The organism is Ralstonia sp. 1138 (assembly GCF_040544795.1).
In the GTDB taxonomy this organism is placed as follows: Bacteria; Pseudomonadota; Gammaproteobacteria; order Burkholderiales; family Burkholderiaceae; genus Ralstonia; species Ralstonia flatus.
On sequence record NZ_JBEPKQ010000001.1, the window covers coordinates 458,512 to 686,323 of the forward strand.

Sequence of the window (227,812 nt, forward strand, 5' to 3'; positions counted from 1 at the left end):
GCTGCTGGAAGACATCTGGCCCGAGCTGACGAGCGTGCGTCACGTTGTGGTGCTTGCCGACAACGCCCCCATGCCGCACACCACGCTGCCGGTGGCAGGCGAATATGAAGCGCTGCTCGCCCATGCCTCGCCCGACTTCGCATTTGCCGACTTCGATGAACGCACGCGCGCCGCAACGTTCTATACGACCGGCACGACCGGCGACCCGAAAGGCGTGAGCTACAGCCACCGCGACATCGTGCTCCACACCATGGCAACTGCCACGACACTGTGCGCACCGCGCGATGGCCAGCGCCTGCACCGCGATGATGTCTACATGCCCATCACGCCGATGTTCCACGTGCTGGCCTGGGGCATGCCGTACATCGCCGTCATGCTCGGCCTGAAGATCGTGCTGCCGGGTCGTTACGCAGCCGACCTCCTCCTCAAGCTGCACGACACGGAGCGCGTGACCTTCTCGCATTGCGTGCCGACGCTGCTCCAGATGCTGCTGCAAGCGGCGGAAGGCGGCATGCATGACCTGTCCGGATGGAAGGTGCTGATCGGCGGCTCGGCACTGTCTCCGGCACTCTGCGAAGCGGCACTTGATCGTGGCATTGACGTGTTTGCCGGTTATGGCATGTCCGAAACCGGCCCTGTGGTGGCGCTTGCGCAACTGCCGCCGGGGCGCAAGCCCGCAGACCGGCACGATGAGATCCGCATGCGCTGCGCGACGGGGCGCCCGGTGCCGCTGGCCGAATTGCGCATCGTCGACGAGCACCTGCGCGATGTGCCGCACGACGGCAAGCACCAGGGCGAGATCGTGCTGCGTACGCCGTACCTCACGCAGGGCTATTTCAACAAGCCGGAAGCATCGGAAGAACTGTGGGACGGCGGCTACCTGCACACGCAGGACATCGCCGTCATGACGCCCGATGGTTTCGTGCAGATCGTCGACCGCATCAAGGACGTGATCAAGACCGGCGGCGAGTGGGTGTCGTCCATTGAAGTGGAAAGCCTGATCGCCCAGGTGCCGGGCGTGCAGGAGAGCGCCGTCATCGGCGTGCGGGACGCCAAATGGGGCGAACGCCCGATGGCGTTTGTCGTTGGCAAGCCCGGGGCGCGCCTGAAGGCCGAGGCCATTCGCGATTCCCTTCTGGCACACGCCGACGCCAAACGCATCAGCAAATACGCCGTGCCGGAACTGGACCGTATCGCCTTCGTGGCGGAGATCCCGAAGACGAGCGTGGGCAAGATCAACAAGAAAGTCTTGCGCGAGAACGCGGCGTAAGTCCCGCACGCGCTCCACCGCCCGCCGCCCGCCGCCCCTTTGGCAGCTGGCGGCGGTGTCGTCAGACCATGCGGCGGATACCGAAGCGCTGCGCGCGGCGGCGCCACACGAAGGCGTAATACAGCCCCTGCATCACGAACATGGCGAGGAAGGCGGCCGGGTATGCAGCCCAGATGCCGTCGGTGCCGATATAGCGGCTCAGCACCCAGGCCACCGGCACTTCCACCGCCGCAATGGCGAGGATGGAAATTGCCGTTGGGGCCATCACCGTGCCGCTTGAGCGCATCACGCCCGAGAAGACACCCGCCATGCCGAAGATGACCGAACTCCACAGCGAGATGTGCAGCAGGCTCTGCGCAAGGCTCATCACTTCCGCACTGGTTGTGAACCAGCCGATGACCGCGCGCGAGAACAGCAGCGCCATCACCACCAGCACGCCGGTAATGGCCACGTTCAGCCACAAGCCCGTGCGCGTAATGGCGTCCAGGCGCTCCGTATTGCCCGAGCCGATGGCCTGCGCGCCGAGAATCGACGCCGTGATCGCGATCGACATGGCCGGAAACTGCACGTAGCTGATGATCTGCGTACCGGCGCCGTAGGCGGCCGTCGCGTCGGAACCGAAGCCGTTGACGAAGGACAGCAGCGCCAGTTCGGCGATCGAGATCACCACAAGCTGCACGCCCGTCGGCACGCCGATTTTCAGCACGGTTTTGAGCACACCCAGATCGACCCACAAATGCCGCGCCAGCACGGCATCGGGCGCGAGCGGATGGTTGTGACGGCGCAGGAAGAAGGCGAGCCACACCAGCGCGACCGTGAACGAGATGATGGTCGCCGCGGCGCCGCTTGCCACGCCCAGCTGCGGCAAGCCGAACCAGCCGCGAATGAAGGTCGGCGTCAGCACCAGCCCGATCGCCGTCGACAGCGCAAGCGTGCGCAGCGGCGTGCGTGTGTCGCCCACGCCGCGCATCATCGCCGTGGCCAGCAGGTAGACGAACAGGCCCGGCATGGCATAGAGCATGACGCTGGCGTAGAGCGTGGCGTCTTGCAGGATGTCGGCCGGCGTGCCGAGCCATCCCAGCAGCGCGTTGGCGAAGGGGCCGCCCAGCAGTGCCACCGCCAGCCCGACGATGAAGCCGACGGACAACGTTGTCCCGGCCACCGTCTTGACTGCCTCGGGCTTCTTGGCGCCCCACGCCTGCCCGATCAGCACCGCCGCGCCGGAGCCGAGTCCGATGATGAAAGCGATGAAGAAGAACAGGATCGGGAAGAACGCCGACACCGCGGCGAGTGCCTTCACGCCCAGCATGTGCCCCACATAGACGTTGTTGAGCGTGCCCGACAACGATTGCAGGATGTTGGCCAGGATCAGCGGGCCGAGGAATGCGATGAATGTTCGCCACAACGGGCGAGCAGCAGGCGCTGTCATGCAGCCTCCTGTTGAGGATTGAAGGCCCGGCTCGCCAGCTCGCGTGCAAAGTCGCGCACGTCGGCGGGCCAGGAGTGTGTGAGGGATTCGAACGCCGCGGCATCTGCGGCAAACAGGGCGCGCGTGGCCTCTTCAAAGCCCGCGGCGTTGCCGGCCATCGCCGACATGAAGCGGTACGCCGCCTCTTGCGCAGTCCGGCGGCGGTCGGCGCCTTCGGCAGCGCGGCGCGCATCCTCCACGAGCTTGCGCAGCGTAACCGATGCCCCGCCCGGCTGCGCGGCCAGCCAGTCCCAGTGGCGCGGCAGCAAGGTGACCTCGCGCGCAATCACGCCCAGCTTGGGGCGGCCAGGACCACGCGGGCGACTATCGGACTCGGCCGGTTGCGTGGCAGACGGAGCGGTTGGATCGAGGCGCGCAAGCACGTCTTCCACCGTGCCGCGCAAGTCGAATTCCACGGGCTGCGCGGTGGTGCGGTCGAACACCAGCACCTGCGATTCGGGGTGTGCATCGACGTGGATCTTGACGGCTCGGGCGACGTCGCGGACGGGCCCGGCGGCCAGGCGCTGCGTGCCGGCAAACGCCGTGCACGCGTGGATTGCTGTGGCATCCATGAGAAACGCTCCTGCTGAAGTTTCAACAGGAGCGCATTCTACCCGGGTTTAATTGGATGTCAATATTACCCGGGCATAAAAGTGGAATTTTGCGTCGCGTGACTTAAAAGTCATGCCGCCTGCTGCACGCGCGCCTCCACCAGCAACCGCTTCAGCTCCGGCACGCACGAGCCGCAATTGCCGCCCGCCTTCAGGCAGGCCGTGATCTCGCCGGTGGATTGCAGGCCCTGCGTGCGGATGGCATCGCAGATGGTGTTGCGGCCCACGCCAAAGCATGAGCAGACGGTGGGACCGACGTCGACGCCCGCTTCGATCGGCTGGCCGAGCAGCACGCCCGCCCGATCGACGTCTTCCAGCCGTTCTTGCGCGAACAGGCCGGCCAGCCAGTTGCGCGACGGCAGGTCCGGGCGCGGTGAAAGAAACACGCAGGCTTCGATGCGGTCGTCCACGACGTGCACGGCGCGGTAGACACGCGCGGTGGCGTCTTCGTATTCGAGCCAGTCGGCGTGCGGATCCGTTACGCCGAGCAGCGCGCGCGCCCAATCGTGTACGGCACCCAGTTGCTGGCGACCGGCCAGCTCATAGCGCACGAATTGCTTGCCTTGAATGCGCGTCCACCACGTTGCATCGTCGGTGTCGAGGGCGCGGCGTGACAGCACGAAACCGTGCCATGCCACATCGAACGGCTCGACCATCACCGGCGTGTGCTTGAACTCGGGCTCGCCGGACACGGGGTCGACTACCGGGTTGACGACGGCCCCCACGCGCGCATCGGAAGCAAACTGGCCGTTCCAGTGGATCGGCACGAACACGCTGCCGCGCGCGATGCCACCCGTCATGCGCACACGCGCCACCACGCTGCCCCAGCGCGAGGACACGCGCGCCAAGCCGCCCTCGCGCACGCCGGCCAGCAGCGCATCGTGCGGGTGCAGATCGACGAACGGTTCGGGCACATGATCCGCCAGCTTGGGCGCGCGGCCGGTGCGCGTCATGGTGTGCCATTGGTCGCGCACGCGGCCCGTGTTGAGGATGAGCGGATATTCGCTGTCGGCCGCATGCGCGGGCGCGCGGGCCGGCGTCGGCACGAAGCGCGCGCGGCCATCGGCGTGGGCGAAGCGGCCATCGCTGAAGAGGCGCGCTTCGCTGTGGCCCAACGCTGTGATGGGCCACTGCACCGGCGACATGCTGTCGTATGCATCGGCATCGAGCCCCGCCAGGCCGCCGAGGTGGAAGGCGCGGCGAATGCCGCTCGCGCCGTTGGCATAGGCGGACAGACGCGCGTGTTCGTCGAACACATCGCGCACGCGCTTGAAGTCGAAGCCGTCGTAGCCCATGCGGCGGGCGACGTCGGCAAGGATGTCCCAGTCGGCGCGTGCCTCGCCGGGTGCGGGCAGGAAGGCGCGCTGACGCGAGATGCGGCGCTCGGAGTTCGTCACCGTGCCGTCTTTTTCGCCCCAGCCGAGCGCCGGCAGCAGGATGTCGGCCAGCAGGGTCGTGTCGGTGGCTTCGACGATGTCGGAAGCGACGACGAGTTCGCACTTGGCGAGCGCACGGCGCGCCTGGTCCGCATCCGGCAGGCTGACCACGGGGTTGGTGCCGATGATCCACACGGCCTTGACGCGCCCGTCTTCGATGGCGTTGAACAGGTCGACCGCCTTGAGGCCCGCCTTGTCGGCCATGCGCGGCGCGCCCCAGAACGTCTGCACGAGATCGCGATGCGACGGCTCGTTCAGCTCCATGTGCGCGGCCAGCATGTTCGCCAGCCCGCCCACCTCGCGGCCGCCCATGGCATTCGGCTGGCCGGTAATCGAAAACGGCCCCATGCCCGCGCGGCCGATACGGCCCGTGAGCAAGTGGCAGTTGATGATGCTGTTGACCTTGTCCGTGCCCGCCGTCGACTGATTGACGCCCATCGAGAACGCGGTGATGGTGCGCTCGGTGTCGGCAAACCAGCTGTAGAAGGTCAGCAGATCGTCGAGTTTGAGCTTGCAGGCCTTGGCGACCGCCTCAACGTCCTCGCTCTCGGTGCCGGCGGCTTCCAGTGCTGCGTCCGGGCCGTTGGTATGCAGCGTGACGAAGTTCCTGTCCACTACGCCGCGCCGCGAGAGGAACGACAGCAGGCCGTTGAACAGCCGCACATCGGTGCCGGGCTTGATGGGCAGATGCAGATCGGCCAGCTCGCACGTGGCCGTGTGACGCGGGTCGACCACCACCACTTTCATCTCGGGCCGTGCTTCCTTGGCACGCACGATGCGCTGGAACAGGATCGGGTGGCACCACGCCGTGTTGGAGCCGACCAGCACGATGAGGTCCGCCATTTCCAGATCGTCATAGCAGACGGGCACGAGGTCTTCGCCAAACGCGCGCTTGTGGCCCGCCACGGCCGACGACATGCATAGCCGAGAGTTCGTATCGATGTTGGCGGTGCCGATAAAGCCCTTCATCAGTTTGTTGGCGACGTAGTAATCCTCGGTCAGCAACTGGCCGGAGACGTAGAGCGCGACCGCATCGGGGCCGTGTTCGTCGATGATGCGGCGGAAACCCTGGGCGACGGTGTCTAGGGCGGTATCCCATGTCACGCGCTGCAGCGGGGCAATGGAGGCGTCGAGGTCATGCGAACGTTCGCGGATGGCGGGATACAGGAGGCGGCCTTCGAGGCTGACGGTTTCCCCCAGCGCGGCGCCCTTCACGCACAGGCGCCCTGCGTTGGCGGGGTGGGTCGGATCGCCTTGAATGCTGACGCTGCCATCCGCCTGCGGGGTCGCTAGCACGCCGCAGCCGACGCCGCAGTAGGGGCAGGTGGTGCGCACGGCGTTCGTTGCTGGGTGGATGGGGATGGTGGTCATCGTCATTTCCGTATTGCTGTGCGTTTGTCGTGCATCCCTTGTTTCACCCCCTGCCGGGGGCGACTTACTTTCTTTGTCTTGCCAAAGAAAGTCAGCAAAGAAAGGCGCGCCCGAGATGGCGCCTTCCCCTTGAATTTCTGTAACCGGGCGGGGAAGGAAGCAAACTCGCTTCGCTCAAACAAGCCTCCTTCCTTTTTCCGCCCGCTTACATAAATTCAAGGCGCCCTCTAGGGCAGATAAGTCAAAGGCCACACCGACGGCATGCACAGGGTGTCGTCGGTTTCGCGTCTTGCCGGTGCTCATTACGCAGCTTCGGCTTCGCAGAGCGCGCGGCCAAACAACAGGCGCTGGCGGATCGACGTGATGGGCACCTCGCGTTGGATCAGGTCGAAGTACCACGGGCCGTCGGCTACATCGCCGTACAGGACTGCGCCGACGATACGGTCTTCCTTCAGCACCAGGCGCTTGTAGACGCCGCGGCGTGGGTCGCGCAGCACGATGTCTTCGGTGCCGTCGCCGCCGATGAAATCGCCTGCCGAATACAAGTCCACGCCGGTGACCTTCAACTTGGTGGCCGTCGCCTGCTGGACATAGCGGCGGTGTCCTGCGCCGGCCAGGTGCGCGGCGCACACGCGGGCCTGGTCCCAGATGGGCGCGACGAGCCCGAACGTTGCGCTGCGGTGCTGTACGCATTCGCCCACGGCGTAGATGCGCGGATCGTAGGTCTGCAGCGTATCGTCGACGATGATGGCGCGTTCGCAATGCAGGCCGGCGGCCTTGGCAAGCTCGATGTTCGGGCGTACGCCGGCCGTCATGACGACGAGATCCGCGGGGATCTCGGTGCCATCCTTGAAGCGCACGGCGGTCACGCGGTCGGTGCCCAGCAGCTCCGCCGTGTGCGCACCCAGCAGGAAGCGCAGGCCCTTGGCTTCCAGCGCCTTCTGCAGCAGTTGTGCGGCGGGCTTGTCCAGCTGACGCTCCATCAGCGTGTCGGGCAGGTGCACGACCGTCACGTCCATGCCTTGCCGCATCAGACCATTGGCGGCTTCGAGCCCGAGCAGGCCGCCGCCGATGACGACGGCATGCCGATGGTTGCGCGCCGCCTCCAGCATCGTCTCTACATCCTGGATGTCGCGGAAGGCGATCACGCCCGGCAGCAGATGCCCCGGCACCGGCAGGATGAACGGCCGCGAGCCGGTGGCGATCAGCAGGCGGTCGTAGCGCATCTCCACGCCGTCTCGCGAGCGCAGCGTGCGGCGCGGGCGGTCGATGGCGACGACCGGATCGCCCGCATGCAGCGTGATGTGGTTCTGCGCGTACCACTCACGCGTGTTGAGCATGATGTCGTCAACCTGCTTTTCGCCGGCGAGCACAGGCGAGAGCAGGATGCGGTTGTAGTTGCCGTGCGGCTCTTCGCCAAACACGGTGATGTCGTACAGGTCCGGCGCGAGCTTGAGCAACTCTTCGACCGTGCGCATGCCGGCCATGCCGTTGCCAATCACGACCAGCTTGGGGCGCGCCGACGTCATGCTCACACTCCCACCCAGATGGTGCCGTTCTCGACCTTGGTCGCGTACGCGTGCACGGAGTTGGCCGGCGCTTCCAAGCACTCGCCGGTGGTCAGGTCGAAATGCTGCTTGTAGATCGGCGAGGCCACGACAATGCGCTCGCCGAGATTGCCGATGAGCCCGCGCGAGAGCACGGCAGCATGGGAATTCGGATCGTAGTTGCCGATGGCGTACACGCCTTGCGACGTGTTGCCGGCCACACGGAACACGGCAACTTGGTCACCGTCCACCAGCGCGCAGACGCCGGTGTTGGGAACGATGTCGTCCACGGCACAGATGGGCGTCCAACGGGATGCTTGCATGGCGTTCTCCTCTTCTCTCGGGCTCAAGCGGCTTCAGCCACAACGGGAATGCGCACGGGCCGTGTCTTGGCACGCTCCTCGACCGTGGCGGGGCGGATCTGGCCGCGCTCTTCAACGAAAACGACATTCGCATCCTTCGCTTCGCTGTTGACGAAGTGGCGGAAGCGCTTGCGCACGTCGGGGTTGGTCACGGCGGTCTTCCATTCGTCCTGGTAGGTGTCGACCACGTGCTGCATCTCGGCTTCGAGTTCGGCCACAATGCCGAGCTTGTCGTTGACGACCACATCCTTCAGATAATCGAGACCGCCTTCGAGGTTGTCGCGCCATGTGCTGGTGCGTTGCAGGCGGTCGGCCGTGCGCACGTAGAACATCAGGAAGCGGTCGACATACTTGATGAGCGTTTCCTGATCGAGGTCGGCCGCCAGCAGTTCGGCATGGCGGGGCTTCATGCCGCCGTTGCCGCACACATACAGGTTCCAGCCCTTCTCCGTAGCGATGATGCCGACGTCCTTGCCTTGCGCCTCCGCGCATTCACGCGTGCAGCCCGACACGCCAAACTTGATCTTGTGCGGCGAGCGCAGGCCCTTGTAGCGGTTCTCCAGCGCAATCGCAAAACCCACCGAATCGCCCACGCCATAGCGGCACCATGTGGACCCCACGCACGACTTCACCGTACGCAGCGATTTGCCATACGCGTGACCCGACTCGAAGCCGGCCGCGATCAATTCTTCCCAGATCAACGGCAGTTGCTCCAGGCGTGCACCGAAGAGGTCGACACGCTGGCCGCCGGTGATCTTGGTGTACAGGCCGTATTTCTTGGCGACCTGGCCTACGGCGATCAAGCCGTCTGCCGTGACCTCGCCGCCGGGCATGCGCGGCACCACAGAATACGTTCCGTCCTTCTGGATGTTGGCGAGGAAGTAGTCGTTGGAATCCTGCAGGCTGGCGTGCTCTTTCTTCAGCACGAAGTCGTTCCAGCACGAAGCGAGGATGCTCGCCACAGCCGGCTTGCAGATGTCGCAGCCCATGCCGCTGCCGTGCGCTTCCAGCAGCGCTTCAAAGGACTGGACGCGGCCCACGCGCACGAGGTGATACAGCTCCTGGCGCGAATACGGAAAGTGCTCGCAGATGTGGTTGTTGACGGCCAGGCCCTGCTTCTTCATCTCGGCCTTCATCACCTGCGTCATGAGCGGCACGCAGCCGCCGCACGAGGTGCCGGCCTTGGTCGCGTCCTTGAGCGCACCCACGGACGTGGCGCCGGCACACACGGCCTGGCACAACGCGCCCTTCGATACATCGTTGCACGAGCAGATCTGCGCGCTGTCGGGCAGCGCATCCACGCCCAGCGCCGGGCGCGCATTGCCATCGGCCTGCGGCAGGATCAGGAATTCCGGTGCTTCGGGCAGCTCGATGCGGTTGAGCATCATCTGCAGCAGCGTGCCGTATTCCGATGCATCGCCCACCAGCACGCCGCCCAGCAAGTATTTGCCGTCTTCCGACAGCACGAGCTTCTTGTAGATCTGCTTGCGCTCATCCGTGAACAGCACGCTGCGGCTGCCCGGCGTCGCACCTTGCGCATCGCCCAGGCTGGCGACGTCCACGCCCATCAGCTTGAGCTTGGTGCTCATGTCGGCACCGCTGAACTCCGACGCGTCGTCCGCCGCCAGGATCTGCTTGGCGGTAATGCGCGCCATCTCGTAGCCGGGCGCAACCAGGCCGTAAACCTTGCCGCCCCACAGCGCGCATTCGCCAATCGCGTAAACATCCGGCGCGGAGGTGCGGCACTCGGAGTCGATCACGATGCCGCCGCGCTCGCCCACTTCCAGCCCGCAAGCGCGCGCCAGCTCGTCGCGCGGGCGGATGCCGGCCGAGAAGACGACCATGTCGGCCTCCAGGTGCGTGCCGTCGGCAAAGTTCAGGCGATGCGTCGCCGTTTCGCCGTCGACGATCTCCGACGTGTTCTTCTGCGTGTGGACGGTCACGCCCAGGTCTTCGATCTTCCTGCGCAGCATGCGGCCGCCGCCGTCGTCCACCTGCATCGCCATCAGGCGGCCGGCAAACTCGACCACGTGCGTTTGCAGGTTCATGTCGCGCAGCGCCTTGGCGCATTCCAGCCCCAGCAGGCCGCCGCCGATGACAACGCCGGTCTTGGCACGCCGGCCGCATTCGGCCATGGCTTCCAGGTCTTCGATGGTGCGATAGACGAAGCAGTCCTTGCGGTCGCGGCCCGGCACCGGCGGCACAAACGGCGACGAGCCCGACGCGATGACGAGCTTGTCGTACGGCAGCACTTCGCCGGTGGAAGCCGTCACGGTTTTGGCCATGGTGTCGATGGCCGTGGCGCGGGCGTTGAGCTTGAGCACCACGTCATCGCGATCAAAGAAGCCCGGCGCCACGAGAGAGAGATCTTCCGCCGTCTTGCCCGTGAAGAATTCCGACAGGTGCACGCGGTCGTAGGCGGGGCGCGGCTCTTCGCACAGCACCGTCACCTGGAGGTGATGGCCGGGCGCATGCAGCAGGCTTTCCAGAAACTTGTGGCCCACCATTCCGTGGCCGATGACGACGATCTTCATGGTCATGGTGATGTCCTCTTTCAGGCGTTGCCGGCGGCGGCCAGCGTGTTGTCGTACAGCGCTTGTTCGCGGGCCTTGTGCTCTGCCGAGAAACGCACGGCAATGGCGCAGATGGCCGACAGCGCCACCAGCACCCCGAGGATGGACAGCGTGGCCTGCGTATCGGCCATGCCCTTGAGCAGGAAGCCCGCCGCCACCGCGCCCGCGTTGCCGCCCGCGCCGATGATGCCGGCCACACCGCCCAACGCACGGCGATCGATAAAGGGCACCAGCGCATACGTGGCACCGCACGCCATATGCGTGAACAGGCCGAAGCCGAGCATCGCTAGAATCGCCACCGGCACGCTGCCTGCATGGGCAAAACCGAACAGGCCGAGGCCCTCGCCGAGCATCAGCAGGCACAGCAGTTGTGTGCGTGCATCCAGGCCGCGCTTGGCTGCGACGCGGTCCGACACGATGCCGCCCAGCGCGCGGGCAAACAGCGCGAGCAGGCCGAAGCTGGCCGCAGCCATGCCGGCAGCCGAGAGCGACAGGCCAAAGTGATCGACGTAGTAAGTGGCGGCGATGTTGTGGATGAAGATCTCCACGCCAAAACATGCACCGTAGGTGACGAACAGCAGCCACACGCGGTAGTTGCCGGCGGCCGTGACGAAGCTGCCCCAGCCCCCCTTCTTGCCGCCCTCGATGGTCTTGCCGGCGGCGCGCAACGCGCTGAAGTTGCCTTCCGGGCAATCCTGCGTATAGCGCCAATACAGCGCCGCAACGATCAGCATCGCCACACCCGGCACCACCATGGCGATGCGCCAGCCCATGCTCTGCGTGACGCCCATCATCACGATGGCGGTCAGCAGCAGCGGCATCGTGCCTTGTGCCACACCGCCGCCTGCGTTGCCCCAGCCGGCCGCCGCCGCGTTGGCCGTGCCCACCACGTTCGGCGCGAACATGACCGACGTGTGGTACTGCGTGATGACGAAGCTCGCACCAATCGCGCCGATGGCCAGGCGGAAGAACAGGAAGGTCTCGTAGCTTTGCGCCAGTGCCACGCCCAGCACGGGGATGGCCCCCAGCAGCAGCAAGCCGGTGTAGGTCTTGCGCGGCCCGAAGCGGTCGCACAGCGGGCCGACGATCAGCCGCACCAGGATCGTCACCGCCACCGCGGCGATGTTGATGTTGGCGATCTGGCCGGGCGTGAGATGGAATTCGCCCTTGAGCACCGGCATGAGCGGCGCGCAGGCAAACCACGCGTAGAAACACACGAAGAACGCGAGCCACGTCAGATGGAAGGCGCGCATCTGCGGCGTGCGCAGGCTGAACAGGTCGATTCGGGTCGCTTTGCCGGTCATGTTGAATCCCATCAATCAGGGGCCGAAAAAAAAGAAAGGCGTCCGAGAGCCCGGCTGCAGTAGCCGGGGTCTGGGACGCCGTTGTCCAAGTCGCCCTGAGCACCAGGGCGTTCACCACGAAGCGCGCGAATCGCCTTTGACCCGCGCCATGGTGCTATGCAACAGGTATGCCAAGGAGGCAAAGCCTTGAGCTATCGCGGTTTGCGGGACATTGCCCAGGAATCGGGCGGGCCGCTTGCCTCATGCGCGGGCACCGCCCCGCACGGTTTCGGTGCGAGCGCGATTCGGGATGGTGCGGCACAGCAAATGCGTCGGCCGCCGCCACGCGACCGGCACATCACAAGCAAGACTGACGGGAAGGGACGCTGCCGATCAGGCTTCGGCGTCAGTAGCCGTGCGTCACGATCGACAGCACCGACAGATCCGGATGCGAGCCGTCGACAATGCTGCGCGCCACGTGCACGGCTTCCTCCATGGCCTCTTCGGGGCTGCGGAAGGTGTCGTCGCCATCGGCATGAAAGGGCACGACATGACCGGGCAGGTGCGGATCGGCGCCGGGGTGGCACACGTAGCCGGTGTAGGTGTAGCGCGTGGAGTTGGCCCGAGTCGGGCTTGGCACAACGTGAATTTCGAACCCTTCGTAGAGTTCTTGCGGTGCGGTGGTGAACTGGTCAGACATGGTGGCCTCGCCGGGTTAGCGTGTACCGGCCCCGCCGGCGCTTGTGGCGCGGCGGGGCTGCCCTTTGGTTCAACCAGTCTAGGTGATGCGGTGCATGTTGAAACCCGGCGGTTGGATGACATGCGCATCCGCCGCCGTTCGCGGCTCTGGTGCCGGCTTGCGCTACGCGCGCTTGATCAGCCGGATGATGAACAGCAGGATCACCGCGCCGATCACCGCCGTGATGATCGAGCCGATCCACCCGCCGCCCAGCGAGATGCCCAGCACCCCTGCCAGCCATCCGCCGATAAACGCGCCGACGATGCCGACCACGATGTCGACGAAGATGCCGAACCCGCCGCCCTTCACCAGGATGCCGGCCAGCCAGCCCGCCACCGCGCCGATGATCAACCAGGCAATCAAACCATGTGAGGCCATGTTTGCGCTCCAGAGAATGTGCGTTTTGAGGGACGTTACTGCATAGGCATAGTAGGCGAAGACAGCACAATCGCGATGTGCGTTCGACGGGGTTTTTGCAATTGCCTCCGGCTCAACGGAACACGTTCACCGCCTCCACCAGCCGCGTGGCCTGAATGCGCAGGCCTTCGGCCGCAGCCGCGCTCTGGCCGACCAGGGTGGCGTTTTCCTGCGTGACCTGATCCAGATGGTTGACCGCCTGGCTGACCTGCGTGATGCCCTCGGTCTGCTGCGCCGTCGCCAGGCTGATGTCGGCAATCATGGCCGAGACCTTTTTGACCTGTTCGACGATGTCGTCCATGGTCTTGCCGGCGTCGTCCACCAGCCGCGAGCCCGATTCCACCTTGTCGACGCTGGTGCCGATCAGCTCCTTGATCTCCTTGGCGGCGCCGGCACTGCGCTGCGCAAGCGCACGCACCTCGCCGGCCACCACAGCAAAACCCCGTCCCTGTTCGCCAGCGCGCGCGGCTTCCACCGCAGCATTGAGCGCCAGGATGTTCGTTTGAAAGGCGATGCTGTCGATCACGCCGATGATGTCGGCGATCTGCTTGGCGCTCTGCGAAATGGCGCTCATGGTCGCCACCACCTGCTCCATGGCGCGACCGCCATTGACGGCTGCCTGCGTGGCCTCCCCGGACAACGTGTTGGCCTGGCCCGCGGTCTCGGCGTTGCTGGCCACGGTGGCGGTCATCTGCGTCATCGAGCTGGAGGTTTCTTCCAGGCTGGCGGCAGCCTGCTCGGTGCGAATGTTGATGTCGCCGTTGCCCTTGGCGATTTCCTGACTGGCCGATTGCACGTTGAAGACCTGCTCCGCCACATCGTCGATCAACCAGCGGAACATCAGGCCAAGCTGGCTGATCGTGCGCAGCGTCATGCCGATCTCGTCCACCCGGTCGGCAATGGCGACCTTCCGGCTCTCGCCCGAGGCCACACTCAGCGCCAGCTCCTGCAGCTTTTCGAGCGGCGTGGCGATCTGAACCTTCAACGACCACGACGCCAGCGCCAGGGCCACGAGCAACGCACCTGCAAAACCACCGAGCGCCGCGCCGGACATGCCGAAGCCCCACGCCAGCGCCACCAGCGCGGGCAGCAATGTGAGAAAAGTGAGCCGAATGCGCCAGCGCACCGGCATGACCTGAAAGACCGAACGCCACGCCATCAGCCCGGTTCTCACGATCAGCCCCTTGTGAAACTTGCGGCTGCCCGCCTGGCCGGTGCGGAAATCCTTGTAGAGCGCCTCGGCCGCCGCGATTTCCTCGCGCGTGGGTTTGGTGCGCACCGACATATAACCGCTGGTCCGGCCGTTGCGCACCACAGGCGTCGCGTTGGCGCGCACCCAATAATGGTCGCCATTCTTGCGGCGGTTCTTGACCAGCGCCGTCCAGGGTTGCCCCTCCTTGAGCGTGGCCCACATATCGGCAAATGCCTCGGGTGGCATATCCGGGTGGCGCACGATGTTATGCGGCTTGCCTTCAATCTCTTCGCGGGAAAAACCGCTCACCTCCACAAACGCCGCATTCGCATAGGCGATGTAGCTCTGCGTGTCGGTGGTCGACATGAGCGTGGCGTTGTCCGGGAACTCGTATTCGCGCTGGGTAACAGGTTCATTGACACGCATGGGGAATCTCCTTTGATGATTTGCTTCGCAACGGTTATCGGCATGAAAGCCGCGTTATTAAGACCGAGATAACCCCATTTTTTTTGAATGCTGTTTTCTTAGCATCGTCATTTGCCCAAGCAGTTATTACATGATGAAAATGATCTCGGGCGTCTACCTCATATCCAGTAAGCCGTTACCGTAAATCGAAGCCGATTACCTCAGCCCACCTGCTCCGTTAATCCCTCATTTGCGTTAATTCTGGCCGTCTTAATGGGGGGCAAATCGCGATAACAACACGCCATACGTTTTCATGTGAGAGCACCTCACATGTGCGCGGCACGGAACGCCGTTCGGCAATGTCTGCGCGCCCGCGACAGCGCGTCACATTGCGCAGCGCAACAGGACGCCTAAAATTTCAGAAATTCCTGAAAATTGAGAAAGATCAAAACAATGCAACTCTCTCCCTTGAAACAGCGCTTCGTCCTGCATTTCGGTGAGATGGGCAGCCGCTGGGGCATCAACCGCACTGTCGGGCAGATCTACGCGCTGCTCTACGCCGCGCGCGAGCCGATCAACGCGGACGAGATCGCCGAGGCGCTGGGCTTCTCGCGCTCGAACGTGAGCATCGGGCTGAAGGAGCTGGAGTCCTGGAAGCTGGTCCGCCTCTCGCACAAGCCGGGTGACCGGCGGGAATATTTTTCCGCCCCGGACGACATCTGGACCATCTTCCGCACGCTGGCCGAGGAGCGCCGCAAACGTGAGATCGACCCCACGCTCTCGCTGCTGCGCGACGTGATGCTCGAATCCCCGACCGACCCCGACGACCGCCACGCCCAGGCGCGCATGAAGGAGATGTACCAGCTCATCACGCTCATGACGAACTGGTTCGACGACGTGCAGAAGCTCGATGCCGAATCCCTGCAGCAACTCATGAAGATGGGCGCCAAGGTGCATAAGTTGCTGGAAATGAAGAACAAGCTTGCCGTCGTGGTTGGCGGCAAGTCCAAGTAGCCCCCGAGAAAGCCCATGTCACTCGATCCCGTTGTCCTTGCGCGCGTGCAATTCGGCGCCAACATCACGTTCCATATCCTCTTTCCCACCATCAGCATTGCGCTGGCGTGGGTGCTGCTGTTCTTCAAGCTGCGCTTTCGCAAGACCGGCGATGCCGTCTGGATGGCTGCGTACCGCCTGTGGGTGAAGGTCTTTGCGCTGACCTTCGCGCTGGGCGTGGTGTCTGGCGTCACGATGAGTTTCCAGTTCGGCACCAACTGGCCCGGCTATATGAATACGGTCGGCAATATCGCGGGCCCGCTGCTGGCGTACGAGGTGCTGACCGCCTTCTTCCTGGAGGCGAGTTTCCTCGGCATCATGCTGTTCGGTACCGGCCGCGTGAGCGAACGCATTCATACGTTCGCGACGTTTCTCGTGGCGCTGGGCACGACGATCTCCGTGTTCTGGATCATCGCGCTCAACTCGTGGATGCAAACGCCGGCCGGCTACGAAATGATCGACGGCCGCGCCCATCCGGCAAGCTGGCTCGCGATCATCTTCAATCCGTCGTTTCCGTATCGATTCACCCACATGCTGCTGGCGTCGGGCCTCACGGTCGCGTTCCTGCTCGCGGGGCTGTCGGCGTATCGGTGGCTGCGCAACGATCGCGCTGCCGATGTGCGCGCCACGCTCAAGACCGGCGTGGTGCTGGCGGCCGTGCTGATCCCACTGCAGATTGCCGCCGGCGATGCACACGGCCTCAACACGATGGAGCATCAACCCGCCAAGCTGGCCGCGATGGAAGGCATCTGGCAAACCGAACGCGGCGTGCCCGCCGTGCTGTTCGGCATTCCGGACGAAGCAACCCGCAGCAATCGCTACGAAATCGCAGTGCCGAAGGCGGCATCGCTGTATCTCACGCATTCACTGGACGGCGAGGTGCGCGGGCTGGACCAATTCGATCGGCATCCGCCCGTGCTCCCGGTGTTCTTCGCGTTTCGCCTGATGGTGGGCGTGGGCCTGCTGATGTTGGCCGTCTCGTGGACAAGCGCCTGGCGCCTGCGCCGCAACGGTGAACTGCCACGCTGGCTCGCACGCGTTCTGGTGGCGATGACGTTTTCCGGATGGCTCGCGGTGGTGGCCGGCTGGTATGTCACCGAAATCGGTCGCCAACCCTGGCTCGTGTATGGCGTGCTGACCACCGCGCAGGCAGCGTCGTCTGTGCCGGCCGCGATGATCGGGAGCACGCTAGCGATGTACCTGGCGCTGTATGCGTTCCTTATCGCCGCCTACATCGGCGTGGTGTTCTATCTGGCCCGCAAGGCCGGTGGCGTGATCGACCCCACCGACCCCGATGCCACCGGCACGCCCGTCATCGAAACACCCAACCCGGTCTTTGCCCAACCCGCCCGGAGCCAAGCATGAACGCCATCCCCGACCTCACCCAACCCGCCGGCTGGCTGCCGGTGGTCTTCATGGCCCTGATGGGGATCGCCGTGCTGGCTTACGTTGTCCTCGACGGCTACGACCTCGGTGTCGGCATCCTGCTGCGCCGCGCAGACGACGCCGAGAAGGACACCATGATCGCCTCCATCGGCCCGTTCTGGGACGCCAACGAAACGTGGCTCGTGCTCGGTGTCGGGCTGTTGCTGGTGGCGTTTCCGGCCGCCCATGGCGAGATCCTGGGCGCGCTGTATCTGCCGGTGGCGCTGATGCTGTTCGGCCTCATCCTGCGTGGCGTGGCATTCGACTTTCGGGTCAAGGCGCGCGCCCACCACAAGCCGTGGTGGAACCGCGCGTTCTATGCAGGCTCCGTCATCGCCACCGCTGCGCAGGGCCTGATGCTCGGCCTATACATCACCGGCTTTCAGTACGACGCCGCCAACGTCATCTTTGCGATCTGCACGGCGGGCGGCCTGATTGCCGGCTATCTGCTGCTGGGCGCCACGTGGCTCATCATGAAGACGGAAGGCGCGCTGCAGCTGCGCGCGGTGCAGTGGGCACGCGGCAGCCTGTGGTTCACCGCGCTCGGCGTGGCCGCCGTGTCGCTGGCGACGCCGTGGGTCAGCACACGCGTGTTCGACAAGTGGTTTGCGCTGCCGAACATCATCCTGCTGGCGCCCGTGCCGCTGGTGACCATCGTGCTGTTCCTGCTGATCGACTGGGTACTGCGCCGCCTGCCGCAGCAGATTGCCAAGGGCGATGAACACCTGGTCTGGGCGCCATTCGTCGGTACCGGCGCCATCTTCCTGCTGGCCTTCAACGGCCTCGCCTACAGCCTCTTCCCGTATCTGGTGGTGGATCGGCTCGACATCTGGCAGGCCGCCAGCGCACCGGAATCGCTTGAATTCATGCTGGTGGGCGTGGCGATTGTGCTGCCGACCATCGTCGGCTACACGATCTACTCGTACAAGGTGTTCCACGGCAAGGCGACGGAGTTGCGCTACTACTGAGACTGAACACGCCGCCCGCACACGGCATTGACCGGACTGCGGGCGGACGTTTAGGCTGGTGCGCTTCCGACCTCACCACACGCGCCATGATCACCTGCTACCTCCGCTACATCATCAACCCGGCACGGCTTGCCGAATTCGAAGCCTACGGAAAGATGTGGATTCCGCTCGTCGAAAAATTCGGCGGCCAGCACCACGGCTACTTTCTCCCATCGGAAGGAGCGAACAACGTCGCGCTGGCCTTGTTCTCGTTCCCCAGTCTGGCGACCTACGAGGTCTATCGCGAGCGCGCCAAGACCGACCCCGATTGCATGGCGGCCTTCCAGTACGCAGAAGACACCGGCTGCATCGTCAGCTACGAGCGCAGCTTCTTCCGTCCGGTATTTTCCTGACAGCCGTCTAGCCTTGCGGCCTGCGCTGCGACAGCACCCACAGCATGGCGCCCACCGCCTCCGCCTGCGAGCGCGTGCAGGTCTTTTCAAAGATGGCCCGTAGCTGCGAACGCACGGTCGACATGGCGACGTTGGCGTTGGCCGCGTATTCGTCAGGCGTCTTGCCGGCGATCAGCGCTTCGCCCACCGCCGCTTCTGCCGCTGACAAACCGAACGCCTGACGCAACTGCACGGCCGTTACCGGTGCGGCATCGCCCTTGCGGCGCACTGTCACGAGCATGGCGGCATCGCCAAATGCGGCATGCGCAGCGTTGGCCGGCAATTGCGAAATACCGAGGAAGACTTCGTGCGGCGCCCCGAGCGCCGGCCGCACGGCAAGGCTCTCGCCCTTGCGTGACTTCGCCACCCGCGCCAGCGCGGCTTGCAGGCCATCGTTGTCGGCAGCAAACGCGGCAGTCAGCCGGCCGTGCTCCAGGCGCAGGCAAGTCGATGCGCGCAGCAACGCCTCGGCCTGTGCGTTGGCAAACAGCACACGCTGATCCCGACCGAGTGCGAACACGGCCAGGCCAAGCTGCTCCATCAGTTCTGCGCCGAGGGCTGCATCGCGATGCAGCACGCGCGTGTCCTGCCAGAGGTTGATGGTGCGCTGCAGGTGGCCGGTCATGCCGGCCGCCGTGGCACGCTCCTCATCCGAAAACGGTGCACGGCCGTTGGCCCGCAGCATGCCCAGCAGGATGTCGCTGCCGCCAGGACGCGCCAGCCGCACGCCCATCAGGTAGCGAAATCCAGACGGCAGCTGATAGTCCTGGTAGAACTCGCTGCGCTCGACATAGGCATCCGACACGTAGTCCTGGCAGAAGGCAAATTCACCGAGCGCACTACGTGCGACGTACTCGCGTCGTGGATCAAGCGCGCCGTAGTACTGGTCGTAGCGGGCAATAATGTCGTCCCACCCCCTTCCTGGGGAGTAAGTCGAAAGATGGGGCGCGTTCCGAACGGGGTCCCAGCTGAACATGTGGAACACGTTGGCGCCCAATGCCTCGGTGACGTCGTGAAACACGTCCAGGAAACCGTCCTGCGTCACCGCAGCTTCATACAGATCACCAATGAGCTGGTCTTTGAGCACGCGTCCCTCCCCCGAAGGATGGCTGTCTGGCCTTGGCGCCCGCCGTGCTCACCCCATGCAAGCGAAGTGGCAGCGGACATGTTATGTGCGCAAACGTAGCACGTGCGTGCGTCGATCAACATCGTTCATTTGGCAGCACTTTCCTCCAAATGAATGATGCGGACGCTTGGGGCGCGCTTCGAGAATCTCCGTGCCGAATAACGGAATAACGGCGTCGCACGCACGGCGCACCCACGATCCAGGGAGGACTCCATGAAACTTACCCCCATTGCAATCGCACTGGCCACGCTTGCCGTATCGGCCTGCGGCGGCGGCGATTCCGGCAGCGGCGCCAGCACAGCGCCCGGCACCAATGTCCCCGCAGCGCAGACCGTCAGCGGCGTCGCCGCCACGGGTGCAGCCATGCAAGGCGCCACGGTCACGCTGATGGACGCGACCGGCAAGTCGGTCGACTGCCCGGCCAACGCCACCACGGGCGCTTTCCAATGCACGGTCACCGGTCTTGCCGCGCCGTTCGTGCTGTCGGCGGCCGGCAACGTTGCCGACTCGCAAGCCACGCTGATCGCGCTGTCTGCCAGCGCCGGCACGCAGACGATCAACATCACGCCCATCACCAACGCCATCGCCGCCACCATCGTCGGCGACAACCCAAGCAAGCTCCTCGGCAACACGGGCCTGCTGCAAAGCAAGGTGACCGCGCAGACCGTCTCCAGCACCGTCGCCGCCTACGCCGCCGCGCTGGCCGACCTGCTGGCCGCTACCGGCAACACGGGGGTGGATCTGATCTCCGGTCCGTTGACGGCCGGCGCCCCGGGGCTTGATCGCCTGCTCGATCAGGTGAAAGTGAACGTGCTGCCGGACGGCAGCGTGCAGATCAGCTCCGTGGCCGGCGCGTCGAGCGATACGCCTGCGCAGTTGCAGCTCTCTCCCGGCGTGGCGCCCCAGCCCAGCGACAAGGCCAGCCTGCCAAGCGTAGCGACCATCAATGGCAACCCCGTCTCGAACCTGCCAAACGCTTCCGATCTGGCCGCGTTGCAGACGGCGCTCAACCAGTGCTTTGCCGGCTCCACGGGCGCGACGCGCATTGGCGGGAGCGTCCCCGTCTGCGGCCAGATCTTCGTGGACGACGTAGCCAGCGGCGCGCTCATCAACGGCGTGCCGTCGGCCTACCTGAACAACGGCCTGACTGCCGACAAGGAATTCGGCCCCGCATTGGGTGGCGGCACGCCCGGCCTGTTTGCCGATGACGCGATGAACAACGCCAGCTTCAGCCTGCCGGAGATCATCCGCGTGGCATCCAGCAGCGGTGACACGCTGTGGGTCAAGCTCGCCTGGACCCGCGCTGACGGCCTCCGCGACGGCATGCAGCAGCACGTGCAGGTGGCGGTGCAGCCCGCCTCGCGCGCCAGCGGCGACAACGGCTGGCGCATCGTCGGCAACCAGCGCGCCGTGTTCACCAAGGTCAACGCCAACGCGCAGAAGTGGGACTGGTTGAACAGCGCCACCGCAATGACGGGCACCAATGCGTTTGTCGATTCGATCAACATGCAGGTCGGCATCGTCGACGCCGCCGGCACGCCGGTCGATTTTGCGATCGTGACCGGCCCGGGGCTGCGCAATGGCGTGTTCCTGCAGCCGTCTTCCGGCACGTGCGACACGCTGAACATCCGCGCCCAGATCGGCGCAAGCCAGACCCCGGCGCAGCTTGCCGCGCTGACCAGGCAAAGCGCCTGCCGCAATAACTTCCGCCTGGCAGGCGTGGCGCAAGACCCGGCCAACCAGGGCAGCTTCACGTGGCCAGGCGATGCACCACGCAACAACACGGCCTGGGCCAAGCCGCAACTGACGGCAACGGAGCTGGCGACCATCACGCCGTTCAGCGCCTACACGATCGCCATCTATCAGGGGGGCGTGACGAGCCAGCCGTCGAAGACCTACACGGTGCGCCTGCGCACGCCGTCGCCCTCGCCGGATGCGCTGCGCCAGTACACGTGGCAGGACATCTCGCAGGCCACGCGCGACATCCTCACCCCGGGCACGGCGTCGACGTTTGCAGGCGGCCCCACCCTGCCCGTCACGTGGACGACCAAGGCCGGCGTGCCGTTCGTGAAGCGCGTCAACGTGCAGATCCGTTCCACGATGTCGGGCCAGCCGACGGTGTTCGTCAACGGCGTGGGCCGCGCCTCGCCGGCTGCGCCCGGGACCACGCTCACGCTGAACGTGGCGGGTGACCAGGGGACGGCCTTCCCGGCGGTGACGGGCTGGACGGGCACGCAGGACATGTCGTTCACCAACATGTCGTGGGCAGACCCGCTGGATCTGAACTTCACCACGTCGGTCGAGTACGACCGCTGATACACCGCTGACAAGCACGGCACACGGGGAAGTGCGGTGATCGGGCCCGCAAGGTTTTTGCCGCCTTGCGGGCGCCGATCAACCCACCGTCGCCTCGAACACGCGCCGGTAGTTTCCGCCCAGGATCTGGCCAACTTCCACTGAAGTGAATCCCGCCTTCAGCAATGCCGTGGCCAGCGCCGGCAACTGCGTATAGCTGGCAAACACCGGCGGCCGGATGAAACCCAACATGTCAGTGCCCAGCCCCACGTGCGCCACGCCGACCACATCGGCCATGCGCTTGATGCCCAGCGCCATGGCATCGAGGCTGGGAAAATCCGCCGCATTGGGCCACACGCCAATCACGCCGCCGGTGTCCGCCACCGCGCGTGCATGGTCGGCGGAAATCAACCGGCTGCGCGGCCTGGGCGACCCTGACAACGCCGTATGCGACAGCACCAGCGGTTTGGTCGTCGTCGCCGCTGCACGCTTGACGAGGTCATACGTGCCGTGCGCTACGTCCACCACAATGCCCAGCGCATTGCAGCGGCGCACCACGTCTGCGCCGAAATCGGTCAGGCCGCCATGCACGGGCGGCTCGGTCTGGATATCGCCCAGTTCATTCACGCGGTAATGCGTCAGCTGCAGGTGCCGCAGACGGTGCTGCGTGTAGGCCTCGTCCACGCGTTCGATGCGGCCCTCCAGAAAGTCCGCACCTTCCGACGCGATGATGACGCTCGGCCCTTGTGTGCCCATGGCGGCCAGCGATGCGGCGTCGGTCACCACATGCAGTTGCTCGCGTTCGATCAGCCGCCGCGCGCGGGCAAATTCCGTCATGCCCAGTTGATACAGCTCGCCTGGCTCCGGCGCGCGGAATGCCTCGAAACGGTTGCCGCCAGCGCCCACGTGCACGACCGTGGTGTCGGTCACGATGGCCAGGCAGATGACATTCATGCCTCCAGCGCGCATCGGCTCGGCCGCCGGCAAAAACGGCCGATTGGCGCCGATCTTGGGGTCGCGGGAGATGATGACGCGCCCGGCATGGGAATGCATGTCGATGGTGAGCGCGCCGGGTGGCGGCGTCCACCTGGAAGACGCGTCTGACGGCGCATCCGTGTAGTTGGCAAAGCGGCCCGGTGCACACGCCGCCAAGCCCATCGCGGCACCTGCGGCCAGGAACACGCGGCGGCCGACGCGCGGTGATCCGGCAACAGGTTGCCCCGGCGCGGTCGACGCATCCACCAATTGATAGCGCCAGCCCGCGGGGTCGTCCTGCAAACGCATCAACCGGCCGCGGACGCGCGTCACGTCCCCCACCGGCATCGGCTGCGCTGCAAGGACTTCGACGCTGGTGGCCGGGTTGCGCGACACGCAACCGCCGCAGCACGGCGGTTCAGCGCCCAGCAGGAAGTAGTCGGCAGACTGCGCAGCGGCGTCCAAGGGCATCGCCCAGCCTTCCATGTCGACGACCGTGTCGTGCAGCGCGTCAGCCTCGCGCGTGGCGATGAGGGACCAATCGATGAGCATGCGCACCCCGCAAGATTGAGCTGCGGTATTGTGCGCGGGATCGGGCCATCGCTCCATCGGCGTTGCTTACATGGTCCTACAACGCGCGGTGCGCCACGTCGGAACATGATCTCGGGGCCGATACGCCATTTGCGCTACGCTTACGACCTTTCGCCCACCCGGGCTTTCATCGCCTTTTGCGTCACCTCATGCCCGCCCTGCAACACGTCGACCTCCGCACGGACCCCGCCGCCCGCCCCTTCGTCAAGGATGAGATTGTCCACGTCGACTTTGCCGCCGAAGCCGGCGAGCTGATGAGCCTGGAAGGCCCGAATCGCTACGCCCCTGGCGACGCGCTGATCACCGGTTCAACCGGCGACCGCTGGGTGGTTTCGCGCGAGCGTTTCGATGCAAAGTACGCTCCCGCCGATGCATCGCTTGCGCATGGTCAGGCTGGCGGCTACCGCAACCGGCCGAGCGTGGTGCTGGCCAAGCAGATGCATGAAGCATTCTCGATGGCCCGCTCCGAAGCCGGCGATGTGCTCCACGGCCAGGCCGGTGACTGGGTGCTTCAATACGCCCCCGGCGACTACGGCGTCGTGCAGGCGCAGCGCTTCGCCAAGGTCTACCGCCCGGCCTGACTTACCAAGCAAGAGCGTCACTGCGCTGTCTGCTGGCGCTCGACTTCGTGATGCTTCATCTGCAGATAGTCCTGCCGTTCGATTTCATGCAATTGGCGCGGGTACTGCTCGGTGGCGCTGAACCAGGTATTCAGCCGCTGCTGCAAGCGCTTGTCCGCCGGCGCCGACAGCGACTTCAGATAAGCGTCGATGGCAAGGTAATAGCGCATCGTGTTGCGCTCGAGCAGGCCGCGCACGCCGCCCACATATTCGGGCTCCCCACCCGATGAGGATTCCGCCGTCTTGGTAAAACCCACCTTGCCGCTGCCCACGGTGGCAAGGTATGTGCGCATCGCCAGGCGGCCCGCCGTACCGTAACCGTATGCGTAGGTCAGGTGCAGGAAGGTGTGGTTGCCGGCGCCCGGCGCGGGGATGGCCTCCAGCATGATGTGGTAGTCCCGCGTGCTGAGCGGGCCGGAAGCTGCGCTGAGTTCCACGCGGAAGTAATCCGCATTGCTGACAACGGGGTGATAACCGAACTCGAGGCGATAGCTGCTGGAAAGCGAGTCTTCCACCTTGCGGCCGAGGTTCACGTTCAGCACGCTGCCATCCGTGCCCTGCGTGGCGTGGCAGTACTTGATATTCAGATGCAGGATGAGGACGTCGCACCAGTTGGCAGCGCCGTGCTCCGGATCGCCCAGCGCGCTCTTGACGGTGGCGAACGGGTAGTCGAGCACGCTGTAGATGTCGCTCTTGAGCCGTTCGGGTGCTTCGGTGGATTCCAGCACCAACGGGCGATGGAAAACGTTATCGGCCAACTGGGGCGCCACGGTCTGATATTTATCACGCAGCGCTTGCGCGTTGTCTGCCGCACGCGCGGGGAGGCTCAGGCACAGGCCTGCCATCAAGGCAATCAGGGCAAGCGAGCCAGACCGGGCGGTAAGTCGACGGGGGGTCATAGGCATGGCGTTCTCGTGGAATCGTTCTTCATTCTAGGAGGCGCGGATGGACATGCCGTCGCAACAAATGGTCCTGCGCCGGCACATGGGCCATGCGGCGTTCTGTCATCACGGCTGCCAAGGCATGCGCCGATGCGGCTCGGTAAAATGAACGCTTCTTTGCCTCGTGCTTCCCGGCACTTTCGGCACCATGCCCTCGCCACTCGACGCCATTCGCGAACGCATCGCCAATCAGGTCCGCGGCCTGACGCGGGCCACCGGCAGCCTCACCCTCGACATTGCCTCGCCGCCAGGCGACCCCGGCCTGTTCGGCCCGGATGCAGTCTGCTGGAAGGTGCACGCCGATTTTCCGGCGATGATGGCCGGCGGCATCAGTGCGCTGTTGTTGCAGGCGCTGCACCCGCGCGCCCTGGCCGGCGTGTGGGACCACTCCAATTTCCGTGAAGACCTGCAAGGGCGCCTGGGCCGCACCGCACAGTTCGTCGCCGGCACCACGTATGGCAGCCGGCAAGATGCGCTGGCGCTCATCGACCGCGTGAAGACCATCCACGACCGCGTGCAAGGCATCGCGCCCGATGGCCGGCCGTATTCCGCCAACGACCCCGACCTGCTCACCTGGGTACACGTGGCCGAAATGTCGAGCTTCCTGGCGGGCTATCTGCGCTACGTGGATCGCACCCTGAGCGGCGCGCAGCAGGATCGCTATTTTGAAGAGACCGCGCTGGTGGCCGAGATGCTCGGCGCGCGGGACGTGCCGAAATCGCGGGCGGCGGTCCAGACCTATCTGAACGCGATGCGCGCCGAGCTGGTGGCCAGCGATCGCACGCGCACGGTGGTGGACGTCTTGATGACGTGGCAGGCGCCGCGCCCGGGGTTGCGTCCAGCGGTCCGCCTCTTTCTGGACGCGGGCATCCAGCTGTTGCCACCGTGGGCCATCCAGATGCTCGATCTGAAGCGGCCGCCGCTGCAGGCGGCGTTTGCCTCGGCGGCCATGCGCACCGTGGCGCCGACGCTGCGCTGGGCGTTGCATGACGGCAGCGTGGCGCGCCGCGCGCGTCGGCGCGCGCTGGCGCCTGCCGCGAGCTAGCCCGCTTAGCTTTTACTCGATGGCTTCGGCAAGCGACACCTTGCCGCGCAGCGCCTTCTCTTCCAGCCGCACGATCAGCAGCGGCGAAATCACCGACACCGCAGCGGCAAAGAAAAACAGATGCCGGAACGCGCTTTCGCCCGCGCGTTGCAACGCCTGGGCGTCGGCGCCATTGCTTGCCAGAGCCGCGTGGAACAGGTCCATCAGCACGTCGCCGCCGGCCGCCACCTGCGCACCGGGCGCAGCCTGACGCAGCAGCGCAATCAGCACGGAGGTCAGCACCGCCACGCCCACCGCGCCACCCAACAGGCGCGAGAAGGCGGTCAGCGCCGTGGCCAGGCCCACCGTCTGCGGCGGCACCGCGTTTTGCGTGGCGACCAGGCCAGTCGGGAACTGCACACCGATCGCCAGGCCGAGCACGATCATTGCCAAGGTGAGCGCCAGCACGCTGTGCGGGTCGAGCAAACCCAGCGATGCGACGGCAAAGGGCACCACGCTTGCGCCAATCAGCATCAACGGCTTGTAGCGGCCGCTGTGTGTCATCCATCGGCCGGCAATGAAGGCGCCAAGCGGAATCGACAGCGTCAGCGGCACGAGGCGCAGCGCGGCAGCGTCGGGGCTGGCACCGGCCACCATCTGAAAGCGCAGCGGCATCAGCACCGACGTGGCAATCAACTGGAAGAAGCACAGGAACAGCGCCAGGCAGCAGATCGTGACCGTGCGCACACGGAACATCGACAGCGGAATGATCGGCTCGACGGCACGGTTTTCCTGCCAGACGAACGCGCCCAGCAACACCACCGCGCCCGCCAGCAGGCCGAGGTTGTCGGGCTGCGTGAGCGGCGTGCCCTGCCCCACGCGGGTAATCATCAACAACAACGCGGTCAGGCCCGCGGCAAACAGCACCACGCCCGGCACGTCGATCGGGCGACGCTGATGCGCCACCGGCAGATGCCGCAGCGTGCGGCGCACGACAAGCAGCGCGACGATACCCAGCGGCAGGTTGATCCAGAAAATCCAGCGCCACGACAGGTAATGCGTCAGGTAGCCGCCGATCACCGGGCCGGCGAGGCTGGCCATGGCCCACATGCCGCTCACGTAGCCCTGGTAGCGGCCGCGCTCGCGCAGCGGCACCACATCGGCAATCGTGGCCTGCGACACCGAGATCAAGCCGCCGCCGCCCAGGCCTTGCAGCACGCGCGCAACCAGCAGCATCGGCATGCTGGTCGCCAACGCACACGCCACCGACGCCAGCACGAACAGCACGATGGCCGTCGTCAGCATGGCGCGGCGGCCGAAGAGGTCGCTCAACTTGCCGTAGATGGGCGTGACGACCGTGGACGCCACCAGATACGCCGACACCAGCCACGCCATCAGCGCAAAGCCGTTGAATTCGCCCGCGATCACGGGCAGCGCCACGGCAACGATCGTCTGTTCCAGCGCGCCCAGCAAGATGGCGAGCATCAGCCCGCCCATCACCGCCATCACCGGAATGTCGGCAACCGGGTGCGCGTCCAGCGGGCTGGATGCCGCGCTGGGTGCCGACGCGATTGGCGCAGTCGGCGTGTCTGGCTTGGGCGGTTCAATGCTGGGGCGGGAGGACATGGGAGAGTGCGCGCATGCCGCTCGGAGCACGCACGCCAATGGGAGAAGCGAAGCCGTTGATGATACTGCCGATTCAGATTCGTTGCAGAGTCAACGATCTGGTTTCCGAACGATGTCTTCATAACAGCGGCTGACATTCGCGGTGATGCCGGGCAGCTCCTCGGCCAGGAATTCGATGAACGCGCGCACGGCCGGCACCAGCCCCCGGCGTGACGGAAACACCGCGTGAAACTGGTGCACCGGCAAGCGGTATTCCGGCAGCAGCACGACCAGCCGACCGTCGCGCACGGGCTCCGCGCAGAGGTTGAACGGCAGTTGCGCCACGCCAATGCCAGCCAGCGCGGTCTGGCCCATCAGGTACAGGTCATCCGTCACCAGCGCGGGGGTGTATTCGATATCGACCGCGCCGCCTTCGGGCGCGGTCAGGCGCCAGCGCGTCCGCTCGCCAGCCGCACCCTCCACGCCCACGCCCATCACGCCGCGCATCGATTCGGGCGTCTCGAACGGGCCATGCTCGGCAACAAACGACGGGCTGGCCACAAGCACCTGGTCGCTCACGCCAAAGCTACGGACGACGAGGTTGGAATCGTCCAGCGTCGAGCGCACGCGCAGCGCCACGTCGTAGCCGTCACCGATCACGTCGACACGGCGGTTCGTCACGTCCAGCTCCAGCCTCACATCGGGCTGCGCGCGCAGGAATTTGGACAGCACGGGCGCGATGAACACATGCGCCACGCCCACCGGACAGCTCACGCGCAGCCGGCCCGAAGGCTTTTCGCTCGCGTGCTCGGCCACTTCGAAGGCGGCGCGCGCGGCCTGCGTCATCGATTCGCAATGCGTATAGAACGCCGAGCCCACGTCCGTCACATGCACCGCCCGCGTCGAGCGTTGCAGCAGCCGCACCCCCAGGCGCGTTTCCAGATCGGCCACGCGCCGGCTCACACGCGATTTCGGAATCCCCAGCGCCCGGGCGGCGCCGGAAAAACTGCCGTGGGTCACCACGCTGGCAAACAGGACGAGGTCGTTCAGGTCTTCCATGGCCGTTCTCCAAAGGACCGGCGCATTGTCTCACTCATAGAACGATGTGTGTCGATTCGACCCACTACTGGAACTCGCTGCATCGCACTATCTTTGCAGCAACCCACCTTTTTCTTGGAGAGACACCATGCAAGTCCTTCACATCGATTCCAGCATCCTCGGTGACGCCTCGGCTTCGCGCCTCCTGAGCGCTGCCATTGTCGACGAGCTGCGCCGCGAAAACCCGAGCGCCACCGTCGTCCACCGCGACCTGTCCGTTGAAGCGATTCCTCACCTGGACGGCGCCATTGCTGCCGGCTTCCGCGCCACGGGTGCCGACGATTTTGACGACGCCACCCGCGCCGAGCATGCCCGCTCGGAAACGCTCGTGAATGAACTGCTGGCCAGCGACGTGATCGTGGTCGGCGCGCCGATGTACAACTTCTCGGTGCCGAGCCAGCTCAAGGCGTGGATCGACCGCGTGGCGCAAGCCGGCCGTACGTTCAAGTACACGGAAACCGGCCCGGTTGGCCTGGCCGGCGGCAAGAAGGTGATCGTGGCATCGACGCGCGGCGGTATGTACTCCGCCGGCCCGGCCGCCGCCATGGACTTCCAGGAGGCCTATCTGAAGACCGTGTTCGGCTTCTTCGGCATCACCGATGTGCAATTCGTGCGCGCCGAGCGCCTGGCGATGGGCCCGGACGCTCGCGCACAGGCCCTGGAAGCCGCACACGCCGCCATGCGCGACGTTGTGAGCCAGGCCGTGGCAGCCTGAGCGAACAGGATGGCGGCGCAACGGGACGCGCCGCAATCCTGCCTCGCACAATGCCAAACGGGCGCCGCATCGCTGCTGGCGCCCGTTTTCGTTTTCTACTGCCGTGACAACAAGGTGCGATCGCCCCGCAAGGCTGATCGGCCGATTACTCGTCGCGGTTTTCGCGTGCGTGATGCATGGCTTCGAGCACACGGCGCGCCCGCAGCTTGCTCCACATGACCGGCACAACGATCGCGGTGGCGATCAGGCACGGTGCAGCCCAGGCGATGGTGGATTCCAGAAAATTCGTCATGATGCATCCCCCCGATATGTTGCCGATGCGCACCGTTGGGTAGCGCGCATCGCATGGTCCCCGCAGGGCTTGCTGCCTCGACTGGGCCGAGGCGCCCTGACATCTGTCTCTATATAAACGGCTATCGGCGCCGCGCGTCCAAACTTGAAGCACAACGTTTGCCGTTTGGTGTATTTCCCGCCTATCTCGACGATCTGTCAATAGTGTGACGATAAGTTCGTGGAACATTGTGGCGCTGCACTGACAGTGCCCGAGCAGGCGCGCGGTGCTCCACAGTCCCGCCGCAAAGGTAACGGCAAATTACGGCGGCCCAGATCCGCGCGTTGCCAATGCGGGCGGGACAACCGATTACCGGCCTGGGCGTCACAGTTTTTCTTACAAACGGTAAAGCGCGGTTGCGAGGCATTTCCATACAGTGAGGCCAGATCAACGATCACCATCACCACGGAGCCTCATCATGAAACGCACCATCGCCCTGCTCGTCCTTGCTGCTGCCGCCACCTCTGCGCTGAGCGCCTGCGTGGTGGTGCCAGCGGGCGGCTATTACGACCGCCCGCATTACTACCACCCGTATTACCGCGGGTATTGATCAGCAAACCGGCGCTCAGGCCTTGCGCGCCTGCAGCATGCGGATGCGCGCGACGGCCTGGTGGTCGGCCGTGGCCGCGTCATACAGGCGCGCGAGGTCGGCCTTCAATGCCGTGCGCGAGCCGCCATCCAAATACACCATGTGCCCCGACGGATAGAACCCCGCCGACAGGTTCTTACGCACATCGGCATCCAGCAACGGCATCGCCTTCAGATCCAGCATGGTCTGGTAGAACGGCGTGACGAAGTCGTAGTAGCCGTTGGCGGAGAAGACTTTCAGATCCACGTTCAGGCTCATCGTGGCGGCCAGGTCGCCGGCGGTGTAAAGGGCGACGTTGCCATTGGCATCGAGCCCCTTCTGCGCGCCGGTCGGGTCGGTGTGCCGGAAATCCCAATGGCGGAAGGCCTGGTCGTTCAAGTCCGTGAAGGCGGAGTTGGACGTGAACTTCAGGTCGTCGTTCAGGTAGGTATTCCACATGGCCGTGTAGACGCCAGACACCGCCGTCATGGTCGGATCGTTGCCACCCGAGTTGGGATCGACACTGGCCGCAATGCCGGTGTGGATGCCCGTGACGCGGCCGTCGTACGCACCCAGCGACAAGCCCTTGTCTGCCAGCAGCGTGGTCAGGAACAGCGACGTGCCCGCGCCGTCATACGCCGCCACATCCAGCCGCCAGCCCTGCAGCGTTGCCGCATCAATGCCGGTGTAGGCCGCCAACGCTTTCAGCACGGCGGGATCGGCATGCGCGGGCTTGGCAAGGGCTTTTTCGTAATCGGTACTGGCAAATACGGCGGCGGCTTCGGCAAAGTCGCCCACGTCCGCGGGCAGCGGCCCGCCTTTGGGCGAGGTGGCACGCTTGTGGAACCACGCGTCCGCCGCGCACGTCGGCAAAAGCCCCACCGGATTGCCCGCCTGCGTGTAGTCGAGGATGGACGACTGCAGCGTGATGCCGTTCAGGTCGACCCCGTCTTCGTGCAGCACATACGAGAGCACGCAGGAACGCGCCGTGCCGTACGACTCGCCAAACAGAAACTTGGGTGAATTCCATCGATCATTGGCCGTCAGCCAGCGCTTGATGAACTGCGCGATGCTGCGCGCATCCTGGTCCACGCCCCAGAAATCGAGGTTGCGCTTGGGCGCGATGGCGGTCGAATAACCGGTGCCGACCGGGTTGATGAAAACCAGGTCGGAGCGATCGAGCAGGCTGTCGGGATTGTCTTCCATGCGATACGGCGCGGGCGGCGTGAACGACGGCATCGACGTCACGATGCGGCGCGGCGCAAACGAGCCGAGCAGCACAAACACCGCCGAAGACCCCGGCCCGCCGTTATAGAAGAACGTGACCGGCCGCGCCTGCGCGCCGCCTTCCGGTGCATCGGCCACAAAGGCCACATGGAACATCTTGGCCACCGGCTGCGAACTGCTCGGGTCGACCGTGACGAGGTGGCCGGCATGCGCGGTGTAGGCGATGTCGCGTCCGCCGATGCGCACGGTGTGGTGCGTGATCGCCATGCCCTCGCTGGTATCGGTCACGCTGTCGTCGGGGCCGTTGCCGTAGGCGGTGGGGTCGAAGAACGGCTGGTCGGTGGTGGTCATGCGTGCCTCGCTGCTAGAAAAGGTTCGCGATCGCGTCGCCCTTGGGGCTGCCCAGGCCGGTGCAGGCGTCCCAACCGGGCGCCGCGGCAAAGGTGCCGTTGTTGCCCTGCTTGATGTCGTTGAATGCGCCGGGGTTCTGATACAGCCGCGCATGCAGATAACCCACCGGCCGCCCCTTGATGGCATTGATGCGCGCGATGAGCGCAGCCCACAGCGGCGCGGCCGCGCTGGTGCCACCCACGACACCGGTCTCGCCATTCACCCGGACGACGTAGCCCGTCAGCGGGTCGGCATCGGCCGATACATCGGGCACGCCGCGCCGCGGCAGCGGCACACTCGCGCCCCGCGTCTGCTGCGCCGCAAGGCCTTGCTGCCAGCTGGGCAGCGCAAAGACGGCGCTCACCCCGCCGCCGCCCGCACCGCCCTGCGCGCCGTCGTTCCACACTGTTTCCTCGGCGATGCGGTTTCCGCTGGCGCGCACGCTGGTGCCGCCGCAGGCGAGCGCGTACGGGCTGGAGGCAGGAAAGTCGACGTGGTCCGTGCGATCAGGCAAGCCGTCGCTGGAGCCGCTGTCGCCCGAGGCCACACACACCGTCACGCCCATCGTCGCCGCGCTTTGCAGTGCGGCGTTCACGGCTTGCATGGCCTGGGGCGTCCAGGCGCTTTCGGGTGCGCCCCAACTGATGGACACCACCGATGGCCGCAGCTTGGTGTCATGAATGGCAGCGTTGATGGCCTGCACGAAGCCGGCATCGGTATTGACGGTGAAGTACACGGCCAGCGTGGCGCCCGGTGCCGCAGCGCCTGCCACCTCGAGGTCGAGCATGACTTCGCCGTCCGGGCCGCCCGGGTCGCCCGTGGGCCGATTGGCGCCCTGCCCGACCGGCACGGCTGTCACCGTCGGCATCGGCACGCCCAGCTCCTGGAAGTACGCCCGCAGATCGTCTTCCCGATAGCCGCCGCCAAGTTCAATCAACGCAATGCACTGGCCCGCGCCATCGCCCTGCGGAAAACCGTAGAGCTGCGCGAGCTGCACCGGCGTGTACGACGCCGTGGGCGCTGCACGCGCGGGGCGGAGGCCTCCGGGCTCAGTCGTTCCCGTGGGCAGCGGCAGGAAACGGAAATGCGGCTCCGCCTGCGGACGCGAGTCGAGCCCCAGCACGGCAACGACCACGTCCTGCAACGACTCCGGCAAGCGCAGCGGGCCGGAACGCCCACGGTATTCGCAATCGCCATGTGCCACGCGATGCAGATGCGTATCGAATGCCTTGCAGAACTGTTCGACGGCGCCTTCGAGCGTGACGGTGGCGGCGGCCACGCTCACGTCGACGACTTGCAAACCGTGTTCGCGGGCGAAGTTGCGGACGGCGTCGATGTCGTCTGTGGTGGCGCCAAACTGGGCAGCCCATTGTTCGCGCGTGAGGGGCGTGGGCGGTGGCGTTCCCGCTGCATGCGCGTGTGCAAATCCGGACAGGCGCGCATCCAGATCCGCCTCATTCGGACGGCGCAACTGCACGAGCGCGCGGATCTGCTCCGCGGGGTGCGCATCGCCGAGGATGCGGGCGTCTTGAGGAATGGTGCGTTCGCTGCCGCGCAGGGGGTGCCGGACCATGGGCCATCTCCATGTAGGTAGGTGGCCCGTGCGTCGCAACCGGCGTGCCGAAGGCGCTCGAGAATGCCGACAGGATGCGGCGCCACCTTCAACCACGTTAGGCGATGGCTTGCCCGCTTGACCTACGGGGTCTGTCAGTCGGCGAAATCGGCGCTGCCGGCGCCTTCCGCAGGGTGCTGCGGTTTGCCGTCCGCAAAGGCGCGGCGGATCAGTGCGCCGCATGCCGCGCTGCGCACATAGGCGCGGGGGCCGAGCGTCTCGCGTACGAGCATGCCGTAGTAGCGTTTGTCGGCGGTGATCCACGGATAGAAGCCGAACGCACCGGCCGAGCTGAACGCGCCGTCGCCGCCGGGCTGATCCTCGATCCAGTAGTTGAGCGCGTAGTGCCACGGCTGGGCAGCCGGCGTGCTGACCGCCGTCGGGCAGGTGCCGGGCTCCGTGCAAACGGCATGCTGGCCGAGCATCTTGCCGAGCTGGTATTCGCCGCGAATGAGGCGGCGCAAGAACTGCCCATACCCTGACGGCGTGGCGATCATCCCGCCGGCCGGCTCGGGCGCGAGGTAGCGGATGCCGAGCGGCTGGCCACCGTCGCGCAGGCCCGGGGTATTGGCAAGCTGGCGGTCGAGGTCGTTGTTGAGCGCCTCGGCGTCAGCGCGGCCCAGGCCGAGATCGATCAGCAGCTTCTGGTCATGGCCGCCGTTGTAACTGAAACGCCCGACGTGCCCGGGTGTGAAAGTCGCGTTGCGACCGCGCTCAAAGCAGCTCTGCACCGTGTCGTTACGATTGCACAGCAGCGGATTGAGCCCGTCGTAGCCGGAGCGCATGGTGAGTGCATCGATTTCGGCAGGTGTGGGTTTGCCCTTGGCCCGTTCGACCACGTAGGCGCCAAACACCCATTTGGATGCCGATGCCAGCCGAACCGTCTTGTTGGCACCGATGCGCTGGCCCTGCTGCCCGCGCATCAGCACGCCGCCGGCGTCGCCAATTTCCCAGTAGTAATCGCCCAGATGCTGGCAACTGGCCGCATGCGCCAAGGTCGACTCCACGGCGGCACGGCGCGTTGCCAGGCTTGGCGGGGCAGCGAGCGCGGTGGTCGTTACCACCCATGTTGTCGATGCCACCAGGGCGGCGCTCCCCAAACGCCCGAACCCTGCGAACGCCCTGATGTTCCGGGCGTGTCTTGCTTGCGTCATGTTGATGTCCTGCACGTTCTCTCATGCCTTGCCGGCCCGGCGGCACTGTACCGCAGCGGCGTTGCATTCTTGCTGTTTTACGCTGGGCGCCCCGCTTCTGTGCAGACTTGCAACATGCCCCAACGAAGGCGCATGACTGTATCGGCGGTACCTTGCAGGCAGGTTGCGAAGCACGATCGACAAGGCGTTTGAAACGTAAGCGTTTGCGCGTCGATTAATCGTCTTGGGAAGTGATGAATATCACTTCATATTCGCACCCCCAATATGTCCTAAACCTCCCGTTTATGAGCCAAATGGAGGATAAGAATCATGCCAAGAGGCGCTGGCGGTCTGCATAGAGTGTCCTAGAATGCAATCGAAGAAAAGCAGAATTAAATAAAACTAAATACGCGGCATCGACGAGCTTTCGGGAGCGAGCCATGGGAACAATGAAACGGGGAACATCGGGCTTCACTGCTCGCCTGGGGTGGGAACGCCACACTGCCAATTGGCAGGTGATTCCTACGCGTCGGCGCCTTTTTCAAACGCGCCTCCCAACGCGCGCCTCTACCGTGTTTCTCTGGATGCTGGCCATCTCGATCGCCGTAGGTCTCGGGCTGCTGCACCGGTTGTGGTAACCATAAAAACATAAGCAAATTCTGTACGGGGAAGGTCGCAGCGCGAGAGCGAATCGCAGTCAAACACCGAATTGACAGACCGGCATAACGGCACCGAGGGATAGTCCGACCCGCTTTACTGGGTCAACCGCATCCGGATGGATTCAGCATCTGGAGCATCGTCATCCCTCCATTCGGAAATCACGCTCCTGCATGTGGCCACTACGCCGCGAAAGCGGCATGTGGGGCACGCCACTCATCCGGCGCGCCTGGTCAATGGGGGGAGCATCATGAACATTTCATTCACCGGCAAGACCTTCAGGTCCGTAGGCGACCTGTTCTTCCAAGCCATCGTCGACGGCAAGGTCGTGAGCTGTTTCGTCACATCCGAAGCCCTGTCGCTCTGCGATTGCGCACATCAGAAGATCACGGCCGAAGAGGTCTATCGAAATTACCGCGACTGGATCGAGCTGGCTGCGTCGGACCTGATCCGCGCTGGCTCGCTCGCGCCGGTCATCGTGCGTGGTCGCGACCTGGCCGCCTCACGGGCATCGCTGCCGCACGGCGGCGTCCCCGCTTACGACCTGGATCGCGTGCGTCAACTGCGCCTGGTCCCTCGCTCGTCGCGCTGACGTCCCTCAGCGCTGGCGCACCGGAACGTGCGGTCGGGGGGCCGCACGTTCCGTGGGTGCCAAAACGCAAAAACCCAACACGCGCATCCCATATCAGTCGGTCGGGAAATCCTCTTCCCAATATTCCAGCAGGTTGCGTACGCCAGCGGTGTTCTCGCTGCGCGCGGCTTCTCGCATGCGCAGTTCGACGCGCCGGATCTTGCCCGAGATGGTTTTGGGCAGGTCGGCAAATTCGATACGGCGCACGCGCTTGTATGAAGCCAATCGGCTGCGGCAAAAGCGGAGGATGTCGCGCGCCAGTTCCGGCCCGGCTTCATGCCCCGCGCGCAGCACCAGGAAGGCTTTCGGCACGGCCAGGCGCAGCGGGTCGGGGCTCGGCACAACGGCGGCTTCGGCGATGGCCGGGTGTTCGATCAGCACGCTTTCCAGCTCGAACGGGCTGACCCGGTAATCCGATGCCTTGAACACGTCATCGGCGCGGCCGACGTAGGTCAGGTAGCCGCTGGCATCGCGCGCCGCAATGTCGGAGGTGTGATACACGCCGCCGCGCATCGCTTCGGCGGTTTTGTCGGCGTTGCCGGCGTAGCCTTCCATCAGGCCGGTCGGCCGTGCATTCAATTCGATGCAGATCTCCCCCTCTTCCGCCTCGTGGCCGTCGGGGTCGCGCAGCGTGATGCGGTAGCCCGGCAGCGGGCGCCCCATCGAGCCCGGCTTGACGGGCTGCCCCGGGCTGTTGCCGATCTGGCAGGTGGTTTCGGTCTGGCCATAGCCGTCGCGGATGGTGATGCCCCACGCGGCGCGCACCCGTTCGATCACCTCCGGGTTGAGCGGCTCGCCGGCGCCCACGAGTTCGCGCAGCGCGGGCTTCCACGCGGCCAGGTCTTCCTGGATCAACATGCGCCACACCGTGGGCGGCGCGCATAGTGTCGTCACCTTGGCCCGGCAGAGCACGTCGAGCGCCGCCTTGGGTTCGAAGCGCGCGTAGTTGTAGATGAAGACGGTGGCGCCGGCATTCCACGGCGCGAAGAAGCAGCTCCACGCGTGCTTGGCCCAGCCGGGCGAGCTGATATTCCAGTGCACATCGCCCGGGCGCAGGCCGATCCAGTACAGCGTGGACAGATGCCCGACCGGATAGCTCGCCTGCGTATGCATCACGAGTTTGGGTTTGGACGTGGTGCCGGACGTGAAATACAGCAGCAGCGGATCGCTCGCCTGCGTGGGCGCATCCGGCGTGAATTCGGCCGGGGCATCGTAGGCGTCTTCAAAGCGGTGCCAGCCCGCCGGCGCCTTGTCCGTGCCGACCGCGATGCGCGTGAAGGTGCCCGATACCGCGTCGAGCTTGGCGCAATCCGTCGCGCCCACCACGACGTGGCTCACCTCGCCCATGGCAATGCGTTCGCGCAGGTCTTCGGCGGTGAGCAGCGTCGTGGCCGGGATGATCACCGCGCCGATCTTGATGCTGGCGAGCATCACGTCCCAGAGGCCGGGCACGTTGCCGAGCATGAGCAGGATGCGGTCACCGCGCTGGACGCCCAGTGCCCGCAAATGGTTGGCCACGCGCGCCGAGCGCTCGGCCATCTGCGCGAACGACAGGCGCGTCTCGTTGCCCTGATCGTCGACGACCCAGAGGGCGATGGCGTCGTTGCCGCGCGCCATGGTGTCGAAATAATCGAGCGCCCAATTGAAGCGGTCCAGCTCGGGCCACGCAAAATCGCGCACGGCGGTGTCGTAATCCTCACGGTGCGCGAGCAGAAAGTCGCGGCACCGCAGGAAGGCATCCAGCGATGTCATGCCTGTCTCCTGAGGTTCGGAGCGTGGGATGCGCGCTCCAACAGCACGCCTCGTCCGGGCGCTACAGTCCGGGCGCTACAGAAACGCACCTGCAACCGACATCGCCACTTATAGGAGGAATTTCTTCGCCAGACCAGCCCGGATTGTCCCGAGCCATGCACTCATTGCGAGCGCGGCGGAAAGCGCAACGAGCGGCCCCCGCCCAGGCTCAGCCACGCCCAGGCCGTTGCGGCTATCACCACGCCCAGCACGACGATCCATTGCGCGCTGACGAGCATCAGCTCGATCGTGCCGGCCATGTCCGGCAAAATCTGCGGCCACGCGGGGGCAAGCCAGCCGTCGGCGTCGAACCATGCGCCGCGTCCGGCACCCGTGGCAAGTTCCACCGCCAGCAGCGCCGCGTTGATGGCCGCGAATGCCATGCCGCTGTGTGCGAGCAATCGGCTGAACACCGGCAGCTCATACAGCGGCTTCATATATTGGATGTGCCGCGTGAGCGACCACGCGCACACGATCAGCAGCGCAACGCTGATGGCCACCATGGGCGCCGGGCTGCGCAGGCACACGCCCAGCGCGATCCACGCCAGCGCATTGATCTCGTGGCGCCGATAGATGCGCAGCGCACGCGCCGCGTGCAGCAGGCCGATCGGCGGAACACCTGGGGGAACACCGGCAGACGCCATGATGTGCTCCATGAGCGGAGGGTTGGTGCGGCGCCGCACGTCAGTGGCTGGACGGCCCGCAACTGCTTGCAGTGTACCGACGCGTTTTCAGCCGTGCGAGTTCAAACAGCATCTCTCCGCCAAATGACGGACACGCACCCCGCTCAGGCCTCGCGCAAATGCTCGATCAGCTGGCGTGCGAAGACGGGCAAGTCGTCGAAATGGCGCACGCAGATCCGCAGAAGGCGCGTCGCCCAGGCGTCGGTCAGGCGCACACGGCGGATGCCCATGGAGCGCTGCAGCCGGATCGCCGCATGCTCGGGAATCACCCCCACGCCAACGTTGCGTTCCACCATGCGGCAGACGGCATCGAAGCTGCGCAACCGCACGCGGTATTTGAGCCGATGGCCGGCGCGGGCCGCGTGCCCCGCCAGATAGGCCTGCAATGCGTTGTCGCCGGTCAGGCCGACAAAATCTTCCTGCAAGGTTTCAACGAAGGCCACCTCGCGGCGCTCGGCCAGCGGATGGTCGCGGGCGGTCACCAGCACGAGGCGGTCGTGGCGGAACGGAAAGGTCTCCAGCCCCGACAAGTCGACCGCGTCGTTGACGATCCCGATGTCGGCGCGCCCCTGCGCAATCGCTTCGACAATCTCGTGGCTCACCAGCTCTTCCAGGTCGATGTCCACTTCCGGATGCGCGGCCAGAAAAGCGCTGAGCGTTTCCGGCAGGAACTCCGTCATGGCGGCCGTGTTGGAAAGCAGCCGCACGTAGCCCTTCAAGCCACGCGCGTATTCGCCCAGCTCACCGCGCATGCGGTCCATCTGTTGGAGCACGACGCGGGCGTGGTGGACGAGCGTGCGGCCGGCCGCGGTCGTTTCCACGCCGCGCCGGTTGCGTGTGAGCAGCGGCACGCCCAGTGTGTCTTCCATCCCGCGGATGCGCGCGCTGGCCGACGCCAATGTCAGATGCGCGCGCTCGGCGCCCGCAGTGATGCTGCCGGCTTCAGCGGTGTGGAGAAAGAGTCGGAGGTCTGTGAGGTCAAAGCGCACGATGCGTCTCAAAATTGGCGTCAGCCTCAGTCCTACGCTGAGGCTAGGTCAATGTATCGCACATTGCGGCGGGGTCGCCAGTGTCCGAAACTGAGGCACCTAAAAACAGAACACCTCAGACATCGCCCCCAATGGAATCCGCCACGCCGCTGCTTTTTGGCGCGGGCCTGCTCGCCGGCATGATGAATGCGCTGGCGGGCGGCGGCTCGTTTGTCACCCTGCCCGCGCTCATGTTCGCGGGTGTGCCGTCGGTCTTTGCCAATGCGTCGAGCACGGTCGCGCTGCTGCCGGGCGCGGCCACGTCGGCCTGGGCGTATCGCGCGGACTATCGCGGCTTCGGGCATGTCTCGATGCGCGCCATGGTCGCGATCAGCCTGGTGGGCGGACTGCTCGGCGCGCTGCTGCTGATGAACACGTCGTCTCGCGCGTTCGATTTCATCGTGCCGTGGCTGCTGCTGATTGGCTCGCTGGCGTTCACCTTCGGCAAGCAGGCCGGGGCGTGGCTGCGCCGGCGCGTGCAGATCGGCCGCACCACGCTGCTGATCGCGCAAGGCGCGCTGGCCATCTATGGCGGCTACTTTGGCGGCGCGGTCGGGATCATGATGATGGCCGTCTGGGCCCTCTTCGGCCACGACGACATCAAAGCACTGAACGCATCACGCACACTGCTGGTGGGCGCGACCAACCTCGTGGCGGTGCTCTGTTTTGCGCTGGCAAACATGGTGTGGTGGCCGCAGACGCTGGTCATGCTGGTGGCCGCGGCGCTGGGCGGTTATCTCGGCGCGCATGTTGGCAAGCGTTTGCCGGTGCCGGTGGTACGGGCGTTGATTTCCACTTTCGGTTTTTCGATGACGGCGCTGCTGTTCTGGCGCGCCTGGTCGCACGCTTGAGCATGAGGAGAACCGCCATGTCGCACATGCAGCCTCATCCGACACGCCGCACGCCCCCGCCGCGGGCCCATCGCGATCCGCTGCCCTACCGTGTCACGCGCAGTGCCTGGCACGCCCACATTGCCGAGACCCCATCTGCCGAATCGGAAATAGCGGGGGCGCAAGCGGTGTTCTACATCGCGCGCGGTCTTGCGGTCTTACTGGCCGCCGTGGCCGTCGGCCTGGGAGCCGCTTCCAACGACGCGGAACGCCCATCCACGGCATACCCCTCTTCTTCGCACGCGACAGCGCGCTGAGAGCGCGTTATCATCCGCCCCCGCCACCGCACAGTCCCGGGCAGTACAGATTCAGTATCGACCGGGCAAAGAAAAAGCCCGCGGGCCGGGGGGCGAGCGGGCTTAACATCTTCAGCCTTTGACGACGAAAGATGGTCGGGTGTGCTTTGTGAACGAGCAATGCGCCGGAATTCACAAAGCGAGGCCATTATAAAAAGTGCACGCCCCCCGCCATACCCCAACAACGAGGGGGGTCCGTGTCGTTTTCTGATTAATCCCTGAGCGCTGTTTCCAATAGTTGGGGCGTCAGCAAGCCGCTCGATGCATGACGTTTGCCGTCCGGGCGCAGGATGATCGTGCGCGGCATCTCGCCCTGCCAGCCGGGGTCGAGCGCGGCACGCAGTCGTTCCGGCATGTCTTCGGCATTGGCGTATTGCGGCACGCGGGCAATGTCGATTTTCCCGTCGCGGGCCAGCGGCGCCAGGGCGCGGTTCAGCATCTCGGCCTGCTCGGGGCCGTCCATCGACACCATCACCACATCGACGTTCTTCTTGGCGGTGCGCCGCCATTGCGCGATGCGGGCAATGTTCTCGCGGCAGTAGCTGCAATCCAATGACCAGATTTCGACGATGAGCGGGCGCGCCTGTGGCGTCTGCAGCAGTGCCGGCACATCGCGCGCATGCAGCGGCTGAAATTGCAGGGCGCCCGCGGCCTGCGCTGCAAAAGCGGCTGCGGCCAGCGCCACGCCCGTCGCAAACGATTTCCATCGCCCCTTCATTTCGATGCCTCCAATGATGGATTGGACGGGCTGACATTGCCGATATCGATCAGCCGGTAGCCCTCGGCCTGCGTGCGCCACGACAGGTAGACATGGCCGTCGCGCGTGAGCAGTTGCGGGTGGTCGCTGCCGCCATTGGTGCTTGCCGCGCTGGCGGGCGCTGTCCAGTGTGCGCCACCGTCCGTGGATTTGCGCAGCAGGATCTGCATGCGGTCGTCGGCAAATTGCTTCCAGACCAGCCACAGCGCGCCGTCCGCGGCGAGCAATGCGGGGTGCGATGCCTGCGCGCCGGCTTGTGGCGAACCGGCAAAACCCCAAGCGTCGCCGATCGGCTTGCCGTTGGCCGAGAGCCGGCTGTAGAACAGGCCCGGCTTGTCCTGTAGCACAGAGAACCACGCCATGTGCCGCACGCCATCGGCCGTCACGGCCAACGCGGGGCCATGGTGCGGACACGCATCGACGCGCCACTCCGAGAACGTCGCGCGCGTGACGGCAAGCGGCGCATTACCAATCGGTAATGTTGCCAACGCGTGATCGCGAATCTGCCCGGCAAACACGTTGCGCCACAGGGCGAGCATGTGGCCGTCGGCATCAGGCGCGAGCGCAATGCGGCAGCATTCGCAGGTCTGGTCGATGATCTTGCGCTCGGGCGCAAAGGTGGCGCCGCGGTCGGTCGAAACGGTGTAGTACACCGCCGCGCCGTCATACGGCTGCTTGGCTGCCTGCGCGCGCAACAGGTCGCGCTTGTCGATCCACGTGACGAAGATGCGGCCGGCGCTGTCGACGGCAATCGAATCGAAGCGGTGCGTGATTGGCTGGCGATCGTGGTGGACGGTGACTGGCGCGCTCCACGTCTTGCCGCCGTCGAGCGAGCGCGAGAAACGCACGAAGCCCGTGTACGGCGCATCGAGCGGGCGCGACCAGCTCACATACAGCGCACCGTCCGGGCTGGCGATGACCTTCGGGCGGTTCTCGCCGTCGGTATAGATCGGCTCGGGTTGCGGGTTCACGCGCTGCGGCGCGGACAGCGTCTTGCCGAGATCGTCGGACGAAGCGACCACCACGTGCTGCCCTTCCGCCCACGTCACCCACAGCCGCCCTGCCTTGTCGAACGCGGCCGTCGTGGCGAGCTGCGGTTTGGCGGCAGCCTTGCCTGCCATGGCGCCGTGGTCATGGCCTTCATGCGCGGCCGCCACCGTGGCCGCCAAGGCCAGCAGCGCACCGGCAAGGAATCGAGGAATCGACTGCATTACAGGCGCCATTTCAGTTGTCCATAGAAGGTGCGCGACGGATACGGGTGGTACACGAAATACCGCCGGTCGGTCAGGTTGTCGACACCCAGCGCCAGCGTGACGTGCTTGTCGATACGGTAGCTGGCCTTGAGGTCCACGGTGAAGAAGCTGCTGGTGCCGCCGTAGACATTCGGCAGCACATCGGTGTTGTCGAGCGTGCCGTATTGGCGGCCGGAGTAACGCACACCCGCGCCGACCGTCCAGTCGGGCGTGGCATGCCAACTCGCAAAGAGATTGGCGCGCACACGCGGCATGCGCGGCCAGGTCTTGTCGACGTAGGTCGGGTTGGCGGCGTCGGCCAGCGTCTTCGATTGCGTGAAGGCGACGTTGGCTTCGACGTCCACGCCACGCAGGCCCGCGCCCTGCAAAACGTCCTGTCCCGAGTACGCCAGTTCGATGCCGCGCGTGCGCACGCGATCGACGTTCTGCACATTCGTCACGTTGGGCGTGACGGTAATGTTGGTCTGCGTGTAGATACTGTCGCGCACGTCGCTCTGGAACAGGCTGGTCCGCAGCACACCGTAGGGCACGGCCTGCTCGACGGTGAAGTCGAAATCATTGGCGCGCTCAGGCTTGAGATTCGGGTCGTTGTTGACGATCGTGTTGCCGCTGATCGTGCCCTGGAACAGCTCCGCCACCGTCGGAAAGCGCACTGCACGGCCGTACGACAAGCGCAGCAGCGTGTCTTGCGTGGCCTGCCATTGAATGGCCGCCTTGGGCGAAAACGCGTCTTCGGTGCGGCTGGCGTAGCCCAACGTGCTCGTGCCGTTGCCGAGCTGGCCGTTGTAGGCGCGCCAGCTTTCGTAGCGCAGGCCCAGCGTGGCGAGCCAGCGCGGCGCAAACGCCCACGCGTCCTGCAGGAACACGGCCTGCGTTTGCGTGTCGCCTTGGTAACTGGACTTCAACGTGGATAGCGTTTCCGCCGACCAGTTCGTTGCGTTGAAGGTCTGGTTGCGCAGGTGGTATTGGTCGTAGTAGTAACCAGTCGTGAAGGTATGGCCGGACACCGTGGGCGACGTCGCCTTGATGTCGAAGTTGGACCAGCCGGTGCCGTCGCCGTAGAACACCGTGCCGGGTCCATTGCCGGCCGCCGTGTTCGACGCGCGCAGGATGTCGCGCGAAACGTTGTAGGCCGACGCATTGGTGTCGATCTTCCAGCCGCCGATCTTGCCCTTCACGCCCAGGCCGTAGAGCCAGTTTTCCTGGTCGCCGTTTTGCGGGGCGAAGGTGTTCGGGGCGATCGTGTACGGCGTGCCGTTGATGAGCACATTGCCGCCCGTGACGGTGTTGCCGGCCGCATCGCGCAGGAAGCTGAGCGCCTGGTCGTTGAAATGGTTTTCCCAATGGCCCAGCGTGAGCGATGCTTCCAGGCTGTCGCTGAACACGTAGCCGAATCGCAGCGTCTCTTGCAGCTGCTGCGTGCGCTCAAGCATCTGGGGGCCGAGAATCACGCGCGGCTGGCCGTTGGGGCCAAGATCCTGCCGCGCACCCGTGACCGGCACGGGCGTGCCGCCCGCAGTGAACCTCGAGTTGGGCGTGGCGTATTGCATCGGCTGGCTGTCGTTCTCCAGCCGGTCGACCGACAGCGCATACCAGAACTTGCCGATTCGGTCGCCCAGCGACGCACTCTCGTGGTTGCCGGTGACGTTGCGCGAAAAGCCGTAGGCATCGTTGTAGTGCTGGCTCATGATCTGCGTCTGCGCCGCGGCCTCGAATTTTTCGGGACGGCGCAACGTCATCGCAATGGTCGTGCCCATCGAGTTGCCCGGCAGCAGCGCAGAGAACGGCCCATACAGAATATCGACGCGCGCCAGGTCGTCCGGCCCGACCATCGACCAGCGCGGCGGGAAGCTGTAGCTTGACCCAAGCAGGTTCGAAAGCAGGATGCCGTCGGCATACAGCAGGCCGCGTGCGCTTTGAATCTCGTTGAAATCGCGGCCGGCGAAGATGGAGTTGCGGTCGCCAATGAAGCGGCGGCGCACCATCACGTTGGGCTGATATTTGACGGCGTCTTCGGTGGTGACGACGTTGCGGTCGGCGAGCTGTTCGGCCGTGACGCTCTGCACGACCGCCGGCGTATTGCGGGCGAATGGCGCAGGGTTGGCGTTGGCCCGCACCACGGTGGGCGCGAGTTCCTGTGTGACAGGCAGGGGCACGGAGGCCGCATCGTCGGCGGCAAAAGCAGACAACGGTGCCGCTGCGCTCAGCGCGAGCGCAGCACGGCACACCAGCGTGCGCTTAGGGGCAGCGGCCCCGGTGCGCTTGTGGAATGACATCGGAAAGGTCTCCGGATTGCGATGGCGTCGGCCCAAGCGGGGCCGAACGCAAAGGCGCCACGGCGTTACGTCCGCAGGCGCGTCAGATCGACAACGACGGAGATACGGGAGGCGCGCGCGACTCGGCCACGCGCAACGCACTGCGCGCGTACACGGGTGCCGGGGTGGCCGGCTGCCGCACGCGATAGACGAAATGGGCGGAAGGAACATCCAGCGCCGGAACCGAGGCCAGCGCCAGCCCGGCAGCAAACCCCGGGCAATACAGACAGTGCGCCACGCTGTGGTGGGCGCCCGAACCGTCGGCGGAGCCATCGCCTTGCAGTTCGATGGCCACCTGCACGGTGCTGCCATGCGGGGCCGTTGCGCTACACAGCTCGACGTCGAGCGTGCCCGTGGCCGCCGCGCGTGCGGAGGCGAGCACCGGCGACAGTACGTTCAGTACGATCGCAAGCCAGACGAGGAAGAGCCAGCGGCGATGGAGCATGGATAGGCAACGTCAGAATGTGTGGAGTATAGCGCTGCACACAGTTCCCCGAATTGCCTGCGGCACAGTGCCGCGCAATTGCAAATCTCGGCGGAGCTGACTGCAATCCCGCTGGCAATTCAGGCGGAATTAGCCTTAATTATTGAATCGACTATAATTTATACCGATTTCCATAATCGAGTCTAAAACAGGGCTTTCCATGGATTCAGACACTGATACCGGCCGCTTCAACTTCCACCGCCAGGACCTTGCCAACACGCTGTGCGACAGCCTGGAAGGCAAGGGCCTGGCCGATGCGCGCTCCGGCCTGTTCCTGGCGGCGCCCCGGCGCACCGGCAAAAGCACGTTCCTGCGCGAAGACCTGGTGCCGGAGGTCGAGCGCCGCAAGTGGATCGCCATCTACGTGGACTTATGGGCCGACCGCGCCCGCGACCCCGGCCTGCTGATCGCCGACGCCATCAAATCGAAGCTGGCCCAGTTCGACGGCCCGATCGCGAAGCTCGCCAAGCAGGCCGGCATGGAGAAGGTCGACGTGTTGCGTACGTTCACGTTCAACCTCGGCAAGATCGGGCTCCCGCCGGGCATCACCCTGGCCGACGCGCTCGATGTGCTCTACAAGGCGGTGCAGCGGCCCGTCGTGCTGATCATCGACGAGGCGCAGCACGCGCTGTCCACCGAGGCCGGCACCAACGCCATGTTCGCGCTCAAGGCCGCGCGCGACCAGATGAACCAGGGCGTGGTCGAACCGCGCCTCTTCCTCGTCTTTACAGGGTCGAACCGCGACAAGCTCGCCAACCTCCTGCTCAATCGCACGCAGCCGTTTTTCGGCTCGCGCGTGACCAACTTCCCGCTGCTGGGGCGGCCCTATGTGTCGGCGTACACGGCGTGGGTCAACCAGCACCTGGCGCCGAACAACCAGTTCAAGGAAGACGACATGTTTGCCGCCTTCCAACTGGTCGGGCACCGACCGGAGATGCTCAAGGGCATCGTCAGCGAGATCGCCCTGGAGCTGGGTGAAGCCGCCAGCCTGGGCGAGCTGCTCAAGCGCGGCGCGCAGGGTTTTCGGGACCGCATCTGGGGCGAGATCGAAAGCGATTACAGCGCGCTGACGGAAATCCAGCGCGCCGTGCTGGCGGTGCTGATCGAACGCGGGCAAGGCTATTCGCCGTTTTCGGAAGAGTCGATGAAGGCGTATGCGGCCAAGCTGGGTCACAGCGAGTTTTCTACCGCCACGGTGCAGGCCGCGCTGGACGCCCTGCGCGACAAGAACCTGATCTGGAAGGAATCCCGCGGCGCCTACGCCCTGGAAGACGAAAGCCTGGCGCTGTGGTTTCGTGAGACGCGTGGCGCGCATGCCGTGCCACCGAAGCTGAGCGAATAGCGCGGCTGGGGGGATCATCCCGCGGCACGCAATGGCTTGCGCCCGCTACACTGGACAGACGACACAACAATATTCGGGGAGCAGCCAAATGGCACGCAATCACACCACGTGGCGCGCGCTCGCGGCCGCGTTTTTCCTATTGGCGGGCGCCGGCACGGCTGTCGCGCAAGACGCCACGCCGGCACAGGCACCGGCACCGGCATCGGCATCGGCTCCGAACTGTCCGCCACCCGCCTCCAGCTTCATCCCCAAGGACGGCTGGGCCGCCGCCGCCCAACGCGCGACCGATCACGGCCTGCTCTGGCGCATCGAAAAGAATGGTCACACCTCGTGGCTTTACGGCACGATCCACGTTGCGCGGGCCGACTGGATGCTGCCCGGCCCCACCGTGCGCAGCGCGCTTCAGCAAGTCGACAGCATCGCGCTCGAACTCGACCTGCTCGACAAGGACGCCGACCGCAAGCCGCTGACCGCACACAACAGCGCAGAAGACCGCCGGCTCCTGACCGGCCGTCGCGGCGAACGCTTCAACAAACTGCTGTCCGCGGCGTGCCTGCCCGACACGGCCCTCACACAGATCCGCAAGTTCCAGCCGACCATGCAACTGGCCTCGCTGGCGGTGCTGGGGGTGCGCACGGACGGACTCTATCCGGATTTCGGCATCGACCTGTTTCTCACCACCTACGCCAAGAGCGTGCACCTGCCGATCGTGCCGCTCGAAACGCTGGCGCAGCAGGTGCGCGTGCTCAACGAGATCGTGCCGAAGAACGAGGTTGCGCAGCAGTTCGATACCGTGCTCGACGCGATTGAATCCGGCGAGGCGCGCACGCAGACGCTCACGCTCGCCAATGCCTGGGCCGACAGCGACCTCAGCACGCTCGAGCACTACCCGCAGTGGTGCGATTGCCTGAAGACGGCGTCGGACAAACGCGCCTTCCAGCGCCTGGTGACGAACCGCAACCGCGCCATGGCTGAGAACATTGCGCGCGTGCACAACAGCGGCCAGCGCATATTTGGCGCCGTGGGGGCGCTGCACATGATCGGGCCGAAAGGGATTCCGGCGCTGCTGGCGGCACGCGGGTACAAGGTCACACCGGTGTTGCCGGCACCCGAGCCGCGTTAGGCCGCGCGCGTTTTCGCAGTCCGGTCAGCGCTTTTCCGGCGGCGTCGATCCAACGGCCGCCGCCAGTTCGGCATGCGCGGCCAAGTCCGCCCGGCGATGCTTGACCGTCGTACTGGCCGGATACTTGCCCAGGAAGTTGCCGTTCTTCCAATCCTTCGACGGGCGGATCGGCCGCGCCGTAAAACCGCCGCCGCAGTTCGGGCAGACATTGCCGAACACGCCGTCCGCACACGTCGCACAGAACGTGCATTCGAATGAACAGATGCGCGCGTGGGTCGCGTCGGGCGGCAGTGCGGTGTTGCAGTGTTCGCAGGTCGGGCGGAGTTCGAGCATCGCGTCCTCGGTGTGGTGGGTTCAGTCCAATGCAGCCAGGATGCGTTGCGCGCAGGCTTCGTCGGTCACCAGACCGGTCAGCCAGCCGCCTCGCAACGCCGCCCCAATCGCGCCCGCCTTCGCTACGCTGCCGGCAACGGCGATGACGGGGCGAGACGGCATCGGCTTGAGCGGCAAGCTGGTAATGCGGCTCTGCAACGGCACATCGAGCAAGCGGCCCTGGGCATCGATCGGTCGGCCGATCAGCTCGCCCGCCGCGCCATGGGCGAGCAGATCGTCCACATCCTTCGCGCTGATGAAGCCGTCGACCTGCAATGGGCAACCCGGCCCGATCGTGCCGACCCCGATGAAGGTGACATCCGCCTGCGCCGCCAGATCGGCCACCACGCCGTAGAGCCGGTGGTGACACCACTGGCGCGTGTCTTCGGCGCTGTCGGCAACGAGCGGCGCGGGCAGCAGGTAGTAGCGGCTGCGGGTTTTTTCCGCGGCGGCGAGTGCAACGTCGTAGCGGTTGGACGACCCATCCGCCGCAATCGCCCCGACCATCGAGACGATGCGGTGCTGCGGCCGGTCGAGGTCGGGCAGTTGGTCGATCGCGGCGCGTAGCGTGCGGCCTGAGCCGACATTCACCACGCGCGGCGCGTCGGCCAGCAGATGGCGTTCCATGATTTCCGCAGCGGCCACGGCAATCATGCGCTGGGCGGCGTCGGCGTCGTCGGCATGGGTGGGCACCACGTGGCAGGTCTCCAGCCGGAAACGGCTGCGCAGGCTCTCGGCCAACTCCAGACACGTCGACACCGGGTGCGTCACGCGCACCTTCACCAGCCCGTGCTCCACCGCATAGGCGACCAGCCGCTGGGCGATCTGGCGCGATACGCCCAACTGCTCGGCGATGTCGTGTTGCGTGTGGTTGCCCACGTAGTAAAGCCACGCGGCACGCGCGGCCTGGTCTCGCTTCTCTTGCTGCTTGGACACGCAGCGCCTCCTCTAGTACCTCGGCGATATGGGATGCATCGTAGCGTGCTTTTGCCCTTTCAACGAGCATTTGCTTGACAACCGCAACATCGCATCCGATTATTTGCTCACAACACGGACAATTGCTCAAATCCCGAAGCAAGTCCTGGTGGTGCGCCCGCATCGCCACATTCCAAGAAAGGAGACGACTGCATGTTCCGCACGCTTCTGCGCGGGATGGCCCGCCCATCCCGGCTACTCAAGCTGACCGCCTTCGCTGCCCTCCCGGCCTTCACCGCCATTTCCGTGCACGCCGCGCCCACCACGCTCACGATCGCGACGATCAACAACCCCGACATGATCGTGCTGCAGAAACTGTCGACCCAGTTCGAGCAGGCGCATCCCGATATCAAACTGCGCTGGGTCACGCTGGAAGAAGGCGTGCTGCGCCAGCGCGTGACCACCGACATCGCGACCGGCAGCGGCCAGTTCGACCTGATGACGATCGGCGGCTATGAAGCGCCGCTGTGGGCCAAGAAGGGCTGGCTCGCGCCGCTGGACATGCCCGCCAGCTACGACGCGGCCGACCTGCTGCCGACGGTGCGCGATGGTCTCTCGCAGGGCGGCAAGCTCTTCGCCGTGCCCTTCTATGCCGAAAGCTCGATGACGTACTACCGGCGCGATCTGTTCAGCGCGGCGGGCCTGAAGATGCCCGAGCAGCCGACGTATGACGACATCGCCCAGTTCGCCGCCAAGCTCCACGACCCGGCCAAGGGCGTGTACGGCATCTGCCTGCGCGGTCGTGCGGGCTGGGGCGAAAACATGGCGCTGGTGTCCACCATGGTCAACACGTTCGGCGGCCGCTGGTTCGACGAGAAATGGCAGCCGACGATCGACACGCCCCAGTGGAAACAGGCAGTCAACACGTATGTCGACCTGCTGAAGAAATACGGCCCGCCCGGTGCAAGCAGCAACGGCTTCAACGAAAACCTGGTGCTGTTCTCGGGCGGCAAGTGCGGCATGTGGATCGACGCCACCGTCGCGGCCGGCATGGTCAGCAGCGCGAAGGATTCCAAGGTGGCCGACAAGGTGGGCTTTGCGAATGCGCCCATCGCCAGCACGCCCAAGGGCTCGCACTGGCTGTGGATCTGGGCGCTCGCGGTGCCGAAGTCGTCGAAATCGCCGGAGGCTGCCAAGACGTTCGCGGCCTGGGCGACATCGAAGGACTACATCCGCGCCGTGGCCAAGGCGCAGGGCTGGGGCGAGGTGCCGCCGGGCACGCGCGCATCGACGTATGACGACCCCGCTTACCAGAAAGCCGCGCCGTTCTCGGCCTTCGTGCGCCACGCCATCGAAACGGCCAACCCGAACGATCCGTCCGCACAGAAAGTGCCCTACACCGGCGTGCAGTTCGTGACGATTCCGGAGTTCCAGTCGCTCGGCACGGTGGTGGGCCAGGCGATTGCCGGCGCGCTCACGGGCAAGACGACGGTGGACGACGCGCTGCGTGTCTCGCAATCGCAGGCACAGCGTGCGATGCGCCAAGGCGGCTATCTGAAGTGATGCAGCCGCTGCTGCGCCCGGAGGTGTCATGGAACATGTATTGGAGTCGCGCGTGAACGGCATGGGCGGCACGCCGTCACCCGCACAGCCCGTACAACCACAAAACGGCGCGCGGCGCTGGCTGCCCACGCTGCTGGTGTCGCCGTCGGTGCTGGTGCTGCTGTTGTGGATGACGGTGCCGCTGGCGATGACGCTGTATTTCTCCGTCAGCCGCTACAACCTGCTCAACCCCGATCAGACCGGCCTGGCGGGGCTCGACAACTATCGCTTCCTGATCGAAGACCCTGCCTTCTGGCCGGCCATCGGCAACACGCTGGTGCTGATCGGCTCGGTGCTGGTGATCAGCGTCGTGGCGGGCACGCTGCTGGCGGTGCTGTTCGACCAGCCGTTTGCGGGGCGCGGTGTGGCACGCATCCTTGTCATCAGCCCGTTCTTCGTCATGCCGACGGTGGCCGCGCTCATCTGGAAGAACATGATGCTGCACCCCGTGTACGGCCTGGCCGCCTGGGTGGCGCGACTGTTCGGCGCCGAGCCGGTGGACTGGCTGGCCACGCACCCGATGCTCTCCGTGATCATCATCGTGGCGTGGCAGTGGACGCCCTTTGCCTTCCTGATCCTGCTGACGGCGCTGCAATCGCTCGACCCCGAGCAGAAGGAAGCCGCGCAGCTCGACGGTGCGAGCCCCGTGCGCATCTTCTGGCACATCGTGCTGCCGCACCTGAAGCGCGCGATTGCCGTGGTGGTGATGATCGAGACGATCTTCCTGCTGTCGATCTTTGCCGAGATCCACACCACCACCGCGGGCGGCCCCGGCACAGCCACGACCAACCTCGCCTACTTCGTCTACAGCCTCGGCCTGCAGCAGTTCGACATCGGCATTGCGTCGGCCGGCGGCATCGTGGCCGTGGTGCTGGCAAACGTGGTGGCGTTCTTCCTCGTCCGCATGCTGGCCCGCAACCTGAAGGGAGTGCACGAGCAATGAGCACCCTCACCTCAACCTGGCGCACGCGGCTGGCCGGTGTGCTGGCGTGGGCGATTGCCCTGGCGCTGTTCTTCCCTATCGCCTGGGCAGCGCTGACCGCCTTCAAGACCGAGCAGGCGGCCTATACGCCCACGCTCCTGTTCACGCCGACGCTCGACAGCTTCCGCGAGGTGCTGGAGCGCGCGCACTACCCGAGCTTTCTCGGCAACTCGCTGGCGGTGTCGATCATCTCCACGCTGCTGGCCCTGGCGATTGCCATTCCGGCGGGCTATGCGATGGCGTTCTTCCCGAACAAGCGCACGCAGCAGGTGCTGCTGTGGATGCTGTCGACCAAGATGATGCCGGCCGTGGGCGTGCTGCTGCCGGTGTACCTGCTGGCGAAGACGGCGGGCCTGCTGGACTCCATCACCGCGCTCGTCATCGTCTACACGCTCGCCAACCTGCCGATTGCCGTGTGGATGGTCTTCACCTACTGCAACGATGTGCCGCGCGAGATTCTCGAGGCCGCGCGCATGGACGGCGCCAACCTCTGGCAGGAACTCGTCTACGTGCTGCTGCCGACGATGCTGCCGGGGCTCGCCTCCACCGCACTGCTCCTGCTGATCCTGTCGTGGAACGAAGCCTTCTGGAGCCTGAACCTGACGAGCATCGATGCCGCGCCGCTCACCGTGTTCATCGCGTCGTACTCCAACCCCGAGGGGCTGTTCTGGGCGAAGCTGTCGGCAGCGTCTGTACTGGCGATTGCGCCGATCCTCGTGTTGGGTTGGCTGGCACAACGGCAACTGGTGCGTGGGCTGACGTTCGGGGCGGTGAAATGACACAGCACACCAACGAGCGCGCCCCGGCCTACCTGATCTGTGATTGCGACGGCGTGCTGATCGACAGCGAATCGGTGGCGCTGCGCGCGCTGATCCGCACGCTGGGTCCGCACATACCGCACCTTTCGCCCCCCGCGCTGGAAGAAGTGCTCGAGCCGCGCCTGGGCATGAACACGATGGCGCTGCTGACGGAGCTGCAGAGCAGCATCGGCTTTCATCTGTCCGACACGCAACTGGCCGGCGTGCTGGCCGATGTCGAACACGACTGCGCCACGCAATCGCAGCCGGTGCCCGGCATTGCCAACCTGCTGGCCGCGCTGCCGCAGCCCAAGGCCGTGGCCAGCAACAGCAGCCGGCCGCGCATTGAAGCAAGCCTGCGCAGAGCGGGCCTGCTCGATGTGTTCGGCCCGCACATCTATAGCGCCTATGAAACACCGCGGCCCAAGCCAGCACCGGATGTGTACCTCGCCGCCTGCGCGGGCCTGGGCGCCAGCCCCGCGCAATGCCTCGTCATTGAAGACAGCGACACCGGCGTGCGCGCCGCCCGAGCCGCCGGCCTGACCGTATTCGGCTTTGCCGGCGTGGCGCATATGCCGGCAGTCGCCACGCAGCGCCTGCTGGCTGCCGGCGCGCGCCACGTCTTTACCGACACGCGGGCCCTGGCCGACGCGCTGACGTCGACGCTTGCCACGCCCGCCTGATCCGCACACAGAACACGCCCAAGGAGACCTCGCCATGGCCAGCCTGACCCTGCGCAATCTGCAGAAGCGTTACGAGCAGAACACCGTCCTGCACGACATCAACCTCGACATTGCCGATGGCGAATTTGTCGTCTTCGTCGGCCCATCGGGCTGCGGCAAGTCGACATTGCTGCGCACGATTGCAGGCCTGGAGGGCATCGATGCCGGCGACCTGCTGATCGGTGACACGCGCGTGAACGACGTGGTACCCGCCAAGCGCGGCATTGCGATGGTGTTCCAGTCGTACGCGCTGTACCCGCACATGAGCGTGTACGACAACATGGCCTTCGGGCTGAAGCTCTCGGGCATGAAGCGCGACGCCATCGACGCTGCCGTACGTCGCGCCGCCGAAGTCCTGCACATCGATGCGCTGCTCGATCGCAAACCGCGCCAGCTCTCCGGCGGCCAACGCCAGCGCGTGGCCATCGGTCGCGCCATCACCCGCGAGCCCAAGGTCTTCCTGTTTGACGAGCCGCTCTCCAACCTCGATGCCGCGCTGCGCGTGAAGATGCGCCTCGAGTTTGCCCGCCTGCACGACGCACTGAAGACCACCATGATCTACGTCACGCACGATCAGGTGGAAGCCATGACGCTGGCCGACAAGATCGTCGTGCTGCGTGACGGACGCATCGAGCAGGTCGGCTCTCCGCAGACGCTGTATCACCATCCGGCCAGCCAGTTTGTGGCCGGCTTCATCGGCTCGCCCAAGATGAACTTCCTGCGTGGCGTCGTCGATCGTGCCGATGCATCGGGCGTCTCCGTGGCGCTCGCGGGGGGCCAACAGCCGGTGGCCGTGTCGCCGGGTGAACTGCGTGCGGGGGATGCCGTCACGCTCGGCATCCGGCCGGAGCATCTGCATCTCGACGCGGCCGGCAGCCTGCGGGGCACCGTCACGCATATCGAGTCCCTGGGCGACGTGGCGTATCTGCATGCCGACTGCGAAGCCGCACCCGACGGCCTGGTGCTGCGCGTGCCGGAATCGACCCGGCTCGCGCACGGCAGCGCCATCACGTTGTCTGCCGACGCCGCGCACTGCCATCTGTTCGACGCCGAAGGCCGCGCGCTGCCGCGCCTGCAGGCCCAACAGTCCCAACAGTCCCAACAGGCCGCCTGAGGTTCACACCGCCCAACGTTGCACGCCCCGACCATGTCTTCCCCCAACGCTTCTTCCACCTGGCTGCACCTGGGTGCCGGCTCCTTCCACCGCGCGCACCAGGCGTGGTATCTGCATCGCCTTCGCGAGACCGGCGACACATCGTGGCGCCTGGCGCTGGCCAACATCCGCGACGATGCCGGCACGCTGCTGCATGACCTCGCCGCCCAGCACGGCGCCTACACACTGGAGACAGTCGACACCGCCGGTCATCGTCAATACACGCGCATCCAGTCCATCGACGCGGTCGTGCCGTGGGATGCCGAACTGGCGGCACTGTGCGAGATCGGCGCAGCACCCGACACGCGCGTGATCTCGTTCACCGTGACGGAAGGCGGCTACTACCTCGACCAGCAGCACCAGCTCGACGCCACGCAGCCGGACATCGCCGCCGACCTGCGCGGCGGTGCCAGCACGCTCTACGGCGCACTGACGCGCCTGCTGCGCCTGCGTTTGCAGCACGGCGGCGCTCCCCTCACGCTGCTCAATTGCGACAACCTGCGCCACAACGGCGAGCGTTTCCGCAGCGGCCTGCGTCAGTTCCTCACACTGCGCGGCGAGCCCGGTGACAGGGAGCTCCTCGCTTGGCTCGACGCACACGCCAGCACGCCCAACACGATGGTCGACCGCATCACGCCGCGCCCCACCGACGCCTTGCGCCAACGCGTGGCCGCACAAACCGGCTGGCCAGACCGCTGCCCCGTGATGGCCGAGACCTTTGCGCAATGGGTGGTGGAAGACGACTTCCGCGCCGGGCGGCCCGCGCTGGAACGCGTGGGCGTGGAGTTCGTCGCCTCGGTGCTGCCGTACGAGGAAGCGAAGATCCGCGTGCTCAACGCCAGCCATAGCTGCATCGCGTGGGCCGGCACGCTCCTGGGGCTGCACACCATCGATGAAAGCGTGGCCGTGCCGTCCATCCACCGCATGGCGAGCGCCTACGTGACCGACGATGTCATCCCGTGTCTCACGGCCAACCAGCCCAGCCCCATCGACCTGGCCGCCTACCGCGACACTGTGCTCGACCGTTTTGCCAATCCGCACATCCGTGACACCAACCAGCGCGTGGCGGCGGACGGCTTTTCGAAAATCCCCGGGTTCATTACGCCCACGCTGGCAGAATCCTTTGCGCGCGGGCATGTGCCCCTTGCCACGGCGATGCTGCCGGCGCTGTTCTTCGTCTTCCTGGAGCGCTGGCAAGCGGGCACGCTGCCGTATGCCTACCAGGATGGCCAGTTCGATCCGGTTGCCGCACATGCCATGCTCGAGGCCGACGACCCGGTTGCCGTGTACTGCCGGAACACTGCACTGTGGGGCAGCCTTGCGGGCACGGAAGCGCTCACCGGTCTTGTCCGCAACGCCATCGCGCGTGCGCGGGCGTGGCTGGCAGTCGAACAAGCCGCCACTGCCGGCTAGTCATCAGCAAACGCAACGGCGGATTCGCGCGACAATCCACGGTTCAAGCAACCGGACCCGGCGGCCCTCATGTACCTCGGCATCGATCTCGGAACCTCGGAAGTCAAAGTGCTGTTGCTGGACGCGGCGGGCACCATCGTCGGCACGGCCGGCGAGCCGCTTACCGTATCGCGGCCGCATCCGGGCTGGGCCGAGCAGACGCCGGAAGACTGGTGGCAGGCCACCAGCGCCGCCATCGGCAAACTGCGCGATGCGGCACCGGAAGCCTTCGCCGCCACCCGCGCCATCGGCCTGTCGGGCCAGATGCACGGCGCGGTGCTGCTCGACGCGCGCAACCGCGTGCTGCGCCCTGCCATGCTGTGGAACGACACCCGCAGCACCGCCGAATGCCTTGAACTCACCCGCCGCGTGCCTGGCCTGCACGCCGTTGCGGGCAACCTGGCGATGCCGGGTTTTACCGCGCCGAAGCTGCTGTGGAGCGCGCGCCATGAACCCGACGTGTTCAGCGCCATCGATTGCGTGCTGCTGCCCAAGGACTACCTGCGCCTACGCCTGACCGGCGAACGCGCGTCCGACCCCTCGGATGCGGGCGGCACGCTGTGGCTCGACGTGGCACGACGCACGTGGTCTGACGAACTGCTCGCCGCGACAGGCTTGTCACGCAGCCAGATGCCGCGCCTGGTGGAAGGCAGCGCGCCCAGCGGCACCTTGCTGCCCGAGGTGGCCGATGCATGGGGCCTGGCGCGCGGCGTCGTCGTCGCTGGCGGCGGTGGCGATGGCGCGGCCAGCGCCGTGGGCATCGGCGCGACCCAACCGGGCGATGGCTTTCTGTCGCTCGGCACGTCGGGCGTGATCTTTGTCGTCAATGACCGCTTCCGCCCAAACCCAGCTCAAGCCGTGCACGCGTTCTGCCACGCGCTGCCGGGGCGCTGGCACCAGATGAGCGTGATGCTGTCCGCGGCGAGCTGCCTGCGCTGGTTCTGCCGGCTGACGAGCGTGCCGGAAGCCACGCTGCTGCCTGAAATCGCTGCGCTGGCCGAATCCGAACGCCAGTCAGCGCCGTTCTTCCTGCCCTACCTCAGCGGCGAGCGCACGCCGCACAACGATGCGTTTGCGCAAGGGCATTTCCACAACCTCACGCATGCCAGCGACCGCGCCGCGCTCGGTTACGCCGTGCTCGAAGGCGTCGCCTTTGGCATGGCGGATGGCCTGGACGCCTTGCGCGCAGCCGGCACGCAGGTGGCCTCGCTCTCGTTTGTGGGCGGCGGCTCGCGCAGCCCGTTCTGGGCGCAATTGCTGGCGGACACGCTCAATACCGAATTGACAACCCATGTCGGCAGCGAGGCCGGCGGTGCGCTCGGTGCCGCGCGCCTGGGCTGGATGGCCGACGGCGGCATCGAAGCGGCCGTCTGCGCCAAGCCACCGGTGCAAGCCACGTATCGGCCCGATGCCGCACGCCACGCGCGCCTTGCCGAACGGCTGTCGACATTCCGTGCGCTGTATCGGCGCGCTTCGCCGCTGCCGGCCACGCCTTCTGCCCAAACCACCGATCTCCCCTTGCCTGCATGACCGACGCCCTGCCCTTGCCCCGCCTCGTCGTCTTTGGCGAAGCGCTGACCGATTTCCTGCACCAAGGCAACGGCCAATGGCTCGCCCGGCCAGGCGGCGCATGCTGGAACGTGGCGCGCGTGGCGGCGCGTCTGGGCGTGCCCACGGGTTACGCGGGCGCCATCAGCAACGACGTATTCGGCGACGCGCTCTTCGCCGATTCCCAGGCCGCCGGGCTCGACCTGCGCTATCTGCAGCGCGTGGATCGCTCGCCGTTGCTGGCGATGGTCACGTCGACCCAGCCGCCGCACTACTTCTTCGTCGGCGACGATAGCGCCGACCTGCATTTCGATGCGCAAGCCCTGCCCGCCGGCTGGCAAACCGCCGTGGAGATCGCCCACTTTGGCTGCATCAGCCTGGCGCGCGAGCCGTTGGGCAGCCGCCTCGTGGCGCTGGCCGAAACGCTGGCCGCGCAAGGCACCCGCATCACCTTCGACCCGAACTGGCGCACGGCGATGAACGCTCCGCACTACGCTCCGCTGCTGCTGCGCATGGCTGCCATCGCATCGGTCATCAAGGTGTCGGATGAAGACTTGCGCCACCTGTTTCCCGGTGATGCCGATCCGCTGACCACGCTGCGCACCCTCGCGCCGCAGGCCGACATCCTCCTCACGCTCGGCGCCGAGGGCATGGAATGGCTGGCAGCGGCGCACGGCGGGCAAGACGATGCGCGTATCGCCCAACCGGCCTTTGCCGTGCCGGTGGCGGACACCGTCGGCTGTGGCGACGCCGCGATGGGCGCTTGGCTCGCGAGCCAGCTGCAGTCGCCCGGGGCGCCACCGCAGGCGCATCTGCGCCAAGCCGCTGCGGCAGCAGCGCTCACCGCCACGCGCGCCGGCGCGTATGCGGGCACGCAAGCCGAAATCGATGCGCTGCTGCAGGCGCACGACGCCTCGCCCGCCTGAGACCAGGTGCCCATCGCGGCAGCACGGCCCCACATGCCACAATCGGCGCCGTCTACGTCTTGATCGCTCCGGGGCCCGTTTTGGAACTGCTTCGTATTGCCGTGCTGTTTGCCGTCACCGCCGTCGCGGAAATCGTCGGTTGTTATCTGCCGTGGCTCGTGCTGCGGCAAGGCAAGCCGATCTGGCTGTTGCTGCCGGCAGCCGTCTCGCTGGCGCTGTTTGCGTGGTTGCTGACATTGCACCCGACCGCGGCCGGCCGCACCTATGCCGCATACGGCGGCGTGTATATCGCCGTGGCACTGGTGTGGCTGCGTCTGGTCGACGGCGTGACGCTCACCCGCTGGGACATCGGCGGCGCGGCCATTGCGTTGGCGGGGATGGCGGTGATCGCCCTGCAACCGCAGGCCAACTGATCGGATTGCACGCGATATTTAGGTTTTCCTGAGCGAAACGGAACCCTAAGCCGCCGCCAGAATCGGAGGGTGGATCATGGCTGCGGCCGCCGCGCTGCACGCCGGTCGCCCCTCATCCAACCGCTTTGTCCTGGAGGCCGCGATGCCTGCCAACACCTTCAAACACCTCGTCGTGGCCACGATGCTGATGTCCGCAGCGATGACCGCCTCGGCCCTGACCACGTCAACGTTCACCTTCACCGATCAGGACCTGCAAGGGATGCTCGCCCACAGCCAGCCTCCCAAGGCCGCCCAGCAGGCCAAACCAGCGGAACCGGCCGAACCTGCAGCGACGGAGAGGCTCCGCGTCGGCCTGAGCGATCCGGGCACGCAGCTCGTGCTGCCTTGGTTCCTGGCGGATCTGGTGGATGCGGTCAACCGGCGGGCATCGCCGCAGGACTTCGCGAAAAAGCTGCGGGACGGGATCTGATCGGCCACCGCCGTCAGCCTTCCGCTTACCACCCTCACTTTCCACAGGCAGGCATCACAGTGCTGTATATTCATACAGTTATTTTTTGTGACGCCCTGCCGTGCTTGCCGCTTCCCCCACCCCAGACACCGCCACTGTGCCGGCCACGCCCGGTTACCTGGCCCAGCTGAACGACCAGCAGCGCCAGGCGGTCGAGTTCGGTATTTCCGGGGCGGACGCGGCGGAAACCGGCCCGCTGCTCGTGCTGGCCGGTGCTGGGTCCGGCAAGACGCACACCCTGGGCTGGCGCGTGGCGCACCTGGTGGCCAACGGTGCCGATCCGCAACGCATTCTGCTGCTGACGTTTTCCCGCCGCGCGGCGAGCGAGCTGTCGAACCGCGCCGGCCACCTGCTCGCGCGGGCCATGCAGGGCGAGCGATCGAACAACGCGCTCAATTCCGCAGGCACGTCGTACAAGACCACGCTGCCCTGGGCCGGTACCTTTCACGGCATCGGCGCGCGCCTGCTGCGCGAATACGCCGAGCGCGTCGGCCTCGCACCCGATTTCACCATCCACGACCGCAGCGACTCGGCCGATCTGCTCAACGTCGTGCGCCATGAACTGAACCTGTCGACCAAGGAACGCCGCTTCCCGCTCAAGCAGACCTGCATCGCGATCTACTCGCGCGCCATCAACGCCGAGAGCCCGCTGAACGCCGTGCTCAAGCACCACTTTCCGTGGTGCGCGATGTGGGAGACGCAATTGCGCACGCTGTTCGATGCGTATGTCGAGGCCAAGCAGGCGCAGCACGTGCTCGACTACGACGACCTGCTGCTCTACTGGCACGCGATGGTGTCCGACGCAGACCTGGCCGCCGAGATCGGCGCGCGCTTCGACCACATCCTCGTCGACGAATACCAGGACACGAACCGGCTGCAGTCGTCCATCCTGCGTGCGTTGCGCCCGGACGGCCGCGGTGTGACCGTGGTGGGCGACGACGCGCAATCGATCTACGCATTCCGCGCGGCGACGGTGCGCAACATCCTCGATTTTCCGCGCCACTTTTCGCGGCCGGCGCACACGGTGCTGCTGGAGCGCAATTACCGTTCGACGCAACCGATTCTGGATGCCTCCAATGGCATGATGCGTTTTGCCACGGAACGCTTTGCCAAGACGTTGTGGACGGACCGCGCATCGACGCATCGTCCGCGTTTGATTTCGGTGCGTGACGAGGCCGAGCAGGCGCGTTGCGTGGCCGAGCGAGTGCTGCATCATCGAGAAGGCGGACTGACGCTGAAATCGCAGGCGGTGCTGTTTCGCACCGCGAGCCACAGCGCGCCGCTCGAGATCGAACTCACGCGCCGCAACATCCCGTTCGTGAAATACGGCGGCCTGAAGTTTCTGGAGGCTGCGCATGTAAAGGATGTGCTGTCGGTGCTGCGCTGGGCCGAGAACCCGCGCAACCGCATTGCCGGGTTTCGCGTGATCCAGTTGCTGCCGGGCGCTGGCCCGGCCACGGCGGCACGCGTGCTCGACGCCATGGCGGAAGCGGCGGACCCGATTGCCGCGCTGCTCGCCTACGACCCGCCGGCACGGCTGGCCGGCGACTGGTCTGCGCTGATGGCGCTCATGCAAACCCTGCGCACGCCCAAAGACAGCCTGGAATGGGCCGCTGAACTCGAAGCCGTCGGCGCCTGGTACGCACCCCACATGGAGCGCCTGCACGACGATGCGGCCGTGCGCCAGGGCGATCTGGACCAGCTCGCCCGCATGGCCGCCACGTATGCCACGCGCGAGCGGTTCCTGACCGAGATGACGCTCGACCCGCCCGAGCTGACCAGCGATGAATCGGGCGACCCGTACCGCGATGAGGACTACCTGATCCTCTCGACGATCCATTCATCGAAAGGCCAGGAGTGGAAGGCGGTGTATGTGCTGAACGCCGTGGACGGCTGCATGCCGGCCGATCTGGGCGCCGGTTCGCATGAAGAGCTGGAAGAAGAACGCCGGTTGCTTTACGTGGCGATGACGCGGGCGCGCGAGCATCTGGACATCCTGGTGCCGCAGCGCTTCTACGTCACGCAGCAAACCCCGAACGGCGACCGGCACATCTACGCGTCGCGCACGCGCTTCATTCCGCCTGCGCTGCTGCCGTTGTTCGAAGCGTGCGCGTGGCCGGAACCGGAGCCGGGTGCGGACCCTGCCGCTGAAGCGCGCGCCGCTGCGAAGGTCGACCTGAGCAAGAAGATGCGCGGCTACTGGAAAAAGTAGTCAGCCGGCGCGGCGGCAGGCGCGTTCAATGCACTTCCATCTCGGGCCGCTTGACGACGTGCGTTGACTCGAAGCGCGAGAGCTGCGCGAAGATCCACGCGGCCGCGCAGGTCATGACGCCCACGCAGACAAACGTTTTGTGGAACGCAGCGAGCGTGTCGCGCCCTTCCGGCCCAGCGGTAAAGTCGGTAAAGCCCGTCAGCAACGCGCCGGCTGCGGCCACGCCAAGGCTCATCGACAGCATCATCACCATCGACAGCATGCTGTTGCCCGCGCTGGCCAGCGGGCCGGTCAGGTCCTTCAGCGTGAGCGTGTTCATGGCCGTGAACTGCATCGAGTTGAAGGTGCCGAAGATCGCCAACTGCACGATACGCAGCCACACCGGCACGTTGGGCGTCATCACGGCAAAGCTCGCCATCATCAGGCCGACCATGACCGTGTTGACGGACAGCATGCGGCGATATCCGTAGCGCTTGATGGCCCACGTGCCCAAAGGCTTGGCGGCCATGCCGGCTGCGGCCACCGGCACCATCATGAGCCCGGCCTGCAGCGGCGTGTACCCCAGGCTCACCTGCAGCAGCAGCGGAATGAGGAACGGCATCCCGCCGCTGCCGATACGTGCAAACAGGTTGCCGAGCACACCAATGGAAAAGCTCGGAATGCCGAACAGCGTGCGCGGAAACAGCGGCCCCGCCACGCGTCCCGCGTGCAGCCAGTAAGCCGTGAGCGCGGCCAGACCAAAGATCAGCAGCACCAGCACCGTCGCGTGCTGGAAGCCCAGCTCCGACAGGCCGTCGAGCGAGAACGACACCGCCGCCATGCCGAAGGCCAGCATCAGATAGCCCGACCAGTCGAAGCGGCTGTCGTCTTCAGCGTGCACATCGGGCATCACCTTGAGCGTGACGAGCGCGCCGATCACCCCCACGGGAATGTTGATCAGGAAGATCCAGTGCCACGACACGGCCTCCACCAGCCAGCCTCCCAGCGTCGGGCCGATCAGCGGACCGATGAGCCCCGGGATGGTGACGAAGCTCATGGCCGGCAGGAACTGCTCGCGCGGCACCACGCGCAGCACGGTCAACCGCCCCACCGGCATCAGCAGGGCGCCGCCCACGCCTTGCACCACGCGCGAGGCAATCAGCATGGTCAGGCTGCGCGATTCCGCGCACAGCAACGAGCCAATCGTGAACAGGAAGATGGCGGCGAAGAACATCTTTCGCGTGCCGAAGCGATCGGCCAGCCAGCCCGAGGCCGGCATCAGCATGGCGGTCGTCAGCGTGTAGGCGATGATGACCGACTGCATCTTCAGCGGGCTTTCCGACAGGCTGCGGGCCATGGCCGGCAAGGCGGTGTTGACGATGGTGGAATCGAGGGTCTGCATGAACAGACCCATCGCCACCAGCCAGAGCAGCGGTTTCAGCGATGGGTCGACGGAGGCGGAGGGCGTGGTGGGCATGGGGCGGGGCAGAAGCAGCGGGATGCGACGCAGCCGTCATTGTGGCGTGCCTCGCCTGTGCCCGCAAACCGTGTACCCGGCGCGCCGGATTGCGTAACGTGCCGCCATACCGCCCCTACCACCGACAAGGACACCGCGCTCTGCCTATACTGGAGCGTTCATCCCAGTCACCCCGTGCCATTCCTCTGCCATGACGACCCGTACCGAACGCGACACCTTTGGCCCCATTGAAGTCCCTGCCGACCACCTGTGGGGCGCACAAACGCAACGCTCGCTGCAGAACTTCGACATTGCCGGCGACCGAATGCCGCGCGAGCTGATCGACGCGCTCGCCCGCATCAAACGTGCCAGCGCCGTCGTCAACCAGCGCCTGGGGCTGCTCTCCGCGGACAAGGCCAACGCCATCGTCAATGCCGCCGACGAGGTCATCGCGGGCAAGCACCCGAACGAATTTCCGCTGGTGGTCTGGCAAACGGGCTCGGGCACGCAGACCAACATGAACATGAACGAGGTGCTCGCCAACCGCGCCAGCGAGCTGCTCGGCGGGGAGCGTGGCGAAGCCCGCCTCGTGCATCCGAACGATGACGTGAACCGCAGCCAGTCGTCCAACGATGTGTTCCCGACCGCAATGCACGTCGCCGCCGTGACGGCCATCACGCGCCATCTGCTGCCCTCGCTGCGCACGCTGCGCGAAACGCTGGCCAAGAAGGCCGCCGACTTCAACGACATCATCAAGATCGGCCGCACGCACCTGCAGGACGCGACGCCGCTCACGCTGGGTCAGGAGTTCTCCGGCTACGTGGCCCAGCTGCAGCACAACGAAACGCATCTGAACGCCGCCCTGCCGCACCTGTGCGAACTCGCGCTGGGCGGCACGGCGGTCGGCACCGGTCTCAACGCACCGGCCGGTTACGCCGAGCAGGTGGCCGAGGAGCTGGCGCAACTAACCGGCCTGCCCTTCGTCACCTCGCCCAACAAGTTCGAGACCATGGCGTCGGCCGATGGCCTGGTGCATGCGCACGGCGCGCTGAAAACGCTGGCGGCCAGCCTGACCAAGATCGCCAACGACATCCGCTGGCTGGCGAGCGGCCCGCGCAGCGGCCTGGGTGAAATCTCCATCCCCGAAAACGAGCCCGGCTCGTCGATCATGCCCGGCAAGGTCAACCCCACGCAGAGCGAAGCGGTGACGATGCTGTGCGCGCAGGTCTTCGGCAACGATGTCGCCGTGAACGTGGGCGGCGCGTCGGGCAACTTCGAGCTGAACGTGTTCCGCCCGATGATCGCGTACAACTTCCTGCACAGCGTGCGCCTGCTGGCCGACGGCATGCGCAGCTTCAACGATCACTGCGCCGTGGGGATCGAGCCCAACCGCGACCGTATCGACGAGCTGGTGCAGCGCTCGCTGATGCTGGTGACGGCGCTCAACCCGCATATCGGCTACGACAAATCGGCGCAGATCGCCAAGAAGGCGCACAAGGAAGGCACCAGCCTGCGCGAGGCCGCCCTGGCGCTCGGCTATGTCACGCCGGAGCAGTTCGATGCGTGGGTGCGGCCGGAGAATATGGTGGGCCGCTAAGTGATCTGTCATGGGCCCGCAGCTTGCGACGCGTGGCCTATCCTTCTTCCTTTTCCATTGCCCGTTTCAAGCGCGCCGGCCCGACCGGCGCCCCTTTGCGCATGAAACCCGCTCCCATTCCGACGAACGAACCCGAACGTCTTGCCTCGCTGCAAGACATGCTGTTGCTCTCCACACCCGACGAGGAGTTGTTCGACCGCGTCACGCGCACGACCAAGCGCGTGTTCGACGCACCGATCGTGCTCGTGTCGCTTATCGACGCCCAGCGTCAATGGTTCAAATCGTGCATCGGGTTGAACGTGCGCGAGACCGGGCGCGACATCTCGTTCTGCGGCCATGCCGTGGCCGAGGAGCAGATGCTCGTCATTCCCGACACCAAGGCCGACCCGCGCTTTGCCGACAACCCGCTCGTCACCGGTGTGCCGCACATCCGCTTCTATGCTGGGCGGCCGGTCAAGAACCTCGCGGGCTACGCCGTCGGCACGCTCTGCGTGATCGACCAGAAGCCGCGGCCGTTTGAACAGGCCGAGCGGGAGCTGCTCGACGACTTGGCCTGTTGGGTGGAATCGGGTTTTCGCGAGCGTGAACTGAGTGAAACGCAGCGCTCCATCCTGACCGAGCTGCAGGTGGCGCGCCACGAAAGCCTGACCGACCCGATGCTCGGCATCTGGAACCGGCGCGCTGCGATGGAGCTGCTCACGCGCGAGTGCGGCCACGCGATGCGGCACGGGCAGCCGCTTTCCTTGCTGGTGGTGGATGTGGACCACTTCAAGAGCGTGAACGATACCTACGGCCACCCCGCAGGCGATGCGGTGCTGGTTGAGATCGCACGCACGCTGCGCGTGAATTCGCGCCCAGTCGATGCGGTCGGCCGCTACGGCGGCGAGGAATTCCTGGTGGTGCTGCCGGATACGACCACACTGCAGGCCACCGGCATTGCGGAACGGCTACGCAGCGCAGTGGAATCGCTGGAGATCGCCACGCCAGCGGCCAACATCCGCTGCACCATCAGCGTCGGCCTGGCGAGCTGCGAGCCGGGACACAACCTGTGCACGCCCACAGACCTCATCATGCGTGCCGATGCCGCCCTGCTGGCGGCCAAACGGCTGGGGCGCAATCGCGTGATATTCGACGGCCAGCCGGTGTAACTCAGTTTGACGCGGGTGCTGTCCCGCGACGGGCGATGCGCACATCAACACGTTGCGGCGTCAACGCGCGCTCGAACACTGCGCGCGCGGCATGCGTCGTGCCGGTGCCGCACATGAACGCGTCGATGGCGGCAAAGCCGTGCTCGGGCCAGGTGTGAATCGAAAGATGCGATTCAGCGAGCAGCAGCACGCCTGTCACGCCGCCCTGCTCGCCAACGGGCAAACCCGTGCGCACGGAATCGAAGCGATGCAGATGCGCGTGCAGGATGGTCGCGCCCAGCGCGTCGGCCGCATCGCGCAGCGCGGTTTCCAGCGCCGCCGCATCGCGCAGCAGCGCGGGCGCCACGCCGTAAAGATCGAGCAGAAGATGCTCGCCCACAGCGGCGGGGGCCTCATCCACAGAAAGTGCCGCGTCGGTGCGCGTCACTTGTGGCCCCCGCTGAAACCGCCGCCATAGCCGCTACCGCCAGAAGAGCCGCCCCAGTAGGACGATCCGCCCGTGCTGCTGCCGTAAGACGGCGTGCGCGGCGCGGCAAAGCCGGCCTTCCAGTCCATATACGTCGCGCCGATCACCACGGCCACGGCATAGAGAACGAACCAGTTCTTCATTCCCCGCCCCCAATCTTGGCGACCAGCCACGCCGGCACCAGCAACAGCAGCGCCGCGAAAAACGTGATCCCGAACACCGAGCCAGGCGCCATGAAAAACGGCACGAGGTTCAGCAAACCAAGCAGCACGCAGGCGACCACCGCCACCGTCATGTAGTTCGACGACGATGCCTTGACGGGCTCGGCGACCACCTTGCCAAACCACGCCTTGATCTGCGCGGCGCTGACCGGCGTGCTCCTGGACCACGTCAGCTCATGCGCGTCGCTCTCCGCAGCCAGGCTTTCCTCGCCTGCGGTGTATTCGACTACGCGCGTCTGGTCGCCCGATTGGACACGCCAGTTGAAGGCCCCTGCGGCGTAGGTCACGCGCGAGGTGTAATCCTCGTCGCGCTCATAGACCTTGCCGTCGAGCACCGCACTGCGGCCGTCTTTCTGGGTGGGCCAGCGGTCGAGCACGTTGGCGCGGAACCAGCCGTCATCAGTTTCGACCATCCAGCTGAAACCGCGCTTGGGCGTGTACAGCAGATATTCGAACCATTCGCCGCCACCGTCGACGACCGTGCGACGCATCACGCCGATCACCTGCCACTGCAGGCCGTCGATGAGCGCCTTGTCGCCCAGCTCGAGCGTCGTGGCGACCTGCGGCACCGACCGCGCACGCGCAATGATGTCGCCGCGCGGCGTGGCCGCATCGATGGCCGCGCCGCAGCCGGGGCACAGCACATGGCCGGTCACGCCGGGGCTGAACGGGATCGACGTGCCGCACTGCGGGCAATCGAGATTCGTGAGCTTGCCCGGGACGCGGCCGGCGGTTTCCTTGATCTCGGCGTCGGTGCGCAGCAGCTGGCACTTGAGCACGTCGAGCGTGGTGGCTTCACCCACGTAGAGCGTTGGCGCCGTACCGTCGGAGTAGTCCAGCGTGATGAAAGCGTCTTCTCTGCGGCCATCGGCCACGCGCGCATGCCAGCCTTCGCCCACGCGGAACGGCAATTCGCCCTGGCCCCCGGTGCAATCGGCTTCGCGTACGTCGGACAACACGTATTGCTTGCCCTCGGCGTCGTACAGCTGCCCCGGGCGCAGCGCCTCGAAGGCGACCGCATTGGCGGGCGTGCCGCGCGCGAACGTCATGGTGACCTGCCCGGACGCTTCGGCCAGCCAGCCATCGGTGCCGTCGTCGAACAGCACATACCACTCGTTCCAGAAACCCGCGTCGTAGCGCAACTGGATGCGACCCACGACTGTGAAGGCCTTGTTCCTGTAGCGCCCGGTGGTGCCGATCTGCACGCGTGCGTAGTCCTCGAGCACGGCAGACATCTTGCCGATATCGGAAAGCGTCTCGCCGTCGCGCAGGAGCGTGCTTTTGCAGAAGCTGCACACCGCCATGACGGCCGCGGCAGACTTCAGTTCCACCGGCGCGCCACACGCCGGGCAGTTGGCATGAAACATGGTCAGGTCGTTCGATTGCGCGAAAGATTGCGCAGAAAAACGGGCGGCTTGCGATGCCGCCCGGTCATCCGATCAGCGGGGCCGGGGCTCAGCCTCCGGTCAACGCCTTCAGCACAGCAGCCTTGCCGGCGTCAAAGTCAGCTTGCGTGATGAGGCCCTTGTCGAGCAGTTCCTTGAGCTTGGCCAGGCGCGCGGTGGGGTCGTCCGCTGCGGGTGCAGCCGGTGCCGCCGTGGCAGGTTGCGCTGCAGGAGCAGCGGCCCCGCCAGCGCCACCCTGCACCGCCGAGCGCAGGCTGTCGGCCATCGCCTGGCCCATCGCCAGGCCGGCTGCCAGGCCGGCGCCCGTGCCCGCGATGCCGCCTTCGTTGCGTGCGGCCAGCGGCAGCGATTCGGCCGTCTGGTATTGCGTGAAGCGCTGCATGTCGCCGGTCATGTCCATGCTGATCCGGCGGTCCAGCGCGGCCTGCAGTTCGTCCGGCAGCGTGACGCTGGACACCTGGAAGCTGTCGAGCGCCAGACCGTATTGCGTGAACTGCGGCAGCAGCGCCTCGCGCACCTTGTTCGACATCAGCATCTGGTTAGCGGCCAGGTCCAGGAACGGCACGCCGGATTCGCCAAACGCCGTCGCCATCGCACCCATGATGACGGGGGCGAGTTGCGCCTCGACTTCATCCACGGTGTAGATGTCGCGCGTGCCGCTCACCTGCTGATAGAACAGCTTCGGATCGGCCACGTGGTAGGCGTACACGCCAAACGCGCGCAGGCGGATCATGCCGAAATCCTTGTCGCGCACCGTCACGGGCTGCGGCGTGCCCCAGCGGCGGCCGAGTTGCTGGCGCGTGCTGAAGTAGTAGACGTCGGACTTGAAGGGGGACTCGAACAGCTTGTCCCAGTTCTTCAGATACGTGAGAACGGGCAGCGTCTGCGTGGTCAGCTTGAAGGTGCCGGCGCTGAACACGTCAGCGATCTGGCCTTCGTTGACGAACATCGCCATCTGCGAGTCGCGCACGACCAGGGTGCCGCCGTTCTGGATTTCCATGTCCTGCATCGGATAGCGCCAGGCGAGCACGCCGTCTTCGCTTTCCGTCCATTGCAGGATGTCGATGAACTGCTTCTTGATGAAACTGGACAGGCTCACAGCAAACTCCTTCGCGATGATTCGCGGGGCAGGAACAATCAGGACAAGGTCACGACAGGCACGCTGCGTTGATCACGCCAACGGCCAGCGCACTCACGCCAAACAGCATACCGGCGGCAATGTTGTTGTGCTCGATCTGCAGCCGGTAATCCGGCATCAACCGCGTGAGCACCAGGAAGACGATCAGCTGCACCACCGACGCCATCACCGCCCAGAACAGGAACGGCACCAGGCCATCGGCATGCGTGATGCTCGACGCGATGGTCAGCACGAAACCGAGCAGCGCCCCGGCCAGCGACAGCGCCGCGGCGATATTGCCTTCGCGGATCAGCTTGAACTCGTCATACGGCGTCAGGCGCAGGTAGACGAAGAAGAAGCCGGAAAACACCACGGCGCCCGCCAGCAGGTGCGAAGCATAGGCGATCACGGAAGCGGTCATGTCAGGCATGGGAAGGGGCCGTGCAGTACATAGGTGGCGCCACTATAGCGGCTGATGCGCCGCTTGCGTACCCCCCGATGCGGCCCTGCACCAACCGGCTCGCGGGCCGGGAAAAAAGGCGGCACAATCGCGCTCGCCTTCGCATCCGCCGTTTGTTAACGCCCCTTCATTTTCCCCCTTCGCAGCATGTCGACGCCGCAGCCTGACGCCACATACGAACCCACGCAGCCAGCCGGCCGCGGCAATGCCCTGCTGGTCCTCGCCGTCTTCGTGGTGGCCTCGTGCGGGCTGGCGTACGAATTGATTGCCGGGGCATTGGCTTCGTATCTGCTGGGCGATTCCATCCTGCAGTTCTCTTCCATCATCGGCGCCTATCTGTTTGCCATGGGCATCGGCTCATGGCTCTCGCGCTACGTGGCGGACGACGCGCTGCTCGCCCGCTTTGTCGACCTGGAATTGCTGGTCGGCCTGTTTGGCGGCGTGTCTGCAGCGGCGCTGTTTGCGTTGTTTGCGCTGGAATCGGCGCCGTTCCGGCTGGTGCTGTACGCGCTGGTCACGGTGATCGGCGTGCTGGTCGGCATGGAGATCCCGCTGGTGATGCGCATGCTGCATCGCCGGCAGGCCAAGTTTTCCGATCTCGTCAGCCGCGTGCTGACGTTCGACTACCTCGGTGCGCTGGCGGTGTCGCTGCTGTTTCCGCTGGTGCTGGCGCCGCGCCTGGGGCTGGTGCGGACCGGCTTCCTCTTCGGCCTGTTCAATACGGCGATTGCGGTCTGGACGCTGTGGCACTTTCGCGCCGAGCTGGCGCTCACGGCCCGCATGCGCACGGCGATGGCGTGGCGGGCCGGCGCAGTGGCAGCGGCATTGCTTGCGGGCTTTGGCGCATCGGACAAGCTCACGCATTGGTCGGAACGCGCGCTCTTTGGCGACGAGATCATCCACGCGATTTCCTCGCCGTATCAACGGCTGGTGGTGACACGCTGGAAAGACGACCTGCGCCTGTACATCAACGGCAACCTGCAGTTTTCCTCACGCGACGAATACCGCTATCACGAAGCGCTTGTGCTGCCCGCATTGGAATCGGTGCGCGGTGCGCGGCGCGTGCTGGTGCTGGGCGGCGGCGACGGCCTCGCGTTGCGGCAGATCCTGAAGTACCCGCAAATCGAACACGTGACGCTGGTCGACCTGGACCCGCGCATGACGAACCTGTTCTCGCACGCCGAGGCACTGGTCGCGCTGAATCAGCATGCGTTCAGCGACCCGCGCGTGACGGTGGTCAACGCCGATGCAGCGCAATGGATGCAGACCGCCACCGACATGTTCGACGTGGCCATCGTCGATTTTCCGGACCCGTCCAACTTCAGCATCGGCAAGCTGTATTCGGTGCCGTTCTACCGATTGCTGTCGCGCCATGTGGCGGATACGGGCCTGGTCGTCATCCAAGCGACGTCGCCCTATTTCGCGCCGCGTTCGTACTGGTGTGTGGATGCGACGCTGAAGGAAGCCGGCTATCGCACGTGGCCCTATCACGCGCTGGTGCCGTCGTTTGGCGAATGGGGCTTCATCCTGGCCGCACCGGGCCGCGCGGACTTCAAACCGCCGACGTCGTACCGGGTGCCGACGCGCTTCCTGGACGCCGACACCACGCACCAGATGTTCAGCTTCGCGCCCGACATGCCGCGCCCGCAGGTGGAGCCCAACCGGCTGAACAACCAGTCCCTGGTGCGGTATTTCGAAGAAGACTGGCACGGCGTGCTGCGCTGATGGCAACGCGACGCAGCTTTCTTGTGGGTGCAGCTGCGGCCGGTGTGGCTGCGGCGGGTGCCGGTTCGTGGGCAGGCTTTCGCGCCTTGACCGAAATCACGCCCAACGTGCGCATGCCCGGCCAGGCGGCCGGCCATCGACTGCGCGACCTGCGCACGCTGCCGGCACCGTCGGAAACGCGGCGCGTGGGCGTCGCCATCTGCGGCAGCGGCATCGGCGGATTGAGCTGCGCGTGGCGTCTGGCAAAAGGCGGCCGGCGCGACGTGGTGGTCGTGGAAGGCCCGGAGCGCTATGGCAACGCCGCTGGCGGCGCCTTCGGGGCGCAACGCTTTCCGACCGGGGCGCATTACCTGCCGCTGCCGTCGATGGAATCGACGCACGTGCGCGAGATGCTGGCCGACTTTGGCGTGATCGAGCGCGACCCGTTTGCGCTGCGCCCGACGTACGACGAACGCGTGCTCGTTCACGCGCCCGATGAGCGCCTGTGGCTGGGCAACCGCTGGCAAGACGGCTTTGTACCGCACGAGGGCATTACCGAAGCCGAACGCGCCGAGCACACGCGGTTCTTCGCCCACATCGACCGGCTGCGCCAGACCGCCGGCACCGACGGCCGCCGCGTCTTTGCCGTGCCGACGGCGCTCTCATCCGCAGACCCGGCATGGCGCGCGCTCGACGCACTCACCTTCCGCGACTGGCTGCACCGCGAGGGCTACCGCGCCGCCACGCTGCACTGGTATGCCGACTACTGCTGCCGCGACGATTACGGCGTCACCGCCGATCATGTTTCCGCCTGGGCCGGTATTGCTTATTTCGCCAGCCGCGGCGGCATGGCCAGCAATGCCGAACAAGGCACCGTGCTTACGTGGCCGGAAGGCCTGGACTGGATGGCGGAGCGGCTGTTCGAAGCCGCAGGCTTGAATGAACCCGGCCGCCTGCTGCCGGGCAGCGCCGCGCGCATCGGCACCACAACCGAGGCCGGCGCCCGCGTCTTCGCCGATGTGCTGCAAGCGGATGGCCGCGTCGTTCGGCTGCTGGCCGATCACGTGGTCAGCGCGATGCCGTTGCACGTTGCCAAACACATCGTCGACGGCTTTGACGTGCCAGCCGCCGAGTTGCCCGAAACCGCGCCGTGGCTGCTCGCCAACCTGCTCATCGAGGGCTTTCCGCCCGAACACGACGACACGCCGCTGGCGTGGGACAACGTGGTCTATCGCGGCACGGGGCTGGGCTATGTGGTGGCCAATCACCAGGACATTCGCGTCGGGCCACCCGCGCAGAGCGTGTTCACCGCCTACGTGGCGCTGTCGGACATGACGCCGAAAGCCGCGCGTGAATGGCTGCTGAAGGCATCGCCGCAAGCGCTGCTCGATCGCGCGCTGGCCGATCTGGATACCGTGTACGGCATCCGCCTGCGCACGCAAATCCGCCGGGCCGACCTGACGCTACGCGGCCATGCGATGGCGATTCCCACACCCGGTTTTCTCTCCCGACCCGGCATTGCGCGCTTGCGTGAAAGCGCCGGGCCGATCCACTACGCGCATGCGGACCTGTCCGGCTATTCGGTTTTTGAAGAAGCGGCGTGGTGGGGGGATCGCGCGGCGCGGCGCATTCTGGGCGGCTGATTGCGGGGCTGCCGCTGGGCTTCTAAGGCAGCCGCTCAACCTCTGCCATCAATTCCCACGTGGCCGGATCGATATCGCTGCGCTCCAATGCCAACGACAGGTACGCGCCGATCATGTCGACAAACCCGCGCGCAAATGCGGGCGGATAGGCGCCGCCCGTGTACTCCATCAGTTGCTGCCGCAAGAGGCGTGGCCGATGCTGCCCGAACTCGCGCACGTAGGCCTGCGTTCGACAGAGGAAGGCTCGCGCTTCCAGCGCACCGTCAAGATAGACGCGGCGTTTGGTGAGTGTCATTGGCGGGTCCCGGGTCGCAACGGAACGGGACACAGCCAAGGTGGAGAGGGAAAAGACGCGGGGCGACGCCCGCTGAACACAACAGTCATGGAGCCTCCTACGGATTGCAAAAGGCCCGACGTTTCGCTGCGAACGAGGGTGGCGGGCCCGACGACAGGGTTCGCAGACCGGCCCGTAGGACGCCGGCAGACCTTTCGGTCTCCCTGCCCGGCCCGCCAAAGTACAAGCGTGCGCGAGCGCGGACGTGAAAAAGCCGCACAAGGCGGCCGTCCGGCCATACGGGAAAAGATAGGCTGCGAAACCCAGCTACCGTTGGTGCGGCAGCGCCGTGAATTATAGCGGCGGCACCGGCGCAGCCCACATGCGAAATTGCAGCATTTCGTGATCGCGCCCTACCGCCAAACCCGCCGTCCTGTGTGGGCTTACCAGAGCGTGCGGCCGAAGAACGTCAACGCGCGGTCCCAGGCGTGTTGCGCCCACACCGGGTCGTATTGCGTGATGGCGATGCGGTTTTCGCCCACGGCCGTTTCATTGGCGAATGCGTGATGCGCGAGATAACGATGGAAGTCGACATCGACGCCGGCATCGACGAGCTTCTTTTCCAACGCATCGACGCCTTCGATCTTGAAGGCGGTGTCCTGCGTGCCCCAGTGGCCCTGCACCGGCACCTTGATCTTCGAGGCGTCGATGTATTCGAGCGGAGGATAGCCGTACCACACCACGCCGGCGTCCGCCTCCGGCACGTTGCTCAGCGTCAGGAGCGTCAGCGCGCCGCCCATGCAGTAGCCCGTCACGCCCACGCGGGCGCAGGTCTGCTTGAGATATTGCACGGCGCCGCGCACATCCTGCGTGGCCGCGTCGCCAAAGTTGAGGTTGGTCATCAGGTGGTGCGCTTCTTCCTCTTCCACCGTCATGGTGCCGCGATAGAGGTCGGGCACCAGCGCCACGTAACCCGCGCGCGCGAGGCGGTCGGCCACGCCGCGAATCTGGTCGTTCAGGCCCCACCACTCCTGGATGACGACGATACCCGGGGCGCCCTCCGCCTTGGCCGGTTTGGCCAGATAGCCCTGGAGTTCCTGCCCATCCGGGCGCTTGAACGAAATCATGGATCCTTGCGATGCTGTCATGCGATGGCTCCTCTGCCTGGAACGAAAGCGCACAGGATAGTCCTCGCCGATGAAATTTGCAGCCGGCGCCTCGCGGGCAAAGGGGATTGCGCGCCGCTGCCGCGCTGATACCCCACCATCCGGGTGCAGGCACGCGGCACAAAATCTCTATCATGGCGGCACGTTCACTTTTGATGACCGCCATGATCAAAACCCTCGCCCTGCTCGTCTATCTGCTCGTGCTGCTGATCCACGTCTACATCGTCGTACTCGAGATGGTGCTGTGGAAGACGCGCGGCCCCAAGGTCTTCCGCATCACCCCGGAAAAAGCGGCCGAAACCGCCGCGATGGCGTCCAACCAAGGTTTGTACAACGGTTTTCTGGTAGCGGCGCTGGTCATTGGGCTGGTCGCGCCGGACCCGGCCATCAACGCTGCGTTTGCGCTGTTCGGGTTGATCTGCGTGGCGGTGGCCGGCATCTGGGGAGCCATCACGGTCAACAAACGGATTCTCTTCGTGCAGACGGTGCCCGCGGTGGCGGCATTGGCGCTGGGGTGGTTCGCCTGAAAGCTGGGCGGCCCGCCTACGGTTTAAGCGGTGATGCGGGCGTTTTTGCGCCGCCCGGCACTACCGCGCCGCGGCGAAACAACGCATACGGCACACCGCGCTCCGGATGTGCCGTTGTCTCGTCGATGAAGCGTTCCACGTCGGGCACCTCGCGCAGCGCGGTCATGAACGGCGCCAACGTGTAGCCCGGCGCCACGCAGCCCTGCACGAGCATCCAGCGCTGCCATATCGTCACCCACAGCGTGGTGTTCTGCTTCCATCCCGGCACGTGGATGGACATCCATTGCAGGCGCCGCTTGGCCGTCTCGGCAATTTCGTCGTCGTAAGAAAACGCGTTGGGCAAGCGGCACCGGCCTTCGACCCAGCAATGGTTGCCGTGCTCGATGCGATGGTGCGAATCACGCTTCCACTCGGCTTCGCTGATGCGCGGGCCGGCAGGCTCGGGGCAGTTGGCAACGCCGGAGGAAATCTGGAAGAACGGGTCGTGACCCCGGTTCTGGAGGTCGTCTTCGGCGTGTGCCCCGCATGCGGAGAAGGCTGATAACAGCACTGCGAGAGCAACGCAACGTACATCGATCGTCATGGCAGCCTCCTTGACGGACCGGGCGCAACCGGCTGCCGCCAAGCATAGGCGGTGCCCGGCCCAGCGGCCAGCGATCAGCTCAGCGGAATCTCGAAAATCCACTTCAGCGTCCAGCGGTCTGAGGCGCGGGTCAGGCCGCGGCCGATGCCAAAGTTGAAGACGAACGGCTTGCGGTCCACATCGAACGCCAGAAACACCGTGTGCTGCTGTTCATGCAATGGCGCGATGTGGTTGATGGGGCCCAGCCCCGCGTAATACTCCGTGCCGGCGCGCACGCCTGCCGCAACCGTACGCGCAATCTTGAAACTGGGCGCGGCCTCCGGCACACCGCTGCGCCCCTCCCCCGAGAGGTTCCAATCGAGCACCGGGTTGACCGCCCAAAGCCAGCGGTCGTTCTGATACCCATAGATGGGCCGCAGTTCTGCCGCGTTTTGGGATGCCTCAAAGCGGCCCGCCACGTGGGCGAGTTCGACGTTGATGCCGGCAAACTGCCCGACGCCGTCAACGGGCCGCACGGGCATCCATTTCACCCGCACCTTCGGGCCCGTCACGTAGAACGTGTTCTCGCGCGTGAGCGTGGTCGGCACGTACAGACCTAGCTCCAGCGAAGGCGTCAGGCCATACGAGAATTCCGCCGTGGCACGCCAGCCGTGCGGGGTCGTGACTTCGCCTGGATAGCTCGGCGTGCTGAGACCGCTGGGCGTGGTATTGACATGCAGCTCCAGCCCGATCTCGCCCGGCGCGTTGATATCCCCGGTATAGACCTGGATCTCGTCAGGCAACACCGCGTGCGCCGGCAGCGCACATGCCGAGAACACAACCGCTGTTCCAATCGCGCGCGCAACATGTGCAGCCACCATGATGACCTCCGGAGCAATCCCGAGATCATAGTGAGGCGGTTGCGCGCCGTGCGGAATAACCGGGCGCCGCAGATAAAAATCCGCATAAGAGGCATTCGCATTTGCAGGTGAGGGCTGCGGGCTGCGTGCCGCTACCTTGACTTCACATGCGCCGCGAGCATCGACGCACACACATCGTGCAGCTCGGTCTTGCCGAAGCGCTGCTCTGAAACACCTTTCTCGACATCGATCTGTCCGGCATTCACCGCGTCGTACAACTCGGTGATGAGCTGCACATGGTTTGCGCTCAGACCGGCGCGTTGCAGCATCGGTGCCCACGCGGTGCGAGGCACGGCTTCGGCAACAATCTCGCGGCCGACAACGGCGCTGAACGCGCGTGCCACGTCGATCAGGCTGACGCGGCGCGGGCCTTCCACGCTGACGATACGAGGCGTCTTTGTCGACGGCGCCTGCAGCAACAACTCGGCCGCCAGCGCACCGACGTCCTGCGTAGCGACGGTCGCGAAGGCGCGATCAAGCGGTTGATGCAGGCTTGGCAGCCGCCCGGTTGCGAGCATGACGGGCAGCATCGCAGCCCAGTTCTGCATGTGCTCGGCTGAACGCAGCAGCGTCAGGTGCGTCGCCAGCGGCTTCAGCCGCGCTTCCAGCAGATGAAACAGCCGCGTCAGGCCGGTGCCCCGGTCCAACTCGGCGCCGTAGTCCGACAGGACCAGGACAGCCGAGGGCGTGTTCGCGCGCAGCGCACCGGCCGCCACGTCGATCACGCGTTCCATGGTCGACGCTGGGTCCGCATCGCGCACCGGCACCGGACACAGAATCTGCACGGCCGCGGCACCCTTGATGGCCGAAGCAACCGAGGCGGGATCCGTCAGATCGGCAGTCGCAGTTTCACAGCCGATCTTGGCCAACGCCTCGCCTTGCCGGGCATGGCGCACCACAGCGCGCACGGGCTGGCCCGCGTTGCGCAGCGCCGTGGCAGTCGCATGACCGACCTTGCCCGATGCCCCAAAGATGACAAACATGTTCGCGCTCCTCTCAAGTGGGAGGCACGAGCTTAGGGCGCCACCGCAAACCCGACTTGCAGGAACGGAGGAATTTGGCAGATTCGGTGGATGGACTACGCGGCGGGCGTGTCGGCAGCGGCGGCCGACGCCTTGCCGGCTCGGATGACCTCACGTGGCGTCACGCCGAGCAGCCGCTGCATCCACTGCGTCAGGTGGCTCTGGTGGGCAAAGCCGACTTCAAGCGCGATCTGCGACGCACTGCGGGGGCCTTCCAGCAGCAGTGCTTTCGCGCGCTCCACGCGGCGCTGCACGACGTAGCGATGCGCCGGCACGCCCAGCGTTGCACGAAACAGCGCGTTGAAATGCGGCACGCTCAAGCCAGCCTGTGCCGCCAGTTCAGCCAGCGTCAGGCGCTGGTGCAGATGGGCTTCGATGTAATCGATCACCCGTGCGGCCACGCGGGGTGCCAGCGTGCCGGCGCTGTGAGCCATCCCGCCTTCCAGATCCCGGCTGCTGTTCAACAGGCGAACGACCAATGCCGTGCACAGGCTTTCTGCATACAACGCGTTGGAGGTGTCTTCCGCCTCCAGCTCGGCCCCAAGCGCAGCGGCAAGACGATGCACGCGCGCATCGCGCCATTGCAGACGCGGCGTGATGTCGGCCTGCACACCGACCTGTTCGCCGATGCTGCGTACAAACGTGTCGCTGAGGGCAATGCGCAGAAACCGACAGTCGGCATCGTCCGTCCACATGCCCGGCACGCCGGCGGGAATGACGTCCGCATCGCCATGCGCCTGGATGCGTGAAGTGCGCCGGCCATCGCATACGCAATTCGCCCGCACGGGTGGGCCGACATGCACGCTGATCCGGTGATGCGCCATGGCGGGCACCCGGTACGTCCCGGGACGGATGCTGAGCAGCGTGGCGGCAAAGCCGTCCCAGCCGAGCCCTTCGCTGGAGCGCAGGCTGACGGGGGCGGGTTCAAGCAATGCGACGGGCGTGATGGCGTTCATGGCAGGCGTGGGCAGTCTTCGCTTCGACATTCTGCGCCAACGCCGTCGCATCGGCTGGCGACGGCTCGCCAGCCGCGGCATACCTCAGGCCGGTTGGGCAATCAAGCGCGCGCCGGATACTGCGCGAGCACCTTGTCGCGGATCGACGGCTTGATGTTCGCCAGCGACATGTTGCCGTTGTAGTGCGCCACCACGCGCGGGTTCATCACGCGGAACCACAGCGGCGGCACATAGGCGATCAGGATCATCGCGGCATAGCCGGCCGGCAGTTGCGGCGAATGCTCGAAGTGCCGCAGCGCCTGGAATGACCGCGTCGGGTTGGCGTGGTGATCGGCATGCCGCTGCAGTTGATACAGGAACAGGTTCGTCACCACGTGGTTGCTGTTCCACGAATGCTGCGGCGTGCAGCGCTCGTAGCGGCCGCTGGGCAATTGCTGGCGGCACAGGCCGTAGTGCTCCAGGTAGTTCACCACCTCCAGCAACGACGCGCCGTAGATGGCCTGGATGATCAGGAACGGCACCGCCTTGGGCCCGACAAACGCGATGCACACGCCCCACAGCACCACCGTCATTGCCCAGGCGTTGAGCACGTCGTTGCGCCACGACCACACCGAGTGGCCCTGCTGCTCCAGCCGGCGTTTCTCCAATGCCCACGCCGATTTGACGCTGCCCACCACCGTACGCGGCAGAAATTCCCAGAACGATTCGCCATAGCGCGCGCTGGCCGGGTCGGCCGGCGTAGCCACGCGCACGTGGTGGCCGCGGTTGTGCTCCACGAAGAAGTGGCCATACGCCACGGGCGCAAGCGTGATCTTCGCGAGCCAGCGCTCGAAGCCGTCGGTCTTGTGGCCAAGCTCATGGGCGGTATTGATCGAGATGCCCGTCACCACGCCCACCGAAAACGCGAACGCAATGTAGTCGTACCAGACGAGGTCATACGTGCGCAGCACCCACATCGCCACCGCAAAGCTCACGTAGAGCACGGTGGTCGCCAGGTAGACGATGCGGCGGTAGTAGCGCTGTTTTTCCAGCGTGGGGACGACGTCTTCGGGCGGGTTGTCGCGGTCGTCGCCGATCAGGAAATCGAGCAGCGGGATGATCGTGAACACGATGAACGGCCCCGCCCACCAGAGCGGATGCCAACCGGTCGCGAGCGCCGAAACGGCCGCCACGATAGGCAGCGTGATGGTCAGCGCGCCGAGCATCCAGAGATAGCGCTTGCCGTCGGTCCATTCCACGGACGCGACCATGCCGGGTGTTGCCATGTGTCTTCCTCCTGTTTTGCCCCGCTGGGTGGCTTGGCTTGTGTACGCACATGCGTGCGCCGCCGGGGTCGTGCCCGACATCTGCGTTATAGGCGCAGCAGGAGAAGAGACCAACGCCGGAAACTAGGCGCGAAACTCCAAACAAAAGGGCCGCCGGGCAGCCCTCTGAAGGCGGGAAAAAAGCAGGTGATTGAAACGAACGATTTAAAAACGGTCGTTCGATTTTGGTGCGACGCACCTGAACGGAGGCTCGGTGCGAATGCCGATGCCCTGCACTTCGGGCACTGGGCGAACGCCCAAGATCAGGCGGAGGCGCTCAGGAAGGCGTTGACCGCGGCGAGCACCGCCGCTTCCTGCTCCCGATGCGGCACGTGCCCGCAGCGCTGTACCAGCTTGAGCGTGGCGGGCGCACCGGCCAGCGTGACGATGCGCTCCGGCTGTGCGGTAGAGCCGTATTCGTCTTCGGTGCCGTGCAGCGCCAGCACTGGGCTGCGCACGGCAAGCAGCGCATCGTCCAGGCACCACTGCGCAAATGCTGGAGACAGCCACGTGTTCACCCACGCGTCCAGCACCCATTGCGCCTTGCTGCCGTGGTACCGCTCGAGCCGGCCCATCTGGCCGGGCTCTGCAAACTGCGCCTGGGCGATACGGATGCCTTCGCGCGTTTGCTCTTCCACAAACGCCTGCGCCGACTCGGTGATCAAGCCCGCGCAGCGGCCCGGATACGCTGCGGCAATCGACACCGCCATGCCGCCGCCGACGCTGTGGCCGAAGACGATGAAGCGGTCCACGCCAAGCTGGTCCGTCAGCGCGGCAAAGCCGCCGTACGCTTCCTGCTGAATGAAGCTCGGATCCAACTGGCCCGGATAGGCGTCGGATTGGCCAAAGCCGAGCCGGTCATAAGCGATGACGGCATGCCCGGTCGACTGCGCCAGCCGCTGCGGAAAATCGCGCCACAGCGCGACGCAGCCAAGCGAATCGTGCAGCAGCACGATCGGCGGTTTGGCGGCATCGTCGACCGGACCGCCCCATTGCCGGGCGTAAAGCCGGCCATCGGGCGTGGTGATCCAGGCTTCGGTCCCGTCAACGGACGGCGCGGAAAGCGATTCGGCCATCCCCGGCTCAGAACAGGCGGTCGAGCCAGCCGTGCGGGTCCGGTGCGCGGCCGTTCTGCAAATCCACCAGCGCCGCCTTCAGCTTGCTCGTCAGTTCACCTGCCTTGCCATCGCCAATGGTGAAGTTGTGCTTGTGGCCCTTGACCTTGCCGATGGGCGTAACGACCGCTGCGGTGCCGCAGGCAAAGGCTTCGCGCAGGCGGCCGCTTTGCGCGTCGGCCTGCCATTGGTCGATGGAGTAAGGCTCTTCACGCACGGTGAGGCCCATGCCGCGCGCCAGCGTGATCAGCGAATCGCGCGTGATGCCGGGCAGGATCGTGCCGGTGAGCGGCGGCGTCTGCAGCGAACCGTCTTCGAAGACGAAGAACACGTTCATGCCACCCAGCTCTTCAATCCACTTGCGCTCCACCGCGTCGAGGAAGACGACCTGGTCGCAGCCCTCGCGGGTGGCTTCGGCCTGGGCGACCAGGCTGGCAGCGTAGTTGCCGCCGCACTTGGCATCGCCCGTGCCGCCGGGCGCGGCGCGCGTGTAGTTGTCCGACACCCAGATGGTGACGCCCGACGATGCATCGCCCTTGAAATACGCGCCCACCGGGCAAGCAATCACGCAGAACAGGTATTCGGCCGACGGCTTCACGCCCAGGACGACTTCGGTGGCGATCATGAACGGGCGCAGGTACAGCGCCGAGCCCTGGCCCGACGGAATCCAATCGCGGTCCAGCTTGACCAGCTCGCGCACGGCCTGCAGGAAGAGGTCTTCCGGCAGCGCGGGCATCGCCAGGCGCTTGGCCGAGTTCTGGAACCGGCGCGCATTGGCTTCCGGGCGGAACAGCGCACCACCGCCGTCCGGCAGGCGATAAGCCTTCATGCCTTCGAAAATTTCCTGCGCGTAGTGCAGCACCAGCGTGGACGGATCGCACTGGATCGGGCCATGCGCGCCGATTTTGGCGTCGTGCCAGCCCTTGCCCTCGGTGTAACGGATGGTGGCCATGTGATCCGTGAATACGCGGCCGAAAGCGGGGTTTTCCAGCAGGCGCGCGCGCTCTTCCGCCGGAACAGGGTTCGGGCGCTTCTCGATCGAAATGGCCGATTCGACAACGTTGTTCATACCGTCTCCATGAGTGCAAGGGGGCGCAAAAACGCCCAAACCGCTATTTTGCGCCAACGGCGATGCAATTTGGTTGCGTATTCACGCACATACGGTATTGCCGGCGGCGGAAAAACGAGGCGCCCGACACGCGCGCGGGCGCCTCCAGTGCCGTCGCTCAACGGCCGGGACGCCGCTTGGCCGAGTCAGAACCCGCTGCGCCTGGCGAGGCGTCCAGACAGGCCCGCAGCGCTCGCGCGAGGCGCCCGGCATCCTTCGCGTCGGCCACGTTGGCAAAACCCATGACCAAGCCGCGCGGCGTGTGCCGCAAACGCGCATTGGCATACCACCACGACAGCGCACCGACGGCAAGGCCCGCGTCGCGAGCGCGCATGGCAACGGCAACGTCGTCGACCGGGCCATCGGGACCGACGGTGAAGCGCACTGGAAACTGGATGCCGCCGTGAGGCATGTCGACGATCATCCGGTCGCCAAACGCCTGCTTCAACGCATCGGCAATCAGCGTGCGCCGTTCGCCGTACAGCGTGCGCATGCGCTTGATGTGCCTGGCGAAATGCCCCTGCTCGATGAAGTCGGCCAGGGCGGCCTGCAGCAACGCGGGGGATCCGGCATTCATGCTGCCGGCCACACGCTCGACGCGTTCAACGGCGCGCTCGGGCACCACGGCGTAGGCCAGCCGCAAGCCCGGAAACATCACCTTGCTGAACGTGCCGCAGTAGATCACGCGGTCGCTCTTGTCGAGGCTCTTGAGTGCCGGCAAGGGGCGACCGACATAGCGGAATTCGCTGTCGTAATCGTCTTCGATGATCCAGCGCGATGCCTTCTCGGCCCAATCCAGCAACGCCATGCGCCGCGCAAGCGACAGCGTGTAGCCGAGCGGCGCCTGGTGCGACGGTGTGACCAGCGCAAAGCGCGCCTGCGGGTCAAGCTCCATGCCGCGCGCAACATCGATGCCGTCTTCATCCACCGGCACCGGAACGAGCTGCACGCCTGTTTCGGTCAGGAAGCCGCGCGCAAGCAGGTAGCCGGGGTCTTCAAACCACATGCGGTCGTTCGGGCTCGCCAGGCTGCGCAAGACAAGCTCAAGGGTTGCGCGGTAGCCGCTGGTCACGAACACCTGTTCCGGCAAGCACGTGACGCCGCGCGAGAGGGCGAGATACGTGGCGATGTGTTCGCGCAGCGCCGGATAGCCCATGGGATTCGGGTAGGCAAGCATCGCGCGGTCGCCGCTGCGCGCACGGCGTGACACCAGCCGGTTCCAGAGCTTGCGCGGAAACACGTCGAGCGCGGGCAGCCCCGGTTGCAGCGGCCTCGGCTCGCCGCTCATGTCGACGGCAATGGGGAGTTCGCGCCGCATCGGCTGGCTGCCGCGCGGGGCGCTCTCCGCCGTCGGCGCACCCTGCCGGTCTTGCCGGCCTGGCCCACGTTGCCCGCGCGTGGCCGCTTCCGGCAGCGAAGGCGACACGAACGTCCCCGCCGCCCCGCGCATGAGCAGATACCCCTCGTCCACGAGGATCGTGTAAGCCAGCTCCACCGTGCCCCGCGCGGTATTCAATTGCATGGCAAGGCCGCGTAGCGCGGGCACGCGATCGCCAGGGCGCAAGTGCCCCGCCGCGATGGCGGTACGAAACCGTTCGCAGATCTGCAGATAGATCGGCACCGGTTTCTGCCGATCGATCTCGATGCTCAAGGCGGGGGCTTTTACGGTCATGGCAATCTTTCCGGCAACTGAACTTGGCCTAGTCGAATCGATATTTCTTGGCCCTTACTCCTGGGGCATGATTCTTCCACACTGTCTCCATCCAAGCGCTATGCGCATTCACATTCATCCACGTCCTCAGGAGACTCTGTCATGAAGATCGTCGTTATCGGTGGTTCGGGCTTGATCGGCTCGCGTCTTGTCAAGCGGCTTGCCGAAGCCGGCCATACGGCGGTTGCCGCCTCCCCGCGCACGGGCGTCAACACCATCACGGGCGAAGGCCTGAGCAACGCACTGGTCAGCGCAGACGTGGTCGTAGACGTCACCAACCCGCCGTCATGGGAGCCGCAGGCGGTACTCGATTTCTTCCGCACCTCCGCTCGCAACCTTGGCAAGGCAGAAGTGGCCGCCGGCGTGCGCCACCACGTGACACTGTCGATTGTCGGCACCGACCGCATGCCCGAAAACCCGTACTTCGTCGCCAAGGTCGCCCAGGAAGAAGCGGTGGAAGCGTCCGGCGTGCCGTACACCATCGTGCGGGCCACGCAGTTCATGGAGTTCATCGGCGGCATTGCGGATCTCAGCACCAACGACGGCACGGTACGCATCGGTGACGGCCTGTTCCAGCCGATTGCCGTGGACGACGTCGTGGCCATCCTCGCGGAGGTGGTGCTGGGCGCCCCGCTGAACGGCACGATCGACATTGCCGGCCCGGACCGCGCGCCCTTTGCGGAAACCGTCGCGCGCTATCTGGAGTCCGTCGGCGACGCACGCCCCGTCGTGAAAGACCGGAACGCGCGATACGTCGGCGGGCAGGTCGAGGAACTGTCGCTCGTGCCACTGGGCGAGGCACGCATCGGCCGAACCGGTTTCCAGCAATGGCTGGCCGGGAATCATGCGGAGTAACGCCATGCCGTTCCAAGCCATGAAAACCATCGTGTCGCGTGCGGCAACGTTGATGCTGCCGCTTCTGCTGGCTGCGGCGCCGGCGATGGCTGCACCGCAGGCGAGCGTTACGCCGTTGCGCACCGATACGCCGCCCGAATACCCGGGCAAGGAAGTGGAAATGATCGTGGTGGACTACCCGCCCGGCGCGGTCGACCCCGTGCATCGGCACGACGCCCACGCGTTTGTCTACGTGCTGGAGGGCAGCATCGTCATGGGCGTCAAGGGCGACAAGGAGGTCACCCTCAAGCCGGGCGATACGTTCCATGAAGGTCCCAACGACATCCACACCGTGGGGCGCAATGCCAGCGCGACGCAGCCGGCCAAGTTCGTGGTGGTGCTCATCAAGACCAAGGGCGCGCCGATCTTGACACCTGTGAAGTGACGGGAAGCGTTGGGGCGGGCACGACATGGCCGCCGTAGGCCTGCGGACCGGGCATCATTCCTGCGTAATCCGAAGCCCTATGGTACGGTTGTCGGAATGAACGCCATGACCCGCCATCCCCTGCCGGTGCACGGCGGCACAGCGGTGCCGCCAGGGAGCGTCACGCACCATGAGTGATGCGAAACACGATCCGCGCCGCCAGATCCACGCCGAGAAAGTCGCCGTGAGCCGCGCCTTGCGGCTCAGTGTGCCGGCAGAGGCACGCCCCGCGCCGGTCAACCGAAAGGACTGGCTCCGACAGCGGAAGGAACAACTGCAGGCCGCCCGCGTTGCCGCCAAACAGCGACGTGATCTGCTCAAGGCGGAAATCCTCTCGGCCGCACAGGAAATCGCCCGCGAAGAGCGCGTGGCTGCACGGCTGGAAGCGGAACGCATCAAGGCGGAAAGCAAGTCGGCCACCGTGCATGCCAAGGAAGATGCACGTGCGGCTGCCAAATTCGAGCGCAGCAAGCCCGCCCGCTCCGCGTCAAAGCGCAAGACGCTGGGACCAGGAAAACGCAAATTGGTCTCTTACGCCGATCTGTTGCGCATGCGCGGATAGGCTATCCGCCGGTCTGCTATGGCGTGCAGGGGTCAGCGCGCCTGCACAGCTTCGGCCTCGACATTCTTGGCACGCGCCGGCTTGGAGTTGGCATCGAGCTTGCGGAAAATCAGCGCAGAAAACGCGGTCACCACGCCCATGGTGAAGAAGGCCAGCCGATACGCCGGTGCTGCCACGCCCAGCTTGACCGAGAACAGGCTGACAAGCCCGCCACCAATCGATACGCCCAGGCCGATGGCCAGCATCTGCACCATCGAAAACAGGCTGTTGCCGCTGCCGGCATCCTGATGCGACAAGCCTTTGAGCGTGATGCTGTTCATGGCCGCGAACTGCATCGAATTCGCCCAGCCGAACACCGACAGTTGCACGATCGACAGCGCCAGCGGCCAGCCCGGCGACATGGCCGCAAACGAGGCAATCGAGATGCCAACCACCCACGTGTTGACCTGCAGGAACACGTCATATCCAAAACGGTTCACAAGGGGAACGACCCAGCGCTTGGCGAGCATGCCGGCAATGGCGATCGGCAATAGCAGCAACCCCGAATGGAGCGGCGAGTAGCCAAGCTGCAACTGGAACAGCAGCGGCAGCAGGAAGGGCACGGCGCCCGAACCAATCCGGCAGAACAGGTTGCCGACGAGCCCAACGCTGAAGTTCGGTTCGCGAAACAGCGCAAGCTGGAACAGCGGTGCCGCACGCCGCTTCGCGTGCGGAATATAGAGCAGCGCGCTGACCACGCTCACAGCGATCAGCACCGCGCTCCACGGGCTCTGCGCGCCGTTTTCGAGCGCCAGCGAGAACGCCACCATGCACAGCGACAGCAGCCCGCAGCCCAGCCAGTCGAATGGCGCCACGGCACGCACGGCGTCGTGCGGCAGATAGCGGCGTACCGCAAACAAACCGACGAAACCCACGGGCACGTTGATCAGGAAAATCCAGTGCCACGAGACATCCTGCACAAGCCAGCCGCCCAGAGCCGGCCCCAGCAGTGGGCCCACCTGCCCCGCCACCGACACGAACGCCAATGCCGCGATGTACTGCTCGCCGGGGATATTGCGCAACACGGCCAGCCGGCCGATCGGCAACAGCATCGAGCCACCGATTCCCTGCAGCACACGTGCGATCACCAACTGCGGCAACGTATGTGCCGTCGCGCAGAACACCGAGCCGAGAACAAAAATCAGGATCGCGGTGAAATACACGCGCCGCGTGCCGAACTTGTCTGCCAGCCACCCTGATGCCGGCGTCAGCTTCGCCATGGTGAGCGTGTAGGCCACCACCACCGATTTCAGGTCGAGCGGCTTTTCGCCGAGGCTGCGCGCCATCGACGGCAGCGCGGTATTGACGATGGTTGTGTCCAGCGCCTGCATGAAAAAGCCGGCGAAGACGATCCACAGCATGGCGTTTTGCGAAGCGCCCGGTGGGACGGCGGGAGTTGAGGCGGTCTGCATGTGAATCCTGGAATGCCTGTCCGGAAAGCGCCGGACATCCACCCGCAATGCTACCGACGGCGGGCCAATCGGGAACCCCTCTAGAGACGTTGACTGTTATCCGAATCTCCGATGACAATGCGCCCATGCTCAATCCCGTCTGGATCCAAACCTTCGCCACCGTGGCCGCGGCCCATAGCTTTACGGAGGCCGGGCGGCAGCTCGACCTGTCGCAATCGTCGGTCAGCGATCACATCCGCCGGCTGGAACACAGCGTGAACCGGCGATTGTTTGTGCGCGACACCCATTCGGTGTCGCTCACACCGGACGGCGAGGCGCTGCTCGTCCACGCGAAGTTGATTCTCGAATCCTTGGCGCGCGCCGAGCTGCAGTTCAGTGCGCCCCGCCTGCAGGGCCGTGTCCGGCTCGGTTCGTCGGAAGATCTCGCGCAGGGGCCGCTGCCCAATCTGCTGGCAGCGTTTCGGGCGACGCATCCCGATGTCGAACTCGAGATCACGATGGGCATGACCAGCAAGCTGTACGAGGGTATCGAAGACGGCTCGCTCGACCTGATTGTCGGCAAGCGCCGCGAAGGCGGGCGACGCGGTGTGCCGCTGTTCCGCGGGCAGCTGGAATGGCTGGCCCGGCCCGGCACCGTGGTCGACGTGAGTCAGCCGCTGCCGCTCATCCTTGTCAACGAGCCGAGCGTGACGCGCTCGATCGTGTTGGACACGCTGGCCGCAACGGGCTGGCTGTGGCGCATCGTCTGCACCAGCAGCAGTCATTCCGGATGTATTGCCGCAGCGCGCGGCGGGTTGGGGATTACCGTCCGTGCGCAGAACCTGGCGGGCGGCGGGCTGGTGCCGCCAGTCAACGGCGACGTCTTACCGCCGCTGCCGGCCATCGAATTCATCACGTTGTCGGCACGGCGCCTGAGCAAACCTGCGGAGACGCTCCTGCAGCTCATCCGCAAGAGCGACCTGCGCGCCGGGCGCGCGGACTGAGCAACGCTCAACGTTATGACAACACGGCCTCGTCAACCTGGCCCGCCGCCTGCGCGACCTCAAGCCGATTGCCGCCTAGCGATTTGGCGCGATACAGCGCCTTGTCTGCCGCCGCCAGGGCATCCGCAAGCGACGGCATGGCCGCATCAAACTGCGCCATGCCGATGCTGACCGTCGCCAGGATTCCAGCGCCGTCGCTGCGCCGTTGAACCGCCTCGGCAAAGCACCGGGCCACGGCCTCGCCGCGCGCCCTGGCGTGGCGCGCATCGTCGCCGGACAGCAGCGCTGCGAATTCCTCACCACCGATGCGCGCGAGCATCACGTCGGGGCCGAGCACGTGTTGCGCGATCTCCGCAAACACCTTGAGGACGGTATCGCCGGCCTGATGCCCGTAGCGATCATTGATGGCCTTGAAACGGTCGAGGTCGAACACAAGCGTGGCGACCGGGCGGCTGCCCACGCCATCGATCAGCCGCGCGCCCTGCTCGAAGAACCAGCGGCGATTGCCAAGGCGGGTCAGATAGTCGGTCTGGGATTCGGTCAGAAGCTGGCCGTGGGCCTCGTCGCGAATGAGCTTCAGCAGCGTCATCGGCAAGACCATCGCGTACAGGACGCCCTCGATCATCGTCAACTTGCTGGCCGCCGCCTGCATGGCCGGCCCATAGGCCGAGACGAGCCCCGGCAGCGCAAGCGCACGCGCAAGGTAGAGCACCGCATGCAGGGCCGTCACCGCCACGACAAGCTGGCGCGGGCGCAGCGGCTTCAGCGCGTCGCATCGCCACATTTCGCGGGCCGTCATCGCGCTGACCAACGCGATCGGAATGGCGCTGACGTGGTTCCAGAGCACGTCTTGCCACTGCGCGCCCCACACCACCCAGACCAGGGCCATGCCGATCAGCACGCCTGCGGCGGCGCCGCGATGCTGCCGCCCGCTCAGCGCCGCAACGCCGGACAGCACCAGCAAATAGCCGCACAGCATGATGAGGTTGCAGAGTGCAGCGCCCGTCGCACCCGGCAGCGCGCGGCGGAACAGCACGGCCGTGCAGCCGAACGCGAGCGTCGTAAACCCGGCGGCCAGAAGGCGCAACGCCTTGCTGCGCCGGGGGTTGGTTCGATGCTCCCAGAACAGCATTCCCGCGCTGGCGAGCAGAATTCCGACGGCAAGGAGATAAAGGGTCAGGAGATCGACGTACATCCGGATATCAAAACTGGGCGCCGGCCATGGCGGCGCGCGTTCCGGATTTTACGTGGGAAAGCCGCTGTGCATCAGGCGCTGCAGCCCCCTCCCTAGGGGGTGATCGCGCTACCACCCGCAGAGAAAAGCAGCGGAAATGGGCCGGTCCGCACGCAATCGCCGTTACCCCAGCCTGACGGATACCGGCGCACTGGCGCAGTTCAGGCCGCTTTGGCCTGTTGCATGGCATCAAGCTGATCGCCGCCCAGACTGTCGACCAGGTCAGAGAGCATCCGCGCCAACTCGCCCGTCATGAGCGCGACATCGGAGTCGAAGCGTTCGTCGTCGTTCTGTGCGGTGGGGTCTTCGGCTTCCTTGATCACGTCGAGCGGCGTCACACGCTTGATGAGGAGCGACGGCGTCAGCACGAACGAGACCCGGTCGTCCCACGTCATGGCGAGGCGCATGCACTGCTTGCCCGCCTCGATGTGACGGCGCATGTCTTCTGCTTCGAGCGCGTGGCCAACGTATCGCACCGTGGCGCCGCCCTCGCCCGTCGAGCGCAACTCGGCGTCCTGGTCGACGGTAAAACCGCCGGGCGCCTCACCGGAGAGCAGCCACTCCGTCATGGCAGCCACCGGCGAATGCGCGACGTGCACATTGGTGAGCGGCAACTGATCGATCGACTTCACGAGCAGACCGCGCACGTCGTCGGCCACCGCCTGGGAAGCCGCATCGATCACGAGCCAGCCGTTTGCCGTATCGATCCACACCCGCGTATCGCGGCGGATGCTGAAGGCGCGCGGCAGGAGTTCGTCGGTCACCTGCTCCTTGAGTTCGCGCAGCTGCTTGCGGCCGGGCTTGAAACCCTGCTGTTCCTCCAGCTCCAGCGCCCGGGCCTTCGTCACCTGGTTGATGACGGACGCCGGCAGCAGCTTCTTTTCGGCGCGGAACACCAGCAGCATCTGCCCGTTGTTCGAATAGACGAGCGCGCCATCTTCGCGCGGCGAAGCCCAGCCGGAGGTCTGTTTCTCTACGCTGTTGCCCGGTTGAAACGCGTGGGGTGCCAGCCACTTTTCAAGCTGGTCGGGGGTCACGGCCCAAGGCGCCGGCAGACGATGAAGCTGAAGGTTTTTGAACCACATGGGAATACGGGCAAAGTCCGCGATTCTAAAGGATGGCGCGCCCCTCCCCCCGATGGTCGATAGCCGATGTCCGGCGCGGCGTGTGCGGCGCGTTCGGATGGCGCGGGTACTAATATGCAAATCCTGACGCTGGCAAAGCCCGAGTCAACCCCGGGGCGAGCTGTTCAACGGACGACGACAGGACACGATATGCCTGAACACGACACAAAGCTGCACGGCAGTTGGCGGTTGGTCTCTTTCGAGACCGAGCTTCAAGACACAAAGGAGCGCTCGCAGCCCTGGGGCCCGGATCCCAAGGGTTCACTGGTCTTTGGCGTTGATGGCCGCATGATGGTGCTTCTGACCGCAAAGGCGCGGGAGCCCGGCAATACGGACGAAAAACTGTTGGCGCTGTTCCGTACGGTGATGGCCTATACGGGGCGGTATCGCGTCGAGGGCGATCGGTTCATCACGAAGGTCGACGCGTGCTGGAATGAAGCCTGGACCGGCACGGAGCAGGAGCGGTTCTACACGCTGGACGGAGACACACTCGAGGTCCGCACGGCATGGATGCCGAATCCTCTGATGTCCGGGCATCCGACGGGAAGAGGCGTACTCCGTTTCACGCGCGAGTAAGCGGGTCTACGAATTCGACGGCGGGTGATCTAGCGCAATGCACAATCCAACACTGACGTTCCCCAGCCAGCAAGCCTGGGAGGCCTGGCTCGAAGCCAACGGCGAGACGGCGGCCGGCGTCTGGCTCCGCATCGCAAAGCGATCGGCCGAAGATGCCACCGTGTCTTATGCAGAGGCCGTTGAGAGCGCCCTGTGCTACGGATGGATCGACGGGCAAAAGCAGGCAGAAAACGAGCACTACTGGCTGCAGCGGTTCACACCCAGAACCGCCAAAAGCATCTGGTCGAAGATCAACACCGCCAAGGCCGAAACGTTGATTGCCGCTGGAAGGATGCGCCCGGCGGGTCTTCGCGCCGTCGATCTTGCCAAGCAAGACGGCCGCTGGGAGGCTGCCTATTCGTCTCCCAGTGCATCCACGGTGCCCGATGATCTGCAGCAGGCTCTCGACGCCAACCCGAAGGCCAAGCGATTCTTCGCCACGCTAAACGGCCAGAACCGGTACGCGATTCTGTTCAGGATCCAGAACGTGAAAGAGGCCGAAACGCGCGCAAAGAAGATCGCTCAATTCGTCGATATGCTGAACAAGGGCGAGACGCTTCATCCATAGCCTTGGCCGAGGCTAAGCCTGATCGATTGCCGAAACCGCCGCGCGCAGGGCCAATAGATAGCTCTGCACACCAAACCCGCAGATCTGCCCGCTCACGATGTCGGCAAACACCGAGTGATGCCGGAACGGCTCCCGTGCGTGGATATTGGACATATGCAATTCGACGACCGGACACGTCAGGATCGCCAGCGCATCGCGAATGCCGTAGCTGTAATGCGTCCACGCGCCGGCGTTGATGAGCACGGCGTCCTGGCCGTCTTCGAACGCACGGTGAATGCGCTCGCACATCGCCCCTTCGCTGTTCGTCTGGAACGACTCCACCTGCACGCAAAGTTCGGCGCCCAGGGCCTGCAACTTGGCGTCGATCTCGGCCAGCGTGATCGTTCCGTACTGCACGGGGTCACGCTTGCCAAACATGTTGTGATTGATGCCGTGAAGCATCAGGATGCGTTTCACTCGAGCCTCCGTGGTCGATTCACTCAATCTAGCGGGACGGTCAGCCGATCGATCACCGGGCGCGTGTCCGGACGCACGCCGCGCCACCAGACGAATGCTTCGGCAGCCTGTTCGACCAGCATGCCGACACCGTCTGCGAGATTGCGCACTCCCGCGTTTCGGGCAAGCCGCAGGAACGGCGTCAGGCGCTTGCCATACGCCAGTTCGTAGGCCATCCCGTCGGGGCGGAAGATGCTTGGCGGAACGGGCGGCAGATCACCCGTGAGACTGGCCGAGGTGGCATTGACCACCAGATCGAAGCGGCCCATTCCCTCCAGGTCGGCATATCCGCAGGCGACGACCACGGCGCGCCCGGCGACTTGCGCGGCCAGCGCCTGCGCTTTTGCGACATCGCGGTTCGCGATGACCAACTCCGCCGGCTTGGCCTCCAGGAACGGCAGCAGGGCGCCGCGCGCGGCCCCGCCCGCCCCCAGCATCAGCACGCGCTTGCCGGACATGGGCAGCCCCAGGTTGATCTCGATGTCGCGGACGAGCCCAATGCCGTCGAAGTTGTCGGCGAGGATGCGGCCGCCTTCAAACTTCATTGCGTTGACGGCACCGGCCAACGCTGCGCGCTCACTGCGCTCGTCGGCCATTGCAAACGCCTTGAGCTTGAACGGCGCCGTAACGTTCATGCCCTTGCCACCACCCGCGGCGAACGTGCGCACGACATCGGCAAACGCGGTATCCGGCTCGACCGGACCTTCGATGGCCGTGTATTGCATGTCCTGCCTCGCCTCTTGCGCAAAGAGGCCGTGAATGAGCGGCGACTTGGTGTGTGAGATCGGGTTGCCGATCACCGCATAGTGGTCAGTCATCATTGACTCGCTTCGAATAGAGAACGCCTTCGGCCTGCATCGCGTGGATCTCGTCTGCGTCGAAGCCCAGGTCGCGCGCCACTTCGGCGTTGTGCTCGCCCAGGTCGGGCGCCACGTCACGGACGGTGGTATCGCAATCGGAGAACTTGAACGGCAGATTTGGCAGGCGCAACGTGCCGTAGCGTGGGTGCTGTTGCTCGACCACCATGCCTCGCGCCTTGATTTGCGGATCGGCCAGCACCTCGTCGATGCGCTGCACCTTCGCGCATGGCACATCGATGCCATCGAGCAGTTCCAGCACCGATGCCACCGAACGCGCAGCAACCCAGGGTTCGACCACAGCGAGGATTTCCGCGCGGTGCGCGTTGCGCCCGGCGCTCGCATGAAAGCGCGTGTCGGCGCCAAAGCCCGCTGGCCCGCCATGCGCTTCGACCAGCGCAGCGAAGCGCTTCCACGCGTCGTCCACCTGCGCGGCAATGACGAGGTCACCGTCCGCCGCACGGAACACGCCGTAGAGCGTCGAGGTCGGCATGTCGTGGCCGGTTTGCTCGGGCAGCACGCCCTGCAGCGTGTAGCACTGCACCGCGTATTCATGCATCGACACCAGCGTGTCGTACAGCGCCATGTCGATGTGCTGTCCGCGCTCGCTCTTCACGCGCCCTAGCAAGGCCGCGTTGATGGCCGCAACGGCGTGGATGCCCGTGTACATGTCACCGAGCGAGATGCGCAACAGCGGCGGCCGCTCGCCGGGCGTCCCGACCATCTGCATGATGCCGCTCTTGGCTTCGGCAATCAGTCCGAAACCGGCGCGATGCGCATCCGGCCCGGTATGTCCGTAGGCCGAGATCGAGCAATAGATGAGGCCCGGATTGCGCGCCGACAGCTCGGCATAGCCCAGCCCGAGCTTGTCCAGCGCGCCGGGCCGGTAGTTCTCGATGAACACGTCTGCGGAATCGCACAGCCGCTGCATGAATGCCTTGCCGCGCGGGTCTTTCATGTTGACGCTCACGCCGCGCTTGCCCATGTTGAGCTGCAGGAAATAACCGCTTTGCTGCTCGTCGAGCACGGTGGCGTGCTGGCGACCGGCATCACCGGTGCCGGGGCGCTCGACCTTGATCACTTCAGCGCCGAGCGCGGCCAGGCATCGGCCGACGTAAGGACCGGCGAGAAAGTGGCTGTAGTCGACAACGCGAATACCTTCCAGAGGACGGGCCTGCATCAGAACGCTCCCGGCCGGCGCGGCACCATCAAACGATGCTCGCCGCGTTGCACCACCTGACCGTCCTGGTTGATCAGCTCCGATGGCAGCACGACGATGCCCCAGCCCGGACGGCTCTTGCTTGCCCGCATCTCCCCGACACGGAACTTCACGTGCAGCACGTCGTTCACCTTGATCGGCAGCAGGAAATCCCAGGTCCAGCCGAGCGACATGCCGGGCAGGAAACGGTAGTCGCTCTGCGTTTTCAAGCCGTCGGCAATCGAAAGCCCGAACAAACCATGCGCGACGATGCAGCCGAAGTGGCTGGCATTGGCATAGGCCTCATCCACGTGCACCGGCGTGTGGTCACCGGTGAGGTCTGCGTAAGCGAGGATGCGTTCCTTCGTGACGGTGTAACTGGGGCTCACACACGTGTCGCCCTCGTGGGCGTCGTCCCAATATTTTTCGACGATGGTCATGTTCATGCTTGTGCACGTGGGTTGATCGACAGCGCCTGCGCCACGCAAGACGCAGGCTTGGCCTGGATGAGTTCGACCGCCAGACCGTCCGGCAAGCGCAGCCAGTTACGGCCTTGCGGCATTTCGCTTACGCCGAAACCCTGTGCCAGGGCCAGCGCCGCTTCAAGGTCTTCGCACATCACGCCAAGGTGAGCCAGCCGGCCCTCCGGCCCCTCGAACTCCGGGGCGTGGATGAACTGCAGACCGCCGAGGGTCCAGTACTGCCGGGGTGCTTGCGGCGTGCCGTCGATCTCGCGCAGGGTCATGCCCAGTACGTCCTCGAAGAATCGGATGTGCCAGTGGATGTCCTTCACCCAGATGGCAACGTGTTCCAGATAGGCCTTGGGGGCGCTCATGCGGTGGTCTCCTCGCGTTGACGGTCAGCCATCGCGCGCTCGATGCCCTTGATGCAAGCGACCAGCGTGGCGTTGACCGGTGTCGGCACGCCGTACTGCTGCCCATAGCGCACGACCGAACCGTTGATGAAATCGATCTCGGTGATCGACCCTTTCTCCAGGCTTTGCAGCATCGATGTCTTGAACGCCGCGGGAAGGCCCTCGGCGGCAAGCGTCCAGGCCTGCTCCGGCTCCGTCATCGATAGCCGCACGCCCGCGGCCTGCGCCGCCGCGATCGCCTCGGCCACCGCCGCAAGCGAGGTGGCCTTGAGCAGCGCCTCTTCGTAGAGCTGGCCGTAGGTCAGGCGTGTGATGCCGGTCAGCGCGCCTGTGGCAACGTTCACCAGGAGCTTGTCCCACATGGTGCCGACAATGTTGTCGCTGACGGTGGTCGCCAGCCCGGCTGCGTTGAATGCGTCTGCGATGGCCTGCACACGCTGTGTCAGGCGTCCGTCGAGTTCGCCGATGTACGTTGCCTTGCCAACCACGCCGGATTGAATGTGACCGGGGCCACGCAACACCCCGCCCACGTAGGTCTTGCCCGCCAGCACCCGTTCGCGGCCCACGATCTCCGCCAGGATTGCTTCATGCCCCAGGCCGTTCTGCAACGACAGCACCAGCGTATCGGGCCCGACCAGGGCGGTCGCGCCGCGCATGGCCGCATCGGTCTGGAAGGACTTGACGAGCACGATCACCAGTTCTGCTACGCCAACCTCTGCCGCTTCCGTGGCTGCCAGCACCGGGATGCGGCGCGTACCCTGCGCGTCGTCAACTCGCAGGCCCTCGCCGCGCATGGCGTTGATGTGCGCCGGTGACCGGCTGATCAGCCAGGTCTCATGTCCAGCTTCCGTGAGCGCGGCACCGATGGCGCAGCCCAGTGCGCCGGCGCCCAGAATCGCAATCTTCAATGGCGTCTCCTTGTCATGTGGTTGCACGATAGGAGCCGGCACTTATACTGACAATACAATGATCCAAATACCGTTATTGCCATGGACAATAGTGCTGCGTTGCTGGCCGATCTGCCCGACCTGAAGCTGCTGCAGCTGTTCGACCTGCTCTACGACGTGCGCAACGTCAGCCGCGTGGCCGAACAGCTCGGGCAGAGCCAGCCCACCGTCAGCATCTGGCTCGGCCGTCTGCGGGACTACGTGCGCGACCCGCTCTTCATCCGCACACCGGGCGGCATGGCACCGACGCCGCAGGCCGACGCCCTGATCGGGCCGTGCCGGGAAATCCTCGAATCGTTGAGGCGTTTTACTGCGTGGGAGATTGCATTCGACCCTGCAACGGCGCAGCGGCGCTTTCGCATCTGCATGACAGACGCGAGCCACATCACGCTGCTGCCGCGTCTTCTGGCGCATGTACGCGCGCAGGCGCCCGGTGTCCGGCTGGAAGCTGCCCGAATTGACGGCAATACGGAACGCACGCTCGAATCCGGCGAAGCCGACCTTGCAATCGGCTACGTGCCCTGGCTGAGCGGCGGCATCTACCAGCAGCAACTGTATGAGCAGGACTGGGTATGCCTGGCCAACCGCCACCACCCCAGAATCCGCACCCGGTTTGGCGTGAAGCAGTACTGCGCAGAGGGGCACATCGCCGTCACCGCGGGCACTGGGGCGCAGCTTCTCCAGCAGGCGCTGACGCGCGAGCGCATCGAGCGCCAAGTCGTGCTGGAGCTACCTGGGTTTCTCGGGCTGGGTGCGATTGTGCAGACGACGGACTTGATTACCACGCTGCCCCGCCACATAGGCGAGACGCTCGCACAGGCCAATGACCTGGCCGTTCGCGCGTGTCCATTTCCGGTGGAGGGCTTTGCCGTGCGGCAACACTGGCATGCCCGGTATCACCACGAAGCCGGCAACCGTTGGCTGCGCGGCGTGGTCAGTCAGCTCTTTGGTGGATCGCGCTAGCTGGAAGTGCCAGCGTTGGCGGCGGCGTAGAGTAAGGCAGCAGATAGGCAATCCGTGCACGCTCGCGCCCGCCCCACTACAAAACTACTTGGGCATCGACTGGATCGACTTCCCCGGGACAAAGCCATCAATGATGGCTTCGGCCATCTTCGTCGCTGCCCGTTTGGCCACGCCGATGCTCTCCCAATGGTCGGCCGGCAACGCGAAAATACGAGCGTGTTCGGTACTTGGCAGCTCGCCTTCGTCACAGATCAACACGGAGGCACTGTACGACCGGTCCGGACGCCGCTCATGCCATTCACGAGGGGCATCAAACAGGTAGATGAGGGGGTAAACATCGAACCCCTTGTAGCGGCAAATCGGATAGGCGTCCACAGCAATCTCCGTTGAAAGGGGTGGCCCCACTGTACGCTCTTTATGCCGGCTCCATAGAACTATTCGCGAACAAGCAAATGCGGACGAAGCGGCCTTTGTACGCCACGGGATCCCGCCGGTCTCAGATCTCCCAACCAAGGCTGCACACTCATATCGAGGGCATGGTCGCCTTGTGCCGTTTTTTCGTGGAGGCTGTCTCGGATCACTTGCCCGATGGCGAGGCGGCACAAGGCTTCAACGCTACTGGTGGCCACCGATGCCAGATCCGATGTATTCGCTACTACCCTGAAGGACCGTCTTCCGTTACCCACGAAACTGGTGAACTGCACACAGCTCGGCTGCCCATCGCAGATAAAGCCGACGGTGATGGAATACGCCATGCCTTTTGCCGCTCCGGGGAGTGTGCAAAGAAAGCTCGTGTTGTCGGACGCGACAGTCATGTTGTTTCCTGGGTGGTCATGCACGGCACCCCTCGCCAACGCACTATCAAAAAAGCTCGGGGGGAAAGGACAACAAAAACGGGATGACGTCTTCGCCAACGTGCATCCACCGATTGGCTGAGGGTCAGGAATCCACTCCGAGATGGTCGACGGTGATCACGAACGTCTGATCGTCCGGATGCGCCTGCGCGTGCATGCCCAGACGCGCGCGCAGAAAGCGGTCAAGCCCGCACTGCAGCTGACAGAGGTCTTGCCGATCTGCGTGCGTCAACTGAGTCATGACATCGTGCGTGAATGCGATGTTCAGCGTTCGCACACGCCAGATGCGGCTACCCAGCTCAGGCACCTGCCAGTTTGCCGCCAGCACGCCGGGGCCGGCGCTCCAGGTCCGCACATCCTGCCCGGTAATTTCATCGAGCACCGGCTTGGTAAACGCGACAAGGTCGAGCATCACGGATCTCCATGACTTACATCGCGAGTCGGAGCATCAGCAGGCAGGCGTCCGTGTGCGGAACAGGCGAGGATGACAGTGTGCAGGGCGTGATCAGCCCAGGAGGAACCACCGAGCGCGGCGATCAAAAGTGCGGGCAACCGTGCTTTCGTAACAACGGAAGCATGATCCGGCGCGCCGTTGTCGGTGTGCCACTGTACTCCCATCCATGGACGGCGGTATGACGATCTTTCCGGCCACGGAACAGCATGTTGTGGGCGCTCAGTGGACGGGCAGTCGAGGTAGACGGGAAAAAACAACGTGTGCGCCCCGACATGTCGCGCAAGACGGCGCACGCGTTACGAGAAGCTGTTACCATGCGCAACCTTCGCCCGTTGTTCGAACCGATCGGGCTGGCTGCCCAGCAAGAAGACATACAAAACGCTGGTCACCCGTCGGGCGTACACCCGAATCCTCTTGGGCCACGCGGCCCATCACCTAACTGACCGGCGGTTTATCCGCTCCGCATGTGGCGTGCATGTACTGGCGCGCCACATACGCAAGTACGGTCACCTCGTTTTCCAATCGCTTGCGCCGTGCCTTTGCATGCATGGCCCGAAAGCGTTGGTCCTATCCATCGCGGCGTCGCTTGTCCTCAGGCATTGGTTCGCTCAAGCGCTCCAAGCCTGCCAACCGCTCTCGCCCGAAACCTTGGCAGTGTATTGAACAAAATCGACTCCCCGTACACGGTATCCGTGTACCCAATTGAACAAGAACCCGGCGTCTGGTTCGCCACCTACCTCATCAACGAGTACAGGGATGGTGCGGAACGCATCCTCGCCAACGTCTCGATGCGCCATCACGTGCATGGCACCGAAGCGCTTGCAAGGCATGCCGCCCGTGTTGCTGGCAGAGCCGCCATCGCACGCCTGGCACCTCATCACAACAAGACCTGAACCGCGCAAGCCATCAACAAAGGAAATCACCATGTCCGTTAGCGAAGAATGGGAAGAGTTGCATCTGACCCCCGATGGCTGGAAAGATGGCAGCTATCGCCACGTGCCGGGTGAGGCAATCATCGTCGCGCCACCGGCCGATGATGTGCTGACCGTACGCAGGCACGTGGCCGCGGTTTATGGTGGACCGTCACGCGTGACAGAAGACCGAACACCGCGCACCGACGACATGAGCCAGATCGAGCAATTGCTGTTGAAGTACGGCGCACCGGTCTTCGGCGTGTAGAGGGCGTCCGCGCCATATCAGATCCACGTTATTTGAAAGAGGAATCGGCATGACACTCTGCCCTGCTTGCCTTGCGATTGAAGTCCATCAGCTTGGTGCGCCAGGCCATGCCTTCCTGAAAATCACAGACACCCAGCGCATCAAGGTTTCAAAGGCTGCGGCCGTCACGGTCAGCACGTTCATCTGCCGCACGTGCGGCGCGAACTGGATCTATCGCGAAGGCAAGAACGTGCCCAACCCCGGATGGTCGCTCGATCAGCAAGCGCCCTAACCGAGGCTTTGAAAAGACGCTTGGCGGCATGTCAGGCAACCCACTCCAGGAGTGCAACACCGTGCATCGCCGTTCGCAGCTCGCCCAGCGCGCGCTACCTGTTCTGTTGAAGCTGTTCGCCTCGTTGCCGCTGCCTGTCATTCACGGCATCGGGCGTGCGGGCGGCCGGCTTCTCTATGCCTTACCCGGTGGATATCGCCGCCACGTTCAGCGCAATGCCGCTCAGGCCGGATTCGACGCGCCCCGCTTTGCTCGGCAGGCAGCAGCCGAAACCGGCGCAATGATGAGCGAACTGCCGCGGGTCTGGTTTCAAAGCGATGCATGCATGGCGCAAGTCATCTGCGAGGACTGGAGCGTCATCGACGAGGCCCTGGCCGAACGCAATGGGCTCATCATGCTGACGCCCCACCTGGGTTGCTTTGAACTGGCTGCACGCTATGCGGCGCAACGCATTCCGTTGACGATCATGTTCCGCCCGCATCGCAAAGCCGTGCTGCGCGGCCTGCTGGACGCCGTGCGCGCAACGTCGAACTTGACGACAGTGCCGGCAACATCGCAAGGCGTGCGCTCGTTTGTACGCGCGTTGCGCCAGGGCGATGCGGTCGGTCTTCTGCCCGATCAGGCGCCGAAGGGCGACGGCGTTTGGGTACCGTTCTTTGGGCGGCCGGCGTACACGATGACGCTGCCGGGCAAGCTGGCCCAGCAGACGAACGCGGCCCTCGTCATCGCTGCCGGCGAGCGCCTGCCCAGCGGGCGTGGCTGGCGGATGCACGTGAAGCGCCTCACCGGGCCGCTTCCCGACGATGCTGAAGCCCAGGCCGCCTGGATCAACGCAGAAATGGAAGAGATGGTCAGGCGCTTCCCTCAGCAATACCTCTGGGGCTACAACCGATATAAAGTGCCGACCGGCGCGCCAGCGGCTCCCATGGGCACCGCGTAAGTGGCTTTGCCGCTCAAATGCCAGACAGTTGATCGCCATTCGCGAAACAAACCCCCCTCGCCTCGGGAGACGCCAATGCAGGTGCTGGACCACGAACCGCAGAGCTGGTTTTTATTTGAAGCGAATGGCGCGCTGTATCTCGATGCCAATTGCAATCATGGCGCTTTCGGCTACAGCTTCATGATTCGCCTGACCGCGGCGGAGGTTCAGCGGTATCGCGACGAAGGTCGGGATTACTTGAGCTGGCTTGCTGACGACATCCACAATTCCGCGCCGATTTTGTCCGCCAGTTCGTCGCCCTATCAAACCCGGAAGGCGTCTCAGGAAGAGGAAGCCCAGGCGCGCACTGCGTTGGCGGGATGGCAGGCGGAGCGGATTCAAGCGATTCGCGGGGCCAGGTAAATCAGCCCATCGCTGCCGCCAAAGTTAAAGCAGCCAAGCTAATGAAGGCTGCTTGTTTCATGCAGATGAAATAAGCGCGATCGTCACCTAACCAAACGGTTATCCCACGATGTAGGGATGGATTCCCCCCACGTTTTTCCTTAGCATCCGCTTGCGCGAGCGCACGCGCCCGCGCACATACAGACGTTGCTGCAAACGCCTTTCTTTATCGAAAGCGGCCATTTGCGCATCGTCTTGAAAAAACAAAACAGGGGGGTTTTTGATGAAAGCAAGGTATGCCAAGAGTCTCTGGCAAATGCGTTCGGCTGCGACGGCCATTGCATTGGCCGCCGTCACGCTGGTTGCCGGTTGCGGTGGCGGCGGGTCGGATAGCGCTGCTTCGGGCGGCACCAACACCGCCACGCCTGCAGCCGCAACGCTGACCGGCACCGCGGCCACAGGTAGCGCACTCGCCAACGCCAACGTTGTCGTGACCAACAGCACCGGCAATTCGCCGTGCGTTGAAACTGCCATCACCACGAGCGCTCTCGGCACGTACACCTGCACGCTCAAATCTGGCGAGACGGCACCGTTCTTCGTGGTCGTGACCGACCCGACCGGCAATAGCGCGCCGCTGGTCAGCGTGACCACGACCACGCCACCGGCCGGCACGCCGCTCACGCTCAACGCCACCCCGCTGACGACTGCCATCCTGGCGCAACTGGCTTCGGACGGAAATCCGCTGACGCTGGTCAACGCAAAGACGGTGGACGAAAATGCGCTCAAGGCCGTCACGGCGAACGTCGTGGCGCAGCTGTCGTCGGTGCTCTCCGCCATCGGTGCGCCGGCCAACTATGACCCGTTTGCCACCAGCATTTCCGCTGCCACCGCGTCTGGCGTCGGCAACACGGCCGACCAAGTCCTGGACGTGGTGACGGTGTCGAAGGACCCGGCCACCGGCCAACTGCGACTGGGTACGGTCGATGGCACGCCCGTGCCGCTGGCCACCGCCACCGGCGGCGGCTCGACGCTGCCCGCACCGGCGCCGAATGTTTCGAGCCTGCCGCAAGGCGCACAAGCGCTGGCGAATGCGCTGACGGCCTGCTTTGCACTGCCGGCCTCGCAGCGCGTGCTCGGGACCGACTTCACCGTGCCCGCTACGCAAGGCGGCCCGAAGGTGACGTCGCTGGCGCCGGCCTGCCAGAACATTGCATCGGACCCGAGCAATGCCGGCGGCATTGCGTTCCTGCACAACGGTTATGCGTTCGGCCAGTGGATCTTCAGTCTGCTGAACAGCGACGCCATGACGGGCGCCCAGTTCAACGTGCCGGAAGTCATGGCTTTCTATCCGGGCTCGAACACGCAGGTACCGACTGCCGTGTCCCCGATGTCGGCACCGCTGCCGGATCAAGCCGTGCTGAACGCCAAGTATGTGGACGCCAACGGCAATCCGGGCAACATCATCTTGATGGTGCGCTACATCGCCTCGGGCACGTCGAACGCGCATCCGTCCAAGTGGTGGGTCGTGGGCAACCAACAACCGGTGGAGGTGATCGACCGCTTGCAAGTTCGCCGGATCGAGCAGGTCAACCCGACCTTTGCAGGTACCAGTGCCAATAGCAACAGCTACAGCCACTTCCAGACGGGCATCCAGTTCTGGATCAACGCCAAAGGCCCGGGCAGCGTCAACAGCAACGGCAGCCTGAGCTTTGCGCGGATCAAGGGCCCGGGCTTGCCGACGAGCGGTCTCGTCTACATCGCCCCCACCGGCGACAGCAACGAGCCCACCCAGGTGTACATGGATGTGAGCAACAAGACCGGTACCGTGCCTGGCACCACGCGTTGCAGCAGCTCCACAACGACCTACAACTGCCCGAACTTCTGGTTGGCCCGCACCGCAGGCTTGACCGGCAGCGCCGCCGCCACGCTGGCCACCCCGCCGGGCAGTGCAAACAATCCGGTATGGGCGCAGCCGGCGTCGGATACGTTGGATCCGAACCCCGTCGTGAAGGGTGCGCGGTATCAGGTCGAACTGTTTTACGGCTCGCAGACCACGCCTGATCGCGTCTACAGCAAGACGCTGCTGACGGACCTGGTGCAGGCAACCCAGGCCGTGAACCTGCCGTGGAATACGGCGGGCGACCAGACGCTCGCGGCGCTGAATCCGTCGAATGCCGCCACGAACGGCGTGCTGTCTTCGCTGGCATTGGATTGGGCGCAGAACCCGTCTGCACAACAGATCGGCGGTGCGGCTGTGACGGTGGATACGAAGGGCACCTACAGCGCCACAACCAATGTGGCCCGGGGCACGACATCGGCGGTCATCAACCTGCCGAACCCGCAACAAGTGCCGGCGCTGACCAGCTCGGGCACGCGCTCGGTGCTGTTCAACTACCGCATGCTCGACAACAGCCTCAAGAGCATGGTCTACACCTACAACTAAGCGCGAAGGCGAAGCGCAATCCGGCCGGTCCGCACGCTGCCAAGACAGCGTGCGGAATCCGGCGGACCGTTCACCATGGGCGTGCCTGACGGCACGCTTTTTTTTTTGGGGCCATTGAGGATTAATCCTCCAAGCCCCGGCCTCCAACCCTCGCGCTCGGCCCTCCAAGACCCGACCGCGAGGCTTTTTGCCTCGCCGTTGCTGCTTTTTTCAGCAATAGGTCGGACCTTTGACCTCGACCCACGGCGTTCCGAACGCCAAGCATGGGGTTCTGAACCCGACGCGCGACCCTTTTTGCCTCGCGCTTGCTGCTTTTTTCAGCAACACATGATGCTTTTTTGGGCACAGTCGAGGTTCTGAACTCGGCGATTGAGGTTCTGAACTCCACCGTTGAGGTTCTGAACTCGACGGTTGGGGCTCGGAACCCAGCGTGTCAGGCTTTTTGCCCGGCGTTTGCAGTTCGGAACTCGGAGATTCGAGTCCGGAACCCGGCTCTCGGCGTTTTGGACTCGGCGGATGCCCCAAGCACTGCCACAAACCGCAACTTGCCGCCGCCGCTTGCCACCCCTAAACTCTGTCCCGCTCGCGCAAACCAGGCGCAGCCGGGACTGCAATCCCGAATTCAACTATTCCCGTGAGTGCCGTTATAGCCCTCGCGTGCCGTCGTTCGTCCTCATGGGCGGGCCCGGCAGGGAGGGCTTCGGCCCTGCCGGTTTTGGAGTAGTTGATCGGTATTGCAGACCTTGTCGTGTGCCCGCCCACCCTCACAGGTGGGTGGCTCCTCAATCAACCAGAGGGCAAGACAATGGATCAACCGACCCAAGCTGTACCCTTCCCACGCGGGCATTGCCCCGCAAGCTGTTATCTCACCTGCATCGCGCAACGGCCACCGTCCGGGGGTGCCCGATGACCGTGAACATCACTGAGAACCTCCTGTACGCACAGGGCGCCTTGGCGGCCAAGGAATATCTGCACAAGGCGCGGATGGACATGAAGATGCACCGCAACTTCCAGCCACAGACGTTGCGCTGTCACCAGCAGTTCTTCCTGAAGGACAAGGCCCTCGAATTCCAGGCCGGCTTTATGGACGCGATCGGGGCGTTCATGCTGAGCGCCCTGGATGGTGTGACGGTGGACTTGTTCCGGTGGGATGTGTTGAGCGTGCTTCAGCGCGCGAACCGTAAGAAATAACTAAAACAGCAGTAACGCGACCCCGAGACGGGCGGGGACGCTTGCGGTCGAGGTGTGTTCGGGCGCATTCGACACGATCGGCACAGGCGTGACTTATCGAGCGCCGTTTTTCTTCTTTATCTGACGCCCTCTTGCTCTCTTCACGATTCACCAAAGGCGACGCAGCTGTTCTAAGCGATCCGTGCCGCACGTCCAGAGAAAAACTCTCGGAGAGTGACATTTCTCGGAGGAAAAAGAACAGGGTGCTGGGTTCATAATGAACCGCCCGTCGTCCTCTCCAAGGCGCCATGATTTTCAATAGCGTCCCAGGCGTGACCGTCAATACAGGCGAAGCAGAGATTTTTGTCAAAAGACTCGGCTCTGGTCCGCCATTACTTCTGCTTCACGGCTTTCCCGAAACACATTTAATGTGGAGGGACATCGCGCCACGACTCTCCGATCAGCATGAACTGTTCTGCGCAGACCTGCGCGGATATGGAAAGAGCAGTTGTCCTGATTCCACCCCGGACCACGCGCCTTATAGCAAACGGGCAATGGCAAGAGACATGGTTGGCCTCATGCAAAGATTCGGCCATGAACATTTCGCGGTCGTCGGTCATGATCAAGGTGGCCGCGTTGCACACCGTATGGCACTGGATTTTCCGGCATCTGTCCGCCACCTTGCTGTGCTCGATATCTTGCCGACCGAGGTTGTCTGGAAGAGGGCCGACGCCAAATTGGCATTGGCCTTCTGGCCATGGTCATTGTTATCTCAGCCGTCACCGCTTCCTGAGCAACTGATTTCGGCAGCACCGGACGCGGTGATCGCTCATGCATTGAGCGAGTGGGGAACCGGCCCTGACACGTTTTCGAAAGACGTGCGACAGGCATATGTGGATGCCTTACGTGATCCCGCGCGAGTTCATGCAATTTGTGAGGAGTATCGAGCGGCCGCAACGATCGACCGTGAGCATGATGCGGCCGATATGGCCGCACATAAGAAGGTGACCTGCCCGTTGCTTGCCGTGTGGAGCAAGAATGGCGGAATAGAAAAGTGGTACCAAGACGCGGGCGGGCCACTGGAGCTTTGGCGGCATTTTGCGTGCGATGTCGAAGGTCATGCGCTTGATGGCGGTCACTTTTTTCCTGAAGAAAATCCGGAACAGACTGCGGATATTCTTCGCAAATTCCTACAGAACCGGCCCTGACATCGTGGGCGGACGGCACACCTCAGTCCTCAGCGTTTTCGCCGCTGGAGGTCGGTGGATGCCCCCTCTGAGATAGCGATTCCGGAGCACACGGGGCGTGACTGACAAACCGTTCTCTTCAGTTCCATCCCTCCACCCCAGGCACCCGCATCCGCTCCACCTCAGGCAGATCAATCCCAAAGTACTCGGCCAGCAGCCCGCGCAACGCGCGCCGGTCTTCCAGCTCAAACCTGTGCGGCGTATTCCCGCGCCAGATCGTTGCATCCCGATTCATCACCGTCACGCGGCCTTCGTCGATCAGGGCGCGCATCAGGATGCGATTAATGAACGGCGATGCCGGATACGTTGACGTGTAGTGGTTCGCCATTTCGAAATCGACCGGGTAGTCCTGCTCCATCGTGGTGACCCAGGCGTCGACGGGCGTGTCGCTGCGCACTTGCGCGCGGAGTATCCAGCGGTCTTCGTCGCGCACCATCCAGTGCAGCTCGCCGTCGATGTTGGCTTGCGTGCCATCCAGCGGCACCGGCACGCGAGGCGCCAGTGCGCCAAAGCCGGGATCGACGACGAAGGTGCCTTCGGGCAGCGGCACCGTCAGGAACATGTGCGTGCGGGGTGCCTCCGTACGCGGGGAAAGCAGGACCACGCGCGACGAATGGCGCGTCGGCTGAAAACCAAGCCGCTCCAACACAGCCGCAAACAAGGTGGCGTGCTCGAAGCAGTAACCGCCACGGCGCGCGTGGACGAGCTTGTTCTGCAGGCTTTCCAGGTCGATCCGGATGCCGCGTCCGAGCAGCACGTCGAGGTTTTCGAACGGGATGTGCCGCATGTGCGCGCGCACCAGTTGCGCCAGCGTGTCATAGGTTGGGCTGGTGCTGCCGCCCCACTGGATGCGGTTGAAGTAGGCATCCAGGTTGAGTTGCGATGTCACGTGCGGTCTCCTTGTGCGCCTGGGGCGACGCAAGGTCAGCCCGGTTTGCGGCGGCGGAATTGTTGTTCGGTTACGGTGCTGCCCCACTGCGTGCCGGCTTCTTCTTGTGTGAGTTGAAAGCCGAACGATTCGTAGAGATGGCGGGCGGCATCCAGGCCTTTGAAGGTGTTCAGGTAGGTCTCGTCAAAGCGCTCGTCGACAAAGCGCATGGCTTGCGACATGAGCTTACGGCCAATGCCGGTGCCGCGCAGGGAATCGTCCACGATGAACCAGCGCAGGTGTGCAGCACGATAGTGCGGATTGCCGTCGATCGCCAGCGATGCGAGGCAGCGGCCGTTTTCCACACAGAGCCAGAGCGCCTTGTCGGGGTCGGGCAAGGCTTGCGCAAAGTCGGCCAACTCCTTGGCGACGCGGCGTTCAAAGAACACGCCAAACCCCCAGTGCTGCGCGTAGAAGCGGCCATGCAGGCCGGCGATGTCGCCAATGCACCCCGGCACGTAGCCTTGCACGATCTGCGGGCCGGCATCGGCGGAGGCCTGGGCGGGCTTGTGGTCGTTGTCATCGGCCAGCGCGCCGACGTACTGCGACAGCGACGCGACGAGCCGTTGCTGGTCTGCCGGCGTCAGGTGGCGCAGCGCATTGGAGACTTGCTCGGAGGCAAATGCGTCGATCTTGCGGCGCATTTGCTGGCCGCTTTTGGTGAGATGCAGTTCGGAAGATCGGGCATCGTCGGCGCACGTGCGGCGTTCAACCAGCCCAGCCGATTCGAGCCGGGTGACCTGGCGGCTGGTGCTCGATTTGTCCAGCCGCAGGCGTTCGGCCAGATCGCGCGCCTGGATGCCGGGCGCACCGGCAATCTCCAGAATCGCGTGCACGGCAGAGGGCGGCAGGTCGCTCTCGGCCAGCGTGTTGCGCATGAAGCCGAGTTCGCGGACAAGCTTGCGCGAGACCTCGCGCAGCTCGCGGATGGTCTGTTCGCGTGACTGCGCGGGGGCTTCGATGATGTCCATGCCGGGCCTCGGTTAGTTGCCTCGTGCAACCAATATAGTTGCACGAAACAACCTTTTCAAGGCCGGCATGCCTACGGAAAAACGTGACTGCGTACGCCTAGTTGAAAGGCGGTACGGCGTGGGACTGCATGAGGATGGCCGAGGCCGGGGTGTCCTTGGCCGTCTCGCTCGACGGCCGCGCCGGCCTGTGCGGGGTGGACGGCGGCAATGCCGCGCCGCGTTGCGCGCGCCCCAGGAAACGCTGCATGAGGCAGAACACGCACAGCAACACCCCAATGGCAATGCGCGCCCACCAGGAGCTGAGCGTGCCATCAAAGGTGATCAACGACTGGATGACGCCGAGCAACAGCACGCCCACCACACTGCCGCTGATGAGCCCCACGCCACCGGTGAGCAGTGTGCCGCCGACCACCGTGGCAGCAATGGCGTCCAGTTCCATGCCTTGCGCGTGCAGCCCGTAGCCGGACAGCATGTAGAACGTGACCAGCACCCCGCCCAGCGCCGAGCAGAAGCCGCTGAGCACATAGACGAGGATGCGCGTGCGTGCCACGGGCAGGCCCATCAGCAGGGCAGACCGCTCATTGCCGCCCAGCGCGTACACCGTGCGGCCAAAGCGGCTGCAATGCGCCAGCCACGCCGCCACGGCAAACACGACCAGCGCAATCACCACGCTGGGCGATACGTAGTTGCCGCCGCCCACCTGGATCTTGTACTGCGACAGCGCGGTATAGATCGGGTCTGTAATGCTGATCGAATCGATGCTGATGAGGTAGCACAGCCCCCGCGCGAGGAACATGCCGCCCAGCGTGACGATGAACGGCTGGATGCGGAACACCTGGATCAGCATGCCCATCACCAGGCCGAACAGGCACCCGACGGCGAGCACCAGCGGCACCACCACGCCAATCGACCAGCCGTGGTGCTCGACCAGCGCGGCCGAGATCATGGTGGTCAGCGCCACCACCGCCCCCACCGATAGATCGATGCCGCCCGACAGAATGACGAACGTCATGCCGATGGCAACGACGATCAGGAACGCGTTGTCGATCAGCAGATTGAGAAACACCTGCACGCTGAAGAAGCCCGTATAAGTGACCGAGCCGAAGCCGAACAACAGCGCAAACAGAAACAGCGTGACGTAGAACGGCAAGCGCCGTGGATTGATTCTCATGACTGCGCCCCTGCACGGCTGTGGCGTTGAAAGAGCATGCTGCGAAACGCCGGCGATTGCGCCAGGCACACGGCAAACACCACCACGGCTTTCACCACGAGGTTGATTTCCGGCGGCACGCCCATGGAGTAGATCGCGTAGGTGAGCGTCTGGATGATGAGCGCCCCGATCACGCTGCCCCAGAGGCTGAACTTGCCGCCCGCCAGCGAGGTGCCGCCCAGCGTGACGGCCAGGATGGCGTCAAGCTCGAGCAGCAGCCCGGCGTTGTTGCCGTCCGCGCTCTTGACGTTGGAGCAGATGATGAGCCCCGCAACACCTGCCATGGCACCGCAGAACGCGTAGATGCCAAACAGCAGCGCCTTGGTGTTCAGCCCCGCAAGCCGCGCGGCCACGGGGTTGATGCCGACCGCCTCGATAAACAGGCCCAGCGCCGTGCGATGCATCAACAGCAACAGCAGGCCCAGCACGGCGGCCGCGATGTACAGCCCGAACGGCAGCCCGAACAGATAGCCGTTGCCGACAAAGAAGAACGGCTCGTAGTAGACGGTGATGATCTGGCCGCCTGTAATGAGCTGCGCCACGCCGCGGCCGGCCACCATCAGGATCAGCGTGGCGATGATGGGCTGCATACCTGCGCCGGCCACCAGCAGGCCATTCCACAGGCCGCACGCCAGCGCAGCGCCCACGGCTGCCAGGAGCGCCAGCAGCAGCGGCACCTTGGTCACGTAGACGGGCAGGCCGTTCTGCACCACCAGCGTGCCACCGACGAGCGATGCCGCAATGGCGCCGGAAATGGCGACCACCGCGCCCACCGAAATATCGATGCCGCCCACCGCAATCACGAGCGTCATGCCGAGCGAGACGAGCATCAGCGGCGCTGCGCGGTTGAGGATGTCGATCAGGCTGCCGTACAGATGCCCGTTACGAACGTCGAGATGAAAGAAATGCGGGTTGAACCACGCGTTGAGCAGGCACAGCAGAAGCAGCGTCACGCACGGCCAGAACAATCGGTGGCTGGTGAGTGCGCGCAGATTGGCGGGATTCATGCGGCGCCTCCGGTGGTGATGGACTGGGTGGTGGATTGGCTGGCGGGCACGTCGCCGCCGGCAATCACGTGGCACAGGTTGTCTTCGGTCACATCGGCGCCGGCCAGCTCGCCCACCTTCTTGCGATCGCGCAGGATCGCCAGCCGATGGCTCACGCGCAGCACCTCCGGCAGCTCGCTGGAGATGAACAGGATGGCCATGCCCTTGCGGCACTGCGCGGTCACCAGGTCCATGATGTCGAGCTTGGCGGCGATGTCGATGCCGCGCGTCGGCTCATCCAGGATCAGCATGGCGGGGTCGGTCGCCAGCCAGCGCGCGAGCACGGCCTTCTGCTGGTTGCCGCCCGAGAGCTGGCCGATGGGCTTTTCAGCGTCGGGCGTCTTGATGCCGAGCTGGGCGATGTACTGGTCGGCAATCTCGCGCTGGCGCTTCTTGGGCAGATAGCGGAACAGCCCTCGCTTTGCTTGCAGCGCGAGGATGATGTTCTCGCGAATCGACAGTTCGGCAATGATGCCTTCGGTCTTGCGGTCTTCCGGGCAGAAGCCGATGCCCTGCCGGATGGCGTCACGCGGCGAGCTGAACTGGTGCGACTGGCCCTGCACGTTGATCGAGCCCGCGTCGTTGCGGTCGACACCAAACAGCAGGCGCGCGGTCTCGGTGCGGCCCGAGCCCAACAGGCCGCCCAGGCCCAGCACCTGTCCGGGGCGAACATCCAGATCGAGCGGCTGCACCACGCCACGGCGGCCCATGCCGCGCGCGCTGAGGAATGCTGGCGCCGTATCGTCCACGGGCGGCACTTCGGTACGCTCGAAGCGGCTCGCATCGATATCGCGCCCGACCATCTTGTTGATCAGTTGCAGCTGCGGCAGATCGCGCGCGGCGTATTCGCCTTCCAGCCGGCCGTTGCGCAGCACGGTAATGCGGTCGGCAATCGCGTACGTCTGCTCCAGAAAATGCGTGACGAACAGCACGGCCATGCCGCGCGCCTTGAGTGTGCGGATGGCGGCAAAGAGGCGAGCCACTTCATCGTCGTCCAGGCTGGAAGTGGGTTCATCCAGGATCAGGATGCGGGCTTCAGTGGAAAGCGCACGCGCAATCGCCACCATCTGCTGAATGGCCACCGGATACAGCGACAGCGGCAGCGTCACGTCGATGTGGATGTTCAGATCGGCCAGCAGCGCCTGCGCCGCCCGGTTGGTGGCCCGCCAGTCGATGCTGCCCAGCCGCATGGGAAAGCGGCCGATGTGGATGTTCTCGGCCACGGTCAGGTTCGGGCAGAGATTGACCTCCTGATACACCGTGCTGATACCGAGCTTTTGCGCCTCCAGCGGCGAGCCCGGCGCGATGGGCTGACCGCCGAGCAGGATCTCGCCCGCATCGGGCGCTTCAACGCCGGTCAGCACTTTGATGAGCGTCGATTTGCCGGCGCCGTTCTGCCCCATCAGGGCATGCACTTCTCCGGGAAACAAGCGGAAATCCACCCCGGCCAGCGCCTGCACGCCGGGAAAGTTCTTGCAGATGCCGCGCATGTGCAGCAGCGCGCCGCGTGCATCTGTCGCGGCGGGTTGATCAACGTGATCGGACATGGGTGTCACCTGTTAACGTGGCGCAGCCGGCAGGGCGAGTCACCGTAACTCGCTCTGCCGGCATGCTCCACTTAAGCTAGGAGCTTGCGAACGCAATTGAGTACGCAATACGCGGTACTCAGTACTTGCGGTTCGGGAACTCCTTGGCCGCCACGTCCATCGGGAAGATGCCTTCCTTGGTGACGATGCGCTTGGGCACGGTCTTGCCCGCCAGCACGGCGCGCGCGGTATCCATCAGTTGCGGCCCGAGCAGCGGGCTGCATTCCACCGTGACGTTCAGCTTGCCGGCCATCATGGCTTCAAACGCGCCCTTCACGCCGTCGATCGAGATGATGACGATGTCCTTGCCCGGCTTGAGCCCCGCTTCTTCAATGGCCTGGATGGCGCCGATCGCCATGTCGTCGTTGTGCGCGTACAGCACGTTGATCTTCTTGCCCTCGGCCTTGAGGAAGGCTTCCATCACTTCCTTGCCCTTGGCGCGGGTGAAGTCGCCGGTTTGCGAGCGGATGATCTTGTAGTGCGGGTCGGCCTTGATGATCTCTTCAAAGCCGCGCTTGCGGTCGATGGCGGGTGCGGAGCCGACCGTGCCTTGCAGCTCGACGATGTTCACGTCGCCCTTGGGCTTGACGTTCTCCAGCAACCAGCGGCCCGCCTTGCGGCCTTCCTCGACGAAGTCCGAGCCGATGAACGTGGTGTAGAGCGAGGTGTCTTTGCTGTCGATGCCGCGGTCGGTAAGGATGACCGGGATCTTGGCGGCCTTGGCTTCTTGCAGCACGGTGTCCCAGCCGGATTCCACCACCGGCGAGAACGCAATCACATCGACCTTCTGCGCGATGTACGAGCGGATCGCCTTGATCTGGTTTTCCTGCTTCTGCTGCGCGTCGGAAAACTTCAGGTTCACGCCCTGCGCCTTGGCCGTCGATTTGATGGACTCCGAATTGGCGGTGCGCCATTCGCTCTCGGCACCCACCTGGGCGAAACCCATGGTGAACGACTTGTCGGCCGCGTGAGCCGCTGTCGTCAAGCCCGTGGCCAGCAACACGCCGGCCGTAGCCAGGAAGGTCAATACGGTCCGTCTGGCGCACGCAGCGCTCGTTTTTTGCATCGTTTGTCTCCGTTATGGTGGAACGCAGCCGGTGACCACCCCCGGGGCTGCGCACGTCGTCTTTGCAACGCGATACACGAGTCGAATCCGGCATGCGGCGCGCATCTTCGCGTGCCGGTGATTCGTGCTGAGCCATGGTATGGACAGCGAGACATGACCGTCTAATGCTTTTTTGGGGCCTTACCGATATCGGTTTTGATATCAGGACAGGCGTTTGCGCATCGTGCAGCGCACCAAATCGAGCGCGACGCCTAGGCGGAGGGTGACCCGTCAGCCGGATTCGGCCAGCGATGCCGCCACGTGCGAGAACGCCACGCGCTGGCGCCGGAAGTCATTGGGCGACAGCCCTTGCCGGCGGCGGAACACCACCGCAAAGTGGCTCGCACTTTCGAAGCCCACCGCGGTTGCGATCTCCAGGATGGACATGCGTGTCTCGGTCAGCAGACGACTGGCAAGCTGCAGGCGGCGCTCGGTCACGTACTGATGCGGCGTGCGGCCGCTGGCCTCCTTGAAGCTGCGCGCGAAGTGATGCACGCTCAGGTCGGCAATCTGGGCCATGTCGCGCACGCTGATGGGCTGCGTCACGTTCGCTTCCACAAAGTCGATCACGCGGCGCAGGACGTGCGCGGGCAACGACGCGCGCGTGGCGATCTCCTTGTTGCGCTGGGCGCTGTCGCGCGCTTCTTCCAGATGCGTGCAGGCGCGCACGATGATGCGCATGGCGCCGCCCATCACCGTGTCGTTCATCCACGCGCGGTCTGGCCTGGAGGACGACAGGCTGCAGAAGACGATCCAGGTGGAGCGCGGCGTCATCTGATGGCGCAATGGGGCACCCCACACGATGCCGCTGTGCAGATTGAAGCGGGCCAGATCGGCAAGGAAGGTTTCGACGCGAGGGTCGCCCGGGCTGTTGCCGACGCGCTCACGCAGGTAGGGCATGTCCCACGCCAGGGGCAGGCCGCAGTCGCCCTGCAGCGCGATGCGCGGGTCGATCTCGAAATGGCGCTGCTCCAGGTAGCGCTCTTCCCAGCCGGCGGGGGAATTGGTGTTGTAGAGCACACGTTGCTCGCCCCGCTGCTTGCCCGCCTCGCCGATGTATTCCATCAGGCCAAACGAGAGCCACTCGAAGCCGACGTCGTGCATGGCTTGCCGCAACGTGTCAGCAAAGCCGGCAGAAAAATCTTGCAGGCGCGTGCCCTGGTCCATCACCCGTATCCGTTGTTTTCGTGCGCCGTCTGAAGTGCGGCGCTCCGTGCGTCCGGTGCCGGCCCGCGTGTGCGGTGCGCGGCGGCTCAAAACACTCTCGTCACTATAGCTGTGGCGCCTGTCAGAAACCGAGCATGCATATCGAAAAAGCTTCGTTCCGCTGCATACGTCTGCTTTTTACACTGGGCGCACTTGTTATGACGAGTTGCGCCCATCGATGACCACCTCTAATTTGCACCGCCAACCCGCCCCGCCGCTCTATGAGCGCATCAAGGGCACGCTGCGCGAGGGCATTCTCAGCGGCCACTACGCGCCGGCCTCGCTGCTGCCTTCGGAGGCGGCGCTGGGCGAGCAGTTCAACGCCAGCCGCATCACCGTGCGCCAGGCGCTGGCCGATCTGCAGAACGAAGGGCTGATCTTCCGCCGCCACGGAAAGGGCACGTTTGTGAGCCAGCCGAAGGCGTTCCAGAACGTGACCGCGCTGCAGGGCTTTGCCGAGGCGATGTCGGCACAAGGTCACGCTATTCGCAATCGCGTGCTGACGCTGCGGACCGTCCCGGCGCCGACCGACGTGGCGCAGGCGCTGCAGCTGGCGCCCGGCACGGCCGTCACGGAGTTGCATCGCGTGCGGTTGCTGGATCAGTTGCCCGTGTCGCTCGAGGTGACGTGGCTGCCGGAGGCCCTGGGTAGTGTCGTCGCCCGGGCGGACCTCGTCACGCGCGATGTGTTTCTCGTGCTGGAACAGGACGCGGGTGTGGCGCTGGGCCACGCGACGCTGGCCATCGATGCGGCATTGGCCGATCGCGCCACGGCCACCGCGCTCGAAACGGGCGCAGGCGCGGCACTGCTGCGGGTGGAACGCCTGACACACGATGCGCAGGGCGCGCCCATCGACTTCGAACGCCTTTATTTTTGCGGCGACGCCTTCCAGTACCGGCTTCGGCTGGATCGGCAGGTGGCGGCGCATGCGCAATCCATCCTTCCTTTGCAAGGCACCGTATGAATACGCTGGAACTGGAGTACGACCTCGTCGTCGTGGGCGGCGGCACGGCCGGCCCGATGGCGGCCATCAAGGCAAAAGAACGCAACCCCGCGCTGCGTGTGCTGCTGATCGACAAGGCGCATGTGAAGCGCAGCGGCGCGATCTCGATGGGCATGGACGGGCTGAACAACGCGGTCATTCCCGGGCATGCCACGCCGGAGCAATACACGCGCGAAATCACGCTGGCCAACGATGGCATCGTCGATCAATCGGGCGTGTATGCGTATGCGCAGCACAGCTTCGCCACCATCGAGCAGCTTGACCGCTGGGGCGTGAAGTTCGAGAAGGACGAAACTGGCGACTACGCCGTCAAGAAGGTCCATCACATGGGCAGCTACGTGCTGCCGATGCCCGAGGGGCACGACATCAAGAAGGTGCTGTACCGGCAGCTCAAGCGTGCGCGGGTGGAGATCACGAACCGCATCGTCGTCACGCGTGTGCTGACGGATGCCGAGGGCGCGGCCTGCGGCGTGCTCGGCTTCGATTGCCGCACGGCGGATTTCCTTGTGGTGCGCGCAAAGGCCGTGGTGCTGAGCTGCGGCGCCGCCGGGCGGCTTGGCCTGCCGGCTTCCGGCTACCTGATGGGCACATACGAGAACCCCACCAACGCGGGCGATGGCTACGCGATGGCGTATCACGCGGGTGCGGAGCTGTCCAACCTGGAATGCTTCCAGATCAACCCGCTCATCAAGGATTACAACGGCCCCGCCTGCGCATACGTGACGGGCCCGCTGGGCGGCTACACCGCCAACGCGCGCGGCGAGCGCTTCATCCAGTGCGACTACTGGAGCGGCCAGATGATGTGGGAGTTCTACCAGGAGCTGCAGGGCGGCAAGGGGCCGGTGTTTCTCAAGCTCGACCACCTGGCCGAAGAAACCATCCAGACCATCGAGACCATCCTGCACACCAACGAGCGCCCGAGCCGCGGCCGCTTCCACGCAGGGCGCGGCACCGACTACCGCACGCAGATGGTGGAGATGCACATCTCCGAAATCGGCTTCTGCAGCGGGCACAGCGCGTCTGGCGTGTATGTGAATGCGCGCGCGGAAACCACCGTGCCGGGCCTCTACGCGGCGGGCGACATGGCCGCCGTCCCGCACAACTACATGCTGGGCGCGTTCACGTACGGCTGGTTTGCGGGGCAGAACGCAGCGGACTACATCGCCGGCCGGCAAGGCGACGCCCGCGTCGACGACGCGCAGATCGAACGCGAGCGCACGCGCATCTTTGCGCCGCTGCAACGCGACCACGGCCTCGCCCCCGCGCAAGTGGAATACAAGCTGCGCCGCATGGTGAACGATTACCTCCAGCCGCCCAAGGTCACGCGCAAGATGGAAATCGGCCTGCGGCGCTTCGACGAGATTGCCGAAGACATCACGCACCTGCACGCACGCAATCCGCACGAGCTGATGCGCGCGATGGAAGTCAGCTTCATCCGCGATTGCGCTGAGATGGCCGCACGCGCCTCGCTCTTCCGCACCGAAAGCCGCTGGGGCCTGTATCACCATCGCGTGGACTACCCCGAACGGGACGACGCCAATTGGTTCTGCCACACACGCTTGTACAAGGACGCACACGGCGCCATGGCCAGCCGCAAGCAAGCCGTCGAACCGTACGTCATCCCTGTCGACGTGCTCGGCACCGATTCCTACGCGCACATGCGCATTCCGAAGGCTGCATGACCATGCAACAGACGACCGTTCATTTCACCCACACGCCGCACGACATCACCTCGCGCAGCAGCGCGCCCGTCACCATCGACGAGGCCAAGTGCATTGCCGACAAGGGCTGCACCGTGTGCGTCGATGTCTGCCCGCTCGACCTGCTCGCCATCGACCTGACCAAAGGCAAGGCTTTCATGCAGTTCGACGAATGCTGGTACTGCATGCCGTGCGAGCAGGATTGCCCGACCGGCGCGGTGAAGGTCGACATCCCGTATCTGCTGCGCTGAGGTGGCGATGACGACAACCCTCCTGGCGCGCCTGCACGACGCAGACGCCGCCACCCGCCGCGTCGCCCTCCTCCAGCTTGCCGATGCGGAAGACGCCGACGCGCTGCCCGATGTGATTGCGCTGCTTGCGCAGGACCCGGCGCCGGAAATCCGGCTGGAAGCCGCGCGCATCCTGGCAACCTGGGAACAGCCGGATACCGTGGCCGCACTCGCCCGCGCGCTGGAAGATGTGGATGGCGCCGTGCGTGACGCAGCGGCAATCGGCCTGGCGGATTTGAAATCGCCCGACTCGGCGCCCGCGCTGTTGCCTTATGTGGACCATGCCAGCGCCTTTGTGCGCGCCGCCGCGTTGCGCGGGCTGCGTGAGCTGCGCGTGCCCGAGAGCGAAGCGCCCGCGCTGCACGCGCTGCAGGACGCTGACGCCACCGTGCGCCGCGAGGCCGTCGCGGTGCTCGGCTGGCGCAAGCATGTGGGCGCATTGCCTGCGCTGGCGGAACGCGCACGTCATGACGCAGATGTCGACGTGCGCCGTGCCGCAGTCGGCGCCCTCGGCCTCGCCACCGATGCCGCCGTGCTGCCCGCGCTGCTCGCTGCGCTGCATGACACCGCCTGGCGCGTGCGCGAGGAGAGCGCCAGCACGCTCGGCAAGCTGCGGGCGCTTGCTCCCGATGCGCATGTCACGCAGGCGTTGGTCGAGGCGCTGGCCGATGCGTATTGGCAAGTTCGCCTGCAGGCCGCCCGGGCGCTCGGCCGGTGGCGCGCTGCGCATGCCGTCGATGCGCTCGCCGCGCTGCTCACGCACCCGATCAGCAATCTGCGCAAGGAAGCCGCGCTTGCCTTGGGCGAAATCGGCGACGCCTCTGCCCTGCCCGCCCTGCGCAGCGCAGAAACCGACGGTGACCCGGAAGTCGTCAAGGCGGTGCGGATCGCCTTGGCACAAATCGAGCGCGCCCGTGCAACCCCCTGAGCGCATCGACAACGACGTCGCGCAAGGCCGGCTGCGGCTGCACTGGGCAGACGCCGTGGTCGCACTCGACCACGCGGCATTGCGCGCGGCGTGCCGCTGCGCGGAGTGCCAGTTCAAGCGCCATCACGGCACGCCGATCAACGTGCCGGCCGCCGTGCGCGTCACCACCATCGCGCCCGCGGGTTACGGCGTGCAACTGGTGTTCAGTGATGGACATGCGCGTGGCATCTATCCGTGGGCCTACCTGGCTGAACTGGCTGCCATAGCAACAGGCTGACGCAACCGCGTCTATGCACATGCAATCTTGTTCGTTCCTTCGCGCGTGCGCGGTCCGTAGCATCGACCGCACAACACCTGACTCGCTGGAGGAATCATGCAAACCCAATCGCCCCATACCGCCGCATCGTCTGGCCGACGACGGTGGCTTGCCACGCTACTGGGCGCCGGCCTCGCCCTGAGCGCAGGCCTCACCCAAGCCGCAGACCCGGCCGGCACGGTGCGCGTCGGCTTTCAGAAAGCCGGATTGCTGGCCGTGCTGAAAGCGCAAGGCGCGCTCGACAAACCGCTGGCCGAGCTTGGCTACAAGGTCGAATGGAAGGAATTCCCTGCCGGGCCGCAACTGCTGGAGGCACTCAACACGGGCAGCATTGACTTCGGCTACACCGGCGCGCCGCCCGCCGTGTTTGCGCAGGCCGCAGGCGCGCGCCTTGTCTACGTGGGGGCCGAGCCCGGCGGCAAGACGAACGAGGCGCTCTTCGTGCTGGACAGTTCGCCCGCGCACAGCGTGGCGGACCTGAAAGGCAAGCGCATCGCGCTGCAAAAGGGCTCCAGCTCCAACTACCTGCTGGTGCAACTGCTTCGGCGCGCCAACCTCACGGTGCAAGACATCCAGCCGATCTACCTGCCGCCGGCCGAGGCGCGGGCCGCCTTCGAGAGCGGCGCGGTCGATGCGTGGGTCGTGTGGGATCCGTATTACGCGCTGGCACAGAAGGCGTTGAAGACGCGCACGCTGGGTGATTTCAGCGAGTTGCCGGTATTCAACTTCTACGAAGCCACCCCGGAATTCGTGAAGACGCATCCGCGCGCGGTCAACGCCATCCTGGCCCAGTTGCGCACGGCGGGGCTATGGGTGAACCAGCATCCGCAGGAGACTGCCGCCCTGCTGGCGCCCAAGCTCGGCATCGAACAGCCCGTTGTCGAGACCTGGCTGCGCCGCGTGCCCTACGGCGTCACGCCGGTCACGCCGCAGATCGTGGCTTCGCAGCAGCAGATTGCAGACCTGTTCCTGCAACAGAAGCTGATTCCGAAACCGGTGAACGTGCAAAGCGCTGTCTGGCAGGCGAGCTTCCCCGTCGCGGGGTTGTGACCGCATCTGCCGTGGGTTGTCGTTGTCATGCAGTGCTAAGGTGCGGCACCGACACGTAATCGGAGCCGCATCGTGATTTCGAGAATCCCGTTTCTGGCAGCGCTCTTGGCGCTGTGCGCCGCCGGCACCGTCTGCACCGTCGGCAAGGCAAGCGCTGCAGACATCAGCGTCCTCACGGCCGGCGCATTCCGGCCCGTGCTGGACGCGCTGGCACTGTCGATCGAACGCACTGCCGGTGTCCACCTGATCATCGCCAACGGCACGGCGGGCGAACTGGCCAAGCGCATTCAGAACGGCGAAGCCTTTGACGTGGCGATCCTGCCCGAGCCCGTGGCAAAGGCCCTCAGCGCGTCGGGCCATCTGGCCCCCACGCTCAGCAGCGTGGCCCGCGTCGGCATTGGTGTGGCGGTGCCCGAGGGCGCCTCCAGGCCCGATATCTCGACGGTCGAGCAGTTCAGACAGACCTTGCTGGCGGCGCCGTCGGTGGCGTATCTGGACCCGGCAGCCGGCGGATCGTCTGGTATGTATCTATCGAAGCTCTTCGAGACGCTCGGCATTGCGCAGGCGATTGCGCCAAAGGCTGTGCTTGTTCACGGCGGGTTGGTGGCCACGCGCCTCGTCGATGGCAGCGCCGCGCTGGCCGTGCATCAGATCAGCGAACTGCTTGCGGTGCCGCGCATTCAGTACGTCGGGCCCTTGCCCGCAGCCGTCCAGAACTACACCGTGTATGCAGCAGGCGTGAGTCCCCATGCGAAGAACCCTGCGGACGCACAGACGCTGATACAGGCGCTGCATGGCAAGGACGCGGCGGCCCTCCTCGAGCGCAAGGGCATGGAACCGGCCGCGCCACGGTAAGCGCGGCGGCCAGCGTCTTCTCTTCAGAAGTTGCCGAAGCGGCCGATCCAGGCGGCGGCGCCTTTGCTATGCCCCTTGATGGCTGCGTCGAGTTCAGCCCGCGTAAGCCCATTGGGCAGCGCGTCCGGCGCCAGATCCGTGGCGATCAGCACAAAGACATAGTGGTGCATGCCCGTGCCCTTGGGCGGACACGGGCCGAGATACGCCGGCTTGCCGATGGCGTTCTGGCCCATGCGCAGCCCACCGTCGGTGCCGGCGCCTTCCGGCAGGCTCGTCTGCGTGGCCGGGATGCCGTAAGCCATCCAGTGGTTCACGCCCAGGCCGCCCGCGCCCTGCGGGTCGGTGGCAATCAGCACGAGGCTGTTGGTGCCGGCCGGGACGTTGGACCAGTGCAGCGGCGGCGAGACGTTGTCGCCCGTGCAATTGGCGTTGGCGGGGTTCTTGCCGGCGTACTTGCGGTCCATGACGCCGTTGTCGGCAAAGGCGGGCGATTCGACGGTGAACGTGGTATCGGCCTGCGCATGCACCTGCGGCACGGCAGACAGGCACGCCAGCGACAACAACGCGCGAAACAAGGTGGGTTTCAAGGCGGGTCTCCTCACAGGGAAAACAGCGAACGGCCACCACAATACGCGAATGCGCCGCGCCTGCGCAGAGGCACCGCCGCACAGATCCCCGTCAGATTGCCGTGCGACAATACCGCGCCCCAGCACGCGCGTTTGCCGCGCGCTTTTGCCCGACCTGACCATAGGAGAACCGGACGCATGTTCGGCGATATCACGCGTTTTCTGCTCGACACGATCTTCTCGCTCTTTGGCGCGGCGCTGCTGCTGCGCGCCTGGACGCAAGCGGTGCGGCTGTCACCGCGCAATCCGCTGTCGCAGGCCATCTTCCAGCTGACCGGCTGGCTGGTGCACCCGCTGCGCCGGGTGATTCCGGCCACGGGGTATATCGACTGGTCGTCTCTGGTGGCGGCTTATGCCACGGCGCTCGTCTATCTGTTCCTGCTGCTCGCCTCGGTGGGCTTGAGCCCGGTGGCGCTTGTGCCGATGGGCTTTGTGGCCGCGCTGTTCACCGTGCTGAAGTGGGCGTTCAACGTGCTGGTATGGGTGACCATTGCGTCGGCCGTGCTGTCGTGGATGGGCCCGGCATCGCCCATGGGCGCCGTGCTCAACACCCTGGTTGATCCGCTCTTGCGCCCGATCCGTCGCGTGGTGCCGCCGCTGGGCGGGCGGCTCGATCTCTCTCCGTTGATCCTGCTGGTGATCGCGCAGGTGATCGTGATCGCGCTGTCGCATCTCTCGCTGTCACCGCTGTTCATGTGAGCGCGGCACGCGCTTTGCTCGACTGAGGGATATGCCGGCCGCTGCATTTGGCCGGCGACTCAGGAGGACATCATGAATGCATGGAAGACAGCGCTGATATGCGCACTTGCCGCGTTGGCGCCCACGCTCACGGCGTGTACGGCCGGTGGCGCGGTGGCAGGCGGTGTGGCCGGCCACGAAATGACGCACAGCACGGCCGGGACGATCGGGGGTGCCGCAGCCGGCGCCGTCATCGGCCACGAGCTGAGCAAGTAAGCAACCCACCACAGCGGCTGACCAGCCGCTTTTTTTTCTTTTCAGGCTTGCGCAAACAAGGCGCGGTAAGCGCTGGGCGACGTGTGATACGTCCGGCTGAAATGCTGCCGCAGCGACACCGCGCTGCCGAACCCCGCCAGTTGCGCAATCGCTTCGACCGGCTGGCGCGTGGTCTCCAGCATCCGCTGCGCATAGGCCAGACGCTGCCCCAGCAACCATTGGCCGACGGTGGTGCCAGTCAGCTCGCGGAAGCGCCGCGTGAAATTGCGCCGGCTCATGGCCGCACGCTCGGCGAGCGAGTCCAGCGAGTGTGGCTCCGCGAGGTTGGCCACCGTCCAGTTCAGCAGATCCGACAGGCGATCGCCGCCGGGGGCATCGTGCAGCGGTTGCTCGATGTATTGGGCCTGGCCGCCCTGCCGGTGCGGCGCAACCACCAGCCGCCGTGCAATGCGGTTGGCCACCTCCGCACCATGCCAACGGCGCACGAGGTGCAGGCAGCAATCCAGCCCGGCGGCCGTGCCCGCGGAGGTCACAAGACGGCCGTCGGCAGCGTCCAGATAGAGCACATCGGGCACCAGCTTCACACGCGGGTAGCGCTGCGAGAACGCATCGGCTGCGCTCCAATGCGTCGTCGCCTCATGGCCGTCGAGCACGCCTGCTTCGGACAGTACAAACGCGCCCAGGCACAGGCCAACCACGGTGGCACCGCGCGCATAGGCATCGCCCACCGCATTCACCATCGCCGCGGGCGGGCGCTCGTCCGTGTCACGCCATGAGGGCACGATCAGCACGTCGGCGCGGGCGGCATCTTCGAGGCTGAACTCCGTCTGCACGGCAAACCCGGCCGTGGTGCGCAGGCCACCCTTCCTCGCGGGCTCGCCGGCGCAGATCCGAAGGTGGTAGGACGGCAGTCCTGCCCAGACGCGGTCTTCAAACACAAGACATGGCACGGACAGGTGAAACGGGCTGATGTCGTTGAAGGCCAGAACGGCGATTTCCTGGGGATGCTGAGATTGCTGAGATGGCTGGGCTTGCATACAGGCTCCGCGCTTTGGCCCGATTCTTTCGATAAACGTCTTCCGGGCCACTGTCAGGAAGGATAAACATTCGCGAAGATGCTGTCCACGGGCTCACGCAAATGCCCGATTCAACCGACCTTGAGGAGTCAGCCATGACTACGAACAACACCCCGAAGCGCGCCCTGATCGTCATCGATGTGCAGAACGAATATTTCACCGGCGGCCTGCCGATCGAGTATCCGGACCCGCAGCAGACCGTCGCCAACATCGGTGTCGCCATGGATGCGGCGCGCGAGGCCGGCATTCCGGTGATCGTCGTGCAGCAGACCTCGCCGGCCAGCTCGCCGCTGTTTGCCATCGATACCGACGGCTGGCAGTTGCACCCCGTGGTGGCGTCGCGCCCGCATGACCACTACCTGCGCAAGCTGCTGCCCAGCGCCTATCCGGAGACGGACCTGGCGCAATGGCTGGAAGCGCGCGGCATCGATACGCTCACCGTGGTCGGCTACATGACGCACAACTGCGATGCATCCACGATCAATCACGCCCTGCACAACGGCACGGCAGTGGAATTCCTGCATGACGCGTCGGGCGCGGTGCCGTATCAGAACCAGGCCGGCTTTGCGAGCGCGGAAGAGATCCACCGCGTGTTCAGCGTGGTGCTCCAATCGCGCTTCGCAGCGGTCATGTCGACGCAGGAATGGGTGCACAGCGTGAAGACCGGTGCGGTGCCGGTGCGCGACAACATTTACAAGTCGAATCAGCGGGCGCGGGGGCTCCTAAAGGACGAGGTGGCGCAGCAGGCTGCGTGACCGTTCAGCCGGCCGCGGGCTCCTCGGCCGGCAAAAACCCACGGAACGACACTTCCACCTGCTCCACCATCGACGCCGATGTGGCTTCGCGCAGGGCCGCCAGCAGCGCATCGAACGCGCTTTCCACGGAAGCGCGGTCGGTGGCCTCCACCAGGCGCTGGCGGATCGGATGCTCGGCCGAGCTGAATGTGCGCGCCGCAATGTCCATGAGATACATGCGCGCCGCCGCCAGCGAACGCTTGCGCGCCGGTGCAGCCGGCTTGGGCGTCTCGGGCTGCGGCGCGTCTACTTGAACGAAGACGGGCTCACCCGTTGCATCGGTTGCGCTTTGAATGAAGCCTGCCTGCACCAGCTCGAACACGGCCTGCGCTTCCAGGCCGAGCTGGCCGGCACGTACGGCAAGATCCTCGCCCGTGACTTGGCCATCGACCATGATGAGCAGCGCGCGGCTTGAGCGGCTGAGCACGCCGCCACGCGTGGCGATTTCACGTCGACCCGCGTCCGTCTTTTCGAATCGTGCAGATAACGTCTGCATGGCAGCCCCCATCCTTCCTCCGAAGATCGGCCCAACATAGGGCGCGTTGTTTGCAGAATCGTGAAACCGCACGCCCTCCCCCACCAGCCGGGGGAGCGGCAAACGCTTGCGCTCAGGCAGGTGTCAGCAAATCCAAACACCCTCTCCGAAAGCAGGGCTGATAACACGCGCTATTGCCTGCGCCTTCTTCCGGTTCTACCATGCGTTGTTACCGGTACCAAAAGTGCATCCCAGGCTTCCGGAAAGCGCCTCGCCGATTCCCCGCAGAGGGAACCCTGTTCCACATAACAACCGAGACACCATGCCCGCCCAACCTCCACGCAGACTGCGCAGCCAGCTCTGGTTCGACGACCCGAGCCACGCAGACATGACCGCCCTCTACGTCGAACGCTTCATGAACTACGGCCTGACGCGCGAAGAGTTGCAGTCAGGCCGGCCGATCATCGGGATCGCGCAGACGGGCAGCGACCTGGCGCCGTGCAACCGGCACCACATCGAGCTGGCGCAGCGTGTGAAGGCCGGCATACGCGACGCGGGCGGCATTCCGATGGAGTTTCCGGTTCACCCGCTGGCCGAGCAGAGCCGCCGGCCGACCGCGGCGCTCGATCGCAATCTGGCCTATCTCGGCCTGGTCGAGATCCTCCACGGCTTCCCGCTCGACGGCGTTGTGCTGACCACCGGGTGCGACAAGACCACGCCCGCCTGCCTGATGGCCGCCGCCACGGTGGACCTGCCGGCCATCGTCCTGTCTGGCGGGCCGATGCTGGACGGCTGGCACGAAGGCAAGCGAGTCGGCTCCGGCACCGTCATCTGGCATGCGCGCAACCGGCTGGCTGCCGGCGACATCGACTACGAAGGCTTCATGGAGCTGACCACCGCGTCATCGCCGTCGATCGGCCACTGCAACACGATGGGCACCGCGCTGTCGATGAACAGCCTGGCCGAAGCGCTGGGCATGTCGCTGCCCGGGTGCGCCAGCATTCCGGCGGCGTATCGCGAGCGCGGGCAGATGGCCTATGCCACCGGCAAGCGCATCGTCGACCTCGTGCGTGAAGACATCCGCCCTTCGACGATCATGACGCGCGCGGCATTCGAGAACGCCATCATGGTGGCTTCGGCGCTTGGCGCGTCGACCAACTGCCCGCCTCACCTCATCGCGATCGCGCGCCACATGGGCATCGAACTGAGCCTCGAAGACTGGCAGCGCCACGGAGAGTCGGTGCCGCTGCTGGTGAACTGCATGCCGGCCGGCGAATACCTGGGCGAGAGCTTCCACCGCTCGGGCGGTGTGCCCGCCGTGCTGCGCCAGCTCGACGCGGGCGGTTTGCTGCGGCGCGATTGCCGCACCGTGTCTGGCCGCACGATCGGCGCGATTGCCGATGCCGCGCCCGACGCCGACCGCGATGTCATCTTCCCTGTGGACGCACCGCTCAAGCATCGCGCGGGCTTCATCGTGCTGTCGGGCAACTTCTTTGACAGCGCGATCATGAAGATGTCGGTGGTCGGCGAAGCATTCCGGCAGACCTACCTGAGCGAGCCCGGCGCGGAAAACGTCTTCGAGACGCGCGCAATCGTCTTCGATGGCCCAGAGGACTATCACGCCCGCATCAACGATCCGGCGCTGGCGATCGACGAGCGCTGCATCCTCGTCATCCGCGGCTGCGGAACGGTCGGTTATCCGGGCAGTGCGGAGGTCGTCAACATGGCGCCACCGGCGGCGCTGGTCAAGCAGGGGATCGAATCGCTGCCGTGCATGGGCGATGGCCGGCAGAGCGGCACCTCGGCGAGTCCGTCCATTTTGAACATGTCGCCCGAAGCGGCGGCGGGTGGCGGCCTGGCGCTCCTGCGCACGGGCGATCGGATTCGTGTGGACCTCAACGCGCGCAAGGTCGACGTATTGGTCGACGCGGAAGAGCTTGAGCGCCGGCGTAAAACCGCAACGTTCAGCGTGCCGCAATCGCAAACGCCTTGGCAGGAAATCTATCGTCAGTTCGTCGGGCAGCTTTCGACGGGCGGATGCCTGGAGCCGGCAACCCTGTATCTGAACGTGATCGAGACGCGCGGCAATCCACGGCACTCGCATTGACGCCGCGCATGAGGCCGCCCGCTATGCGCTCTCGCGTTCGACCACGCTGAAGTCGATGCGCGACAGCTTGGGCGCGCCCCTGGCCTCGCCAGCGCCCAGCGCATCGAGCAAGACCTCGCCCGTGCGCAGGCCGATGCCATAGGCATCGACGGAAATCGTCGTAATGGTCGGGTGGCAACACCACGCGACTTCAAAGTTTCCGAAGCCCGCAACGGCAATGTCGCCGGGCACGGACAAGCCGCGCCGGTGGCATTCCATGATGGCGCCGAATGCGGACATGTCGCTCACGCACATCACGGCATCGGTATCGGGCCACGCTTCCAGCAAAGCGGCCATCGCGGGGCCACCGTGGCTCATGGTGATGGGCGATTCGCCCAGGCGGATCACGCGCGGCTCGCCAAGGCCAAGCGCCTTGATTCCGCTTAGGTATCCACGCATGCGGTCGGTGCCGCGCCGGTCCAGTTCGCTGGCGCCGCACAGGAAGGCGATGCGCCGGTAGCCCCGTTCGTGCAGGTGATGCACCATCGCGAGCGACGCCTTGGCGTTCGAGAACCCGACCGCCCTGTCGATCGGGCGCTCAGGCAGGTCCCACATCTCGACGATCGGGATGCCGGCGCGCTCCAGCAACGCACGCGTACCTGCACTGTGGTGGCGTCCGGTCAAGGCAATGCCGCGCGGCTGATGGCGCAGCAGCGACTTCACCAGCGCCTCCTCCTGATCGAGGTGGTAGTCAGTATCACCCAGCAGCAGTTGCAGACCATGCGGCGCAAGCGCATCGGTGAGCCCGCGCACGGTATCGGCAAAGTTGGAACTGGCCAGCGAAGGCACCAGGGCAGCGACGAATTCCGATCGGCCGCTGGACAGCATCCCGGCCGCGGCCGTGGCAACGTAGCCGAGCGCGTCGATGGCCTGTTGCACGCGCGCGCGGGTTTCGGGCGACACGCTGCCGCCTGCCAGCACCCGCGACACGGTCATCTTCGACACGCCGGCAACGCGCGCAACATCGGCCATGCGAGGGGGTGTGGTGCCGGTGGTCATGAGAAACGTCTACGCGCCAAGGAAAAAGAGGAAAGAGAAAAGAGGAGTGGCGATCATAGCGGAAGCGGCCACCAAAGCGGCCACCAAAGCGGCCACCAGGCAGCCCGCCGCTATGCCTGTGCGAGCGCGCGGCCGATGCGGTCCGCCATGCCTGCGACACCGACGACGAGGCGCTTCTCCCGGCGGGCGTCCAATCGGCTGACCGGCACGCTGGAACTCACCGCAACGCGCTTGCCGAGCGGCGTCACACCTACAAACGCCGCAAAGCAGGCCAGCCCCGCCACCACCTCCTCGCGCTCCGTCGCCAGGCCGCGCACGCGAATGCGCTGAAGCTCATCGAGCAGATCGGCGCGGCGCGTGGTGGTGCGCTCCGTCATGGCGGCAAGACGCGCCGGCAGCAGCGCACACACCGCTTCGTCATCGAGGCTCGCCAGCAGCGCCTTGCCCAGCGCGCAGCAATGGGCCGGCAGGCGCAGGCCAACATCCGATACCAGGCGAACCGGCCGCGGCGCATCCTCCCGCGCGATGTAGACGACTTCCGTGCCGTCGAGCACGGCAAGCTGCACGACTTCGTTGTGCGTGGCCACGAAGGCGGCGGATTCGCGCCGGAACGCGGCCAGCAAGCTGTCGTGGCGGAAATAGGCGTTGCCCAATTCAAACAACGTCAAGCCGATCAGGTAGCCGTCGGCCCGCCTTTCAATCCAGCGGCGCTTTTCGAGCGACTCCAGCAGCAGGTACAACGTGCTTCTGGACATGCCCGTGGCCTGCGCCAACACGGCGGGTCGCACGGGGGACGTCGCCGCGCACAGAATTTCCAGCACGTCATGAATGCGTTTGAGTGCCGGCACCTCATAGTCTGTCTTCACTGGAAACCTGCCCTGTCCTTGAGTGGCTAGATTGTCCAACAGGTTGGAAATTGCGTCACGCTGTTGGACACCCTGCGTCGCCGTCTCTACGATCACGCGGGTTCCCTGGCAACAGGGGTGTCCTACTCACGGAGTGCACATGACCGACATCGCCAACTACTTGCCGCACGATCTTGAGCACGCAACGCTCGTCGGTCGGGTGTGGCGCACAACGGCCAACGGCGAGGGGCCATCCGTCGTGGTGGTACGCAACGGTGTCGTCCTCGATATCACGGAAGCGGTGCCGACCGTGTCGGACCTGTTCGAGCATCCCGACGCACTGGCCATCGCCCGGCAGGCACACGGGGAAGACCTGGGCCGCGTCGAAGCGCTTGTCGAGCGGTCCTTGGTCGCAGATCGCGCGAGCAACGCGCCCACCCTGCTCGCCCCGAATGATCTGCAGGCGATCAAGGCCTGCGGCGTGACGTTCGCCGTCAGCCTGATCGAACGTGTGATCGAAGAACAGGCCGGCGGCGACCCGGCCAAGGCGCGCGACGTGCGCGAATCCATTGTCGGCGTGGTGGGCTCCGATCTCTCGAAGATCAAGCCCGGCTCCGATGCGGCCATGCGACTCAAGGAAGAACTGCAGCGCCGTGGCGCGTGGTCGCAATACATGGAAGTCGGCATCGGCCCTGATGCAGAAGTGTTTTCCAAATCGCAGCCGATGTCGGCAGTCGGGTTCGGTGCCGATGTGGGCCTGCATCCGGCCTCACGGTGGAACAACCCGGAGCCGGAGATCGTGCTGGCGGTCAGCAGCGCCGGGCATGTCGTGGGAGCGGCGCTCGGCAACGACGTGAATCTGCGCGACATCGAGGGGCGCTCGGCGTTGCTGCTGGGCAAATGCAAGGACAACAACGGCTCCTGCGCCATCGGCCCGTTTGTGCGCCTCTTCGATGAGCGCTTCACGATCGACACGATTCGCACGACGCAGGTATCGCTGCGCGTTGAGGGTGCCGACGACGGCTTCGTGCTGGACGGCGTGAGCCATATGAGCGAGATCAGCCGTGACCCGCTCGACCTCGTCGCCCAGACGTGTGGGCCGCACCATCAGTATCCGGACGGCTTCATGCTGTTCCTCGGCACGATGTTCTCCCCGATCAAGGACCGTGACGCGCCGGGCGCCGGCTTTACGCACCACCTCGGCGACCGCGTGACGATCAGCGCCCCGCCCCTCGGCGCACTGGTCAACACGGTCCGCCTGTCAACGGAGATCGCGCCGTGGACGTTCGGTGTCCGTGCCCTGTATCGCAACCTCGCGGCACGCGGGCTCGTCCGTCAGGATTGATCGGGCTTCGCTGCGGAAACATCCACGGCACATTCCGTGGATGGGAGCCCCTTGACCGGCACGCGAAACATAAACAAACCGCCCGCAAGCGGCTCCTTCTGCAACGCCTCGTCCGTCAGGCCCTTCCGGGCCGTCGTTGCATAGACCGTCTGCAGGTCATCACCGCCGAACGCGAGCTTGGTGATGTTGGAACACGGAAAGGCGACGCGCCCGACGCATCGGCCGTCGGGTGAGAACCGCTCGATCCGGCCTCCGCCAAACAACGCGATCCACACGCAGCCTTCTTCATCCACGGCCATGCCGTCGGGATAGCCGGTGCCCTCGATGGTGGTGAAGACGCGCTTGCGTTGCAGGCAGCCGTCGTCACCGAGATCGAATGCGTAGACCACGCGCTGCAAGGTATCGGTGTGATACAGCGTGCGGCCGTCCGGGCTCGCGGTCGGGCCATTCGTGATGACGTAGCCCGAATCGCGCACGCTCAGTCGTCCATCGCGGCCTACGCGATAGAGCTGCCCGCTCGCCTCGCGCTCCGCATCGTCCATCGAGCCGAACCACAGCGCCCCGGTGCGATCGATATAGCCGTCGTTCAGGCGGTTTCCCGGCCGATCGGTTTCGACGGGCAGCATGCGGCTGAAGATGCCGCTTGCGAAATCGAACCGGTAGAGACCGCCCTGCACGCCGCAGACCCAGCTGCCGTCAACGCAGGGCAGCGCAAAGCCGATCTGGCCGGGCGCGACCCAGCTGCGGCGCACATCGGTATCCGGGTCATAGCGGTAGAGCCGCCGGCCTTTGATATCGACAAAGACCACGCAGCGCGACGCGGCGTGCCACACCGCGCCTTCCCCCAGCGTGGCACCGACGCGCCAGACGCATTCCGGATGGATGGGCGCCATCATCCGCCGTACCACCCGCCATCGACAAAGTACTCGCGCGCCGTGCAGCGGGCAGCGTCGTCCGATGCAAGAAACAATGCCATGCGCGCCACGTGTTCCGGCTCGACACGCTCATGCAGGCATTGCTCGCCCAGCAGCTTGGCTTCGCTTTCGGGCGATTGCCAGAGCGCCATCTGCCGCGGCGTGCGCACCGCGCCGGGCACGATGCAATTGACGCGAATGCCGAACCCGCCAAGATCGCGCGCCAAGCCGCGCGTCAGGCCTTCAATGCCGGCCTTGGCCGTCATGTAGATGGCGAGGTCCGGCTGGGCAAGGTGCCACGAGATGGACCCAAGATTCAGGATCACGCCGCGTCCCTGTTTTTTCATGCCGGGCAGCACGGCTTGCGCGCAGAAGAACTGATGGCGCAGGTTCACCTCGATGCGGTTGTCCCAATAGGCCGGCGTCACGGTTCCGATCTGATGGCGGTCATCGTTCGCGGCGTTGTTGATCAGGACGTCGATGGGGCCGGCTTCAGCCTCAATGTCCGAGAAGGTTGTGCTGAGCGCGTCGATGTCGCGCAGATCGCAGTATCGGAAGACCGGCGGATGCACGCATTCGCCCAGCGACGTCGCCAGCGCTTCTGCGTCCGCACGCGCGATATCCAGAAACGTCACGCGCGCGCCCTGTTTGGCAAAACCTTCAACAATGGCAGCGCCAATGCCGCTGCCGCCGCCGGTAATCACAACGTTCTTGTTGACGAGGCTCGGATAGATTGCATAAGACATAGGAGATTCCAGTTACAGCAAAAGAGGTAAAGCCGATAGCGCAGCCTCAGCGGCGGCCGGAGCGCGAGATGACATCGACCCAGACGGCCAGCACGAGGATGCCGCCCTTGACGATCATCTGCCAGTAGGCGTCGACGTCGAGCATCGACATGCCGTTGTCGAGGCTGGCCATGACGAGCGCACCGACCAGCGCACCGTAGACCGTGCCCGCGCCGCCGCGCATGGACGTGCCGCCGATGAAGCAGGCCGCAATCGCATCCAGCTCGCCCATGGTCCCGGCGGACGGCGAACCCGCCGCAAGACGCGCCGTGTTCACAATGCCGGCAAACGCACACATCAGGCCCATGAGCCCGAAGATGGCAAGCTTCACGCGATCGGTGTTGATGCCCGACAGGCGCGTGGCTTCAAGGTTTGAACCCACGGAGTAGATACGGCGGCCGAAAACGGTCTGGCTGGCGATCCACGAAAAAATACCCAGCAACGCCAGCACGAGCAGAACCGGCACCGGGATACCGCCATAGCTGTTGAGCGTGGCGACAAAGGCGACGATGACCGCGCCCGCCACAACAAGCTTGGCGACGTCCTGCCAGAGCGGCGCAACATCGAGTTCATAACGGCGATGCTCACGCCGCTGCCGGACCACCACGAAGATCAACAGGCAAAAGATCAACACCGCCATCAGGTCGCCCACATGGCGCGGCAGGTAGCCCTGGCCGATCAGCACGAAGCTGTCCGACACCGGCGCAATCGTCGAGCCATGTGTGAGGCCCAGCAGGATGCCGCGATACGCCAGCATGCCGCCCAGGCCGACGATGAAGGACGGAACGCCCCGGTAGGTCGACCACCATCCGTTGAACAGGCCCATGGCCACGCCGAGCAGCAGCACCACGGGCACCGTCGCCGTGATCGGCCAGCCCAATCCTTGATCCAGAATGGCCGCCACGCCCCCAAGCAAGCCGAGCAGCGAACCGACCGAGAGATCGATCTCGCCCGCGATGATGACGAACACCATCCCGCAAGCCAGCATCCCCGTAATCGACATCTGCCGCAGCAGATTGGAGAGGTTGCGCGGCGAGGTAAACGCGCCGTTGGTCAACATCGAAAAAAACAGCCAGATCGCGGCCACGGCAATCAGCAACGCCAGAATTTTGTAGCGTGCGAAGAGCTGCCTCAGGCGCTGGCTTGCCTTGAACGCGTTGCGCGAATCGCCGACCCCGCCGGCGGCTTGTGGGCTGGTTTGAGAAGTCATGCGTGACCTGCCTGATGGAAAGTGGGTGCGTGCCTGGGTGTGTGTTGGACTGGCTGAATGGCGGCGGTCAGAATGTGTTCCTGCGTCAGTCCGTCGTTCACGAAGTCGCCGCGCAATTCGCCCTCGCCGATTACCAGCACGCGATCCGAAATGCCAAGCACTTCGGGCAGCTCCGACGAGATCACGATGATGGCCATGCCACGCTTGGCGAGATCGCCGATCAGCTTGTAGATCTGGTACTTGGCGCCGACATCCACGCCGCGGGTCGGCTCGTCCAGAATGAGGACGCGCGGTTCGGTGAGCAGCATCCGAGTGAGGACAGCCTTTTGCTGATTGCCGCCCGACAGGCTGGCGATCGGCAGCATCGGATGTGCGGCGCGTACGGCAAGCCGCCGCATCTCCTTGCGAATCGTGTCGAGCTCGGCGGCGCCATCGATACGCCCGAGACGCGAGAAACGCTGAAGGACGGCCAGCGTGATGTTGTGGCCGACGCTCATCAGCGAAACGATGCCGTGACGCTTGCGGTCTTCCGGCACCATCGCGATGCCCGCACGAATGGCGTCAAGCGGCGCACGGACTTTCAGCGGTTTGCCGTCAAGTACAAGCTCCACTTCACTGGCACCTTCATACGCGCCAAACACAGCCTGCATCAGCTCGGTGCGCCCCGCGCCAACCAGCCCCGCCACCCCAAGAATTTCGCCGCGCCGCACCGCAAAGGACACGCCGTCGACGCGCTTGCGCGCCGGGTTGTTGACGTCGTAGCACGTCACATTGCGCGCCTCGAACACCACCTCGCCAATGGGATGCGGTTCACGTGGGAACAGCTGCGTAATTTCGCGCCCGACCATCTGCGCGATGATGCGGTCGGTGGTGAGCACATCCATCGGCGCGGTGGCCACATGGCAGCCGTCACGGATGACGGTGACCGTGTCGCACACCGCTTCCACCTCGTCGAGCTTGTGCGAGATATAGACGCACGCAATGCCGCGCGCTTTCAGGTCGCGCACGATGTCGAGCAGGATGCGCGTTTCCGCCGCCGTGAGCGATGACGACGGCTCATCCAGGATCAGCAGCTTGGCCCGCTTGTTGAGCGCCTTGGCGATTTCAATCAATTGCTGATGGCCGCCGCCGTAGTGCATCACGGGCAGCGCCACGTTGATGCCCTGGATGTTCAGGTCGCGCAGCAGCTTGTCGGCGCCCTGGTACATGGCCGCGTAGTTCATGCGGCCGCCGGGCAGCGTGATCTCGTTGCCCAGGTAGATGTTCTCGGCCACCGACAATTCCGGCACCAGCATCAGTTCCTGATGGATGATGACGATGCCGGCGCGCTCGGTATCGCGAATACCGCTTGCGTGCAGCGGCTGCCCTTCCCACAGGATTTCGCCATCCCAGGTGCCGCTCGGATAGACGCCCGAAAGCACCTTCATGAGCGTCGACTTTCCGGCGCCGTTCTCGCCGCACAGGCCAACACACTCGCCCGGCTTCACGACCAGGTTGATACCGTCCAGCGCCTTCACACCGTCGAACGTCTTGACGATGCCGCGCATCTGCAACAGAGGTTCAGACATGCCCCGTCCTTGAGGTACGAACGCGGCCGGCGATGCTGCGTTGGCTCATCGCCGGCACAAAGCGGCCCTGACTGCGGGACCTTACTGGCCGCCGATCTGCGCCTGCGTGTAGAAGCCGTCTTTCACCACCAGGTTGACGTTGTCCTTCGTGAGCTGGGTGGGCTGCAACAGCACCGTGTCGACCTTCTTCTTGCCGTTGTCGTACTGCGCGTTGTACTTCGGCTTCTCACCCTTGGCGAGCGCCACCGAAAGCTGGGCGGCCTCGGTGGCAATCAGCTTGAGCGGCTTGTAGACCGTCATCGTCTGCGTGCCGGCAATCACGCGCTTGACGGCAGCAAGGTCGGCATCCTGCCCCGACACCGGCACCTTGCCGGCCAGCTTCTGCGCAGCCAGCGCCTGGATCGCGCCACCGGCCGTGCCGTCGTTGGAGGCGACCACGGCATCGATCTTGTTGTTGTTCGCCGTCAGGGCGTTCTCGACGATACCGAGCGCTGCAGAGGCGCTCCACTCCGGCACCCATTGCGAGCCGACGACCTTGATGTCGCCGCGGTCGATGGCCGGCTGCAGTACCTTCAACTGGCCCTGCCGCAGCATCTTCGCGTTGTTGTCCGTGGGCGCGCCGCCCAGCAGGAAGTAATTGCCCTTCGGGCGCACGTTGTAGACGCCCTGCGCTTGCAGTTCGCCCACCTTCTCGTTGTCGAACGAAATGTAGGCGTCGACGTCGGCATCGAGAATCAGGCGGTCATACGACACCACCTTGATGCCGGCCTTCTTGGCTTCGGCCACCACGTTGGTCAGCGCCTTGGAGTTGAACGGCACGATGACGATCACGTCGACACCGCGCGAGATCAGGTTCTCGATCTGCGAAATCTGGCGTTGCTCGCTGGCGTCCGCCGATTGCACCGACACCTTGGCACCCAGTTTTTCCGCCGCCGCGACAAAGTAATCGCGGTCGCGCGACCACCGCTCCACACGCAGGTCGTCGATACAGAAGCCAATTTCCGGATGCGCCTTGCTCGCGTGCGCCAGCGGCGCGGCCATCGACAGGCTGGCGAGCACTGCACCGCAAAAGGCGGCCCTCAGAACACAACGGCGTTGGTTCGATTTCATGTCTCACTCCATCTTCTTTTGTTGGTGGGTACCGACGTGGCGTCTGCTGCGCCGCAATAGATTTCGGCCGGCTCGACGGCAGTCGCATGGTGCATGCGCCGCCTTGGCACCGGCAATTACGAAATTGCCCAACCGCCCTAACATTTCTTGCCACCCGGCGGGCATCGTCTGACAGCGCCGCATGCAGCCCCTAGAATGTGCGGGCGAGCGGCACGCCCCAGCACCGCCGCCGTATGGCAAACCCCTGCCACCGCGAGCGCCCAACAGCCCATGCATCGTCAATTGCCCGATCCATCGCAGCACGCGCGGATTCATCGCATTGCGCTGCTGTTCAACGCCAACAAGGTGTACGACCGCGAGATCATCGCGGGCATTGGCGACTACATGCGCTCCACCCGCGTGACATGGGATCTGTTCCTGGAAGAGGATTTCCGCTGCCGCCTGCCCGGCATCGAGCGCTTTGACGGCGACGGCATCATTGCGGATTTCGACGACCCCGCCGTGGCGGAAGCGCTGCGCGGTTGCCCGCTACCGGTGGTGGCCGTCGGCTCTTCGTATGAAGACCCGGCGCACTACCCGGCAAAGGAGCCTTATGTCGCCACGGACAACGGCAAGCTGGTCGCGCTCGCCTACCGGCACCTGATCGAAGCCGGCCTGCAGCACTTTGCGCTGTACAGCCTGCCCCAGGCGCCGGAGAACCGCTGGGCACAGCAGCGCGAACTGGCCTTTACGCGCTTGCGCCGGCAGGACAATCCCGCCGCGCCCGTTGAGCAGGAGATTTACCGCGGCCTGTCGACCAGCGCACCGACCTGGCATCAGGCGATCAGCCAGTTGATCGAATGGCTGCGCGGCTTGCCCAAGCCCATCGGCATCATCGCCGTGACGGATGCGCGGGCGCGGCATCTGCTGCAAGCCTGCATGACGGCAGGGTTCGCCGTGCCGGAAGAGATCGCCATCATCGGCATCGACAACGATCCGCTCACGCGCACGCTGAGCCGGATCCCGTTGTCATCGGTCATTCAGGGCACCGTGGAGATGGGGCGCACCGCCGCACATCTGCTGCACCAGATGCTGGGCGGCGCGCGCCTGGCAGGTCGGCAGATTCTCGTGCCACCCGTGGGCATCAATGTGCTGGCGTCGTCCCGCCATCAGCCGCTTGCCAGCCCGTATGTCATGCGGGCGCGGCACTTCATTCGGCAATACGCCTGCCAAGGGATCAAGACCGAGCAGGTCGCGGACTACGTCGGTATCTCGCGGTCATCGCTCGAAGAACACTTTCGTCGTGAATTGCATTGCACCGTGCACCAGGAAATCCTTCGCCATAAGCTCGACGCGGCCAAGCACATGCTGGCCAGCCGTGATGTCGCTACCGCCGAGGTGGCGGTGCGCTGCGGCTTTACCTCCCCGCAATACATGCATGCCGTATTCCGCCGTGAGCTGGATTGCACGCCGCGCGAATACCAGGAACGCGCCATCGCAGAGGGCCAATCATGAGCATCGCGCCCGCGCTCTCCGCACACGCGCCGCTCGACGGCGCTATCTCGTCGGCAAGGTGGGGGCACTTGCCGGACGGTGAACCGGTTCAGCTGTTCACGCTGCGCAATGCCTCGGACATGCGCGTCTCCATCAGCGATCTGGGGGCGACGCTCGTCTCCTGGCAGGCGCCGGATCGCGGCGGGCGTCTGGGCGAGATTCTTCTCAACCATGCGACGCCTGCCGCCTACCTTCAATCGGGCGGCTATCTGGGCGGCTTGATCGGACGCTGGGCCAACCGGATAGCAGGCGCGCGCTTTACGCTCGACGGCATCGACTACGCGCTCGACCGCAACGAGGGCGGCAACCTGCTGCACGGCGGCGCGAGCGGTTTTCATCGGGCGCTATGGGACGCCGAGGATCAGGACGGCGCACTGGTCATGCGGCTCACCTCTCCGGAAGGCGATGCCGGATTCCCGGGCAATGTCGCCGTGCAGGTCCGCTATGCGCTAGACGACGATGGCACGCTGTCGATCGACTACGAAGCCCGCACCGATGCGCCCACGCCAGTCAACCTGACGAGCCACGGGTATTTCAACCTGAGCGGCAGACCCGGCACCGACATCCGGGGCCACATCCTGTCGATCGATGCCGATGCCTTTCTGGAGGTCGATGCCAAGTTGATCCCGACGCGAGCAATGAACGTCGCGGGAACGGCATTCGACTTTCGCCAGGGGGCGCCCATTGGCGCGCGGCTGGACTGGCCCAACGCGCAGTTGGCGCAGGCCGGCGGGTTCGACCACTGCTTCGTGTTGCGCAATACGGCGCGGGACGATCGCCCGCATGTGCGCCCGGTCGCGCGGCTGTATGAACCCGGCAGTGGCCGCGAATTGACCGTGCTGACCGACCAGCGCGGGCTTCAGTTCTATTCGGGCCACATGCTGTCGGGCACGCACGCGCAACGCAGCGGCTTATGTCTGGAAGCGAGCGCGTTTCCGAACCAGGTCAACATGCCCGATGCAGAAGCGGTCATGCTGCGCCCGGGCCAGGTCTACCGGCAGCACACCGCATACCGCGTCTCGGTTGCCGGAGAAACCTGAACCGCGTTGAAGCGCGGCGTTGGATGTTCAATGCGCAGCTGCGGCCGCACCGTGCATGACTTCGTGCGAACCGCGGATGCCGTTGAACCAGGCGTTCAGCACCACGGCCACCAGCGTGCCCATCACGATGCCGCTGTGGGTGATGGGGCGCGTCCAGTCCGGGAAGTGATGGAAGAAGGCCGGCGCCAGCGTCGGCATCATGCCAAAGCCGACCGACACCGCGATGATCAGGAGGTTATGGCGCTGCTGCTGGAAATCGACCATGCCCAGCATGCGGATACCGGCCGCGGCCACCATGCCGAACATGACGATGCCCGCCCCGCCGAGCACGTATTGCGGCACCGATGCCACTACGTACGACAGCTTCGGAAACAGCCCCAGCACGATCAGCAGCACGCCGCCGGCCGCCGCCACATAGCGCGACCGCACGCCCGTGATCGACACCAGCCCGATGTTCTGCGAGAACGACGTATGCGGGAACGTGTTGAACACCCCCGCCACCACCGTCGCCAGACCATCGGCACGCAGGCCGTTGGTCAGTTCATTGCGCGAGATGGGCTTGCCGACCACGTGCGCCAGTGCGAGAAACATGCCGGTCGACTCCACCAGCGTGATCACGATCACGATGCACATCGAGATGATGGCGGACAGCTCGAACTTCGGCATGCCGAAGTAGAAAGGCGTCACCAGCGTCATCAGCGGCGCGGCGCTGGCGTCGGCCAGCGACACCTTGCCGAACGCCGCCGCGACCAGCGTGCCCGTTACGATGCCCAGCAGCACGGCGATATTGCACAGCAGCGCGTTGCCGAACTTGGTCAGCAGCAGGATGGTCACCAGCACGAGCGCGGCGATGGCCAGGCCGAACGGATCGCCAAACGCCGGGTTCGGCACCATGTGTTTCACGCCGTCCACCACCTGCGGAATCATCTGCTGGCCGCCCGCGGCCCAGTTGATCCCGACGCTCAGCAGCGAAAAACCGATCAGCATGATGACCGTGCCCGTCACCACGCGCGGGAACAGGCCGAGCAGCCGCCCCATCAGCGGCGCAACGGCAATGCCGAACACGCCTGAAACGATCGACGCCCCGAAGATGCCGGGCAGCCCCATGCCGGGCTCCACGCCGATGGCGATCATGGGCGCAACCGCCGCAAACGTGACGCCCATCATGACCGGCAGGCGGATCCCGAAAATCAGGAAACCGAGCGATTGGATCAACGTGCCGATCCCAGCCGCAAACAGGTCGCAATTAACGAGATACGAGAGATCGCTCTTCGACAGGCCGAGCGCATTGCCGACAATCAGCGGCACGGCGATCGCCCCGGCGTACATCACCAGCAGATGCTGCAGACCGAGCGCAAACAGGCGCGGCAATGGCAGAAACTCGTTGACGGGATCGGCAACGGCGCCGGTGATTGTCGACGAAGAGGGCGAGGGTTGGCCGGGGGATTGGCGCATTGTCTGTCTCCTGGGGCCGCCCCCGTGTCAATGCCGGGAGCGTGCTTTTGGCGGATGGGGCGGGTTCCATTCGCCAGCATTCATGCGGCGTGATGCCGCGTATTTGCCGGAATCTTGGAGGGGCGCCATTTTTCTGTCAACAATTCCATACGTTTTTTGTGTACATATTTTGCGTTCTGAAACGTATGTGCGCTTCGAGCATCGTCGTGTCTGGATGCAAACACGGGGCGAGCGCGTGGCCGTCGAAGCGATTCCGCCGTTTTCCGTAGTCGTGAACGGCCATTGCCATCACTAGACTGCGGCCATCCCCCAACTGAGGAATTGCAATGCTGACAGCCCGTTTTCCCGACGCCGATCGCTCGCCCACCCTCGCCCGCCAACCAGCACTGGATGAGCTGGTCCAAGGTGCCAATGCCGACCTGCAGCTCAAGGCCGCCGCCGCACAGCGCGCACCATCGGACAACCAGGCCAAGGCGTCCTATCAGGCCGCGCTCGGCGCGGCAAAAGCGCGGCTACTCGATGCGATGCACGCCTCGCAATGCGCCACCACGCAAAAATCCGGCAGCGCCGAATCGCCGCTTCAACAAGGCATCGATGCGCTCGCGCAGACACTGCGTGCCGATGATCCAAACTGGCTTCTGGAGCAATTGCGGCAGCCCGACATTACGGCTGGCTGCCAGCCGCACCTTCCTGTATCGGAATCGGCGGGCGGTGCATACATTCAGGAACGGAGGATGCCGATTGCACCGACACGGTCGACCGCGCCTCACACTCCCATCGAGGAACACGCACCCGGCGGTCTTTCCATGCGTATCAGCCGCCGTGAAGAGCCGCATACCGAGACGGCGACGAGGGCGCACCCCGCACCGAGCTATTGAAGCGCATCCCTCGTGCTCGCGATGAGCGGAACATCGGGCGCCGAAAAATCTCGCGTACGAGTGGTCGAAACGTGCCGACAGCATCGCCAGCCAAGTCCGAGACCTTGTAGCCAGTGAAGGGCAGCAGGCTGCACAGCCTCGGAATGTTCGTAGGCCTGTTGCCACCGGAGGGTGACTAGACTGGGTCGGTCATTTTTCTACACGAGCCCATCATGACGATGATCGACGGAGCCAGCCTCGGCTACTGGAAAGCGCATGCGCCGACGCCGGAAACCACGGCCGCACTGAACACGCTGAGGACCTTCAACGCCTCGCACCCGCTGAACCGCGGGCCATCGCAAGTGCTCACGAAGGAAAACCTGCTCGCCACGAACACGTCCGCGCCGGGGGCCAATGCCGCCATGGAGGCCGTCAACCGTGAGCGCGAGCAGGTCAGCGCCGCTGAGGATGCGTGCCGCACGCTGGTCGCCCAGGCGCGTGCCGGCAAGCTCGACACCGACATGCTGCGCGAGGTCCGCTCGCAGACGCAGCAGTTCCAGCACGTGATCGACGCAGAGGCCGGCAGCGGTCGCGACGCGCTCAACGCCGTGAATCAGCTCCGCAACACCGGCGAGGCAGACTTCCTGGCGGACTTCAGCGTGGAGTCGCAGCGCGCCACCGAAGTGCAGTCCATCGTCGGCGCACAGAACAGTAGCCCCTACACCGTGATGGACACCGACAGCTATGCGCACAACACGGTCGCACCGCTGCTGGACCAGACCCGGCAGGACATGCAGGCCGTCGCGCAACATCTGCCCGGCAGTCCGGAGAACAACGCCGCGCTGATCAGCCTGACGCATGACCTGGATGTGCTGAAGACCACCCGGCAAACGCTCGAGCAGGACGGCGCTGCCGCCGGCAACATGCAGAACCTCGGCGGTGCCTTGCAAACGCAGGCCACACAGCACATGACGTGGGGATTCAACCAGTTGAATCAACTGGAGCCGCTCATGCGGGATGCTACTCAAGTGCAGCGCCAGGGCGTGATCGATGTGGCGATCACGCATACGCCGAATCTGGCGGGCCTGCGTGACAACGCTCTGGCGGCCGTCAATGACGTCGAGTCAGCGCCGAAGAGCGTGATGGACCCATCGAATGCGGTCACCTCGGTCCAGCAGGCCTTGAGCGACGTGATTGACCCGACCACCGGCAAGGCGATGCTGCAAGCGGACATTTATTCGAGCAGTGGCCTGGAAGCGCTTATCAGCGATCCTTCGTTGCGGTGGTCGCGCTGATGAGTTAAGCGCAATCTGCGCATCAACAGGCGGCGGCTGAGGGAGGACGCATTCTCCTGACGCCGCCGCTTTTTCATTCCGCTGCAGCGCCGCTCTCTTCTCCCGAGTTCGAAATGCCGCTCTCGCGCTGGTCGATAACGGCATCGCGAATCTTCAGGACGACGTGGGGGGCTTGGGAGGCCGCGGAAAATGGTCTCCCGTGCGAACCCCGCGTGGCAGATCGGCTGGAGCGACTGGCGAGTCAGCCAGCTTGTCCAGAAGATCGCTATACCGCTCTCGCAAGGTACTCAGTGAACTCAGCAACGTTTTAAGCGCTGCATCCGCAGCATCCAAAGCTTTGCGTAGTGCGGCCGGTTTTTGGGAATCCTTTGCGTCGGCAAGCCCTGCCTCCAGTTCCAGAAAGGCGTTTCCGATGGCGCGCACTTCGCGCGCATGTCGCTGACCCGCGCCCTCCAATGCCCTCGCTACTGCCTCCTCCAACTCTGCAAGGCGTCTGATCTGATCGCTGGTATTAACGCTTTGCGTGCGATCGTCGTCCGAGATGTCATAGCTTTGCTCTTCCTCAATTTCGGCCAGCCAATTCTTGCCGCTGCTCTCCATCTCGGTCAGTTCGGCCTCCACGCGTTGGATTGTTTCGATCACGCCGGGCAAGCCTGGCTTGTCGGACAGTGCGGGCGGTCCAGAATCATCTCCAGCCGGCAGTGCCTTCTTGCCCTCCGCCGAATCGGGCGCTTCCCGCCGCATGACCGATTGCCCAGGTCCACTACCGGAGGTCAGGGCACGCTCCACCAGTTCTCGCGCTGTTTCTACGATGCGTCCTTGTACATGACGCAATGTCTCGATCACGCCGCCCCGCATGCTGACATTGCCTGCCGTCGGCACCGACGCCGTTTCAGGATCGGCCGCGGAAGGCAGAGCGGGCGGCGTACCGCTCGCGTCGTCTGGCGTGCCATCAGCCGAATCCTCGGTTGGTGAAACCTCGACCGCAGCCGGCAAGGCGGGGGCTGCGGTAGGTACGCCAGCTACCGGATCCAGCTCGGCACGCGCTTGCGAGGCACGATCGAGCAGCGTAGTGACGTAGTACTCGCCCAGTTGCGATGACGCGCCCTTCGCGTCCTCCAAAGCCAGTTGGACACCTTCGACCCTGCCCGCCAACTCCCGAACTTGCGGATGGTCAGCGCCCTGTGCTCCACCGGCGGTCAGCGCGTCACGAACCGGCTGAAGCGCAGCCGCGTCGATCGTCATCGGTTCGGCGGTTTGCGCGCCGTGGACCAGTCGGCTCAGTTGCGCGATGGCGTCATTCAGACGAGCCCGGGCGCCATCGAGCACCTCAGACTGCGGCCCCGTGGTGTCGGACGGCCCCTCAAGTTCCGGCGCCGTGCGATCCGCTGCGGGCGTCGTGTCCGGAGGCGGCGGCTCGGTGCTTTCAGGCTGGGCGCCGCCACCGCCGGATGGGAGCGGCGGGCGTGTCGGCGAAGGACCAACCTGCGGGCCATCTGGTGGCCCCGGATCGTCGTCGGTGCCACCGTCCGGGCTTGGCGGTCCATCTTCTGGCGGAACTTCGCCGATCAGTTCCATCGCACGCCTGCCGTCCGGCAACGTGGGCGCATCCGAATCCACCACCTCAACACCCAGGCGCTCCAGGGCGAGGTAAAGCGCTTCGACAATATCGCCGAGCTGGGCATCATTCTGCGCAACCAATCGCAGGCGCCCGCCCGACAGGCCGCCCTCCAGATCATTGATTTGTGCCGCCAGTTGCTCCGCCAACGCTTCCGGGTCTTCCAATTCAGCGCCGCCCGCCGTCAGTTCCATGGTGACCGGGGTGTCGCCGCTGGCAGGCCGCAGCGTGTATTCCAGCGGCAGGACGTCGATGGCAGTGTTGGTGCGGATTTCGTTGGCGGTATTGGCCACGTCCTGCAGGTTGCCGACAGTTTCGATGGGGTGCGGCTGCGATGTATCGCGCTCGGCGCGTGCGCGTTCGTACCACGCTCGGCTGGCCAGAGCCTCTTCAATGACGCCCACCACATCCGCATCTGTGGCCCGCGCCGCCACAGGCAGCTGCGCCTGCTCCAGCAGCAGCGACAGAGAGCGCTGAAGCGGATCGTCCTCATCCATCGCTTCAATCCACTCTTGCGCGCGTTGCATCTGCTCTGGCGCCAGCGACTGCGCCGGCCGAGCCTCCGGTGGTTCAGGGCGCGCAGGCGCATTGTCGGGGGGCGGAAACGATGGTTTCAGGGCGGGCAGGATCGGGCGATCCTCGCTGGGTGAATGATCCGGCGTCACAACATTCTCATCGGCCAGCAACTGCGCAAGTCGCACTTGTTTGGCGACATGTTCCGGCGCGTTGGGATCGGCCGTCGGCTCGCTCAGATCGCGCATGAGGTCGCGCGCTTCGTCCGGTAGCCGGTTCGGCCCGCGCTGCGCCGCGCGATCGATCAGGTGTGCGTCGATCGCATGTGCGCCAATGGCAGCCACCTGCGCATGGGTCAAACTCGGGTCCGCCTCGAAGGCGGCCTTCATCGCATCGTTGGCCACCATCATGGCGCGCCAGCCAGGCCCGGTGGTGGGCACCCAATCCAGCAGTGTTTCCTTGTCGGGCATCGGGCTGACCTGGTCGACAACACCCTTGGCGCGCAGGTCTGCTTCGATAGCGTCATAGGGCGCCATCCAGCCTTCGCCGCCCACCATGCGATGAAAGTCCGAGCCCAACACCTGGGCCACCTGAGCCGGTGCCATCTGCCCGTCCTCACTTAAGCCCATGCCGGGAACGCCACCCTCACCAAACTCGGCCCGCAGGCCCGCCAGACGGTCGTACATTTCTTCGGCAGAGCGCGCCGTGCAGGGTGTCTCCATCTGGTCGACCATGCCCATGATCTTGCACACGGTAAACAGCCCCGAGGCTTCTTCCGTGGTCAGTGTGCCGTCGGCGTGTGCAGCTTCAAGCTGCTCGTACCATGTCGGCGACACGGCCTTTTCTGCAGGGCTGTGCGCAGTGGCCGCATCGGTGATCTTGGCGACCGTCTGCTCGAACGGGTCGAGGCCCATCACCGCAGACAGGTGATCGAAATCTTCCAGGGTCTTGCCGATGAAGGGCGGCGTGCCCGCCGTTCGGTCTCGCGTGGCATCGTGCAACAGCCCTGCCTTGCGGAAGAGGCCTTCCTGCACCAGCGCCGTCAGCCGCGGCGGAAAGTCGGCCTGGTGTGCCACAAACCCCCGCACGCCCGCGTCCAAGGCGTTGCCCACACCAATAAAGTGCCGGTGATCATGCTGGGCGACCGGCCAGCCGCGCGGTGGCACCGGCGCAAACCAGCTACGCCACTCCTGCGCGGGCGCCGCCAGCGAGCCGTCGGGATTGCGCGGCGGAAAATCATCGCTCGCCGGCGCCGTCAGATTGCGCTCCAGCTCGGCAGGCGATATCGGTTCGCCATCTGCCCGGGACGGCGTAAGCCGCTGCTGCATGCCCACAGTCACAGCCGGTTCCGTCAACGGAATCCGCTCGGTCTCGGATGACGGTGGCGCCGCTGAGTCGCGCCGACGCCGACGGCTCATGTCTACCGCGACCTGCATGCCTTCCGTCACGGTGCTCAGGAGCGCTTCCGGTTCTGCCACGGCGGCCGCCAGCGCGTTGATCTGAAGCACGCACCGGCCGTCGGGCTCCACATGAATGCCGGTGGGCCCATCATGAAGCTGCACCGCATCGATGTGTTCCGCCACCGACCCAACACCCGCCTGTGCCGCAGCATCGTTGAGTGCCATGCGCACGGCGTCCAGTTTCTGCAGCGCGGTGGTCGATCCGATCGGCCGGTTACGGCTGTCCTCAAACCGGATGCCGGCCGTGTGCGTTGCGCTCTCCGATGATTCTTGTGCACTCCGCGAGCCGGAGTCACTCGCTTCCGACCCGCCGAAAACCTCCCAAGCCGGACCACGCGAGCCCCAAAACAGGCAACGCAGACCATTTGAACGGTTGAAGGTCGCATACCCAGCGGGCAAGCCGGTTTCGGGGTCCGCAGGCACGACCGTGCCAGTCGGCAACTTGCGTGGTGAGTTGTCGAGCAGGACGATAAAGCCGCTGGCATCGGCCGCAAGCGAAAGCTGCCAACGCGGCACCATCACAACCTTCTGCGTGCTGGAGTGATTCCACCAGGCCTGGAGGCGGCTCCAGCGTTCAATCGAAGGCAACCTGGCGGGCAAATCCGGTACGGCGTCTTCCGCCACGAACGTACACATCTGAAGCGCATGCTCCGACAGCGCCGAATCCGATGCGCGCGCAATGTGCGAGGTTGCCGCACGCCGCTCCCGCACCGCACGCACACCACCCATCAGCGGCGCCATCCCGACCATCACGGCAAAGTTCATCACCTGCATGAACAGCTCGTGATCGCGTTGCTCGGGGTCGTCCCACACGGCAGCCAATTGCTGCAGCCCTTGCGCTGCCTGCAGGCCACCGGTCACGCCCGCCGCCGCGCGCAGGCGCTGGGCGGCTCGCGCAAGAACGGGGCGCAGGTCCGCTGCGGGTGCGCCCGCGGCAACACCGTCGACTGCGCCCGCTGCGTGCACACCGGACGCCTCGCTCGAAACCGCCTCCGCCCCGCTGCGCCCGACTGCGGACGCGTTGCCCGCGACATCGGCCGCCTCAGCCGCAGAGCGTGCCGCCGCCGGCAAACGCGCGCCCCACTCCAGCGTGCGCGCGAGCCCAGCAGCACCGGCAGCCGCCACCATCAGCTCCGTGCCGATCGCCTCCCCCGACGTCAGCGAGCGGCCGTGCCCCGCCATGTTTGCAAGATTGGCCAGCCCCAGCGTGGCCGTGGGCAACGCGATCAGCAATTCCGCCGCCAGGCCCACAGGCCCTGTCGACAGCGCAGCCACCACGCCCAGGGCCAGGCCGCCGATCAACATCGGAATGCCCGTCGCGTCGTTGATGTCATCCAGCGTCGAGTTGATGTGGCCGGCCACCGTCTCCATGGCAATGGCGCCATTGGCACCGCTGCGCGCAACGTTGCCCCCTTTCGGCATCACCAGGCAATCCTTGGTTGTCAATGCGGTCTGCGTGCGGAAATCTTCCAAGGTGCTGGATTTGGCGGTCGGGTCGTCGGCACTGCCGCCACGGCTGCCGACGTAGAACGTGGTCCCCCGGTCGCCCTGGACGCGCACGAGCGCCATCTGCGTCTGCCCGGACTGCTCGCCATAAGCGCGCATGGGCATGACGGTGAGCGACCAATGCTCTTGAGGTGCGCGGTTTTTGCGCGCGTTGGTGTCGGCGCCCTGGATGCCATTGGCAATCGCCGTATCGAACGCGCCGATGACGTTGCCCGCGTCGGCCAAGCGGTCGCCGGTAAACCATTCGGTAGCTGCGTCGATCGGCGCTCCTGGCGTGTTGAGCCATTGCTCGACGCGGTTGGCGCGCGCCTGGGCGTCGGTCGACGTACCGATGTTCGTCATGCCGAGCGACAGGCCCAGCGCATTGTGGAAAGCGGTCGACCCGGGCGTATAAGGGGTCTCGCTGATACGTCCCACCAGCGTCTGCAATTGCCCTTCCGCAGCATGGTCGGGAAGCGCCTGGTAAGCGGCCCATTGCGTCTTCGCATACGACGCGCGGTCGTCACGGGTCAGGTAACCCTTGCCGGACACGAAGGATTGCAGCCCGCCCTGGTAGTAGTCATCCAGGCGCTGCGCCGCATCGGGGTCGACCGGCTTGAGCGCGGCGCGCAGCGCTTCGGGAAGCTGCTGGTCGCCGTTGGCGCCCATCTGCTGTGCGCTGGCCAGCAAGGCATCGCGCGGCGTCGCTCCGCAGCGCGCCAGCGTCGACTGCGGGCCGGTAAGCCACGTTGCAAACTCGGCGCCACGATTACGCTCGGGCAGCGCTGCCTGAACCAGTGCAGCAACGCCTTCGTACCACGCGCCTGCATCGGACAGCGCTTCGGGGTTGTTGTCGAACCAGTCTTCCTTGTAGTTCGCCTTGATCCAGTCGAGCGCGCGGCTCGCATCCGCCGCAGACATGTACGGCGCCAACTGCTTCATGAACTGGCCCACGCGTACCAAGCCGACCGTCTGCAAGCCCATGTCGCGCCCGGATGGCTTGAGCAACTGCCCGATCTGATCGGGCCAGAACGCGGGCCCAAACGTCGATGCTGTCATCTGGTCGATGACGCCGGCCGCCGCAGGCGTGAGCGCGTTGTTGCGATTGATGGCTGCGATCTGCATGGCGTTCTGCACGGCGCCAATGTGCGACGGATCGCGTGGGTCGCCGGCCGGCGCCTGCGCGTTGCAGTGTTCCTGCACCCACAGCACACGGGCATCGTCCGCAGCGGCCACCCAACGGCCCATGATCTGCTTCTGCTCGGGCGTGGCGTGTTGCGCTGCCCACGGAAATGGATCGCGCTGTACGGCCGGGTCGTTCCAGTCGAGCGTCACGCCGGCCAGCTTCAAGATGGCGAGCTGCTGCAGCCGGCCGGCAACCTGCTGGGTGCGACGCGGGTCGGTAAACGCGGCGTCTGCGCTGGGGAGCGAGCCGAGCAACCACACGCGTTCTGCGGCTGGCAGGGTCTGCACCTGGGTCAGATCAAACTGGCTTGTACGCACCAGACCGAGCGTGACGGTGTCGCACCCGGCAAGGGTCTGCTCGAATGCCGTCAGGCCAGGGGTGCTGCGAGAGAGAGGCGCCGCCGCGCCGTCCACCTGCCCACGTAACGATGCGCGCGCAATGGCCTCGTCCAAGCCTTGTCCGGCATGGGCGCGCTGGGCAGCGGCAACACCCTGGTCCCAGTCGGCTTGGGGCACCTGGACGGGCTTGTTGGCCGCAGCGGCGTTCTGTTGCGCCTGGGCATCGCGCGCGGTGCGCTGCGCATCGTGAAGGCTGCCGAGGTTGTCCTGCTCTTCCGCCCGGCGCAGGCTTGCGGGTACGGCGCGCGACGCCGATGGCGCGTGCTGTGCAGCCTGCAGCGTGGCGTGGGCGTCATTCGCGTAGGCCTGTGTCGCGTCCTGCGCCACCTCGTTGCCCAGCGTCCGCTTGAAATCGGCCAATGCGCCGCTCGTCGCGCGTTGCAGGTCGGCCAGCGATGCGGCATCGCTCGAGAGTTCGGGCGCGTTGGCCGGCAAGACGACATCCTTGCCCGCAGCAGCGGCCTGCTGCTGCGCCTGCGCGTCGGCCACCTCGGCATTGGCTTGCATCAGCTGACGCTGTGCCTGGTTGAGCGCGGCAGTGTCGGAAGGCGCTTCGGCGCGACGCAGCCTGTCCGGCAACGTGCGGTTGCTGTCGAGCACCGTCTGTGCTGCGTCCACGCTCGCTTGCGCTGCCTGCAGGTGCTTCTGCGCCAATGCGGCGTAGGTGTCTGCTGCGGTGGCACCCACGTCGGCAGCGGCACCTTGATCGACGGCCAGCAGATAAAGCGCCATGTTGGAATGACGCGTGGCAGACGACTCCGCCAGCACGGCCTGTATGGCCTGACGGGTGCTGTCGGCCAGTTGCTGGTGCAGCTCCGGCGTGGCCGCCGCTACGCATGCCTGCCCGAACGCGTCCATCAGGCGGGCAGCGGCGTTGGCATCGGGCGCGTTGTCGGCAACGCAGCGCATGCCGTTTGTCACCGCGCGCTGCAGGCGCGACAACGCAGCGTTGGCCCGCGCCAACTTGCTGTCTTGTTCACCAGCGGGTGCACCGCTGCGCTGGGCCGCGCGGTAGTCGGCCACGGCCTGATTGCAATCGTCTGTGCTGACAGCAATGTCGGCTTGCGAGAACGCCAGCGTGAGCGTGGCGGCAGGAAAGGTCGCACCCAGATCGCGCATGGCTAGCGGCAACGCGTTGGCAACCGAGCCACCATGTTCTACGGCGTCCGCCATCAGCGCGGCCACTGCCAGGTCGAGATCGGCATCCGGCTGCTGGCTGGGCGCCTCCGCGCGCAGCACATTCACGGCTTCTGCGGGCGTTGCGCCGGCCTGCATCTGAAGCCGTATGCGATCTATCAGCGCGGGGGCCGGAACATGCAGCCGCGTCAGGTCGGGCTTGCCCGCAGCCAACTGAACGGGCCGCTTCAACGATTGGCCCGCCTGATCGACCACCTTTGCATCGAAGACATGCGCATCGGCAACTTGCCGGGTGGCACGATCGATGAGATCGGAGGGTGGCTTCGTCCTCGTATTTGCACGCGCCGACTGCTGCGCCTGTTGGGCCGCCTGCGCGGCAATGGCAGCCATCGCCAACTGTTCAGTACCCGCCAGCGGATTGCTGGCCTGCGTGGCGTGCACGGCGTCTTGCAGGCTGCAGCCCTGGGCCATTCGGCCTTGCACCTGGGCAGTCAGGGAAGCGGGGGGAGGTGGCGCCGGTTCTGGCGCACGGGGCACGACAAGGCCGTCTGGGCGATAGGGAAACATGGGTGAACAAGGCAACGAAAATGGCCACGGCGCAGGACGCATCCATGGCCGGGGGCATTGTCACAAGCACCGGCACACGGCCTGCCTACCACCCTTCGTAAGTTCTGCGTCCGGCTGCGCGCGCTAATCCGGAAAACCAGCTGCACGACACAACGATGTCGATGCACCGAGGGCCGCATGGGACTTACGAATCCATGTAGTGCCTGCCGGGTGCAGCGGCGGCTACGCTAGGCCGTCCTGTTTGCCCGCCCGCGCGCACTGCGCAATGGGCCACGCCTATGCGCCGCCTCATCGAATACCTCGTCCTGGCTGCTGCCATCGTCGCCATGGCCCTGGCTGCGCCGACGCTGATCCGCGCAAGCGAGTACGGCATTTTTCTTGAGCTGACGCACAAGCCTGGTTTCCAACCTGCGTGGGACGCCATGCTGCGCGGCGAAACCGGCCTCCCCGCCTGGCTTCGCGCCGGCAAGGGAACCAGCAGCGAGTACACCGCGCGCACCACCGACGGCCAGACCTTCATCACGGGCGACATGTGCAAACCGCATGACTGCCCCGCGCAGCAAATCTTCGGCGCCTTCCGCATGGACACGCCGGACCACGCGACGGCCGCCTGGGCGGTGCTGGTTGATGTGCAGTACCCACACCCGACGGACCGCCCGGCATCTGCGTACGCAAAGCTGCGCTGGCTCGGCCATCCGGATGAGCCCATCAAGGCATTGCTGATGAAGAGCGTCCGTCGCGCCAACCCCGATTGGGATCACGCATCATGAACCGCCCGCTCATTGCCGCATCGGCTTCACTCGCCGCGCGCATCCGCTGTGTTTTCGTTGCCGTGCCGCTGTGCCTGGCCGCCTGCCAGACGCCTTACCAGCCCGACCTGGGCTACGGCGGTTTCTCCGAGCAGCAGGTCGGCCCGCGCACGTGGGAAGTGCGGTTCCGTGGCAACGATACGACCACCACATCGACGGTCTACAACGGGCTGGTGTTGCGGTGCGCCCAGATTGCAGTGGCGCACGGCTATCGCTATTTCGTGCTTGAGGGCAATGCCGACGCAAGCGAGTTCCATCCGTTCTACACGCCGGACAAGGTCTATGTGGGCCGTCGAGGCCGCGTGGTCGGATACGAGCCCGGGCAGGACCTGAGCACCGTGGCGCCCGGGCAGATCTATCGCATCACGCTCACCAACACGCTCACGAAGCGCAAGCCGATGGGCGATGCGCGCGCCATCCTGGCAGCGCACCCGGAACTGGCCGGTGGCCAGGCACGCATCGACTACTGACGCCCTGACGACGCTGCGGTACCGCCATCGACCTTTCGGCGCGGCCACATGCGGTACACCCAGTTCGACATGAAATAGCAAAGCAGGCCGCCGATGAACACGCCCATGGGCGTGGTGCGGCCAACCCAGAACAAGCCGATCGTGACCACCGCAAGCATCAGCGTGCTGATGGCCGTCACGACCGCGGGCAGCACCGAGGTGATCTCGACATCGGCCTCGCCGACGGCCTCCACGCCCTCGCCTTCCACGATCAGTCGGTCCCGCGCCAACGCGGGGTCATACCCGCTGATCACGACGTGCCCGCGCCGCCCGCCGAGCCGTGCCGCATGCACTCGCGCCCCCAGCATCGTCAGCGCCATCGACAGCGTCATGGTGAGCACCGCCCAGCCCATGCCGACCACCGCCATCAGCGGCGTGGAGGCACGCACCTGCGTACGCAAGATATGCAGGGCAATCGTCCAGCAGATGACGACGCCCACCAGAAAAGCGCCGCCAACCACGATCAAAGTGATGTACGCCTTCCGGCGCGGTGGCCTTGAAGCGTCGCGTTGCATGACGGGCTCCAGAACAGGAAGAAGATGATCCGCCGATTCTGGCAGCGGCCCGCCCGCGCAGTGCCTCCGAGAAATCGTGTTGTGCATCGCCGAATCGCCACGCTACGACAATCGCAGCACAGTCCACCACCGCATGGACAAGCTTGCGCAAGGCCGTAGTGCCTTCGATGAAAGCCGCTCGCTACTCTCGCCTTAAGCGCCACCACGAGCGTGATCGCACAGAAAAGCACAACGCCCCATTCGCATGCGCTGCGAAGCCCGGCGCGAGAGGAAACCCACGGCATGACATCCACCCATCTTGGCCTGGAAGCGGAACACCCACTGCATTCCCACATGCGCGCGCCCAGCACCCACGCAATCGTGACGGCGCTGCATACGCTGCCGGCGGCCCATACGCGGCACATCTACGGCTTTGTGCGAGACCACCTCGATGCCGACGCCCACATCGAGCACATCAGCGCGCGTGGCATGACCATCGTGCGTGCCGAGTGCCACGCACCGGCCGAGCCGATGCGCCTGCACCCCGACGTGCTGGCACAGGACTATCGGCTCTACCAGCGGTGGGCCACCGCATCCGCACCGAGCCACGATGTCACCTGGCATAGTGCCGCGAGCCGGCGCATGCGCGTGGCGATCTTCGTCTCGCGCACCGAGCACTGCCTGCACGCGCTGCTGCAGGCGCACGCTGCCCTCACGCTGCCTTGCGACATCGCCTTCGTTGCCGGAAACCATCCCGAGCGGGCCGCGCTGTGCGCGCAGCATGGCGTGCCCTTCGTTTACGTCGACCATCGGCACGGCCAGGAAGCCGCAGAAGCCGAGCTGGACGCCCTGCTCCAGCTTCACCGTGTCGACCTGATCGTGCTCGCACGCTACATGCGCGTGCTCACACCGGGCTTCGTTGCACGGCATGCGGGCCGGATCATCAACATCCACCACTCGCTGCTGCCCGCGTTTTCTGGCGCCGACCCATACCGCCGGGCCTACGCCAGGGGCGTGCGCTACATCGGCGCGACCGCGCACTACGTGACCGCCGATCTGGACGAGGGGCCGATCATCGAGCAAGCCATGTCGCGCATTGCCTCCGACGACGGCCCCGACGCGCTGATCGCGCAGGGCGCCGCGCTGGAGTGCCAGGCGCTGGTGAACGCCACGCGCTGGCATCTGGAGCACCGCATCGTCACCGTTGGCGCAGCCACCGTGGTGGTGCCGCCCAAATCGATCACCAACATGGAGGCTGTGACATGAGCGCACGCCATCTTCCGCGGTCCACGCCCCGCCGTGTGGCCGCACGCATTGCCATTGCAGGCGCAGCGGCAGCCTTCGTTGCGTGGATGTTTGCCAACGGCTCCATGCACATGACCGGGGCGAGTGCCGGCGTTGCGCAGGGCACGCCGCACGCGCCGGCAGCATCGGCGCACGCGGCCGCCGCGGTCCCCCGCTACTTCGGTGACGAGTACGCCGACGCCGAAGCCCGCCTGCAGACGCAGCCCCAAGGCGTGCAGCCACCCACGTTCTGAACCACGCCATGGCCTCCGCTCACGCCCTCGCGCCGTTCGATGCGGATCTTGGCGCCGCGCCGCCGGCACTCTTCGTGCGCTATGCGCGGCTGTACCTGCGGCTGATCCGACTGTTGTCGCACGATGCATCGGCTGCCGACGAGCCGGTGGTCATCGTTGCGCTGGGCATGGTCCAGCGCCGCGCGCGCGCCCGGCTCGGCACCTGCCCCGACTACGCGCGCGTGCTGACGCGGCTCGTGCTCGTTTTCGGCGATGTGCTGCAGCGTGCCGACGCACTGCCTGGGCTTTCCGGAAGCGATGCGCCGGCCTTGCCGCAAGCCTGGCTGTATGCCTGGGCCGTGGCGCCCATCACCGCCTGCCCGCAAACCGGCTGCGCCGCATTCGCGTGCGAACTGACGGAGCACGCCGCGGCGCTCGCCTGACGCGACTACACGCCGGCAGTCAATGGCACACGGCTGTCGCGGCGCCGGCTCGATACGCCACCCACATCGCATCGGCAAAACGGCTGCTGTAGTAGCCGTCGTTGCGGTTGGTTCCGTGTAGCGTGGGGTAACGGCCAGTTCCATCGGAAGCATCTGTGTCGAGCGCGCCGTTGCCGTGCGGTGCATAAGGGTCGGGCTGCGTCCACGCCCCGAAGTTGACCCAACGGTCCGCATAGGCGATCAGGTCCGGGTTGTTCCACAGGCATTGCAGGTGCGGCATCAGATGCAGGATCAATGCCGTCGCCACCAGGGGCTTGGTGGTGCAGCAGAACTGGTATTCGCCGCCCGGTGTCTGGCCGCCGTCGATGCGGTCGTAGGGGTCGCGGCAATCGCGCGAGCCGCGCGTCGTGTTCTGGTTGAACCAATAGTCGTCGGTGGAACACGGCGCGCCCCATAGCACCTGGTTCGCTACGGGACTGAAATGCAAGTCGCCGTCTTCCTGGTACGTGTTGTAGGGCGCGTCATGAACAAGCGCGGCTATGTCGGCGTCGTCGAGCAGCTCCGCGGCAAACGCCAGCACCACCTTGCGCCCGATGCGATGGCCACCGTTGGCTGCGAACTGCAGCCCGCCGTGCCGCGCCGCCGCCAGGTCGATGCCGTATTGCAGGTAGCCGACCAACGCCGGCATCTTGGCCTGCAGGCTGTCGGCAAGCATCAGGCGCAGGCCGGCGTCCGCCGTATCTTCGGCCACCTGCGCGCCATAGTCGGGCAGGTTTTGCACGGGGTGGATGTCGGCGCCGGTCCAGTCATTCATGTGATCGAGCTGCACGCGTGCGAAGCGGCTGGCGATAGCGTCCAGCGCGGGCACGTTGTCCATCGGCGCCAGCGTCGGCAGCCGCTCGGTATGCACCCGCGCGAGCGGAATCAACGGCTTGTCGGTCCCGAAATACGGCGGCCGGAACAGGTTGGCACCGCCCTCGGCCGGGATGGCGTCAAGCACGGTCAACACGGCGGCGCTGTCCAGGAACGTGCGCCCCGCGGGCGAATCCACCAGCGAAATGCTTTTCACCACCGATTCCCCACCGTGCGCGGCATACGGCAACGCAGGCACCAGCGTGGGGTCGAACCCCTCCGATCGGCTGTCAAACCCCTGGCTGTCGACATGCGCCGGGTTGACCTCGAAGCCGTTGCGCGTGCCGGTAAAGGCCGGGCTGATGGCGGTGATGGTGACCACGCCACCCGCCGCATCGGGCGCGACCCAGTGGTCACCGTTGGCAAAGGTGCCGCAGGCATAGGCGTGGTCGAACGTGAAGGTGATGCCGTACTGCGCCACCTCGCGACACGTGGCAACGGATTGCGTTGGCGGGCTGGGCGTGCTGACCGGCGGCGGAGCACTGCTCCCCTGCTGCTGTGAGGACGCGGCATCGCTGCCACCGCTACCATCGCCGCCCCCGCCGCACGACATCAGCGCAACCACCACGGCCGCGCCGCCCATCAAACGCCCCCATCGCATGCTCATGATTCCGTCCCATCGTCTGCCAACGCGCACATGGCCGCCACTGTAGAGACGATCGGCGGCGGGCCGCGCTACGGTCAACCGTAGGCGGGACGGGCCATGGGGGCGCGCTGTCCGGCGTTTCGGGGAGCGCGTCGTGCACTTCCATGAACGAGGAGGCGGCACCGGGGCGGTGCAAGGCGGCAAACCCATGCCTTTTCAGCATAAGCACAGGCGTTTTAGTTATTGCACCCAAAACCATCGCCAGTGCTTTTGCCACGCCCAATGGCAGGAACCCGACAATCGTCGCAAGAAAGCGCGCACGCCTCATCAGGCAACGCGCTATCGTTTTCGCAGGCCCTTGTGCAGCCGTGTCTTACGAAAAGCCGGACAACTGCCCAAGTCTTGAAGACATACCCTAGCGTGGCGAATGAACGCCCTGTTTCACGATGTGTACGCGCATGGATCTGCGACAGCTCCGCTATTTCGTTACGGTTGCCACGACCGAGAACATTGCTCAAGCGTCTGAACGCCTGCATATCTCGGCCTCGCCGCTCAGCCGGCAGATCATCCGCCTGGAAGAAACGCTGGGTGTGATGCTGTTCGAGCGCGAGCGCAAGCGCCTCAAGCTGACCGAGGCGGGGCGCAGGCTGCTGACCGAGGCGCGGGCCCTGCTCCAGCAGGCCGACACGCTCGCCCGGCGCATCGTCCAGCCGGACAACAGCCAGACCGACGCCGAGCCACAGACCGAGCCGCAGACCGAGCCCCGTACACCGCTGACCTTCGCCTATACGCAGTCGTCGCTCATGCCCGGCATGCCCGCGGCACTCCAGCGGGTGGTGACGGCCTTGTCGACGAGCGCGCCCGGCATGCGTGCCGACATGCTGGTGATGGCACCGGAACGCATCGTCGCCAACGTCATGCGCGGCGTGTTGCACGCCGGCCTGATCGCCGGCTACGCGCCCGTGCACGACGGTCTGGACCAGGTATCGGTTGCCTACGAACGCGTGACGCTGGTGGTCTCGGTCAACCATTGGCTGGCCCGCCAGAACGTGGTGGACGCCTGGCAACTCGACAACGTGCCCATCGCGCTGGATGCCGCCTTGCACGACGGCCTGTTCGGCGCACTGACGCACTGGTGCGGCCGACACGGCGCCACGCCCGGTCCGCTGCTGATCACGCCCGACGCTGCCGGCGCCAGCGACCTGGCCGCCAGCGGCATCGCCGTCACCCTGCAGGTGGGCCAGGCACATACGGCGCTGCCGCCGGACCTCGTGCGCGTGCAGTTGGCGTGGGACGCCCCGCAGATCCACACTGCATTGGTGTACCCGAAGGTCGACTGCCATCCGGTCGTCCGTGCAGTGGTATCGGCGCTGGGCGGCACGCACACCGAAAGCGCACCGGCCCCGCAGTCGAAGCTCCTGTCGGTGCCCGGCCTCGGTGTGCTGACCGACAAGGGCACGCCCGTCACACCGGCCCCCGCCCACATCGAGATACCGACCACCGCGCCGTGCGGAAGCACGGTGCTCGTCGACGACCACCTGGGCTTCATGCATTCCATGCTGGCCTGACGCGCACCCTATCCGTAGCAGGCGGCCTTCACCAATTGCACGCGCGTGGTCACGCCAAACAAGGCGCGCAGGCGGCGCAGGTGGTAGTCGACGTTGTGCGTGGTGAGTTCGAGCAGCTGGGCGATCTCGCGATCGGTCATCCCCTTGATGAGGCAATCCAGGATGCGCTGCTGCACCGGCGAGAGATGCGGGTCACCGGGCAGCGGTCGACTCGGGACCAGCTCGTAGGCGCTCAGGTATTCATGCACCGCCATGCCGAGTGCCAGCGCCTGGCCGATCACGGCGTCAGAAATCCAGCGCCGGTTGCGGTTGCTGGAATGAAAGCGCACCACCACGCGCGCCCGGCCCTCCGGGGCCGGCCAGCAATACGTCACGCCGCTCGACACGCCAAACGCCGCGCAGTCCAGCAGATACGCCTGCATGCGCGCGAGGCCCGGCGTGCGCTCCGTCCACGCAGCAAGGTCATCGGCATCCCACACCAGCGGTGTGCCGCTGGCCAGGCACCGTTTGAGGCACGGATCGATCTCGTGATAACGCTGCGAAAAATAGCGATGGATCCAGTCAGGCTTGCCGTACGTGGTGAGGCTGGAGAGCACTTCCACCGTGCCGGAAATCATGCGCGCGACGCTGTACTCGAAGCTGTCGAAGCCGATGCTGGTCAGCACCTCCTGGACCTTCTGGCGGCGCTGATACGGCTGCATGCTGGCGGCCAGCTGCGCGGCAAGCTGCGGCGCATGGACGGCCAGCGTGTGCGGCGGCTGGCGCGTGATGATCTTCTGGTCGTCGAACAACAGAACGCCGCCCAGCGTGCGCATGTGCACGGCATCATGCAGCCCGGCGGTGGCCGACTGGGGCGTGAAGTAGGAAGCTCCGGCGTTGTCGCTGGCACTCGTCATGGTGGGTTCCCGGAAAAACCGCAATGGCTCTGCGTAGTCTTGTGGTTGCCTATGCCGCTGTCCATTGCCGAATGAGAACGAGATCGGACGTGTGCGGTCCGATGTTCCGCTCAGTGCCCGAGGCAGCGCACGCAAGTCCCGCGGCCGCAACTGACCAGCATGACCTGCCGGCCGGCAGGACACCCCGCAGACGATGTCATGGGGCGTGGGGACAACGGCGACGTAGGCGCTGGCATGGGCGCTGCAGCGGCCTGCACGCGCCGCGACGGCTCCGCCAGCGGGATCGGTTGCGCGCGTGCGGGGGCCACGTCGATCGGCGGCACGCTCGCTTGCGCATTGGCCACCACGCGGCTCACGTAGCCCTCTCGGTACCCTACGCTGAAGCCTCCGGAGTAGTAGCAGGACAGCGCGTGCCGCAAGGCTTGCTGTTCGATGGCCGTGCTGCGCGTGGCCCGCGTGAAGCATTCGCCCAGGATGCGCTGGCTGGCGGCCAGATTCCGGCACGGGTCGAGCACCGTGGCGGTGGTCTCGCCCAGGCGGGCAAGGTTGCGCCGGTTGATCTGCGCCAGGCCCAGGCTGAAGTCGTAGCCGCGCTGCTCGAGCATCTGGACGGTGGCCTGCGCTTCTTCCATCGACACCGGCTGCCGCGCCAGCCGCGCGCCCACCACGCCAATGGCATAGGGGTTGTAGCCGGACTCGGTGCGCACGAGCGCCGCCAGCGTCATCACATCCACGCGCGGTGCGCACTGCTGCGCCACCCGTGCAAAGTCCGCAGCTGAAAGCGCGGGGCCTGCATGTGCAGTGCCGGCGGCCAACCCCAGCACGCACATCAGCACGCCGAAAAAGACACGAAACCGCATGGCTGCCCCTTCCGTCTTGACGGTTCAGTGGTACGACAGCACCAGCCCGTGGATCAGCACGGCCCAGCCGTCCAGCATGACAAACAGCAGCAGCTTGAACGGTACCGAAATCGTGGTCGGCGAGATCATCTGCATGCCCAGCGCCAGCAGCACGTTGGCCACCAGCAAGTCGACGATGACGAAGACGATGTAGACCACGAAGCCGATCTGGAACGCCTTGGTCAGTTCGGTGAGCGTAAAGCTCGGCACCAGCACCGTCAGGTCATCGGCCTGCAGGTTCTGGGCACGCCCGCTGGGCCAGATGTTGGTGGCGGATTTCAGGAAGAAATTGCGCTCGCGCTCCTGCGTGTGCTTCTGCAGGAAGGCCTTGATGGGCGGCACGCCGGCGTCAACGATGGCCATGACGTCGTCCACGCTGAACTGCGCGCCGGAATTGAAGTTGCGGCCCTTCAGGTTGTTGACCATGTCGCCGCCCACCGGGGCCATGATGAACAGCGTCAGGATCAGCGCAATGCCGTTGAGCACCAGGTTGGGCGGCACCTGCTGGATGCCCAGCGCATTGCGCGTGAGCCCGAAGACGATCACCAGCTTGGTATAGCACGTCACCATGAGCGCCGCGAACGGGATCAGCCCGATCGCGACGATCATCGCGATCATCGGTACGGGATTCGGCAGGCTAGGCATGGTCGGGCGTGTCGTGCACGAAGGCGGCGACGCGCACGGCGAGCCGGTTGCCGACGGCCACCAGCTGGCCGCTGCCCACCAGGGTGCCGTTGGCGCGGATCTGCACGGTCGTGTGGTTCAGCGGCTGCTCCAACTCAATGACCTGCCCTGGCGCCAGATTGCGCAGCACGTGCAGCGGCAGCGCCTGCTCCGCCAGCTCGAACGTGGTCAAGACCTCGATGTCGTCAAAGGACGCGACTGGCGCGCCTGCTGTGGCCGCCCCGGGCAAGCCCTTGGCCTGCACCGGTTTGGCGGGGGTCCTCTCATCGGGCATGTCGCGCTCCGTGTGGCGGACGGCGTCCACCATGATTTGTTTGCCGAGGGCATGCGCGGCGATGCCCAGCGTGGGAATGCCCGGCACCGTGCCGACGCACTCCAGCGCTGCACCGCGCGAAGTCCATTTCTCGATGGCGATGATGTCGCCCTTGGCCACGCCACGCAGTTCGGAGGCGCGCAGCTGCGTCTGCCCGATCGAGAAACGCACACCGATCGCCAGGCGTTCCATCCATTGCGGGGCGCGGTTCGCAGTGTTCGCAGGCGCGTCGCGGTGCGCCTCTGCGCCGGTCACTTCCTCCAATGCCTGCTGCCAACGCTGCCAGCCGGCAAGGTCATCCATGGCGATGGCGCCGCTGCCGCGTGTGGCGCCGTCGTCGGTGCCCACGGTAAAGCCCACGGCGTGCTGCATGAGCCATGCAGTGGTCGGGCGCATGCTGACGTCGGGCTGCCAGCGCACCGGCTGGCGCAACTGTGCCTCCACCGCGCGCGATACGTTGCCCAGCGCATCGGCCGCCAGCGCGCAGAAGATGGCATGCGGCACGTCGGGCTGCACGCCGTCATCGGCCAGGCGCGTAGCCAATGCCACGTCCGCCAGCAGCCAGCCTTCATGCTTGCCCACGGCAAAACGCAATGCATGCCAACCGGGCAGCGGCGCATCCGGCTGGGTTGCCGCATCGGCGCCCAGGGGCGTCCAGCGCAACCGCCAACGCTCGGTACCGACCTGGATTGGCGGCAGCAACACGTCTCCATGCGCCTGCACGTACGCCCACGACTGGGCCCGCGCAACGCCGCTGTCCAGGTGCAGGAGTCCTTCGGCCTGCGCGAGGTCAGTGACCGACACGGGCATCTCTCGCTTCACGTTCTTTCGCGGCTCGCGGCTGGTTGGGAGGGTGGCTGGAAAACGGAGCCACTGTAGTGCCGATGCCCCCCCACGCCCGCTACTCGTTCTCGTAACCGTCGCAAACCCGACCTGCTGCCGTTACGTGAGTTCGGACGCGGCGCCGCGAAGGGCCGCTCTTACACTGGGCTCGCCTTGCAGCACGCCCTGCACCGCATGTGCAGGACAGCGTTCTTCAAGGCGCTGCTGCCCCGTCGTGCCCTGCACGCCGCCAACAGATAAGGAAGGTTAGGAAGGCCATGCCGAGCATCCCCAACGCGCAGGAAGCCCTCGCCAAACTGCGGTCCGACCCGAGCCATGCCGCGTTTGCCAGCGGCCTGCTGCGCTATGACCTGCTCATCGCGCTGTTCATCGGATCCGTGGTGGCGTTGTTCGTGTTGCCGCTGCCCACGGTCGTGCTCGACGGGCTGATCTCGCTCAACCTGGCGGCAAGCGTGATCCTGCTGACGATCTCGATCTACCTGCCCTCGGCGCTGGCGTTCTCTTCGTTTCCGTCGCTGCTGCTGTTTACGACGCTGTTCCGGCTGTCGCTGAACATCGCCTCGTGCAAGCTGATCCTGCTGCAGGCCAACGCCGGCCACGTGATCGACACGTTCGGCAAGCTGGTGGTGGGCGGCAACGTTGTGGTGGGCGGCGTGGTGTTCACCGTCATCGCCATCGTGCAGTTCGTGGTCATTGCCAAGGGTTCGGAACGTGTGGCGGAGGTGGGCGCCCGCTTCACGCTCGATGCCATGCCCGGCAAGCAGATGAGCATCGACGCCGACCTGCGCGCCGGCATCATCACGTCGGACCAAGCCAAGCACCGCCGCGAGCTGCTCGAACAGGAATCGCAATTGCACGGCGCCATGGATGGCGCGATGAAGTTCGTCAAGGGCGATGCCATTGCGGGCATCCTCATCGCGGTCATCAATATCCTGGCCGGCATTGCGGTGGGCGCGCTCATGCATGACATGTCGGTGGCCGATGCGCTGCACCGCTATGCCGTGCTGACCGTCGGTGACGGCATGGCCTCGCAGATTCCCTCGCTGATGGTGTCGATCGCGGCGGGGGTGGTCACCACGCGCGTGTCGTCGCGCGAGATGAACGACCGCCACCTCGGGCAGTTGATCGGTGCGCAGATCGCCGCACACCCGCGCGGCCTGCTGATGGGCGCCCTGGTGCTGTTTGCGTTTGTGCTGGTGCCGGGCATGCCGAAGTGGGCATTCCTGTCGCTCGCCTTGCTGGCGGGTGCAAGCGCGATTCACTTCCTGCGCGAGCGCCAGGCGCCGCCGATCCTGAATCTGCTGTCGGTCGGCGCCGAGGGCGTTGGCGCGCAGCCCGGCCGCCCCGAAGAAGTGTCTGCGGCGGCGGGCATTGCCGCGCCGGTGGCCGTGCGCCTTGCCGAGAACCTGCGCAAGGACATCAAGCTGGTGCCGCTGCAGAACGCGCTGGCCCGCTCCAAGGCGGCCGTGGAAGACGACATCGGCCTGGTGTTTCCGCGCGTGCACCTGACCTACAGTGCGCAGACGCTTCCCAATCACTACCGCATCTACGTGCAGGACGTGTTTGCTTCAGAGGGCACGCTGCAGGTCGCGCATCGCCTGTGGACGGAGGCCGCACCGCCCGCCGGCGTGGACGCAGAAAGCACCGCTGCGTTCGGTCCATTCAACCACGCGTGGTGGATGACGATGCCGGCATCGCAAGCCGATGACGCGGCCAAGACAGCCTGGGGCCAGGCGCTCGAGCCCGAGCAGGTCGTGGCGCGGCACGTGGAGGCCGTCATCCGCCGCCACGCCGCACAGATGGTCGGCATCCAGGAAGTGCAGAACATGCTGCAGCTCGTGCGCCGCGACCGCGCCGAGCTGGTCGGCGAACTGACGCGCCTCGTGCCGCTGCAGCGCGTGACCGACGTCCTGCGCCGCCTGCTGGACGAAGGCATCCCTATCCGCAACCTGAACACGATCCTCGAAAGTCTCATCGCGCGCTCACCGCACGAGCCCGACGACGTGACCATGCTGGTGGAATTGGTGCGCATGGACCTGCGCCGGCAGATTACCGATCACTTCTGCGGGCCCGACCGCTCGCTGAACGTCGTGCTGTTCGAGCAGAGCCTGCAGGAACGCATTGAAGATGCGGTGGTGCGCACCAAGCAGGGCAACCTGCTCGGGCTCTCGCGCGAGGTCCGCACCAACATTGCCGACCAGGTCCAGAACGTGACCGAAGCCGTGCGCCACGGCGAGGCCACGGCGGGCCAGCCGCGCACCGCCATCATGGTGGCGATGACGTGCCGCGCCTATGTGCGCCGCCTGATCGAAGCGACCCTGCCCGACCTGCCGGTCGTCTCCCTGCAGGAGATCGAAGCCGACGTGCAGCTGCACACCGTCGGCTGGGTACGCAACCCGCCCGAGGATCGCCCCAAGGCCGACCCTGCGGCCGCCGCCGGAGCCACCGCATGATGAACGCCGCCACCGTGATCGAGATCACGCGCCATGCGCTCACGCTCGTACTGGTGCTATCGCTGCCGGTGATCCTGGTGGCCGGCATCTCGGCGTTGCTGATCGCTGTGCTGCAGGCCGTCACACAAATCCAGGACCAGAGCATCGGCCTCACGGTGCGGATGATCGCCGTGATGGTGACCGTGCTGCTCATGGCCGGATGGGCCGGCCAGGAACTGCTGCGCTATGCCGGCGGTGCATTGGAACTCGTTTTGACGGGCCGTCCCGGCCTGCTTTGAGCACGCAGTCTTCATCCACCTTTCTTGAGCACCTCTTCGTGAACCCGCACCGTCTCCTGTGCCTCGCCGCACTGCTGGCCTGCTGTACCGTCGACTTGTCCTCCTTGGCTGCCGCGGCCGAGCTGCACTGGCGCAATCGCCCTTACCAGATCGTGGCCGAGAACAAGCGGCTGACAGACTTCCTGCGCGAGCTGGCCGCCGCGCAGGGCGTCACGGCCGTGGTCGACAGCAAGATCGACGCGACGATCAGCGGGCGCTTCTCGGGCTCGCCCGCCAGCACGCTCAACACGGTGTGCGCGACCTATGGCCTCACGTGGTACTACGACGGCTCGTTCCTCTACATCGATCGCGCAGAAGAGGCACAGACGCAGGTCTTTCCCATCCCGAAGGGCAGCGCCGAGCAGGTCGGGCAGGTGCTGCAGTCGATGCAGATCACGGACAAACGTTTTCCGCTGCTGGTGAGCGACAAGGACAGCACGGTGTATGTGTCCGGCCCGCGCCGCTATGTCGAACTGGTCAAGCAATCCATCTCCAGCGTGGGCGACGGCGCGCATTCGGGCGAGCGCGCGGAGATTCGCGCCTTCCCGCTCAAGTACGCATGGGCAACGGACTTCCAGGTCAACCGCTCGGGCCGCTCGGTGACCGTGCCCGGCATTGCCACGATCCTGCGGCGCCTCTACGGCCAAGGGTCGGGCACGTCGAGCACCAGTGCGGCGCCGCGCCTGGGCAGTGCCACGCGGCAGGTCAAGCTCGGCCAGGGCGCCATGCTCAGCATCCCGCGCATCGACACCAGCAATTACACGGAGCCGCCTGCCGATTCGGGCCCGCCGCTGCTGGCGTCGAACGGCCCGGGGCCGGACCTGCCGCGCATCGAGCCGGACCCCGGCATCAACTCGGTGGTCATTCGCGACCTGCCTGAGCGGCTGGCGCAGTATCAGAAGGTGATTGCGTCGCTCGACATCCGCCCGCGCCTGGTGGAGATCAGCCTGACCATCATCGATATCAGCGCCGATTCGCTCGACAGCCTCGGCGTGGATTGGCGCCTGCACACCACGCACGGCGACTTCCAATCGGGCAACGGGCAGAACCCGCCGCTCACCTTCAGCGTGGGCAGCACCGAGCAGGGCTCGACCGGCCCAAGCACGCCCAACGGCATTGCGCTGACCGCTTCCATCGGCGGCAGCCTGCGCAACTACCTGCTTGCGCGCATCAACGCCCTGACGCAGAACGGCAACGCCCAGACGCAGGCCAAACCGAAGGTGCTGGCGCTCGACAACACCGAGGCCATTCTGGAAAACCTCACGCAGTTCTACATCCCGGTCAGCGGCTTTCAGGATTCGTCGCTCTATACCGTGCAGGCCGGCACCAGTGTGAAGGTGACACCGCTGGTGGTGGATGAAAACGGCAACAAGAGCGTGATGCTCAGCATCAGCATCGACGATGGCAACGTCACGCAAGACACCGTGCAGAACCTGCCCGTGATCCAGCAGCGCGCCATCGTCACGCAGGCCATGGTGGAGGAAGGCAAGAGCCTGCTGATTGCCGGCTTCAACGCCGATGAACAGCGCTTCACCAAGAGCGGTGTGCCGCTGCTGTCGGACATCCCCATCCTGGGCAACCTGTTCAAGTACACGACCAAGTCGGGCAAGCACATGGAGCGCTTTTATCTGCTGACGCCGCGGCTGGCCACCACGCCGTTCGCGGAGGCGGATGTGCCGGCCTTCCCGCAGCCGATGGAGGGCCCGAATGCACCCCGCCCGCTGCCGGTGCCGAGCAGCGATGCACCACCTGCGCCGCCGCCCACATCGCCCGCGGCAGACCAACCCGCCGCGCAGGCGCCGCGCCCCGTCGCCACTCTGCTGAAGACGCCATATGCAACCGACCGCCTCGCTGCCTAAATCGCCGTGGAGCCTGCGCTTCCTGAGCGGGCCGCTGTATGGGCGGTCGATGCCGCTCAAGCGCGGGCAGAACTGGGTCGGCTCATCGGCCGATTGCGATGTGATCCTGCCGGACCGCGCCGTGGCGGGCCGCCACCTGTGCCTGGAGGTAGGCGACATTGCCGTGGCCGTGCGCAACGTGGCAGACACGCCGGCAGGTGCTGAAGCCACGCCCGTGCAGCTGGGCGGCACGCCGCTGCCGCAGGGCGTGCGGCGCACGCTGTCACCCAGCGATGCGGTGGACCTCGGGCCGATCCGCTTCGGGGTCGAGCGCATCGGCGGCCCCGCAACGGCGGTGCCGGAACCGCCCGCCCCCGTGCGCGAACGCGGCGTGCGCTGGCTGATCGACATGGCGGGGGTGGGGCGCTTTCTGCGTGGCCGAGGTTCGCGCGCCGCGCCCGCACTGGTGGCGCTGTGGTGCGTGCTGGCCATGATCACGCTGCTGGCGGCGGTGCTCGCCATCCGCGGCGAATTCCGCTTTCGCAGCGAATCCACCGCCGAGCGCATCGCGCAGATTCAACAGGCGCTGGGCAATCCACGTGAAATCGTAGTGGCCCCGATGAGCGATGGCACGTATCAAGCAAGTGGGTACGTCGAAACGCAGGCCGACCGCAAGACGATCGGCGAACGCGCGGCGCGTATCCCCAAGCTCACGCTGGGCGAGATCTATGTGGTGGGCGATCTGCTGGCCACCGCGCAGCAGTTCGTGAGCGATGGTCGGCTCAAAGTGGAATACGCCGGACACGGCCGCGTGGTCGTGTCGGGTGAGACAAACGATTACCGGGTGCGCGATCACCTGCGCGTATTTGCGCGGGACGCACGCCCCGCCATCGAGGTCGTGGACAACGTGCAGTACAAGGACGGCGGCCCCGTCGAGGTGGGCCAGAACGTGGACATCGCCAAGAACAGCATCGTGGGCGTGTATGCCGATGAAGACGGCATGCGCTTTGTCACCACGCGCGACGGGCAGCATTACTTCGAGGGGTCCCGCATGCCCGACGGTGACGTGATCCGGCAGATCTCCACCACGGGCGTGACGTTCGACCACGGCGGTACGGCGTTTGTGCGGCCGATCCAGGGCGGGGGGGTGGATTTGCAGGCGGCGAGCGCCAGCGCTGCATCTACAGCCTCGGGGACTGCAGACACCCCATCCGCCTCAGAGAGCGCGGCACCTGCGGGAGCCCAGTCACCGTGAAGACAAGCTGTGGCTGGCCACAAGGCAAGAACCGTTCTTACCAGGCGCGCCCTGCATGGGCGCGTCCGGTGAAACCTGCCTCAATCCGAGGCGCTTTTTTCTCAACAAAACCGACAGGAGTCGACTATGGATCAACTGGCCTCAGGCTTAACACCCATTGGCGCTAATTCCAGCATTCCTTCTTCACCAACTGAGGCGGCTGCCTTCATCAACCAATCGATGCAAAGCCAGGCGATGTATGCCGCGCTCAACGCAAAGTCCGCAGCCAACACGGGCTACTGCGAGCTGATTCAGAACGACGCGAAGCAGAAGGAGCAGCTCTTGCGGGATGGCTCGGCGCCGCGTTGACGTCCGAACCGGAGAAGGATGGCTCCGTCATCTTTCTCCCTTTCCTCCGCTTAACCGAGAACGCGCTGTCACACAGCGCAGGAGCCTCGTCATGGACACCATTGCCCTATCTGCTTTGCAGGCCGCCGGCGCTCCTCTGCAGGCAACGCCCACGGCGGGCCTCGGCGCCGCCCCGGCGGCCACCCAGACCCAGCAAGCAGCCGCACAGGAATTTCATAGCCACATGATCGGTACTGCCAACGGACCCGTCCAATCCAGTTCCATGGTCAATGGCACAACGCACACCACTTCAGCGCAACGGCCCGCCTGGGTGGAGGACCTCTTCCGTCAGGGCAAAAGCGTGTCCTCGCGTTTTGAGAACCTCAACAAGACCATTACGCGGGCAAACGAGACCATGGCCCAAAGTGACGATCTGCGCGAAATCTACGCCGCAAGCAATAGCGCGTCATACGCAATTGCCATGGCCCTATCTGAAGAGCAGATGAACATCGGCCTGGCGACAGGCGCCACGAACACGCTCAAGTCGATGCTGCACAACTCGGACCAGTAATCACGCATGGAAACCGGAACCGCAATACGGCGGCGCGTCTGCAGCATCGTGCTCGCATGCGCCGCCGCCCTGCTCCTCTGCAGCTGCGACAAGGAACTCGTCTCCAACCTCGGCGAGCCGCAGGCCAACGAAGTGCTGTCCGCGCTGAGCAACGCCGGCATCGGCGCGCGCAAGGAGGCCGTGGACGAGCACGGCTGGCAGGTGCTGGTCGACGACTCCGACATGGGGCAGGCGCTGGACGTGCTGCGCGCACAAGGCCTGCCGCGCGAACCGCTCGCACGCCTGGGCGAGATCTTCCGCAAGCAGGGCCTGGTGGCGACCCCCGCGGAGGAGCGCGTGCGTTATCTCTACGGCATGTCGGAAGAGCTTTCGCGCACGCTGCAGGCCATGGACGGCGTGGTCACCGCGCGCGTGCACGTGGTGATTCCCGAGAACGATCCGCTGTCCGACAAGGTGCGGCCCTCTTCTGCCGCGGTCTACATCAAGTACCGCGACGGCGTGAACCTGCGCGCCATGACGCCGATGGTCAAAGACCTCGTCGCGCACAGCATCGAGGGGCTGAATTACGACAACGTCTCGCTCGTGCTGCAGGGCACCGATCTGGGTGCCAACGAACGCCGCTCGCGCGCAGCCACGTCGCCGTATCTGCTGATCAATGCACGCAATCCGCTCGTCTGGCTGGTGGGCGTGCTGATCGTGCTGGGCGTGCTGGCGGTGCTGGCCACGGCATTGCGCCGCGGCTGGGAGCCCCGCTGGCCCGGGTCGCGTGGCCTGGGCGGACGCCGCGCGGGGCAGTTTGCCAATGACGGCGACCAGGCCGGCTGACCACAACAATGACCACCGCCGGCATGCTCACGCCCGACAGCGCCCGCCTGGCGCGTCTGCTGTGCGCGTGGAACCTGCACTTTGACAGGGCGCTGCACCCCAGCTGGCTGCCCGCCGAATGGCCGGCGCGCTTTCGCAACTGGGATCGCTTCGGCCCGCAGGGCCGGCGCGTGCTGATGCAGGAATTGCGCCGGCACGAGCCCGCGCTGGATGGCTTCATCGCCGATGTGGATTCACGCGAGGCACGGCTGTGCCTGCTGCCGCGTCAGGCGCTGACGCAACTGTCCACCGCTTGCGGCATCGTGCTGCACCGCGCTTGGATTGAAGACATGGCAGGCAAGCGCCTCACGCGCGTGCTTCACCTGGCGCTGGGCAGGCCGCTGATGGAATCGGCCCTGCAGCATGCGGCCGCCTTCGATGCGGTGGCGGAAAGCCTGTCGCCGTATGCCAGCACGCCGCGGCAGGTGATCGATGTCTTGCAGGAGCGCGGCGCTCGCCTGCTGATCGACCTGACGATGCGTGCGGCACCCGAGCACGGCCAGCGCCTGGCACTGACGTTCGCGCGCGCAGCGTTCGAGCGCGCGCCTTACACGCTGAACGCGCAACAGTGGCAGCAAGTGGCCGACCTCGTTTTCCTTTGCTTCATTCCTGAACAGCTACCGGCATGGGACTGGCTTTTCTGATCAGCAGCGAGCATCTGCAAATCCTCAGCGAGCGCAAGGTGCTCAAGGAGCGCGAATACACCGCGCTGCTCGACGCCGAGGCACTCCTGGGCGCCGCGCAGGCCGACCGCAAGCGCCACGAAACCGAAGCCAAGCGGCAATACGCCGAACAGCGCCAGCTCGGCTACGACGACGGCTTCCAGGCGGGGCGCACCGAGGCCGCCCAATCCACCTACGCGACCGTTCTCCAGGCGGCGGCCATGCTGCAGGCCACGCGCGGCAAGATGGCCGAACTGGTGGTGCGCGCCGTCTCCGAGATCCTGGCCGACGCCGACCCGCGCGCCATCATGCTGAGCGCCGCCAAGCGCATCGCCCAATACCTGCAGGACGAGACGTATCTGCATATCCGCGTGCATCCCGGGCGCGTGCACATGATGCAAGAGGTGCTTGCGGCGCTGCCGGGCGACCATCTGGAGCGACGCACCATCCGCGTGACGGGCGACCCCGCGCTGCGCTACGGCGACTGCTCCGTGCAGACCCCGTCGGGCACCATCGATGCGGGTGTCGACAGCCAGCTCGCCGCGCTGCGCAAGGCGCTGACCGGAGACGGCCAATGACCTCGCCTGACTCGCAGGGCGCATTGCCGGACTGGAGCCGCGCATGGGGTGACGCATTAGGTGGAGTATTTGATGCGCAAGCGCTGGAGGCCGAACTCTCGCAGGCGCTTGATCGCTTTGCGCCGATCCAGACGCAAGGCCGCGTCACGCGCGCTGTCGGGCTGCTGCTCAGCGCCTCTGGCCTGCAAGCACGGCTGGGCGAAATTTGCCAACTGCGCACGCCCGGCACGCCGGACACGCTGGCCGAGGTGGTGGGCTTTTCCCGCTCGGGCACCTTGCTCACACCGCTGGGCGAAACCAGCGGCCTCTCGGCTGCCACGGCCGTCATTCCCACGGGGCGCGATCACAGTTTCCCGGTCGGCCCGGCGCTGCTCGGTCGCGTGCTCGACGGCTTCGGCCAGCCGCTGGACCGCGCCGGACCCGTCGCGGCCGTGACGCGCGCCAGCGCCTACGGTGCCCCGCCCAACCCGCTCGACCGTCAGCTGGTCGACAAGCCGCTCGCCACGGGCGTGCGCGCCATCGACGCGCTGCTCACCGTGGGCGTGGGGCAGCGCGTGGGCATCCTGGCGCCCGCCGGTGTGGGCAAGAGCACGCTGCTCGGCATGATCGCGCGCGGCGCCAGCGCCGATGTGAACGTCGTCGCCCTGATTGGCGAACGCGGACGCGAAGTGCGCGAGTTCATCGAGCACCATCTGCCCAAACAGGCGCGCGCACGCACGGTGCTGGTGGTGTCCACCTCCGACCGCCCCGCCATGGAGCGCGTGAAGTCCGCATTTGTCGCCACCGCCATCGCCGAGTATTTCCGCGACCAGGGGCAAAGCGTGCTGCTGCTCATGGATTCGCTCACGCGCTTTGCCAGGGCCCAACGCGAAGTGGGCTTGGCCAGCGGCGAGCCCCCCGCGCGGCGCAGCTTTCCGCCATCGACGTTTGCCATGCTGCCGCGCTTGCTGGAGCGCGCCGGCCCCGGCGCCAAGGGTTCCATCACCGCGTTCTACACCGTGCTGGTGGAAGGCGAGGAAGAGTCCGATCCGATTGCCGAGGAAGTCCGCTCCATCGTCGACGGCCACATCGTGCTCACGCGCAAGCTGGCCACCGAGGGGCAATATCCGCCGATCGACCTGCTGGCGAGCATCAGCCGTGTCATGCCCAACGTGGCCGACGCGGGGCATATGGAAACCGCCAGCCAGCTCAGACGCTGGCTGGCGCGCTATCAAGAGATCGAATTGCTGCTGCAGATTGGCGAATACAAGGCCGGCAGCGACCCAGATGTCGACCGCGCCGTTGCCGCCCGCGATGCGCTACGCAGGTTCTTTGCCCAGCGCACCGACGAGCGCGTGCGCTTTGAAGACGTGCTGGCCGAAGCCCGCCAATTGGTAGAACGCTATGGACACGACACTGGCCACCCTGCGCCGCGTGCGTGACATCCGCCGCCGCAAGGCACTGGCGCGCACGCTTCAAGCCGCCCATGTGGTGCGCGATGCGGAAGCGACCGTCAATGCGTCGCTGCAATCCATCCGCACGCAGACCGACTTCCGCCAGCAGCGCGCAAGGCTGCTCGACGCGGCGCCCCGGGGCGAGGCGTTGACGGTGGACACGCTGGCAATCGCGCATTACGAGCAAGCCCGGCTGCGGCATATCGTGGCCAATGTGCAGACGACACTGCAGGAACAGCGCCAATCGCTGCAAAGCGGCCAGACGCAGTTGCAGGAAGCGCGCACCGCCTTCGGCCGCGCAGAAGCCGCACGCAGCCGCATCCAGCACCTGGCCGAGCGTGCCAGCGCCCGGAGCACCGCGCGCGCCGAGCTGCGCGCCGAAGACCAGCTCGACGATCACAACGCCCTGGCCTACGCACGCGCGCTCAGCCTTGCCGATGCCGAGGAGCCGCCCACGACATGACCCCGTCCTTCAGTGGCTGGATGGAAACGGGGCACAGCGTCACGCTGGTGCTGCCGCGCCTGTTGCCGATGTTCTTCGTGCTGCCCGTGTTTGGCGAGCGCATGCTCACGGGGCTGGTGCGCAACGGCCTGATTGCCGTGGTGGCGATGTTCATTTCGCCGCTGGTGCCGCTGAGCGTGCTGGGCGAGCAGACACCGGTCATGTGGATGCTGCTGTTGATCAAGGAAGCGGCGCTGGGCCTGCTGCTTGCCATGGGCGCGTCGGCCATGCTGTGGGCCGTGCAGAACGTTGGTTACCTGATCGACTTCCAGACCGGCACGGGCAACGCCACGTTCTTCGATCCGCTCTCCGGGCAGGAAAGCGGGCCGACCGCCAGCTTCCTGGGCTTTCTTGCCATCACGCTGTTCCTGACGGGTGGCGGCCTGCACGTGGTGCTGGGTGCGCTGTTCGAGTCGTACCGCGTGTGGCCGGTGCAGGCACTGCTGCCCGACGTGCACGTGGCGCTGGACCAGTTCGTCATCCGAGAATCCGATTCCATCATGACGTGGACGATCAAGCTGGCCGCGCCCATCGTGCTGCTGTTGCTCGTGGTGGAGATCGGCCTGAGCGCGATCAGCCGGTCGGTGCCGCAGTTGAACATCTTCATGTTCTCGCAGCCGATCAAGAGCGGGCTGGCGATGCTGATGATGGTGCTGTTCCTGCAGTTCCTGTATGACGCCCTGCGCCAGTTCATCGACACCGACAGCGGCATGCGTGGCCTGTTGCAGCTGCTCGGCTTTCCGGCGGCCGGGCCATGAGCGACAAGCCGCATCAGCCCACACGCAAGCGCCTGGAAGACCGCCGCAAACGCGGCGAAGTCGTGCGCAGCCAGGAAGTGGTATCCGCGCTCGTCTTTACGTGCATGGTGGGCGCGCTGTCGCTCACGCCCGCCTTGTGGATGGACAGCATCCGCGCCGGCCTCGCCACCCTCGGCCGCGTGCTGGCAGCGCCGGAGCCCGCCAAGCTCATCGGCCCGCTGGTGGCCGATCTGGCAATCCATGCCGCTGGGCTTGCCGTCGGCATCATCGCGCTCAGCGGGTTCATCGCCGCCTTGACGGCGTTCGCGCAGGTGGGCGCGCTGATGAGTCCGGCCAAGATCACGCCCGATCTTTCGCGGCTCAACCCGGCCAATGGCCTGACACGCATGTTCTCGATGCGCAATCTGGCGGGGCTCGGGCTGATGGTGCTGAAGGTGCTGTGCCTGCTTGGCATCCTCTTTGTGGTGGGTGCGGGCGCCATCGATGCGCTGCTCTCGGCCGGGCGGCAGTCGCCTGCGCAGATCCTGCAGGTGGGCGCGCACGTGGTGCTGGTGCTGCTGTCTTGCGTGGCCACCATGCTGCTGGTACTGGCCGCGGCCGATTACATGGTGGTGCGCGCGCAATACCTGAAGGAAGCGCGCATGACGACCGAAGAAATCCGCCGCGAATACCGCGAGAACGAAGGCGACCCGCACCTGCGCGCCCGGCGCCGCCAGCTTGCCCGCGAGGCGCACTGGAGCGCCCTGCCCGACCGCATCCGGCTGGCCGTGGTGGTCGTGTACTCGCCGCAATACGCCGTGGCACTGTGGTACGGCGGCCAGGGTACGCTGCCGGTGGTGGTGGCCCGCGGCGAAGGCGAGATGGCCGAGCGCATCCGCAAACTGGCCGAAGCGCAGCTCATTCAAACGCACGGCAACCCCGGGCTTGCAAGCAAGCTCTACGAGCAGGTTCAGCTCGATGCCGCGATTGACCGGACGCTCTTCCGCGAGGTGGCCGAGACGCTGCGCTGGGCCACCGGCGCGAGCCAGACCAGCGCCTGATCTGCAGCACCTTTCCTTTGACTGAGCACATCGGACCGAAGCGGTCCGTTCTGTGTCCAAAGCGGACGTGGACGGCACATGGGCCGCCAAGTTTCAATGTACGCATTGTCGTCGCCGCCCCACCGAAACACGCACCAGAACTGCGTTTTCCCGGACTGGGCGGTCGGTCAAAAGACCATGGCAATGCGCAGCAGCATCGGTTGTCGGGACCCGCGCATCGCACATCAGGAACGGCAGCCCGCAAGGGCATCGGTTGGGGGATTGTTTGCACAATCAGAACATCCCGGAGCCACGCATGGACCTCTTGCACACGCAAGACCTGGACCGCACGTCCACCCTCCGGTTCGATTCCGCCTTGCCGGATTTCGAACTGGCCGCTGAACAACCGCCCATCCAGTCGCACGTGCGGTTCTTTACCGAAGAAGAGCTGACCGTCTGGCGCCCCGACGAAGCACCGCGTGGCACCGTCAACCTGCTGGTGGAGCTGCTTTCCTGCACAACCGCTGCTGAACGCAAGATGCTCGTGCGCCATCTGCTGTTCGACATGGGCTTCGACTCGATGGTGTATGCCACAGCGCGCGCCATCAACGCTCGCTCGACGGCGCGCACCTGCCTGGTGAGCTACACCGACGAAGACTGGGCCCGCCGCTACTTTGAAGAACGCTTCTTCGAAGTGGACCCACGCCGTGAATGGGTGACCCGCAGCGGCATGCCCATGATCTGGGAAGCCGACGACCTGCGTCGCGCCGCCCACGCCGAGCAAGATGCCGAACGCAAGCGCGCGTTCATCGAGATGTCGCTCGAATCCGGCGTCAGCAGCGGCGTGTTCATCGCCCTGCCCGGCGCACAGCACGGCACGCGTGCCGTGATCAGCCTCACGTCGAGCGTGCCGGGCCGGCGCTGGATGTCGGATGCGGTCACGGGCCGCGCGCTGGTGCTGGCGCTCGGCATCCACCAGTTCATCTCCGACTACACGAGCATGTCGCGCATGCTGCTCGGCATGGGCCGCAGCATTTCGCAAACGCAGAAGCGCGTGCTGGAGTGCCTGGCCAGAGGCATGCGCGACAAGGAGATCGCCAGCCAGCTCGACATTCCCGTGCACAACGTCGATTACCACCTGCGACGCCTGCGGGGCGTGTTCGGCGTGCGCAACCGCGTGCAGCTGATCGAAGCCGCGCTTGAGCAGCTGGCGTTCTAGCAGGGTCCGTTCAATCGCGCGCTCAAGCGGGCACGCAAGCGGCGCGGCACGCATATGGCACCGTATTCCAGGGCAGCTTTACGCCAACAGCGCAGGCGCCCTTACGGAAAGTCGGCGTTGTGTGCCGCGCAGCCCGGGCCCAGCATGAGCCGGTGTGGCGTGCGTTACAGAGGCTCCGTGCGCACCCCACTGTTCATCTAGGAACGGCGTGCATGGGACCAAACTGGCCAGACGGCATCAAACCCCCGGATAGCGTTCTCCAGGCGCAACGCGAAGCGCAGGCCGCCTATGCCCGCGCGCAGGAACAGGCGGCTGCCGCGCAACGGCAAAAGGCGGCCGAAGACGCGCACAAGGCCACGGTCGACCAGCTCGGCAAGCTGAAGCAGGCCGGCAACCCAACCGCGCTGAACCAGGCCGTGAGCGCCGAAATGGCCGCGCTCTACACCCAGGCGCACAACGCGCCCTACAACAGCGCCGACGCCAAACAGTTTGCCGAAGCGCTGGCCCTGCTGCAGAGCGCGCACGACAAGGGCAGCGCCGACACGCTCTTCGCCTCGGCCTGCGCCGATGCCGCCATCGACCGCGCCAACAAGGCCGTCAATGGACCGAAGCAGGATTACGCAGCCGCCATGCGCTCGCTGGCGGGCGATCTGGATGTCAACCACGCCACGCCGGCCGTCCTCAACTTCACGCTGGGCGACACGCGCACGCGCGACCTCGCCAACCACGCGCGCGGCAACTCGGCCGACGACCTGAAAAACATCGCCCAGTCGATCACGCAGCGCGATACCAATGCGCCGGAGTTGCTGGCCATGCTGGTCGACCAGCAGCCGCTGGAAACGCTCACGAACCAGTCCGTCCGCAGTTCCGACCCGGCTTCAAAACACGACGCCCTGCTCAACGACCTGATGTTCATCAGCCAGCGTCTCCAGGGTGCGCGCAAGACGAGCTACTCGCCCAGCGGCGAGGAGTTGAACGATCGGCTGGCGCAATCGCTCGCGCATCGGCTGGAGAACGACCCGCTGGTCGACTACACCGGCAATCATCTGGACACCGCTGGTGAAACGTTTGGCATCAAGCAGCTCGTCGACAAGGGTGCCGATCCGACGCTGATGTTCAAGGTGGCGGACCAGATCGGCCGCGACGGCCAGGCCGGCAGGCTCAACAGCCGCGTGGAAAGCCTGTTCGAGGGTGGCACGCGCAACATCCTGCTCAAGGAACTGGCCGGCAAGACGCCCGACAAGCCCATCCAGGCGCCGGTGGCGGCACCGATCAACCCCACGCAGATCCAGCAGATCACCGGCAAGATGCTCAGCAACCTGCCGGGCAATGGCACCACGCTGGCGCCGGGCGTGGACCCGCTGCAATACGCGGCCATCCTTACGCGGCTGCAGGCCGGCGCGCACGCCGACCCGACGGCATTCCAGACAGCGGCAACCGCAGCACAGGAACAGCTCAAGCCCGAAGACCCGCACATCGATGCAAACCAGCGCACCGACGATGCCATCGGGCAAGTCAGCAACCTGCACCTGTTTGCGGACACACCAGCAACGGCCATCCACCAGATGCTGGATGCGACACCGGCGCAGCAGGATTCCCCCGCGCTGCAGGCCGATCGACATCAGACCGACCAGGCGTGGAACGACCTCACGCAAGCGCAGATCCGGCAAAAGCAAGCCGCCGACAGCCACGGCGACGTAACGAGCGCCAACCAGGCGCTGGCCACCGCCACCACGGCGTACAACAAGGCGATCGTCCAGGAACTCAAGGACACGTATCCGCAGATTCCCGGCGACGATCTGCTCCGTTACGGCCTGAACGGTGTCTACCAGAACGACCTGCAGGCCGCCGTGCAGCAGCTCTACCAACATCACGATGGGCAGGTCCCGCAGTTGTCGGGCACCTATCTGCAGGCGGCCATCGTGACGGAGTTGGTAGACAACACCATGCGCAGCACGCCGCCGGGCCAGGGGGCGGAGGCCCCCGAATACAAGGGGCTGGAAGCGCTTCAGCAATACACGGCAGCGATGGGCGATGCGCCGGGCGGCAACACCGTGCGCGACGCCATCCTCGGCGACAGCCGCATCCAGCAGATGCGGCAGAACGTGGTGAACACCGTCATCGACCCCGTGCGCGGCGAGCCGCAAGACCGCATCAAGGCGCTGGACCAGATGAGCCACATGCTGTCGTCGTATCTGCCGGTGGATTTCGACCACGCCATCCAGAACGCCGTGGAGAACGACCCGACCGTGCAGCACATGGTGGACGAAACCGCCCGGCTCACCACCACGCTGCCGCCAGCCGACGGCATCGCGCGCACGGCCGACCTGCTCGACAGCCTGGCCACCACGCCCAACCTGATGGCGCGGCTCTACGCCGTCATCGACCCGCCCGGCGGCAAGCCGCCCTCGGCGATGATGAACTGGATCGCCAACCACCCGCGCGACCAGAAGGCGGTGGATTACTACCGCAACCTCGCGCGCATCGGTAACCGGCTGTTCAACGGCGGGCTTATCCTCGGCAATGGCGAGAACGCGCTCGTGGATGGTTACGGGCGCCTCGTCCACGCATTCCAGCAGCGCCTGACCGGCGACAAGCCCGTGCTGTCGGACTACGGCGGCACCGAGGCCGGCATGCTCAGCGTCGACACGAACCTGATGCCGACCATCAGCAAGGCGCTCGAAGCCGGAGCGCCGCCCAAACTGTTCCTCTCTGCGCTCAGCGGCTACAGCTACCGAGACAAGACCGGCGCCATGACGCAAGCGGCCGCCGGCATTGCGCCGACCGACCGCGTGGTCAATCCGATGAACATGGCGCTCAAGGATGCCAAGGGCGAAGCCGCATCGGACGACAGCCCGGCCGCCAAGGTCAACCAGTCGTTCTCGTCCGAATTCCAGCAACTGGCCAAGGCCAGCGGCCTGGCACCGCGCAGCTTTGCCACGTTTTCCGATTTCAGCGACTACGTCGGCCAGCAGGCCGGCATCAGCGCACGCACACCCGTTACCGCGGCCGACTGGCAGGCCGTGCACGACGGCACGTTCCGCTACTACGACCCCAACCAGCTCGTCTACCGCAACCAGGACGGCAGCGGTACCACGCTCGACGACCTCGCCCGTGCCGCGTGGCAGGCCGGCGGCGGCGACACGGGCCCCGTCACCGTCACCGGTCTCACCTTTGTACTGGCCGAAGGCAGCAGCGACCCGCAGCAATCGGTGCTGCTCGACGTGCGCCGCGACGGCCACGACCGCTACGTCAGCGCGAGCACCGACAAGGCGCACAAGACGCGCGTGTACGACAGCTGGAGCGACTGGGTCAGCAACAACGATTTCGGCCTCGGCCAGGTGTCTTACCTGGTGGGCGGCCAGGCGACATTTGACGACCAGGGCAACGCCATGGCGCTGGTCGCCACGCACGAGACCGGCCACGAACCGTGGCTGACGCCCGAGACGGCGATCATGATCAGCGCAGCCGTGGTGTCGATGGTGGCCGCACCCTTCGCCGCGCCCGAGATGGTGCTGCTGGCGATGGCCGCGCGCGGCACGATGTTCGCCATCGGCGCCATGCAAACAAGCGAAGCCGCCGTGCGCGTGCTGGAACACCCGGGCGACGCCACCGCCTGGGCCGATGCCGGCTTTGCGCTGCTGATGACCGCCACCGACGGCATCGGCACGCTGGGCAAGATCGGCCGGGTCGGCATGATCGGCCGCACCGCCGACGATGCTCGCGCGCTCGAACGCTGGATGGCCGCTCGCCCCGTCAAAGGCTTCGCCGACGAGGTCAACACCTTCGCAGAAGACGTGGGCCGCACGCCGCTGTTCAAGGTCGCAAAGTACGGATCGATGGCCGGCATGGGCTGGAACATGATCCAGACCGGCGCGCAATGGAACCAGATGACGCACCAGCAGCGCGCTGTCGCCATTGGCCAGACCTTCGGCTTCCTGGCTGCCGGCATGATCGAGCAGCCGGGCGAGGCGCTCATGCTGCGCAAGGTGGCGCGGCGTAATGGCAACGCGGTCGGCACAACGTACGCGCCAATGGACACAGATCAGGCGGCAGCGGCAGACGCGTTGCTTGAGCGGTTGCACCAGTGGATGCCCAAGCCTGGAGAGGGCTTGCACCCTGTGGTTGCCAAACTGGGGGCGGATGCATTCGATCATCTACGGGACGCGCTTGCCGGCAGACAGCTGGATGCACCGGCCGTGCGGGCGCTGGGCCAGCTCACAGCGATGACCAACGAGGTTGGCGCGCTCGCCAACACCGCCGTACCCGTCGCGGCCTTGAGCGGCAACGTGATCCAGCTCGATGGTGACCCGCACGACAAGGCTGCCCATACCGAACCGGAGGTGCTTCCCAGCGACCACCCCAGGCGTTATGGCACGCCGGGGCTGCATTTCGCGGACCTCGCCGACCCGCGTGTTCTGGCTCGGGAGCGTGTTGCCATCCTCGACGACCTGCACGAGGAGATCAACCGGCTGTATCTGTACGGCGGCGAACCGCACGCGGGCATGGGAATGGTCGTCTCCCGCTCCACGCCCGAAGAAGTGCAGCAGCATGGCCTGGACGCGCGGCAGATCCATCGCAACGTGACGGCCTTCGGCTTGCTGATGGGTATGAAGCCGGACGAGTATCTCTACCTGCTGCCGCTGGGCAACTTGCGCGTGCCGGACGAACCCGTGGCCGGGCGGCGCACGGAGAACGGCAGGCCAGTCGCCGACGGCTTGCCCGTGGCAAGCGTGCAGCCCGCCAACAAGGTACTCGGCTATATCCCCTCTGAAACTGCGGGCCAGGGAGCGCCAAGGATCGAGCTGAACTACGATCCGGACGGCCCCATGCAACCGTACGACGGCAGCCTCGCATTCCTGCCGAACGTCTACCGTGCCGCCTACCACGACACGCCGAACATCAATCTGATCGACCCGGAGTTTCCGGACTCCGCGCCGTTCCTGCTGCACTTCCCGCAGCGCCGCGCCAACCTCAGCGGCGTACCCACCGATGTGCCGATTCCGCATGGCAGCCCCGCACCCGGGAAGGCCGGCGTGATACCAGCCTATGTGATTGCCGGCGAGGTGGAACACCACGGCATCTGGCTCGACGTGGAATCGGCCTACGGGTCCGTTGAGCACGTCCCCGCCGGCTTGCCGAGGCGGCAGACCGACCACGGGCTACAGGTGCGGCTGGACGGCGTCGCGCTGGCCGAACGGGTGTGGGACGATCACAACTTCAGCATGGAGACGACGAGCAATATCGTCGTGCTTGGTTGCGATACCCGCTCGGGTACGGCGCCGCCATTGCTGGTGAATCTGTCGAACGAACTGTCCAACCGCATACGCCAGCGACGCAGCGCCGAGGGGCAGATTGCTGATCCACGCCCCGGTATTCGCGTGCAGGGTCAGGACGGGCTCGACTGGTTGCAGCTTTCCAACGGTGCACAAGACGGGCGCCGGCAAGTCATCAACGCCCATTTCGATGGGCAGACGCACGGCATCGTGGCACTGCCCGTCATCTCACATGCCGATGCGCTCTATGCCAAGACGAAAGAACGGCTGCGCATGCTGTATGACGGCGATGAGCCGGTCTTTCCCGAGGGCGACAGGATGATGCTGCTGCTCGACGAGGCGCACAGCCAGATCGCGGCGGCAAACGACCTGGCGCAACACGGCACGCCGTCGGGCGCCTACAGGACAGCGAGTGATCCGCTGGAACTCCTAGCGGGCTCGCCCGCATCGCACGTTGCCGACGCAGTCAACCAGCGGCCGTTCGCAGACGCCTGCAACCAGATTCTCTCGCTACTCAATGCGGACCTCCCATCTTCCGTGCTTCGGATGCGGATTGCGGATGTGCTTGGCAGGGTGGTCGCGCATCCTCACCTCACCTACAAGCGCGAAGTGCCCGCCATGCCGGCGCTGGGCAAGCCGCGCCCGGTTACGCTCACGCTCCACGCGCAAGGCGCGCCAGACCCGGCCACCCCCGCAGTTCTCGTTAACGAGCGGCCTGCCTACGACTGCACCGCCTGGGACGACCTGCCCGCCCAGCCGCTGCTCGTGAACGCCAGCACCGCGTTCCACGACAACATGCACTTTCCGGCGGGTATGGTCGGCGCGGCGTTCGACGGGCACGGCCCGATCGTCAACAGCGCAGACAACGCCCTCCTCACGCCGTTCGACATTGCGCGCGCGCTGATCGACACCCCGTTCGACCAGATCCATTTTGATGGCACCACCCGCACCCGGGACGTTGGCGCCGACGGTGCAATGCTCACGTTGCGCCGCGTGATGGAAATGAATCCGGAAATGGAGGCACCCGGGTTCTTCGTCGCGCTCGAGCATGGGGGCGCGATCATGCCGGAAGTGGCGCGCTGGCTGGCCTTCCTGCTCAAACGCGACAACGTGCGGGTGTTCGGCCTGGACGGCCAGCGCGCGCCGATATCTGGTGGCGTAGTGAGAGACCCCGAAACCGGCAAGCCAGCCAGTGAACGCGTCCGCACGATGCGCGATGAAGACACCCCAGGGCGCATCGTCCTCTATACCGCAAAGGATGGTGGCGACGCGCCGGTGCTTCCGAGCATGATCAAACCCCGCACCGCCGATATCGGCGCGAAAGCCATCGGCGGCATGCGGTACGCCTTGCCGGAAGACGTGCTGATCGTCGAGGGCAAGCTGCTCGATGGCGACCCGAATGCGATCTGGCTCGACGGCATCGTTGAAAAAAATGGGCGGACCGAGCCATCGATTTTCTCCAGTAGCGAACTGGCCGAGTTGATCAACGCGCGGCTATGGGCCAAAGGCTTCGAGAACGCAGATGCCGTGCCCGTCGTGTTGATGGTCGACAACGGGCTCAAACTCAGTCGGCGGCTCTCCGAGGCAATCCGCAACCCGGTGTTCGCCACCGAACACAAGATTGACCGCTCGCAGATACACAACCCAGACTGCCGCGTCGTTCCCACGCACCCAGACGACCCCGCGTTCGCCGCTGCGCGCCAGCCTGGATGGAAACTTGATCCAAACGGCCGTGCGTGGCCGCCTTCCGAAGAGACGCCTTACGTAGCGCCTACCGAGGCGTCATCCGAGCCACGAACACCACAGGCCACCCGAGAAACACCGCCGGACGAAATGCCGGGCGATCCGGACGTCATCGCGCTTGACAGCGGCGGTCATCCGGCTGCATCGCAACCAGCCTCGTCCTCCGGCGAGACGAGCCAAAGCCCGACCAGCCAGCCGGTGCCAGCGGACAAACCACTGAGCCGGTTCAAGCGTGTGGCGCGGGGTGTGCAAGACCTGCCCGCCCGCGCTGCCGTGGGCGCCATGGCCGGCCCCCGCCGCATGCTCGCCCTCATGCCCATGCGCACGGCAGCCGCGCGCGTGGACCGCGGCCGCGCGCTGCATGTTTCCGGTGAAAACTTCCACCAGGTCGCCATGTCGCACAGCAATGGCGCGCTGGATAGCACGCGCCATTTCACCTACGCATTCGCCCGCAATGAGAACGGGCCGGATACGCTGCTCGGGCAAGTTGTGTTTGACGACAAGGGTATGCCGTCCTGGCGTGCCCTGGATGCCGACAAGCGCCACTTTGACGGGCTGGTCTCCATGGCGGACAGCCCGCTGGGCGCACGCACCTCCTACACGCCCGAAACGCTGTTTGTGGTCAGCCAGCGGCCACCTGCAGAAGTGGCCATCGATCAGAGCGTCAAGGAGCTGGGACGAAAGCGCACCTATCGCGGCGTGGGACTTGCCGAGTCGGACAAGGCATCGGTGCGGCCCGAACTCTCCGCCATCGTGGACACCGCAGGCACGCAAGGCAGCAAGATCAAGGAGCGCGGGATCCGCAACGTCGATGCGCCGGGGCTCGCCGCCGTCACGAAGCGCTCCCGTCAGAACAGCGACCTTCCGTTGCCTTCGCGTATCCGACGCACATTCAAGGAATCGTTGTTCGTGATGCGCGACTACCCGACCGTGGGTCTGCTGCGCGAGCAGACAGCGCTGAAGCTGCTGGAGAACGCATGCAAGATGCTCAGCGTGCCGTTCCCGCGCAAGCTTGCCCAGCACTTCAGCGTAGCCAGTACGGCCGACCGCCGCGCTGTACGCGCGTACCTGAACCTGCCGCACAATGAACAGGATTTGGTCACGCTCGCCGCGCGCACAATCTCCCCCTCGAACATCGAGACCGCCGGCCAGGCATTGCTGTGCAAGAACATCGGCGTGATCACCGAGATCCGGGTGGTCGCAGCAGAAAGCATGTTGTCGGCTGCCGGCCTGGGGCGTCCGCTGCCGCACGTGCGCCGCCTGTGGCAGGCCGCAATGCGCGAGCACGGCGAAGTCTCGTTCGATGAGAACGTCGGCGGCCTCGTCAACAAGGACGGTGCGATGGTCGTCGCGCTGGACTGGTTGAACCAGGACTCCGTCAACAAGATGTTGGACTTTTCAGCCAAAACCGGCGCGCAGGTCACGCTCTGGATGGACCCGGCCAACATGCGCGTTGGCACCGATGGACGTCCGGTACCGGGACCGAATCGCCCCATCAACATGGTGCGGTTTGGCAAGGCCTATGAAGCGTGGATGCGCGACAACCCGGGCAAACACCCTACGGTGAACGTGTTTGGCACCGGCAACGACAACGTGCTCGATCCGGTGGAGGGCATCGCCTCGCTCAAGGTCGCTCGCACGCTGCTGGACAGCCCGTACATGACCGATGTGCACATTGCGCTCGACGGCACCTCCGACTACACGCGCTCGCAGGAGCTGACGCGTGCCACGGCCGAGTTAATCCTTGAGAACGGCAACTGGAAGCGCATCCACTTCGATGCTGCGCTCGGACGGCCGTTGAACCGCCTGACAAAGGAGGACATGTCGATCCTCTACGAGCCGCTGATGAACCAGGTGCGTGAGGTCATTGACGAGCGCAACCTGCAAGTCAAATTTGAAGAGGTGCGTCGCGCACTGTTCGCGGAGAACACAACGCATCGGGTCGAACAAGCGAAGTACAGCACGATCCAATGGGCGCGCTCGAATCGCGATGCACTCCGCGTGCAGTCCAACCCGCGTGCGGACGCCCATGCGCAGCGCTGGCTCGATCAGCACGGTGATCGTGTGCAGCGTAGCCACGTAGCCCCCGCAGAACCTGCGCATGATGCCGTCCTGACCGACTGGGACGGCTTGATGACCGACCCTGAACTCGACCCGGCACGCTACCAGCAGCACCGCGACCTGACACCGATTCCCGTGGCCGAAGACGATGCCGACGCCATGCTGCGCGCGCTCGGCTACGGCCCGATGCGCGCGCCCACCAAGCTGCTGCAACGCACCGATGCGCCGTCCGCCTATGGGTCACTCAACCAGCGGGCGCTCCTGCAGATCGGCAAGGCGGTCGCGGCCGGCGCAGGCGGTGCTGCCCTCTCTGCCCTGCTCGTCAGCCTGGGTAAGGTGGACCTGCGCGATTCGGCCTCACTGGCGCGCGCGCTGCCGGCGTTCGGTCGCACGGCCCAGCAATGGCGCGCCATCCTCAGTTCCAGCATCCAGCGCGGTGATACCGCGATGATCGAGAACAAACTCATCGCGTATTACGCAGGCATCGAACGCTATGCCAAGGCACGTGATGTCTCGCCCGAGCGCCTGCCCCACATCCGCGCGGTCATGGAAGAAACGCTGGCTGCGATCGGCATGCTGCGCGACCGGGCCAAGCCTGGTGCGCAACCTCGTCTCAGCGAGGAGGAGCGCGATACCCACATTGCGCGCGTCACGTCCACCTGTTTGCAGCTCGTGGACGGCTACCTCGGGCTGCCCGCATCGCAGATGCACTTCATGCATTCGGGCGTGCGGTCGGGCCAACTTGGGCGCCTGGCGTCCACGGTAGGCGGTGTGGTGGGCGTCGGCGCGTGGGGCGGCATGATGCTCGAAGGCTTTGTGCCTCCGGCGCTGGCCATCACCATGATGGCGGGCAGCACACTCAACGCGTTCTACCATGGCTTGCTGCGCTACAGCTTCCGCCGCGGCTTCGACTTCAACAACAGCGATGTCGTCCGCTCGCTTGTGCACGGGGCGTACACGTTGTCTTCCACCGGCACCATCGTCTCGGCGATGACGCATCCGCCAAGCGTTGCGGGGGCCGTATCGGTGGGCGGTTCGGTGATCTATCTGATGTCGACGCTCAAGGCCGTGGTGCCGAACTTCATGCCAGGCGTGATCCGCGCCAGTGCGGGCCTCACTGCCTTGGCGGAAACCACCGCACTGATTTCAGCCTGGATCAATTCGGGGCAAGGACCGCAACCCGCGCAGCCGAATCAGCCGCCCCAGCAGACCGGCCCGGCACAGCCACCGCCCCATACGCCGGTCCTTCCGCCGCCGCCCCCCGTGCCGCCCGCCCCGGTCACGCACCTGGTGCCCGCCGTCACGCACGACGTACTGGCTGGCGAATCACTCTCGCGCATCCTGCGCAACGAGGCGAACCGCGGCACGATCGTGGTCGGCCCGACGTATCGCGAGCTGGAAGCCGTCATCGATGAGGTTGCGCGACTGAACCAGCTTGCCAATCCCGATCTGATCCATATCGGGCAGAACCTCATCATCGTGCCGGCGCATCAGGCGCCGGGGCCCGGCTGAGTGCGAGCGTGCGTGTTGGCGTGTCTACGCACCAGCGTAGTCGCGCACGCGCACGCGCCACCCTACGCTGCACATTCCCCTTCACTACGGAGCCCGCTCCATGTCGACCCATCACGCATTCCGTTCCCTTCAACCCGCGCTGCGCACTGCCCTGATGTGCGCCGCCTTGACGGCATTGACCACAGCGCCCCAGCTCGCCCAGGCGCAGGTGGCGCCGCGTGTGTCGGTGTCGCATTACGACGTCTTGCGGACGGAGTTGTTCTCGGGCATTCCGGTCACAGCGGTCTTCTCGCCGTCGCAATGTCCGAATGGACAAGGTGCCGTCGCCAAGGCAGCCGCGCCGGTGGTTCACGGCGGTTTTGCGGTGCGCGACTTCCTTGAAGTCGAGGGCAGCAACATCGGCTTCTCTAACCAGCATCTGACGCTGCGCCCCGACGGCACGCCTGTACTGGAACTCGCGCAGTACCGCGTGACGCCCGACGACAAGGCTACGGTAACTGTGTCGTTTCTTTCGCCGCTGACGTATCAGGCTGTGTCGGCGCCGCAGACGTTCCAGTGCGCGATCGGCGCGGGCCTGGACTTTTCGATTGGGCTGGCAGGTCTGCTGCGGCGGTAAGCGGACGCGGCCTACGCGCACTCAGCCCTTAGCGATGTCGCGCAGGCCGGGCAGGTCGAGCAGTTCGATCTCGCCATAGGCGACCTTGAGAATGCCGCGCGCCTGAAAATCCTTGAGCACGAGATTGACGGTCTGGCGTGACAGCGCGAGCAGCAAGGCAAGCTGCTCCTGCGGAACGCGCAGCACGCGGCGGGTGCCGAGGCGCAAGTCGCCGTAGCCGGCGGCCATCAGCAACAGGCGACGCGCCACCCGCACCGATGCCGGCAGCAGCGCCGTTTCTTCAAGCACGGAAAAAGCCAGGCGCAGCTTGTGCGTCAGCAGCAACGCAAAAGCGTGCGTGTGCTGCGGCGCACGTTCAAGCAGGTCCATCAACGCGGCCTGCGGCATGTGCAGCAGCACCGAATCGCCCTCGCCCCATGCATCGTGTGTGCGCGCCTGGTTGTCGAACACGCCGATCTCGCCAAACCAGTTCACCGGCTCCAGCACGGCCAGCAGCGCTTCGCGGCCGTCCGCCGTGGTGGCGCGCACGCGGATGCCGCCTTCCACCACGCAATACAGCCCGTCGGGCGGATCGCCGCGGCGAAACAGTACCTCCCCGTCGGCCAGCCGGCGCACGATCGCCATGTCGATGAGGATCTCCTGCAGGGGCTTGCCCAGACCGCCAAACCAGTTGCTGGCGTGCAGGCGGTCTCGGTACAGCGCCGCTGAGAGCGGGCCGGGCGGCGGAGTGCTTCGGGCGGGGGCGGAATCCATGGGCGCGGGGCAGTGGAATGTGGCGGATGCGACAGGCCCCAAACACGAATGCGCTGTCTGCGCCACCATCCGGACGCAACGACACGCTGAACGCATGGCACTGTCTACGACTGGACGATGATAACGACGGCACCGCCCGGACGTCCACGCCGTACTTGCGTAAGCTATGCGCCACCAGGCATGACTTCAGGCAGCCCCGCCCGCCACCACGGAACACGTCGCCCATGAAGAATCCCGACTACGACCCCGCCAAGCCGCACCACACGCCGGACGGATTCCGCAACCGCTATCCGCACCCGCGCCCCGACGCCAATTTCTGGCAATGGCAACGCGAGCGCCGCCGCCTGAAGCTGCCCAAGCCGCCCACGCAAGACCTGTCCTGCATCGCGCCCAACCTCAGCGCCATCCATCAGCCGCCGGATGTGCCGCAACTCACCTGGATCGGCCACGAAACGCTGCTGCTGCAGATCGACGGGCTCAATGTGCTGACCGACCCGGTGTTCTCCAAGCGCGCCTCGCCGCTGCCGTTTGCGGGGCCGCGCCGCCATCAACCGCCAGGGCTGTCGCTCAAGCAGTTGCCGCATATCGACCTGGTGCTGATCTCGCACAACCATTACGACCACCTCGACCGCGCCAGCGTGCGTGCGCTGATGCGCCAGCCCGGCGGCGCGCCGATGTTTTTCGTGCCGCTGGGCATCGACCGCTGGTTTGCGCGCAACGTGCGCGGCACGCGCCTTGCCGGCGACCAGCCCAACGTGCGCGCATTCGACTGGGACGACGAAGCGCGCTTCGGCCCCTTCACCGCGCACTTCTGCGCCGTGCAGCACTGGTCCGCGCGCGGCCTGTACGACCGCAACCACACGCTGTGGGGCAGCTGGGCGCTGCTGCATCCGCAGCTGCGTTTCTGGTTCTCGGGCGATCTGGGGTATTCGCAAGACACGCGCGACATCGGGGCGCGCTTCGGCCACTTCGATGTGGCGGCCATTGCCGTGGGCGCCTACGAGCCGCGCTGGTTCATGAAGGCGCAACACATTGACCCAGCCGAAGCCGTGCAGGTCATGCAAGACATCGGCGCACGGCAGGCAATGGGCATCCACTGGGGCACGTTCGAGCTGACGGACGAAGCGCTGGACCAGCCCATCACCGATCTCGCCCACGCGCTGAAGGCGGCCGACGTGCCCGCCGAGCGCTTCCTTCTCTTCAAGCATGGCGAAACCCGCGTGTGGGATGCCGCCGCCTCGCGGCTCGTGACCGACGTGACCGAAGTCCCCAAAGAAAAAGCGCGGCCGCGAGATGACTCGCTGGCCGCGCAGTAAGAAACTGGCAGGTCAGGCACAGACCCAGCGTCGCTCGCCATTGGCAGCGGCGCTCGGGTGATATCAGATCAGGTCGGCGTCGGCAGCCATGCGCGATCGCGCAGGCGCGAGCGGATGCGAGCAATCGCCTGGCTGTGGATCTGGCACACACGCGATTCCGACACACCCATCACGGCGCCGATTTCACGCAGGTTCAGATCCTGCTCGTAGTAGAGGCTCATCATGAGCTTTTCGCGCTCGGGCAGTGCCTCGATGGCAGCCACCACCGATTCGCGCAGGTCGTGGTCCAGCAGCTGGTCCAGCGGCGTGGCGTCGTTCTCGGGTGCGCGGTTCTCGATGAAGGCGTCGGCGTCTTCGCGGTCGAAATCTTCGTAATACAGCAGCTGGCTGCCTTGCAGGTCGACCAGTTGCTTCTGGTATTCGGCCAGCGACATGCCCAGCGCGGCGGCAATCTCGGTTTCGGTGGGTGCGCGACCCTTCTGCTGCTGCAGCTTCTGGATCGCCTGCTCGATCGTGCGCGCGTTGCGGCGCAGGCCACGCGGCAGCCAGTCCGAGCCGCGCAGTTCGTCCAGGATCGCGCCGCGGATACGCTGGGCCGCGTAGAACTCGAACTGCACGCCCTGCGTTTCTTCATAGCGCGACAGCGCATCGAGCAAGCCCATCATGCCGGCCTGGATCAGGTCGTCCAGCTCAACGCTGGCCGGCAGCTTCACCATCATCTGGTTGGCAATGCGACGCACCAGGGGTGCGTACGTGGCCATCTCGTCGGACTTGGTCTTGCGACCCGTTGCGGTGTACATATCCATGCCTGCCTTTGACGCTTCGTTCATGCTGCGCCTCAATAAACCAATTCGGCCGCGCGTGCGGTGGCGCCGGGTGTCGCTGTCGATGCCGACATTGACGTTGCTTGCGCCGATTCATCTGCCGGCTCCTCAGCCGGTGCCCGCGCCGACATGACCACCCGTGACGGCGCACTGCCATCACCGGCTTGGGCCTCGGCGCTGGCCCAGCTCAACATTTCTTCGGCAAGCTGGCGGAAGGCCATGGCCGAAGGCGATGCGGGAAACGCACTCGCCACGGGCTTGCCGAGCGAGAGCGCGAGTTCTACGTGCCGGTCCTCGGGGAGGTAGCCGGCAAAATCGATTCGGGTGTTCAGGTACTGGCCCACGGTGTTGGCCAGGTTGCCGAACACGCGCACGGCGGAATCCACCGAATGCGCGCCGCACACCACGGTGCGGATGCCGGCGCTGCCTTGCAGCACGGCGGTTTTCTTGAGCAGCGTGTACGCGCTCTTGATGCCTTCCGGGCCATCCGAGAAGGTCAGCAGCACGTCGTCGCACGCTTCGGCCACGGTGCCCAGCGCCCGGTTGCCGAAATGCGCGGCCACGAGCGTCACATCCGCCGTCTCGTCGTGCTGTTCGAGCACGCCGGCCATGGCCAGCACGGTCTGCGCGCTCACCACGGCGGTATCGCGGCCCATGCCCGACAGCGCGATGCGCAGGTTGTCGACAAAGTCATCGACCTGCTCTTCCGCGCCGATCACGAGCACGCGGCGGGCGGCGGCATGACCGAGCATGCGCCGCAGCCCTGCGGCTTGATCCTTGGCGAATGGCGTCGTCATGGTCGCCCCCTTGTCAGGCGAAATCGAAAGCGGCCAGGCCGGGTTCGCGGTTGCCTGCGTTGCGTAACACCGCACCTTGCGCCACGAGCAACGATTCATCCGAATCGAGCGTGAACGACGACTGCTCCGCACCGGCCCGGAACGAGCGGTGGATCAACAGCTTCTTGTTCGGCACCGCAATGTCTTCCGGCACACGCTGGCCGTACGACACGTAGTGCAGCGGCAGGCGGCGGCGGATCATCACGTCCATCGCGTGGCCCACGGAAGCGGCCTCGTCGATCTTGGTCAGGATGCAGCCGGCCAGGTTGGCGTCGCGGTAGGCACCCACGACTTCATCGAGCGTCTTGCCGTTGCTGGCTGCGTTGAGCAGCAGCAGGCGCTTGATCGACGGGCCCACGGCATGCAGCATCGCCATCTGTTCGGACACGGCGCGGTCGCGCTGGCTCATGCCGATGGTGTCGATCAGCACGACGTGCTTCTCGCGCAGGTCGTTCAGCGCCAGGCTCAGGTCCTGCGCGTCCTTCACGGCATGCACCGAGACGCCCAGGATCTTGCCGTAGATGCGCAGTTGTTCATGGCCGCCGATCCGGTAGCTGTCGGTCGACAGCAGCGCCACGCGCGATGCGCCATGGCGCAGCACGAAGCGCGCGGCCAGCTTGGCGGTCGTGGTGGTCTTGCCCACGCCGGTCGGGCCCATCAGGGCAAACACGCCGCCCTGGTCGAGCAGGCTGTTTTCATCCGACACGGTGGTCAGGTTCTTTTCGATGGCGCGCTGCACGAAGTCCAGCGCACCTTCATACGTGTCGTGCTGCGGCATGTTTTCCAGCACGTAGCGCGTGAGCTGTGCCGAGAACCCTGCGTTGAGCATGGTCTGGAACAGGCGCGTACGCACCGGGTCGCCCAGCTTCACGCCCAGCGAGGCGAGGCTCGACATGGCGTCGTTCAGCGTGCTCTTGAGCGTTTCGATCTCGCCGACCATGCGGCGGGTCATCACGTCGGTCTCGGCACGGATGCTTTCCTTCACGTCGGCCTGGATGGCCGAACGCTGCAGGCTCACGTCATCACGCGGGGCTTCGGGCTGGGCCATCGTGTCCTCCACGCGGACGAAAATGTCGGACGATTTGCCTGCGTCGGCTTGCGCGTCGATGCGCGCCTTCACAGGGGCTTCGGCCTTCTGCTGTTCTGCACGGAGCGTGCGTGCCTGCGCTTCCACGCGCTCGGCAAAGCTGCGCAGCGTGACCGGGCGGTCGTCCTGTTCGCGTGCTTGCTCGCGTGCCTGCTCGCGGCGTGCGGCAAAGCGGGCGGTCGACTCCATCTCCGGCTGATCGTCTTCCACCGCGGTGCGGCGGGCGATGAACTGCGCGGTGCTGGCCAGGGCTTGCGCGGCAGACTCGGCAACCTCGGCGTTGGCGCGGTCCAGCGACAGGCCTGCCAGCATGCGGGTGGATGCGGCCAGTGCGTCTTCTTCGCCAAACGCCACGTCGTCGTCCACGCGCGTTTGAAGCGTGCGGCCGGCCGGCTTGGCGGCCTGCGTAACCGGGGCAACCGGCGCTGCCGGTGCGTCTTCCTGTGCAGGGGCGCGGCGCGAAGCGATGAAGCGGTTGCGCAGACGGGCCAGCGCGTTGGGCGCCGGCGTCTCGGCCTGCGGGGCTTCTTCAGCAGGTGCCTGAGCGGCGGTCACGGCTGCAGTTGCAGCGGCAATCGGTGCGGGCTCGGGAATCGGGGCCGGTGCCATCGGGCGGCGCTGCGCCGTCTTGGGTGCCGACGACTGCGTGTCGACCAGCGCATCCACGTGCGAGTCAGACGCGGCGATGATCTCGATGCCGCCCGGAATGGCGCGGTTCGACAGGATCAGAGCGCCATCGCCCAGTTGGTCGCGGACCTTGCGCAGGACGTCACGCGACGTCAGTCCGGTAAATCGATGCATTTTCATGCGCGGCCTCCAAGCATGGCGACAACCTTAATCGTTCGGTGATCTGGAATTTCTGCGTGCGACAGCACGCGCAGGCTCGGTGCGGCACGCTTGAACAGGCGGGCAAGCATCGGGCGCAGTGCGGGCGGTACGAGCAGGACGCCCGTCTGGCCCATCTGTTCGTGCTGCCGCGACGAGTCCGCTGCCGCTTGCATGAGCGAGTCAGCCAGTTGCGGTTCGATCGGGCCGGCGTTAGAGCCAACGACGCTTTGCAGCAAGATGTTCTCCAGATTCGGGTCAAGCGTGACGACCTGCATTTCGGTCTTGTTCGGGAAGAGCTGCTGGGCAATCGCCCGGCCCAGCGCCACACGCACGGCGGCGGTGAGTTCGGCGGGGTCTTGCGTCCTGCCTCCGTGTTCCGCCAGCGTCTCGACGATGGTGCGGATGTCGCGGATATGCAGGCCTTCGTCCAGCAGGTTCTGCAGCACCTTCTGCACGGTCGCGACGGGCAACAGCTTCGGTACAACGTCTTCGACCAGCTTCGGTGCTTCCTTGCCCAAATGATCGAGCAATTGCTGGACTTCCAAACGGCCGAGAAGCTCGGTGCTATGGGTGTAAATCAACTGATTGACGTGCGTGGCGATGACGGTGCTGCAATCGACCACGGTGTAGCCCTCGGCCTGCGCGCGATCGCGCACATCGGCGGTGATCCACATGGCCGGCAGGCCAAAGGTCGGGTCCACAGTCGGGGTGCCCGGCAGCTGCGTGCCCAGGCGACCACCCATGCCACCCAGGCCGCCCATGCCACCGTGGCCGCCCAGCCCGTCCTGGCCACCCGGATTGATGGCGAGGAACTTGCCCTGCTGCACTTCGCCGTGGCCGATTTCCACGCCCTTGAGCGTGATGCGATACGACGACGGGCCCAGCTCCAGGTTGTCGCGGATGTGCACGACCGGCGCCAGGAAGCCCATGTCCTGCGTGAATTTCTTGCGGATGCCCTTGATGCGGCGCAGCAGCTCGCCGTCCTGGCTCTTGTCGACCAGCGGGATCAGGCGGTAGCCGATTTCCAGGCCCAGCACGTCAACCCACGACACGTCGTCCCAGCTCGCCTCGGGCGTATCCACCGGGGCAATCGCCTGCAGCACGGGCTCGACCTCGGGCACTTCGCGCTTCTTCTTGAGGTACCAGCCCAGATAACCCAGACCGCCGCCAAACAGCACGAACGGGATGTGCGGCATGCCCGGCACCAGGCCCAGCAGGCCCAGCACGCCGGCCGTGGTCATCAGCACCATCGGCATGGCAAACAGCTCGCTCGACAGTTGCTGGCCGACGTCCTTGTCGGTGGAGACGCGGCTGACCATGATGCCCGCCGCGGTGGAGATCACCAGCGCGGGAATCTGTGCGACGAGGCCGTCGCCGATGGTCAGCAGCGTGTAGTTGGTGGCGGCGTGGCCCACGTCCATGCCGTGCTGGAGCACGCCCACGGCCAGGCCGCCGACGATGTTGATCAGCAGGATGGCGATACCCGCCACCGAATCGCCGCGCACGAACTTGCTGGCACCGTCCATGGAGCCGAAGAATTCGGCTTCCTGGGCAATGGCGGTGCGGCGCTTGCGGGCTTCGTCTTCGCGGATCAGGCCGGCGTTCAGGTCGGCGTCAATCGCCATCTGCTTGCCGGGCATCGCATCGAGCGTGAAGCGCGCGCTGACCTCGGCGATACGGCCCGCGCCCTTGCTGATCACCATGAAGTTGATGATGACCAGGATGACGAACAGCACGATGCCGACGGTGTAGTTGCCGCCCACCAGGAAGTGACCGAAGGCCTCGATCACCTTGCCGGCGGCGTCGGGGCCGGTGTGGCCTTCCATCAGCACCACGCGGGTGGAGGCCACGTTGAGCGACAGCCGCATCAGCGTGGTGATCAGCAGGATGCTCGGGAACGACGAGAAATCCAGCGGCTTGAGCGTGTGCATGCTGATCAGCAGCACGATGATCGACAGCGCGATGTTGAACGTGAACAGCAGATCGAGGATGAACGGCGGCAATGGCAGCACCATCATCGCCAGGATCAGGATGATGAGCACCGGGCCCGCGGCGGAGCGGTAGTCGCCCTTGCGCAGGATGTCGGTGACTCGGAGCAGTGCGGCGTTCATTGGAGGGCGTGCAGCGGGGGGGCTTTTCGATGGATGCCATCTTGCCGGGGGCGCCGCCAAATCGAAGACGTGAGAAAGCCGCCCAAAAGGCGGCTTTTCTCTGAAATACCCTCCCACCGGGGGGTGCGCTTCTACCCCTTCACGCCGCCAGGGGGGCCTGGGGGTGCGTCGTACCAGACTTTCATACAGAATCGCGTACTCAACCGGGCTGTACCAATCCTGTCCCTCGACCGCGCCCCTTTCGGTACCCTCGCGCTGCAGCAGCGGCCTGGTCGTATGCGCCATGCCGCCGGGGCGCTGGGACGCTGGGACGCTGGGTATGGGACTTGCAAATCATCCTGAAACGCCGCCCACAAGACCCGGATCCAGGCATCACCGCACGAAGGTGGTGCAGTGTCCGGTGCGTGGATGCACCAACCCGATCATAGGCAACGTTCAATGAAGCACCCCACCTCTGGATTACCGGACATCCATGATTGTTTGCCGGACTGGCCGTTCATCCGATGAGCGGCGCCATGGACCATCAGCTTCATCACGCAAGCAGCGCCGTTGCAGCAAGCGCTCCCCATGCCGCCCGGCACACGATGCTCGAAGACGTCTACGGTATGGCCGTCGGCATGATGTTCATCGTGACGGGGGTGGTGCTGCTCAGCGCAGCCGGACTCGTGACCGGTGGCATTGCAGGGATCGCGTTGCTCGTGTCGTACGTGGCGCCGCTCTCGGTCGGCACCATTTTCACGTTGGTCAACGTGCCGTTTTTCGTGTTCGCCTATTTCGTGATGGGCCCGCGTTTTGCCATCAAGTCGACGCTGGCCAGTTGCGGCATCACCCTCCTGCTGGCGGTGACGCGGCAGGCCTTGCACATCGATTTTGAGAGTCCGCTGTTTGCGGCGGTGGTGGGCGGAACGCTCAACGGCATGGGGGTGTTGGCGCTCGCACGGCATGGCTCCGGCGTGGGCGGCACGGGCGTTCTGACGCTCTGGCTGCAACGTACGCGGGGGATCAATGCAGGCATCGTGCAGGTGGCCATCGATTCGATGATTCTGCTGACATCGCTCCTGGTAATTCCGACCGGCCGTGTGGGCTGGTCGGCACTGAGCGCAGTTGCCATGAGCGCGATGGTGATCGCATGGCACCGCCCGGGTCGATATAACGTCGTGGTGCGATAGCGCCAGTCGGGGTCTCGGCGGCGAAAACATCACCGTTGGGGATCGCCGATCCCCTAAGCGTTGCCGGTGACGTCGTCATCGGTGTCGTCCGGGCCGGGCTGCGGGCCCGGGTCCATATCGGCGGGCACCGGCAGGTCGGTCGGGCGCACCGGCACACGGCCGCCCACCTGGTGCAGGCGGCGCAGCTGGTAGACATAGGCGAGCACTTCGGCCACGGCGGCGTACAGCGCTTCGGGAATCTGGTGACCGATCTCGGTATGGCGGTACAGCGCACGGGCCAGCGGGGGCGCTTCCAGAATGGGAATCTTGTGCTCCGTCCCCAGCTCCCGAATCTTTGCTGCGACCATGTCGGCGCCCTTGGCCAGCACGCGCGGCGCGCCGCCTTCCTTCTCGGAATAGCGCAGCGCCACGGCGTAGTGCGTCGGGTTGGTGACGATCACATCGGCCTTGGGCACGTCGGCCATCATGCGGCGCTGAGCGGCCTGGCGCTGCAGGTTGCGGATGCGGCCCTTGACGTGCGGATCGCCTTCGGACTCGCGGTGCTCCTTGCGCACTTCTTCCTTGGTCATGCGGTGCTTGCGCGCGTATTGCCACAACGACAGCGGCACATCCACGGCCGCCACCAGCATCATCACCGCTGCCATGCAGAGGAAGGCCACGCCGGCCACGTGCAGGGTGTCGCGCATGGCCACGCCCAGGTCCTGCTGCGGCAGTTCGATCAGGTCGCCCCGGTAATACCGGACCAGCAGCCAACCCACGCCGGCAATCAGGAACAGCTTGATCAGCAGGCGGGGCAGCTCCATCAGCCCCTCCATCGAAAACATGCGCGTCAGGCCCTGCAGCTTGAACAGGCGCGAAATATCGGGGGCCAGCGGCTTGAACGAAATGGCCCCGCGCGTGAGCGCAAGCGGCGACAGCGCGGCAATCACCAGCATCAGCATCAGCCCGCCCAGCGCCAGGGCCAGCGGCATGAACTGACCCGTGACGTAGTTCCACTGGTCCTGCCCGCTCGTGTAGTTGTACCGGTGGAATTCCAGGCAGCGCGCCAGAAACGACGATGCGGCCCGCACGATCGAATCGCCCATCACCCACAAACCGCCCGCGGACACCGCCGTGAGGGCGAACGAAGCCAGTTCCCGTGATCTGGGAACGTCGCCTTCCTCGCGCGCCTGCTCGAGGCGCCTCGGAGAGGCTGGTTCGGTTTTTTCGAGATCGCTGTCGTCGGACATGCCGGGATGCGAGGGGTGTAGGCGGTGGAATGAACAGCATCGGCCCCATGGCCGACCCTTGCATTATTCCGACACCCCCGTCTGGTCGAAGCGTGGAAAAAGCCGCCCCGGAGCGGGTTTTTCGATGAAATGGCGCTGGCTGCGGCGCAAACGCCGTCCATTCAGAGCTGACGTGGGGTTCGCAATGGCGCGGCAACGGCCTGCCGACCGGCAAGACGCCCGTCCGTCATATCGACCTGCGGAAAACTTCGTCGCCTTATGCAGGGGGCGTCCATAGCATGACCCGTTCTCCAAACCAGAATGCAGAACGGACCAACCGTCATGTCACCCGATCGAGCCAACTCCCCTGCCTTGCCCTTGCGCCAGCGCATGCTGGCGGCCCTGCTCGCCACCGCCCTTGCCACGCTCAGTGCGTGCGGCAGCGATTCGCCGCCCGGCACGTCCACGGCCGGCACCGACAACAGCACACCGGACACGCCGGCCCGCAAGCCCAACATCCTGTACATCATGGCCGACGACCTCGGCTATTCCGACATCCATGCCATGGGCGGCGAGATCGACACGCCCAACCTCGACGCGCTGGTGCAGTCGGGCCGGCTGCTGACCAATCACCACGCGGGCACCGTCTGCGCCATCACGCGCGCGATGCTCATCTCGGGCACCGACCACCACCTGGTGGGCGAAGGCACCATGGGTGCGCCCAACGATGAGCGCGCCGGGCTGCCCGGCTACGAGGGCTATCTGAACGACCGCTCGCTGTCGGTAGCGCAACTGCTGAAGGACGGCGGTTATCACACCTACATGGCCGGCAAGTGGCACCTGGGCAACGGCATTGCGGGCAGCGCCGCCAACCTGGGCAAGACGCCTGACCAGTGGGGTTTCGAGCGCTCGTATGCGCTGCTGCCGGGTGCGGCCAGCAACCACTTCGGCCATGAAAACGCCAACGCCAAGAACTACACGGAAGACGGCGCCTATGTGCAACCGGGCCAGCCAGGGCAACCGGGCGGCGCGGGCGGCAGCCCCGCAGTGTTCTATTCGACGGATTTCTACACGCAGAAGCTGATCAGCTACATCGACTCGCACAAGGGCGACGGCAAGCCGTTCTTTGCCTATGCGGCCTACACGTCGCCGCACTGGCCGCTGCAGGTGCCGGACCCGTGGCTGCACAAATATGCCGGCCGCTATGACGCGGGCTACGACGTCATCCGCGATGCGCGCATCGCGCGTCAGAAGGCGCTGGGCATCATTCCGGCCGATTTCACGCCGTTTGCCGGGCTGCCCGGCACGACCACGCGTTCGGCTGCATCGCCCAACAACGGCACCGCCAATGCCCGCTACATCAACGCCAACCACGGCCCCGCGCAGGGCTATACCGACTACGGCCCCGGCTACGTCAACAAGAAGTGGAGCGACCTCACGCCGCTGGAGCGCAAGGCGCAGGCGCGCTACATGGAGATCTACGCCGGCATGGTCGAAAACCTCGACTACAACATCGGCCTGTTGATCCAGCACCTGAAAGACATTGGCGAGTACGACAACACCTTCATCATGTTCCAGTCGGACAACGGCGCTGAAGGCTGGCCGATCGACTCCGGTGCCGACCCGAAGGCCACCGATGAAGCCAACGCCACCGAGCCGGTCTACTCCAGGCTCGGCACCGATAACGGCCTGGCCAACGCGCAGCGCCTGCAATACGGCCTGCGCTGGGCCGAGGTGAGCGCCACGCCGTTCAACCTGGTCAAGGGCCATGCGGCCGAAGGCGGTGTCTCGGTGCCGGCCATCGTGCGCCTGCCGGGCCAGACCCAGGCGCTGCCGCCCATCACGCGCTTCACGCATGTGACCGACAACACCGCCACCTTCCTGGCCTTGGCCGGCATTGCGCCGCCCAGCACACCCGCGCAGCCGGCCGTGGACGGCAACGGTGTGGACCAGAACAAAGGCAAGGTGCAGTACGGCGGCCGCGCGGTGTATCCGGTGACGGGCGTGTCGCTGCTGGCGTCGATCCGGCAATCTGCCGATGCAGGGCCCATCCACACGCAGCCCTTTGGCGACGAGTCGTACGGCCGCGCCTATCTGCGCAGCGCAGACGGCCGCTGGAAGGCGCTGTGGACCGAACCGCCGCTGGGCGCGGCCGATGGCCACTGGCAGCTCTTCGACATTGCCAGCGACCGTGGCGAGACCAACGATGTCTCTGCGCAGCACCCGGACGTGGCCGCCACGCTGTACCAGCAATGGCAGGACTACATGCGCAGCGTTGGCGGTGTGGAGCCGCTACGCCCACGCGGGTTCTACTGATGGGTACCGTGGTACAGCAGCGCAGGCAGCGGCGCGTGCGCTGGGTGTTGGCGGGTGCGGCGCTGGCCGCGGTGACCGCCGTTGCGTTGCACCCGGCGGGCGGAAACATGGCGGCCCGCGCCGCGAACGTGGTCACCGCGCACACCGCCCCACGCCTGCCACTGGGCACCACCGACGCCTGTGCCCGCTACGCCGGGTTGCCGCCCGGCTGGCGGCAGGACACGCGGGCCGGCATGGTGCACGTGAGCAGCGGCAGCTTCACCTTCGGCACCACGCTCGGCTACCCGGATGAACGCCCCGCGCAGCATGGCGGCACCGCCGCCCAGACGCGCGTGCGCGGCTTCTGGATCGACCAGACGGAGGTGACCAACGCCCAGTTCGCCGCCTTCGTGGCCGCCACCGGCTATGTGACCGACGCCGAGCGCCAGGGCGGCGCGGTGGTGTTTCACGTGCCAGATTCGGCGGAGATGCAGGCACGCCCCTATGCATGGTGGCGCTGGGTCAAGGGCGCGGACTGGCGCCACCCGACAGGCGCCGACAGCAGGCTTGCCGACGCCGACAACCAGCCCGTGACGCGCGTCACCCAGGCCGATGCACTGGCCTACGCCCGCTGGCTGGGCCACGACCTGCCGACGGAAGCGGAGTGGGAATACGCCGGCAAGGCCGGCCGGGACGGCGCCGATCTTGAGAAAGCCCCGCGCGACGGCAGCGGCAAACCCGGCGCCAATTACTGGCAGGGCATCTTTCCCGTGCTGGACACCGCAGAGGACGGCCGCGCAGGCATCGGCCCCGTCGGCTGCTATGCCGCCAACGGCTTTGCGCTGTACGACATGATCGGCAACGTATGGGAATGGACGCGCGACGCCTATACCGGCCCGCATCAGTCGCACGCCAATGGCGACACGCGCGCCGTGGCAGCGCTGGACCAGCCGCAACGCCTTGGTCAGAACAACAGCCAGCCGAACCGGCCCGTGGTGATCAAGGGCGGCTCGTTCCTGTGCTCGCCGGATTTTTGCGTGCGCTACCGGGCCTCCGCACGCGAGGCGCAGGAAGCCGACCTGCCAGCCGCGCACATCGGATTCCGGACCATCCTGCGGGATTGAAGGGGAAAGACAAAAAACAAAACGGGCGTTGCGCACATCGTCGCAACGCCCGTTTTGTTGTGTCCGGTGCCGGGTTCAGAAGCCCAGGCTTTCCAGCAGGTCGTCCACCTGCTCCTGGTTGGCAACCACATCCGGATGGTCCGGATTGATCTGCGGGCCGTTGAGCAGCGACGTCGCAACATGCGCGGCTTCCACGCGCAGGTGTTCCGGCGCGTTGTCGAGCAGGATGCCGACGAGCTGGCTTTCGATGAGCTGGACGACATCCAGCACCTTCTTGATCACCTGGCCCGTCAAGTCCTGGAAGTCCTGGGCCATCAGGATTTCCATGAGCTGCTGGTTCGTGTCGCGCGTTTTTTCAGGCACGCTGCGCAGGAAGCCGTTGGTCTGGCCGACCAGCTCGCGGATCTCGTCGTCGCCCAGTTGGCGGTCCATCCACGACTGCCAGCGGTTGACCAGCGCCTGGGAGTCGGACTCCAGCGCGTCTTGCACGGGCCGCGCCGCGTCGATGGCGTTGAGCACGCGGGTGGCTGCCTGCTCGGTCATGTTGGCGATGTAGTTCAGGCGGTCGCGTGCGTCGGGGATGGCCGATGCGGCCTTCTCGACGCCCTTGTCCAGGCCCAGCTCGCGCATGCTCTCACGCAGCATGCGCGTGAGGTGGCCGATGCGCTGGAGCATTTCGGGCATGTCGCCGTGGTCTGCACCCTCGGCGGCCGGCGCCTGGGCGCCATCGTGCATCTCGCTCATCACGCCCCCTTTTCGAGCTTCTCGAAAATCTTGCCCAGCTTTTCGTCCAGCGTGGCGGCCGTAAAGGGCTTGACCACGTAGCCGTTGGCTCCTGCCTGGGCGGCGGCGATGATGTTTTCCTTCTTGGCCTCGGCCGTCACCATCAGCACCGGCAGCTTGCTGATGGCGGTGTTGGCGTCGGCACGGATGCTCTGCAGCATCTGCAGGCCATCCATGTTCGGCATGTTCCAGTCCGAGATCACGAAATCGAACCGGCCTTCCTTGACCTTGGCCAGGCCGGCGGCGCCGTCTTCGGCCTCGTCGACGTTGGCAAAACCGAGTTCCTTGAGCAGGTTACGCACGATCCGGCGCATCGTCGGGAAATCGTCGACGACGAGGAATCGGTACTGGCTCTTGTCCATGGACACAATCTCCGCAAACTTACTGAATTGGGGGGTTTCGGGCTTCCTTGGCAATCTTATCGGCGCCTGGGGCCGATTCTTGAGCGCCGGAATGGTTTGGGGCGCCTGACTGCTGCGCCCCGCAACCAATGTACCCGCAAAGTGCAGCGTTAAACCCGCGTCACGCGGCCATGTGCCGACAGCTTGGCCAGCACGTGCGGGCCGATCTGCGACAACGGCAGGACTTCGTGCACGCCGCCGTGGGCCACGGCTTCCTTGGGCATGCCGTAGACCACGCAGGACGCCTCGTCCTGCGCCACGTTGTAGGCGCCGGCGTTGCGCATTTCCAGCATGCCGACCGCGCCGTCCTTGCCCATGCCGGTGAGGATGACGCCCAGGGCGTTGGCCCCGGCGTTGCGCGCAGCAGAGCGGAACAGCACGTCCACGGCCGGGCGATGGCGGTTGACCGGCGGCCCCTGATCCAGCTCGGTGACGTAGTTGGCGCCGCTGCGGCCCAGCGACAGGTGCATGTCGCCCGGCGCAATGTAGGCGTGACCGGGCAGCACACGTTCACCGTGCGCGGCTTCCTTCACGCGGATGCGGCACAGGCCGTCCAGCCGCTTGGCAAACGACGTGGTGAAACCCGCCGGCATGTGCTGCACGATCAGGATGCCGGGGCAATCGGGTGGCATTTCCAGCAGGAAATCCTTGATGGCCTCGGTGCCGCCGGTGGAAGCGCCCACGATGATGAGCTTTTCCGTCGACGAGAAATGGGTACGCGCAGGGGCCGGCGTGGCCGGTGCATGCTCCGCGCGAACGTGTGCGCCAGCCGCCGCCGTTGCCGAGCCGGCCGCTGCAACCGGTGCGGCAGCGCGCGGACGCAGCCTTGCCCGGGCTGCCGTGCGGATCTTGTCGGCGATCTGGTCGGCGTATTCGTTCATGCCGTCGCGCATGCCCAGCTTGGGCTTGGCGACAAAATCCACTGCGCCCAGCTCCAGTGCGCGCAGCGTGGCTTCAGAACCGCGCTCGGTCAGCGAAGAGATCATGACCACCGGCGTCGGGCGCAGGCGCATGAGCTTTTCCAGGAAGTCGAGGCCGTCCATCTTCGGCATTTCGACGTCCAGCGTGAGCACATCCGGGTTGGTCTGCTTGATGAGGTCGCGCGCGATGATCGGATCGGGCGCCACACCCACCACTTCCATGTCCGGCTGGCTGTTAATGATCTCCTTCAGGATGCTGCGGATCAGTGCGGAATCGTCGATGCACAGCACCTGAATCTTGCGTTTTTCGTTCATGTTCGGGAGCAAGTCTTCTGAATGTTGAGACCGTTGCAAAACGAAGCGAAGCGGTTCTGATGGATCAGCGCCGACGCAGACCGTACAAGTCGTACGGCAAGGCGGCGCTGGGCCGTCAGAATCGTTTTTCAGCGGTCTCCTAAGTGAATAGTTGCAGGCGCGAGGCAGGCTTCGTCGTGATGGACTTCGACAGCTTGCTGGCGTATTGCGCCTCGCTGTCCAGCTCGGCCGCCGAATTCTGCGAGCGCAGCTTGCGCACCATGATCTGGCCGGTGGACGGTACGAAATACACCTTGCGCGGGTGCACATCGAACAGATCTTTAGCGGCCACCGTCAGGCCTTCGTTGCGCAGGAATTCGAGGACGAACTTGCCGTTGCGCTCGCCCACGTCGAGCGTGCTCATGCCGGCCAGCACGGCCGCGCCGCCAAACACCTTGATCTCCAGGCGCTCGCGCTTGGCGCCGGCCTTGTAGAGCTGGTTGAGCAGCACCTCCATGGCGTGCGTGCCATAGCGCATGGAGGGCGACAGGATCGATTCGCCTTCGTTGCGCGAGGGCAGCATGAAGTGGTTCATGCCGCCAATGCCGAGGGTCTTGTCCCGCACGCAGGCGGACACGCACGAGCCGAGCACCGTGACCAGCATCAGGTCTTCGGTGGTGACGGAATACTCGCCGGGCAGCACTTTCATGGCGCGCCGGCCGAAGGTGGTGTCGTAATACGCGTGGGTGCTGGCGGACGACTGCGCAAGCGTGGCCATGGCGCCCGCGCTCATGCCGCTGCTCATGCCGCTATCGCCGCGCACGGCGTCGGCCGCCGATTGCGGGGTCGCGCGCTTGCCGAATTCGATCATCGTGCCCCCATCCTGGCGCGCAGCTCGGGCGCGACTTCGTACACGGTCTTGCCGCGCAGCGTCCACGCCTTGGTGACCTGCAGGAAGCTCTCCGAATGGCCGGCAAACAGCAGGCCGTCGGGTTTCATCACGTCGATGAAATGCTCAAGAATCTTGGCCTGCGTGGGCTTGTCGAAATAGATCATCACGTTGCGGCAGAAGATCACGTCGAACTTCTGCTGCAGGGGCCAATCGCGGTCCAGCAGGTTGATCTGGCGGAAGTCGATCATGGCCTGCAGCTCGGGCCGCACGCGGGCATAGCCTTCCTGCTTGCCGGTGCCGCGCAGGAAGTATTTCTTCAGGCGCTCGGGCGACAGGGCCGCGACGCGCTCCATCGGATAGATGCCAGCGCGGGCGCGCGCCAACGCGTTGGTATCCACGTCCGAGGCGATCACGCTCACCTGGCTGGGCGACATCGAGCCAAAGGCCTCGGCCAGTGTGATGGCGATCGAGTACGGCTCTTCGCCCGTCGACGACGCCGAGCACCACACGGTAAACGGCGTGCGCTTGGCCTTGGCGTGCTCGTGCAGGATGGGAAAGTGATGCTGCTCGCGGAAGAACGCGGTCAGGTTGGTGGTCAGGGCGTTGGTGAAGGCCTCCCACTCGTCGGGCAGGTGGCCTTTTTCCAGTGCATCCAGGTAGTCGCGGAACGAGCCGAGGTTGACCACGCGCAGGCGGCGGGCCAGGCGGCTGTAGACCATTTCACTCTTGCGGTCGGACAGCGAGATGCCGACGCGGCGGTAGATCAGGTCGCGAATGCGGCTGAAATCTTCAGCGGTGAATGAAAACTCGCGCGACGCGAGCGTCGGCGAAACTGGCGCCAAGGTTTGTGCCATATGTAACTACCCCGTAATTGCGCGAGTCTTGATGCCCGCTTTCAGTGTGTGGCGGGCACCGTTGCCGCTGGCCGCGCCAAGTTTGCTGTTGGCGAGGCTGGCGTCAGAACGTGCTCCAGTCATCTTCATCGGCAGAACCGGTGCTCAGCTTGAGGGCCGGGGCGGCGACAGCCTCGGAAACCGCTGCTGCAGCCAGGGCGGCAGCCAGCGGCGCAACCGCGGCATGTGCATCCTGAGGCGCTTTTTCTGCTTGCGCCGCAGCGGGCGCCTGCTCCGGCGCCATGGCCGGCTTGGCCGGTTTGGTGGCCTTACGCGAAGCCAGGGCGCGCGCCACGGAGGGCACGACCTCGGTCTTCTCCGGGCGGACCTCGCTGCGGACGGCGGGGGCGGAGGCAGAAACGGCAGCCGGCGCCGCCACGACGTGTTCTGCCGATGCATCGGTGCGGAACGTCGCCACAGCGTCGCGCAGCAGCTGGGCCTGCTCTTCCAGCGACAGGGCAGCGGCGGCGGCCTGCTCGACCAGCGCGGCGTTCTGCTGGGTGACCTCGTCCATCTGGTTCACGGCCTGGTTGACCTGTTCGATGCCGGAGCTTTGCTCGTCCGACGCAGCGGAAATCTCGCCCATGATGTCGGTCACGCGGCGCACGGCCACCACCACTTCTTCGATCACCGAGCCGGCTTCGGCCACCAGGGCCGATCCGTTGCGTACACGGCCGACGGAATCGCCGATCAGTTCCTTGATTTCCTTGGCCGCCGTGGCCGAGCGCTGCGCGAGGCTGCGCACCTCACCCGCCACCACTGCAAAACCGCGCCCCTGCTCGCCCGCGCGCGCCGCTTCCACAGCGGCATTCAGCGCCAGGATGTTGGTCTGGAAGGCAATGCCTTCGATCACGCCGATGATGTCGGCGATCTTCTTGCTGCTGGCGTTGATGCCGGCCATGGTTTCGACCACGCGGCCGACCACTTCGCCACCCTTGACGGCAATGTCCGACGCGCTGCCGGCCAGTTGGCTGGCCTGGCGCGCATTGTCGGCGTTCTGCTTCACGATGCTGGTCAGCTCTTCCATGCTGGAAGCGGTTTCCTCCAGCGACGAGGCCTGCTCTTCCGTGCGCTGCGAGAGGTCGGCATTGCCGGCCGCGATCTGCTTGGTGGCACTGGCAATGGAATCGGCCGAACTCTTGATGTTGGTGATCGTGCCGGTCAGTTGCTGCTGCATCTGCGCCATGGCGAAGAGCATGCTGTCGTGGTCGCCGGGGCGGGTCTGCACGTGCACGGCCAGATCGCCGGCGGCAATGCGGCGGGCGATGTCGGCAGCGTACGATGGCTCGCCGCCCAGCTGGCGCGACAGCCGGCGGGCAATGACCAGCCCCAGCACGATGCCGAGCAGCGCACCGGCACAGGCCATCACCATCATCACCAGACGCGAGCGGTGTGCATCGTCCCGCGCCTTGACGGTGGACGCGGCGGAGACCTCCTCCACACGCTTGACCATCTTGTCGAGCGTCTTTTCAAACGCCGCGGTGTCGTCCAGCAAGCCGACGTTCTCTGCGGTGACGCGGCTGTCGAACTGCGTCGGGTCCAGGCCCTGCTTGTCCATCAGGGCCACGAAGTCGGTCATGCGCTTGCCCCAGACGGGGTAGATGGCATCGACCTCGCGGATCATCTTCTTGCCTTCGTCCGAGGTGAACAGCGGGCGCACGGTCTCCACACCGTCTTTCAGGTGCTGCATGCTGTCGGCAATCTGCGTGCTGAGCGTCTTGCGCTCTGTGAGCGTGGTGGCAATCAGCAATGCGGTCTGCGCACGGCTGGCATGCGCCAGGCTGTTGGCCGCGCTGCCCATCTGCGTGATGGCACGCATCTGCTTTTGCGCCAGCTCTTCGCTGGCTTTGCTCAACTGCGTGATCGTATAGATGCCCAACCCGCCAATGGCTGCACCCATGGCCGCCACGATCAGGAAACCGCCCGTGAGTACCGTGGACACCGGCAAACGCTTGATCCAACCCATGTTGTCTACCCTCTTCCTGTTTTTATATGCCCCCTACCGCTATCGGCCTGCGGGGGACGGCTCTTTAGAACCGCCATGGGGTCATGCCACTTCAGTGGGGGGTCGCCCCGGCTTCAGCAGGCACTAGCCCAGGCAAAAAAAAACCTGCCCCGAAGGGCAGGCTGCACACCACAAACACACACGAGAGAGCTTTCGCGAGCAGCGAAGATCCCGTGCATACATGGTCAAAAGGTCTCCCAGTCGCTATCGTCGCCGCCAGCGGCAACGAGCTTGGGTACGGGCAACTTGGGCGCTGACGCAGCCGCTTTGGTGACGGCAGCGGCGGCGGTGCGCTCGCGTTGTTGTTCTGTGGCGCCGGCCGGCGCTGCGGGTGCAGCAACGGCCTGCGTAACGGGTTCGGCAGCAGTGCGTGCTGCAGCCTTCGGCTGGGCGGCACGGCGCGGCACGGCCTTGGCTTTCGGGGCGGGCTTGGCAGTTGCGCGCGCAGCCGCCGGCGCCGTGGGGGCCTTGTGTACCGCCGATGCCGCCGGTGCTGCCGCTGCCTGCGTTCCGGCCTGCGTCCGGAAAGCAGCCACCGCCTGGCGCAACCCGCTGGCCTGCTCCTGCAGCGACATCGCAGCGGCGGCGGCTTGCTCCACCAGCGCGGCGTTCTGCTGCGTGCCTTCGTCCATCTGCGTGACGGCCTGGTTTATTTGCTCGATGCCGGCGCTTTGTTCGTCCGATGCGGAGCTGATCTCGCCCATGATGTCGGTCACGCGCTTGACGGCGACCACCACCTCGTCGATGACGCTGCCCGCTTCGGCCACCAGCGTCGTGCCGTTTTCAACGCGGCCAACCGAATCGCTGATGAGTTCCTTGATTTCCTTGGCCGCCGTGGCCGAGCGCTGGGCCAGGTTGCGCACCTCGCCGGCCACCACCGCAAAACCGCGGCCCTGCTCGCCGGCACGGGCAGCTTCCACTGCCGCATTCAGCGCCAGGATGTTGGTCTGGAAAGCAATGCCCTCGATCACGCCGATGATGTCGGCGATCTTCTTGCTGCTGTCGTTGATGCCGGCCATGGTGTCCACCACCCGGCCGACCACTTCGCCACCCTTGACGGCGATGTCCGAAGCGTTGCCGGCCAGCGTGCTGGCCTGACGCGCGTTGTCGGCGTTCTGGCGCACGATGCTCGTCAGTTCTTCCATGCTCGACGCGGTTTCCTCCAGCGCCGAAGCCTGCTGCTCGGTGCGCTGCGAGAGGTCTGCGTTGCCGGCGGCAATCTGCTGCGTGGCACTGGCAATCGAATCCGAGCCCGAGCGCACCTGCCCCACCATCTTCTGCAGGCTTTCCTGCATGCGTTGCAGCGCCTGCAGCAGACGGCCGGTTTCATCGGCACGGTCCACCTGGATGGTGTGCGTGAGATCGCCCTGCGTGATGTGCTCGGCCTGCTCGATGGCGCGCATCAGCGGCACCGTGATCGAGCGGCGCAGCGCCCACGTCAGCAGCCCGCCCACCAGAATGCCGCCCAGCAGCAAGCCGGTGGTAAGCGCGGTGAGATTGTGATGCTCGGCCTGGCTCGCTTCGTAGCTGGCTTTGGCCAGGTCCATCTGCATGCCGTTGAGCGCCGCGACCTTGTCTCCCAGGGGGCGGTACAGCGCGGGCATGACGTCCATGACGGTCTTGTTGATGCGCGCTTCGTCGTGCGCCTGCACGGCCTGCATCAGCACCTGTGCGCCGTCACGCAGAAAGGCTTCGCGCAGGCCCTGGGCCTCGTCGGCCAGCTTGCGCTCGTCTGCAGCGGCGGGCAGCGCACGATAGCGCTTCCAGGCCGCGTCGGACTTGTCCAGGAACATCTTGGCGCGCTCGATCGACTTTTCCACGCCGGGCGCGTTGGGCGCCATGGCTGCACGATCGAGGACGATGCGGGCGCTCAGGAGATTGGAATCGGATTCGGCCAATGCCACGGTGCCCGCCAACTGCACGGCATAGCCGTCCTGAACGCGGGTATTGGCGTGTCGCATGCCGATGAGGCCCGACACGCCCACGATAACGGCGAGCACACCAATGCCCGCCATCATCAGCCCCAAACGGAGCCGGATGGTCATTTTGCTGAACATGCTTCCCTCCCCTAACGGCGTCGCACCTGTTGTTACGGTGTCTTGTCGCCCGCTGGGCCCCGTGGGCCCTGCCCTCATATGCCGTGAGCACGTCGTCCGTGCCCCGGCTGGATTCATGTTGCGATCAGGCGGCTTCTGCTTCGTCGCACAGAGCCATGTCGGCCGACATCAGCAGACGCTCGATGTCCACCAGGATCAGCATGCGCTCGTCGATCGAACCCAGGCCACGGATGTATTCCGTGTCCAGCGCCCCCGAGAACTCCGGCGCCGGCTTGATCTGCTGGCTTTGCAGCGTCAGCACGTCCGACACGCCATCCACCACGATGCCGACCACGCGGTCCTTCAGGTTCAGGATGATGACGACGGTGTACTGGTTGTACTCGACGCGATCGAGCTGGAACTTGATGCGCAGATCAACGATCGGCACGATGATGCCGCGCAGGTTGATCACACCCTTGATGAAATCGGGTGCATTGGCGATGCGCGTGACGGTTTCGTAGCCACGGATTTCCTGCACCTTCAGGATGTCGATGCCGTATTCCTCGCGGCCCAGCGTGAAGGCCAGGTACTCCTCCCCGCCGGTGTCTTCGCCGATCGCGTGTTCCTTGACTTCCATTGCGGCTCCCCTCGGCCCGTTGGGCCACTCAATTGAATTCGTTGTGGGGTGAAATCCCACCCTGCCAGTCGTGGACGCTTATGCCGCGGCCATCGCCTCGGTCGAGAAACGACCGCCCTGTGCTTCGCCCATCTCGTGCTTTTCGGCAGTAACGGCACGCATCGCGTTTTCTGAATGTCCGGCGCGGGTCTCGCGCATCAGTGCCGATACGTCGACGATCAGTGCAACGCTGCCGTCGCCCAGGATGGTCGCGCCCGAGATGCCGGGCACGCGGCGGTAGTTGGTCTCGAGGTTCTTGACCACCACCTGCTGCTGGCCGACCAGTTCGTCCACCTGCAGCGCGATCTTCTTGCCTTCCGAATCCAGGATCACGACGATGCCTTCCGACGGATCGGGCAGCGACGGCGTGATGCGGAAACGTTCGTACATCGGCACCAGCGTCAGGTATTCGTTGCGCACCTTCAGCAGGCGGCCGCCGCCCGGCACGGCCTTGATGTCTTCCGGACGCGGCTGCAGCGATTCGGCCACGCACGACAGCGGGAGGATGAACACTTCGTCGCCGGTCTTGACGGACATGCCGTCCAGGATCGCCAGCGTAAGCGGCAGCACGATGCGGATCGTCGTGCCCTTGCCCTTCTGCGACTGGATTTCGACGTAGCCGCCCATCGACTGGATGTTCTGCTTGACCACGTCCATGCCGACGCCGCGGCCGGACACGTCCGTCACCTGGTCGGCCGTGGAGAAGCCCGGCGCGAAGATGAGCTGGTTGATCTCGTCGTCGGTCATGTTGTCCGACACGGGCAGACCGCGCTCGCGGGCCTTCTTGAGGATCTTGTCGCGATTCAGGCCCTGGCCGTCGTCGCTGACTTCGATAACGATGTTGCCGCCCTGGTGGGCCGCAGACAGCAGCAGCTGGCCGGTGGCGTCCTTGCCGGCGGCCACGCGGGCTTCGGGCAGTTCGATGCCGTGGTCCAGGCTGTTGCGCACCAGGTGCGTAAGCGGATCGATGATGCGTTCGATCAGGCCCTTGTCCAGTTCGGTCGACTTGCCGAACGTCGACAGCTCGACCTGCTTGCCCAGCTTGTGCGCCAGGTCGCGCACCAGGCGCGGGAAGCGGTTGAACACGTAGTCCATCGGCATCATGCGGATGGACATGGCGGCTTCCTGCAGGTCGCGCGCGTTGCGCGTGAGCTGCGACAGACCGGCAAAGAGGCGTTCGTTGAGCACCGGGTCGAAGGCCTGCGCGGTTTGCGCCAGCATGGCCTGCGTGATGACGAGTTCGCCCACCAGGTTGATGAGCTGATCGACCTTTTCCACGCCCACGCGGATCGACGTTTCGGCAGCCACGGCCGGCTTGTGGTCGGCAGCAGCCGGGCGGGTCGGCATCGGGGCGGCAACGGCCGCAACCGGCTGTGCCGGCGCAGCTTCGTTGGCGGCCGGGGCGTGTACTTCCGTCTGTGCGGCAGCGGGGGTCGGTGCCGCCACCACCGGCGCAGCGGCTTCAGCAGCCGGCGCCGCGCCACCGACGTGCGGCGTGATGACGATCTGGTCGGCATCGATGATGAAGCAGCTCACCGCGATGATGTCGTCGGCGGTGCAGGTGCTCTGCAGCACGATGTCGCTGTTGCGGCCGGTGCGCACGTGGCGCAGCACGGTGCCCAGGTGCTTGAGTTCGGTGACGATCAGCTCGCAGTCTTCATTCGAGACGTTGATGAGCTTGATGTCCAGGCCGCCTTCGATGTCGCCCACAGCGTCGGCCGCAGGCGCTTCGACGACCACCGGCTCGGGTTCAGGCGCAGCCACCGGTTCGGGTGTCGCCACCACGGGCGCCGCAGCCGCCGGTGCGGCGGCAACAGGGGCGCCTTCCTCGGCGGTCAGGCTGTTGAGCTTGGCCACCATGTATTCGAGCGTGGCCGTATCGATGGGGTGCTCTTGCCGGTAGGCATCAAGTTGGCTTTTCAACACGTCTTTCGTTTCCAGGAAGGCATCCACCATGTTTTCGCGCAGCTGCAAGGTACCGGTGCGAGCGCGGTCCAGAATCGATTCGGCCACATGCGTGAGTTCCGTCATGTGTGTGAAACCGAACGTCGCAGCACCACCCTTGATGGAGTGCGCGCAGCGGAAGATGGCGTTCAGATCATCAGAAGAAGGATTGGCGACATCGAGGTTGAGCAGCAGCCGCTCCATGTCGACGAGCAGCTCTTCCGCCTCTTCGAAGAAGGCGCCGAAAAACTGGCTAAGGTCGAGGTTCATATCTGTCGTCTCGGTCGTTTAATGCGTCGATGCAGACCCGTGGGTCTGCGCATGCCATTCGAGCAACTGCATCACCGAATCCGTCAGCCCATCCGGGTCGAACGGCTTGGGCAGGAAGCCCGTCGCGCCGGCCGCGCGTGCCTGGTCGCGGATGGTGCTGTCTGCCTCGGTGGTCAGCATGAGGATCGGGGTGTCGGCGTAGGCCGGCAGCGTGCGCAGCGCACGGATGAGGGTCAGGCCGTCCATCGACGGCATCACCTGGTCGGTGATCACAAGGTGGTGGCTGCCCTGGGCCGCGGTGCGCGCGGCTTCCAGCGCGGCGGTGCCGTCACCGGCTTCCGTCACGGCAAAGCCGCACTCGCGCAGGCACGCGGCAATCATGCGGCGGATCGATGTGGAATCGTCTACCACCAGGATGTGTTTCTCGCTCATTGACTGTTTCTCCCCTCGGCGCTCTTTATGGCTTGGCCGCAGTCACCGCGTCGGCCACGCCCGTGGCACGTGCGGCGGCGTCGGTCAGCGTGTCTTTGCCGTCATTGCGCAGGTCGGCCACCGGCTCGACCCCACCCGAGCGCACGGCTTCAGCGGCGCGTGCGTTGAGCACGACGATGCTGATGCGGCGGTTGATCGGGTTGTAGATGTTGGCCTTGTCCAGCGGCACCGATGCCTCCAGGCCCACCACGCGGCTGACCTTCTCGGGCTTCATGCCGCCAGCCACCAGCTCGCGCCGCGATGCGTTGGCGCGGTCGGCCGACAGTTCCCAGTTGCTGTAGCCGTGCTGCGTGGCGTACTGCGTGGCGTCGGTGTGGCCCGACAGGCTGATCGGGTTGGGCACGTCGTTCAGCGCCGAGCCCAGCTCGCGCAGGATCGTGCGCATGTAGGGCTGCACTTCGGCGCTGGCGTTGGCAAACATCGGGCGGTTCTGCTGGTCGACGATCTGGATGCGCAGGCCTTCGGTGGTCATGTCGATCAGCAACTGGTGCTTGAACTGGCTCATCACCGGGTTCGTCTCGACCATCTCGGCAATCTTCTGCTTGAGCTTGTTGAGCGCCGCATCATCCGACTCATCACGGATGTTGCGCTGGCGCTGCACGGTCGGGCTCGGGCTCGGGTTCGGCTGCGGCATGTTCTGCTTGAGCGCCGGGCTGCCGTTGAGAATGCTGGACTGGTCGCCCGAACCGGCACCACCGAACAGCGCCACCTTCAGCGGCGTGCGGAAATACGTTTCGACCGACGACAGCTCGGCCTTGGTCACCGAGCTGAGCAGCCACATCAGCAGGAAGAACGCCATCATGGCGGTCACGAAATCGGCGTAGGCGATCTTCCACGCGCCACCGTGGTGGCCGTGTCCGCCTTTCTTGTTGCGCCGAATGACAATGAAGGTCGGCGTGCTGGACTTGCTCATGGTCCGCTCCCGGTTTGTACTGTGTGGTTAGTGGCGCAGCTCGTTGGCTGTGCTCTGTGTCATATGGGGTTCAGCGCTACGCTGTCTTGGCGCCACGGACGTGGTCTTCCAGCTCGGCAAACGACGGACGCTCCGTCGAGAACAGCACCTTGCGGCCGAACTCCACGGCAATGGCCGGGGCGTAGCCGTTCATGCTGGCCAGCAGCGTGACCTTGATGCACTGGAACAACTTGGTCGATTCTTCGGCGCGCTGCTCCAGCAGCGAACCCAGCGGCCCGATGAAGCCGTACGCCAGCAAGATCCCGAGGAACGTACCGACCAGCGCGGACGCGATCAGCTTGCCCAGCTCTGCCGGCGGCAGGCCAACCGAGCCCATGGTGTGCACCACGCCCATCACAGCGGCCACGATGCCGAAGGCCGGCATGGCGTCGCCCACTTTGGTGATGATGCGGGCCGGTTGTTCGGCTTCGTGGTGATGGGTGTCGATTTCCTGATCCATCAACGCTTCGATCTGGAACGGATTCAGGTTGCCGCCGACCATCAGGCGGAGGTAATCGCAGATGAAATCCAGCGCGTGGTGATCAGCCTGGATGGCGGGGTAATTGGCGAACAGCGCGCTTTCGTGCGGGGCTTCGATGTCGGCTTCAATCGACATCATCCCTTCGCGGCGGATCTTGGACAGCACCACATACAGCAGCGCCATCACTTCCATATAGAGGGCCTTGGTGTACTTCGAGCCCTTGAACAGGCCCGGCAGCGCCTTGACGGTGGCGTTGATGGCCTTTTTGTCGTTGCCGACCACGAAGGCGCCAATGCCGGCGCCGAAGATGATCAGCAGTTCGGTCGGCTGGAACAAGGGCCCGAGGTGTCCTCCGGCCAGCATGTAGCCGCCGAACACCGACGCGAGAATCACGATGTAACCGATGGCAACTAACACGGGGCGAACTCCTGAATGGGCGATCCTTCGATCAATACAAGAGGAATATCGGCATCCCCCCGGTTAACTGAAGGCTTGAGCGCCGGCTTTTGCTGCTGCGCGGTGCTTGGAAAACCCTGCCGCCGCGCCCTTCTTCACCAAGAACGGCAACAAAACGGGCGGCTTGAGCACCACCTGGCCCAAAGAGGGCGTTCCCCTAGGCGGATCCAAAGAAAAAGGGACGGAAATCGCTTTCCGTCCCCACTTTTCGCCCTTCTTTCTTCCTGTCTACGCGCGGCGGCAAAAAAAAATGCCGGTCCGCAGTTTCCCGCGACCGGCCTACCCCCTTCCCCTTTTGTCCTGCCTGAGCCCCTGTGCTTTCCTGCTCTGTGTTCCTGCTCTTTTGTTCTTTGTATTGTTATGTGCCGATCTGGCCGGCTATTCGGCTATTCCCGTATTTCCCGTACTGCTACCCGTATTTCCCGTCCGCCTTTTTTGACCATCCCCCGGCGGTTCTGCAACGCCCGTACTCCCGTATTTCCGACTTCCCGTATCCCTGCAATGCCGTTATCAGGCGTCGATCGTCTTTTCTGCGATCGCATCGACCGGAGCAGCGACGCGCTTTTTCTTCCCTGCGCGTGACGGCGGCTGGCACACGCCGCACACGAAATCGTGGTGCAGGTCGTCTGCGTGGGCCACGAAATGGCCGGTGCAGCGCTTGCACTTCACGGTGTGCAGCATCTTCCCCTCGAAGAACTTCAGCATCATCCACGCGCGGGTGATCGAAAGCACCTCTTCCTGTTCGTGGACGTGAATGTGTTCCTGGTACAGCTTGTAGGCCGAGATCAGGCGGCGCACACCAGTGCTGCGGCTGTTCTCGCCCAGAAAACGGTAGATGTTCAGGAAGATCGACGAATGGATGTTCGGCGACCACGTCAGGAACCAGTCTGCCGAGAAAGGCAGCATGCCCTTCGGCGGCGATTCCCCACGGATTTCCTTGTACAGCTTGACCAGACGCTCGCGGCTGAGCGTGGTTTCCTGTTCCAGCAGTTGCAGACGGGCACCGAGCGAAATCAATTCCGCTGCAAGGTGGATCTGCTGAACTTCGTTCATGACGCTGGTGTGACGCATGGCACTGCTCCCGCTTCGCTTGCTACTCATCCAAAGTGCAATCCCTGAACCCGGCGGAACACCCGCCGCAAATGGCTCAGCTGATCTGCTCAACCGCCTGACGTGCCAGCAGGATCGACATTTGCGATTGCTGCAGGCCCTTGTCACGGTGCGGCTGGGTCACCAGACCCAGGATGGCGTGATCGTCGAAGCGGAAGCGGCACAGCATCATGTTCGTGCTGGCCAGCTTGACGATCTGCGCGGGCGACATCGTCAGCAGGATGTCAGCCAGTTCTTCAGAGATGCCGAGGCGAAAGAGTGCGGCATCGCGATCCTTGGCCAGCATCTGCTGGGCAAGCATCAAATAGGTGAGATTCAGCTCGCTGATCTCGGAAACAATGTCTTGCGTGTCCATGTATGTCCCGTCGTGTGCAGTAAAAGTACAACTTGCATCCGGTCTCGCATGGTGATGTCCGGTTGGCGCTATTTTTTTGCGCCTACCCTCGCCGGGCTGTTCACCAATCCCCACAGATCGGATGTTTCCTGCAGTCGGCGCCGTTGCCGGCACTTCCTGCCCCTTCTTACTCACGTCGCTAAAGACATGGCGAAGTTGTTTTCTGTTGAACACATTGTGGTTTGTGGTCCGGGGTAAGTAAAGAAGGGTGGACCCCTACGTTGGAGGGGTGAGGTAATCCGTTTTTTTGTAGGCAGTTTTCCTACAAATCTGTTAATAAACGTTGCAAATGAAGCCTTTGCCGACGCAACAGGCCTGGGTGGACCATGCGCTAAAGCGGGTGTTTGACACGTATTTACCCCAATGAACGGCGAAAGATAGCAATTTAATTGCCTAAAGTTGTCGGAAATCAACAAAGAAGGCGTCGCACTTCTGCGACTGTGAGCATTGGATGCCGGGTTAACCGCTTGTAGGACACTTCTGACCGACTCCTACACGCCGTGTAGGACAGTTCCGACCGCTTTTGGCCCGGTTTTGTAGGAGCACTCCTACAGTGAAATGGCGGTTTTGTAGGACGGCTCCTACCTTTTCGTTTCTCATATCGATACACGTCTCACAAAACGATACAAAAACGATCTGTAAAAGCAGTGCGTCCTGGCTAAAAAGGACGAGCTCAGCACTTCTTCTGTTGCAGTGCGCAAAAAAGTGCCGTATGGGCGTCTGCGGAACGAAAAAACGAAGGAATTTTGACGATCTGACAGCCGCCCCGGTGTAGGACAGCTGTAGGACAACGTGGGCTGCGACAACAGCCCGCGTTTGCGCTCAGTCGTGGTGGGGCGGCGTCCAGCGGGCGCGCAATACGGTGCCCGTGGCGGATTCGGTGATGACGAGCGAGTGCCCGTCGGGCGTGAGTGCAACGTTGGTGGTGGTGCGCCCCCGGCACGATGCGATGCGCGCCAGTGGTTCGCCATGCGGCGAGACAACGAACACCGCGCCCAGCGATGCATGCGCGACGAAGAGATGGCCGGCTGCGTCCATCGCCATGCCGTCGGGGCCGCTGGTGCCGTAGAACTGCGCGAAGCGGCCGACCTTGCTCGTGCTGCCGTCGGCGAGCAGCGGCAAACGCCAGACGGCGTTGTCACGCGTCATGGCCACGAACAGCGCGGATTCGTCGGGCGTCAGCACCAGACCGTTGGGGCTCGGGCCATTGGCGAGCAGACAGTCGAGCCGGCCATCCGTGCGCAGGCGATACACGCGGCCGGTCGGGTCATGCAGGCCAGTCTGGCCTTGGTCGGTGAAATACACATCGCCGTTGCGCGCGACGATCAGATCGTTGGGGCCCTTGAAGCGTTCGCTGTTGCGTCGCGTAAGAAACGGCGTGACTGCGCCCGTCGCGGGGTCCAGCGACAGCAGGCCATTCTTGTAGTCCGCAATCAGCAGCGTGCCGTCGTGGCGCAGCGCCAGGCCATTCGGTTCGCCGTCGTATTCCGCCACCACATCCCAATCGCCCTGCGAAGAGACGCGCAGGATGCGGCCATGCGGAATGTCGACCAGCCAGAGGTTGCCGTGCGCGTCCCAGCACGGGCCTTCCAGGAAGCAATCGACCGGCGCGCCGCCTTTGTTGGCGCGCGACCATTCGGTCGGCACCGGGCGACGCAACGCGGCCGGCATCTCCGCAAAGACGGTGGTTTCGACGATGGGCCAGTTGAAATACGTCATGGCGCGGTGGCCGGCTCGGCTTGGGCCAGGTGCCGCGTGGCATGCCCGGTATAGCGGTACGGCAGCTGGCGCGGCATCGGGCCCTTGTTGCGTTCGCCGCGGCCGCTTTGCTCCCAGGCGTGCGCCAGGATGCCAACGGCACGCGACAGGCAGAACACGCCGCGCGCGAGCGGCGCCGCAAAACCCAGTTCTGCATAGATGACGGCCGTGGCGCCGTCGATGTTCATCGGAATCGGCTTGCCCTTGCGGCTGGAGAGCAGCGCTTCGATAGCGCGGCCGATGGCGGCATACCGCCCGCCGACCACGCCGTCCTGCGCTGCCTCGTCCACAAGCGCGAGCAAGCGCCCCGCGCGTGGGTCGACCGGGTGGAAGCGATGCCCAAAGCCTGGCAGGTATTTGCCATGCGCAGCGATGAACGCGTCGACACCCGCCGCCGTGGCCGCCTCCAGCGAAGCGCCGTCGGACATGCGCGCCTCGATATCGTGGAACAGCTCGACCGCCTGCTGCCCCGCTCCGCCGTGCACGTCGTCCAGCGCATTCAACGCGGACGCCATCGCGCCGTTGAGCGGCAGGCCACAGCTTGTCGCCATCTTCGCGATCGCAATGGAGGGCGCATGCGGGCCGTGGTCGACCGACGCCACCAGCGCCGCTTCCAGCAAGGCCGCCTGCCGCTTGGCCGGCAATTCGCCGCGCAGCATCAGCCAGATCATTTCGGCAAAGCCGATCTGGCCGATCAGTTCCTGGATCGGGTAGCCGCGTACGTGGATGCGGCCGGGTTCGATGTCGATGATGTCGGTGCGCCAGTAATCGGCAGCGAGGCCAGCGGCGTCCTGTGTCGGTGCGGTCGTCATGATCAGATGGCGCCTTCGGCGCGCAAGGCTTCGATTTGGTCGTGGCGGTAACCGAGCCTGGCGAGCCAGTCGTCGGTATGGGCGGAGAGCGATGGCGCCGGTGTCTGCGGGCACGGGTCTTCACCCGAGAGGCGGAAGCCCGCGCGCGTCACGTGCTGCCCGGCTTCCGGGAACGAGGTGACAAAGCCGCGGCCCGTCACCTGTTCGTGCGCCAGCACGCCAGGCACGTCGAGCACCAGCCCGGCCGGCACGCCGGCTTCGATCAGCAGCGGCTCCCATTCGGCGGCCGGGCGCGCGGCCAATGCCGCTTCCAGCGCATCGTTGAGCTGCTGGCGATGCTCCTTGCGCGCATGGCGCTCGGCAAAGCGCGGGTCGGTGGCCAACTCCGGATGCCCCACCACGCGGCACAGCGCGGCAAATTGCTTGTCTTCGTTGGCGGCGATGTTGATCAGCCCATCGCCCGTGGTGAATGTGCCCGACGGCGCGGCGGTGAAGTTCTGGTTGCCCATCGGCTGCGGCGTCACACCGGCGTTCAGGTAATTGGAGACGACCCAGCCCATGGTGGCGAGCGTCGATTCCAGCATCGACACATCCACCATGCAGCCCTGCCCCGTGCGTTGCGCGCCGAGCAGGCATGCGGTGACGGCCAGCGCCGCCGTGATCCCGCCCACCGTGTCGCTGATGGGGTAACCGACGCGCAGCGGCGCCGATGCATCGTCGCCGGTGACGCTCATCACGCCGGAAATGCCCTGGATGATCTGGTCGTATGCGGGTCTGCCGCTGAGCGGGCCGTCCTTGCCGAAGCCCGAAATGGCGCAGTAGACGAGACGCGGATTGACCTCGCGCAGCACGTCGTAGCCGAGTTCCAGGCGGTCCATCACGCCGGGGCGATAGTTCTCGATCAGCGCGTCGGCCTGCGCCACCAGCTTGAGCAGGATCGCGCGCCCTTCCGGGTGCTTCAGGTTGACGGTGACGGACTGCTTGCCCGCATTGACGGCGACGAACGAGGCGCCCATCTTGCGGCGCGCCTGCTCAGGATCGGCCCCCAGACGGCGGGCGAGATCGCCATTGCCCGGCACCTCGATCTTGATGACTTCAGCGCCGAGCAAACCCAGCTGATAGCCGCAGAACGGCCCGGCCAGCACGTTCGACAAGTCGAGCACGCGCAAACCCGCGAGAGGCAAAGCCATGAAAACAACTCCTGCTACACAGTCGGCTCCGCCCCTCGCCCCGCTCAGGAGGTTGGGCGTCTTGGCGGCGCCTAGGTTTTAGAGATCAGTTGGGCAGCGAGACGCAGCGGCGCGGGGTCGCCACCCAGCGTGGACGTGATTTGCGCGGCGTGCTCCAGCACCGGCACGCGCCACGATTGCAGCAGCGCCCCGTCGATGCGGGAGGCCGGACCGGCAAGGCACAGCGCACCCCGCAGCGCCTGCTGCACGCCAAACACCGGCACCGACAGGCCCACCGTTTCCCGATCGCGCTCGCCGATCGACACGTAGTAGTGATCGCGCCGGATCGCGTCGTACGTGGCGCCCTGCATGCCCGAGAACGCGCACAGCACGCGCCCGCCCGAACCGCGCTCCAGCGGCAGCACGTCGCCCTCGCGCACGTGATCGCGGATCGAATGGTTCGAATCCACGCGGTGCAGGCAGACACGCACATCGCGCTCGCGGATGTAGAGCGACACCGCCTCGCCCGTGGCCTCGGCCAACGCGCGCATGTGCGGCAGCACCACGTCGCCCAGGCGCATGCTGCGCTGGTAGAGCGCGCCGAGCATCAACGGCGCGGCGCCGATCTGGTAGCGGCCGTCTTCCAGGCGAAACAGCATGCGGTGCTGGATGAGCGAGCCGGCAAGCCGCAGGATCGTGCTCTTGTAGAGCCCGGTGCGCGCGGCCAGCTCGGCCAGCGTCAGCGCGTAATCGCCGGGGCGGAACGCAAACAGGATCGAGAACGCGCGGTCCAGCGCAGCCACGCCCGACTGCCCCGGCGTGGCGGCATCGCCCTCGTTGGCGGCGGGCGTGATCTCGTTCTGGGTGGTTTGGCGCTCTGCGGTCATGGCGGGTTGGGCGAGACGGTTCACTTGACCGTCTTCAGGGCTTGGTCGACGAAGCGGTTAGTGTACGTTTTCGCCAGGTCGATCTTGGCGTTGCGGATCTTTTCGTCGTAGCTCGAGAGCACCGTCAGCGCCACCTTGGCATCGGCATCGGTCATCAGGCCGTCCTTGGAGAAGATCGGCTTGGAGTGGCGCAGCGCATCGACAAACACGTCGCGCCCGCCCACCTGCTGCTCCTTGGGCATCTTGTCGGCAATGGCCTCGGGCGTGCTGGCGTCGATCCATTTGAGCGTGCGGATGAAGGCGTTCACCAGGCGCTGCACGGTCTCGGGATTCTTCGTCATGAAGTCGCGCGTCACGTACAGCGTGGCGGTCGGGTAGCGGCCGCCGAACACGGCGTTGGAGCCGGCATCGGTGCGCGTATCGACGAGGAACTTGGCGGCGCGGCGCTTCTCCAGCAGGCTGGCTACGGGGTCGAAATTGACGAGCGCGTCGATCTCCTTGCGATCCAGCGCCACCATGCCCGGCGCGCCGGAACCCACGGCGATGTACGACACGTCGTTCACCTGCAGGCCGCTCTTGATGGCGTAATAGCGAGCAAACAGATCGGTGGACGAGCCCGGCGCGGTGATGCCGATCTTCCTGCCCTTCAGATCCTTGCCGTTCTTGATATCCAGGTCGGGCCGCACGGCCAGCACGATGCCGGGCGTCACATTGAGCAACGCCACCGACACAATGTCCTTGCCCTGCGCCTGAATGTGGATGGTGTGGTCATAGAAGCCCACCACCGCATCGGTCGATCCGGCAATCAGCGCCTGCAGCGCCTTGCTGCCGCCGGCCTGGAAGTTCTCCACCTTCACGTTGAGCCCTTCCTTCTGGAAGTTGCCCAGCGACTGCGTAAGCGGCACCGGCATGTAGTTCAGGATCATCGAGCCGACCGACAGGCTCACGTCCTTCTTCTCCGGCTCGGCGGCGTTGGCTGCCGTGCAGACGGCCGCACACAACAGGGCCGAAATCCATCGCTTCATCGTTGTCTCCATCATTGTGATTGGGGCTCAGGCGCCCGTTTCGGGGTCGACCTTCGGGCGCCACACCAGCAACTTGCCTTCGAGCGCATCGACGCTGCGGTCCAGCGCAATCACAAAAGCCGACAGCACGACGATTCCCGAGAACACGCCGGTGGCATCGAACACGCCTTCGGCCTGCGCAATCAGGTGGCCCAGGCCCGCGGACGAGCCGAGGTACTCCGCCACGATCGCGCCCATCACGGCCATGCCGACGGAAGCGCGCAGGCTCGAGAGAATCCAGCTGGTGGCCGACGGCACATACACGTGGCGCAGCAGGCTGATGCGGCTGGCCTTGAGCAGCCGCGCGTTGGCCAGGATGACGGGGTTCACCTCGCGCACGCCCTGGTACGTATTGAAGAACGTGATGAACAGCACCATCGTCGCGCCCAGCGCCACCTTGGAGGTCAGCCCCAGCCCGAACCACATCACGAAGATGGGCGCGAGCAGGATGCGCGGGATCGCATTGAAGACCTTGATGAACGGGTCCAGCACCTCGGCCGCGAGCTTGGACAAGCCGAGCCACAGCCCCAGGCTGATACCGAGCAGCGTGCCGATGCCGAACGAGAGAATCGTCTCGGCCAGGGTGATGGCCAGATGCGTGTAGATGTCGCCGGCGGTGAACCACTCCCAGATGCGCGCGACGATCGACGACGGCATCGAGAAATAGAACGGATCGACCACGCCCGCGCGGCCGAGGCCCTCCCACGAGCCGAACATCAACACCACCACGGCCAGCTGGAACAGGCGGATCTTGGTCTTGTGCGCGAGACCGGCGCGCTGCGTGCCCACGGCAGGCATCGTGTTAGTGCTGGACGGCATGGCTCTTCTCCACTTCGGTGCCGAGGATCGACCAGATCTCGCGATACAGGCGGATGAACGCGTCGGACATGTTGATTTCAGACACGTTGCGCGGACGCGGCAGCGTGATTTCGACATCGCCAACCGGCCGGCTGGCGGGCCCGGCGGACATGACAACCACGCGGTCGGCCAGGGCAATGGCCTCCTCCAGGTCGTGCGTGATGAACAGCAGCGACTTGCGGTCTTCCTGCCAGAGGCGCAGCAACTCGCTCTGCATGAGATGGCGCGTGTGCACATCGAGCGCCGAGAACGGCTCGTCCATCAGCACGATCTTGGGCGACAGGATCAGCGTCTGCGCCATGCTGATGCGCTTCTTCTGCCCGCCCGAGAGCTGATGCGGATAGCGCGCCTCGAAGCCGGTCAGGCCGACCTTCTTCATCCACGGACGGGCGCGCTCGCGGGCCTCATCCACCGGCATGCCCTGGAACACCAAGCCCAGCGCGACGTTGTCGAGCGCCGTCTTCCAGGGCAGCAGCGAGTCCTGCTGCATCATGAAACCAGCGTTGCCGTTGAGCCCGGTCAACGGCTCGCCAAACACCGTGACACTGCCGCCGGCCGGCTTGAGCAGCCCGGTCACGGCATTCAGCAGCGTGCTCTTGCCGCAACCCGTCGGGCCCACCACGGCCACGAATTCGCCTTCGCCAATCGACAGGTCAACGCCCTGCACCGCCGTGAAGCTGCCGAACCGTACCGAAACCTGATTGAGCTGGACCGCCGGCAACCCGGCGTGGTGTCGGCCACTGGCGGCCGGAGGGGAGGAAAGCATGGGCGTCTCCTTGAACGCTTTTGATGTTGTGCGTTCTGTTTGATGGAATTTAGTTCTATTTTATAGGCCACCACCCACACAGTTAACGGGCGTAAACCCGTAAACGCTGCGCAGACTGGGGACGGAGACGGCGATCATTAGCCTTTCTTGCCCAAATATGTTCTCTCCTGAGAAATAATGTTCTTTCCGACAGAACAAAGAAATTCAGGGCCTGCCAGATTTATTGGCCTGGAAGCTAAAGTTTTCCGCCCGCCATCCGATGAAAGGCGTACTGATCAGCGAGATGGCCATGCAACTTTCCTCCCCTTCCGTTTCTACTGCGACCGCCGGCGCATCGGGCAGCGGAAGCAGCTCGGGCGCCGACATCGAGCGCCTGCAGCGCCAGCTCAAGAACCTGCAGAAGTCGATGCAGGATCTTCCCGCGCAGAATCTGCCGCCCGATCAAGCACGCGAACAGGCCCAGTTGCTCAGCCAGCAGATCCAGATCGTGCAGGCGCAGATCGCACGCCTTCAGGCGCAGAACGGCCTGGAGCAAGCGGAAACGCGGCTGGAGAACCGCCACAACGCCTCCAAGAACGCTTCCGGCACGGGCAATACCGATGCGGCCGCCAAGGCCCGCACGACAGACAAGGTCACCGGTTCGTCCACCGTAAGCGACACCCGGCAGCACACCCGTGAGGCAGCGCAGGCGCAGGCGGCACAGTCCGCCCACCCCGCCAGCGCGGAGGCCATCACGCCGGCCAAGCCACCGCTGGTTTCCGTCAGGGCTTGACGGGCGCAACGCGGCGGCGGCTTTTCCTGGATGACGCCGTTGCCCACGCCTGACCGCCCCGCTCATCACCCCCTCCCATCGGGGGGACGCCAGCTTGCAGCGCCGACAGCGACAATCGCCGCGCCGCCCTCCCGTGTGCGGCACCGAGAACACGCATGACCTCCGCCGCCAGCGACGCCGCCCTTCCCCCGACCGCCCCTTCCGATCCGCATCCGGAGCGCGCGCCATCGCGCAATTTCTTTGCACGCCATTGGCGCGGCGATTACAGCCTCGCCCGGTCGTACTGGCTCCATACGGCGCTGATGCAGTTTGGTGTGGTGGCGCTCAGCGCCGGCGTCACGCACGCGCTGGCACATAACGCGCCGGCGCGCGCGGCGTCTGCCGCACTGCTCGTGATTTACGTGATGGGATTGGCGCTGTGGATCTGGGCGGTGGTCGGCACGTGGCGCTCGGCCGATCGTGAGCAGGCGCGCAACCGGCTTGCTGGCTTGTCAAACCCATGGCCGCTGATCGCGAAGGTGATGATCGTGCTCGGCGCCGTCGGCACAAGCTCGCGCGTCATCAACGATGGGCCACGCCTGAGCGCGCATCTGCGCACCGCGCTCGGAGAACAGGCTGCGTCGCCATTTACGGTGATGCCGCAACGCGATGGGCGCGCCATCCTGTTCAGCGGCGGCATCAATGACGGCGCAGCCGATGCACTGGAAGCCGCGTTGCGCAAGGCGCCGAATGCCACCGCGGTGGTGCTGCGCTCCGAAGGCGGCTGGCTGCGCGAGGGGACGCTGGTGGCAGACGTCATCCGCCGCCATCATCTGCGCACGTATGTTGAGCGCAGCTGCGCTTCGGCTTGCACGATCGCCTTCCTTGCAGGGGTCGACCGCGCCGCTGCGCCGGGCGCGCGCATCGGCTTCCACCGCCCGCGTGCGGTTGGCGCCGATCACGATCAGAGCCCCGGCTCCACCGACAGCGAACTCTGGCGTGCCTATTCAGATGCCGGCTTGCCCGACGCCTTCGTGCGCCGCGTGCAGGACACGCCGTTCGACCAGATGTGGTTTCCCACCGCGCAGGAATTGCTGGCCGACCATGTCGTCACGCGCGCCTCGCCCGGCGGCGAATACGCAACCATGGCCACGCAGTTGAACACCCGCGAAGCCCTGGCCGCGGAACTGCGCAGCGCCCCGCTATATGCAGCGTTGGAGCGCAAGTACCCCGCACACTTCAGCCGCTTGATCGACACGCTGTGGCCGGAACTGCAGCGCAACGTGACGGATGCGCAAGCCATGACGCTGCTGCGGGAGCAGACAGGCAAGCTGTATCGCGCCCTGATTCCGACCGCGCCGAATGCGCTGCTCTTTGCCAACGCCCAACTCACGCTGGAGCAGGCGCAGGCCCTGCAGCGCGTGAGCGCGGAAGCCTGCGTGGCTTATCTGGATGGCACGTCCGGGGCAAGCGCCGCCGCCGCGCGATTGCCGCGCGCGCTGGTGACCCGCGAGCAGGCCTTGTTTTCGGACCTGATGCAGGCCGCCGACCCGGACCACGCGCCCGTTGTCACGCGCGCACAAAGCCTGCCGGTGCTGCAGCTCGCCGTGGCCGCGCTGCCGCTGGCTGAACAGCGCGTGCTGACCGTCCCCGCGCTGCGCCACGCCGCGCCGCCGGCCGAACGCTGCCAGGCGCTGATCGGCTTCTCCCGCTCCATCCTGGCGCTGCCTGAAACCGAACGCGCGCTGGCGCTGCGCGGCATGTACTCCGATACCTCCGCGCCCGATTCGTAGCAAGGCGCTTCAGGCCGACCGCAACGCAGCCAGCGATGCACGCTGGCGCCCGTCTTCATCAAAGTTCTCCGGAGACAGCCATTGCTCGAATGCGGCCCGCACCCGCGGCCACTCGGCATCGATGATGGAGAACCAGGCGGTATCGCGGCTGCGGCCCTTGTAGACCACCGCCTGCCGGAAGATGCCCTCGAACTGAAAGCCCAGCCGCTGCGCGGTCTGCCGCGATGGCGCGTTCAGGCTGTCGCACTTCCACTCGTAGCGCCGATAGCCGAGATCTTCAAAGACGTGCTTCATCAGCAGGAACTGTGCTTCCGTCGAAGCGGGCGTCCGTTGCAGCAGCGGCGAGAAGGTCACGGCCCCCACTTCGATCACGCCGTGGTCAGGCGTAATGCGCATCAGCGCCAGCGTGCCGACCGGACGATCGGTGCGCGCGTCGATCACGGCGTACTGCAGCGGGTCGCGCTTCGCCGCAATGCGCTCGATATAGGCACGGTGTGCGGCGATATCGGTAAACGGGCCTTCCACCATGTAGGTCCAGACGCGATCGTCCTGCGCCTGGCTGAACGCAGCGAACAGCGCGTCGGCGTGCCGGGCCGCGTCAAGCGGTTCCAGCCGGCAATACCGGCCGGCGAGCGGCGTGTGGGGCGGCAGCGGTCGGGCCGCCCAGCCGGGCAACGGCGCGCCAATGGGTTGCTGATATGCGTTGAGCGTGGTCATGCGCAAAACCTGGATCGAGAACATCGAAGAACGAAGAACGAAGCACCTTCACCCTACCGAACACCCTGGCTCCATGAGAAGAGCCATGCAAGCCCATCCTGATAGAGCCACATCGCCCCCCACGCCCGGATTAATCCGTTCGATGCCCCGCCACACGCCGGTGGCGCACCTGCATGCCAATCGATATGTTGAGGGCGGGGGAAGACGGCGCCACGAATAGGCGCGGGCATACGCATTGCTGTGCGTAGGTATGCACACGCCCACGGAATCGTTCGCCATCTTTTCTGCCAGGAGCCCGCGAGTGGCGCCGTACATCGCAACGTGGTACCGCCGCTGGGGCGGTTGTGTCGCATACGCATGCGCAGCCGCATGGATCGCTGCGCTCGGCATGGTGCCCTGGACATCGGCCCGGGCGGCGCCCAGGTTCATCTACCCCGTCACGCAGCGCATTGACGCCAGCGCCAGCATCGCCCTGCCGCGCACATGGGGCCCATTGCGGCTGACCAGCGAAACGCCCATCCCGTCCGTTGCGGCCACCATCAACTCGCCCTTTGGCCCGTCGCGGCTGGTGTTTGCACAGCAGACCGTCCCGCCGGATAGCTTTGCGCTGGTGACGGTACGCAAGTCCGATTTCGACAAAGGCACGCCGGATTATCTGGAAACCGTGCGCCCGCGCGATCTGGCCATCCTGCTCAACCACATGGAATCGCGTGTGCATGGCGATCGTCCGGCCTGGGCTGCCCGCCTCGTACGGGGCAGGGCCCCGACCCAGCAGGTTCTTGCCGGCCGCCGGTTGATTTACTGGGAAGGCGAATGGAACACCTCCGCGGCCCGGACTGTGGTCGTTCGGGGGTATGCGTTTTTCGGCAACGGGGCGGTGTATCTGCTGCGCGTATTCGGCACCGCGGGGCATGACAACCCCACGGAGTTTGCCGAAGAAGCCCGTTTTGCCGATCTGGTGGCCGCGACCTTCCGGACGAAATAGCGGGGACTCCGACGCCAGTTGTTGCAACGCAGCAACAGATCTGGGCACGTGGTGCGGGCGTCTTCCAAGCGCAGCGGCGTCCACGCAAGGGCTGAAATCTGTTGTTACTCTTGGAACAGTCTGTTCACCCCACGCCGTATTGTTCTTCCGCATTGCAACACCTACACTTCGTGACAGTTGTTCAGACATCGATTGCCTGAACAAGCAATGCAAGTGTTGTAAGGAGAACAATGATGAAATGGTTGGATATTGGCGCCGTCATGGCCGCCTGGATTGCGAGCTGCGTGGCAGCAGGCTGGCTCATCAGCGCCGCCGCTTTCCTGGCTTAATGCCCTGCCCCAAGGCATAAGGCAAAACGGCCGAGCGGGAACCCCTTCCCCGCCCGGCCCTGAACACCCCGGTTGATCGATCCGTCAGGCTGGCTTCTGACCCGCCCACTCGACGAATCGGTCGACAAACCCCTGCAAGAACTGGCGCGTCCGCGCATCCGTCACCCCGCCCTGGGCATCAAAGGGCTCCCCCGCAACGTGGAAGAACACCTCCGGCAACGGCAAGACCTTCACGCCGACCGCCGCGAGCACATTACGCAATTGCGCCTGCGACAACGCCGTGCCGATTGCGCCCGGCGAAGCCCCCGCAATGCCGGCCGGTTTACCGCCCCACACGCTCTGGCCGTACGGTCGAGACCCCCAGTCAATCGCATTCTTCAGCGAGCCCGGGATGCCGCGGTTGTATTCCGGCGTGACGAATAACAAGGCATCCACGCCCGCCACCGCCGCCTTGAAGCGCTGTACCGGCTCGGGCAGGCTCGCGTCCAGGTCCTGGTTGTAGAGCGGCAGCTCGCCAATTTCGATGAACTGCGCCGTCGCCCCCGACGGCAACAAGCCCGCCAGCGCCTGCGCCAGCTGGCGGTTGAACGACGCCTTGCGCAGGCTGCCGACGATCACTCCGATAGTCAGATTGCTCATGAACACTCCTTGCGTGCAAAACAGTTCGGGATGGCGCTGACGCTCAATCCGCCGTCGCCGGTTCGGGGGCCACCTCGCGTTTGAGACGGTTGATCAGGGCGAACATCAGCGGGTTCAGCAGAATCGACAGGATCGCCGCCGACAACAACAGCCCCCGCGCGCGGTCGGGCAGGATTTCCAGGCTGATCCCTAGCCCAATCAGGATGAACGAAAACTCGCCGATCTGCGCGAGGCTGGCGGAAATCGTGAGCGCCGTGCGGTTGCCGTGGCCAAACGCGCGCACCACCGCAAACGCCGCCAGCGACTTGCCCACCACCACGATCAGCACCGTGCCCAGCACCGCCCATGGGTCTTCGATCAGCACCCTCGGGTCGAACAGCATGCCCACCGACACGAAAAACAGCACCGCAAATGCATCGCGCAGCGGCAGCGATTCTTCCGCCGCGCGCTGGCTGAATTCGGACTCGGCCAGCACCATCCCCGCAAAGAACGCGCCGAGCGCGAACGACACGCCAAACAGCACCGTGGCGCCATAGGCGACGCCCAGCGCCGTGGCGAGCACCCCCAGGCGGAACAGCTCGCGGCTGCCCGTCATGACAATGCGCTCGAGCATCCACGGGATCACGCGGCGGCCCACCACCAGCATCAGCGCGGCAAAGGCCACCACCTTCGAAAGCGTGACGGCCAGCACCTTGACGATGTCCCACGTGCTGACCGCCGTGCTGCCGGCGCCGCCCAGCGCCCCGGCCAAGGCCGGCAGCAGCACGAGCGTCACCACCATCACGAGGTCTTCCACGATCAGCCAGCCCACGGCAATGTGGCCTTCGTGCGAGTTGTCGATACCGCGATCTTCCAGCGCCTTGAGCAGCACCACCGTGCTCGCCACCGAGAGCGCCAGGCCGAATACCAGCCCGGGCCCCCAATCCCACCCCAGCAGCCACGCCAGCCCCATGCCCATGAGCGTGGCCAGCGCAATCTGGCCGATGGCGCCGGGAATGGCGATGGCCTTCACCGCCAGCAGCTCCTTCATCGAGAAGTGCAGCCCCACGCCGAACATCAGGAGGATCACGCCCAGCTCGGCCAGTTGCGGCGCAAGGCTTTGATCGGCCACGAAACCGGGCGTGAACGGCCCGGCCACCACGCCCGCCATGAGATAGCCGACCAGCGGCGGCAGACGCAGGCGCTGCGCGATTGTGCCGAAGATGAAGGCCAGCACGATGCCACCGATGATGGTGGAGATGAGCGGGGTGTCTACGTGCATGCGGTCCTGAAATGGGAATGGGGCGGGTTCAAAGACGGGCGGAGCGGAAACGCTGGGAAAGTGGAAAGGGCCGGGCGGCCCTTGTGCGACAAGTTGGGAGCGGATTTGTTCACATTGCGTCACAACTATAAGGATTGGCCTTTGCGAAACCTTACGAAGCAAATGTCATGCAGAAGACATCGCGGCAGAAACCGCGCTCCTACACTGCGCCGCAGACCCGCTCGGCCAGCGCGGCCAGGGCGCCCCCTAGGAGACACCACATGCGCTACGCCAACAAAGTTCTTCCCGTGGACGAGGCCGTCGCCCACGTCCGCAGCGGCAGCCGCCTGATGCTGGGCGAATTCGTGGGCGCCGGCGAACCGGCCTGCTGCATCGAGGCGCTGCTCGCCAGCGGCATCGGCCAGCTCACCCTCATCACCAATACGCCCGGGCTGCGCGGCGGCTTTCTCAAAGCCCGGCTGTTCAGCTCGGGCCAACTGGCCGAGTTCATCGGCACGCACGTCGGCACGACGGACGAATCGACGCAGGCTTACCTGACCGACTCCGTGCGCGTGGCCGAGTTCTTTCCGATGGGCACCTGGGCGGAAAAAGTGCGCGCCGGCGCGCTGGGCCTGGGCGGCGCCCTCGTGCCGGTGGGCGTGGGCATCCTCGACCAGCCTGGGATGTTTCCCAAGCGCGGCGCCCCCAAGCAGACGCTCACCGTCGACGGCACGACGTGCTTCGTGGAGCCGCCCCTGCGCGCCGACGTGTCGATCATCAAGGGCTGG

203 protein-coding genes and 1 pseudogene (2 of these 204 running past the window's edge) are annotated in these 227,812 nt (G+C 65.5%); 93 read left to right on the forward strand and 111 right to left on the reverse strand.

Annotated features, from left to right (window positions below; genetic code table 11):
- Window positions 1–1,270: the 3' portion of a fatty acid--CoA ligase gene (locus ABIC76_RS01930; protein WP_354532783.1), read on the forward strand. It extends 377 nt beyond the left edge of the window; the window shows 1,270 of its 1,647 coding nt (coding positions 378–1,647); its start codon lies beyond the left edge, outside the window; its stop codon occupies window positions 1,268–1,270.
- A 61-nt stretch (window positions 1,271–1,331) separates the two neighbouring features.
- Here the strand turns inward: ABIC76_RS01930 and ABIC76_RS01935 are convergent, their stop codons facing one another.
- The 10 genes from ABIC76_RS01935 to ABIC76_RS01980 form a co-directional block, all read right to left on the reverse strand.
- Window positions 1,332–2,699: an MATE family efflux transporter gene (locus tag ABIC76_RS01935; RefSeq protein WP_354532784.1), complete on the reverse strand. Its 1,368-nt coding sequence runs from the start codon at window positions 2,697–2,699 to the stop codon at window positions 1,332–1,334.
- Entirely contained in the window at window positions 2,696–3,310 is a 615-nt protein-coding gene (locus ABIC76_RS01940; RefSeq protein ID WP_354532785.1) for a DUF2239 family protein, read from the reverse strand. The genes ABIC76_RS01935 and ABIC76_RS01940 overlap by 4 nt, the downstream gene beginning before the upstream one ends.
- A 110-nt stretch (window positions 3,311–3,420) precedes the next feature.
- On the reverse strand, window positions 3,421–6,162 hold the full coding sequence (locus ABIC76_RS01945; protein WP_354532786.1) for a molybdopterin-dependent oxidoreductase: 2,742 nt from the start codon (window positions 6,160–6,162) through the stop codon (window positions 3,421–3,423).
- A gap of 296 nt (window positions 6,163–6,458) precedes the next feature.
- Window positions 6,459–7,685 carry an NAD(P)/FAD-dependent oxidoreductase gene (locus ABIC76_RS01950; protein ID WP_102066194.1) on the reverse strand — a complete coding sequence of 409 codons (1,227 nt, stop codon included), beginning with the start codon at window positions 7,683–7,685 and terminating at the stop codon, window positions 6,459–6,461.
- 2 nt (window positions 7,686–7,687) lie between these two features.
- Window positions 7,688–8,026: a nitrite reductase small subunit NirD gene (gene nirD / locus ABIC76_RS01955; protein WP_027679159.1), complete on the reverse strand. Its 339-nt coding sequence runs from the start codon at window positions 8,024–8,026 to the stop codon at window positions 7,688–7,690.
- 23 nt (window positions 8,027–8,049) lie between these two features.
- Window positions 8,050–10,605: a nitrite reductase large subunit NirB gene (gene nirB / locus ABIC76_RS01960; RefSeq protein WP_354532787.1), complete on the reverse strand. Its 2,556-nt coding sequence runs from the start codon at window positions 10,603–10,605 to the stop codon at window positions 8,050–8,052.
- 14 nt (window positions 10,606–10,619) lie between these two features.
- Complete coding sequence (locus ABIC76_RS01965; RefSeq protein WP_102066192.1) at window positions 10,620–11,942, reverse strand: MFS transporter; 1,323 nt, start codon at window positions 11,940–11,942, stop codon at window positions 10,620–10,622.
- A 385-nt stretch (window positions 11,943–12,327) separates the two neighbouring features.
- On the reverse strand, window positions 12,328–12,621 hold the full coding sequence (locus ABIC76_RS01970) for a hypothetical protein (protein WP_027679162.1): 294 nt from the start codon (window positions 12,619–12,621) through the stop codon (window positions 12,328–12,330).
- Between the two features lie 162 nt (window positions 12,622–12,783).
- The gene (locus ABIC76_RS01975; protein WP_004627540.1) at window positions 12,784–13,038 is read right to left on the reverse strand and encodes a GlsB/YeaQ/YmgE family stress response membrane protein; all 255 of its coding nucleotides are present in this window, start codon (window positions 13,036–13,038) and stop codon (window positions 12,784–12,786) included.
- A 112-nt stretch (window positions 13,039–13,150) separates the two neighbouring features.
- Window positions 13,151–14,695: a methyl-accepting chemotaxis protein gene (locus ABIC76_RS01980; protein WP_354532788.1), complete on the reverse strand. Its 1,545-nt coding sequence runs from the start codon at window positions 14,693–14,695 to the stop codon at window positions 13,151–13,153.
- 432 nt (window positions 14,696–15,127) lie between these two features.
- Between ABIC76_RS01980 and ABIC76_RS01985 the strand changes: the two genes are divergently transcribed.
- The 4 genes from ABIC76_RS01985 to ABIC76_RS02000 all read left to right on the forward strand — a co-directional run bounded on the left by ABIC76_RS01985 (window position 15,128) and on the right by ABIC76_RS02000 (window position 18,512).
- Complete coding sequence (locus ABIC76_RS01985) at window positions 15,128–15,688, forward strand: GbsR/MarR family transcriptional regulator (RefSeq protein WP_004627541.1); 561 nt, start codon at window positions 15,128–15,130, stop codon at window positions 15,686–15,688.
- Between the two features lie 15 nt (window positions 15,689–15,703).
- A complete protein-coding gene (locus ABIC76_RS01990; RefSeq protein WP_354532789.1) occupies window positions 15,704–17,092 on the forward strand; it encodes a cytochrome ubiquinol oxidase subunit I in 1,389 nt (462 codons plus the stop codon).
- The gene (locus ABIC76_RS01995) at window positions 17,089–18,120 is read left to right on the forward strand and encodes a cytochrome d ubiquinol oxidase subunit II (RefSeq protein ID WP_354532790.1); all 1,032 of its coding nucleotides are present in this window, start codon (window positions 17,089–17,091) and stop codon (window positions 18,118–18,120) included. Before ABIC76_RS01990 ends, ABIC76_RS01995 begins: the two co-directional genes overlap by 4 nt.
- An 86-nt stretch (window positions 18,121–18,206) precedes the next feature.
- Window positions 18,207–18,512, forward strand: a complete 306-nt coding sequence (locus ABIC76_RS02000; RefSeq protein ID WP_092972042.1) for an NIPSNAP family protein — start codon at window positions 18,207–18,209, stop codon at window positions 18,510–18,512.
- A gap of 7 nt (window positions 18,513–18,519) precedes the next feature.
- Here the strand turns inward: ABIC76_RS02000 and ABIC76_RS02005 are convergent, their stop codons facing one another.
- Window positions 18,520–19,638: a helix-turn-helix transcriptional regulator gene (locus ABIC76_RS02005; protein ID WP_354532791.1), complete on the reverse strand. Its 1,119-nt coding sequence runs from the start codon at window positions 19,636–19,638 to the stop codon at window positions 18,520–18,522.
- A gap of 252 nt (window positions 19,639–19,890) precedes the next feature.
- On the opposite strand from ABIC76_RS02005, the gene ABIC76_RS02010 reads away from it, so the two are divergent.
- Window positions 19,891–21,993, forward strand: a complete 2,103-nt coding sequence (locus ABIC76_RS02010) for a hypothetical protein (protein WP_354532792.1) — start codon at window positions 19,891–19,893, stop codon at window positions 21,991–21,993.
- 78 nt (window positions 21,994–22,071) lie between these two features.
- Here the strand turns inward: ABIC76_RS02010 and ABIC76_RS02015 are convergent, their stop codons facing one another.
- A complete protein-coding gene (locus tag ABIC76_RS02015; RefSeq protein WP_354532793.1) occupies window positions 22,072–23,499 on the reverse strand; it encodes a dipeptidase in 1,428 nt (475 codons plus the stop codon).
- 188 nt (window positions 23,500–23,687) lie between these two features.
- Between ABIC76_RS02015 and ABIC76_RS02020 the strand changes: the two genes are divergently transcribed.
- Window positions 23,688–24,119 (forward strand): PGDYG domain-containing protein, encoded by a 432-nt coding sequence (locus tag ABIC76_RS02020; protein WP_354532794.1) that lies wholly within the window; start codon window positions 23,688–23,690, stop codon window positions 24,117–24,119.
- Between the two features lie 17 nt (window positions 24,120–24,136).
- On the opposite strand, the gene ABIC76_RS02025 is transcribed toward ABIC76_RS02020, so the two are convergent.
- On the reverse strand, window positions 24,137–25,063 hold the full coding sequence (locus ABIC76_RS02025) for a hypothetical protein (RefSeq protein ID WP_354532795.1): 927 nt from the start codon (window positions 25,061–25,063) through the stop codon (window positions 24,137–24,139).
- A gap of 184 nt (window positions 25,064–25,247) precedes the next feature.
- On the opposite strand from ABIC76_RS02025, the gene ABIC76_RS02030 reads away from it, so the two are divergent.
- Window positions 25,248–26,144 (forward strand): oxygenase MpaB family protein, encoded by an 897-nt coding sequence (locus ABIC76_RS02030; RefSeq protein WP_354532796.1) that lies wholly within the window; start codon window positions 25,248–25,250, stop codon window positions 26,142–26,144.
- Between the two features lie 12 nt (window positions 26,145–26,156).
- Here ABIC76_RS02030 and ABIC76_RS02035 read toward each other — a convergent pair whose 3' ends face one another.
- Both ABIC76_RS02035 and ABIC76_RS02040 read right to left on the reverse strand, forming a co-directional pair.
- On the reverse strand, window positions 26,157–27,749 hold the full coding sequence (locus tag ABIC76_RS02035) for an MDR family MFS transporter (protein WP_354532797.1): 1,593 nt from the start codon (window positions 27,747–27,749) through the stop codon (window positions 26,157–26,159).
- 90 nt (window positions 27,750–27,839) lie between these two features.
- The gene (locus tag ABIC76_RS02040; RefSeq protein WP_354532798.1) at window positions 27,840–28,787 is read right to left on the reverse strand and encodes a LysR family transcriptional regulator; all 948 of its coding nucleotides are present in this window, start codon (window positions 28,785–28,787) and stop codon (window positions 27,840–27,842) included.
- A gap of 127 nt (window positions 28,788–28,914) precedes the next feature.
- On the opposite strand from ABIC76_RS02040, the gene ABIC76_RS02045 reads away from it, so the two are divergent.
- The gene (locus ABIC76_RS02045; protein WP_004627558.1) at window positions 28,915–29,541 is read left to right on the forward strand and encodes an FMN-dependent NADH-azoreductase; all 627 of its coding nucleotides are present in this window, start codon (window positions 28,915–28,917) and stop codon (window positions 29,539–29,541) included.
- Between the two features lie 145 nt (window positions 29,542–29,686).
- Here ABIC76_RS02045 and ABIC76_RS02050 read toward each other — a convergent pair whose 3' ends face one another.
- Window positions 29,687–29,833 (reverse strand): hypothetical protein, encoded by a 147-nt coding sequence (locus ABIC76_RS02050; protein WP_180815241.1) that lies wholly within the window; start codon window positions 29,831–29,833, stop codon window positions 29,687–29,689.
- A gap of 457 nt (window positions 29,834–30,290) precedes the next feature.
- Here ABIC76_RS02050 and ABIC76_RS02055 point away from each other — a divergent pair, with 457 nt between their 5' ends.
- On the forward strand, window positions 30,291–30,422 hold the full coding sequence (locus ABIC76_RS02055) for a hypothetical protein (protein ID WP_354532799.1): 132 nt from the start codon (window positions 30,291–30,293) through the stop codon (window positions 30,420–30,422).
- Between the two features lie 15 nt (window positions 30,423–30,437).
- Here ABIC76_RS02055 and ABIC76_RS02060 read toward each other — a convergent pair whose 3' ends face one another.
- The 3 genes and pseudogenes from ABIC76_RS02060 to ABIC76_RS02070 all read right to left on the reverse strand — a co-directional run bounded on the left by ABIC76_RS02060 (window position 30,438) and on the right by ABIC76_RS02070 (window position 34,823).
- Window positions 30,438–32,171, reverse strand: coding sequence for a S10 family peptidase (locus ABIC76_RS02060; RefSeq protein ID WP_502947827.1), 1,734 nt, complete (start codon window positions 32,169–32,171; stop codon window positions 30,438–30,440).
- A 46-nt stretch (window positions 32,172–32,217) separates the two neighbouring features.
- Window positions 32,218–33,852: pseudogene (locus ABIC76_RS02065) on the reverse strand (S53 family peptidase); the annotation flags it as partial.
- Window positions 33,765–34,823, reverse strand: coding sequence for a serine hydrolase family protein (locus ABIC76_RS02070; protein ID WP_354532802.1), 1,059 nt, complete (start codon window positions 34,821–34,823; stop codon window positions 33,765–33,767). The pseudogene ABIC76_RS02065 and the gene ABIC76_RS02070, both read right to left, overlap by 88 nt.
- Window positions 34,824–35,709: 886 nt before the next feature.
- On the opposite strand from ABIC76_RS02070, the gene ABIC76_RS02075 reads away from it, so the two are divergent.
- A complete protein-coding gene (locus tag ABIC76_RS02075; RefSeq protein WP_027679177.1) occupies window positions 35,710–36,051 on the forward strand; it encodes a DUF1488 family protein in 342 nt (113 codons plus the stop codon).
- Window positions 36,052–36,144: 93 nt separating this feature from the next.
- On the opposite strand, the gene ABIC76_RS02080 is transcribed toward ABIC76_RS02075, so the two are convergent.
- The 3 genes from ABIC76_RS02080 to ABIC76_RS02090 all read right to left on the reverse strand — a co-directional run bounded on the left by ABIC76_RS02080 (window position 36,145) and on the right by ABIC76_RS02090 (window position 39,553).
- Complete coding sequence (locus ABIC76_RS02080; protein ID WP_354532803.1) at window positions 36,145–37,842, reverse strand: AMP-binding protein; 1,698 nt, start codon at window positions 37,840–37,842, stop codon at window positions 36,145–36,147.
- A gap of 161 nt (window positions 37,843–38,003) precedes the next feature.
- Window positions 38,004–38,525 carry a hypothetical protein gene (locus ABIC76_RS02085; RefSeq protein WP_354532804.1) on the reverse strand — a complete coding sequence of 174 codons (522 nt, stop codon included), beginning with the start codon at window positions 38,523–38,525 and terminating at the stop codon, window positions 38,004–38,006.
- A 143-nt stretch (window positions 38,526–38,668) separates the two neighbouring features.
- A complete protein-coding gene (locus tag ABIC76_RS02090) occupies window positions 38,669–39,553 on the reverse strand; it encodes a LysR substrate-binding domain-containing protein (protein WP_354532805.1) in 885 nt (294 codons plus the stop codon).
- A 131-nt stretch (window positions 39,554–39,684) separates the two neighbouring features.
- Between ABIC76_RS02090 and ABIC76_RS02095 the strand changes: the two genes are divergently transcribed.
- Window positions 39,685–40,443, forward strand: coding sequence for a sulfite exporter TauE/SafE family protein (locus ABIC76_RS02095; protein ID WP_354532806.1), 759 nt, complete (start codon window positions 39,685–39,687; stop codon window positions 40,441–40,443).
- Window positions 40,444–40,460: 17 nt separating this feature from the next.
- On the forward strand, window positions 40,461–40,739 hold the full coding sequence (locus ABIC76_RS02100) for a hypothetical protein (protein WP_354532807.1): 279 nt from the start codon (window positions 40,461–40,463) through the stop codon (window positions 40,737–40,739).
- A gap of 250 nt (window positions 40,740–40,989) precedes the next feature.
- On the opposite strand, the gene ABIC76_RS02105 is transcribed toward ABIC76_RS02100, so the two are convergent.
- The 4 genes from ABIC76_RS02105 to ABIC76_RS02120 all read right to left on the reverse strand — a co-directional run bounded on the left by ABIC76_RS02105 (window position 40,990) and on the right by ABIC76_RS02120 (window position 45,548).
- Window positions 40,990–41,496 (reverse strand): redoxin domain-containing protein, encoded by a 507-nt coding sequence (locus tag ABIC76_RS02105; protein WP_354532808.1) that lies wholly within the window; start codon window positions 41,494–41,496, stop codon window positions 40,990–40,992.
- Complete coding sequence (locus ABIC76_RS02110; protein WP_354532809.1) at window positions 41,493–42,746, reverse strand: sialidase family protein; 1,254 nt, start codon at window positions 42,744–42,746, stop codon at window positions 41,493–41,495. Before ABIC76_RS02110 ends, ABIC76_RS02105 begins: the two co-directional genes overlap by 4 nt.
- Entirely contained in the window at window positions 42,746–45,064 is a 2,319-nt protein-coding gene (locus ABIC76_RS02115; RefSeq protein WP_354532810.1) for a TonB-dependent receptor, read from the reverse strand. The genes ABIC76_RS02110 and ABIC76_RS02115 overlap by 1 nt, the downstream gene beginning before the upstream one ends.
- An 82-nt stretch (window positions 45,065–45,146) precedes the next feature.
- A complete protein-coding gene (locus tag ABIC76_RS02120) occupies window positions 45,147–45,548 on the reverse strand; it encodes a DUF2946 domain-containing protein (protein WP_354532811.1) in 402 nt (133 codons plus the stop codon).
- Window positions 45,549–45,747: 199 nt separating this feature from the next.
- On the opposite strand from ABIC76_RS02120, the gene ABIC76_RS02125 reads away from it, so the two are divergent.
- Both ABIC76_RS02125 and ABIC76_RS02130 read left to right on the forward strand, forming a co-directional pair.
- Window positions 45,748–46,929 (forward strand): ATP-binding protein, encoded by a 1,182-nt coding sequence (locus ABIC76_RS02125; protein WP_027679186.1) that lies wholly within the window; start codon window positions 45,748–45,750, stop codon window positions 46,927–46,929.
- 88 nt (window positions 46,930–47,017) lie between these two features.
- Entirely contained in the window at window positions 47,018–48,052 is a 1,035-nt protein-coding gene (locus ABIC76_RS02130) for a TraB/GumN family protein (protein WP_354532812.1), read from the forward strand.
- Window positions 48,053–48,076: 24 nt separating this feature from the next.
- Here the strand turns inward: ABIC76_RS02130 and ABIC76_RS02135 are convergent, their stop codons facing one another.
- Window positions 48,077–48,385 carry a DUF1272 domain-containing protein gene (locus ABIC76_RS02135; RefSeq protein WP_206273578.1) on the reverse strand — a complete coding sequence of 103 codons (309 nt, stop codon included), beginning with the start codon at window positions 48,383–48,385 and terminating at the stop codon, window positions 48,077–48,079.
- Window positions 48,386–48,406: 21 nt separating this feature from the next.
- The gene (locus ABIC76_RS02140; RefSeq protein WP_354532813.1) at window positions 48,407–49,360 is read right to left on the reverse strand and encodes a sugar-binding transcriptional regulator; all 954 of its coding nucleotides are present in this window, start codon (window positions 49,358–49,360) and stop codon (window positions 48,407–48,409) included.
- Between the two features lie 192 nt (window positions 49,361–49,552).
- On the opposite strand from ABIC76_RS02140, the gene ABIC76_RS02145 reads away from it, so the two are divergent.
- The 11 genes from ABIC76_RS02145 (at window position 49,553) to ABIC76_RS02195 (ending at window position 61,654) form a co-directional block, all read left to right on the forward strand.
- Complete coding sequence (locus tag ABIC76_RS02145) at window positions 49,553–50,902, forward strand: ABC transporter substrate-binding protein (protein WP_502947828.1); 1,350 nt, start codon at window positions 49,553–49,555, stop codon at window positions 50,900–50,902.
- A 28-nt stretch (window positions 50,903–50,930) separates the two neighbouring features.
- A complete protein-coding gene (locus ABIC76_RS02150; protein WP_410003894.1) occupies window positions 50,931–51,884 on the forward strand; it encodes a carbohydrate ABC transporter permease in 954 nt (317 codons plus the stop codon).
- Window positions 51,881–52,702, forward strand: coding sequence for a carbohydrate ABC transporter permease (locus tag ABIC76_RS02155; RefSeq protein WP_354532814.1), 822 nt, complete (start codon window positions 51,881–51,883; stop codon window positions 52,700–52,702). Before ABIC76_RS02150 ends, ABIC76_RS02155 begins: the two co-directional genes overlap by 4 nt.
- Window positions 52,699–53,403, forward strand: coding sequence for an HAD family hydrolase (locus ABIC76_RS02160; RefSeq protein ID WP_354532815.1), 705 nt, complete (start codon window positions 52,699–52,701; stop codon window positions 53,401–53,403). Before ABIC76_RS02155 ends, ABIC76_RS02160 begins: the two co-directional genes overlap by 4 nt.
- Window positions 53,404–53,437: 34 nt before the next feature.
- Entirely contained in the window at window positions 53,438–54,556 is a 1,119-nt protein-coding gene (locus tag ABIC76_RS02165; RefSeq protein WP_354532816.1) for an ABC transporter ATP-binding protein, read from the forward strand.
- Window positions 54,557–54,589: 33 nt separating this feature from the next.
- Window positions 54,590–56,008, forward strand: coding sequence for a D-arabinitol 4-dehydrogenase (gene dalD / locus ABIC76_RS02170; RefSeq protein WP_354532817.1), 1,419 nt, complete (start codon window positions 54,590–54,592; stop codon window positions 56,006–56,008).
- 69 nt (window positions 56,009–56,077) lie between these two features.
- On the forward strand, window positions 56,078–57,577 hold the full coding sequence (xylB, locus tag ABIC76_RS02175; protein WP_354532818.1) for a xylulokinase: 1,500 nt from the start codon (window positions 56,078–56,080) through the stop codon (window positions 57,575–57,577).
- Entirely contained in the window at window positions 57,574–58,521 is a 948-nt protein-coding gene (locus ABIC76_RS02180) for a carbohydrate kinase family protein (RefSeq protein ID WP_354532819.1), read from the forward strand. The genes xylB (ABIC76_RS02175) and ABIC76_RS02180 overlap by 4 nt, the downstream gene beginning before the upstream one ends.
- Window positions 58,522–58,601: 80 nt before the next feature.
- The gene (locus ABIC76_RS02185; protein WP_354532820.1) at window positions 58,602–58,934 is read left to right on the forward strand and encodes a YnfA family protein; all 333 of its coding nucleotides are present in this window, start codon (window positions 58,602–58,604) and stop codon (window positions 58,932–58,934) included.
- Between the two features lie 76 nt (window positions 58,935–59,010).
- Window positions 59,011–59,403, forward strand: a complete 393-nt coding sequence (locus ABIC76_RS02190; protein WP_354532821.1) for a hypothetical protein — start codon at window positions 59,011–59,013, stop codon at window positions 59,401–59,403.
- A gap of 100 nt (window positions 59,404–59,503) precedes the next feature.
- Window positions 59,504–61,654: an ATP-dependent helicase gene (locus ABIC76_RS02195; protein ID WP_354532822.1), complete on the forward strand. Its 2,151-nt coding sequence runs from the start codon at window positions 59,504–59,506 to the stop codon at window positions 61,652–61,654.
- Window positions 61,655–61,679: 25 nt separating this feature from the next.
- Here ABIC76_RS02195 and mdtD (ABIC76_RS02200) read toward each other — a convergent pair whose 3' ends face one another.
- On the reverse strand, window positions 61,680–63,110 hold the full coding sequence (mdtD, locus tag ABIC76_RS02200) for a multidrug transporter subunit MdtD (protein WP_009240537.1): 1,431 nt from the start codon (window positions 63,108–63,110) through the stop codon (window positions 61,680–61,682).
- 190 nt (window positions 63,111–63,300) lie between these two features.
- On the opposite strand from mdtD (ABIC76_RS02200), the gene fumC reads away from it, so the two are divergent.
- Window positions 63,301–64,686, forward strand: a complete 1,386-nt coding sequence (fumC, locus tag ABIC76_RS02205; RefSeq protein ID WP_027679202.1) for a class II fumarate hydratase — start codon at window positions 63,301–63,303, stop codon at window positions 64,684–64,686.
- Window positions 64,687–64,787: 101 nt separating this feature from the next.
- On the forward strand, window positions 64,788–65,834 hold the full coding sequence (locus tag ABIC76_RS02210) for a sensor domain-containing diguanylate cyclase (RefSeq protein ID WP_354532823.1): 1,047 nt from the start codon (window positions 64,788–64,790) through the stop codon (window positions 65,832–65,834).
- A 1-nt stretch (window position 65,835) separates the two neighbouring features.
- On the opposite strand, the gene speD is transcribed toward ABIC76_RS02210, so the two are convergent.
- The 5 genes from speD to ABIC76_RS02235 form a co-directional block, all read right to left on the reverse strand.
- Window positions 65,836–66,261 (reverse strand): adenosylmethionine decarboxylase, encoded by a 426-nt coding sequence (gene speD / locus ABIC76_RS02215; RefSeq protein WP_354532824.1) that lies wholly within the window; start codon window positions 66,259–66,261, stop codon window positions 65,836–65,838.
- Complete coding sequence (locus ABIC76_RS02220; protein WP_039375299.1) at window positions 66,258–66,443, reverse strand: hypothetical protein; 186 nt, start codon at window positions 66,441–66,443, stop codon at window positions 66,258–66,260. Before ABIC76_RS02220 ends, speD begins: the two co-directional genes overlap by 4 nt.
- The gene (locus ABIC76_RS02225; protein WP_354532825.1) at window positions 66,440–67,888 is read right to left on the reverse strand and encodes a DUF4178 domain-containing protein; all 1,449 of its coding nucleotides are present in this window, start codon (window positions 67,886–67,888) and stop codon (window positions 66,440–66,442) included. The genes ABIC76_RS02220 and ABIC76_RS02225 overlap by 4 nt, the downstream gene beginning before the upstream one ends.
- 88 nt (window positions 67,889–67,976) lie before the next feature.
- A complete protein-coding gene (locus tag ABIC76_RS02230; protein WP_102066065.1) occupies window positions 67,977–69,026 on the reverse strand; it encodes an SPFH domain-containing protein in 1,050 nt (349 codons plus the stop codon).
- Between the two features lie 49 nt (window positions 69,027–69,075).
- Entirely contained in the window at window positions 69,076–69,474 is a 399-nt protein-coding gene (locus tag ABIC76_RS02235) for a DUF350 domain-containing protein (protein WP_009240530.1), read from the reverse strand.
- Window positions 69,475–69,651: 177 nt separating this feature from the next.
- Here ABIC76_RS02235 and ABIC76_RS02240 point away from each other — a divergent pair, with 177 nt between their 5' ends.
- Together ABIC76_RS02240 and ABIC76_RS02245 are read left to right on the forward strand one after the other, a co-directional pair.
- Window positions 69,652–71,229 carry a polyamine aminopropyltransferase gene (locus ABIC76_RS02240; protein WP_354532827.1) on the forward strand — a complete coding sequence of 526 codons (1,578 nt, stop codon included), beginning with the start codon at window positions 69,652–69,654 and terminating at the stop codon, window positions 71,227–71,229.
- Window positions 71,229–72,851 (forward strand): NAD(P)-binding protein, encoded by a 1,623-nt coding sequence (locus ABIC76_RS02245; RefSeq protein WP_354532828.1) that lies wholly within the window; start codon window positions 71,229–71,231, stop codon window positions 72,849–72,851. Before ABIC76_RS02240 ends, ABIC76_RS02245 begins: the two co-directional genes overlap by 1 nt.
- Before the next feature lie 22 nt (window positions 72,852–72,873).
- Here the strand turns inward: ABIC76_RS02245 and ABIC76_RS02250 are convergent, their stop codons facing one another.
- Together ABIC76_RS02250 and ABIC76_RS02255 are read right to left on the reverse strand one after the other, a co-directional pair.
- On the reverse strand, window positions 72,874–73,146 hold the full coding sequence (locus ABIC76_RS02250; RefSeq protein WP_316891350.1) for a hypothetical protein: 273 nt from the start codon (window positions 73,144–73,146) through the stop codon (window positions 72,874–72,876).
- 422 nt (window positions 73,147–73,568) lie between these two features.
- On the reverse strand, window positions 73,569–74,273 hold the full coding sequence (locus tag ABIC76_RS02255; protein WP_206273597.1) for a dienelactone hydrolase family protein: 705 nt from the start codon (window positions 74,271–74,273) through the stop codon (window positions 73,569–73,571).
- 182 nt (window positions 74,274–74,455) lie between these two features.
- On the opposite strand from ABIC76_RS02255, the gene ABIC76_RS02260 reads away from it, so the two are divergent.
- Window positions 74,456–74,818, forward strand: a complete 363-nt coding sequence (locus ABIC76_RS02260) for a DUF1304 domain-containing protein (RefSeq protein WP_027679213.1) — start codon at window positions 74,456–74,458, stop codon at window positions 74,816–74,818.
- 16 nt (window positions 74,819–74,834) lie between these two features.
- On the opposite strand, the gene ABIC76_RS02265 is transcribed toward ABIC76_RS02260, so the two are convergent.
- From ABIC76_RS02265 to pdxR, 8 genes are all read right to left on the reverse strand, one after another.
- Window positions 74,835–75,401, reverse strand: coding sequence for a BON domain-containing protein (locus tag ABIC76_RS02265; RefSeq protein WP_354532829.1), 567 nt, complete (start codon window positions 75,399–75,401; stop codon window positions 74,835–74,837).
- A gap of 74 nt (window positions 75,402–75,475) precedes the next feature.
- On the reverse strand, window positions 75,476–76,261 hold the full coding sequence (locus tag ABIC76_RS02270) for a hypothetical protein (protein WP_354532830.1): 786 nt from the start codon (window positions 76,259–76,261) through the stop codon (window positions 75,476–75,478).
- 131 nt (window positions 76,262–76,392) lie between these two features.
- Complete coding sequence (locus ABIC76_RS02275) at window positions 76,393–77,283, reverse strand: NmrA family NAD(P)-binding protein (protein WP_354532831.1); 891 nt, start codon at window positions 77,281–77,283, stop codon at window positions 76,393–76,395.
- 95 nt (window positions 77,284–77,378) lie between these two features.
- Window positions 77,379–78,278: a helix-turn-helix domain-containing protein gene (locus ABIC76_RS02280; RefSeq protein ID WP_354533530.1), complete on the reverse strand. Its 900-nt coding sequence runs from the start codon at window positions 78,276–78,278 to the stop codon at window positions 77,379–77,381.
- A gap of 101 nt (window positions 78,279–78,379) precedes the next feature.
- On the reverse strand, window positions 78,380–79,543 hold the full coding sequence (locus ABIC76_RS02285) for an alkane 1-monooxygenase (RefSeq protein ID WP_354532832.1): 1,164 nt from the start codon (window positions 79,541–79,543) through the stop codon (window positions 78,380–78,382).
- A 302-nt stretch (window positions 79,544–79,845) separates the two neighbouring features.
- Entirely contained in the window at window positions 79,846–80,658 is an 813-nt protein-coding gene (locus ABIC76_RS02290) for an alpha/beta fold hydrolase (protein ID WP_354532833.1), read from the reverse strand.
- 7 nt (window positions 80,659–80,665) lie between these two features.
- Window positions 80,666–81,766, reverse strand: a complete 1,101-nt coding sequence (locus tag ABIC76_RS02295) for a branched-chain amino acid aminotransferase (protein WP_343547222.1) — start codon at window positions 81,764–81,766, stop codon at window positions 80,666–80,668.
- A 157-nt stretch (window positions 81,767–81,923) separates the two neighbouring features.
- Window positions 81,924–83,477, reverse strand: coding sequence for a MocR-like pyridoxine biosynthesis transcription factor PdxR (gene pdxR / locus ABIC76_RS02300; RefSeq protein ID WP_354532834.1), 1,554 nt, complete (start codon window positions 83,475–83,477; stop codon window positions 81,924–81,926).
- 141 nt (window positions 83,478–83,618) lie between these two features.
- On the opposite strand from pdxR, the gene ABIC76_RS02305 reads away from it, so the two are divergent.
- The 3 genes from ABIC76_RS02305 (at window position 83,619) to ABIC76_RS02315 (ending at window position 85,396) form a co-directional block, all read left to right on the forward strand.
- Complete coding sequence (locus tag ABIC76_RS02305) at window positions 83,619–84,371, forward strand: SDR family oxidoreductase (RefSeq protein ID WP_354532835.1); 753 nt, start codon at window positions 83,619–83,621, stop codon at window positions 84,369–84,371.
- A gap of 19 nt (window positions 84,372–84,390) precedes the next feature.
- A complete protein-coding gene (locus ABIC76_RS02310) occupies window positions 84,391–84,795 on the forward strand; it encodes a cupin domain-containing protein (RefSeq protein WP_354533531.1) in 405 nt (134 codons plus the stop codon).
- A gap of 169 nt (window positions 84,796–84,964) precedes the next feature.
- A complete protein-coding gene (locus ABIC76_RS02315; RefSeq protein WP_354532836.1) occupies window positions 84,965–85,396 on the forward strand; it encodes a F0F1 ATP synthase subunit B family protein in 432 nt (143 codons plus the stop codon).
- 32 nt (window positions 85,397–85,428) lie between these two features.
- Here the strand turns inward: ABIC76_RS02315 and mdtD (ABIC76_RS02320) are convergent, their stop codons facing one another.
- Window positions 85,429–86,796, reverse strand: a complete 1,368-nt coding sequence (gene mdtD, locus ABIC76_RS02320; protein ID WP_354532837.1) for a multidrug transporter subunit MdtD — start codon at window positions 86,794–86,796, stop codon at window positions 85,429–85,431.
- Window positions 86,797–86,972: 176 nt separating this feature from the next.
- Between mdtD (ABIC76_RS02320) and ABIC76_RS02325 the strand changes: the two genes are divergently transcribed.
- Entirely contained in the window at window positions 86,973–87,830 is an 858-nt protein-coding gene (locus ABIC76_RS02325; protein ID WP_027679227.1) for a LysR family transcriptional regulator, read from the forward strand.
- 13 nt (window positions 87,831–87,843) lie between these two features.
- Here the strand turns inward: ABIC76_RS02325 and ABIC76_RS02330 are convergent, their stop codons facing one another.
- Together ABIC76_RS02330 and ABIC76_RS02335 are read right to left on the reverse strand one after the other, a co-directional pair.
- Window positions 87,844–89,025: a GGDEF domain-containing protein gene (locus ABIC76_RS02330; protein ID WP_354532838.1), complete on the reverse strand. Its 1,182-nt coding sequence runs from the start codon at window positions 89,023–89,025 to the stop codon at window positions 87,844–87,846.
- A 200-nt stretch (window positions 89,026–89,225) separates the two neighbouring features.
- Window positions 89,226–90,149 carry a recombination-associated protein RdgC gene (locus tag ABIC76_RS02335; protein ID WP_206273607.1) on the reverse strand — a complete coding sequence of 308 codons (924 nt, stop codon included), beginning with the start codon at window positions 90,147–90,149 and terminating at the stop codon, window positions 89,226–89,228.
- A gap of 189 nt (window positions 90,150–90,338) precedes the next feature.
- Between ABIC76_RS02335 and ABIC76_RS02340 the strand changes: the two genes are divergently transcribed.
- Together ABIC76_RS02340 and ABIC76_RS02345 are read left to right on the forward strand one after the other, a co-directional pair.
- Window positions 90,339–90,764, forward strand: a complete 426-nt coding sequence (locus tag ABIC76_RS02340) for a lipocalin-like domain-containing protein (RefSeq protein WP_354532839.1) — start codon at window positions 90,339–90,341, stop codon at window positions 90,762–90,764.
- 37 nt (window positions 90,765–90,801) lie between these two features.
- Complete coding sequence (locus tag ABIC76_RS02345) at window positions 90,802–91,371, forward strand: YdeI/OmpD-associated family protein (RefSeq protein ID WP_354532840.1); 570 nt, start codon at window positions 90,802–90,804, stop codon at window positions 91,369–91,371.
- Between the two features lie 12 nt (window positions 91,372–91,383).
- Here the strand turns inward: ABIC76_RS02345 and aroQ are convergent, their stop codons facing one another.
- Genes aroQ through ABIC76_RS02375 form a run of 6 tightly spaced genes read right to left on the reverse strand, consistent with a single transcriptional unit; the run spans window position 91,384 to window position 95,703 of the window.
- On the reverse strand, window positions 91,384–91,827 hold the full coding sequence (aroQ, locus tag ABIC76_RS02350; protein WP_354532841.1) for a type II 3-dehydroquinate dehydratase: 444 nt from the start codon (window positions 91,825–91,827) through the stop codon (window positions 91,384–91,386).
- Window positions 91,828–91,850: 23 nt separating this feature from the next.
- Window positions 91,851–92,684, reverse strand: coding sequence for a shikimate dehydrogenase (gene aroE, locus ABIC76_RS02355; protein WP_354533532.1), 834 nt, complete (start codon window positions 92,682–92,684; stop codon window positions 91,851–91,853).
- The gene (locus ABIC76_RS02360; RefSeq protein ID WP_354532842.1) at window positions 92,677–93,903 is read right to left on the reverse strand and encodes a CaiB/BaiF CoA transferase family protein; all 1,227 of its coding nucleotides are present in this window, start codon (window positions 93,901–93,903) and stop codon (window positions 92,677–92,679) included. Before ABIC76_RS02360 ends, aroE begins: the two co-directional genes overlap by 8 nt.
- Window positions 93,903–94,361, reverse strand: a complete 459-nt coding sequence (locus ABIC76_RS02365; protein ID WP_147217952.1) for a MaoC family dehydratase — start codon at window positions 94,359–94,361, stop codon at window positions 93,903–93,905. The genes ABIC76_RS02360 and ABIC76_RS02365 overlap by 1 nt, the downstream gene beginning before the upstream one ends.
- 2 nt (window positions 94,362–94,363) lie before the next feature.
- On the reverse strand, window positions 94,364–94,756 hold the full coding sequence (locus ABIC76_RS02370; RefSeq protein ID WP_102066045.1) for a VOC family protein: 393 nt from the start codon (window positions 94,754–94,756) through the stop codon (window positions 94,364–94,366).
- Window positions 94,753–95,703 carry a ketopantoate reductase family protein gene (locus ABIC76_RS02375; RefSeq protein ID WP_354532843.1) on the reverse strand — a complete coding sequence of 317 codons (951 nt, stop codon included), beginning with the start codon at window positions 95,701–95,703 and terminating at the stop codon, window positions 94,753–94,755. The genes ABIC76_RS02370 and ABIC76_RS02375 overlap by 4 nt, the downstream gene beginning before the upstream one ends.
- Window positions 95,704–95,784: 81 nt before the next feature.
- Between ABIC76_RS02375 and ABIC76_RS02380 the strand changes: the two genes are divergently transcribed.
- Window positions 95,785–96,705 carry a LysR family transcriptional regulator gene (locus tag ABIC76_RS02380; RefSeq protein WP_354532844.1) on the forward strand — a complete coding sequence of 307 codons (921 nt, stop codon included), beginning with the start codon at window positions 95,785–95,787 and terminating at the stop codon, window positions 96,703–96,705.
- A gap of 84 nt (window positions 96,706–96,789) precedes the next feature.
- Here the strand turns inward: ABIC76_RS02380 and ABIC76_RS02385 are convergent, their stop codons facing one another.
- The 3 genes from ABIC76_RS02385 to ABIC76_RS02395 form a co-directional block, all read right to left on the reverse strand.
- Complete coding sequence (locus ABIC76_RS02385; protein ID WP_354532846.1) at window positions 96,790–97,080, reverse strand: hypothetical protein; 291 nt, start codon at window positions 97,078–97,080, stop codon at window positions 96,790–96,792.
- Between the two features lie 59 nt (window positions 97,081–97,139).
- Complete coding sequence (locus tag ABIC76_RS02390) at window positions 97,140–97,520, reverse strand: hypothetical protein (protein WP_354532847.1); 381 nt, start codon at window positions 97,518–97,520, stop codon at window positions 97,140–97,142.
- A 124-nt stretch (window positions 97,521–97,644) separates the two neighbouring features.
- On the reverse strand, window positions 97,645–97,971 hold the full coding sequence (locus ABIC76_RS02395; protein WP_354532848.1) for a hypothetical protein: 327 nt from the start codon (window positions 97,969–97,971) through the stop codon (window positions 97,645–97,647).
- Between the two features lie 701 nt (window positions 97,972–98,672).
- Between ABIC76_RS02395 and ABIC76_RS02400 the strand changes: the two genes are divergently transcribed.
- From ABIC76_RS02400 to ABIC76_RS02435, 8 genes are all read left to right on the forward strand, one after another.
- Window positions 98,673–98,906, forward strand: coding sequence for an isochorismatase (locus ABIC76_RS02400; protein WP_102066039.1), 234 nt, complete (start codon window positions 98,673–98,675; stop codon window positions 98,904–98,906).
- A gap of 31 nt (window positions 98,907–98,937) precedes the next feature.
- On the forward strand, window positions 98,938–99,192 hold the full coding sequence (locus ABIC76_RS02405; protein WP_102066038.1) for a translation initiation factor 1: 255 nt from the start codon (window positions 98,938–98,940) through the stop codon (window positions 99,190–99,192).
- Between the two features lie 49 nt (window positions 99,193–99,241).
- Window positions 99,242–99,463 carry a hypothetical protein gene (locus tag ABIC76_RS02410; protein WP_102066037.1) on the forward strand — a complete coding sequence of 74 codons (222 nt, stop codon included), beginning with the start codon at window positions 99,242–99,244 and terminating at the stop codon, window positions 99,461–99,463.
- A 61-nt stretch (window positions 99,464–99,524) separates the two neighbouring features.
- Entirely contained in the window at window positions 99,525–100,403 is an 879-nt protein-coding gene (locus ABIC76_RS02415) for a lysophospholipid acyltransferase family protein (RefSeq protein ID WP_354532849.1), read from the forward strand.
- A 75-nt stretch (window positions 100,404–100,478) separates the two neighbouring features.
- Window positions 100,479–100,805 (forward strand): hypothetical protein, encoded by a 327-nt coding sequence (locus ABIC76_RS02420; RefSeq protein WP_354532850.1) that lies wholly within the window; start codon window positions 100,479–100,481, stop codon window positions 100,803–100,805.
- A 295-nt stretch (window positions 100,806–101,100) separates the two neighbouring features.
- A complete protein-coding gene (locus ABIC76_RS02425; RefSeq protein ID WP_354532851.1) occupies window positions 101,101–103,227 on the forward strand; it encodes a hypothetical protein in 2,127 nt (708 codons plus the stop codon).
- Window positions 103,228–104,133: 906 nt separating this feature from the next.
- Entirely contained in the window at window positions 104,134–104,418 is a 285-nt protein-coding gene (locus ABIC76_RS02430) for a hypothetical protein (RefSeq protein ID WP_354532852.1), read from the forward strand.
- 287 nt (window positions 104,419–104,705) lie between these two features.
- On the forward strand, window positions 104,706–105,605 hold the full coding sequence (locus ABIC76_RS02435; RefSeq protein ID WP_354532854.1) for an alpha/beta fold hydrolase: 900 nt from the start codon (window positions 104,706–104,708) through the stop codon (window positions 105,603–105,605).
- A gap of 118 nt (window positions 105,606–105,723) precedes the next feature.
- On the opposite strand, the gene ABIC76_RS02440 is transcribed toward ABIC76_RS02435, so the two are convergent.
- The 7 genes from ABIC76_RS02440 to ABIC76_RS02470 form a co-directional block, all read right to left on the reverse strand.
- Window positions 105,724–106,533, reverse strand: coding sequence for an arylamine N-acetyltransferase family protein (locus ABIC76_RS02440; RefSeq protein ID WP_354532855.1), 810 nt, complete (start codon window positions 106,531–106,533; stop codon window positions 105,724–105,726).
- Window positions 106,534–106,568: 35 nt separating this feature from the next.
- Window positions 106,569–107,543, reverse strand: a complete 975-nt coding sequence (locus ABIC76_RS02445; protein ID WP_354532856.1) for a helix-turn-helix domain-containing GNAT family N-acetyltransferase — start codon at window positions 107,541–107,543, stop codon at window positions 106,569–106,571.
- A gap of 97 nt (window positions 107,544–107,640) precedes the next feature.
- Window positions 107,641–108,714: a galactofuranose ABC transporter, permease protein YjfF gene (gene yjfF / locus ABIC76_RS02450; protein ID WP_354532857.1), complete on the reverse strand. Its 1,074-nt coding sequence runs from the start codon at window positions 108,712–108,714 to the stop codon at window positions 107,641–107,643.
- A complete protein-coding gene (locus ABIC76_RS02455) occupies window positions 108,711–109,760 on the reverse strand; it encodes an ABC transporter permease (protein ID WP_354532858.1) in 1,050 nt (349 codons plus the stop codon). Before ABIC76_RS02455 ends, yjfF begins: the two co-directional genes overlap by 4 nt.
- Window positions 109,757–111,346 (reverse strand): sugar ABC transporter ATP-binding protein, encoded by a 1,590-nt coding sequence (locus tag ABIC76_RS02460; RefSeq protein ID WP_354532859.1) that lies wholly within the window; start codon window positions 111,344–111,346, stop codon window positions 109,757–109,759. The genes ABIC76_RS02455 and ABIC76_RS02460 overlap by 4 nt, the downstream gene beginning before the upstream one ends.
- 118 nt (window positions 111,347–111,464) lie before the next feature.
- Window positions 111,465–112,451 carry an ABC transporter substrate-binding protein gene (locus ABIC76_RS02465; protein WP_116575256.1) on the reverse strand — a complete coding sequence of 329 codons (987 nt, stop codon included), beginning with the start codon at window positions 112,449–112,451 and terminating at the stop codon, window positions 111,465–111,467.
- Between the two features lie 270 nt (window positions 112,452–112,721).
- Window positions 112,722–113,657, reverse strand: a complete 936-nt coding sequence (locus ABIC76_RS02470) for a helix-turn-helix domain-containing protein (RefSeq protein WP_354532860.1) — start codon at window positions 113,655–113,657, stop codon at window positions 112,722–112,724.
- A gap of 217 nt (window positions 113,658–113,874) precedes the next feature.
- On the opposite strand from ABIC76_RS02470, the gene ABIC76_RS02475 reads away from it, so the two are divergent.
- The 7 genes from ABIC76_RS02475 to ABIC76_RS02505 all read left to right on the forward strand — a co-directional run bounded on the left by ABIC76_RS02475 (window position 113,875) and on the right by ABIC76_RS02505 (window position 119,838).
- Entirely contained in the window at window positions 113,875–114,660 is a 786-nt protein-coding gene (locus tag ABIC76_RS02475) for a GntR family transcriptional regulator (RefSeq protein ID WP_354532861.1), read from the forward strand.
- Entirely contained in the window at window positions 114,657–116,381 is a 1,725-nt protein-coding gene (locus ABIC76_RS02480; RefSeq protein ID WP_332394875.1) for a fumarate reductase/succinate dehydrogenase flavoprotein subunit, read from the forward strand. The genes ABIC76_RS02475 and ABIC76_RS02480 overlap by 4 nt, the downstream gene beginning before the upstream one ends.
- Before the next feature lie 2 nt (window positions 116,382–116,383).
- The gene (locus ABIC76_RS02485) at window positions 116,384–116,650 is read left to right on the forward strand and encodes a 4Fe-4S dicluster domain-containing protein (protein ID WP_004627681.1); all 267 of its coding nucleotides are present in this window, start codon (window positions 116,384–116,386) and stop codon (window positions 116,648–116,650) included.
- A gap of 7 nt (window positions 116,651–116,657) precedes the next feature.
- Window positions 116,658–117,617, forward strand: a complete 960-nt coding sequence (locus ABIC76_RS02490; protein WP_354532862.1) for a HEAT repeat domain-containing protein — start codon at window positions 116,658–116,660, stop codon at window positions 117,615–117,617.
- Window positions 117,604–117,894, forward strand: coding sequence for a gamma-butyrobetaine hydroxylase-like domain-containing protein (locus ABIC76_RS02495; RefSeq protein WP_206273629.1), 291 nt, complete (start codon window positions 117,604–117,606; stop codon window positions 117,892–117,894). The genes ABIC76_RS02490 and ABIC76_RS02495 overlap by 14 nt, the downstream gene beginning before the upstream one ends.
- Before the next feature lie 96 nt (window positions 117,895–117,990).
- Window positions 117,991–118,983, forward strand: coding sequence for an aliphatic sulfonate ABC transporter substrate-binding protein (locus tag ABIC76_RS02500; protein ID WP_102066021.1), 993 nt, complete (start codon window positions 117,991–117,993; stop codon window positions 118,981–118,983).
- Between the two features lie 72 nt (window positions 118,984–119,055).
- Window positions 119,056–119,838, forward strand: coding sequence for a substrate-binding domain-containing protein (locus ABIC76_RS02505; RefSeq protein WP_354532863.1), 783 nt, complete (start codon window positions 119,056–119,058; stop codon window positions 119,836–119,838).
- Between the two features lie 23 nt (window positions 119,839–119,861).
- On the opposite strand, the gene ABIC76_RS02510 is transcribed toward ABIC76_RS02505, so the two are convergent.
- Window positions 119,862–120,425 (reverse strand): YbhB/YbcL family Raf kinase inhibitor-like protein, encoded by a 564-nt coding sequence (locus ABIC76_RS02510; protein ID WP_354532864.1) that lies wholly within the window; start codon window positions 120,423–120,425, stop codon window positions 119,862–119,864.
- Between the two features lie 177 nt (window positions 120,426–120,602).
- Between ABIC76_RS02510 and ABIC76_RS02515 the strand changes: the two genes are divergently transcribed.
- Together ABIC76_RS02515 and ABIC76_RS02520 are read left to right on the forward strand one after the other, a co-directional pair.
- Window positions 120,603–121,163, forward strand: coding sequence for a YggT family protein (locus tag ABIC76_RS02515; RefSeq protein ID WP_092972144.1), 561 nt, complete (start codon window positions 120,603–120,605; stop codon window positions 121,161–121,163).
- Between the two features lie 72 nt (window positions 121,164–121,235).
- Window positions 121,236–121,418, forward strand: a complete 183-nt coding sequence (locus ABIC76_RS02520; RefSeq protein ID WP_027679263.1) for a glycine zipper 2TM domain-containing protein — start codon at window positions 121,236–121,238, stop codon at window positions 121,416–121,418.
- Between the two features lie 41 nt (window positions 121,419–121,459).
- Here the strand turns inward: ABIC76_RS02520 and ABIC76_RS02525 are convergent, their stop codons facing one another.
- Window positions 121,460–122,455: a GlxA family transcriptional regulator gene (locus ABIC76_RS02525; protein ID WP_354532865.1), complete on the reverse strand. Its 996-nt coding sequence runs from the start codon at window positions 122,453–122,455 to the stop codon at window positions 121,460–121,462.
- Window positions 122,456–122,589: 134 nt separating this feature from the next.
- Here ABIC76_RS02525 and ABIC76_RS02530 point away from each other — a divergent pair, with 134 nt between their 5' ends.
- A complete protein-coding gene (locus ABIC76_RS02530; RefSeq protein ID WP_354532866.1) occupies window positions 122,590–123,249 on the forward strand; it encodes a cysteine hydrolase family protein in 660 nt (219 codons plus the stop codon).
- A gap of 4 nt (window positions 123,250–123,253) precedes the next feature.
- Here ABIC76_RS02530 and ABIC76_RS02535 read toward each other — a convergent pair whose 3' ends face one another.
- On the reverse strand, window positions 123,254–123,784 hold the full coding sequence (locus tag ABIC76_RS02535) for a hypothetical protein (RefSeq protein ID WP_354532867.1): 531 nt from the start codon (window positions 123,782–123,784) through the stop codon (window positions 123,254–123,256).
- Between the two features lie 301 nt (window positions 123,785–124,085).
- Between ABIC76_RS02535 and ABIC76_RS02540 the strand changes: the two genes are divergently transcribed.
- Complete coding sequence (locus ABIC76_RS02540; protein WP_354532868.1) at window positions 124,086–125,870, forward strand: IlvD/Edd family dehydratase; 1,785 nt, start codon at window positions 124,086–124,088, stop codon at window positions 125,868–125,870.
- Window positions 125,871–125,891: 21 nt separating this feature from the next.
- Here the strand turns inward: ABIC76_RS02540 and ABIC76_RS02545 are convergent, their stop codons facing one another.
- A complete protein-coding gene (locus ABIC76_RS02545) occupies window positions 125,892–126,908 on the reverse strand; it encodes a LacI family DNA-binding transcriptional regulator (protein ID WP_354532869.1) in 1,017 nt (338 codons plus the stop codon).
- 110 nt (window positions 126,909–127,018) lie between these two features.
- A complete protein-coding gene (locus ABIC76_RS02550; RefSeq protein WP_354532870.1) occupies window positions 127,019–127,774 on the reverse strand; it encodes an IclR family transcriptional regulator in 756 nt (251 codons plus the stop codon).
- A gap of 139 nt (window positions 127,775–127,913) precedes the next feature.
- Between ABIC76_RS02550 and ABIC76_RS02555 the strand changes: the two genes are divergently transcribed.
- Window positions 127,914–129,098: a fumarylacetoacetate hydrolase family protein gene (locus ABIC76_RS02555; RefSeq protein WP_354532871.1), complete on the forward strand. Its 1,185-nt coding sequence runs from the start codon at window positions 127,914–127,916 to the stop codon at window positions 129,096–129,098.
- Here ABIC76_RS02555 and ABIC76_RS02560 read toward each other — a convergent pair.
- The 5 genes from ABIC76_RS02560 to xylF all read right to left on the reverse strand — a co-directional run bounded on the left by ABIC76_RS02560 (window position 129,089) and on the right by xylF (window position 134,685).
- Window positions 129,089–129,994: an SMP-30/gluconolactonase/LRE family protein gene (locus ABIC76_RS02560; RefSeq protein ID WP_102066011.1), complete on the reverse strand. Its 906-nt coding sequence runs from the start codon at window positions 129,992–129,994 to the stop codon at window positions 129,089–129,091. The genes ABIC76_RS02555 and ABIC76_RS02560 overlap by 10 nt on opposite strands.
- Window positions 129,991–130,758: a D-xylose 1-dehydrogenase gene (gene xylB / locus ABIC76_RS02565; RefSeq protein WP_354532872.1), complete on the reverse strand. Its 768-nt coding sequence runs from the start codon at window positions 130,756–130,758 to the stop codon at window positions 129,991–129,993. The genes ABIC76_RS02560 and xylB (ABIC76_RS02565) overlap by 4 nt, the downstream gene beginning before the upstream one ends.
- Window positions 130,759–130,804: 46 nt before the next feature.
- The gene (locus ABIC76_RS02570; RefSeq protein ID WP_354532873.1) at window positions 130,805–132,007 is read right to left on the reverse strand and encodes a sugar ABC transporter permease; all 1,203 of its coding nucleotides are present in this window, start codon (window positions 132,005–132,007) and stop codon (window positions 130,805–130,807) included.
- Entirely contained in the window at window positions 132,004–133,575 is a 1,572-nt protein-coding gene (xylG, locus tag ABIC76_RS02575) for a D-xylose ABC transporter ATP-binding protein (RefSeq protein ID WP_354532874.1), read from the reverse strand. The genes ABIC76_RS02570 and xylG overlap by 4 nt, the downstream gene beginning before the upstream one ends.
- 81 nt (window positions 133,576–133,656) lie before the next feature.
- On the reverse strand, window positions 133,657–134,685 hold the full coding sequence (xylF, locus tag ABIC76_RS02580) for a D-xylose ABC transporter substrate-binding protein (RefSeq protein WP_354532875.1): 1,029 nt from the start codon (window positions 134,683–134,685) through the stop codon (window positions 133,657–133,659).
- Window positions 134,686–134,955: 270 nt separating this feature from the next.
- Between xylF and ABIC76_RS02585 the strand changes: the two genes are divergently transcribed.
- Both ABIC76_RS02585 and ABIC76_RS02590 read left to right on the forward strand, forming a co-directional pair.
- Window positions 134,956–136,179 (forward strand): XylR family transcriptional regulator, encoded by a 1,224-nt coding sequence (locus tag ABIC76_RS02585; RefSeq protein WP_354532876.1) that lies wholly within the window; start codon window positions 134,956–134,958, stop codon window positions 136,177–136,179.
- Window positions 136,176–137,258, forward strand: coding sequence for an aldose epimerase family protein (locus ABIC76_RS02590; RefSeq protein ID WP_354532877.1), 1,083 nt, complete (start codon window positions 136,176–136,178; stop codon window positions 137,256–137,258). Before ABIC76_RS02585 ends, ABIC76_RS02590 begins: the two co-directional genes overlap by 4 nt.
- 27 nt (window positions 137,259–137,285) lie before the next feature.
- On the opposite strand, the gene ABIC76_RS02595 is transcribed toward ABIC76_RS02590, so the two are convergent.
- Window positions 137,286–138,713 carry a nucleobase:cation symporter-2 family protein gene (locus ABIC76_RS02595; RefSeq protein ID WP_206273643.1) on the reverse strand — a complete coding sequence of 476 codons (1,428 nt, stop codon included), beginning with the start codon at window positions 138,711–138,713 and terminating at the stop codon, window positions 137,286–137,288.
- Window positions 138,714–139,039: 326 nt separating this feature from the next.
- On the opposite strand from ABIC76_RS02595, the gene ABIC76_RS02600 reads away from it, so the two are divergent.
- Together ABIC76_RS02600 and ABIC76_RS02605 are read left to right on the forward strand one after the other, a co-directional pair.
- Window positions 139,040–139,591 (forward strand): hypothetical protein, encoded by a 552-nt coding sequence (locus ABIC76_RS02600; protein ID WP_354532878.1) that lies wholly within the window; start codon window positions 139,040–139,042, stop codon window positions 139,589–139,591.
- Window positions 139,592–139,803: 212 nt separating this feature from the next.
- The gene (locus tag ABIC76_RS02605; protein ID WP_354532879.1) at window positions 139,804–140,865 is read left to right on the forward strand and encodes a hypothetical protein; all 1,062 of its coding nucleotides are present in this window, start codon (window positions 139,804–139,806) and stop codon (window positions 140,863–140,865) included.
- A gap of 153 nt (window positions 140,866–141,018) precedes the next feature.
- On the opposite strand, the gene ABIC76_RS02610 is transcribed toward ABIC76_RS02605, so the two are convergent.
- The gene (locus ABIC76_RS02610; protein WP_354532880.1) at window positions 141,019–149,133 is read right to left on the reverse strand and encodes a hypothetical protein; all 8,115 of its coding nucleotides are present in this window, start codon (window positions 149,131–149,133) and stop codon (window positions 141,019–141,021) included.
- Window positions 149,134–149,507: 374 nt separating this feature from the next.
- On the opposite strand from ABIC76_RS02610, the gene ABIC76_RS02615 reads away from it, so the two are divergent.
- Together ABIC76_RS02615 and ABIC76_RS02620 are read left to right on the forward strand one after the other, a co-directional pair.
- The gene (locus ABIC76_RS02615; RefSeq protein WP_354532881.1) at window positions 149,508–149,999 is read left to right on the forward strand and encodes an Ivy family c-type lysozyme inhibitor; all 492 of its coding nucleotides are present in this window, start codon (window positions 149,508–149,510) and stop codon (window positions 149,997–149,999) included.
- Window positions 149,996–150,508 (forward strand): CC0125/CC1285 family lipoprotein, encoded by a 513-nt coding sequence (locus ABIC76_RS02620; RefSeq protein ID WP_354532882.1) that lies wholly within the window; start codon window positions 149,996–149,998, stop codon window positions 150,506–150,508. Before ABIC76_RS02615 ends, ABIC76_RS02620 begins: the two co-directional genes overlap by 4 nt.
- Here ABIC76_RS02620 and ABIC76_RS02625 read toward each other — a convergent pair.
- Window positions 150,502–151,062 carry a hypothetical protein gene (locus ABIC76_RS02625; RefSeq protein ID WP_354532883.1) on the reverse strand — a complete coding sequence of 187 codons (561 nt, stop codon included), beginning with the start codon at window positions 151,060–151,062 and terminating at the stop codon, window positions 150,502–150,504. The genes ABIC76_RS02620 and ABIC76_RS02625 overlap by 7 nt on opposite strands.
- Before the next feature lie 282 nt (window positions 151,063–151,344).
- Between ABIC76_RS02625 and ABIC76_RS02630 the strand changes: the two genes are divergently transcribed.
- The 3 genes from ABIC76_RS02630 to ABIC76_RS02640 are packed head-to-tail and all read left to right on the forward strand — an operon-like array spanning window position 151,345 to window position 153,001.
- Window positions 151,345–152,307 (forward strand): formyltetrahydrofolate deformylase, encoded by a 963-nt coding sequence (locus ABIC76_RS02630; protein ID WP_354532884.1) that lies wholly within the window; start codon window positions 151,345–151,347, stop codon window positions 152,305–152,307.
- Entirely contained in the window at window positions 152,304–152,579 is a 276-nt protein-coding gene (locus ABIC76_RS02635) for a hypothetical protein (RefSeq protein WP_354532885.1), read from the forward strand. The genes ABIC76_RS02630 and ABIC76_RS02635 overlap by 4 nt, the downstream gene beginning before the upstream one ends.
- A gap of 8 nt (window positions 152,580–152,587) precedes the next feature.
- Window positions 152,588–153,001 (forward strand): hypothetical protein, encoded by a 414-nt coding sequence (locus ABIC76_RS02640; RefSeq protein ID WP_037026598.1) that lies wholly within the window; start codon window positions 152,588–152,590, stop codon window positions 152,999–153,001.
- A 19-nt stretch (window positions 153,002–153,020) separates the two neighbouring features.
- Here ABIC76_RS02640 and ABIC76_RS02645 read toward each other — a convergent pair whose 3' ends face one another.
- Window positions 153,021–154,520: a hypothetical protein gene (locus tag ABIC76_RS02645; RefSeq protein WP_354532886.1), complete on the reverse strand. Its 1,500-nt coding sequence runs from the start codon at window positions 154,518–154,520 to the stop codon at window positions 153,021–153,023.
- A gap of 437 nt (window positions 154,521–154,957) precedes the next feature.
- On the opposite strand from ABIC76_RS02645, the gene ABIC76_RS02650 reads away from it, so the two are divergent.
- Window positions 154,958–156,067, forward strand: a complete 1,110-nt coding sequence (locus tag ABIC76_RS02650) for a LysR family transcriptional regulator (protein WP_354532887.1) — start codon at window positions 154,958–154,960, stop codon at window positions 156,065–156,067.
- Window positions 156,068–156,075: 8 nt separating this feature from the next.
- Here ABIC76_RS02650 and ABIC76_RS02655 read toward each other — a convergent pair whose 3' ends face one another.
- The 4 genes from ABIC76_RS02655 to sctQ all read right to left on the reverse strand — a co-directional run bounded on the left by ABIC76_RS02655 (window position 156,076) and on the right by sctQ (window position 159,663).
- Window positions 156,076–156,963 carry a helix-turn-helix transcriptional regulator gene (locus ABIC76_RS02655; protein WP_051530892.1) on the reverse strand — a complete coding sequence of 296 codons (888 nt, stop codon included), beginning with the start codon at window positions 156,961–156,963 and terminating at the stop codon, window positions 156,076–156,078.
- Window positions 156,964–157,073: 110 nt separating this feature from the next.
- The gene (locus ABIC76_RS02660) at window positions 157,074–157,823 is read right to left on the reverse strand and encodes a lytic transglycosylase domain-containing protein (RefSeq protein WP_102065994.1); all 750 of its coding nucleotides are present in this window, start codon (window positions 157,821–157,823) and stop codon (window positions 157,074–157,076) included.
- A 24-nt stretch (window positions 157,824–157,847) separates the two neighbouring features.
- The gene (sctR, locus tag ABIC76_RS02665) at window positions 157,848–158,507 is read right to left on the reverse strand and encodes a type III secretion system export apparatus subunit SctR (protein WP_065854284.1); all 660 of its coding nucleotides are present in this window, start codon (window positions 158,505–158,507) and stop codon (window positions 157,848–157,850) included.
- Window positions 158,500–159,663: a type III secretion system cytoplasmic ring protein SctQ gene (gene sctQ, locus ABIC76_RS02670; RefSeq protein ID WP_180815228.1), complete on the reverse strand. Its 1,164-nt coding sequence runs from the start codon at window positions 159,661–159,663 to the stop codon at window positions 158,500–158,502. The genes sctR and sctQ overlap by 8 nt, the downstream gene beginning before the upstream one ends.
- 296 nt (window positions 159,664–159,959) lie before the next feature.
- Here sctQ and sctV point away from each other — a divergent pair, with 296 nt between their 5' ends.
- The 16 genes from sctV (at window position 159,960) to ABIC76_RS02750 (ending at window position 184,706) form a co-directional block, all read left to right on the forward strand.
- Complete coding sequence (gene sctV / locus ABIC76_RS02675) at window positions 159,960–162,155, forward strand: type III secretion system export apparatus subunit SctV (protein ID WP_102065992.1); 2,196 nt, start codon at window positions 159,960–159,962, stop codon at window positions 162,153–162,155.
- Window positions 162,155–162,433: an EscS/YscS/HrcS family type III secretion system export apparatus protein gene (locus ABIC76_RS02680; RefSeq protein WP_027679288.1), complete on the forward strand. Its 279-nt coding sequence runs from the start codon at window positions 162,155–162,157 to the stop codon at window positions 162,431–162,433. The genes sctV and ABIC76_RS02680 overlap by 1 nt, the downstream gene beginning before the upstream one ends.
- Before the next feature lie 38 nt (window positions 162,434–162,471).
- The gene (sctC, locus tag ABIC76_RS02685; protein WP_502947829.1) at window positions 162,472–164,331 is read left to right on the forward strand and encodes a type III secretion system outer membrane ring subunit SctC; all 1,860 of its coding nucleotides are present in this window, start codon (window positions 162,472–162,474) and stop codon (window positions 164,329–164,331) included.
- Window positions 164,306–165,565 carry an FHA domain-containing protein gene (locus ABIC76_RS02690; RefSeq protein ID WP_102065990.1) on the forward strand — a complete coding sequence of 420 codons (1,260 nt, stop codon included), beginning with the start codon at window positions 164,306–164,308 and terminating at the stop codon, window positions 165,563–165,565. Before sctC ends, ABIC76_RS02690 begins: the two co-directional genes overlap by 26 nt.
- Window positions 165,566–165,691: 126 nt before the next feature.
- Window positions 165,692–165,913 (forward strand): hypothetical protein, encoded by a 222-nt coding sequence (locus ABIC76_RS02695; protein ID WP_143708243.1) that lies wholly within the window; start codon window positions 165,692–165,694, stop codon window positions 165,911–165,913.
- A gap of 91 nt (window positions 165,914–166,004) precedes the next feature.
- Window positions 166,005–166,463 (forward strand): hypothetical protein, encoded by a 459-nt coding sequence (locus ABIC76_RS02700; RefSeq protein ID WP_102065989.1) that lies wholly within the window; start codon window positions 166,005–166,007, stop codon window positions 166,461–166,463.
- 6 nt (window positions 166,464–166,469) lie between these two features.
- A complete protein-coding gene (sctJ, locus tag ABIC76_RS02705) occupies window positions 166,470–167,288 on the forward strand; it encodes a type III secretion system inner membrane ring lipoprotein SctJ (protein WP_102065988.1) in 819 nt (272 codons plus the stop codon).
- Window positions 167,289–167,296: 8 nt separating this feature from the next.
- Window positions 167,297–167,971 (forward strand): bcscK, encoded by a 675-nt coding sequence (locus tag ABIC76_RS02710; RefSeq protein ID WP_102065987.1) that lies wholly within the window; start codon window positions 167,297–167,299, stop codon window positions 167,969–167,971.
- On the forward strand, window positions 167,953–168,567 hold the full coding sequence (gene sctL, locus ABIC76_RS02715) for a type III secretion system stator protein SctL (protein WP_354532888.1): 615 nt from the start codon (window positions 167,953–167,955) through the stop codon (window positions 168,565–168,567). Before ABIC76_RS02710 ends, sctL begins: the two co-directional genes overlap by 19 nt.
- Window positions 168,564–169,988 carry a type III secretion system ATPase SctN gene (gene sctN, locus ABIC76_RS02720; protein ID WP_354532889.1) on the forward strand — a complete coding sequence of 475 codons (1,425 nt, stop codon included), beginning with the start codon at window positions 168,564–168,566 and terminating at the stop codon, window positions 169,986–169,988. The genes sctL and sctN overlap by 4 nt, the downstream gene beginning before the upstream one ends.
- On the forward strand, window positions 169,951–170,463 hold the full coding sequence (locus ABIC76_RS02725; protein WP_102065985.1) for a hypothetical protein: 513 nt from the start codon (window positions 169,951–169,953) through the stop codon (window positions 170,461–170,463). Before sctN ends, ABIC76_RS02725 begins: the two co-directional genes overlap by 38 nt.
- Window positions 170,460–171,260 (forward strand): type III secretion system export apparatus subunit SctT, encoded by an 801-nt coding sequence (gene sctT, locus ABIC76_RS02730; RefSeq protein WP_102065984.1) that lies wholly within the window; start codon window positions 170,460–170,462, stop codon window positions 171,258–171,260. Before ABIC76_RS02725 ends, sctT begins: the two co-directional genes overlap by 4 nt.
- A complete protein-coding gene (locus tag ABIC76_RS02735) occupies window positions 171,257–172,300 on the forward strand; it encodes an EscU/YscU/HrcU family type III secretion system export apparatus switch protein (RefSeq protein WP_354532890.1) in 1,044 nt (347 codons plus the stop codon). The genes sctT and ABIC76_RS02735 overlap by 4 nt, the downstream gene beginning before the upstream one ends.
- A gap of 295 nt (window positions 172,301–172,595) precedes the next feature.
- The gene (locus ABIC76_RS02740) at window positions 172,596–173,498 is read left to right on the forward strand and encodes a helix-turn-helix transcriptional regulator (protein WP_147217340.1); all 903 of its coding nucleotides are present in this window, start codon (window positions 172,596–172,598) and stop codon (window positions 173,496–173,498) included.
- Between the two features lie 212 nt (window positions 173,499–173,710).
- Window positions 173,711–184,090, forward strand: a complete 10,380-nt coding sequence (locus ABIC76_RS02745; RefSeq protein WP_354532891.1) for a LysM peptidoglycan-binding domain-containing protein — start codon at window positions 173,711–173,713, stop codon at window positions 184,088–184,090.
- Window positions 184,091–184,190: 100 nt separating this feature from the next.
- Window positions 184,191–184,706 carry a VirK family protein gene (locus ABIC76_RS02750; protein ID WP_354532892.1) on the forward strand — a complete coding sequence of 172 codons (516 nt, stop codon included), beginning with the start codon at window positions 184,191–184,193 and terminating at the stop codon, window positions 184,704–184,706.
- A 21-nt stretch (window positions 184,707–184,727) separates the two neighbouring features.
- Here ABIC76_RS02750 and ABIC76_RS02755 read toward each other — a convergent pair whose 3' ends face one another.
- A complete protein-coding gene (locus ABIC76_RS02755) occupies window positions 184,728–185,459 on the reverse strand; it encodes a Crp/Fnr family transcriptional regulator (RefSeq protein WP_027679299.1) in 732 nt (243 codons plus the stop codon).
- Between the two features lie 224 nt (window positions 185,460–185,683).
- Here ABIC76_RS02755 and ABIC76_RS02760 point away from each other — a divergent pair, with 224 nt between their 5' ends.
- Window positions 185,684–186,775, forward strand: coding sequence for an MBL fold metallo-hydrolase (locus tag ABIC76_RS02760; protein WP_354532893.1), 1,092 nt, complete (start codon window positions 185,684–185,686; stop codon window positions 186,773–186,775).
- A 68-nt stretch (window positions 186,776–186,843) separates the two neighbouring features.
- Here the strand turns inward: ABIC76_RS02760 and ABIC76_RS02765 are convergent, their stop codons facing one another.
- Genes ABIC76_RS02765 through flhA form a run of 4 tightly spaced genes read right to left on the reverse strand, consistent with a single transcriptional unit; the run spans window position 186,844 to window position 192,461 of the window.
- Window positions 186,844–187,605 carry an RNA polymerase sigma factor FliA gene (locus ABIC76_RS02765; RefSeq protein ID WP_027679301.1) on the reverse strand — a complete coding sequence of 254 codons (762 nt, stop codon included), beginning with the start codon at window positions 187,603–187,605 and terminating at the stop codon, window positions 186,844–186,846.
- 8 nt (window positions 187,606–187,613) lie between these two features.
- A complete protein-coding gene (locus ABIC76_RS02770) occupies window positions 187,614–188,396 on the reverse strand; it encodes a MinD/ParA family ATP-binding protein (protein WP_102065978.1) in 783 nt (260 codons plus the stop codon).
- A 13-nt stretch (window positions 188,397–188,409) separates the two neighbouring features.
- Window positions 188,410–190,329 (reverse strand): flagellar biosynthesis GTPase FlhF, encoded by a 1,920-nt coding sequence (flhF, locus tag ABIC76_RS02775; protein WP_354532894.1) that lies wholly within the window; start codon window positions 190,327–190,329, stop codon window positions 188,410–188,412.
- A complete protein-coding gene (gene flhA / locus ABIC76_RS02780; RefSeq protein ID WP_027679304.1) occupies window positions 190,326–192,461 on the reverse strand; it encodes a flagellar biosynthesis protein FlhA in 2,136 nt (711 codons plus the stop codon). The genes flhF and flhA overlap by 4 nt, the downstream gene beginning before the upstream one ends.
- A gap of 515 nt (window positions 192,462–192,976) precedes the next feature.
- On the opposite strand from flhA, the gene ABIC76_RS02785 reads away from it, so the two are divergent.
- Complete coding sequence (locus ABIC76_RS02785) at window positions 192,977–193,630, forward strand: YitT family protein (RefSeq protein ID WP_354532895.1); 654 nt, start codon at window positions 192,977–192,979, stop codon at window positions 193,628–193,630.
- Window positions 193,631–193,683: 53 nt separating this feature from the next.
- Here the strand turns inward: ABIC76_RS02785 and flhB are convergent, their stop codons facing one another.
- The gene (gene flhB / locus ABIC76_RS02790; RefSeq protein ID WP_354532896.1) at window positions 193,684–194,859 is read right to left on the reverse strand and encodes a flagellar biosynthesis protein FlhB; all 1,176 of its coding nucleotides are present in this window, start codon (window positions 194,857–194,859) and stop codon (window positions 193,684–193,686) included.
- 321 nt (window positions 194,860–195,180) lie between these two features.
- On the opposite strand from flhB, the gene ABIC76_RS02795 reads away from it, so the two are divergent.
- Window positions 195,181–197,154 (forward strand): arylsulfatase, encoded by a 1,974-nt coding sequence (locus ABIC76_RS02795; RefSeq protein ID WP_354532897.1) that lies wholly within the window; start codon window positions 195,181–195,183, stop codon window positions 197,152–197,154.
- Window positions 197,154–198,257, forward strand: a complete 1,104-nt coding sequence (locus tag ABIC76_RS02800) for a formylglycine-generating enzyme family protein (protein ID WP_354532898.1) — start codon at window positions 197,154–197,156, stop codon at window positions 198,255–198,257. Before ABIC76_RS02795 ends, ABIC76_RS02800 begins: the two co-directional genes overlap by 1 nt.
- Before the next feature lie 75 nt (window positions 198,258–198,332).
- Here the strand turns inward: ABIC76_RS02800 and cheZ are convergent, their stop codons facing one another.
- The 12 genes from cheZ to motA all read right to left on the reverse strand — a co-directional run bounded on the left by cheZ (window position 198,333) and on the right by motA (window position 211,713).
- On the reverse strand, window positions 198,333–199,001 hold the full coding sequence (gene cheZ, locus ABIC76_RS02805; protein ID WP_027679309.1) for a protein phosphatase CheZ: 669 nt from the start codon (window positions 198,999–199,001) through the stop codon (window positions 198,333–198,335).
- Window positions 199,001–199,402, reverse strand: a complete 402-nt coding sequence (gene cheY / locus ABIC76_RS02810) for a chemotaxis response regulator CheY (RefSeq protein WP_004627759.1) — start codon at window positions 199,400–199,402, stop codon at window positions 199,001–199,003. The genes cheZ and cheY overlap by 1 nt, the downstream gene beginning before the upstream one ends.
- Before the next feature lie 149 nt (window positions 199,403–199,551).
- Entirely contained in the window at window positions 199,552–200,676 is a 1,125-nt protein-coding gene (locus tag ABIC76_RS02815) for a protein-glutamate methylesterase/protein-glutamine glutaminase (protein WP_354532899.1), read from the reverse strand.
- Window positions 200,677–200,815: 139 nt separating this feature from the next.
- Window positions 200,816–201,433, reverse strand: a complete 618-nt coding sequence (gene cheD / locus ABIC76_RS02820) for a chemoreceptor glutamine deamidase CheD (protein WP_037026816.1) — start codon at window positions 201,431–201,433, stop codon at window positions 200,816–200,818.
- 89 nt (window positions 201,434–201,522) lie between these two features.
- Window positions 201,523–202,401, reverse strand: a complete 879-nt coding sequence (locus ABIC76_RS02825) for a CheR family methyltransferase (protein ID WP_102065971.1) — start codon at window positions 202,399–202,401, stop codon at window positions 201,523–201,525.
- Window positions 202,402–202,504: 103 nt separating this feature from the next.
- On the reverse strand, window positions 202,505–204,406 hold the full coding sequence (locus ABIC76_RS02830; protein ID WP_354532901.1) for a methyl-accepting chemotaxis protein: 1,902 nt from the start codon (window positions 204,404–204,406) through the stop codon (window positions 202,505–202,507).
- Window positions 204,407–204,630: 224 nt separating this feature from the next.
- A complete protein-coding gene (locus tag ABIC76_RS02835) occupies window positions 204,631–206,502 on the reverse strand; it encodes a methyl-accepting chemotaxis protein (protein WP_354532902.1) in 1,872 nt (623 codons plus the stop codon).
- A gap of 124 nt (window positions 206,503–206,626) precedes the next feature.
- The gene (locus ABIC76_RS02840) at window positions 206,627–207,118 is read right to left on the reverse strand and encodes a chemotaxis protein CheW (RefSeq protein WP_009240463.1); all 492 of its coding nucleotides are present in this window, start codon (window positions 207,116–207,118) and stop codon (window positions 206,627–206,629) included.
- A gap of 78 nt (window positions 207,119–207,196) precedes the next feature.
- On the reverse strand, window positions 207,197–209,371 hold the full coding sequence (gene cheA / locus ABIC76_RS02845; protein ID WP_102065968.1) for a chemotaxis protein CheA: 2,175 nt from the start codon (window positions 209,369–209,371) through the stop codon (window positions 207,197–207,199).
- 18 nt (window positions 209,372–209,389) lie between these two features.
- Window positions 209,390–209,803: a response regulator gene (locus ABIC76_RS02850; RefSeq protein WP_027679316.1), complete on the reverse strand. Its 414-nt coding sequence runs from the start codon at window positions 209,801–209,803 to the stop codon at window positions 209,390–209,392.
- Between the two features lie 25 nt (window positions 209,804–209,828).
- Entirely contained in the window at window positions 209,829–210,776 is a 948-nt protein-coding gene (gene motB / locus ABIC76_RS02855; RefSeq protein ID WP_027679317.1) for a flagellar motor protein MotB, read from the reverse strand.
- Window positions 210,777–210,852: 76 nt separating this feature from the next.
- Entirely contained in the window at window positions 210,853–211,713 is an 861-nt protein-coding gene (gene motA, locus ABIC76_RS02860) for a flagellar motor stator protein MotA (protein WP_027679318.1), read from the reverse strand.
- Between the two features lie 106 nt (window positions 211,714–211,819).
- Between motA and ABIC76_RS02865 the strand changes: the two genes are divergently transcribed.
- Entirely contained in the window at window positions 211,820–212,191 is a 372-nt protein-coding gene (locus ABIC76_RS02865; protein WP_354532903.1) for a hypothetical protein, read from the forward strand.
- 71 nt (window positions 212,192–212,262) lie between these two features.
- Here the strand turns inward: ABIC76_RS02865 and flhC are convergent, their stop codons facing one another.
- The 9 genes from flhC to ABIC76_RS02910 all read right to left on the reverse strand — a co-directional run bounded on the left by flhC (window position 212,263) and on the right by ABIC76_RS02910 (window position 220,570).
- Window positions 212,263–212,823 (reverse strand): flagellar transcriptional regulator FlhC, encoded by a 561-nt coding sequence (flhC, locus tag ABIC76_RS02870; RefSeq protein ID WP_027679319.1) that lies wholly within the window; start codon window positions 212,821–212,823, stop codon window positions 212,263–212,265.
- A gap of 76 nt (window positions 212,824–212,899) precedes the next feature.
- Window positions 212,900–213,217 (reverse strand): flagellar transcriptional regulator FlhD, encoded by a 318-nt coding sequence (flhD, locus tag ABIC76_RS02875; protein ID WP_004627783.1) that lies wholly within the window; start codon window positions 213,215–213,217, stop codon window positions 212,900–212,902.
- An 861-nt stretch (window positions 213,218–214,078) separates the two neighbouring features.
- Window positions 214,079–214,975 carry an SMP-30/gluconolactonase/LRE family protein gene (locus tag ABIC76_RS02880; protein ID WP_354532904.1) on the reverse strand — a complete coding sequence of 299 codons (897 nt, stop codon included), beginning with the start codon at window positions 214,973–214,975 and terminating at the stop codon, window positions 214,079–214,081.
- A complete protein-coding gene (locus ABIC76_RS02885) occupies window positions 214,972–215,826 on the reverse strand; it encodes a citryl-CoA lyase (RefSeq protein WP_354532905.1) in 855 nt (284 codons plus the stop codon). The genes ABIC76_RS02880 and ABIC76_RS02885 overlap by 4 nt, the downstream gene beginning before the upstream one ends.
- Window positions 215,827–215,828: 2 nt before the next feature.
- A complete protein-coding gene (locus ABIC76_RS02890) occupies window positions 215,829–217,016 on the reverse strand; it encodes a CaiB/BaiF CoA transferase family protein (protein ID WP_354532906.1) in 1,188 nt (395 codons plus the stop codon).
- Between the two features lie 71 nt (window positions 217,017–217,087).
- Window positions 217,088–217,882: an IclR family transcriptional regulator gene (locus ABIC76_RS02895; RefSeq protein ID WP_009240454.1), complete on the reverse strand. Its 795-nt coding sequence runs from the start codon at window positions 217,880–217,882 to the stop codon at window positions 217,088–217,090.
- A 20-nt stretch (window positions 217,883–217,902) separates the two neighbouring features.
- Entirely contained in the window at window positions 217,903–218,907 is a 1,005-nt protein-coding gene (locus tag ABIC76_RS02900; protein WP_354532907.1) for an ABC transporter substrate-binding protein, read from the reverse strand.
- Between the two features lie 27 nt (window positions 218,908–218,934).
- Window positions 218,935–219,765 carry an ABC transporter permease gene (locus ABIC76_RS02905; protein WP_102065963.1) on the reverse strand — a complete coding sequence of 277 codons (831 nt, stop codon included), beginning with the start codon at window positions 219,763–219,765 and terminating at the stop codon, window positions 218,935–218,937.
- A complete protein-coding gene (locus tag ABIC76_RS02910; RefSeq protein ID WP_354532908.1) occupies window positions 219,749–220,570 on the reverse strand; it encodes an ABC transporter ATP-binding protein in 822 nt (273 codons plus the stop codon). Before ABIC76_RS02910 ends, ABIC76_RS02905 begins: the two co-directional genes overlap by 17 nt.
- Window positions 220,571–220,829: 259 nt before the next feature.
- Between ABIC76_RS02910 and ABIC76_RS02915 the strand changes: the two genes are divergently transcribed.
- Window positions 220,830–221,342, forward strand: a complete 513-nt coding sequence (locus tag ABIC76_RS02915; protein ID WP_102065961.1) for a FlxA-like family protein — start codon at window positions 220,830–220,832, stop codon at window positions 221,340–221,342.
- A 155-nt stretch (window positions 221,343–221,497) separates the two neighbouring features.
- Window positions 221,498–223,114 (forward strand): COG3904 family protein, encoded by a 1,617-nt coding sequence (locus ABIC76_RS02920; protein WP_354532909.1) that lies wholly within the window; start codon window positions 221,498–221,500, stop codon window positions 223,112–223,114.
- Between the two features lie 9 nt (window positions 223,115–223,123).
- On the opposite strand, the gene ABIC76_RS02925 is transcribed toward ABIC76_RS02920, so the two are convergent.
- Entirely contained in the window at window positions 223,124–223,831 is a 708-nt protein-coding gene (locus tag ABIC76_RS02925) for a GNAT family N-acetyltransferase (RefSeq protein WP_354532910.1), read from the reverse strand.
- Window positions 223,832–224,132: 301 nt separating this feature from the next.
- Between ABIC76_RS02925 and ABIC76_RS02930 the strand changes: the two genes are divergently transcribed.
- Window positions 224,133–224,816, forward strand: a complete 684-nt coding sequence (locus ABIC76_RS02930) for a hypothetical protein (protein ID WP_354532911.1) — start codon at window positions 224,133–224,135, stop codon at window positions 224,814–224,816.
- Between the two features lie 413 nt (window positions 224,817–225,229).
- Here the strand turns inward: ABIC76_RS02930 and ABIC76_RS02935 are convergent, their stop codons facing one another.
- Both ABIC76_RS02935 and ABIC76_RS02940 read right to left on the reverse strand, forming a co-directional pair.
- The gene (locus ABIC76_RS02935; RefSeq protein WP_354532912.1) at window positions 225,230–225,784 is read right to left on the reverse strand and encodes an NADPH-dependent FMN reductase; all 555 of its coding nucleotides are present in this window, start codon (window positions 225,782–225,784) and stop codon (window positions 225,230–225,232) included.
- Window positions 225,785–225,827: 43 nt separating this feature from the next.
- Window positions 225,828–227,045 (reverse strand): cation:proton antiporter domain-containing protein, encoded by a 1,218-nt coding sequence (locus tag ABIC76_RS02940; RefSeq protein WP_081785357.1) that lies wholly within the window; start codon window positions 227,043–227,045, stop codon window positions 225,828–225,830.
- A gap of 260 nt (window positions 227,046–227,305) precedes the next feature.
- Here ABIC76_RS02940 and ABIC76_RS02945 point away from each other — a divergent pair, with 260 nt between their 5' ends.
- On the forward strand, window positions 227,306–227,812 hold the 5' portion of the coding sequence (locus ABIC76_RS02945; RefSeq protein ID WP_102065958.1) for a CoA transferase subunit A. Its footprint extends 255 nt past the window's final position; 507 of the gene's 762 nt are visible here — the first part of the coding sequence; it begins with the start codon at window positions 227,306–227,308; its stop codon lies off the right edge, out of view.

Bases quoted from the DNA above. Each gene is read 5' to 3' on its own strand.
- ABIC76_RS02465 (WP_116575256.1), bottom strand. From the start codon at position 112,451: ATGCAAAAAACGAGCGCTGCGTGCGCCAGACGGACCGTATTGACCTTC.
- dalD (WP_354532817.1), top strand. From the start codon at position 54,590: ATGTCTTCCCCCAACGCTTCTTCCACCTGGCTGCACCTGGGTGCCGGC.
- ABIC76_RS02235 (WP_009240530.1), bottom strand. From the start codon at position 69,474: ATGCCTGACATGACCGCTTCCGTGATCGCCTATGCTTCGCACCTGCTG.
- ABIC76_RS02315 (WP_354532836.1), top strand. From the start codon at position 84,965: ATGAGTGATGCGAAACACGATCCGCGCCGCCAGATCCACGCCGAGAAA.
- ABIC76_RS02885 (WP_354532905.1), bottom strand. From the start codon at position 215,826: ATGACGACCGCACCGACACAGGACGCCGCTGGCCTCGCTGCCGATTAC.
- sctT (WP_102065984.1), top strand. From the start codon at position 170,460: ATGACCCCGTCCTTCAGTGGCTGGATGGAAACGGGGCACAGCGTCACG.
- ABIC76_RS02335 (WP_206273607.1), bottom strand. From the start codon at position 90,149: ATGTGGTTCAAAAACCTTCAGCTTCATCGTCTGCCGGCGCCTTGGGCC.
- ABIC76_RS02915 (WP_102065961.1), top strand. From the start codon at position 220,830: ATGAAAGGCGTACTGATCAGCGAGATGGCCATGCAACTTTCCTCCCCT.
- ABIC76_RS02910 (WP_354532908.1), bottom strand. From the start codon at position 220,570: ATGCTTTCCTCCCCTCCGGCCGCCAGTGGCCGACACCACGCCGGGTTG.
- ABIC76_RS02255 (WP_206273597.1), bottom strand. From the start codon at position 74,273: ATGACAGCATCGCAAGGATCCATGATTTCGTTCAAGCGCCCGGATGGG.
- ABIC76_RS01990 (WP_354532789.1), top strand. From the start codon at position 15,704: ATGTCACTCGATCCCGTTGTCCTTGCGCGCGTGCAATTCGGCGCCAAC.
- ABIC76_RS02785 (WP_354532895.1), top strand. From the start codon at position 192,977: ATGGACCATCAGCTTCATCACGCAAGCAGCGCCGTTGCAGCAAGCGCT.
- ABIC76_RS02605 (WP_354532879.1), top strand. From the start codon at position 139,804: ATGACGATGATCGACGGAGCCAGCCTCGGCTACTGGAAAGCGCATGCG.
- ABIC76_RS02475 (WP_354532861.1), top strand. From the start codon at position 113,875: ATGACCACCTCTAATTTGCACCGCCAACCCGCCCCGCCGCTCTATGAG.
- ABIC76_RS02925 (WP_354532910.1), bottom strand. From the start codon at position 223,831: ATGACCACGCTCAACGCATATCAGCAACCCATTGGCGCGCCGTTGCCC.
- flhA (WP_027679304.1), bottom strand. From the start codon at position 192,461: ATGAACGCCGCACTGCTCCGAGTCACCGACATCCTGCGCAAGGGCGAC.
- mdtD (WP_354532837.1), bottom strand. From the start codon at position 86,796: ATGCTGTGGATCGTCTTCGCCGGCTTTTTCATGCAGGCGCTGGACACA.
- ABIC76_RS02245 (WP_354532828.1), top strand. From the start codon at position 71,229: ATGGCAACGCGACGCAGCTTTCTTGTGGGTGCAGCTGCGGCCGGTGTG.
- xylF (WP_354532875.1), bottom strand. From the start codon at position 134,685: ATGAAATCGAACCAACGCCGTTGTGTTCTGAGGGCCGCCTTTTGCGGT.
- motB (WP_027679317.1), bottom strand. From the start codon at position 210,776: ATGAGCAAGTCCAGCACGCCGACCTTCATTGTCATTCGGCGCAACAAG.
- ABIC76_RS02225 (WP_354532825.1), bottom strand. From the start codon at position 67,888: ATGTTTCATGCCAACTGCCCGGCGTGTGGCGCGCCGGTGGAACTGAAG.
- ABIC76_RS02155 (WP_354532814.1), top strand. From the start codon at position 51,881: ATGAGCACCCTCACCTCAACCTGGCGCACGCGGCTGGCCGGTGTGCTG.
- ABIC76_RS02095 (WP_354532806.1), top strand. From the start codon at position 39,685: ATGGAATCCGCCACGCCGCTGCTTTTTGGCGCGGGCCTGCTCGCCGGC.
- nirB (WP_354532787.1), bottom strand. From the start codon at position 10,605: ATGACCATGAAGATCGTCGTCATCGGCCACGGAATGGTGGGCCACAAG.
- sctR (WP_065854284.1), bottom strand. From the start codon at position 158,507: ATGCCTAGCCTGCCGAATCCCGTACCGATGATCGCGATGATCGTCGCG.
- ABIC76_RS02560 (WP_102066011.1), bottom strand. From the start codon at position 129,994: ATGATGGCGCCCATCCATCCGGAATGCGTCTGGCGCGTCGGTGCCACG.
- ABIC76_RS02765 (WP_027679301.1), bottom strand. From the start codon at position 187,605: ATGAACGAAGCGTCAAAGGCAGGCATGGATATGTACACCGCAACGGGT.
- ABIC76_RS02120 (WP_354532811.1), bottom strand. From the start codon at position 45,548: ATGCTCCATCGCCGCTGGCTCTTCCTCGTCTGGCTTGCGATCGTACTG.
- ABIC76_RS02260 (WP_027679213.1), top strand. From the start codon at position 74,456: ATGATCAAAACCCTCGCCCTGCTCGTCTATCTGCTCGTGCTGCTGATC.
- ABIC76_RS02555 (WP_354532871.1), top strand. From the start codon at position 127,914: ATGACCGACATCGCCAACTACTTGCCGCACGATCTTGAGCACGCAACG.
- ABIC76_RS01965 (WP_102066192.1), bottom strand. From the start codon at position 11,942: ATGACCGGCAAAGCGACCCGAATCGACCTGTTCAGCCTGCGCACGCCG.
- ABIC76_RS02110 (WP_354532809.1), bottom strand. From the start codon at position 42,746: ATGCAGTCGATTCCTCGATTCCTTGCCGGTGCGCTGCTGGCCTTGGCG.
- ABIC76_RS02740 (WP_147217340.1), top strand. From the start codon at position 172,596: ATGGACCTCTTGCACACGCAAGACCTGGACCGCACGTCCACCCTCCGG.
- ABIC76_RS02630 (WP_354532884.1), top strand. From the start codon at position 151,345: ATGACATCCACCCATCTTGGCCTGGAAGCGGAACACCCACTGCATTCC.
- ABIC76_RS02240 (WP_354532827.1), top strand. From the start codon at position 69,652: ATGTCGACGCCGCAGCCTGACGCCACATACGAACCCACGCAGCCAGCC.
- cheY (WP_004627759.1), bottom strand. From the start codon at position 199,402: ATGGACAAGAGCCAGTACCGATTCCTCGTCGTCGACGATTTCCCGACG.
- ABIC76_RS02290 (WP_354532833.1), bottom strand. From the start codon at position 80,658: ATGGCCGAATCGCTTTCCGCGCCGTCCGTTGACGGGACCGAAGCCTGG.
- ABIC76_RS02660 (WP_102065994.1), bottom strand. From the start codon at position 157,823: ATGCGGTTTCGTGTCTTTTTCGGCGTGCTGATGTGCGTGCTGGGGTTG.
- ABIC76_RS02590 (WP_354532877.1), top strand. From the start codon at position 136,176: ATGAGCATCGCGCCCGCGCTCTCCGCACACGCGCCGCTCGACGGCGCT.
- ABIC76_RS01950 (WP_102066194.1), bottom strand. From the start codon at position 7,685: ATGACGTCGGCGCGCCCCAAGCTGGTCGTGATTGGCAACGGCATGGCC.
- ABIC76_RS02540 (WP_354532868.1), top strand. From the start codon at position 124,086: ATGCCCGCCCAACCTCCACGCAGACTGCGCAGCCAGCTCTGGTTCGAC.
- ABIC76_RS02405 (WP_102066038.1), top strand. From the start codon at position 98,938: ATGTCCGTTAGCGAAGAATGGGAAGAGTTGCATCTGACCCCCGATGGC.
- ABIC76_RS02130 (WP_354532812.1), top strand. From the start codon at position 47,018: ATGGCACGCAATCACACCACGTGGCGCGCGCTCGCGGCCGCGTTTTTC.
- yjfF (WP_354532857.1), bottom strand. From the start codon at position 108,714: ATGAGAATCAATCCACGGCGCTTGCCGTTCTACGTCACGCTGTTTCTG.
- ABIC76_RS02150 (WP_410003894.1), top strand. From the start codon at position 50,931: ATGGAACATGTATTGGAGTCGCGCGTGAACGGCATGGGCGGCACGCCG.
- ABIC76_RS02500 (WP_102066021.1), top strand. From the start codon at position 117,991: ATGCAAACCCAATCGCCCCATACCGCCGCATCGTCTGGCCGACGACGG.
- ABIC76_RS02045 (WP_004627558.1), top strand. From the start codon at position 28,915: ATGCAAGTCCTTCACATCGATTCCAGCATCCTCGGTGACGCCTCGGCT.
- ABIC76_RS02425 (WP_354532851.1), top strand. From the start codon at position 101,101: ATGCGTTCGGCTGCGACGGCCATTGCATTGGCCGCCGTCACGCTGGTT.
- ABIC76_RS02075 (WP_027679177.1), top strand. From the start codon at position 35,710: ATGAACATTTCATTCACCGGCAAGACCTTCAGGTCCGTAGGCGACCTG.
- cheZ (WP_027679309.1), bottom strand. From the start codon at position 199,001: ATGAGCGAGATGCACGATGGCGCCCAGGCGCCGGCCGCCGAGGGTGCA.
- flhB (WP_354532896.1), bottom strand. From the start codon at position 194,859: ATGTCCGACGACAGCGATCTCGAAAAAACCGAACCAGCCTCTCCGAGG.
- ABIC76_RS02360 (WP_354532842.1), bottom strand. From the start codon at position 93,903: ATGCAGGCCCGTCCTCTGGAAGGTATTCGCGTTGTCGACTACAGCCAC.
- aroE (WP_354533532.1), bottom strand. From the start codon at position 92,684: ATGACTGACCACTATGCGGTGATCGGCAACCCGATCTCACACACCAAG.
- cheD (WP_037026816.1), bottom strand. From the start codon at position 201,433: ATGGCCACGCTTGCGCAGTCGTCCGCCAGCACCCACGCGTATTACGAC.
- ABIC76_RS02710 (WP_102065987.1), top strand. From the start codon at position 167,297: ATGACCACCGCCGGCATGCTCACGCCCGACAGCGCCCGCCTGGCGCGT.
- ABIC76_RS02850 (WP_027679316.1), bottom strand. From the start codon at position 209,803: ATGAGCGAGAAACACATCCTGGTGGTAGACGATTCCACATCGATCCGC.
- ABIC76_RS02180 (WP_354532819.1), top strand. From the start codon at position 57,574: ATGACCGACGCCCTGCCCTTGCCCCGCCTCGTCGTCTTTGGCGAAGCG.
- ABIC76_RS02060 (WP_502947827.1), bottom strand. From the start codon at position 32,171: ATGCGCGGCTGTATCAGAACCCCGGCGCATTCAACGACATCAAGCAGG.
- ABIC76_RS02835 (WP_354532902.1), bottom strand. From the start codon at position 206,502: ATGTTCAGCAAAATGACCATCCGGCTCCGTTTGGGGCTGATGATGGCG.
- sctJ (WP_102065988.1), top strand. From the start codon at position 166,470: ATGGAAACCGGAACCGCAATACGGCGGCGCGTCTGCAGCATCGTGCTC.
- ABIC76_RS02795 (WP_354532897.1), top strand. From the start codon at position 195,181: ATGTCACCCGATCGAGCCAACTCCCCTGCCTTGCCCTTGCGCCAGCGC.
- ABIC76_RS02275 (WP_354532831.1), bottom strand. From the start codon at position 77,283: ATGTTTGTCATCTTTGGGGCATCGGGCAAGGTCGGTCATGCGACTGCC.
- ABIC76_RS02940 (WP_081785357.1), bottom strand. From the start codon at position 227,045: ATGCACGTAGACACCCCGCTCATCTCCACCATCATCGGTGGCATCGTG.
- ABIC76_RS02035 (WP_354532797.1), bottom strand. From the start codon at position 27,749: ATGTCCTCCCGCCCCAGCATTGAACCGCCCAAGCCAGACACGCCGACT.
- ABIC76_RS02460 (WP_354532859.1), bottom strand. From the start codon at position 111,346: ATGTCCGATCACGTTGATCAACCCGCCGCGACAGATGCACGCGGCGCG.
- ABIC76_RS02935 (WP_354532912.1), bottom strand. From the start codon at position 225,784: ATGAGCAATCTGACTATCGGAGTGATCGTCGGCAGCCTGCGCAAGGCG.
- ABIC76_RS02825 (WP_102065971.1), bottom strand. From the start codon at position 202,401: ATGGCACAAACCTTGGCGCCAGTTTCGCCGACGCTCGCGTCGCGCGAG.
- pdxR (WP_354532834.1), bottom strand. From the start codon at position 83,477: ATGACCGTAAAAGCCCCCGCCTTGAGCATCGAGATCGATCGGCAGAAA.
- ABIC76_RS02305 (WP_354532835.1), top strand. From the start codon at position 83,619: ATGAAGATCGTCGTTATCGGTGGTTCGGGCTTGATCGGCTCGCGTCTT.
- ABIC76_RS02280 (WP_354533530.1), bottom strand. From the start codon at position 78,278: ATGAACGCCATCACGCCCGTCGCATTGCTTGAACCCGCCCCCGTCAGC.
- ABIC76_RS01980 (WP_354532788.1), bottom strand. From the start codon at position 14,695: ATGCGTGTCAATGAACCTGTTACCCAGCGCGAATACGAGTTCCCGGAC.
- sctN (WP_354532889.1), top strand. From the start codon at position 168,564: ATGACCTCGCCTGACTCGCAGGGCGCATTGCCGGACTGGAGCCGCGCA.
- ABIC76_RS02635 (WP_354532885.1), top strand. From the start codon at position 152,304: ATGAGCGCACGCCATCTTCCGCGGTCCACGCCCCGCCGTGTGGCCGCA.
- ABIC76_RS02080 (WP_354532803.1), bottom strand. From the start codon at position 37,842: ATGACATCGCTGGATGCCTTCCTGCGGTGCCGCGACTTTCTGCTCGCG.
- ABIC76_RS02895 (WP_009240454.1), bottom strand. From the start codon at position 217,882: ATGACCGCAGAGCGCCAAACCACCCAGAACGAGATCACGCCCGCCGCC.
- ABIC76_RS02430 (WP_354532852.1), top strand. From the start codon at position 104,134: ATGACCGTGAACATCACTGAGAACCTCCTGTACGCACAGGGCGCCTTG.
- ABIC76_RS02295 (WP_343547222.1), bottom strand. From the start codon at position 81,766: ATGAACAACGTTGTCGAATCGGCCATTTCGATCGAGAAGCGCCCGAAC.
- ABIC76_RS02800 (WP_354532898.1), top strand. From the start codon at position 197,154: ATGGGTACCGTGGTACAGCAGCGCAGGCAGCGGCGCGTGCGCTGGGTG.
- ABIC76_RS02535 (WP_354532867.1), bottom strand. From the start codon at position 123,784: ATGCAGACGTTATCTGCACGATTCGAAAAGACGGACGCGGGTCGACGT.
- sctV (WP_102065992.1), top strand. From the start codon at position 159,960: ATGCCGAGCATCCCCAACGCGCAGGAAGCCCTCGCCAAACTGCGGTCC.
- ABIC76_RS02920 (WP_354532909.1), top strand. From the start codon at position 221,498: ATGACCTCCGCCGCCAGCGACGCCGCCCTTCCCCCGACCGCCCCTTCC.
- ABIC76_RS02085 (WP_354532804.1), bottom strand. From the start codon at position 38,525: ATGGCGTCTGCCGGTGTTCCCCCAGGTGTTCCGCCGATCGGCCTGCTG.
- ABIC76_RS02190 (WP_354532821.1), top strand. From the start codon at position 59,011: ATGGCTGCGGCCGCCGCGCTGCACGCCGGTCGCCCCTCATCCAACCGC.
- ABIC76_RS02905 (WP_102065963.1), bottom strand. From the start codon at position 219,765: ATGCCGTCCAGCACTAACACGATGCCTGCCGTGGGCACGCAGCGCGCC.
- ABIC76_RS02050 (WP_180815241.1), bottom strand. From the start codon at position 29,833: ATGACGAATTTTCTGGAATCCACCATCGCCTGGGCTGCACCGTGCCTG.
- ABIC76_RS02410 (WP_102066037.1), top strand. From the start codon at position 99,242: ATGACACTCTGCCCTGCTTGCCTTGCGATTGAAGTCCATCAGCTTGGT.
- ABIC76_RS01940 (WP_354532785.1), bottom strand. From the start codon at position 3,310: ATGGATGCCACAGCAATCCACGCGTGCACGGCGTTTGCCGGCACGCAG.
- ABIC76_RS02890 (WP_354532906.1), bottom strand. From the start codon at position 217,016: ATGGCTTTGCCTCTCGCGGGTTTGCGCGTGCTCGACTTGTCGAACGTG.
- ABIC76_RS02250 (WP_316891350.1), bottom strand. From the start codon at position 73,146: ATGACACTCACCAAACGCCGCGTCTATCTTGACGGTGCGCTGGAAGCG.
- ABIC76_RS02520 (WP_027679263.1), top strand. From the start codon at position 121,236: ATGAATGCATGGAAGACAGCGCTGATATGCGCACTTGCCGCGTTGGCG.
- ABIC76_RS02395 (WP_354532848.1), bottom strand. From the start codon at position 97,971: ATGCTCGACCTTGTCGCGTTTACCAAGCCGGTGCTCGATGAAATTACC.
- ABIC76_RS02585 (WP_354532876.1), top strand. From the start codon at position 134,956: ATGCATCGTCAATTGCCCGATCCATCGCAGCACGCGCGGATTCATCGC.
- ABIC76_RS02625 (WP_354532883.1), bottom strand. From the start codon at position 151,062: ATGCAACGCGACGCTTCAAGGCCACCGCGCCGGAAGGCGTACATCACT.
- sctL (WP_354532888.1), top strand. From the start codon at position 167,953: ATGGGACTGGCTTTTCTGATCAGCAGCGAGCATCTGCAAATCCTCAGC.
- ABIC76_RS02345 (WP_354532840.1), top strand. From the start codon at position 90,802: ATGCACAATCCAACACTGACGTTCCCCAGCCAGCAAGCCTGGGAGGCC.
- ABIC76_RS02750 (WP_354532892.1), top strand. From the start codon at position 184,191: ATGTCGACCCATCACGCATTCCGTTCCCTTCAACCCGCGCTGCGCACT.
- ABIC76_RS01970 (WP_027679162.1), bottom strand. From the start codon at position 12,621: ATGTCTGACCAGTTCACCACCGCACCGCAAGAACTCTACGAAGGGTTC.
- ABIC76_RS02690 (WP_102065990.1), top strand. From the start codon at position 164,306: ATGCAACCGACCGCCTCGCTGCCTAAATCGCCGTGGAGCCTGCGCTTC.
- flhD (WP_004627783.1), bottom strand. From the start codon at position 213,217: ATGGACACGCAAGACATTGTTTCCGAGATCAGCGAGCTGAATCTCACC.
- ABIC76_RS02030 (WP_354532796.1), top strand. From the start codon at position 25,248: ATGCCCTCGCCACTCGACGCCATTCGCGAACGCATCGCCAATCAGGTC.
- ABIC76_RS02525 (WP_354532865.1), bottom strand. From the start codon at position 122,455: ATGCAAGCCCAGCCATCTCAGCAATCTCAGCATCCCCAGGAAATCGCC.
- ABIC76_RS02160 (WP_354532815.1), top strand. From the start codon at position 52,699: ATGACACAGCACACCAACGAGCGCGCCCCGGCCTACCTGATCTGTGAT.
- ABIC76_RS02165 (WP_354532816.1), top strand. From the start codon at position 53,438: ATGGCCAGCCTGACCCTGCGCAATCTGCAGAAGCGTTACGAGCAGAAC.
- mdtD (WP_009240537.1), bottom strand. From the start codon at position 63,110: ATGCCCACCACGCCCTCCGCCTCCGTCGACCCATCGCTGAAACCGCTG.
- ABIC76_RS01995 (WP_354532790.1), top strand. From the start codon at position 17,089: ATGAACGCCATCCCCGACCTCACCCAACCCGCCGGCTGGCTGCCGGTG.
- flhC (WP_027679319.1), bottom strand. From the start codon at position 212,823: ATGCGTCACACCAGCGTCATGAACGAAGTTCAGCAGATCCACCTTGCA.
- ABIC76_RS02610 (WP_354532880.1), bottom strand. From the start codon at position 149,133: ATGGCCCAGGGCTGCAGCCTGCAAGACGCCGTGCACGCCACGCAGGCC.
- ABIC76_RS02445 (WP_354532856.1), bottom strand. From the start codon at position 107,543: ATGGACATCATCGAAGCCCCCGCGCAGTCACGCGAACAGACCATCCGC.
- ABIC76_RS02145 (WP_502947828.1), top strand. From the start codon at position 49,553: ATGTTCCGCACGCTTCTGCGCGGGATGGCCCGCCCATCCCGGCTACTC.
- ABIC76_RS02015 (WP_354532793.1), bottom strand. From the start codon at position 23,499: ATGCTCATCGATTGGTCCCTCATCGCCACGCGCGAGGCTGACGCGCTG.
- ABIC76_RS02770 (WP_102065978.1), bottom strand. From the start codon at position 188,396: ATGACGACGCCATTCGCCAAGGATCAAGCCGCAGGGCTGCGGCGCATG.
- ABIC76_RS02010 (WP_354532792.1), top strand. From the start codon at position 19,891: ATGAAACTTACCCCCATTGCAATCGCACTGGCCACGCTTGCCGTATCG.
- ABIC76_RS02285 (WP_354532832.1), bottom strand. From the start codon at position 79,543: ATGGCAACACCCGGCATGGTCGCGTCCGTGGAATGGACCGACGGCAAG.
- ABIC76_RS02220 (WP_039375299.1), bottom strand. From the start codon at position 66,443: ATGAAGAACTGGTTCGTTCTCTATGCCGTGGCCGTGGTGATCGGCGCG.
- flhF (WP_354532894.1), bottom strand. From the start codon at position 190,329: ATGAAAATGCATCGATTTACCGGACTGACGTCGCGTGACGTCCTGCGC.
- ABIC76_RS02025 (WP_354532795.1), bottom strand. From the start codon at position 25,063: ATGCCTATGACCCCCCGTCGACTTACCGCCCGGTCTGGCTCGCTTGCC.
- ABIC76_RS02645 (WP_354532886.1), bottom strand. From the start codon at position 154,520: ATGAGCATGCGATGGGGGCGTTTGATGGGCGGCGCGGCCGTGGTGGTT.
- ABIC76_RS02595 (WP_206273643.1), bottom strand. From the start codon at position 138,713: ATGCGCCAATCCCCCGGCCAACCCTCGCCCTCTTCGTCGACAATCACC.
- xylG (WP_354532874.1), bottom strand. From the start codon at position 133,575: ATGTCTGAACCTCTGTTGCAGATGCGCGGCATCGTCAAGACGTTCGAC.
- xylB (WP_354532872.1), bottom strand. From the start codon at position 130,758: ATGTCTTATGCAATCTATCCGAGCCTCGTCAACAAGAACGTTGTGATT.
- ABIC76_RS02020 (WP_354532794.1), top strand. From the start codon at position 23,688: ATGCCCGCCCTGCAACACGTCGACCTCCGCACGGACCCCGCCGCCCGC.
- cheA (WP_102065968.1), bottom strand. From the start codon at position 209,371: ATGAACCTCGACCTTAGCCAGTTTTTCGGCGCCTTCTTCGAAGAGGCG.
- ABIC76_RS01945 (WP_354532786.1), bottom strand. From the start codon at position 6,162: ATGACGATGACCACCATCCCCATCCACCCAGCAACGAACGCCGTGCGC.
- ABIC76_RS02680 (WP_027679288.1), top strand. From the start codon at position 162,155: ATGAACGCCGCCACCGTGATCGAGATCACGCGCCATGCGCTCACGCTC.
- ABIC76_RS02325 (WP_027679227.1), top strand. From the start codon at position 86,973: ATGCTCAATCCCGTCTGGATCCAAACCTTCGCCACCGTGGCCGCGGCC.
- ABIC76_RS02620 (WP_354532882.1), top strand. From the start codon at position 149,996: ATGAACCGCCCGCTCATTGCCGCATCGGCTTCACTCGCCGCGCGCATC.
- fumC (WP_027679202.1), top strand. From the start codon at position 63,301: ATGACGACCCGTACCGAACGCGACACCTTTGGCCCCATTGAAGTCCCT.
- ABIC76_RS02070 (WP_354532802.1), bottom strand. From the start codon at position 34,823: ATGACGCAAGCAAGACACGCCCGGAACATCAGGGCGTTCGCAGGGTTC.
- ABIC76_RS02485 (WP_004627681.1), top strand. From the start codon at position 116,384: ATGCAACAGACGACCGTTCATTTCACCCACACGCCGCACGACATCACC.
- ABIC76_RS02725 (WP_102065985.1), top strand. From the start codon at position 169,951: ATGGACACGACACTGGCCACCCTGCGCCGCGTGCGTGACATCCGCCGC.
- ABIC76_RS02755 (WP_027679299.1), bottom strand. From the start codon at position 185,459: ATGGATTCCGCCCCCGCCCGAAGCACTCCGCCGCCCGGCCCGCTCTCA.
- ABIC76_RS02760 (WP_354532893.1), top strand. From the start codon at position 185,684: ATGAAGAATCCCGACTACGACCCCGCCAAGCCGCACCACACGCCGGAC.
- ABIC76_RS02745 (WP_354532891.1), top strand. From the start codon at position 173,711: ATGGGACCAAACTGGCCAGACGGCATCAAACCCCCGGATAGCGTTCTC.
- ABIC76_RS02310 (WP_354533531.1), top strand. From the start codon at position 84,391: ATGAAAACCATCGTGTCGCGTGCGGCAACGTTGATGCTGCCGCTTCTG.
- ABIC76_RS02545 (WP_354532869.1), bottom strand. From the start codon at position 126,908: ATGACCACCGGCACCACACCCCCTCGCATGGCCGATGTTGCGCGCGTT.
- ABIC76_RS02815 (WP_354532899.1), bottom strand. From the start codon at position 200,676: ATGAACGAAAAACGCAAGATTCAGGTGCTGTGCATCGACGATTCCGCA.
- ABIC76_RS02655 (WP_051530892.1), bottom strand. From the start codon at position 156,963: ATGACGAGTGCCAGCGACAACGCCGGAGCTTCCTACTTCACGCCCCAG.
- ABIC76_RS02600 (WP_354532878.1), top strand. From the start codon at position 139,040: ATGCTGACAGCCCGTTTTCCCGACGCCGATCGCTCGCCCACCCTCGCC.
- ABIC76_RS02125 (WP_027679186.1), top strand. From the start codon at position 45,748: ATGGATTCAGACACTGATACCGGCCGCTTCAACTTCCACCGCCAGGAC.
- ABIC76_RS02370 (WP_102066045.1), bottom strand. From the start codon at position 94,756: ATGAGCGCCCCCAAGGCCTATCTGGAACACGTTGCCATCTGGGTGAAG.
- ABIC76_RS02135 (WP_206273578.1), bottom strand. From the start codon at position 48,385: ATGCTCGAACTCCGCCCGACCTGCGAACACTGCAACACCGCACTGCCG.
- ABIC76_RS02435 (WP_354532854.1), top strand. From the start codon at position 104,706: ATGATTTTCAATAGCGTCCCAGGCGTGACCGTCAATACAGGCGAAGCA.
- xylB (WP_354532818.1), top strand. From the start codon at position 56,078: ATGTACCTCGGCATCGATCTCGGAACCTCGGAAGTCAAAGTGCTGTTG.
- ABIC76_RS02515 (WP_092972144.1), top strand. From the start codon at position 120,603: ATGTTCGGCGATATCACGCGTTTTCTGCTCGACACGATCTTCTCGCTC.
- ABIC76_RS02115 (WP_354532810.1), bottom strand. From the start codon at position 45,064: ATGTCATTCCACAAGCGCACCGGGGCCGCTGCCCCTAAGCGCACGCTG.
- ABIC76_RS02735 (WP_354532890.1), top strand. From the start codon at position 171,257: ATGAGCGACAAGCCGCATCAGCCCACACGCAAGCGCCTGGAAGACCGC.
- ABIC76_RS02470 (WP_354532860.1), bottom strand. From the start codon at position 113,657: ATGGACCAGGGCACGCGCCTGCAAGATTTTTCTGCCGGCTTTGCTGAC.
- ABIC76_RS02270 (WP_354532830.1), bottom strand. From the start codon at position 76,261: ATGGTGGCTGCACATGTTGCGCGCGCGATTGGAACAGCGGTTGTGTTC.
- ABIC76_RS02390 (WP_354532847.1), bottom strand. From the start codon at position 97,520: ATGACTGTCGCGTCCGACAACACGAGCTTTCTTTGCACACTCCCCGGA.
- ABIC76_RS02570 (WP_354532873.1), bottom strand. From the start codon at position 132,007: ATGACTTCTCAAACCAGCCCACAAGCCGCCGGCGGGGTCGGCGATTCG.
- ABIC76_RS02380 (WP_354532844.1), top strand. From the start codon at position 95,785: ATGGACAATAGTGCTGCGTTGCTGGCCGATCTGCCCGACCTGAAGCTG.
- ABIC76_RS02040 (WP_354532798.1), bottom strand. From the start codon at position 28,787: ATGGAAGACCTGAACGACCTCGTCCTGTTTGCCAGCGTGGTGACCCAC.
- ABIC76_RS02365 (WP_147217952.1), bottom strand. From the start codon at position 94,361: ATGACCATCGTCGAAAAATATTGGGACGACGCCCACGAGGGCGACACG.
- ABIC76_RS02700 (WP_102065989.1), top strand. From the start codon at position 166,005: ATGGACACCATTGCCCTATCTGCTTTGCAGGCCGCCGGCGCTCCTCTG.
- ABIC76_RS02480 (WP_332394875.1), top strand. From the start codon at position 114,657: ATGAATACGCTGGAACTGGAGTACGACCTCGTCGTCGTGGGCGGCGGC.
- ABIC76_RS02650 (WP_354532887.1), top strand. From the start codon at position 154,958: ATGGATCTGCGACAGCTCCGCTATTTCGTTACGGTTGCCACGACCGAG.
- ABIC76_RS02830 (WP_354532901.1), bottom strand. From the start codon at position 204,406: ATGGGTTGGATCAAGCGTTTGCCGGTGTCCACGGTACTCACGGGCGGT.
- ABIC76_RS01975 (WP_004627540.1), bottom strand. From the start codon at position 13,038: ATGGCCTCACATGGTTTGATTGCCTGGTTGATCATCGGCGCGGTGGCG.
- ABIC76_RS02265 (WP_354532829.1), bottom strand. From the start codon at position 75,401: ATGACGATCGATGTACGTTGCGTTGCTCTCGCAGTGCTGTTATCAGCC.
- ABIC76_RS02420 (WP_354532850.1), top strand. From the start codon at position 100,479: ATGCAGGTGCTGGACCACGAACCGCAGAGCTGGTTTTTATTTGAAGCG.
- ABIC76_RS02530 (WP_354532866.1), top strand. From the start codon at position 122,590: ATGACTACGAACAACACCCCGAAGCGCGCCCTGATCGTCATCGATGTG.
- ABIC76_RS02695 (WP_143708243.1), top strand. From the start codon at position 165,692: ATGGATCAACTGGCCTCAGGCTTAACACCCATTGGCGCTAATTCCAGC.
- ABIC76_RS02455 (WP_354532858.1), bottom strand. From the start codon at position 109,760: ATGAATCCCGCCAATCTGCGCGCACTCACCAGCCACCGATTGTTCTGG.
- ABIC76_RS02490 (WP_354532862.1), top strand. From the start codon at position 116,658: ATGACGACAACCCTCCTGGCGCGCCTGCACGACGCAGACGCCGCCACC.
- ABIC76_RS01935 (WP_354532784.1), bottom strand. From the start codon at position 2,699: ATGACAGCGCCTGCTGCTCGCCCGTTGTGGCGAACATTCATCGCATTC.
- ABIC76_RS02615 (WP_354532881.1), top strand. From the start codon at position 149,508: ATGCGCCGCCTCATCGAATACCTCGTCCTGGCTGCTGCCATCGTCGCC.
- ABIC76_RS02055 (WP_354532799.1), top strand. From the start codon at position 30,291: ATGAAACGCACCATCGCCCTGCTCGTCCTTGCTGCTGCCGCCACCTCT.
- ABIC76_RS02100 (WP_354532807.1), top strand. From the start codon at position 40,461: ATGTCGCACATGCAGCCTCATCCGACACGCCGCACGCCCCCGCCGCGG.
- ABIC76_RS02340 (WP_354532839.1), top strand. From the start codon at position 90,339: ATGCCTGAACACGACACAAAGCTGCACGGCAGTTGGCGGTTGGTCTCT.
- ABIC76_RS02840 (WP_009240463.1), bottom strand. From the start codon at position 207,118: ATGGAAGTCAAGGAACACGCGATCGGCGAAGACACCGGCGGGGAGGAG.
- ABIC76_RS02330 (WP_354532838.1), bottom strand. From the start codon at position 89,025: ATGTACGTCGATCTCCTGACCCTTTATCTCCTTGCCGTCGGAATTCTG.
- ABIC76_RS02880 (WP_354532904.1), bottom strand. From the start codon at position 214,975: ATGACGTATTTCAACTGGCCCATCGTCGAAACCACCGTCTTTGCGGAG.
- ABIC76_RS02210 (WP_354532823.1), top strand. From the start codon at position 64,788: ATGAAACCCGCTCCCATTCCGACGAACGAACCCGAACGTCTTGCCTCG.
- ABIC76_RS02900 (WP_354532907.1), bottom strand. From the start codon at position 218,907: ATGAAGCGATGGATTTCGGCCCTGTTGTGTGCGGCCGTCTGCACGGCA.
- ABIC76_RS02640 (WP_037026598.1), top strand. From the start codon at position 152,588: ATGGCCTCCGCTCACGCCCTCGCGCCGTTCGATGCGGATCTTGGCGCC.
- ABIC76_RS02105 (WP_354532808.1), bottom strand. From the start codon at position 41,496: ATGAAGGGGCGATGGAAATCGTTTGCGACGGGCGTGGCGCTGGCCGCA.
- nirD (WP_027679159.1), bottom strand. From the start codon at position 8,026: ATGCAAGCATCCCGTTGGACGCCCATCTGTGCCGTGGACGACATCGTT.
- ABIC76_RS01985 (WP_004627541.1), top strand. From the start codon at position 15,128: ATGCAACTCTCTCCCTTGAAACAGCGCTTCGTCCTGCATTTCGGTGAG.
- ABIC76_RS02000 (WP_092972042.1), top strand. From the start codon at position 18,207: ATGATCACCTGCTACCTCCGCTACATCATCAACCCGGCACGGCTTGCC.